Source organism: Parabacteroides sp. PM6-13 (assembly GCF_029892605.1).
Taxonomy (GTDB): Bacteria; Bacteroidota; Bacteroidia; order Bacteroidales; family Tannerellaceae; genus QVMG01.
Genome location: NZ_JARXWF010000002.1, coordinates 115,344 through 346,029, shown reverse-complemented (window position 1 = coordinate 346,029; position 230,686 = coordinate 115,344). Strand labels below are relative to the sequence as shown.

Annotated in this window: 166 protein-coding genes and 4 tRNA genes (1 of these 170 running past the window's edge); 94 read left to right on the top strand and 76 right to left on the bottom strand. The window is 48.4% G+C overall.

Translation table 11 applies throughout. The features are described 5' to 3' along the window. The 3 genes from M2134_RS03435 to M2134_RS03425 all read right to left on the bottom strand — a co-directional run. A protein-coding gene (locus M2134_RS03435) for a TonB-dependent receptor (RefSeq protein ID WP_280751935.1) crosses the window boundary here: on the bottom strand, positions 1 to 1,183 show its beginning. It extends 2,135 nt beyond the left edge of the window; the window shows 1,183 of its 3,318 coding nt (coding positions 1–1,183); its start codon is at positions 1,181 to 1,183; the stop codon falls past the left edge of the window. Between the two features lie 209 nt (positions 1,184 to 1,392). Beyond that, on the bottom strand, positions 1,393 to 2,433 hold the full coding sequence (locus M2134_RS03430) for a FecR domain-containing protein (RefSeq protein ID WP_280751936.1): 1,041 nt from the start codon (positions 2,431 to 2,433) through the stop codon (positions 1,393 to 1,395). A gap of 103 nt (positions 2,434 to 2,536) precedes the next feature. After that, positions 2,537 to 3,112: a sigma-70 family RNA polymerase sigma factor gene (locus M2134_RS03425; protein WP_280751937.1), complete on the bottom strand. Its 576-nt coding sequence runs from the start codon at positions 3,110 to 3,112 to the stop codon at positions 2,537 to 2,539. A gap of 345 nt (positions 3,113 to 3,457) precedes the next feature. Here M2134_RS03425 and M2134_RS03420 point away from each other — a divergent pair, with 345 nt between their 5' ends. Then, positions 3,458 to 6,160 (top strand): beta-L-arabinofuranosidase domain-containing protein, encoded by a 2,703-nt coding sequence (locus M2134_RS03420; protein ID WP_280751938.1) that lies wholly within the window; start codon positions 3,458 to 3,460, stop codon positions 6,158 to 6,160. 77 nt (positions 6,161 to 6,237) lie between these two features. Here M2134_RS03420 and M2134_RS03415 read toward each other — a convergent pair whose 3' ends face one another. The 7 genes from M2134_RS03415 to M2134_RS03385 all read right to left on the bottom strand — a co-directional run bounded on the left by M2134_RS03415 (position 6,238) and on the right by M2134_RS03385 (position 16,090). Beyond that, positions 6,238 to 6,990: a LytTR family DNA-binding domain-containing protein gene (locus tag M2134_RS03415; protein WP_280751939.1), complete on the bottom strand. Its 753-nt coding sequence runs from the start codon at positions 6,988 to 6,990 to the stop codon at positions 6,238 to 6,240. Between the two features lie 2 nt (positions 6,991 to 6,992). Then, positions 6,993 to 8,129: a sensor histidine kinase gene (locus M2134_RS03410; protein WP_280751940.1), complete on the bottom strand. Its 1,137-nt coding sequence runs from the start codon at positions 8,127 to 8,129 to the stop codon at positions 6,993 to 6,995. A gap of 703 nt (positions 8,130 to 8,832) precedes the next feature. Continuing rightward, positions 8,833 to 10,053, bottom strand: a complete 1,221-nt coding sequence (locus M2134_RS03405) for an ABC transporter permease (RefSeq protein WP_280751941.1) — start codon at positions 10,051 to 10,053, stop codon at positions 8,833 to 8,835. Positions 10,054 to 10,093: 40 nt separating this feature from the next. After that, positions 10,094 to 10,837 (bottom strand): ABC transporter ATP-binding protein, encoded by a 744-nt coding sequence (locus M2134_RS03400; RefSeq protein WP_280751942.1) that lies wholly within the window; start codon positions 10,835 to 10,837, stop codon positions 10,094 to 10,096. A 166-nt stretch (positions 10,838 to 11,003) separates the two neighbouring features. After that, positions 11,004 to 12,191: an efflux RND transporter periplasmic adaptor subunit gene (locus tag M2134_RS03395; protein WP_280751943.1), complete on the bottom strand. Its 1,188-nt coding sequence runs from the start codon at positions 12,189 to 12,191 to the stop codon at positions 11,004 to 11,006. 14 nt (positions 12,192 to 12,205) lie between these two features. Next, entirely contained in the window at positions 12,206 to 13,519 is a 1,314-nt protein-coding gene (locus tag M2134_RS03390) for a TolC family protein (RefSeq protein WP_280751944.1), read from the bottom strand. Positions 13,520 to 13,753: 234 nt separating this feature from the next. After that, positions 13,754 to 16,090 carry an FtsX-like permease family protein gene (locus M2134_RS03385; RefSeq protein ID WP_280751945.1) on the bottom strand — a complete coding sequence of 779 codons (2,337 nt, stop codon included), beginning with the start codon at positions 16,088 to 16,090 and terminating at the stop codon, positions 13,754 to 13,756. A 295-nt stretch (positions 16,091 to 16,385) separates the two neighbouring features. On the opposite strand from M2134_RS03385, the gene M2134_RS03380 reads away from it, so the two are divergent. The 5 genes from M2134_RS03380 to M2134_RS03360 all read left to right on the top strand — a co-directional run bounded on the left by M2134_RS03380 (position 16,386) and on the right by M2134_RS03360 (position 22,517). Further along, a complete protein-coding gene (locus M2134_RS03380) occupies positions 16,386 to 16,838 on the top strand; it encodes a DoxX family protein (RefSeq protein ID WP_280751967.1) in 453 nt (150 codons plus the stop codon). Between the two features lie 74 nt (positions 16,839 to 16,912). After that, complete coding sequence (locus M2134_RS03375) at positions 16,913 to 18,814, top strand: thiol protease/hemagglutinin PrtT (RefSeq protein ID WP_280751946.1); 1,902 nt, start codon at positions 16,913 to 16,915, stop codon at positions 18,812 to 18,814. A gap of 97 nt (positions 18,815 to 18,911) precedes the next feature. After that, positions 18,912 to 19,277: a BlaI/MecI/CopY family transcriptional regulator gene (locus M2134_RS03370; RefSeq protein WP_280751947.1), complete on the top strand. Its 366-nt coding sequence runs from the start codon at positions 18,912 to 18,914 to the stop codon at positions 19,275 to 19,277. 20 nt (positions 19,278 to 19,297) lie between these two features. Further along, entirely contained in the window at positions 19,298 to 21,022 is a 1,725-nt protein-coding gene (locus M2134_RS03365; protein ID WP_280751948.1) for a M56 family metallopeptidase, read from the top strand. Positions 21,023 to 21,038: 16 nt separating this feature from the next. Continuing rightward, on the top strand, positions 21,039 to 22,517 hold the full coding sequence (locus M2134_RS03360) for a hypothetical protein (protein ID WP_280751949.1): 1,479 nt from the start codon (positions 21,039 to 21,041) through the stop codon (positions 22,515 to 22,517). Between the two features lie 4 nt (positions 22,518 to 22,521). On the opposite strand, the gene M2134_RS03355 is transcribed toward M2134_RS03360, so the two are convergent. From M2134_RS03355 to M2134_RS03340, 4 genes are all read right to left on the bottom strand, one after another. Continuing rightward, positions 22,522 to 23,748 carry an acyloxyacyl hydrolase gene (locus M2134_RS03355; protein ID WP_280751950.1) on the bottom strand — a complete coding sequence of 409 codons (1,227 nt, stop codon included), beginning with the start codon at positions 23,746 to 23,748 and terminating at the stop codon, positions 22,522 to 22,524. 1 nt (position 23,749) lies between these two features. Next, a complete protein-coding gene (locus M2134_RS03350) occupies positions 23,750 to 25,735 on the bottom strand; it encodes an OmpA family protein (protein ID WP_280751951.1) in 1,986 nt (661 codons plus the stop codon). Between the two features lie 37 nt (positions 25,736 to 25,772). Next, entirely contained in the window at positions 25,773 to 26,993 is a 1,221-nt protein-coding gene (locus M2134_RS03345; protein ID WP_280751952.1) for an S-adenosylmethionine:tRNA ribosyltransferase-isomerase, read from the bottom strand. Positions 26,994 to 27,078: 85 nt separating this feature from the next. Beyond that, entirely contained in the window at positions 27,079 to 27,669 is a 591-nt protein-coding gene (locus tag M2134_RS03340; RefSeq protein WP_280751953.1) for a TIGR00730 family Rossman fold protein, read from the bottom strand. A 150-nt stretch (positions 27,670 to 27,819) separates the two neighbouring features. Between M2134_RS03340 and M2134_RS03335 the strand changes: the two genes are divergently transcribed. Next, positions 27,820 to 29,553: a helix-turn-helix domain-containing protein gene (locus M2134_RS03335; protein WP_280751954.1), complete on the top strand. Its 1,734-nt coding sequence runs from the start codon at positions 27,820 to 27,822 to the stop codon at positions 29,551 to 29,553. Between the two features lie 27 nt (positions 29,554 to 29,580). Here the strand turns inward: M2134_RS03335 and M2134_RS03330 are convergent, their stop codons facing one another. The 9 genes from M2134_RS03330 to M2134_RS03290 all read right to left on the bottom strand — a co-directional run bounded on the left by M2134_RS03330 (position 29,581) and on the right by M2134_RS03290 (position 37,374). Next, positions 29,581 to 30,030, bottom strand: a complete 450-nt coding sequence (locus M2134_RS03330; RefSeq protein WP_280751955.1) for a copper resistance protein NlpE — start codon at positions 30,028 to 30,030, stop codon at positions 29,581 to 29,583. A gap of 76 nt (positions 30,031 to 30,106) precedes the next feature. Beyond that, positions 30,107 to 31,204, bottom strand: a complete 1,098-nt coding sequence (locus M2134_RS03325; RefSeq protein ID WP_280751956.1) for a helix-turn-helix domain-containing protein — start codon at positions 31,202 to 31,204, stop codon at positions 30,107 to 30,109. Positions 31,205 to 31,237: 33 nt separating this feature from the next. Then, entirely contained in the window at positions 31,238 to 31,663 is a 426-nt protein-coding gene (locus tag M2134_RS03320; protein ID WP_280751957.1) for a SufE family protein, read from the bottom strand. A gap of 13 nt (positions 31,664 to 31,676) precedes the next feature. Beyond that, on the bottom strand, positions 31,677 to 32,687 hold the full coding sequence (locus M2134_RS03315) for a M28 family peptidase (RefSeq protein ID WP_280751958.1): 1,011 nt from the start codon (positions 32,685 to 32,687) through the stop codon (positions 31,677 to 31,679). A 103-nt stretch (positions 32,688 to 32,790) separates the two neighbouring features. Next, positions 32,791 to 34,629, bottom strand: coding sequence for a gamma-glutamyl-gamma-aminobutyrate hydrolase family protein (locus M2134_RS03310; protein ID WP_280751959.1), 1,839 nt, complete (start codon positions 34,627 to 34,629; stop codon positions 32,791 to 32,793). 11 nt (positions 34,630 to 34,640) lie between these two features. Next, positions 34,641 to 36,599, bottom strand: a complete 1,959-nt coding sequence (gene gyrB, locus M2134_RS03305) for a DNA topoisomerase (ATP-hydrolyzing) subunit B (protein WP_280751960.1) — start codon at positions 36,597 to 36,599, stop codon at positions 34,641 to 34,643. Positions 36,600 to 36,878: 279 nt separating this feature from the next. Beyond that, a tRNA-Glu gene (locus tag M2134_RS03300) sits at positions 36,879 to 36,950 on the bottom strand. A gap of 67 nt (positions 36,951 to 37,017) precedes the next feature. Further along, on the bottom strand, positions 37,018 to 37,272 hold the full coding sequence (rpsT, locus tag M2134_RS03295) for a 30S ribosomal protein S20 (RefSeq protein WP_280751961.1): 255 nt from the start codon (positions 37,270 to 37,272) through the stop codon (positions 37,018 to 37,020). A 30-nt stretch (positions 37,273 to 37,302) separates the two neighbouring features. Then, positions 37,303 to 37,374: transfer RNA gene (locus tag M2134_RS03290), tRNA-Glu, on the bottom strand. Positions 37,375 to 37,683: 309 nt separating this feature from the next. Here M2134_RS03290 and recO point away from each other — a divergent pair. Together recO and M2134_RS03280 are read left to right on the top strand one after the other, a co-directional pair. After that, positions 37,684 to 38,409 carry a DNA repair protein RecO gene (gene recO, locus M2134_RS03285; protein WP_280751962.1) on the top strand — a complete coding sequence of 242 codons (726 nt, stop codon included), beginning with the start codon at positions 37,684 to 37,686 and terminating at the stop codon, positions 38,407 to 38,409. Between the two features lie 63 nt (positions 38,410 to 38,472). Next, positions 38,473 to 38,544: transfer RNA gene (locus M2134_RS03280), tRNA-Arg, on the top strand. A gap of 43 nt (positions 38,545 to 38,587) precedes the next feature. On the opposite strand, the gene M2134_RS03275 is transcribed toward M2134_RS03280, so the two are convergent. Next, on the bottom strand, positions 38,588 to 39,517 hold the full coding sequence (locus M2134_RS03275) for a FimB/Mfa2 family fimbrial subunit (protein ID WP_280751963.1): 930 nt from the start codon (positions 39,515 to 39,517) through the stop codon (positions 38,588 to 38,590). 197 nt (positions 39,518 to 39,714) lie between these two features. After that, the gene (locus M2134_RS03270) at positions 39,715 to 40,152 is read right to left on the bottom strand and encodes a DNA-binding protein (RefSeq protein WP_280751964.1); all 438 of its coding nucleotides are present in this window, start codon (positions 40,150 to 40,152) and stop codon (positions 39,715 to 39,717) included. Between the two features lie 452 nt (positions 40,153 to 40,604). Here M2134_RS03270 and M2134_RS03265 point away from each other — a divergent pair, with 452 nt between their 5' ends. From M2134_RS03265 to zupT, 3 genes are all read left to right on the top strand, one after another. Next, positions 40,605 to 41,546: a cation diffusion facilitator family transporter gene (locus tag M2134_RS03265; protein WP_280751965.1), complete on the top strand. Its 942-nt coding sequence runs from the start codon at positions 40,605 to 40,607 to the stop codon at positions 41,544 to 41,546. 5 nt (positions 41,547 to 41,551) lie between these two features. After that, on the top strand, positions 41,552 to 42,163 hold the full coding sequence (locus tag M2134_RS03260) for an epoxyqueuosine reductase QueH (RefSeq protein WP_280751966.1): 612 nt from the start codon (positions 41,552 to 41,554) through the stop codon (positions 42,161 to 42,163). Positions 42,164 to 43,036: 873 nt separating this feature from the next. Then, positions 43,037 to 43,843, top strand: a complete 807-nt coding sequence (gene zupT, locus M2134_RS03255; protein WP_280752470.1) for a zinc transporter ZupT — start codon at positions 43,037 to 43,039, stop codon at positions 43,841 to 43,843. A 3-nt stretch (positions 43,844 to 43,846) separates the two neighbouring features. Here zupT and rnc read toward each other — a convergent pair whose 3' ends face one another. Genes rnc through M2134_RS03240 form a run of 3 tightly spaced genes read right to left on the bottom strand, consistent with a single transcriptional unit; the run spans position 43,847 to position 46,197 of the window. After that, positions 43,847 to 44,683, bottom strand: a complete 837-nt coding sequence (gene rnc, locus M2134_RS03250) for a ribonuclease III (RefSeq protein ID WP_280752471.1) — start codon at positions 44,681 to 44,683, stop codon at positions 43,847 to 43,849. Then, a complete protein-coding gene (gene fabF / locus M2134_RS03245; RefSeq protein WP_280752472.1) occupies positions 44,684 to 45,940 on the bottom strand; it encodes a beta-ketoacyl-ACP synthase II in 1,257 nt (418 codons plus the stop codon). 20 nt (positions 45,941 to 45,960) lie between these two features. After that, positions 45,961 to 46,197 (bottom strand): acyl carrier protein, encoded by a 237-nt coding sequence (locus M2134_RS03240; protein ID WP_009860668.1) that lies wholly within the window; start codon positions 46,195 to 46,197, stop codon positions 45,961 to 45,963. A gap of 156 nt (positions 46,198 to 46,353) precedes the next feature. Between M2134_RS03240 and purN the strand changes: the two genes are divergently transcribed. Continuing rightward, positions 46,354 to 46,923 (top strand): phosphoribosylglycinamide formyltransferase, encoded by a 570-nt coding sequence (gene purN / locus M2134_RS03235; protein ID WP_280752473.1) that lies wholly within the window; start codon positions 46,354 to 46,356, stop codon positions 46,921 to 46,923. On the opposite strand, the gene M2134_RS03230 is transcribed toward purN, so the two are convergent. After that, positions 46,920 to 48,422, bottom strand: coding sequence for a potassium/proton antiporter (locus M2134_RS03230; protein ID WP_280752474.1), 1,503 nt, complete (start codon positions 48,420 to 48,422; stop codon positions 46,920 to 46,922). The genes purN and M2134_RS03230 overlap by 4 nt on opposite strands. 115 nt (positions 48,423 to 48,537) lie before the next feature. Between M2134_RS03230 and M2134_RS03225 the strand changes: the two genes are divergently transcribed. After that, positions 48,538 to 51,753, top strand: coding sequence for a S41 family peptidase (locus M2134_RS03225; RefSeq protein ID WP_280758118.1), 3,216 nt, complete (start codon positions 48,538 to 48,540; stop codon positions 51,751 to 51,753). Between the two features lie 617 nt (positions 51,754 to 52,370). On the opposite strand, the gene M2134_RS03220 is transcribed toward M2134_RS03225, so the two are convergent. The 4 genes from M2134_RS03220 to M2134_RS03205 form a co-directional block, all read right to left on the bottom strand. After that, a complete protein-coding gene (locus M2134_RS03220) occupies positions 52,371 to 54,788 on the bottom strand; it encodes a prolyl oligopeptidase family serine peptidase (RefSeq protein WP_280752476.1) in 2,418 nt (805 codons plus the stop codon). 125 nt (positions 54,789 to 54,913) lie between these two features. After that, positions 54,914 to 56,467 carry a RagB/SusD family nutrient uptake outer membrane protein gene (locus M2134_RS03215; RefSeq protein ID WP_280758117.1) on the bottom strand — a complete coding sequence of 518 codons (1,554 nt, stop codon included), beginning with the start codon at positions 56,465 to 56,467 and terminating at the stop codon, positions 54,914 to 54,916. A 12-nt stretch (positions 56,468 to 56,479) separates the two neighbouring features. Next, positions 56,480 to 59,713 (bottom strand): TonB-dependent receptor, encoded by a 3,234-nt coding sequence (locus M2134_RS03210; RefSeq protein ID WP_280752478.1) that lies wholly within the window; start codon positions 59,711 to 59,713, stop codon positions 56,480 to 56,482. A gap of 1,235 nt (positions 59,714 to 60,948) precedes the next feature. Beyond that, positions 60,949 to 61,419: a hypothetical protein gene (locus M2134_RS03205; protein WP_280752479.1), complete on the bottom strand. Its 471-nt coding sequence runs from the start codon at positions 61,417 to 61,419 to the stop codon at positions 60,949 to 60,951. 608 nt (positions 61,420 to 62,027) lie between these two features. On the opposite strand from M2134_RS03205, the gene M2134_RS03200 reads away from it, so the two are divergent. After that, positions 62,028 to 63,020, top strand: a complete 993-nt coding sequence (locus M2134_RS03200; protein WP_280752480.1) for a sugar phosphate isomerase/epimerase family protein — start codon at positions 62,028 to 62,030, stop codon at positions 63,018 to 63,020. A 686-nt stretch (positions 63,021 to 63,706) separates the two neighbouring features. On the opposite strand, the gene M2134_RS03195 is transcribed toward M2134_RS03200, so the two are convergent. Next, positions 63,707 to 63,880 (bottom strand): hypothetical protein, encoded by a 174-nt coding sequence (locus M2134_RS03195; RefSeq protein WP_280752522.1) that lies wholly within the window; start codon positions 63,878 to 63,880, stop codon positions 63,707 to 63,709. Positions 63,881 to 63,982: 102 nt separating this feature from the next. On the opposite strand from M2134_RS03195, the gene M2134_RS03190 reads away from it, so the two are divergent. From M2134_RS03190 to der, 11 genes are all read left to right on the top strand, one after another. After that, on the top strand, positions 63,983 to 65,146 hold the full coding sequence (locus tag M2134_RS03190; protein WP_280752521.1) for a clostripain-related cysteine peptidase: 1,164 nt from the start codon (positions 63,983 to 63,985) through the stop codon (positions 65,144 to 65,146). A gap of 1,717 nt (positions 65,147 to 66,863) precedes the next feature. Further along, positions 66,864 to 70,439, top strand: coding sequence for a DUF6383 domain-containing protein (locus M2134_RS03185; protein WP_280750169.1), 3,576 nt, complete (start codon positions 66,864 to 66,866; stop codon positions 70,437 to 70,439). 30 nt (positions 70,440 to 70,469) lie between these two features. After that, the gene (locus tag M2134_RS03180; RefSeq protein ID WP_280750170.1) at positions 70,470 to 70,745 is read left to right on the top strand and encodes a hypothetical protein; all 276 of its coding nucleotides are present in this window, start codon (positions 70,470 to 70,472) and stop codon (positions 70,743 to 70,745) included. A 32-nt stretch (positions 70,746 to 70,777) separates the two neighbouring features. Then, positions 70,778 to 71,008, top strand: a complete 231-nt coding sequence (locus M2134_RS03175) for a hypothetical protein (protein ID WP_280750171.1) — start codon at positions 70,778 to 70,780, stop codon at positions 71,006 to 71,008. A 321-nt stretch (positions 71,009 to 71,329) separates the two neighbouring features. Beyond that, entirely contained in the window at positions 71,330 to 72,487 is a 1,158-nt protein-coding gene (locus M2134_RS03170) for a HAMP domain-containing sensor histidine kinase (protein WP_280750172.1), read from the top strand. Between the two features lie 173 nt (positions 72,488 to 72,660). After that, a complete protein-coding gene (locus tag M2134_RS03165) occupies positions 72,661 to 73,035 on the top strand; it encodes a four helix bundle protein (RefSeq protein WP_348525024.1) in 375 nt (124 codons plus the stop codon). A 175-nt stretch (positions 73,036 to 73,210) separates the two neighbouring features. After that, positions 73,211 to 73,777, top strand: a complete 567-nt coding sequence (locus M2134_RS03160) for a DUF177 domain-containing protein (protein WP_280750173.1) — start codon at positions 73,211 to 73,213, stop codon at positions 73,775 to 73,777. A 21-nt stretch (positions 73,778 to 73,798) separates the two neighbouring features. Further along, the gene (gene rpmF, locus M2134_RS03155) at positions 73,799 to 73,984 is read left to right on the top strand and encodes a 50S ribosomal protein L32 (protein WP_277465500.1); all 186 of its coding nucleotides are present in this window, start codon (positions 73,799 to 73,801) and stop codon (positions 73,982 to 73,984) included. Between the two features lie 185 nt (positions 73,985 to 74,169). Continuing rightward, complete coding sequence (locus M2134_RS03150; protein ID WP_280750174.1) at positions 74,170 to 75,174, top strand: beta-ketoacyl-ACP synthase III; 1,005 nt, start codon at positions 74,170 to 74,172, stop codon at positions 75,172 to 75,174. Continuing rightward, entirely contained in the window at positions 75,155 to 76,048 is an 894-nt protein-coding gene (gene era / locus M2134_RS03145; protein ID WP_280750175.1) for a GTPase Era, read from the top strand. The genes M2134_RS03150 and era overlap by 20 nt, the downstream gene beginning before the upstream one ends. Positions 76,049 to 76,172: 124 nt before the next feature. Next, positions 76,173 to 77,486, top strand: coding sequence for a ribosome biogenesis GTPase Der (gene der / locus M2134_RS03140; protein WP_280750176.1), 1,314 nt, complete (start codon positions 76,173 to 76,175; stop codon positions 77,484 to 77,486). 531 nt (positions 77,487 to 78,017) lie between these two features. Here the strand turns inward: der and M2134_RS03135 are convergent. Then, the gene (locus tag M2134_RS03135; protein WP_280750177.1) at positions 78,018 to 78,575 is read right to left on the bottom strand and encodes a DUF4833 domain-containing protein; all 558 of its coding nucleotides are present in this window, start codon (positions 78,573 to 78,575) and stop codon (positions 78,018 to 78,020) included. Positions 78,576 to 78,768: 193 nt separating this feature from the next. On the opposite strand from M2134_RS03135, the gene M2134_RS03130 reads away from it, so the two are divergent. The 4 genes from M2134_RS03130 to M2134_RS03115 all read left to right on the top strand — a co-directional run bounded on the left by M2134_RS03130 (position 78,769) and on the right by M2134_RS03115 (position 87,363). Next, positions 78,769 to 80,622 carry a 2-oxoacid:acceptor oxidoreductase subunit alpha gene (locus M2134_RS03130; protein ID WP_280750178.1) on the top strand — a complete coding sequence of 618 codons (1,854 nt, stop codon included), beginning with the start codon at positions 78,769 to 78,771 and terminating at the stop codon, positions 80,620 to 80,622. Between the two features lie 3 nt (positions 80,623 to 80,625). Then, entirely contained in the window at positions 80,626 to 81,663 is a 1,038-nt protein-coding gene (locus M2134_RS03125; RefSeq protein WP_280750179.1) for a 2-oxoacid:ferredoxin oxidoreductase subunit beta, read from the top strand. A 970-nt stretch (positions 81,664 to 82,633) separates the two neighbouring features. After that, positions 82,634 to 85,732, top strand: a complete 3,099-nt coding sequence (locus tag M2134_RS03120; RefSeq protein WP_280750180.1) for a SusC/RagA family TonB-linked outer membrane protein — start codon at positions 82,634 to 82,636, stop codon at positions 85,730 to 85,732. 5 nt (positions 85,733 to 85,737) lie between these two features. Next, positions 85,738 to 87,363 (top strand): SusD/RagB family nutrient-binding outer membrane lipoprotein, encoded by a 1,626-nt coding sequence (locus tag M2134_RS03115; protein WP_280750181.1) that lies wholly within the window; start codon positions 85,738 to 85,740, stop codon positions 87,361 to 87,363. A 14-nt stretch (positions 87,364 to 87,377) separates the two neighbouring features. On the opposite strand, the gene M2134_RS03110 is transcribed toward M2134_RS03115, so the two are convergent. Continuing rightward, positions 87,378 to 87,854 (bottom strand): cytidine deaminase, encoded by a 477-nt coding sequence (locus M2134_RS03110; RefSeq protein WP_280750182.1) that lies wholly within the window; start codon positions 87,852 to 87,854, stop codon positions 87,378 to 87,380. 90 nt (positions 87,855 to 87,944) lie between these two features. Here M2134_RS03110 and M2134_RS03105 point away from each other — a divergent pair, with 90 nt between their 5' ends. From M2134_RS03105 to lpxA, 7 genes are all read left to right on the top strand, one after another. Beyond that, positions 87,945 to 88,862: a glucosaminidase domain-containing protein gene (locus M2134_RS03105; RefSeq protein WP_280750183.1), complete on the top strand. Its 918-nt coding sequence runs from the start codon at positions 87,945 to 87,947 to the stop codon at positions 88,860 to 88,862. A 109-nt stretch (positions 88,863 to 88,971) separates the two neighbouring features. Then, positions 88,972 to 90,138 carry an AIR synthase related protein gene (locus tag M2134_RS03100; protein WP_280750184.1) on the top strand — a complete coding sequence of 389 codons (1,167 nt, stop codon included), beginning with the start codon at positions 88,972 to 88,974 and terminating at the stop codon, positions 90,136 to 90,138. 10 nt (positions 90,139 to 90,148) lie between these two features. Further along, entirely contained in the window at positions 90,149 to 91,234 is a 1,086-nt protein-coding gene (gene prfA / locus M2134_RS03095) for a peptide chain release factor 1 (protein WP_280750185.1), read from the top strand. 17 nt (positions 91,235 to 91,251) lie between these two features. Continuing rightward, positions 91,252 to 92,094, top strand: coding sequence for an orotidine-5'-phosphate decarboxylase (gene pyrF, locus M2134_RS03090; protein WP_280750186.1), 843 nt, complete (start codon positions 91,252 to 91,254; stop codon positions 92,092 to 92,094). A gap of 88 nt (positions 92,095 to 92,182) precedes the next feature. Further along, positions 92,183 to 93,226, top strand: a complete 1,044-nt coding sequence (gene lpxD / locus M2134_RS03085; protein ID WP_280750187.1) for a UDP-3-O-(3-hydroxymyristoyl)glucosamine N-acyltransferase — start codon at positions 92,183 to 92,185, stop codon at positions 93,224 to 93,226. Positions 93,227 to 93,233: 7 nt separating this feature from the next. Then, complete coding sequence (locus M2134_RS03080; RefSeq protein WP_280750188.1) at positions 93,234 to 94,619, top strand: bifunctional UDP-3-O-[3-hydroxymyristoyl] N-acetylglucosamine deacetylase/3-hydroxyacyl-ACP dehydratase; 1,386 nt, start codon at positions 93,234 to 93,236, stop codon at positions 94,617 to 94,619. Between the two features lie 10 nt (positions 94,620 to 94,629). Then, entirely contained in the window at positions 94,630 to 95,412 is a 783-nt protein-coding gene (gene lpxA, locus M2134_RS03075; RefSeq protein WP_280750189.1) for an acyl-ACP--UDP-N-acetylglucosamine O-acyltransferase, read from the top strand. Here lpxA and lptB read toward each other — a convergent pair. Further along, positions 95,409 to 96,170: an LPS export ABC transporter ATP-binding protein gene (gene lptB, locus M2134_RS03070; protein WP_280750190.1), complete on the bottom strand. Its 762-nt coding sequence runs from the start codon at positions 96,168 to 96,170 to the stop codon at positions 95,409 to 95,411. The two genes, lpxA and lptB, sit on opposite strands and share 4 nt — an antisense overlap. A gap of 117 nt (positions 96,171 to 96,287) precedes the next feature. Here lptB and M2134_RS03065 point away from each other — a divergent pair, with 117 nt between their 5' ends. Next, complete coding sequence (locus M2134_RS03065) at positions 96,288 to 97,067, top strand: radical SAM protein (protein ID WP_280750191.1); 780 nt, start codon at positions 96,288 to 96,290, stop codon at positions 97,065 to 97,067. On the opposite strand, the gene sulP is transcribed toward M2134_RS03065, so the two are convergent. Beyond that, positions 97,038 to 98,741, bottom strand: coding sequence for a sulfate permease (gene sulP / locus M2134_RS03060; protein ID WP_280750192.1), 1,704 nt, complete (start codon positions 98,739 to 98,741; stop codon positions 97,038 to 97,040). The two genes, M2134_RS03065 and sulP, sit on opposite strands and share 30 nt — an antisense overlap. 244 nt (positions 98,742 to 98,985) lie before the next feature. On the opposite strand from sulP, the gene rbr reads away from it, so the two are divergent. Next, entirely contained in the window at positions 98,986 to 99,567 is a 582-nt protein-coding gene (rbr, locus tag M2134_RS03055) for a rubrerythrin (RefSeq protein ID WP_280750193.1), read from the top strand. A gap of 60 nt (positions 99,568 to 99,627) precedes the next feature. Here the strand turns inward: rbr and M2134_RS03050 are convergent, their stop codons facing one another. The 4 genes from M2134_RS03050 to ychF form a co-directional block, all read right to left on the bottom strand. Continuing rightward, a complete protein-coding gene (locus tag M2134_RS03050) occupies positions 99,628 to 100,419 on the bottom strand; it encodes a gluconate 5-dehydrogenase (protein WP_280750194.1) in 792 nt (263 codons plus the stop codon). Between the two features lie 82 nt (positions 100,420 to 100,501). After that, positions 100,502 to 101,344, bottom strand: coding sequence for a 5-dehydro-4-deoxy-D-glucuronate isomerase (gene kduI, locus M2134_RS03045; protein WP_280750195.1), 843 nt, complete (start codon positions 101,342 to 101,344; stop codon positions 100,502 to 100,504). 250 nt (positions 101,345 to 101,594) lie between these two features. After that, positions 101,595 to 101,987 (bottom strand): hypothetical protein, encoded by a 393-nt coding sequence (locus tag M2134_RS03040; RefSeq protein WP_280750196.1) that lies wholly within the window; start codon positions 101,985 to 101,987, stop codon positions 101,595 to 101,597. Positions 101,988 to 102,143: 156 nt separating this feature from the next. Next, on the bottom strand, positions 102,144 to 103,247 hold the full coding sequence (gene ychF, locus M2134_RS03035; protein WP_280750197.1) for a redox-regulated ATPase YchF: 1,104 nt from the start codon (positions 103,245 to 103,247) through the stop codon (positions 102,144 to 102,146). A gap of 1,266 nt (positions 103,248 to 104,513) precedes the next feature. Between ychF and M2134_RS03030 the strand changes: the two genes are divergently transcribed. From M2134_RS03030 to M2134_RS02980, 11 genes are all read left to right on the top strand, one after another. Beyond that, on the top strand, positions 104,514 to 105,932 hold the full coding sequence (locus tag M2134_RS03030) for an MFS transporter (protein WP_280750198.1): 1,419 nt from the start codon (positions 104,514 to 104,516) through the stop codon (positions 105,930 to 105,932). Between the two features lie 156 nt (positions 105,933 to 106,088). After that, a complete protein-coding gene (secDF, locus tag M2134_RS03025; protein ID WP_280750199.1) occupies positions 106,089 to 109,088 on the top strand; it encodes a protein translocase subunit SecDF in 3,000 nt (999 codons plus the stop codon). Between the two features lie 199 nt (positions 109,089 to 109,287). Next, the gene (locus tag M2134_RS03020) at positions 109,288 to 111,276 is read left to right on the top strand and encodes a urocanate hydratase (RefSeq protein WP_280750200.1); all 1,989 of its coding nucleotides are present in this window, start codon (positions 109,288 to 109,290) and stop codon (positions 111,274 to 111,276) included. Between the two features lie 22 nt (positions 111,277 to 111,298). Next, entirely contained in the window at positions 111,299 to 112,204 is a 906-nt protein-coding gene (gene ftcD / locus M2134_RS03015; RefSeq protein WP_280750201.1) for a glutamate formimidoyltransferase, read from the top strand. 157 nt (positions 112,205 to 112,361) lie between these two features. Then, positions 112,362 to 113,606: an imidazolonepropionase gene (gene hutI / locus M2134_RS03010; protein WP_280750202.1), complete on the top strand. Its 1,245-nt coding sequence runs from the start codon at positions 112,362 to 112,364 to the stop codon at positions 113,604 to 113,606. 83 nt (positions 113,607 to 113,689) lie between these two features. Then, a complete protein-coding gene (locus tag M2134_RS03005; protein WP_280750203.1) occupies positions 113,690 to 114,313 on the top strand; it encodes a cyclodeaminase/cyclohydrolase family protein in 624 nt (207 codons plus the stop codon). Positions 114,314 to 114,390: 77 nt separating this feature from the next. Continuing rightward, positions 114,391 to 115,884, top strand: coding sequence for a histidine ammonia-lyase (gene hutH / locus M2134_RS03000; protein ID WP_280750204.1), 1,494 nt, complete (start codon positions 114,391 to 114,393; stop codon positions 115,882 to 115,884). Between the two features lie 147 nt (positions 115,885 to 116,031). After that, on the top strand, positions 116,032 to 116,553 hold the full coding sequence (locus M2134_RS02995; RefSeq protein WP_280750205.1) for a DUF4943 family protein: 522 nt from the start codon (positions 116,032 to 116,034) through the stop codon (positions 116,551 to 116,553). Positions 116,554 to 116,576: 23 nt separating this feature from the next. After that, positions 116,577 to 117,755, top strand: a complete 1,179-nt coding sequence (locus M2134_RS02990; RefSeq protein ID WP_280750206.1) for an SAM-dependent methyltransferase — start codon at positions 116,577 to 116,579, stop codon at positions 117,753 to 117,755. 288 nt (positions 117,756 to 118,043) lie between these two features. After that, on the top strand, positions 118,044 to 118,958 hold the full coding sequence (locus tag M2134_RS02985; RefSeq protein WP_280750207.1) for a ribonuclease Z: 915 nt from the start codon (positions 118,044 to 118,046) through the stop codon (positions 118,956 to 118,958). 82 nt (positions 118,959 to 119,040) lie between these two features. Beyond that, positions 119,041 to 119,379 (top strand): hypothetical protein, encoded by a 339-nt coding sequence (locus M2134_RS02980; RefSeq protein WP_280750208.1) that lies wholly within the window; start codon positions 119,041 to 119,043, stop codon positions 119,377 to 119,379. Between the two features lie 40 nt (positions 119,380 to 119,419). On the opposite strand, the gene M2134_RS02975 is transcribed toward M2134_RS02980, so the two are convergent. From M2134_RS02975 to M2134_RS02960, 4 genes are all read right to left on the bottom strand, one after another. After that, entirely contained in the window at positions 119,420 to 123,241 is a 3,822-nt protein-coding gene (locus M2134_RS02975; protein ID WP_280750209.1) for a M12 family metallo-peptidase, read from the bottom strand. Between the two features lie 101 nt (positions 123,242 to 123,342). Continuing rightward, positions 123,343 to 124,074, bottom strand: a complete 732-nt coding sequence (locus tag M2134_RS02970) for a response regulator transcription factor (protein ID WP_280750210.1) — start codon at positions 124,072 to 124,074, stop codon at positions 123,343 to 123,345. Positions 124,075 to 124,078: 4 nt separating this feature from the next. Then, the gene (locus M2134_RS02965; protein ID WP_280750211.1) at positions 124,079 to 125,638 is read right to left on the bottom strand and encodes a HAMP domain-containing sensor histidine kinase; all 1,560 of its coding nucleotides are present in this window, start codon (positions 125,636 to 125,638) and stop codon (positions 124,079 to 124,081) included. 204 nt (positions 125,639 to 125,842) lie between these two features. Beyond that, positions 125,843 to 128,710 carry a TonB-dependent receptor gene (locus M2134_RS02960; RefSeq protein WP_280750212.1) on the bottom strand — a complete coding sequence of 956 codons (2,868 nt, stop codon included), beginning with the start codon at positions 128,708 to 128,710 and terminating at the stop codon, positions 125,843 to 125,845. A 379-nt stretch (positions 128,711 to 129,089) separates the two neighbouring features. On the opposite strand from M2134_RS02960, the gene M2134_RS02955 reads away from it, so the two are divergent. From M2134_RS02955 to M2134_RS02865, 19 genes are all read left to right on the top strand, one after another. Beyond that, complete coding sequence (locus tag M2134_RS02955) at positions 129,090 to 129,590, top strand: RNA polymerase sigma-70 factor (protein WP_280750213.1); 501 nt, start codon at positions 129,090 to 129,092, stop codon at positions 129,588 to 129,590. 66 nt (positions 129,591 to 129,656) lie between these two features. Next, the gene (locus M2134_RS02950; protein ID WP_280750214.1) at positions 129,657 to 130,667 is read left to right on the top strand and encodes a FecR family protein; all 1,011 of its coding nucleotides are present in this window, start codon (positions 129,657 to 129,659) and stop codon (positions 130,665 to 130,667) included. Positions 130,668 to 130,852: 185 nt separating this feature from the next. Further along, positions 130,853 to 134,299, top strand: coding sequence for a TonB-dependent receptor (locus M2134_RS02945; RefSeq protein WP_280750215.1), 3,447 nt, complete (start codon positions 130,853 to 130,855; stop codon positions 134,297 to 134,299). Positions 134,300 to 134,317: 18 nt separating this feature from the next. After that, positions 134,318 to 136,054, top strand: a complete 1,737-nt coding sequence (locus tag M2134_RS02940; RefSeq protein ID WP_280750216.1) for a RagB/SusD family nutrient uptake outer membrane protein — start codon at positions 134,318 to 134,320, stop codon at positions 136,052 to 136,054. Positions 136,055 to 136,077: 23 nt separating this feature from the next. Then, positions 136,078 to 136,926, top strand: a complete 849-nt coding sequence (locus M2134_RS02935) for a hypothetical protein (protein ID WP_280750217.1) — start codon at positions 136,078 to 136,080, stop codon at positions 136,924 to 136,926. 77 nt (positions 136,927 to 137,003) lie between these two features. Next, on the top strand, positions 137,004 to 139,502 hold the full coding sequence (locus tag M2134_RS02930) for a prolyl oligopeptidase family serine peptidase (RefSeq protein ID WP_280750218.1): 2,499 nt from the start codon (positions 137,004 to 137,006) through the stop codon (positions 139,500 to 139,502). 176 nt (positions 139,503 to 139,678) lie between these two features. Beyond that, on the top strand, positions 139,679 to 141,307 hold the full coding sequence (locus M2134_RS02925; RefSeq protein WP_280750219.1) for a tetratricopeptide repeat protein: 1,629 nt from the start codon (positions 139,679 to 139,681) through the stop codon (positions 141,305 to 141,307). A gap of 183 nt (positions 141,308 to 141,490) precedes the next feature. Further along, positions 141,491 to 142,927, top strand: coding sequence for an aspartate ammonia-lyase (locus tag M2134_RS02920; protein ID WP_280750220.1), 1,437 nt, complete (start codon positions 141,491 to 141,493; stop codon positions 142,925 to 142,927). Between the two features lie 373 nt (positions 142,928 to 143,300). Continuing rightward, positions 143,301 to 146,444: a TonB-dependent receptor gene (locus M2134_RS02915; protein ID WP_280750221.1), complete on the top strand. Its 3,144-nt coding sequence runs from the start codon at positions 143,301 to 143,303 to the stop codon at positions 146,442 to 146,444. A gap of 24 nt (positions 146,445 to 146,468) precedes the next feature. After that, on the top strand, positions 146,469 to 147,980 hold the full coding sequence (locus tag M2134_RS02910; protein ID WP_280750222.1) for a RagB/SusD family nutrient uptake outer membrane protein: 1,512 nt from the start codon (positions 146,469 to 146,471) through the stop codon (positions 147,978 to 147,980). 112 nt (positions 147,981 to 148,092) lie between these two features. Then, complete coding sequence (locus M2134_RS02905) at positions 148,093 to 151,224, top strand: glycoside hydrolase family 2 TIM barrel-domain containing protein (protein WP_280750223.1); 3,132 nt, start codon at positions 148,093 to 148,095, stop codon at positions 151,222 to 151,224. A 12-nt stretch (positions 151,225 to 151,236) separates the two neighbouring features. After that, the gene (locus M2134_RS02900) at positions 151,237 to 153,162 is read left to right on the top strand and encodes a trehalase family glycosidase (RefSeq protein WP_280750224.1); all 1,926 of its coding nucleotides are present in this window, start codon (positions 151,237 to 151,239) and stop codon (positions 153,160 to 153,162) included. A gap of 11 nt (positions 153,163 to 153,173) precedes the next feature. Continuing rightward, positions 153,174 to 153,455 carry a LysO family transporter gene (locus tag M2134_RS02895; protein ID WP_280750225.1) on the top strand — a complete coding sequence of 94 codons (282 nt, stop codon included), beginning with the start codon at positions 153,174 to 153,176 and terminating at the stop codon, positions 153,453 to 153,455. Beyond that, positions 153,452 to 154,078 carry a lysine exporter LysO family protein gene (locus tag M2134_RS02890; protein WP_280750226.1) on the top strand — a complete coding sequence of 209 codons (627 nt, stop codon included), beginning with the start codon at positions 153,452 to 153,454 and terminating at the stop codon, positions 154,076 to 154,078. Before M2134_RS02895 ends, M2134_RS02890 begins: the two co-directional genes overlap by 4 nt. A gap of 222 nt (positions 154,079 to 154,300) precedes the next feature. Next, a complete protein-coding gene (locus tag M2134_RS02885) occupies positions 154,301 to 154,963 on the top strand; it encodes a hypothetical protein (RefSeq protein ID WP_280750227.1) in 663 nt (220 codons plus the stop codon). Positions 154,964 to 155,151: 188 nt separating this feature from the next. Then, entirely contained in the window at positions 155,152 to 156,855 is a 1,704-nt protein-coding gene (gene aspT, locus M2134_RS02880) for an aspartate-alanine antiporter (RefSeq protein WP_280750228.1), read from the top strand. A gap of 115 nt (positions 156,856 to 156,970) precedes the next feature. Beyond that, entirely contained in the window at positions 156,971 to 158,608 is a 1,638-nt protein-coding gene (gene aspD, locus M2134_RS02875; RefSeq protein WP_280750229.1) for an aspartate 4-decarboxylase, read from the top strand. Positions 158,609 to 158,733: 125 nt separating this feature from the next. Next, on the top strand, positions 158,734 to 159,765 hold the full coding sequence (locus tag M2134_RS02870) for a type II asparaginase (protein ID WP_280750401.1): 1,032 nt from the start codon (positions 158,734 to 158,736) through the stop codon (positions 159,763 to 159,765). Between the two features lie 18 nt (positions 159,766 to 159,783). Further along, a complete protein-coding gene (locus M2134_RS02865; RefSeq protein ID WP_280750230.1) occupies positions 159,784 to 160,872 on the top strand; it encodes a porin in 1,089 nt (362 codons plus the stop codon). Between the two features lie 25 nt (positions 160,873 to 160,897). On the opposite strand, the gene M2134_RS02860 is transcribed toward M2134_RS02865, so the two are convergent. From M2134_RS02860 to M2134_RS02850, 3 genes are all read right to left on the bottom strand, one after another. Then, on the bottom strand, positions 160,898 to 162,259 hold the full coding sequence (locus tag M2134_RS02860; RefSeq protein WP_280750231.1) for a glycoside hydrolase family 43 protein: 1,362 nt from the start codon (positions 162,257 to 162,259) through the stop codon (positions 160,898 to 160,900). 17 nt (positions 162,260 to 162,276) lie between these two features. Beyond that, positions 162,277 to 164,229, bottom strand: a complete 1,953-nt coding sequence (locus M2134_RS02855; protein ID WP_280750232.1) for a glycoside hydrolase family 97 protein — start codon at positions 164,227 to 164,229, stop codon at positions 162,277 to 162,279. A gap of 489 nt (positions 164,230 to 164,718) precedes the next feature. Next, a complete protein-coding gene (locus M2134_RS02850; protein WP_280750233.1) occupies positions 164,719 to 168,978 on the bottom strand; it encodes a two-component regulator propeller domain-containing protein in 4,260 nt (1,419 codons plus the stop codon). 213 nt (positions 168,979 to 169,191) lie between these two features. Between M2134_RS02850 and M2134_RS02845 the strand changes: the two genes are divergently transcribed. Then, a complete protein-coding gene (locus M2134_RS02845) occupies positions 169,192 to 170,256 on the top strand; it encodes a glycoside hydrolase family 43 protein (RefSeq protein ID WP_280750234.1) in 1,065 nt (354 codons plus the stop codon). A 526-nt stretch (positions 170,257 to 170,782) separates the two neighbouring features. Here the strand turns inward: M2134_RS02845 and M2134_RS02840 are convergent. Genes M2134_RS02840 through M2134_RS02825 form a run of 4 tightly spaced genes read right to left on the bottom strand, consistent with a single transcriptional unit; the run spans position 170,783 to position 175,359 of the window. Beyond that, positions 170,783 to 172,234: a family 43 glycosylhydrolase gene (locus M2134_RS02840; protein WP_280750235.1), complete on the bottom strand. Its 1,452-nt coding sequence runs from the start codon at positions 172,232 to 172,234 to the stop codon at positions 170,783 to 170,785. Between the two features lie 11 nt (positions 172,235 to 172,245). Then, positions 172,246 to 172,986, bottom strand: a complete 741-nt coding sequence (locus M2134_RS02835) for an acetylxylan esterase (protein ID WP_280750236.1) — start codon at positions 172,984 to 172,986, stop codon at positions 172,246 to 172,248. Between the two features lie 29 nt (positions 172,987 to 173,015). Continuing rightward, positions 173,016 to 174,176: an alpha/beta hydrolase-fold protein gene (locus tag M2134_RS02830; protein WP_280750237.1), complete on the bottom strand. Its 1,161-nt coding sequence runs from the start codon at positions 174,174 to 174,176 to the stop codon at positions 173,016 to 173,018. A 43-nt stretch (positions 174,177 to 174,219) separates the two neighbouring features. Further along, on the bottom strand, positions 174,220 to 175,359 hold the full coding sequence (locus M2134_RS02825) for an alpha/beta hydrolase-fold protein (protein WP_280750238.1): 1,140 nt from the start codon (positions 175,357 to 175,359) through the stop codon (positions 174,220 to 174,222). Positions 175,360 to 175,575: 216 nt separating this feature from the next. Between M2134_RS02825 and M2134_RS02820 the strand changes: the two genes are divergently transcribed. The 7 genes from M2134_RS02820 to M2134_RS02790 are packed head-to-tail and all read left to right on the top strand — an operon-like array spanning position 175,576 to position 183,626. Continuing rightward, positions 175,576 to 176,772, top strand: a complete 1,197-nt coding sequence (locus M2134_RS02820) for a saccharopine dehydrogenase family protein (RefSeq protein ID WP_280750239.1) — start codon at positions 175,576 to 175,578, stop codon at positions 176,770 to 176,772. Positions 176,773 to 176,823: 51 nt separating this feature from the next. Beyond that, positions 176,824 to 177,849, top strand: coding sequence for a recombinase RecA (gene recA, locus M2134_RS02815; protein ID WP_280750240.1), 1,026 nt, complete (start codon positions 176,824 to 176,826; stop codon positions 177,847 to 177,849). A gap of 29 nt (positions 177,850 to 177,878) precedes the next feature. Then, a complete protein-coding gene (locus M2134_RS02810; RefSeq protein WP_280750241.1) occupies positions 177,879 to 178,832 on the top strand; it encodes a GNAT family N-acetyltransferase in 954 nt (317 codons plus the stop codon). After that, positions 178,829 to 180,130 (top strand): polysaccharide deacetylase family protein, encoded by a 1,302-nt coding sequence (locus M2134_RS02805; protein WP_280750242.1) that lies wholly within the window; start codon positions 178,829 to 178,831, stop codon positions 180,128 to 180,130. Before M2134_RS02810 ends, M2134_RS02805 begins: the two co-directional genes overlap by 4 nt. Then, positions 180,127 to 181,218 (top strand): UDP-N-acetylglucosamine 2-epimerase (non-hydrolyzing), encoded by a 1,092-nt coding sequence (wecB, locus tag M2134_RS02800; protein WP_280750243.1) that lies wholly within the window; start codon positions 180,127 to 180,129, stop codon positions 181,216 to 181,218. The genes M2134_RS02805 and wecB overlap by 4 nt, the downstream gene beginning before the upstream one ends. Then, the gene (locus M2134_RS02795; RefSeq protein ID WP_280750244.1) at positions 181,215 to 182,474 is read left to right on the top strand and encodes a glycosyltransferase; all 1,260 of its coding nucleotides are present in this window, start codon (positions 181,215 to 181,217) and stop codon (positions 182,472 to 182,474) included. The genes wecB and M2134_RS02795 overlap by 4 nt, the downstream gene beginning before the upstream one ends. A 27-nt stretch (positions 182,475 to 182,501) precedes the next feature. Continuing rightward, a complete protein-coding gene (locus M2134_RS02790) occupies positions 182,502 to 183,626 on the top strand; it encodes a glycosyltransferase family 1 protein (RefSeq protein WP_280750245.1) in 1,125 nt (374 codons plus the stop codon). Here M2134_RS02790 and M2134_RS02785 read toward each other — a convergent pair. The 5 genes from M2134_RS02785 to M2134_RS02765 all read right to left on the bottom strand — a co-directional run bounded on the left by M2134_RS02785 (position 183,575) and on the right by M2134_RS02765 (position 188,049). Beyond that, positions 183,575 to 183,994, bottom strand: a complete 420-nt coding sequence (locus tag M2134_RS02785) for a 2-amino-4-hydroxy-6-hydroxymethyldihydropteridine diphosphokinase (RefSeq protein ID WP_280750246.1) — start codon at positions 183,992 to 183,994, stop codon at positions 183,575 to 183,577. The genes M2134_RS02790 and M2134_RS02785 overlap by 52 nt on opposite strands. Positions 183,995 to 184,562: 568 nt before the next feature. Next, complete coding sequence (locus M2134_RS02780; protein WP_280750247.1) at positions 184,563 to 184,760, bottom strand: hypothetical protein; 198 nt, start codon at positions 184,758 to 184,760, stop codon at positions 184,563 to 184,565. A gap of 181 nt (positions 184,761 to 184,941) precedes the next feature. After that, the gene (locus M2134_RS02775) at positions 184,942 to 186,090 is read right to left on the bottom strand and encodes a cytochrome d ubiquinol oxidase subunit II (RefSeq protein ID WP_280750248.1); all 1,149 of its coding nucleotides are present in this window, start codon (positions 186,088 to 186,090) and stop codon (positions 184,942 to 184,944) included. A 148-nt stretch (positions 186,091 to 186,238) separates the two neighbouring features. Then, complete coding sequence (locus tag M2134_RS02770; RefSeq protein WP_280750249.1) at positions 186,239 to 187,810, bottom strand: cytochrome ubiquinol oxidase subunit I; 1,572 nt, start codon at positions 187,808 to 187,810, stop codon at positions 186,239 to 186,241. An 11-nt stretch (positions 187,811 to 187,821) separates the two neighbouring features. Beyond that, positions 187,822 to 188,049, bottom strand: coding sequence for a DUF4492 domain-containing protein (locus M2134_RS02765; RefSeq protein WP_280750250.1), 228 nt, complete (start codon positions 188,047 to 188,049; stop codon positions 187,822 to 187,824). A gap of 315 nt (positions 188,050 to 188,364) precedes the next feature. Here M2134_RS02765 and M2134_RS02760 point away from each other — a divergent pair, with 315 nt between their 5' ends. Together M2134_RS02760 and M2134_RS02755 are read left to right on the top strand one after the other, a co-directional pair. Continuing rightward, positions 188,365 to 189,846, top strand: coding sequence for a Gfo/Idh/MocA family oxidoreductase (locus M2134_RS02760; protein ID WP_280750251.1), 1,482 nt, complete (start codon positions 188,365 to 188,367; stop codon positions 189,844 to 189,846). Between the two features lie 24 nt (positions 189,847 to 189,870). Then, positions 189,871 to 190,695 carry a DUF1080 domain-containing protein gene (locus M2134_RS02755; protein WP_280750252.1) on the top strand — a complete coding sequence of 275 codons (825 nt, stop codon included), beginning with the start codon at positions 189,871 to 189,873 and terminating at the stop codon, positions 190,693 to 190,695. Between the two features lie 83 nt (positions 190,696 to 190,778). On the opposite strand, the gene M2134_RS02750 is transcribed toward M2134_RS02755, so the two are convergent. The 5 genes from M2134_RS02750 to M2134_RS02730 all read right to left on the bottom strand — a co-directional run bounded on the left by M2134_RS02750 (position 190,779) and on the right by M2134_RS02730 (position 194,104). Further along, entirely contained in the window at positions 190,779 to 191,852 is a 1,074-nt protein-coding gene (locus tag M2134_RS02750) for a hypothetical protein (protein WP_280750253.1), read from the bottom strand. A gap of 12 nt (positions 191,853 to 191,864) precedes the next feature. After that, the gene (locus M2134_RS02745; RefSeq protein ID WP_280750254.1) at positions 191,865 to 192,368 is read right to left on the bottom strand and encodes a hypothetical protein; all 504 of its coding nucleotides are present in this window, start codon (positions 192,366 to 192,368) and stop codon (positions 191,865 to 191,867) included. Positions 192,369 to 192,370: 2 nt separating this feature from the next. Continuing rightward, a complete protein-coding gene (locus M2134_RS02740) occupies positions 192,371 to 192,907 on the bottom strand; it encodes a sigma-70 family RNA polymerase sigma factor (RefSeq protein WP_280750255.1) in 537 nt (178 codons plus the stop codon). Between the two features lie 138 nt (positions 192,908 to 193,045). Continuing rightward, complete coding sequence (locus tag M2134_RS02735) at positions 193,046 to 193,792, bottom strand: NigD-like protein (RefSeq protein ID WP_280750256.1); 747 nt, start codon at positions 193,790 to 193,792, stop codon at positions 193,046 to 193,048. A 238-nt stretch (positions 193,793 to 194,030) separates the two neighbouring features. Further along, positions 194,031 to 194,104, bottom strand: a tRNA-Asn gene (locus tag M2134_RS02730). A gap of 105 nt (positions 194,105 to 194,209) precedes the next feature. Here M2134_RS02730 and M2134_RS02725 point away from each other — a divergent pair. From M2134_RS02725 to M2134_RS02715, 3 genes are all read left to right on the top strand, one after another. Continuing rightward, the gene (locus M2134_RS02725) at positions 194,210 to 195,187 is read left to right on the top strand and encodes an adenosine kinase (RefSeq protein ID WP_280750257.1); all 978 of its coding nucleotides are present in this window, start codon (positions 194,210 to 194,212) and stop codon (positions 195,185 to 195,187) included. A gap of 56 nt (positions 195,188 to 195,243) precedes the next feature. Beyond that, entirely contained in the window at positions 195,244 to 196,920 is a 1,677-nt protein-coding gene (locus tag M2134_RS02720) for a S41 family peptidase (protein WP_280750258.1), read from the top strand. A 208-nt stretch (positions 196,921 to 197,128) separates the two neighbouring features. Further along, positions 197,129 to 197,476 (top strand): cupin domain-containing protein, encoded by a 348-nt coding sequence (locus M2134_RS02715; RefSeq protein WP_280750259.1) that lies wholly within the window; start codon positions 197,129 to 197,131, stop codon positions 197,474 to 197,476. Between the two features lie 209 nt (positions 197,477 to 197,685). On the opposite strand, the gene dprA is transcribed toward M2134_RS02715, so the two are convergent. From dprA to nhaC, 4 genes are all read right to left on the bottom strand, one after another. Continuing rightward, positions 197,686 to 198,798, bottom strand: a complete 1,113-nt coding sequence (dprA, locus tag M2134_RS02710) for a DNA-processing protein DprA (RefSeq protein WP_280750260.1) — start codon at positions 198,796 to 198,798, stop codon at positions 197,686 to 197,688. 142 nt (positions 198,799 to 198,940) lie between these two features. Continuing rightward, the gene (locus M2134_RS02705; RefSeq protein WP_280750261.1) at positions 198,941 to 199,930 is read right to left on the bottom strand and encodes a hypothetical protein; all 990 of its coding nucleotides are present in this window, start codon (positions 199,928 to 199,930) and stop codon (positions 198,941 to 198,943) included. 626 nt (positions 199,931 to 200,556) lie between these two features. After that, positions 200,557 to 201,732, bottom strand: a complete 1,176-nt coding sequence (locus M2134_RS02700; RefSeq protein WP_280750262.1) for a dicarboxylate/amino acid:cation symporter — start codon at positions 201,730 to 201,732, stop codon at positions 200,557 to 200,559. Beyond that, positions 201,719 to 203,167, bottom strand: a complete 1,449-nt coding sequence (gene nhaC / locus M2134_RS02695) for a Na+/H+ antiporter NhaC (protein ID WP_280750263.1) — start codon at positions 203,165 to 203,167, stop codon at positions 201,719 to 201,721. Before nhaC ends, M2134_RS02700 begins: the two co-directional genes overlap by 14 nt. 160 nt (positions 203,168 to 203,327) lie before the next feature. Between nhaC and M2134_RS02690 the strand changes: the two genes are divergently transcribed. Together M2134_RS02690 and M2134_RS02685 are read left to right on the top strand one after the other, a co-directional pair. Then, entirely contained in the window at positions 203,328 to 206,036 is a 2,709-nt protein-coding gene (locus M2134_RS02690; protein WP_280750264.1) for a histidine kinase, read from the top strand. A gap of 9 nt (positions 206,037 to 206,045) precedes the next feature. Further along, positions 206,046 to 206,801 (top strand): LytTR family DNA-binding domain-containing protein, encoded by a 756-nt coding sequence (locus M2134_RS02685; RefSeq protein ID WP_280750265.1) that lies wholly within the window; start codon positions 206,046 to 206,048, stop codon positions 206,799 to 206,801. Between the two features lie 77 nt (positions 206,802 to 206,878). On the opposite strand, the gene M2134_RS02680 is transcribed toward M2134_RS02685, so the two are convergent. Both M2134_RS02680 and M2134_RS02675 read right to left on the bottom strand, forming a co-directional pair. Next, positions 206,879 to 207,370, bottom strand: a complete 492-nt coding sequence (locus M2134_RS02680; protein WP_280750266.1) for a dihydrofolate reductase — start codon at positions 207,368 to 207,370, stop codon at positions 206,879 to 206,881. A gap of 12 nt (positions 207,371 to 207,382) precedes the next feature. Next, positions 207,383 to 208,177 carry a thymidylate synthase gene (locus tag M2134_RS02675; protein ID WP_280750267.1) on the bottom strand — a complete coding sequence of 265 codons (795 nt, stop codon included), beginning with the start codon at positions 208,175 to 208,177 and terminating at the stop codon, positions 207,383 to 207,385. A 133-nt stretch (positions 208,178 to 208,310) separates the two neighbouring features. Here M2134_RS02675 and M2134_RS02670 point away from each other — a divergent pair, with 133 nt between their 5' ends. Beyond that, positions 208,311 to 209,438 (top strand): aldose epimerase family protein, encoded by a 1,128-nt coding sequence (locus M2134_RS02670; RefSeq protein ID WP_280750268.1) that lies wholly within the window; start codon positions 208,311 to 208,313, stop codon positions 209,436 to 209,438. Here M2134_RS02670 and M2134_RS02665 read toward each other — a convergent pair whose 3' ends face one another. Next, on the bottom strand, positions 209,439 to 210,260 hold the full coding sequence (locus tag M2134_RS02665) for an MBL fold metallo-hydrolase (protein WP_280750269.1): 822 nt from the start codon (positions 210,258 to 210,260) through the stop codon (positions 209,439 to 209,441). It abuts the gene before it with no gap. Positions 210,261 to 210,396: 136 nt separating this feature from the next. Between M2134_RS02665 and M2134_RS02660 the strand changes: the two genes are divergently transcribed. The 3 genes from M2134_RS02660 to M2134_RS02650 are packed head-to-tail and all read left to right on the top strand — an operon-like array spanning position 210,397 to position 213,955. Next, on the top strand, positions 210,397 to 212,055 hold the full coding sequence (locus M2134_RS02660) for a C45 family peptidase (protein WP_280750270.1): 1,659 nt from the start codon (positions 210,397 to 210,399) through the stop codon (positions 212,053 to 212,055). 5 nt (positions 212,056 to 212,060) lie between these two features. Then, positions 212,061 to 213,356: an AMP-binding protein gene (locus tag M2134_RS02655; RefSeq protein WP_280750271.1), complete on the top strand. Its 1,296-nt coding sequence runs from the start codon at positions 212,061 to 212,063 to the stop codon at positions 213,354 to 213,356. 26 nt (positions 213,357 to 213,382) lie between these two features. Next, a complete protein-coding gene (locus tag M2134_RS02650; RefSeq protein WP_280750272.1) occupies positions 213,383 to 213,955 on the top strand; it encodes a hypothetical protein in 573 nt (190 codons plus the stop codon). Positions 213,956 to 213,962: 7 nt separating this feature from the next. Here M2134_RS02650 and M2134_RS02645 read toward each other — a convergent pair whose 3' ends face one another. Next, positions 213,963 to 217,811, bottom strand: coding sequence for a trifunctional MMPL family transporter/lysophospholipid acyltransferase/class I SAM-dependent methyltransferase (locus tag M2134_RS02645; RefSeq protein WP_280750273.1), 3,849 nt, complete (start codon positions 217,809 to 217,811; stop codon positions 213,963 to 213,965). After that, positions 217,808 to 218,959, bottom strand: a complete 1,152-nt coding sequence (locus tag M2134_RS02640; protein ID WP_280750274.1) for a DUF2062 domain-containing protein — start codon at positions 218,957 to 218,959, stop codon at positions 217,808 to 217,810. Before M2134_RS02640 ends, M2134_RS02645 begins: the two co-directional genes overlap by 4 nt. A 238-nt stretch (positions 218,960 to 219,197) precedes the next feature. Between M2134_RS02640 and M2134_RS02635 the strand changes: the two genes are divergently transcribed. From M2134_RS02635 to cls, 3 genes are read left to right on the top strand one after another with little or no spacing between them, the layout of a single operon-like run. Further along, positions 219,198 to 220,025 (top strand): 1-acyl-sn-glycerol-3-phosphate acyltransferase, encoded by an 828-nt coding sequence (locus M2134_RS02635; RefSeq protein ID WP_280750275.1) that lies wholly within the window; start codon positions 219,198 to 219,200, stop codon positions 220,023 to 220,025. Between the two features lie 36 nt (positions 220,026 to 220,061). Beyond that, entirely contained in the window at positions 220,062 to 221,027 is a 966-nt protein-coding gene (locus M2134_RS02630; RefSeq protein WP_280750402.1) for a GNAT family N-acetyltransferase, read from the top strand. 54 nt (positions 221,028 to 221,081) lie between these two features. After that, on the top strand, positions 221,082 to 222,521 hold the full coding sequence (gene cls / locus M2134_RS02625) for a cardiolipin synthase (protein ID WP_280750276.1): 1,440 nt from the start codon (positions 221,082 to 221,084) through the stop codon (positions 222,519 to 222,521). Positions 222,522 to 222,598: 77 nt separating this feature from the next. Here cls and M2134_RS02620 read toward each other — a convergent pair whose 3' ends face one another. From M2134_RS02620 to M2134_RS02605, 4 genes are read right to left on the bottom strand one after another with little or no spacing between them, the layout of a single operon-like run. Then, on the bottom strand, positions 222,599 to 224,179 hold the full coding sequence (locus M2134_RS02620) for a peptide chain release factor 3 (RefSeq protein ID WP_280750277.1): 1,581 nt from the start codon (positions 224,177 to 224,179) through the stop codon (positions 222,599 to 222,601). Continuing rightward, complete coding sequence (gene rfbD / locus M2134_RS02615) at positions 224,155 to 225,027, bottom strand: dTDP-4-dehydrorhamnose reductase (RefSeq protein WP_280750278.1); 873 nt, start codon at positions 225,025 to 225,027, stop codon at positions 224,155 to 224,157. The genes M2134_RS02620 and rfbD overlap by 25 nt, the downstream gene beginning before the upstream one ends. A gap of 3 nt (positions 225,028 to 225,030) precedes the next feature. Next, positions 225,031 to 225,582 (bottom strand): DUF4924 family protein, encoded by a 552-nt coding sequence (locus M2134_RS02610; protein WP_280750279.1) that lies wholly within the window; start codon positions 225,580 to 225,582, stop codon positions 225,031 to 225,033. Next, entirely contained in the window at positions 225,579 to 226,502 is a 924-nt protein-coding gene (locus M2134_RS02605) for a Mur ligase family protein (protein WP_280750280.1), read from the bottom strand. Before M2134_RS02605 ends, M2134_RS02610 begins: the two co-directional genes overlap by 4 nt. 1,006 nt (positions 226,503 to 227,508) lie before the next feature. On the opposite strand from M2134_RS02605, the gene rpsL reads away from it, so the two are divergent. The 3 genes from rpsL (at position 227,509) to fusA (ending at position 230,672) form a co-directional block, all read left to right on the top strand. Then, the gene (gene rpsL / locus M2134_RS02600) at positions 227,509 to 227,892 is read left to right on the top strand and encodes a 30S ribosomal protein S12 (RefSeq protein ID WP_280750281.1); all 384 of its coding nucleotides are present in this window, start codon (positions 227,509 to 227,511) and stop codon (positions 227,890 to 227,892) included. A 142-nt stretch (positions 227,893 to 228,034) separates the two neighbouring features. Continuing rightward, on the top strand, positions 228,035 to 228,511 hold the full coding sequence (rpsG, locus tag M2134_RS02595; RefSeq protein ID WP_280750282.1) for a 30S ribosomal protein S7: 477 nt from the start codon (positions 228,035 to 228,037) through the stop codon (positions 228,509 to 228,511). A gap of 31 nt (positions 228,512 to 228,542) precedes the next feature. Further along, complete coding sequence (gene fusA, locus M2134_RS02590; protein ID WP_280750283.1) at positions 228,543 to 230,672, top strand: elongation factor G; 2,130 nt, start codon at positions 228,543 to 228,545, stop codon at positions 230,670 to 230,672. Positions 230,673 to 230,686: the final 14 nt, after the last annotated feature.

Below are 230,686 nucleotides of genomic sequence, written 5' to 3'. Positions count from 1 at the left end.
CCGCTTCCGTTTTGGCGGCGGCTTCGGAATAGTTCAGGTCATCGATATAATAATTCATAAACCCTTCGTGAAGCAGTTCGCGACGTTCCTCGCCGCCCATCGTCGGACGATAGTCGACAGCAAAATCCCTTGTGCTCAGATTTGCCCGGAAGGTCAGATTTGTTCTCCCTTCAGCACCCTGCTTGGTCGTGATCAGAATCACTCCATTGGCACCACGTGCCCCGTAAAGAGCCGTCGAGGTGGCATCCTTCAATACGGTGATGCTTTCGATATCGCCGGGGTTAATGGTCGAGAGTCCATCGAGACCTACCGCACTTGTGTTGGAATCGCTCGAAAAATCTCCGCTCAGGATAGGGATGCCATCGAGCACCACCAACGGAGCGCTGGAGGCGTTCACCGATCCGACACCACGAATCGTATAGGTTTGTCGTGCACCCGATTGTCCGGAAGAACTTGAGATGTTCAACCCCGGCACGTGTGTAGCCAACATCTGACTGACAGAAATGGAGGGCAGGTCTTGCAACTGGTTTAAGCTCACGACTGTTGCAGCACCTGTATAGGTCGATTTCTTGAATTCACCATAACCGGTTACCACCACTTCGTCGACCATCATAGAAGACTCTTTCATTAACACATTCACATGATGTCCGGCTACTACGCCCACCTCTACGGTTTCCATGCCTATATACGTGATCAGGAGCTGAGAGGCGCCTGTTGCGTTTACCTGTATGGTGAATTTCCCATCGATATTGGTAACTGTTCCGGTAGTCGTTCCTTTCAGCATAACCGAAGCCCCAATTACGGGCTCTCCGTTTTCATCGACAACCGTTCCGGTCACTACGCCGCGGGTTTGTTGCGGGTGCGATGCGGCGATGTTTTTATCCTCTTTGTAAATAATGATATGTTTATCATCAATCTCATACGCCAGCGATTGCTTCTTCAGTACCTGTTCAAGAATAGCACTGACCGGTTGCTGCCGTACATGTACCGTGACTTTCTCCTTCAGGTTGATTTCATTACTCTTATAGATAATCGAGAATTCTGAGTTTTTCTCTATCTCCTGGAATACCTGTTCCAAGGGTGTGTTTTGTAGAGACAGATCAAATCGGGTTACTTGCGCATATCCTGAAGAAGCGAAACTGGCGGATATGGCCAACATGAGAAAGAAGAATGTGTTTCTCATAATCCTGTACGCTTTGTGACACCAAGGCATAGAAATGCCGGCATCCGTGTTATTTTTCATAATGGATCGAATTTTAATTAACAATGATTCTGTAACATGATCTCTTAAATCTCAAACGATAATTACCTGTCAGACTCACTACTGCGAATAGTGTGAAAGCGGTTTCTTTTCTTGTCTTAGTGCATAGGCATATATTTTTTAAAAAATTATTATTTCGCTGTTATCGTGTATTTACCTTCTTCCTTCGTGTATTTCCAAGAGCGCTTGAAAGATAACTTATCGAGGATAAGATCCATACTTTCTCCATAGCGGAACTGAGCCCCGTAGCGTTCGTTCTTGAGCTGTTCGGAAGCGATGTGGATCTTGGTGTCAAAACGCCGTTCCAGTATCAAAGCAATCTCACCCAGGGTATGGTCGCGAAATGTCAGTACGCCCTCTTTCCATAAGGTGAAATCTTCCACATCGACCTTTTTCTTGGCAAGCTTTCCGCTTTGATTATCCAACGATAACTGCTCGCCCGGTTTCAATACATGCCCATCTTTCCAGGCCAGTATCGCTTTAGAGTCCACCCGACGACGTTGCAGTTCACGGGTCTCTTTGTCGAATATCAGTTGCTGGTCGGGTTCCAACAAGATCACCTCTTTATCGATATCCCGCGGCAAAGCGCTGATACTACCCGATTCCAGTGTAAGCGTTGTTTCCGCATCCTCTTCGTATGCTTTGAAGGCAAAACGGGTACCCAACACTTTCACCGATAGTTTGTGTGAATGCACAATGAACGGACTCTTTTCATCCCGGGCAACATCAAAGAAGGCTTCGCCCGAGAGGCTCACCTGACGGCTATTCAGGAAAGAGGCCGGATAGACCAATTTAGATCCTCCGTTGAGGATCACCTTCGTGCCGTCGGCCAGGGTCATCCGCGACATCGAGCCATACGGAACGGTCGTTTCTATCAGCGTTTCCGACAGGGTCGCGCTGCCTTTCCGATAGGCATAATAATAGGTTGAGACAGTCGAAGCAATCAAGAGAGCTACGACAGCCGCTACATATAATATACGCGTATGATATTTGCGTGGAAGAGCCACTTTCTTGTCGGCAGTTATTCTCCGGTTGACCTTTTCGTATATCAACTCCTTGTCTTCTTCCATTTGGGAAGTGACGTCAGGATGCCTGATCACTTGGATCACCTGAATAGCTTCAGCCGAGATATCCTCCATGGTGTTGATATGGTCCTCTTTAGTCGTATTCACGATTTTTCCGGGTTGTAACGAAGAGCCTTTTTGGGTCTTCTATAAATAAAGAGTTGAAAAGAGCGGGAGGACTTATAAAGGCAAGGAATATTTTAACATTTTTTTATTTATTCACACCCAAAGCCGGATAGGACTTTCTCACGATAGCAATGATTTTTTGTATGGCGATATGCATTTGTTGCTCAACGGTTCCGGTTGATATCGAAAGGATCTCTGCAATTTCTTTATAGGAAAGATGTTCTTCGCGCACCATCAGGTAGATCAGTTTGCAGCGATCGGGCAATTCGGATATGGCCTGATTGTACACTCCTACCATTTCCTCTTCGATGATCCCGGCATCGTTGGCTGCCGGATCTACAGCGAGTTCGATGGGCAGGTCATTGATAGAAAAGGTATGATTTTTCTCCTTTTGCTTCCAGTAGTGATAGGCTTCATTGCGGGTAATAATATAAAGCCAGGCTTTCAGGTCGTTTATCAAAGGTAGCTTTTCTCTTTGTTCCCATACTTTATAAAACACTTCGGAAACTACCTCCCGGCAATCTTCCTGATGCGGAAGAATGTAATGGGTAAAGCGATAGATCAATGGATAAGCCTTATCAAAAAAAGAACGGAATGCTTTCTGATCGCCAGAAGCAAGTTGATTAATCAGATCTTTCGATATAATCGCTCCGTTCTTCATCTAAAATGCTGTATGTGTCGTGTTGATTTCATGGTAGAATCTTCGTAAAAATAGATAAAAAAACAGAAAACGCATATACTTCGAGTCTGTTTTAAGCCTACAGGGCAAAAATTGAACAGGCCGGAAGCCTACCAAGTCAATATAATCAGTACTTTTGTAAAGTTTTGGTTAACAAGTATTCTGTAACATGATCTGTTAAACTGGAGCGACACGGGAAGTACTGCGAATACTTCCCGTTTTTCGATCTAAGAAGCTGTTTGGAATGTTTATTTTTTTATCTTTGGCTTTCAGTTAGAAAAAGTCTACTACTCAATATTATTACTCTAATTTAAACACCATGCAATCATGAAACAATCCCTAATCCTATCGTGGGCGCTTGCCCTGGTGACACTGTGCGCATTTACGCAATGCGAGTCTACGCAAAGCGATGCCGGCGGAAACATGGCCGTAATGGCTACCGCTACGATCTCCCGGCCGGATATGACGGCAAACGGACAACCTATCGCCTCCTTAAACGATGGCATGACAAACATCGAAACCGGCCCAACCAGAATGCGACAGGGGCAGACGATGCCTCCGTTGCAAAACCAATGGGTTGAGTATGAATGGACACAGCCTGTGAAGACGAGCGAGATCGAAGTGTTCTGGTGGAACTGGGATGGAACGATTACGCTTCCCGAAGCCTACCGGATAAGCTATTGGGACGGAACGGAATATGTGCCGGTAAAGAATGCCGAAGGGCTGGGGCTTACCGTAGCGGAATACAACAAAACCACCTTCGACGAAGTGGAGACCACCAAGCTTCGCCTGGAAGCCAATCAGGCACAACAGCTGCGGGCTACTTTACAAGAGTGGAAGGTGATCCAATCGCCTAACTCACAAAACCTGCCTCCGATTGTGAAAACCAACGGTGACCGCACCGTGATGCGGGGCGGGACCACCTATCTGACAGCCCATGTTACCGCTGTCTCTCCCGTGGAGAAAACGACCTGGACAAAGGTATCGGGCCCTGGGACCGTGACTTTCACAGATAACGAAAAGCTGGACGCGACGGCTGTATTCTCCGAAGTAGGTGAGTATATATTGGCCTTTACCGCAAAAAAAGGAAAAGACAAGGTGACGACAAACCTGCAAGTAACGGTTTCCGAACCTCCTGCTGAAGGACGTTTGGATGTTGTCTATACCAAAAACTATTCGATCGACAGCCCACTCTGGGACGACAGAGCCAAAGCGATGATCGTAAACTGGATACCCTGGTGTATCGACCAGTGTGAGAATTCAAACCTTGCTACCGGTGGTTTGGATAACTTTATCGAAGCAGCCAAGGCGCTTAATGGCAAGCCCTACGCGGCTCATAAAGGCTATGTGTTTGCTAATGCCTGGGTGCATCAGACCATCGAATCGATCTGTATCGCCTTGATGATCGACCCGAAAGGGGATAAAGAGATTATCGCCGCGCAGGAGAAGATGAAAAAGACATTGGAGAAATGGATCCCGATCATTCTGGCGGCACAGGAACCCGATGGTTACCTGCAAACAGCCTACACATTGCGCGATCCCGAACGATGGGAAAAGAGATGGGAAGACCGGAACAGAAGTGCTCACGAAGGCTATGTGTCAGGCTACTTCATCGAATCGGCCATCAACCACCATACCCTCACCAACGGAACAGACCTGCGCCTCTACAACGCAGCCAAGAAACTGGCCGACTGCTGGGCGGATAATATCGGTCCCAACCCCGGACAGATCGTATGGTGGGATGAACACCAGGAAATGGAACAGGCGTTGGTGCGCTTCGGCCGTTTCGTGAATGATATGGAAGGCAATGGAAAGGGCGATCGCTACATAGCCTTGGCCAAGTTCCTTATGGATAGCCGTATGGGTGGCAATGAATACAGTCAGTCGCATGTGCCGGTGCAACAGCAATACGAAGCCGTGGGACATGCCGTGCGGGCGGTCTATCTCTATTCGGCTATGTCGGATATTGCTGCCGAAACGCAGGATCCCGACTATCAGAGCGCTGTTATGTCGTTGTGGGATAATATGGTGAACAAGAAATATTATGTGACCGGTGGCGTAGGTAGCGGTGAGACCTCGGAAGGTTTCGGCCCGAACTACTCCCTGCGTCATAATGCCTATTGTGAGTCCTGCTCGTCGTGTGCCTTGATTTTCTTCCAGCACAAACTGAACCTGGCCTATCACGACGCGAAATATGCCGATTTGTATGAAGAGACCATGTACAACGCCCTGTTAGGCTCGTTGGATATGGAAGCCAAAAAGTTCTATTACCCGAATCCGTTGCATTCCGTGACCGAGAGAACCCCGTGGCATGGTTGTCCTTGTTGCGTAGGTAATATTCCCCGGACGCTGTTGATGATCCCGACATGGACCTATGTCACTTCAGAGAAAGGCCTCTACGTGAATCTGTTCGTCGGCAGTACGATCAACGTGGAGAGAGTGGTTGGTACGGATGTGGAAATGGTACAGAAAACAAACTATCCCTGGGATGGCAACGTGGCCATCACTGTGAATCCGAAAGAAGAGAAAGAATTCACCCTCTTCGTACGTGTGCCGGATCGCAAGACCAGCGAACTCTATGACTCGGAACCGGCGCTCAGCGGGCTGTTGTCCTTGTCGGTCAATGGGCAAGCGGTGACGCCTACAATCAATAAAGGCTATGCGGAGATCACCCGGAAATGGAACAAAGGCGATAAGGTTGAGTTTGTTTTGCCGATGGAGGTACAGAAAATCACGGCAGACGAAAAGATCGAAGCCACCAGAGACCAGGTGGCCTTGCGCTATGGTCCGATGATCTATAACTTCGAAGAGGTAGACAATGGCGCTCACATCAACGAGGGACACCTCGGCACAGGCGCCCTGAAGGCGGAATGGGATCCCAATTTCTATAACGGCATGATGCTTATCAAAGGCACCTGGGCAGACGGCAAACCCATGGTGGCTATCCCCAACTTCGCCCGTATGAACCGAAACGAACCGCGCGACCCGCAGATCCGCACCTCCCGATCCAATGTGTGGGTGAAGAAGTAAACTGATTTATATACATAGAGAAGGGGCTGATTTTTGGATCAGCCCCTTCTTTTTATCTGTTTAGTGCGAAAACAAACCTACATCTTCGAAATCAGCGAGCGTTGGGTGAGGAATTCGTAGAATTTGTCCTTGTAGCTGTCGGAGATGGGGATGTATTCTTTGCCGAAGACGATGCGGTTGCGTTCGATCACTTTGATCTTCTCGGGTTGCACGATAAAAGAACGGTGAACACGGATAAAACGGCTGGCGGGGAGCATCTCTTCGAGCGCCTTCATGCTAATCAATGAAAGGATGGGGCGGGCTTCGTCTTCGATGTATATTTTCACATAATCTTTCAATCCTTCGATGTAGAGGATCTTACGCAGCTCGACCTGGATCAGTTTGTATTCCGTTTTGATAAAAATACTTTCGGGCTCTTCCGGGGCAGGGTTATATTCCATTTTTCCCCTTTCCATCGGCTCTTTTCCTACTTTTTCATACCATTGCAATGCTTTATGGGCAGCCGTCAGGAAGTCGGTATAAGCGATCGGCTTCAAGAGATAGTCCAGGGCGCTGACCTTATATCCGTCGAGGGCGTATTGATTGAACGCGGTGGTGAAGATTATGCGCGTATCGGTCGTCAATATGCGTGAGAACTCCAATCCGTTCAACTCCGGCATCTGAATGTCGAGGAAGAGCAGATCGACCGGTTCGTTGGTCAATAAGTCGATCGCTTGCAAAGCGCTGTTGAATTTCGCTTTCAGTTCCAGGAAAGGGGTCTTATTGACATAACTCTCCAACAGGCTGACAGCCAGGGGCTCGTCGTCGATGATGCAACAGGTCAGTTTCATGGCTAATTCCGATGTAAGGTAATAGATAGGTAAGCGCGATAGTTATCACCCTCTTTCCCGTAGGTAAAGGTATGATGATGAGGATACAGCAGTGCCAGGCGTTTCCGGAGATTCGGCAGGCCGATACCCGAACCGCTTTTGTCATTGTCGGTCTCTTTGGGGTAGTTGCTGTTGATGATCGTACAGATGATCTCGTCGCCTTCCTGGTGGATATCAATGCCGATAAACGAGGGGTGGATATTGCTTACCCCATGCTTAAAGGCGTTCTCGATCAGGGAGATAAACAATAGGGGGGCGATGCGGGCCTGTGGCGTTTCGACTTCAATAAAGGTCTTAACCTCCACATGTTCGGGCAAACGGATACGCATCAATTCCACATAGTTGCGCACAAATGCGAGCTCATCTTCCAAAGCGACCAGCGGTTGGCTGCTGTCATACATCACATAGCGCAACAGACGGCTCAACTCGTGCACCGACTCCTGTGCTTTTTCCGGGCTGAAAGCAATCTGGCTGTAGATATTATTCAGCGTATTGAACAGGAAATGCGGATTGAGCTGGCTTTTCAGATTTTGCAATTCCGCCTGTGTGCGGTTCTGTTCGAGCTCTTTGCGCGCGGCCTCTACCCGGTACCAGCTGCGAGTCACCTGAAACAAGGTGCCCAGCGTAGCGGTAAACACAAAGCGGGTTATATTTCCAAAGAATAAGCGCATATTCCAGAAGTCCTGCTCCGGCCTTCCGCGTGGCGGTGGGGGAGGGATGCGGTCTGTCGGTGCTGTCGGCGCTGCCTCGATCGAATGTGGAAGCAGCTCCATGGAAAGGTGCATCAGGATCGAAACGACTGTGATCAGTAGGAGATTATACAACAGAAACCGCCAGATTTTTTTCTTAAACAGGAAATGCTCTACCAGAAACGAATAGTTGGCATAGAACACCACCATCATCGCCACCAGGCCTATGGTAAACCGCAGGTAGGTATCCCAGGAGATGGTCTGATGCGACCGAGTGGAGATCATAACAAAGGGGAAGCTGAAGAATATCGCCCAGGCAATGACATGAAGAAGCCAGCTATGGCGCAACAGAAACAACGACCCGGTGCGTTCCGAGGGAATAGAAGGAGCTGTATGATGTTTATTTTCCATAAGACAAATGTAGTAATTTAATGTGTATTCTATTTATGGTGTTTCATGTTTCAATGGGTGATGTGTCGGGGGAGGGCTTCGGCCCCTCCAACCTCCCCCAAGGGGAGGCTTAAGGTTGTATCTTCAGATTTTGGAAGAATTGAAGGTTCTAAAGTCCGCAAGGACTTATACTTGGATAACCCCGTGCAAGCCGTCAGGCGCAGCTCGGGGTGGGTTGTCGCAGAGACACGAGCTCCGTAGGGGCTCAACAGTTGACCTCCTACGGAGCTCATTATATAGACATTACTTCTACCCCGAGCTGCGCCTGACGGCTTGCACGGGGTTATCTAGGTTGAAGCCCTTCCGGGCTTTCTGCAAATCTTCCCCTTTTCTCCAATTTGAAGATCCGCATCCATCAGAATAATCATATTAAATTAAATCAACCCAATCACATCCTGAAAATCCAAAAATCAGCGGAATCAAGGTTCAGACATTTTGACATTTTGTCAAAATCGCCCGACTATTTTTCCAAAAACGTAGGGGTATTTAAAATTAGTCCCGCGAGTAACACTTTTTAACGTATCATATTGTAAAGCAAAATCGCTATTTTGCTTTCATTTTGTCAAACAACGTTCGCTTCTCCGAAGGCGTAAAACAATCACCCATTGCCCCCCCTCCTTCGCCTAAGCAAATGTTGCCTATTATCAATTATCAATTAATAACTCTACTCATACCGTATCGCCTCGATCGGATCCAATTGAGCCGCCTTCTGTGCCGGATACCATCCGAAGAAAACCCCGGTGAAGGTACAGACGGCAAAGGAGAGGAAGATGGTCCATGCCTGGATAGACACCGGATAGTGCACCAGGAGATTGACCATAAAGGCCGCTCCAACGCCAAACAACACCCCGATAAGACCGCCCGTCACACTGATCAGGATCGATTCGATCAGGAATTGCGCCAGGATGTCGCGTCCTTTGGCTCCGATACTCATGCGAAGACCGATCTCGCGGGTTCGTTCGGTGACCGAAACATACATGATATTCATAATACCGATACCTCCCACCAGGAGGGAAATACCTGCCACAGCCGCCAGTAAGACCGTCATCAAATCCGTTGTCGTCGTCATCATCTTGCTCATCTCTTCCATCGAACGGATGGTAAAATCATCTTCATCTGTCTCTCTTAACTTGTGGTTGCGGCGAAGTATTTCCGTAATCTCGTCGATCGCCTGGTCGGTATATTCTTCTTTGATCGCCGAAGCGTTGATTCCCTGGATATGGGTAATGGCCAGAACTCTTTTCTGAATGGTTGTATATGGAGCTAAGATTAGGTCGTCCTGGTCCATACCCATACTGTTATATCCTTTGCTTTTTAATACCCCGACTATGCGGAGCGGGATTTTATTGAAGCGTATCACTTTGCCTACCGGGTTCTCACCGTTGGTAAACAATTCGTCCACCACTGTTTTCCCGACAACGCATACCTTCGCGGCGGTGGCGATGTCCTGCGATGTAAACATATCACCATCTTCCACCTCGTAGCGGCGGATGTCGAGGTAGGCCTCGTTTACGCCATAGACGGTGGTCGGTTTGTTATTAGCACCGAATATCAGTTGTCCGCTGCTATTGACCGTAGGCGACACAGCCGATAGGTAGCGCGTTTCGTTCACGATATTTTCAAAATCGGTCAGTTTCAATGTCTCCATCGAAGAGGCGCTCTGGCGCACACCACCCCGCATATCGCCTCCGGGCTGGATCATGATCATATTCGATCCCATCTCGCTGATCTGCGATTGGATACTCTTTTTCGATCCTTGCCCGATGGCCAGCATGGTGATCACCGAAGCAACGCCGATGATAATGCCCAGCATGGTGAGGAATCCGCGCATCTTATTGTTTGCTAAGGCACGGAGGGCTATTTTAAATAAGTTTGTACCGTTCACGTTTATCAATTATTAATTGTTAATTATTAATTGCCACCTATCAATTATCAACTTCAACCGGAAGTTTCGCTAATTCCTTTGCTGCCGATTGTATGTTGTCGTTGTAGGTGTCGCTGACAATGCGTCCGTCTTTTAACAGGATATTGCGGCTGCTGTAATGAGCTATTTCCGGATTATGGGTCACGAAGATGATGGTTCTCCCTTCGGCATGAAGGCGCTGGAAAAGCACCAGGATCTCGTAGCTGGTGCGTGTATCCAGGTTTCCGGTCGCTTCGTCGGCCAGGATCACTGCCGGGTCGTTCACTAAAGCGCGGGCAATGGCTACGCGTTGCATCTGTCCGCCCGACATCTGATTGCTTTTGTGCTGCAACCGATCGCCCAGTCCTACGGCTTTGAGCGATTCAATCGCTTTCTCCTTACGCGCTGCGGCGTTGAAAGAGGGATTGTACATCAATGGTAGTTCTACATTCTCCACGGCAGTTGTCTTGGCCAATAGGTTGTAGCTCTGGAAGACAAACCCGATCTTCCGGTTGCGCAAGGTAGCCCGTTCGTTCTTACCCATCGTACGCACCGAGATGCCATCCAGGAAATACTCTCCTGCCGTTGGCGTGTCCAGGCAGCCTAAGGTATTCAGGAGCGTACTCTTACCCGAGCCGGAGGTCCCCATGATCGTCACGAATTCCCCTTCATGGATCGTGAACGATACGCCGCGCAAGGCGTGCACCGTCTCTTCTCCTACCTGGAAATCCCGTTTTATATGTTCAAGGCGTATTATCTCTTTCATAATTCTACATTTATCACCTCTCCCCCGACCCCTCTCCACAAGAGAGGGGTGTGTTCGGAAGGGGCATAGATTCTTTTCTTTCTTTTTTCTTTTCTTTCTTCCTCTAACAGATCTAAAGATTACCGATCACACCCCTCTCTTGTGGAGAGGGGTTGGGGGAGAGGTGCTATCTCCTCCCCGGAGGGCCTGGCATAAAAGGACTTCGTTCAACCGCATCGGCTGCCGCCATCTCTCCGTTGGAGATCAATCCGGCTACCACTTCATCACCATCCGAAAGTCCTTCTATGACCTCAGCCTTGTTTCCCCCGTTGGCTCCTATGGTGACCATCTTAGGCACCAGGGTATTTCCCTGCAGCTGCCATACCACCTTTTTCCCGACGGCAGGCTCCAACGAGAGATCAGCCACACTTATTTTCATCTTTTCCAGTTGCTCTTCGTCGGGGATAAACCGGAGCGCTTTGCTCGGGATCGTCAATACATTTTCCCGTTCCATCGTATATATCGTCACATTCGCTGTCAAGCCTGGTTTCAGTTTCAGGTCGGGATTGTAAGCGCTAATCACCACTTCGTAGGTGACCACATTGGAGGTAGTCGTCGCCTCCAGTCTGACCTGGGTCACTTTTCCTTCGAACACATCCTCCGGATAGGCATCTACCTCGAAGCGTACGTTCTGTCCTTCGGCCACCTGGCCTATATCCGCCTCGTCTACGTCGGCGATCACCCGCATCTGGGTCAGGTCGTTGGCGATCGTAAACAGGGTAGGTGTGCTAAATCCGGCCGCTACCGTTTGTCCCTCTTCCACCGCGCGGTTGATCACCACGCCGTCGATCGGGCTGGTAATGCGGGCATAGGAGAGGTTACGGCGTACTTTAGTCATTTCCGATTGGGTGCGTTCGTAGCTGCTTTTTGCCTTTTCGTAATTGTAGGTAGCCGTTTCATACTCCGTGTCGCTGATCAACTGTTTGTCATAAAGCACCTTGGAACGGGCAAAATTCTTTTCCTGGTATTCATACTCGGTCTTGCTGCTGGCAAGCTCCGCCTCTTTTGAGACCATTTCGGCCTGCAGGTTCACCTTATCCATTTCGGCCAGGAGTTCCCCTTTTTTCACTACGCTGTTGTAGTCGACGTAGATGTAATCGATGATACCCGACACCTGTGTTCCTACCTCTACCTTCACCACCGGTTCCACGGTGCCGGTTGCCGTGACCGAATTAGTGATAGAGATGCGACTGGCTTTTGCTGTCTCCAATTGCATTGCCTTACCTGTGGATTTCCCCTTTATCAGAGGGACAGAGCAAACGACCAGCGCAATCACTATCACACCTACGAGTATTGTTTTTTTATTCTTCTTCATGATCTTATGTTGTATTAATTTATATCGATGGGTTGTTTTTGGTAGATATTCAACAGCTGAATGCTCATAACAGCCATATACTTCGTCTGCAGGAGTTCCTGTTGTGCCGCGAGTAGATTATTTTTTTCCGTCAGCATCTCTACCGTATTCTTCATGCCGAGGAAGAATTGCTGCTCGGTCAGGTTGTAGCTCTCTTTCACATAGTTGAGCCGTTCGGCCGCCGAAACATACTGGCTTTGAGCCGAGGTGGCATCGAGGTAGACACCCTCCACTTCGCGCAATAAGGCTTTCTGGGTGTTTAATAGCTCCAGTTGACTGGTGTTCAGGGAATAGCGCGCCTTGTTGACGGCTGTTTTATTCTCCCGGTTGCTGTAGATGGGAATATTGATAGATAGACCGATGTTTTCATTCAGGCGGTTCCATACCTGATTACCAAAAGAGGCGTCAGAACCCGAAAGGTGGCCGGTACCCACACCTGCGTTCAGGGAGATAGTAGGCCAGTAGCCACCTTTCGCTTTTTTAATTTCAAGTTCTGACTGATTTATTGCCAACACACTATTCCTGACCTCCGGCATCACTGCCAAAGAAGTGCTGTAGACACTCTCTTTATCAGGCAATATCTTTAATACATCGTTATCGGAAAGAGTCACTTCAACCAATTGCATATCCTCCAAGATTTCCAGTTCGAGCAATTGTTTGAGTTGCATCTTATAGTTTTCCAGGTTGTTTTGAGAGACCACCAATTGGTACTTATCCGTACTGAACTGGCTCTCCATCTGGGCGAAGTCGACCGGTGAGATGGAACCTGCCCGCAACAGTTCTTCGGCTCTGTCGCGTTGTGCCTTCGACACCTCCACGGTGTTCTCATTGACACGTACCGATTCCATGGCATACATCACCTGCAGATAGGTCTGGACAATAGAGATACGGATGTCATCTTCACTTTGTTCAATCGCCAACACATTCATTTCATCCTGTATCTCCTGTTGTTTGATCGTGTTGGTACGTTTCCCCCCGTCAAACAATGTCCAATTGGCACTTACATTGTAGCTACCGCTGTAGCTGTTGTTTGTCTGCACATCACTGGAAGGGTAGTTGGTGAACCCCTGGCTTACCGAAGCGGATAGCGAGGGGAACAAACGCGCCCTGGCCTGCTGGGTATCCTCTGTGCCCGACAACTGAGCGATCTTCGTCTTTTGGATCTGAATGTTATACTCAAGCGCATAATCCAAACAATCCTGTAAGCTCCATAATCTTCCTTCCGATTGGGCACTTGCCCCGAGTGGGGCAAGTAAAAGTATGCCCAATACAATCATAACCTGTTTCATCTTTTTGCCTTATTAATAGCGAACTAAAAACCGAAAGCAAAATTAAGATGAACGGGATACGCCGGCAAGCAATCTCGGCAGCGAGGTTGAAACAATAGACGAAAGGGAGGTTTTAATCGATGAACGCGTCGAAGACGCATGACGTTGATAAACCCCATGTGAAGCATAGCGGAACATGGGGCCAAGAGATCAGGCATCCTCCCCCCGGCCTCGAAGTGGTCGGATTTTGGTAGCTTATTCCGTTTTAATGCTATCGACAGGATTTGCGTTTGCCGCCATGTAACTTTGAAAGAATACCGTGACAAAAGAGATGACAAAACATCCCAATCCCGCGAGAATAAAGAACATAGGGCTCAGATGGATCCGGTAGGAATAGCCCGACAGCCAGTTGCGCATCAGATACCAGATGATGGGCGTTGCCACCACAAAGGCGATAAATACATAGTTGAGGAAGGTGCCAACCAACCGTTTCAGGATCTGTGCATTGTTTGATCCGAACACTTTCCGGACCCCGATCTCACGCGAGCGCTGCTGGATGAAATAGGTCGACATAGCCAATAAGCCCAACAGAGAAAGCAGAATAGCGATAACGGCGAATATACCGACAATCTCTGAAATCCTTTTCTGCACGGTAAAAGAATCAGCCACCTGCTGGTCGATGAACTTACCGTTAAACTCGACGCCGACAATCTCTTCGTATTTATCTTTCACCTGTTGCCAGCCGATAAAGGGATCACCCTGTACCTGCACTAAGATATTCCACGGATGGAACTCTTCTGTATTCCTTATTTGCAGATTGATCGGTTGCTTTTCCCAGAGAATATTCCGCAGGTTGAAATCTTTTATCACACCGGCAATCGGCACATCCGGCTGGTAGAAGGTGAATGTTTCCGCATCTATAGGCAGGTTTTGTTCCTTCAGCGCGTATTCATTCAGGTAAAAGGCGTTATTGGAAGCCACATGGTTTTCCCGGATGATCTCGATCCCCAGCATCTCCATAAAGGCGGAATCGACTATCAATGTCTGAAAACCAATCGAACGATCCTCGAATTCAATCGTGTTATTATTTCCTCCGTTAAACGGCGTGCCGGCAGATGTCGATACTAAAGAGACCGCGCTCAGCCGGCGAAATTCATTCGCCAGTGTCATTACTTTATCTTTGGAACCCAGGGTCTCCGCTGAGATATCGATAATATTCTCCGTGTTATATCCCAAAGGCGCCTTCATAAGATGGTTCACCTGTGAGATCATCACCAGGGCAGCCGCCATCAGGGCAATCGTGATCGCATTCTGGAAGGTGATGAAGAAGCGGCTGAATACCATTTTTGTCTTCTTACGGAATCCTCCTTTCACCACATCGACCGCTTTTGTCCGGGAGATCAGCAGTGCCGGGAGAAGTCCGGTGATAAAACCGATCAGGATGATAGCAACAAGAGCCAATAATAGGTTCATCGGTGTTAATATCGCATAGAGATCGATCGTCGCATCCAATATTCGCTCGCCATAGGGACGTGCGACAAATGCCAGGAACAGTCCTATCAGGAAGGAAATAAAAGTAAGGATGACGGATTCACCAATCAGCCGGGAGAACAAGCTCATGCGGGAAGAACCCAATAGGCTGCGGGTGGCCATCTCCTTGGCTCGGAAGCCGGTTTGGGCGACTGTCAGGTTGATATAGTTGATCACCGCAAAGATCAGTATCAGCAAACCAACTGCCAACAGGATCATAACCAGTTGCTTGTCGCCCTTATTATACATATACCCAAAGTTCGGCGCATAATAGGCCTCCGTAATGGGAATAAACTCTACGGTCTTTGCTATTTCCCGTTCAAAAAACCAATAAACAGTCTTGAGGTAGTCGCGCATATCTTCCGCTTTGGAAGCAAGCGATGCTCCTTCCCGCTCTTTTATGAAAGCATTGGTGGCCAGGGCATTGTTGTATATGTTGCCGTCCATGTCCGAACGGAAGCGGCGAAGATTCTCTGTGCGGAGCAGTATATCGTTGTATTTTATGACCGAGTGGCGGATATCCTTCATTACTCCATTGACCACAAACGAGATGGAATCATTCATCACCAGGGTCTTCCCGACAGGGTCTTCGTTGCCGAATACTTTGCGCGCATACGATTCGGATAGCACCGCCTCGTTTTGGTTGGCCATTACATAATCCTTATTCCCTATAACAAGCGGAAACGAAAAGAAGCGGAAGAAATTGTCGTTCACAAAGGAAACCGAACTATTCCATTTCTTACCTTCTGTCAGCACCGGGATTTCATCCTGTCCGGCAAACAGGATCGCACTTGTTACATAACAGTAATCCTCAATTTCGGGATAACGTTCCTTTAGTCGTCCGGCAATCCCATAAGCAGACATATTATGCTGTTCGTCGCCGAGCATATAGATACGCTCCGCATCCGCGTGAAACCGGTCGGTGGTCAACTCCTGCCGGGTGTAAGTGAGGATGAGGATGACAAACATCAACGAAACGGATAATCCAAATATTTCAATCGCTGTATACACTTTGTGCTGTCCTAAGAAGCGCAAAAAAGAATTAAATCTGAAAATAGCCATGATCTTTATTTTTATATACAAAAGCAAAGACTATGCCAATCGGATTAACCTATTGTATAACAACGGTATGAGTTGAATTCCTCCCGATAAGGAATGTCCACAAATTAGACAATCCTGTCTATATTTTTTACACTCCTGTGCAGGTTTATCTATATATTCCGGTCTGCCTTCAATAGAGAATAGACGCCTTAGCAACCATTTGCTTTGTTTTCCTGTTCTTTTGATAGAGTGTTTAGAAGCTGTTTTGAATTTTATTGGAGCTTCTTAGTATGAACAAGTAAAATAATTGATAATGATGAAAACGATTGTGCATTTTTTATTTCCGTTGAAACCGGATAACAAGGGATATTCTTTGTTTTTATTGGCGTTTCGCCTTTTGTTTGGTGGGTTGTTATTGGTGCATGGCATTCAGAAATGGATGAGTTTCGCGGAGCTCTCCCAGGTGTTTCCTGATCCGCTGGGCGTAGGTAGCTCGGTCTCTTTGGGGCTGGCGATCTTTGGTGAGGTGGCCTGTTCGCTGGCGTTTATCTTTGGCGTATTCTATCGCTTGGCGGTTATCCCGATGATCTTCACCATGGGGGTTGCTTTCTTTGTGGTCCATGGGGGCGATCCGTTTGCTGTGAAGGAATTAGCGTTTGCCTATATGATGGTTTACGCGATTATGTTTGTTGCCGGTCCCGGTCGATACGCATTCGACAGAATCCTTGCGGAAGCGTTGACGAAGAAGTCACCTTCCCGGACCGACTAAGCGCAAAAGTACTTGGGTATGTGCGTAAATAGATTTATATTTGCATATTTACATCTAACAGTAAATAGCAAAATATGTCTATAAAAAGAGATCTGATTCGAATCGGAGTCGCTTTGGCGCTCCTGGCTGTGGTTGGTTTTGTGTATGCAGCTCCTGTTAATGAAAGTACGGCGAAAAAAATAGCCTCCCGGTTTGTGACCTCTTTTTCTTCGTTGCGAAGCGCTCCTGTCCTGTCGCTCGTCTACACCGGCGAGGCGAATGAGGGTTTGCGTTCCGGTCAGACACCCCTTTATTATGTTTATAACATCGACGCCAACGGTGGCTTTGTGATCGTGTCGGGCGACGATGTGACGCATCCTATTTTCGGATATGCCACCTCCGGAAGGTTCAAAACCGAAGATATGCCTGCGAATCTGGCTTATTGGTTGGATTTTTACAAACAGGAGATGCTTTATTATATCGAGCAGGGAGTCACCCCTTCACCTGAAATCAAGGATGAGTGGCAAAGTCTGTCGTATGATACAAAAGCGACCACCATCGAGGCAGGGCTTGAGTTGTCTACCGCCAAGTGGAACCAATCGACGCCTTTCAATAACCTTTGTCCTTTGGACGATAAGGAGAAAGTATCCGTGACCGGTTGCGTGGCAACGGCGATGGCTATTGTGATGCATTATCACCGTTGGCCGGAGAAAGGAACAGGCAGTATACGCTATTATACCAGAACCACCAATCGATTGGCATCGGCCAACTATGGTGCGAAATACAACTGGGATAATATGCTCCCGGAATACGTCTTACAAGAGAATGTGCCGACCTGGACCGACCAGCAGGCAACGGCGGTGGCTACGTTGATGTTTCATTGTGGCACCTCCGTGGAGATGGATTATAAGTCGACAGCCAGTGGCGCCTATGCCCATGATATCGTCCCGGCAATGAATAAATACTTCGATTACGACAACGGTTCCGTGTTGCGCTGCCGTGATCTCTATACCCTGGAAGAGTGGGAAGAGATGATTAAAAAGGAGATCGATGAAGAACGCCCCGTTCTCTATGGGGGAATTACTTCGTCTGATGAGGGGCATCAGTTTGTGGTCGACGGATATGCGAAGACAGATCATTACTACCACCTCAACTGGGGCTGGGGTGGCTATTGCGATGGCTATTATCGCCTGTCCAGTTTGAATCCTGCGGCGGGCGGGATCGGAGGCGCGATCTCCGGCAAAGGATACGACTACGATCAGAATGCCATCATAGGTCTGCAGAAAGCACAGGCAGGATCCCAGATCAATAACGAACTCTATTATCTTGATTATGAACCTAAAGAAATAGATAAACCCAAAGGCGTTTTTGGTTTGTACACAGATGTGGATCATGTCGTACAAAATGAACCCTTTACCCTTTATTTTAGCTGTATATACGATTATGGACGGCGTGATTTCACGGGAGAGGTTGCTCTCTTTCTGGAAAACAGTGCCCGGGAACGGAAGCAGATGATCTTAGGCATGAAGATGGAGAAAGGTTCTCCCAATGGCATCCTGGAGGCCGGTTATATGGTGTACGATGATAAAGGATCGGAGGTGACCATCACCGAAGAGGTAGAAGAGGGGGATATGCTTCGTATGTATTACAAGCCGGCAGGTCATGATTGGCTTCCGCTTCGCGGTGACTCGAAAGCCACGGAAGCGCTGCCGATTTATAAGGAATCGCCGGTGGCTAACGAAGCGATCCGCCTCGAAGAGACTGTTCAGGTATTCCCGACCCGCGTGCAAACAGGACTTACGGTTTCTCTGCCTGAAGGCGTCGTGGCACAGCGTGTTTCACTCTATGATATGTCCGGTCGCTTAGTCAAACAGGAGGCGATTAGCCATGGTGATTCGCAAGTATATGTATCCCTGAACGGACAAACACCGGGCATATATATTCTTTCTGTACAGACATCTCGCGGAGAGAGTCGACATAAAATCATAAAAGAATAGGCATTTCGGGCATATTTAATACTATTTAACTCCTTTCTTTTTGATTGTTTACGATCGAATCGTAGATTTGTGAGATCGTATCATAAAAACATGTATCATGGAAAAATTAACCATACAGGAAGAGGATGTTATGCGCCGTGTCTGGCGTACGGAACCTTGCTTCGTAAAGGATGTGTTGGCCACTTTTGAGGAAGAGGAAAAGCCTCCTTACACTACGTTGGCGTCGGTCATTAAGAACCTGGAACGTAAGAAGTATGTGAAGGCTCGTCGTTGTGGCAATACCTATCAATATTATTCTTTAATAGCAAAAAGCGAATACAAACGAACGTTCATGAGCGGTGTTGTGACCAACTACTTTGCCGATTCTTACAAGGAAATGGTCTCTTTCTTTGCCAAGGAGCAAAAGATCTCGTCTGACGATCTGAAAGAGATTATCCATATGATTGAAAAAGGAAAAGAATAACCTATCAATTCTTTCTGCCTATGAGTCCCGAATTTGCCTACTTTTTGAAGGTGAATGTTGCTTTTGCACTCTTTTATGCCTTCTACCGGCTCTTTTTCTATAAAGACACCTTCTTTAAGCTGCGCCGAACGATTCTGTTAGCCTTCTTTGCTTTGGCATTGATTTACCCCCTGTTTAACATCCAGGACTGGTTAAAGGCGCAGGAACCGATGGCGGAGGTCATACTGATCTATTCTTCGATGATCACGCCGGGCGTAACGGCGACCGCTGGGGAGGCGGCTTCTGCTTTTGCTTGGAAAGAGCTATTAACTACCGGTTTGTGGATTATTTATGGCGCCTTGGTTCTCTTCTTTATTGTTCGTTTTACTACGCAACTGATAAGCATTCTGTGGCTGGCTCGCAAGAGCAAAAAAGAGCTGTTGCAGGGAACACCGGTGCATCTATTGCGCAAACCGGCCGGGCCATTCTCTTTTTTCAAATTGATCTTTATTCATCCGGAGAGCCATTCGGAACCGGAATTGGCGGAAATCCTTACGCATGAGAAGACGCATGTCAATCAATGGCACTCCTTAGATGTCATAGTAAGCGAACTGATCACCATCGTTTGTTGGTTTAATCCCTTCGTTTGGCTGTTGAAAAGAGAGGTGCGTCATAACCTGGAATATCTGGCCGACAACCGGGTGTTGGAATCGGGCTATGACTGTCGCAGCTATCAATATCACCTATTGGGCTTGGCGCATCATAGCGAGACGGTTCATCTGTATAACAGCTTCAATGTGTTGCACTTGAAGAACCGCATCGGCATGATGAATAAAAAGCGCAGCAAAGGCATAAGCCGAACAAAATACCTGACTTTTATTCCGCTGTTGGGAGTCTTGATGGTCTTGAGCAATATAGAAGCCCTGGCTCGGATTGCTCAGGATGTCGGGCAGGCCATATTGCCGGTCGAAAAGACAATCCTTGTCAATGTCGAAAATCCTCTTCCCGAACTCACCATAGCCATTGAAAAAATGGTCGAAGCACCTACCCATGAACCCGCTCAGCCTTTTACGGCTCCTGTGGTGGTTGAGGAGGCTGTTGTAGAAAATAAGGCGGAGAGTCAGATCTTCACCGTGGTAGAGCAAATGCCCCGGTTTGCACAGGGCGACGCTGCCTTGGTAGCTCATATCAATAATAACATACGCTATCCTCAAGATGCCATGGAGCAAGGGATAAGCGGCCGGGTCGTGGTCTCTTTTGTTATTGGTAGCGATGGGGTGGTGCGCCATCCGGAAGTGATTTCTGGTGTTTTCCCCTCCTTGGATGCAGAGGCTATTCGTGTTGTCAGTGAATTGCCAAAATGGGAACCGGGCAGACAACGAGGAAAGGCCGTTAACGTGAAATATTCGATGCCGATAGAGTTCCGTATGCAGGAAGAGGAGGCGGAAAAGATGGTCTTTACGGTGGTTGAAAAGATGCCCAGCTTTGCGACAGGCGATGCGGAATTATTACGCTATATAAATCGTTCCATCAAATATCCCCTCATCGCGCAGGAGAATGGGATTCAGGGGCGTGTCGTTGTCTCCTTCGTGGTAGAGAAAGACGGCTCGATCGTAGAAGCGGAGATCGTTCGCGGACAAGATCCCTCTTTGGATAGGGAGGCTTTGCGGGTGGTTACTTCGATGCCTAAGTGGGAACCGGGCGAGCAAAGAGGCAAGCCGGTTCGGGTAAGATATACAATGCCCATACATTTCAGACTTCAATAGATAAATAAATAAACATATGAAAAAGTTGTTGTTATTGTTCTGCTGCTTCACCCTTACCGGAGCGGCCCAGGAGATCTCATTGCAAGAATTAGTAGGTCAACGCAAGTACAAAGAGGTGTTGGAACAGGCGGAAACGCTCTCCGCAACCGATTCTACCTATACCAACCTGCAGGCGATCGGCCAGGCGTATGAAGGATTGTTGCGCTATCCCGAGGCTTATCGCCATTATAGTATGTGCCTACAGATGGATACCACCAATGTGGATATGCGGAATACCTTAGGCCGCATGGCGGTGAATATGGGGCGTGCGAAGGATGCCGAGCATTATTTTAATTCGGTGTTGCAGGTTGATACGGCCAATTTCTACGCGAACTACCAGATTGCTCGCCTGCATCAGCAGCTGGGAGAGTATGAAGCGGCCATCGAAAAGTATGAATTCCTGTTGATGAATGATGAGACGAACCCTGTCCTGTTGCGTAGCATGGGCGACTGTTATACCCAGATGGGCGATTTGCAGCCAGCGGAGGCCTGTTACCACTTGGCGTATCAATATAACAAAGAGAATGCATCGCTGGCCAGCGCACTGATCAACACCATGCTTCGCATCGGAGGCGAGTCGGCACATTTCGCCTTGACGGTTTGCGACACCGCCCTATACTATAACCCGAACAACCGCCAACTGGAGCGTAATAAAGCCATGACGCTCTATATGAATAAGCTGTATCCGGAAGCCGATTCGCTTTACACCCAATTATTGGTAGAGGGCGACTCGACCTTTTTGACCCTGAAATACGCAGGTGTCAGCCGTTATTATGCGGGGCAATTCATGAATGCGATCGAACCGTTGCAGGAGGCATACGCTGCCGACACAACACAAATCGATGTCTGCTTGCTCTTGGGTTCGTCGCTTGGCAAAACATACGACCGCAAAATGGGGCACGCTTTTCTGGATAAGGCAGAAAAGAATATGGAGGCATTACCGATTTATGTGCGTCAGTTGCTGAAATTCCGTGCCGAGACATTCCGGAAAGATGGTAATATTGCCGAATCGGATCGACTCTACTACAAAGCGTGGCAGGAAGAGCCAGAGAATATAGCTCTATTGAGTCACCTTTCCGGCATCAATGTATCCCGCATAGAGTATTATCAAAGTGACGTATCCCGAAAAAAAGGCCTGTTTGCTCGTGTGCTCTATGTCCGGGAGGCACTGAAAGTGGCCGATCAATATAAACCCTCTTTCTTCCATTATCATCGTTATTTCTTTGAATCGCTCTACAATGATATGTTTTTCCGCTCCGTATCGGAAGAACCGATGTTGTCGCCCGATGGGAAAAAGAGTACGTTACATCTGATTGATTTGCGGCAACTGATCAACGAACTACCGGAGATGCCCGATAAAGATAAAGAACGAATGGATTCAAACTTCGAGCAACACAAGGAAATGCAAAAGGTATTGGAAAAGGAGAAAAAGGAACAAAAGGAGAAAAAGAGCTAAAGCATTATTGTAAGGTCACTTTGCTTTTGAGCGGTTTCCCGGGAATCGTATAGCCAATGCTCCAATAGAGGTATTGCGCTTTACTAAACCGGGCGGCTCGAATGCCGAAGGTGCCGAATATGTTCTCTTTCAGATAGGCCTTTACGCCCAGGATCTGATAAAAACGAAAGTCATAACTGTTGCCATGCAATAGGTTGTATCCCAGATTGCAAAAGAAGGAGTGGTGCGGATAGGTAACTTCGCCCCGGAGAGAGACACCCAACGAAAGACGCTCGAAAAAAGGCGCTAAGCGGATGCGGTCGTAGTATTTGCCATCCACCGGATGTTGCTGTCGCCAGGCATGTGCGCCCGAGCTTTCGTCATACACGATCTCAACGCTCGGCCCCCAGCGGTATTTATAGTTTTTGGTGTATAAAGCGGAGAAGCTCACGCCAAACACTTTGAAGTTCTTGTCAATCAAACGGCTTGGTAGGTTCGTACCCAACGTATCCATCCAGATCTGCCGGGTGGTGGAGGTGAATGTCAAGTCGTAATTGAAATGCGGGTCAACCGGTGGTGGCGTCAGCTCCTTGTCGACAGAAGGCTTCTCCTTGTCGTCCTGCAGCTTATACACCACTTCGACAAAGGGAGCTGCCATATTCAATCCCTTATTGGGCAATTGCTGCGCTCCGTTCGAGAAATGGGAAACGCCCAGGCCGTAACGCAGATCGACCCGTTTCGACAGGGAGGTGGTCATGTAAAGATTGGCGCCCACATGAATATTGACGGCCGATCCCAACGCGATATTGTCCGGATTATCAAAGGCATCATAGGCTTTCCAGTTGAACGACATACCCAGGTTCAACTCGAAGCCCAACCAGGTTTTCCGGCTGAAATCCCGGATCCGGGCTCCTTGAAACAGGTAAAGCGAGAAGGGGTTCCCTAAGGCTTTTTTGTGAAAAAAGCGTGCGCTGTAAAAGCCAATACCATAGTAAGGCATCCCGTAGGCCACATCTTGCCAGCTCTCTCCCGAAGAGGCGAACCCATATTTCAACGACAAAGCACTATACGCCGGCATCCTGTTTCCAGCTTTGATATAGGCATTGGTAGGAAGCACCACACCTCCCATCATATTGATGGCCAGAAATTGCGGATCTCTTTTCTTGGTGAGGCTATCAACAGGCATGCCCTCCGCCAACAGAGAGCCGGTGGCCAGCAGCCAGATGATCACCCAGATACATTTTTGCCGCATATTAGAAAAGGTTGTAATTCGTACGCACCACTTTAAATTCAGTCCGTCGATTGATCTGGTCGGCTATCTCCTGTTGTTCGGGAGTAAGCGTAAGGATAAACTCTTCGGTCAACACCGTTCCCTCCTGCAGGAAGTCGTAGTTTTCCGCCATTCGCTTCGTGATCTCCTTGGGAGTGGTTTTGCCATATCCTTTGGCTTCCAGACGTTCTTTGTCGATGCCAGCAGCAATCAGATAGTCTACGACCGATTGGGCACGGCGTTGTGCCAATCCCTCGTTGTAGGCTTCGGTCCCTTTGCGGTCGGTATGGGCGCGTAGTTCGATGGTTACATTCGGATTATCATCGAGCATCTTGATCATCTCGTCCAACGCCTCTTTCGATTCGGGGCGCAAGGTAGCTCGGTCGAAGTCGTAGAATATGTTTTCTATAACCACCGGCTCATGGAGAGGTGAAAGGAAGAAATCAACGATATAGGTCTCGTTCTCCTCCTCCGGGCCGGTCTTGAGGTCGAAATTCTGATTGAGATAGCCTCGCGCGCTGGCCATCATCACATAACTGATGTCGCGTTCCAATTCCACGCGGTAGCTTCCGTCTTTGCGTACAGGCACCCGCACATTCAAGCCATCGCGCCCAACGATACGGATCACTGCCTCTTCGATCGGATATTCCTCGACATCCAATACAAAACCTTCGATCAATATAGTCACCGTCGGATATTCAAACGAATACAGGTGGTCGTAGCCCCGGGCATCGTTCCGGTTCGAGCTGAAGAATCCCCGTTCCTGTCGTCCGGCAAAGGTGATGCCGAAGTCATCCGCCATCGAATTGACCGGATACCCCATATTCTCTACCGTCCAGTGTCCGGTGCTGTCTTGCGTGGCTTTGAAGAGATCCAATCCGCCCATGCCCGGATGTCCGTTAGAGGCAAAATAGATCGTGACCGAATCGCGCACATAGGGAAACATTTCGTCGCCCGGGGTATTGATCTCCGGCCCCAGGTTCTCCATCGGTCCGAAGCCCGTCCCTATCGCCCTCGCCCGGAAAATATCCTTTCCACCGAAGCCACCTACGGCATCGGAAACGAAATAGAGGAATTTACCATCCGGTGAAATGGCCGGATGAGCCAATGGGGTGATGGAGTCTTTCACCAGCGCCACCTTCTCGCCTTTGCCCCATTGCGCGCTGCTTCGCTGCGAACGGTAGATCTCCGCCGTACGCGCGTCGACCGGGTCACTGGCACAGTAGGTGTAATACATAGTGCTTCCATCCGCCGTAAACGAAGGGGTGCCTTCGTCGAACTCGGTGTTCACGCCTCCCTCCACAGGGGTGGGCGCCTGCCAGTTGCCGTTTTCATCCTGGGAAATCTCGTATAAATCGTTGCTGTTGGTGCCGGTAATAGCGCTTATCTGCTGATTTTCCAACGCCTTATTCGGACGGGAAGAGGCGAAATAGAGCTTATCGTAGTTCTCTCCCGTTAGCATCGGGCTGAACTCCCCGCGCCGCGAGTTGAACTTATCCATCCGCTTCACCGTGTAACGGGTCGGGTTCTTCCGCATCTCCGGCGCCAGCTGGCTGCCTGTCAGTCCGTTTTGCGCCAAGATATGGTCGGGGTGACCGGCGAGGTATTCTTCGTAATACTTAATGGCCTCGTTGTATTTCCCCTCTTTCTGGTACATCTGCCCCAGGCGGAGATAGACCACGCTGTCGGGATAATTATAGCGCAACGCGTTCATATAGGCACCGGATGCCCGCGGTGTGTAGTTAATCAACCGGTTGCACTCCGCCATCCGAAAGGCTACATAGCCTCTGAGATCACGCTTTTGGGAAGAGGTTTTCTGATACACCTTGCGATAGATGGCGGCGGCTTCGTAATATTCCCCGATCGCCTGCTTCTCTTCGGCATCGCTTAGTTTGGCCGTTTTGCAGGAAAACAATAACGAACCCAAAGCAACGAAGAGTAAATAATATGACAAACGCGTTTTTATCATGACTAATTAACGCAGGAAATGCCTGGTTATTGCCTTATTATAAGAGTAAAGAACTATCGCCATAACTCAGAAAACGGAAATCGTTTGCAAGCGCGTAGTCATACATCGCTTTCCAGTTGCCCCCCACAAAAGCGGAGATAAGCAACAATAAGGTGCTTTTAGGCTGGTGGAAATTGGTGATGATCCCGCGAACGACATGAAACTGATAGCCCGGAGCAATCATGATCTGCGTGGCGGTGATCAACCGGTCGCTTCCTGTCCGATCCAGGTAATCCAAGATATATTGCAACGCCTCCTCGGTTGTCAGCCGGTTGCTCTCCTCGCGGTAGGGCATCCATTGGTCGACCACCAGCGAATCCGCGTCGGCATCCGGCGTGGCGGACAACTTTGTGCCGATATAATAGAGGCTCTCCAATGTCCGGACGGAGGTGGTTCCGACGGCAATGATCTGCCCGATGTTTTGTTTGATATGTTCGATGGCTGCGCGGGGAACGGATATAAACTCCGTATGCATCTCGTGATCGGCAATCGTTTCGCTCTTCACCGGGCGGAAGGTGCCGGCACCGACATGCAAGGTCAATTCTTCGCGTCCGAAGCCTTTCCGGTCGAGATCAGCCAATACCTCGGGTGTGAAATGAAGCCCCGCGGTAGGTGCTGCCACCGATCCTTTGATGCGCGAATAGACCGTTTGGTAGCTATCCAGGTCGCTCTCCTCGGTCTCCCGGTGCAGGTAAGGAGGGATGGGTAATACTCCCGCCGCATCCAATAGATCGGCAAAAGTGCAATCGGGATGATCCCAGGCAAACTCGATCTGATGGGTATCGCCATACGTCGCTTTCTTCTCGGCTGTGAGTATGACCTTTTCACCGTCGATAAGAATCTCACGCGTTAATAAACCCTCTTTCCATTTCTTCAGGTTGCCCACCAGGCATATCCAACTGCAACGTTCCCGCTGCTGAAAAATCATCGCATAGTCGCGTGGCGCGGCAGGCTCTAAGCAAAACACCTCCACACGGGCACCCGTCTCCTTCCGGAAAAGCAGTCGTGCCTGTATCACCCGGGTATTATTAAACACCAACAGTGACTGGGGTGGTAGGTAGTCGGGCAGGTTTTTGAAAACACTTTCTCCCACCTTTCCCTCGTTGAAAAGCAGCAGTTTGGACTCGTCCCTTTTAGCTAAAGGAAACTTAGCGATACGCTCATCCGGTAACGGATAATCGTATGCCTCAATAGGTATATTCTGAATGTCTGATAGCATGTTCAATAAGAATAAAATGCAAAGATAATTTTATTCTCACCCGGGTGAGAAAAAATTCTCATGCGGGTGAGAATTTTTTTTTCGGTTATATCGCCGCGATTTTTCGCAGGCTTTTATCCCATAAAGGCATGGAGTAGATCAGGTCGACCGCCTCTTCGGGTGTTTCGGCAACCGCCCACATCGCCTGATGCTGCGGGCGCATGAATTGCTCGTCGACAGCGCGCTGTAACATCGTGATCAGGGGGGCGAAGTAATGATTGGTATTGAGGATCACAATCGGATGCTGGTAAAGTCCTAATTGCTTCCAGGTGATGATCTCCAACAGCTCCTCCAGTGTGCCACAGCCTCCGGGCAGGGCGATAACGGCATCCGAGAGGTCTGCCATGGTCTGCTTGCGCTGATGCATGGTCTCCACCTCGATCATCTCTGTCAGGTGGGGGTGATGCCAGTTCTCTTTCACCATAAAATGGGGGATCACCCCGGTCACGGTGCCGCCGGCTTTCAAGGTCGCGTCGGATACTGCTCGCATCAATCCGATGGAACCGGCTCCGTTGACGACACGCAGTTCCTGCCGCCCTAACAACTCCCCTAAGCGGTCTGCCGCTTCAAAATATACCGGGTCGATTTGGGTGCTCGACGCGCAATAGACACAGACAGTTTTTATCTTTTTTGCCATACTTATTGTTTACCGGCCGTTTGCCGATTTTTTATACGGGTTTATTGAAGATCCAAAAGTAGAGAATTTGATTCAAAAGTGAAAGAAATTCAATTTCAGTGTTTATCTTTGTGTAATAGACCAAACGAAATTTAATTTATTAGTTGTGTTGTGATACTTGTACGTCAGCGATATAGTTATGTGTTTCTGTTTTTATGGATTTTCATCTTTTTCTCTTGTCAGCGGGAGGAGATTGAACATTCTTTTGCGGATGGAGACTTCGATCCGGAAGCATACCGTATGTATCAGAGCCGGATCCTACCCGATTCTTTACTGCCCCTTATCCTCGAAAAGAATAAGCTGGCTCATGATAAGCATGATGTGGATCAGGAAATGATGCTGACCAATATCTTAGTCACCCGTTCGATGCTGAGTGGGGAATATGAAAAAGGATTAGGCCTTGCCAATCAATTTTTGCAGGGTGTGATTCAAAAAGGCGATTCTTCGGCCGTTTTTCAGGCTTATTATAATGTCGGAAGGTTGTATTACGGGCAGGGACTGGCGGATATGTCGCTCGATTATTTTCTGAAGGCGGCTCAATACCCGATGAGTGAAAAGGAAAAATGCCATATCTATTACGCGATCGGGGAGACTTCGCGAAGCAGTAATACCGTCGAAGGCTTCCATTCCGAAGAATATTACCGGAAATCGGAGGAGATTGCCTATCAACTCAACGATTCCGACGCGATCGACTCTGCCTGTTTCGGTCTCTCCCAGGTCTATTATGCCGGGTTCGATGCCTATAAGGATATGTTTACTCCCATGACAAAAGGGCGGCGCGATAGTCTGACTTACAGCATTGATCTGTTGCAAAAGGGATTGCGCTACCGACCGGAATCTAAAATATCGCATGCCGCGCTCGGGCTGAATTATTGTGCCTTGGGGGAATTAGATAAAGCGTGGGAACATATCGAATACAGCGTGGAGGCCTGCCTGAAAATACCGGATCAGACGCCTATCGGTCTCAATATATTATCTTCTTATTATATCTGCGCGGGTCGATACGACGAGGCCATTGCCGCCTCGGAGGAGTCGTACGCTTTTGCTGAAGAGAGAAATAAGAAGGGCGATATGTGTAATTCCGCCAGTCAGTTGTATTATGCCTATAAATACAAAGGCGATGCCCGGAAAGCACTGGAGGCTTTGGAAACGGAGAGGCGGCTGGTGAAAGAGATTGAAAAGGCCGAACGTTCACTGAAGGTGATCGCCGGACAGATCGAACATAATACCCGGCTGAAAGAGGAAGAGCTTCATCTGACACAGGTGAAAGAGACCTTCTTCATGCGGATCGCCTTTTTGTTGTTTGTCGCCTGTCTTGTGTTTCTGTTGTTGTTTATATTCATTGTTCGATTGAACATAAAAAACCGACACGCCTACAAAGAGTTGGTAAAGAGAAGCCGGGAGTGGGCCGCGGGTGATAATTACCAAGCGGGTATAAAAAATGAGGGTGAAGAAGCGGAGGAGATCAGAACGGGGAAGCAATATCCTACGGAAAGCGATCGAGAGCTGTTTGAAGCTGTTCGGGGGTGTATTCTGCGCGATGAACTATATCAAGACTCAACACTTACATTGGGTAATCTTTCCAAAATGATGGGTGTCAACCGCGTAACGCTTTCGCAGGCAATCAATCGTTCTACCGGCAATAATTTCAATACTTTCATCAATGAGTATCGTGTAAAAGAGGCTATCCTCCTGATGGAATCCGATAGGAGTAAGCCACCCTCTACGCGTCACTCTATGGAGCAGATAGCTTATGACTCCGGGTTTAACGACCGGATCTCTTTCTATCGTGCCTTTAAGAAATCAACGGGACTCTCCCCTTCCGATTTTCAGAAAAATCTGTAGAAGCGGAGAGCCGTCTCTCTCTGTTTGTTATAATTTCTTCCGAAGGATATACATCTCCGCCAAATCACCGGTGATGCGTTCTCCCTTTTCATCGAGCATAAAGAGGGCGTTTTCGCCTACCTGATATTGCTCTGTATTGTCGTTGTTCAGGATAATGATACTGCCGGCATCGTTCCAGCTATAGGCGCCGGACACTTCAAAGGTGTTGTTATCTTCTTTACCCAGATAGACCATCTTTTTCTTGTATTGATCACCTGTCAAGGTGATCTCTACCTCGATACCGGAGCAATCCGCGCAAGGCGTGGTGCCCGCGTAGGTGCCTTCATAGTCTAAGGAGTTCTTTGAATTGTGCGCGTCGGCTACCACCGTTGTTTTCTCTTCTGCCGGAGCCGACTCTTTCTTCTTGTTGTTACAACCGGACAGGGTGAACAAACATACGACGGCCGCAACCGTCAAACAAACATTTTTTCGTTTCATAATTTTCTACTTTCTATTTTCTACTATACCTATAACAAGGAAGAGGCGGAAATGGTTGATATGCCTCTTTGGGTTATCATATTTTTGACTCCCCCGCGCTTTTTCTCCAGAGTAGGGGCGTGGTGCCCGTGTATTTATTGAAGTGGCGACCAAAATTGCTTTTGTCGGTATAGCCGACCATAAAGGCGATTTCGTAAACCGGTTGGGTAGGGTGGAGGAGTAGGAGCTGCTGAGCCTCGCGGATACGGAGCTCATAGATCCATTCCGTGAAGGTTTTATTGAGGGTATGGTTGATGTAATGGGAGAGGTAGGTGCGATTGGTATTGAGCTGATGGGCTACCTTCTCGATGGTTAGGCGGCTGTTGAGGTATTGTTTCGTTTCGACCCATTTGGCTATTTCTGTTTCCAGTTGCTGCGTGCCGGCATAGGATATTTTGGTGTCGGTCGGGGTCTTGGTGACGATGATCGGTTTGATCCGCTGGAAGAGGAAGGCGTAGTTAATGAATTTGACGCCGAAAAAGCAATAAAAGATAATATGAATACAGGAAAAACAGATGGAGGTAAGCAATGAAGAGAAAAGGGCGGAGCTAAGCGCCATGATGCCTATGGCCAATGCCATGAAAAAGGCGATGCGCACCCACCGGAGGCGAAGCTTTTCCTGCGCGATGTAATAGTTGTCGAGGTTGTAGGTGTATATCTTGTAATGTTTCAAAAACAGGTAGGTGTAACGAAGCAATAAAGAGGCGTAATAGACGGTGAAAAGGTAGAAAATGACGGAAAACCTATGGGGCTGACCGCTGTAAAGGGTGCTGAAAATGACTACGGAGAATCCGAGGATAACGAATAGTTCGGTGGTGATTTTCCGCCAGGTGACGAAATGTATATTGATAAGCCCGATCAGGGTATAGGTAAACAACAGGGCTTGCAGGGAGGCGACTGAGAGGGTGAGCGCCTGAGCGAAGGTGGCGGAATAGTCACCACCGTTGGTTCCTAACTCGAGGATGGCAAGCAGGCTGAAGCTAAGGTAGGAGAAGGCCATGACTTTCCGCGAGAGGCGGTAGCTATGCAGGCCGGATCGTTTGGAGATAGAGAGGGTGAGAAAGCATATCCCAAATCCGAATGTGACACCAATCGATATGAAAGAGAGTATATAGTAGATGTTCTCGAGAGCCATGGCTAACGATTTAATAAACTGGAAAATAAAAAATTACCCCTGCATTTTTGCCTGAAAGGCCAGGGCGTAGAGGCGCATTTGCTTTACCATAGCCACCAATCCGTTGGAGCGGGTAGGCGAGAGGTGCTCTTTCAGTCCGATTCGGTCGATGAAGTAAAGGTCGGCCTCTAAGATCTCCCGGGGAGTATGACCGGAGAGTACCTGAATGAGTAACGACACGATGCCTTTCACTATGACGGCATCGCTTTCTCCTCGAAAAACAACGATTCCATCGACACTTTCCGCCTGTAGCCATACGCGACTTTGGCAGCCTTCGATCAGGTTATTCTCTGTTTTGTGTTTCTCGTCAAGCGGTTCGAGGGAGTTGCCCAGGTCGATCAAAAGGGCATATTTGTCCATCCAGTCGTCGAAGATAGAAAACTCTTCTATAATTTGATCTTGTATTTCGTTGATAGTCATAAGTAGGGGGTGTTTATCTGTTGTAAATAACGTCCAGTACGGTTTGTCCGGCTGCTTTCAGGGTCGCCGGATCGATATTACTCATATTGTCATTCAAAGTATGCCAATGGGGGCCGAAGCCGTGCGACAGAGATTCTCCTTGTCCGTCGTTGGTGTAGATGATATCGACGCATGGGATGCCGCGTCCTTTCTGTACATAGATGTGGTCGTCGGTGATGGCGCTTCCGGTGGTGTTGATAAAATATTTGCCATAGCCCAGATTGCGTGCCGCCTCCCAGATCTTTTCAACCGTCGGTGCTGCCTTATACATCGAGTAGCCCTCTTTGAAGAAGGTGGCATTCCGCGCTCCTACCATATCCAGTAAGATGCCAAACTCGGCACGGTAGTTCGCCACATGCGGCTTCTTGGCCCAGAACTGAGAACCCAGGCACCAGGTGTCTTGTTTGTTTGTCTTGGAAAAGGCGGGTTCTCCGTAATCTTCCGCGTCGAAGAAGATAATATCGATGCCTACACCCGGATCCTGTTGGTTGATCTGCCGGGCAATCTCCAGTAAGACGCCCACGCCACTGGCTCCGTCGTCGGCTCCGTCGATGGGGGTATAATGTTTGGAGGCATCCGCTTCTTCATCCGCATAGGGACGGGTGTCCCAATGGGCAAACAACAGGATGCGTTTTTTATTGTCCGGATTATAGGAACCGATGATATTGCGCGCGTCTAATTTCGTTCCGTCGTAGGCGGTGAGCACCATGTCCTGTATAAACAATTGGGCACCATGGCGTTTTAGCTCATCGATCAGCCAATCGCCGCAGGCTTTATGTCCTTCCGAATTGGGTACGCGGGGACCAAAAGCGACCTGATTGGCCACGTAGGCATAGGCACTGTCGGCATCGAATGTAGGGACTTTGCCTGTTTCGACTGTTGTCATGTTTGTTTTCTCTGTCGTATTCTTGTCGGTCGCTCCTTTATTAGCGCAGGCGACCATCAGGCAGATAATCAGTAAAGGGATGATCTTTCTGGTGTGCATAGGGGTATTTCCTTGTTTGAATGGAGCAAAGGTACATTTTATCGTTGTATCTCCCAAGTGTATGGAGAGATAAACAATCGTGTGAGAATGGGTAAGTGGTTGTTTATGAATTGTAGACTGACTGCACGGCATTCATTACCCGCAGGAGGTTTCCGCCCCAAATTTTTTGGATATCTTCGTCGCTGTATCCTTCGTCGAGTAGGCGCATAGTGATGTTTATCAGCTCGTTGGCGGCGCTACAGCCGATCACTTCGCCTCCTCCGTCGAAGTCGGAACCGATTCCTACATAATCGATGCCTACCAGGCGAACGACATGGTTGATATGACGGATGACATCGCTCAGGGTCGCTTTTCTTTCTTTGTTGAGGAAGCCTTCGTAGAGGCAGATCTGAACGACGCCGCCGTTGGCTGCTAAGGCGCGGATCTGTTCATCGGTCAGGTTGCGGCGGTGGTCGCACAAGGCGCGGGCCGACGAATGGGAAGCGATCACCGGCAATGTGCTTGTTTCCAGTACATCATAGAAGGTCGATTCGGCCGCATGGGAGAGGTCAATCATGATGCCCAGGCGGTTCATCTCCTTTACCACCTCTTTGCCAAACGGGCTGAGGCCGTTCCAGCGAGGCGTGTCGCTTGCCGAGTCACAGAGTTGGTTATTACCATTGTGACAGAGGGTGATATAGGCTACGCCCATCTCCTTGAACCGTTGCAGCAGAGAGATGTCTTCTCCTATGACATACCCGTTTTCGATAGCCGGGACGAGTGCTTTCTTTCCTTCCCGCTTGAGGCGGAAAAGGTCGTCGACACTGCGGGCGATCCCTACCCGCGAGGGGTAAAGCTCTTCCTGGCGAAGTATCTGTGTGAGGCGGTCGATCGTGTAGTTGTATGTTTCCCGGTAGGCCGCTTCGGTTAATTCCTTTTGCTTGAGGTAGGCCACCATAAAGACGGCATCCAATTTCCCCTCTTCCATAAAGGGAAGATTTACTTTACCGGGCACATCAATCCATGTTTCTTCGCTGTAGTCTTGAGGTTCAACGACAGCAAGATCTACTTGTGCGACGCCTTTGATGCCGAGATCCACTTCCGGCGTGAAGAGCATCGGTGTGTCCGTATGGGAATCGATGGTCAGGATGCGTTGGTGTATCCTTTTTGCCCGGGCGAACAGGGCGGCTCTTTCTATGTGATAGCTGAACAAGGTCATCATCACCTTGTCGCCGTTTGCCGCCATGGCTTCTGGATGCCATTGCACGCTGAAGACCTCTTTCTCTGGATGTTCCATTGCTTCGTTGATGCCGTCAGGTGCTGTTATTGTAGCAATAAAGCCGGGAGCCGGCTCTTTGATGGCCTGATGATGGAAGGAATTGACAAAAAGGGTCTCTTCTTTCAATAAATTCCGCAGTTTGGAATCGATCTCTTCTATATTTACGGTATGCGAAGGCCATTCGCGCGCCAGGGTCTGGCTGTGTTTCAAGAGCGAATGATCGGTTTGCGAATAGATATCCTGATAGACACTTCCACCAAAGGCGACATTCAGTATCTGATGTCCGCGGCAGATGCCCATGATAGGGATCTGGCGATTTGCCGCCAGGCGAAGCAGGATCAGGTCGTATTCGTCGCGGAATGTATCGACATCCTGTAATTGGGGAATAGGCTCTTCTTGCAGATAGAGCGGATTGATATCGCCTCCTCCACTCATTACGAGTCCATCCAGACTCTCTACAATCGCTGTCAGCGCTTTGATATCGGTAATGACCGGAATAAGGACAGGCGCACCTCCGGCTTGCAGAACCGATTGCACATAGGTTTCTGCAATACAGGAAAGTCCGTCTTTCCGGTTGCAGGAGATACCGATTCGGGGAGGTTGTTTGTGTTCATTCGCCGCGTTGTAGCGGTCTACTTCCCCGTACAGTTCCACTAAACAGGGACGACGGACTTCGATATGCATAGGAATTGATTTTAAGCGTCAATATTCGCGTAGGTAGCGTTCTCTTCGATAAACTCACGGCGTGGGCCTACCTCTTCACCCATCAGCATGGAGAAGATATTGTCCGCGTCGATGGCGTTATCGATCGTGATCTGCTTCAACGTACGGTTCTCCGGATTCATGGTCGTATCCCACAATTGGTGGTCGTTCATCTCTCCCAAACCTTTGTAGCGTTGCGTGTGCACCTGGTTTTCGTTACCGGCGGCATATTTGTCGATAAATGCTTGGCGTTGTTGCTCTGTCCAGCAATATTCTTCCACCTTACCCCTTTTGCAAAGGTATAACGGCGGTGTTGCCAGATAGACATAGCCATTGTCGATCAATGCCCGCATCTTGCGGAAGAAGAAGGTCAGGATTAACGTGGCGATATGGCTACCGTCCACGTCGGCATCGGTCATGATAATTACCTTGTGGTAACGGAGCTTATCTAAGTTCAATGCCTTCGGGTCGTCTTCCGTACCGATGGTAACGCCCATAGCGCGGTAGATATTCTGGATCTCATCACTTTCGAAGATCTTATGATCCATGGCTTTTTCCACATTCAGGATCTTACCACGCAAAGGCAGGATGGCCTGGAACATACGGTCGCGTCCCTGCTTGGCTGTACCACCTGCCGAGTCCCCTTCGACCAGGAAGAGTTCGCATTCAGCTGCGTCTTTAGAGGAACAGTCAGCCAACTTTCCGGGCAGTCCGCCTCCGGAAAGCGGAGATTTGCGTTGCACCAGCTCACGGGCTTTGCGAGCCGCATGGCGAGCCTGTGCGGCCAGGATTACTTTGTCGACAATGATCTTAGCCTCTTTCGGGTGTTCTTCGAGGAAATAGCCTAACGCTTCGCCAATTGCCTGGTCTACGGCACCGGTCACTTCGCTGTTACCGAGCTTTGTCTTGGTCTGTCCTTCGAACTGAGGCTCGGCCACCTTGATGGAGATAACAGCGGTTAATCCTTCCCGGAAGTCGTCTCCCTGGATTTCAACCTTCGCTTTCTCCAATAGTTTGGAATCTTCCGCGTATTTCTTCAGCGTACGTGTCAGTCCGCGACGGAATCCCGCTAGGTGGGTACCTCCCTCGATGGTGTTGATATCGTTCACATAAGAGAAAACGCTTTCGTTGTAAGAGGTGTTGTAGGTCATCGCTACTTCCACCGGGATGTTATTCTTTTCTGTTGTGATATGTATCACGTCCGGAATCAAGGACTCTTTAGAGCGGTCGATGTAACGAACAAACTCCTTTAATCCCTCTTCAGAGCGGAAGATCTCTCCCTTAAAGCTACCATCGTCATTGGTGTAACGTTTGTCTGTCAACCGCAGCGTTACGCCTGCATTTAGGAATGCCAACTCACGCAAACGATTCGCCAAGATATCATATTTGTACTCCAATACAGTAAAGATGGAACCGTCAGGCTTGAAAGTGATCGTCGTCCCTGTTCTGTCGGTTTCTCCAACGATTTGAATATCTCCTAAAGGCTTACCAATGGAAAATTCCTGTTGATAGATTTTCCCATTTTTGAAAACTTCAGCTTTCAGATAGGTAGATAAGGCGTTTACGCAAGAAACACCTACCCCGTGCAAACCGCCGGATACTTTATACGAATCCTTGTCGAACTTACCCCCGGCATGGAGCACTGTCAATACAACCTCCAAAGCCGATTTGCCCTCTTTCTCGTGATAGTCAACCGGAATACCGCGGCCGTTATCCGTTACGGTAATCGAGTTGTCTTCGTTGATAATCACATCAATATCATCACAATATCCGGCTAATGCCTCGTCAATCGAGTTATCAACTACTTCGTATACTAAATGGTGGAGACCTTTTTCACTGATATCGCCAATGTACATGGCAGGTCTTTTGCGCACGGCTTCTAATCCTTCGAGCACCTGAATACTGTCCGCGGAGTATCCGTTATTCGGCGTATTCTTCAATTCTTCACTCATCTGTTTTATCCTTTGTTTTAATCTTATATTCTCGTTTCCAAAAATCCAACAAATATACTGAAAATAATTGATATGAGGAAGTATATCTTTATGAAAATAGGAGAGCAGGGTGGTGGTTTTAAAGACCTTAAAGTCCTTAAAGATCTTAAGGGCTTTAGGGGCTTTGTCACAGGTGGTTTGAAGCCTTTTTAAAAACAAAGAGGATGTACCTTCAAGTACATCCTCTTTGTTTTTATTTCCATTATCAATTGTCAATTATCCACTATCAATTGACTTCAGTAGCCCATAGGGGAATCGAACCCCTCTTTCAAGAATGAAAATCTTGCGTCCTAACCGATAGACGAATGGGCCATAAGGTGGTAAAAAAGCCGGGCTTGATAGTCCGGCTGCATTCCTTATGGAAAATACTTTACCTCTCTTATGCTAATTTAGCAATATGTTTTGACAGCTTCGATTTCAGATTGCCAGCCTTATTCTTGTGAATAATGTTTTTCTTGGCAAGTCTATCGAGCATAGAACAAACTTTCGGATACAAAGCCTGTGCTTCCGTCTTGTCTTCCAAGGCACGCAGTTTGCGCATTGCGTTACGCGCAGTCTTAGCATAATATCTGTTGTGCAAACGACGGGTGTTTGTCTGTCTAATTCTCTTTAATGATGACTTGTGATTTGCCATGTCTTTTTAATTCTATTTTTTTATTATTCGTAGCCCATAGGGGAATCGAACCCCTCTTTCAAGAATGAAAATCTTGCGTCCTAACCGATAGACGAATGGGCCAAGTTGTCAACGTGTTCACTTTTAGCGATCTAAAAGAGGCGCTTTCTGAATTGCGACTGCAAAGATAGATCATTCGTTTTAACTACCAAAAGTTTTCATAAGAAAATTAAATAAAAATTACTGTTTTAACTTCTCTTTAGAGCTAATCTCCTCCAAATTACCCTCCGACGCCTTTGTGGAAGTGTGTATTTTTCAAATAGATACACAGAATAATACCGGCATAGGAGAAGAAGCAAAGCTATTTTGATTCGCAATGATTTCGTACCTTTACACCGGAAACGCATCCTATCTTATGAAAAGAGAGTGATTATGTTGAGTAAAACGCGTGGTATTGTATTACATAGTATCCCATACAACGACAAATATGCCATTGTATATATCTATACCGAATCCTTCGGGCGGGTCTCCTATATGGTTGCTCGTCAGAAAGGAAAGAGTAGCGCAGTCTCCAAAGCGTTGTTCATGCCTCTCTCCGTCTTGGAGATGGAGGTCGATCATCAGCCCAAGCGTGATATTCAGCGTATAAAAGAGTGTCGTAGCTGTTATCTCCTGAATAGCTTATCATTCGATCCGGTCAAGAACGTACTGGCTCTTTTCCTTTCCGAGCTCCTTTACCGCGCCATAAAAGAGACCGAACCCGATCAGCGTCTCTTTCAGTTTTTGTATGAATCGATCCATTTTTTAGAATATGCTGAGAGCGGGGTCGCCAATTTTCATATTGTCTTTATGATGCATCTTCTTCACTACCTGGGCGTATTCCCACGGGGCGACACCTATCAAAGCGGTTTTTATTTCGATCTGCAGAGCGGCACTTTCCGGGCGGATATACCGATGCATACCCATTTTCTAACCCCGGAGGATAGTCTTTTCTTTTATCGGCTGTTACGTATCAGTTTCGAAAACATGTCGCTCTATGCCTTCTCGCGTGGCGATAGACGGAATATCATTCGAAAGATCCTTGAATATTATCAGCTCCACCTACCGGGCTTCTCCGGAGTGCGCTCGCTCGATATCCTGGAAAACCTCTTTGACTAACCAGTTTACATAACCTTTTTTTGTGGATATGCGGAAAAGATTATACTTTTGTCACTCCAAAATGGTCTTGTAGTTCAATGGATAGAATAGAAGTTTCCTAAACTTTAGATCCGGGTTCGATTCCCGGCGAGACTACTTGAGCGGGCATTTCGCTAAACGAAATGCCCGCTCTGGTATTTTAATCCTCCGGCAATTCCTTCTCATCCGTAAGGCCCCATTGGTCATTTATCGTAATCCTAAACTCATCATCCGAAGGCGAATAGGAATAGAGTCGTCCGGTATATTGCACGATGCGGTTTGTTAGTGGGGTTACTCCGTTCACCTGACGGGTGCGAAGTGTCTCAGTTTCAGCCAGGGCGGTCAGTGTCACGTCCATGGTGGCGTCAGCAGGAGCAACAAAGGTGTAAAAACCATGCGTCATGCCCGTTGTTCCAATCTCCTCTTCGGTGAAGGTATGCGTGAAAGTAACCGGATCCGTGTTCGGCACGATCCCTCCTCCGGTGCGAACATTCAGCTGGCTTGGATAACGCACCACATCCATGGTAAACGATGTCGCCTCTTCCGGAACAGCATCTGTCGATACAAACTCAATCCGGCTGACGATGCGGTACAGGGTGACATCCTGTTCATAGACCTGCCCAGCTTCGATCGTTAGCTCCAATGATGCGTGAAACGTATCCGATACCTTGTCAAAACGCATTGTCCCGTCGCTCAATGTGCCGCCTGATCCGTTGTGGGCAATAAACAATAGGGTGTAGTTGCCCTGAGGCAACGCGTCGGAGATGATACCGAAGTCAAGATTATTCTCCGAAGCCAAATAGCATCTCTGGCGCACAGGCTCCGCTTCATTCTGCTCATATACGATGTATTCGATCGTACTGCACTGGTCAGTCAGGCTTTTAGGCTCACCTTCCGATTCATCTCCTCTTATCTCCGGATCGGGAATATCCAAAGGAGGAATCCCTTTCGTTTCCGGGAAAGGAATCGTTTTCTGGGTCAAGGCAATCGAAAAAGTTACTTTGGATAAGGTGTCGTCAACGACAGGCTCGGATCGGTTACAACCCATACAGGCCAAAAGGGCAAGAGCCCAGCATACACGTGTCTTCATAATTAAGGTTTTTGTTTATAAATAGAATATTATCGATTGCAAGAAAATAAATCTTTTCTAATTCTGAAAATATTTGTGCAAAAAAATGTATGCAGGCGTTGATTTTTTTTCTTTTTTCCACCGGAACTGTCCGGAGATAATAAAAAAGCAGGGTGACCCCACTCCATCCGAGCCGGGTCACCCTTATAGGTTAGGCCTTAAAAACCATCGCCACCACCTTCATCCTCTTCCGACTCGTCGGTGGTGTCGGTGTCCAGGCGTTGGAATTCTGCATTCTTACGCGCCTTCTGCAACGTTTTCCCCGGATAGAACAGGAGGCGGGGAGTCTTGATCTGTGTCGTCTCGAACTCCTCCTCTGTCACAGCGCCGGTCGACCCCAATGTATAGCGGAAATTACCCAATTCACCGAACTGTACGATATGCCCTGCCGACAAATGCAGGCGAATCAAATAGTTCATACGGTCCATCACACCCTTCACCTGGTTCGAAGGAATACCCGCGGCGGCGATCTCCTCCAGGAGATATTCGAATGAGATCTTGTCGCTGTTTACTTCCCGGGCGTATACCTTTTCCGGAGTGACATCTTTGTCTTTGCCCAGGTTCTTTTGTTTCATTAATTTAAATTTTACTGCCATTTTGTTTCGTTGTTTTAATGGTTTACTAAATAAGTTTTCATTCTCTGTTTTGTGATCACGAAACAAAAGTATAACCTCTGTTCCGACCGGAATTACCGGCTGGAGGGTTGCCATGGAAAGCGAGCCGGCTCCATGGCACGGCTGTGCTAGCGTTGGTGGATGGTATAGGGAACAACATCGATCCCGGTAATGGTGAATAAATAGTAGTTAAATGTTTTCGATCAGCGCAATAATCATACTGTCAACGAGATATCTATTTATTTGATCCCGTCGGAAAAATAACTTTTTATGATTTGTTTAGAAAGCGCCCCCGGTGGGGAAGGGGAGGAGGCTGTTCTTGTCGCAAGGGCGATCGTAGTTGAAATACCTACAAATGGGGAGGGGAAATAGATAAAAAAGGTGTAGCTTTGTAATGGAAATGAATACAATACATATTTAACACCATCCTCTCTATGGGACATCATCATACACACGGGGCCGAACAGACGCCCCATCACGACCATCATCATCACGAAATCACCTCGTTGAACCGTGCCTTTATTATCAGCATATCCCTGAATATCGCTTTTGTCCTGGCGGAATTCGCCGCCGGCTTCTGGTATGATTCCCTGGGATTATTGTCGGATGCCGGCCACAACCTCAGCGATGTTGCCAGCCTGATTCTGGCGATGCTGGCTTTTCGCTTGGCCAAAGTGAATCCGACACCCAACTATACCTACGGCTTGAAGAAGAGCACGATCCTGGTCTCTTTGTTGAATGCCGTAATCCTATTGATCGCCGTGGGCATCATTATCAGCGAGAGTATCGATAAATTCTTCCACCCGCAGCCAGTGGAAGGGGGAGCCATCGCTTGGGTGGCCGGCATCGGTGTGGTGATCAACGGCCTTACCGCCTGGCTGTTTATGAAAGACAAAGATAAAGACCTGAATGTGAAAGGCGCCTATCTGCATATGGCGGCCGACGCCCTGGTGTCGATCGGCGTGGTTATTTCGGGCATTATTATCATCTATACCGGATGGTATATTGTCGATCCGATCATCGGCCTCGTGATTGCCGGTGTCATCGTCTACTCCACCTGGGGACTCTTGCGCGACAGCCTGCGTCTCTCCTTAGATGGCGTGCCGGCGGGTACCGATATCCGCGATATCGAAAAGACCATCCGCTCTGTTGTGGGCGTGCAAGACCTGCATCACCTGCATGTATGGGGCATCAGCACCACGGAGACCGCCCTCACGGTGCACGTCGTGGTGGAGAATACCGACCGCATGGAAGAGATAAAAGAGGAGATCAAACAGGCCCTGCGCCATATCGGTGTGCAGCATGTCACCCTGGAGTTCGAATTATCATCTGCCCATTGTCATGGCGACTGTGGCGAGATACTAAGTAAAGACTAAAGCGAATGATAAACAGCAAAGAGCGACATACGAACCTCCATCTGGAGGTGCCCGGCGGCGAGCGAGAGGTCTTATTGCATACCTGTTGCGCCCCTTGTTCGTCAGCTATTATAGAATGTATGCTGGAGAATGGTATCCGTCCGGTCATCTTCTATTATAATCCGAATATCTATCCCCTGGAAGAATATGAGATCCGCAAAGCGGAATGTACGCGTTACGCGGAAGCACTCGGATTGGAGATCATCGATGGCGACTACGACCACGATGCCTGGCGCACCCAAATGCAAGGCATGGAGGCTGAACCGGAACGGGGACCGCGCTGCCTCGCTTGTTTCCGATTGCGTCTACTCGAGACAGCCCATTATGCCACCGAAAGAGGCTTAAAGGTTTTCACCACCACCCTCGCCTCTTCCCGTTGGAAAAGCCTGGAGCAGATCCATGCGGCAGGGCGTTATGCCATGGAACGTTATCCCGGCACGCTCTTCTGGGAACAAAACTGGCGCAAAGGCGGGTTAAGCGAACGTCGCAAAGCAATCATCGCCGAACACAACTTCTATAATCAGACCTATTGCGGATGTGAATTTAGTTTGAAGGAAATAGATAGGAGAAAGGAGTGATTAATGGTTAGTGAGGAGAAAGGAGAAGGGAGAAGGGAGAAAGGAGGGGGTGACACGAATAGCAATCATAGATTGCTCCGCTCTGTAGCCAGTTGCCTCAGGCTGCTGGGCTTCAGATATGGTAAGATGGGAAGGTGGGGATATATATTCATGACTGAAGGCCACAGAGGGCCTGAAGGGCCGAGTCCCAATGGGACGAAGACTTAGCCCACGGGTAAGCAGGCTGAAGGTCTGCGCCACCCTGGGTTTAGAGGGTATATAAATAATGAGTTCTGAAGGAACGAAAGAAAAAATCCACTATTCACAAACTTTATCACCATCTATTCTATCATATTATAATATCTATCGTTCCTTCAGAACTCGATTTATTGTATTGTCTTGATACCCAGGGTGGCGCAGACCTTCGGCCTGCTTACCCGTGGGCTAAGTCTTCGTCCCATTGGGACTCGGCCCTTCAGGCCCGCTGTGACCTTCAGTCATATAAATAAAATCTTCAGATTTTGTAAGATGTGAAGATACTGAAGTCCGGAAGGACTTAGATGTGGATAACCCCGTGCAAGCCGTTAAGGCGCAGCTCGGGGGACGAGTATAATAAAAAACGAGCTCCGTAGGGGCTCAACAGTTGACCTCCTACGGAGCTCATGATATATATATTACGTCAACCCCGAGCTGCACCTACGGTTTGCACGGGGTTATCCAGGTTGAAGCCCTTCCGGGCTTTCTAAAAACCTTTCCATCTCCTCCGATTTGAAGACCAGCAGCCTGAGGCAACTGGCTACAGAGCAGGGCAATCTACGATTGCTTATCTTCCTCTTTCCTCCGATTTGAAGAAAAACACAAACTTTTTTCCGAGCTTTGTTGTTTTAAGAATATATGGATACGAACATTTTACTCCCTCTTTTGCTCACCCTGTTTGCCGGTCTGGCGACCGGGATAGGCAGCTTGATCGCTTTTGTTGCCAAGCAGACCAACAAGCGCTTCCTCTCTTTCTCCTTGGGACTCTCCGCCGGGGTGATGATCTATGTCTCGTTCGTGGAATTGCTTCGCAGTGCCGAAGATACGCTCTCGGCCGCCTTAGGAAGATACGAAGGGATGTGGGTGACGGTGCTCTGTTTCTTCCTGGGGATCGGTTTGATTGCCCTGATCGACAAACTGGTGCCCTCCTACGAGAATCCGCACGAGGCACGTTCGGTAGAGGATATGCAGCAAAGGCCCGAACAGGTGAATGCCAAACTGAAACGCATGGGTGTCATGACCGCTCTGGCCATCGGGATCCATAACTTCCCGGAAGGGATCGCAACGTTTATGGCCGCTGTAGAAAGCCCGACCCTGGGGATTGCCATTGCCGTAGCCATTGCCATCCATAATATACCGGAAGGAATCGCTGTCTCCGTGCCTATCTATTATGCTACAGGTGATCGCAAAAAGGCTTTTCTCTATTCCCTTTTCTCCGGCATTGCCGAGCCGGTCGGTGCCCTGTTGGGTTGGTTGATATTGATGCCTTTTATGTCGCCGGTGATGATGGGATGTGTGTTTGCTGCCGTGGCCGGTATTATGGTGTTTATCTCCTTAGACGAACTATTGCCCGCCGCCCGCGAATACGGGGAGCATCATGTCTCTATTTATGGATTGGTAGCCGGCATGGCTATTATGGCCGTTAGCTTGATTTTATTGGCGTAGGCCTCATTCACTCTCCGGTAGATCGTCGAGCTCTTTGGCGACATCTTCCGAAGTAGACTTTTCGCTATTGTTCAGGTTCTTCAGCTCCGAGATATACTGCTGAAACTCCTTATCGGTGCGTAGTTTTTTTACGGCCATCTTCGCCGCGTTCTGTTGGGATTCCTTCTTAGAATAGCCGATGCCGACCCCCATCTGTCGGTTACCCAGGCAAGCCGCCGTCTGAAAGACAGGATTCCCTTCGTTGTCGGTGAAGTTTTCGATCAGATTGAAAGAGATCTCCAATTTGTTTTTCTGGCTCCATTCGATCAGGCTCGATTTGAAATTGACCTCTTTGCGAGCCAATACATCCAGGTCGATGTATTTGTTGATAATACGCTCGGTCACAAACTGAAAGCAACGACGATAGCCCTGATCCAGGTAGACGGCACCGATAAAGGCCTCCAAGGCATTCCCATACACATGGTTATTGTGCGAGTTCATCCGGGCGGAGAAACGCACCATTTTGTCGAGCCCCAGCTCTACGGCTACGCGGTTCAAGGTGTCTCGCTGTACAATCTTAGAGCGTGTGTTGGTCAGGAATCCTTCCCGTTTGTTGGGGAAATGTTTGTAGACGACATCTGCGACAATCGAATCCAGGATGGCATCGCCCAGAAACTCCAATCGTTCGTTGTTAAGCCATCTGCCGTCGTCCGCTTCGACCGACGAAGACTTATGCAAGAAGGCCTGTTCATACAACTGGACATTATTCGGATAATATCCGGTTATTTTGTAAATAGACAGGTAAGGCTCCTTATCTTTTACCTTAAGGAGCCTTAACTTTTTATTTAATTGCTTAAACACTTACTTTACAAACTTTTTTACAATAAGACAAGCGTTGTGTCCGCCAAATCCGAATGTATTTGAAAGCGCTACGTTAACCGTTCTTTTCTGTGCTTTGTTGAATGTATAATTCATGTTATAATCAATTTCAGGATCCTCATCGCCTTCCACATGGTTGATGGTAGGAGGCACGATGTCTTCTTCCACTGCTTTGATACAGGCAATGGCTTCCACCGCGCCCGCAGCTCCTAACAGATGTCCTGTCATCGATTTGGTCGAACTGATATTCAATTTGTAGGCATGCTCTCCAAACACATCTTTGATGGCTTTTACTTCCGAGATATCTCCTACCGGAGTAGAGGTACCGTGTACATTGATATAATCAATCTCTTCCGGACTCATTTCAGCATCAGACAACGCGTTACGCATCACCAGTTTCGCGCCCAATCCTTCCGGATGAGAGGCTGTCAGGTGATAAGCATCCGCCGACATACCTGCACCGGCCACTTCACAATAGATGTGAGCACCACGGGCAATAGCATGTTCCATCTCTTCTAATACAAGACAACCGGCACCTTCGCCCATCACAAAACCGTCGCGGCTCGCGCTGAACGGACGTGAGGCAGTCTCAGGTTCGTCATTGCGGGTCGACAGGGCGTTCATCGCGTTAAACCCACCTATCGCAGCAATGGAGATCGTGGCTTCCGCCCCTCCGGTTACGATAGCGTTGGCTTTACCCAAACGAATGTAATTGAACGCGTCAGCTATTGAATTGGTCGATGAGGCACAAGCCGATACCGTGGCAAAGTTAGGCCCGCGGAATCCATATTTCATGGATATCTGTCCGGCTGCTATATCCGCGATCATTTTCGGGATAAAGAACGGATTGAAACGGGGTCCTCGCTCGGCATCATAACCCATCACCTCGTCTTCGAAGGTTTTGATCCCTCCGATACCGGCCGCAAAAATAACACCGATGCGATCTTTGTCTTCGTTTTCTACGTCCAACTTAGAATCTTCAACGGCGTCCTGGGCAGCTTTCAACGCTAACAGGGCATATCGGTCACACTTACGGGCTTCTTTGCGATCCATGATCTGTAACGGATCAAACCCTCTTACCTCGCAGGCAAATTGTGTCTTGAATTTAGATGCGTCAAACTGAGTAATAGGTCCTGCTCCACTTTTTCCATTAATAAGACCCTCCCAGGTTTCTGAGAGGGTATTACCTAATGGAGTAATAGCACCAAGACCTGTTACTACAACTCTTTTTAATTCCATACTTTAATGAATGGGGTTGATTACTTCGCGTTAGCTTCGATATAAGCGACAGCGTCGCCAACTGTTGTAATCTTTTCTGCTTGATCGTCTGGGATAGAGATACCGAATTCTTTTTCGAATTCCATGATCAACTCCACAGTGTCAAGAGAGTCTGCTCCTAAATCATTAGTAAAGCTCGCTTCGTTAGTAACTTCTGTTTCTTCAACACTTAATTTGTCAACGATGATAGCCTTTACTCTAGATGCAACTTCAGACATAACTTTTTCAATTTAAATTAATAATTAGAATATACTTCTTAAATTTGCAGTGCAAAGGAACTAATTTTTTTGCGAACAAAGCAAATATAATTGACTAAAATTACGAAAAACTGCACATATTTTCTTTTCGTGTGCAAATTCAATTAGATAAAACATATGAAAAACGTCGCTATTTTCGCTTCCGGTTCAGGCACGAATGCTGAAAACATCATTAAATACTTTCAAGGAAACCCTGAGATTCAAGTGGCTGTAGTTCTGTCGAACAACCGTAAGGTGAAAGTGCACGAAAGGGCGAAAAGCCTGAGTGTCCCCTCTTTCCATTTCACACGGGAGGAGTTCGAGGTCGGCACCCCGGTGCTTCAGAAGCTGGCGGAATATCATACCGACCTGATTGTCCTGGCCGGTTTTATGAATAAGATATCCGACCCACTCCTACAGGCCTATCCCGGTCGAATCCTTAACATCCACCCGGCCCTTCTACCGAAATATGGCGGCAAAGGCATGTATGGCATGCATGTGCACGAAGCAGTCGTGGCGGCCGGCGAAAAAGAGACAGGCATCACCATTCATTATATAGACGAAAACTACGACGAAGGCGAAACCCTCTTTCAGGCAACATGCGAAGTGGCTCCCGGCGACACACCGGAGGAGGTTGCCAACAAGGTGCACGCCCTTGAGTATGCCCATTACCCCAGGGTGATAGAAGAGGCTCTTTCCTCTTTTTAGTTCTTTTTCATTGTATAATCCGTAACCCCCAGCGACTCATAAGCCTGCAACAGCGCCTCGTCGTTGTCGGAGATCATCAGGAGTTTGTCTTTCTCCTGCAATTCGGTGTTCCCCTTCGGGATGAAATAGTTATTGCCCCGCTTCACCATAACCGCCAGCGTATGGTCGGGCAGCGTCAGCTCCATCAATTTGTTGCCGTGGCACAACACCTCCGGCGTGATCTCAATCTCGCTCATAGCGCTCTTGATCTCATCGGGCAGATCGATCCCGAAGTCATCCTTCCGTGGGGGATCATCGACCACACCCAGCCATTCGGCCGCTTTGGTCACGGTAGTCCCCTGGATCAATAATGAGAGGATGGTGATAAAGAATACCACATTGAAAATCGTGCCGGCATGCTCCACCCCCGCTATCAGGGGATAGGTGGCAAAAATAATCGGTACGGCACCGCGCAGCCCCACCCACGAGATATATAATTTCCCTTTCGTCGTGAAATTCTTAAACGGCAACAGGCAGAGAAAGACCGAGATAGGACGTGCAAAAAGAATCATAAAGATACCGACCCCTAAGCCTATCGGAGCAATCGGAAGCAGTTCGCGCGGATTGACCAGTAAGCCCAGCGTAAGGAACATCACGATCTGCCACAGCCAGGTGAACCCGTCAAAGAAGGTTCCGATACTCTTCTTATGCACAATCTTTGCATTCCCCAATACCAGCCCGGCAATATACACCGCCAGGTAGCCATTGCCCTTACAGAGTGTGGTGGCCGCAAAGGTGAATACGGCGACCGCCAGCAACAGGATGGGATACAATGATTCGTTGTCGATATCGATCTTGTTGATAATATAGACGGCTAATTTCCCTAAGATATACCCCGCCACAGCGCCAATACCCAGCTGAACCACCAGCGACACAGCCGCCGCGCCCAAGCTCATATCACCCGACTGGATGTAAGAGATCAGGATAATGGTCAACATATACGCCATCGGGTCATTACTACCACTCTCCAGCTCCAGGGTCGGACGTAGTTTCTGTTTCAGATACACCCCTTTGCTGCGCAGGATAGAGAAGACCGAAGCCGAATCGGTTGACGACATAACGGCTGCCAACAGGAGCGATTCCGGGAAGGTGAAATTGATAAACCTGTTCTCGAACAGGTTCGACATCACATAGATAAACCCACCGGTGATAAAGGTAGTCAATAAGACCCCGACCGTAGCCAGGATCACCCCCTGCGTGACAATGGGTTTGATATCGTGGTATTTCGTATCCATCCCCCCGGAAAAGAGGATGATACTCAATGCCAGCATACCGATAAACTGCGTAATGCCCGGGTCATTGAAGGTGATACCAAAGCCATCACTGCCAAACAGCATCCCTATCCCCAGGAAGAGAAGCAGCGAGGGAAGTCCAAAGCGATAGCCCGCCTTACCGGCGAAAATACTCAGGAAGAGAATCACAGAAGCGATCAACAACACATATTCTGCATGATGAAACATAGGCGTAAAGGATTTTGAATTAATACGGAGGCACAAACCTTAGCAAAAATAATAAAAATAATGGAATAGGATGAAATGATTTCTATCTTTGTTCCAACTAAATCTATATAAGCTTATGAACAAGAAATCAATTCTTTCTATCATGATTTGCTTCACGGTAGCTGTCTTTGGCATGAAAGCGGCGGATGAAGCGCGACTACTGCGGTTCCCGGCAACCAATGGAACGGAGATCGTTTTCAGCTATGCCGGCGATTTGTATAAGGTATCTATCCGAGGTGGGGAGGCCCAACGGCTTACTTCGCACGTCGGTTATGAAATGTTCCCACGCTTCTCGCCCGATGGCAAAACCATCGCTTTCACCGGACAATACGACGGTAATACGGAGGTGTACACCATCCCCTTGGCAGGAGGTGAACCACTTCGTCTGACCTATACCGCCACCAACCAGCGCGATGACCTGGGCGACCGCATGGGGCCTAACAATATCGTGATGACCTGGCATCCCAATGGCGAACAGATTGTCTACCGCAATCGCATCAGTAGCAGCTTCGACGGCAAATTGCTGTTGGCACACAAAGAGGGTGGTCTCTCCGAGACGATTCCCTTGCCCGAAGGGGGCTTCTGTAGCTACTCGCCCGACGGGAAGCAGTTGGCCTACAACCGGGTGATGCGTGAGTTCCGTACCTGGAAATACTACAAAGGTGGCATGGCCGACGATATCTGGATCTATAATCCGGGAGCTAAAAAGGTGGAAAACATCACCAACAACAAGGCGCAGGATATTATCCCTATGTGGATCGGCGATAACATCTTCTACATCTCCGACCGCGACCGCACGATGAATATCTTCGTTTACAACACCAAGACCCAGCAGACCGAAAAGGTGACCAACTTCACGGAGTTCGATGTAAAATTCCCTTCGGCGCATGGCAATACCATCGTGTTCGAGAACGGCGGTTATATCTATTCGATGGATGCCACCACCCGTCAACCACAAAAGGTGAACATCGTCCTGAATTCCGATAATATCTACGCGCGCAGCGAAATCAAAGAGGGTGCCGGATATATCACGGCGGCAAGCCTCTCTCCCGATGGGGAGCGATTGGCGGTAACCGCCCGCGGCGAGGTATTCGATGTGCCGGCCGGGAAAGGGGTGACCCGCAATATCAGCCGCACGCCCGGCGCGCACGAACGCGCTGCACAATGGTCGCCCGATGGAAAATACATCGCCTATATATCCGATGAAACCGGCGAAACGGAGCTTTACCTGCAACCGGTAGGTGGCGAAAAAGAGCAACTGACAAAAGGCAACGACACCTATATCCGCTCTTTCAAATGGAGTCCCGACGCTGGGAAGATCCTTTACAGCGATCGGAAGAACCAACTGAACCTATTGGATATAGCCACCCGAAAGGTGACGCTTCTTTTCCGCAATCCGCTGTCGGAAATCAACGATTATAACTTCTCGCCCGACAACCAGTGGATCACCTATTCGCGTCCGGCAGAAAATCAAATGTCGATCGTCTATGTCTATAACCTGGCGGAGAAGAAAGAATATCCGGTCACCGACCGCTGGTATGACTCCTATTCACCGGTGTTCAGCACCGATGGCAAATACCTGGTGTTTACCTCGGCACGCGATTTCAACCCGACCTACGGCTCGTTGGAGTGGAACCATACCTATAACAATATGAATGGCGTCTACCTGGCTTTGTTATCCAAAGACACCCCCTCCCCCTTTATGCAGATCGACCCCGAGGTGAACGCCTCGAAACCGGAAGCCTCCAAGAAGGAGGATGTCAAAGCGGATACGGGCGTGAAGGTCCTGTTCGACGCGGAAGGCATCGGTGAGCGCATCCTGAAACTGCCCTTGCCCGGCGGACGCTATAGCGGCTTCTATTCCGACGGAAAGAAGGTCTATTACTCCTCCCGCGGGGGCACCAAGGCGTACGACCTGAAAAAGCAGAAAGAAGACGACGTGGCCGACGGATATATGTCGGTGGCACCGGGAGGCAAAAAGGCACTCTTCTCACGCGCCGGTCGCTATTATGTGATGGATATCCCGTCCGGCAAAGCCGATCTGAAAGAAGCAGTCGATCTCTCTAACATGAAGATCGCCGTCGATTACCCGCAGGAATGGGCACAGATCTTCGACGAAGCCTGGCGTGCTTTCCGCGATGGTTTCTACCTGGAGAATATGCATGAGGTCGATTGGAAAGCCATGAAAACGAAATATGCGGCCCTGCTCCCTTATGTGAAGACCCGCTTGGATCTGAACTATGTGATTGGCGAACTGATTGGCGAGCTCAATGTAGGGCATAGCTATGTGAATCCGGGCGAGACACAGCGTGCCAAACGCATACCGACCGGCCTGCTTGGCGCGGAGATCTCGAGAGACAAAAGCGGCTTCTTCCGCTTGGAAAAGATCCTGCCGGGTGCCTCCTGGAGCAAAGACCTGCGTTCGCCGCTGACAGAACCGGGCATCGATGCCAAAAAGGGCGAATTCATCGTCTCAATCGATGGCGTGGCGACCAATACGGTGAAAGATATGTATGCCCTCCTGGTGGGAAAAGCCAACGTGCCGACCGAACTGATGCTGAACACGAAGCCACAACTGGCAGGCGCCCGCAAGGTGGTGATCAGCCCGTTGGAAGAAGAATACTCACTGTATCACTACAACTGGATCCAGGAGAATATCCGCAAGGTCGACGAAGCGACCAACGGTAAGGTGGGCTATATCTATATCCCCGACATGGGTGTGGAGGGACTCAATGAGTTCTCCCGCTATTTCTATCCGCAGCTCGATAAAGAGGGCTTGATTATCGACGACCGTGCCAACGGAGGTGGTAACGTGTCGCCTATGATCCTGGAGCGCCTCTCCCGTGAGCCCTATCGTCTGACCATGCGTCGCGGATCATCCTTTATCGGAACCGTGCCCGACGCGGTACAGGTAGGACCGAAAGTATGTCTGATCAATAAGTATTCCGCTTCAGATGGTGACCTCTTCCCCTGGGGCTTCCGCGCGTTGGGGCTGGGTAAACTGATCGGTACCCGTACCTGGGGAGGCATTGTCGGCATCAGTGGCTCATTGCCCTATATGGACGGAACAGATATCCGTGTCCCGTTCTTCACCAGCTACGACCCGAAAACCGGTGAGTGGATCATCGAGAACTACGGCGTAAACCCCGATATCATCGTCGATAACGACCCGATCAAAGAGTGGAACGGCGAAGACGAGCAGCTCAACCGCGCCATCGAAGAGGTCCTGAAAGAACTCAAAAACCGCCAGCCCCTGCCCGGCGTCCCGACACCGAGGGGGAAGGAGTATTGAGGGGAATGGTTAATGATTAATGATTAATGATTAATTATTAATGATTAATTATTAATTGTAAAAGAGCGGTCGCTTAGCAGCGTATCAATACCGATCCGATCCAATACCAATACCAGCACCAGCAGCCTGAGGCAACTGGCTACAGAGCAGAGCAGCCTACGGCTGCTGGTTCAAATGGGAGGAAATGGGAAGGTTTTAGAAAGCCCGAAAGGGCTTCAACCCGGATAACCCCGTGCAAACCGTAGGTGCAGCTCGGGGTAGACGTAATATCTATATAATGAGCTCCGTAGGAGGTCAACTGTTGAGCACCTACGGAGCTCGTTTTTATTATACTCTCGTCCCCCGAGCTGCGCCTGACGGCTTGCACGGGGTTATCCACGTCTAAGTCCTTCCGGACTTTATCACCTCCACATCTTACAAAATCTGAAAACGCCCCTTTCTCCCTTCTCCTTTCTCCTTTCTCCCTTCACATTTTCCAAAATCCGAACATCTAACCTATGCAACCGGCCTGCTGCCTCTCTACCTCGTCGCCCATCATACAAAAAAATAGAGGCAGCTGGCAAGCTGCCTCTACGGGGAATCGTTGTTTCAATTAACAATTAACAATTAACCATTAATCATTTCTTCAAGTGTTTCTCCAACCAAGCATCTGTCTCATACAACATATGTAACACATTCTCTTTGGCGGAGTAGCCATGGCTTTCGTAAGGCAACACCACATAACGTGCCGTAGCACCATGTCCCTTCAATGCCTGGTAATAGCGTTCCGACTGAATAGGGAAGGTACCGCTGTTGTTATCCATCTCGCCATGAATAAGCAGGATGGCGCCCTTCAACTGGTTGGCATAGGTAAACGGTGACATCGTATGATACACCTCCGGTGCTTCCCAATAGGTTCGTGTCTCGGCCTGGAATCCAAAGGGGGTCAAGGTGCGGTTGTAAGCACCGCTCCGGGCAATACCCGCTTTGAACAGGTCGGTATGTGCCAACAGGTTGGCTGTCATAAAGGCACCATAGGAATGGCCGCCTACCGCCACCCGCTCCGGATCGCCCACGCCCCGGTCGGTGATCACCTTCACCGCCGCTTCCGCGTTCAGGCGCAACTGCTCCAGGAAGTTATCATTCGGCTCCTTCTCTTCCGAAGTGCCCACGATCGGCATCTCCACATCGGCCATCACACAATAGCCTCGCAAAGCCCAGAACACCGGCGAACCGTAGTTGATATTCGTAAACGTATATTGTGACCCGCGGATCTGTCCCGCCTCTTCCGCTGAGCGGTATTCGCGTGGATAGGCCCACATCAACACCGGCAGGCGTCCGTCTTTTTCTTTGTCATACCCGGCCGGCAGATACACGATCGCGCTCATATCGATACCATCCGCCCGTTTGTAGAATATCTTCTCCTTACTAACCCCCTCCATCGCCGGATAGGGATGGGCAAAATGGGTGATCTGCGTTGTCCGTTTCCGCTTCACATCGCGCAGGTAGATATTCGCCGGCTCAGTGGTCGACTGACGGGAGGTGATCAGTGTCAGCTTCACCGGGTCGGTCACATCCAGGATTGTCTCGTAATAGGGTGCCTCGCAGCGCCATAGGATCGTATTCTTTTTATCCTTCAGATTGAAGCGACTCAACAGCGGCATATCCCCTTCGGGCGAAGCCCCTTCGGAGGTCATCAACAGTTCGTTTTTCGCCTTGTTGGTATATACGATATAACGGCCGTACGCATTGCGCACCATCACCGGCGAACCGGGATCGTTATAGCGGTCGTTGAGTGCCAGTTCGGTGATCAATTGCGGTGTTTCGCCCGAAGCCGGTTTGATGCGATACATCCAGGTACGGTTCTCGGCACGCGATGTCTCGTGCAGGAGTGCAAACTGGTCATCGTGCCAAAGGATACTACGGTAGCGCTTCACGGTGCGTGCCACCTCCTGCTTCGGCTGATCGAAAGGAGCCGCCGATTGGTAGACAATATCCATATAGTCCACCTTGTTCATCCGCGGGTTACCGCCATCCTGCGCCTCTGCCCAGTAGATCGTAGCCGCTTTGTCGGGGCGCCAGCTGAAAGAGCGTGGGTAGGGGGAGGTCATATCGTAGCCGGTCGGCAGGTTGAGTAGCGGCGTACGCGCCAACTCCTTCACATCCTTGCCATCCAGATCCATAATGGCTGTCCGTCGCGGGAAAGAGCCCATCGTCAGCTGATAAGAGTAGGGACGTTCGACCGTGCCATAGAGCAACAGGCTCTTATCGGGCGAAAGCTGCATCGTGGCGTAGATAGCCGGGCGGCCGATCTCTTGCATCGCCGTGCCGGTCCAACGCGCCGGTTGTGCCGTGAAATAATATTCAAACAATGCCTCGTCGTAGGGATTCTTCAACAGGTCCTGGTAGGTACGCACCGCTTCGCGTCCGCCGGAGGTCTCCTGAATGATCGGTCCCGCGGGCACGGTGGGGGCTGCCGGCGGATTGGTAGCCGAGGTGGGCACCAACAGGGTCAGAAACTGCTCGTCATCGAGCCATTGCACCGTCACCCCGGTGGTCGCGTTCAGGCGACGATCACTCAGGCGCACCGCCTGCGGCTCTTCGGTGGTGAATGAATAGAGGTAGATCCCATCGGCCTCTTCCACAAAAAGAAGCACCCGCGTGTCGGAAGGCGAGAAGGAGGAACCGATAATGCTTGCCCCGGTGGGCAGACCACTCACCGCCACACGCCGTTGACTCGCGATATGCAAGAGGGAGGGGTTACTGTATACCGTCCCACGACTCACGTTGAATGTCACGGGGTTGATACGCATGCCCGCCAGCTTCAGCTCCGGCTGTGCCAGTCGCTCCAACGAGGTATACGCGGAACGCTCCAGTTGGAGGATCCATTGATTGTTCTTACTGATACGATTCACTGGTGAAAGGGGTGCCATCACCACCTCTTCAATCACGGCAGGCGGACGCTGGTAGGTCGCCTCCTGGGCGGTCGCCCCACTGAGAGGCAACAAATATAAAATGCCTGTCAGGATCGATGTATAGACGATGTTTGTTTTCATGTTTGATGTATTCTTTTAATTACTGAAAAGAGAAAAGATGACAAATAGATTTTTGCCATCTTTTCTAGCAGAGTTTAAAGTGTATTTATCAGACTATTTCGTCAATAGCCGTTTTGGTTCAGAGATTACAACCCCTGGTTACTTTCACTTTCAAGAAGCGGAGTCATATAGGTCCAGCGGTTTTTGTATTCTACCGGTAGGGTGACTGCCATCTGTGTTGCGAAGTTACCACCTTCAGCGAAAGAGGCACGTACCAATGGTTCGTTCCAGCGTTTTTTATCTAACCAGTCGAAACCTTCTCCCCACAATTCAATCGCACGGTAGAACTTGATTTCCGAGAACAGATCGGCGCCGGTAGCTGTACAGGTGTACGCCTCGTCTCTTTTAGAATCGCGCACCAACGCGTTCAACAATGCCTGGGCACCCGCTTCATCACCTGTGAAATACTTCGCTTCCGCTTCGATCAACATCATTTCCGAAGAACGGAAGTGGTTGATATAACCAATACCGATTTCTCCACCAATGCTAAATTTGAAGCTATGACAAACCGTTACAGTATGTGTACTAACCATGGTCGGGTATTTTGCCTGTACCGCTTTCTGATCAGCCGCTCCATAAAGCCCTGTCGAGGTGCTGTAGGTGCCATAGTTGGCCGGATTCAGGAATAGTCCTTTGCGGATATCCGTATCGGAGATTTTCTCGTACAACTTTTTGCTCATACTTACCGGGTAAGTACGGGTGATGGAGGTATTCGCATCGTATGCCATATACGAATGGAAACCATAATAATACAGAGGTTGGTCAACACCACCATAGCTACCCCAGATCCATTCGCTATTGGGTTTGCTAAAGCCGGCATTATAGTCCGCGTTCGACATCAACGGGAAGCCCGCGCGTGCCGAAGCAGCGTTCGATGCAGCCGTTGCATAGTCTTTGCGTGTAATAGCGGCGCGTGCGTATACCGCGTGAGCTACATTGACATTCGGTTCCCATACATTATCACGTTTCAAGCCACTAGACCCAAATAAAGAGATTGCTTGATCCAAATCGCTATACACTAATTTATATACCTCGCCTGCAGAAGACAATGGAAGGTCGCGTTCATCCATATTCTCTACGGTACGCAATACCAAGCCATTCTTAGGGTACTCAACCGCGGTACCATTGTTATTATCATCCCAACGATAGCAATAGAAATTAATCAATTGAGAATAGGCAAACGCGCGGTAGGTCAATGCCTGCGCTTTCAGGAATTGACGTTCTGCATCCGTTCCTTCCGCTTTGTCGATATTGGCCAGAAAAAGATTCGCATTCCCGATCAACATATAGTAATAAGACCAGGGATAGCGGTCGTAATAAGAGGTATTGCTATCCATAAAGGTAGCGTTCATCACGGTGTACCAACCGGTCAAACGGGGACGGGAGAAATGTTCGCCCGTATATTCCCCATGCAAAAACTTAATGGTACCCTCTCCACAGGAAGTTTGCGTGCTATGAAGCTGGTTTACCATCAAACGAGCCATCCCGTTGATAGCCATCTTCGCACCTTTTGTATCGTGAAAAATAGTCTCATAATCGGTACTTCTCGTAGGTGTAGTATCCATATAATCGTCATTACAAGACGCGAACAGGAGCGTTGCAATGAAAGAAAGCGTTACTAATTTTATAATACTTTTCATTTTATCTCTGTTTTAGAAGTTTAAGTTTAATCCAAAGGTGATCACGCGAGCAGGAACATAGGCATTGTAGTTTGTTCCGTTAAAAGACTGCTGTGGGTTCATCCCTTGCTTCTTGGTAAAGATAGCCAGGTTTTCACCCGCTACAGAAAGAGTCAAGCCATTAAGACCGATCGGTTTCAATACCTTGCGGGGAATCGCATAGCTCAGGGTCACATTTTTCACCACAAAATAGTCGGAGCTAATCAGCTGACGGCTGGATGTCGCATTGTTGTAAGTAGACAACGTGGTATTTATGGTAGGAATACCATTCGGATCAATACCGGTAGAGGCATCTTCGTGTTTCCAAGCCTTCAATACATCCACATGCAGAGCCGACGGAGAGGTGCCGAAACTCATCAACGAATTGTAGCTGTAGTCAATCATCTTACCGCCTACTTGGTAGGTAAATAATCCTGACAATTCAAAACCTTTGTAACGGAACGAGGTAGTGAATGAACCGAATAAATCGGGAATTGCCGATCCACTCCAGTCTTTCACGGCATAGGTGGTGTTATATACATATGGCTTTCCGTCTATTACGGTATAATCCGTTGTCAACTTCGATTTTCCTGCTGTTTCGGTGGTGGTACCCTCAACATAATACTTTTCATCATCCATGCGATAGAGTGAGCGACCATTGCTTTTATCGATACCTTCAAACTGATACATCCAGAAATCATAGATGCTATGTCCTTCAAAATATCTTTTTGTTCCGTTGATAGATCCTTTGCCTCCGTACTCTACTGGCAATTTTTTGATTTTGTTTTTTAATGTATTGATATTCACGCCAAGATTCCAGTTGAAATCTTTCGTTTTTACGATATCACCGTCGATACCAATTTCCCATCCTTTATTTACTAAGGTACCGAAGTTTTTGGTTACCGTTGGACGCTCTTTACCTGTGTTAACCGAACCCATAGAAGCGGGCAGGTTTACGTCAAACAACAGATTGGATGATCCTCTCTGGTAGTATTCAACCGAAAGATTTAGGCGTTTGAATAGATTGGTTTCCAACGCGAAGCTGGCAGAACGAGAAGTTTCCCAGGTAATATCTAAGGCTTCGTTTTGATATTTATAATAGGCACCATTACCCCCGTTCACAGTAGAGTTATACAGCCCCATCCAGGCATAATAATCCACAGAGGCTTCCTGACCTACTTCTCCATAACCAGCGCGGAGTTTCAAATAATCGATCCATTCAAACTGGCGGATAAAGGCTTCATTCGATGCAATCCAGCTACCTCCTAACGACCAGAAATTACCCCAACGGTGGTCTTTGTGGAAACGGGAAGAACCGTCACGACGGAAAGAACCCTCTACGAAATAGGTTTGATCGTAGTTATAAGCGGCACGCGAGAGGAAACCTTCTGTTTTATAACCCTCCTGGTAACCAAGGATAGAACTCATGGTGGCGAAATTGGATAATTCCATCATATTCGCAAATTTTTCACCTGTTTTATAGTTATAGTCGTAGTCATATTTGCGACTGAAACTTTCATGTCCAACCAAGACTTCCACAGAATGCTTTTCTTTGAAAGTTTGATGCCAGTTTACTAACTGTTGGAATACTACCGTCCGATAGCGGTGGTCTGTTTTCGACATACGTCCTCCGGATCCGGCACCATCCCCAATAATAGCGTTGTTATAGGTTTTGTTGCTGTAGTTTTTCATATTCATGTTTCCTTTTAACGTAACCGTAAAGTTATAAGGAAGCATAATATCTGCGTATGCCGTTCCATCGACGGTGGTACGGTATTTTTTGTCCTGATTCAATTCGGTTTCCCATACAATGTGACGGTTACTGTTCTGACCACGTCCGGATGATCCTGAGTCATATTGCTGATTGCCATAGAGATCCAATACATAAGCACCGGTAGCCGGATCATGCAGATGCACCGGATAAATAGGCGCCATATTACGGGCAAAATAGAACGGGTTGATATATGAATTGTTACTATCCGTATCCCCTGTCATGGAGTTATAATATTGGGTAGAGGCATTTATCGTAGATCCCATTTTCAACCAAGAGGTTGGTTTGACATCTACTTTCAGGTTGGCGGTCAGACGTTCACCCGATGATTTTTTCATAAAACCCTCTTCGTTCAGGTACCCCAACGACATATAATAGGCACCTTTTTTCGTGCCTCCGGAAGCATTGATACCATATTGGGAGCGATTTCCCGTACGCTCGATCGGGTCGTACCAGTCCAGGTCATCTTTGTATCCATCCAGGATCTCTGTGCCGGCAGCGATTTTACCATTGGCATCAAACAGATTATCCCAGCTCTTATTAAAGATATTGTAGTTTTCACCAACGCCGTTACGTACCACTTCTAACGCATCCGCGTTCGCGTCGGTATAGGTGTTGTATTTACCTTTGGTATCACCTGTATAAAGTGCGTTACGGTTTGATTCCCAATAGGCCTCCATATATTGTTTGGCATCCAGGCGCTTATAATCTTTCATCGCGCGCTGATACCAGCCCTGGCTGATATTTGCGTTGATGCGTATAGCCTCTTCCCCGATGCGACCGCTTTTGGTGGTTACCAAGATCACACCACTAGCCGCTTTATTTCCATAAAGAGCTGCCGAAGAGGCATCTTTCAATACGGTCAACGACTCGATATCGGCGGGGTTGATATCACTCATGCTTCCACCCATCGGCACTCCGTTTACTACATACAACGGAGCGTTACTGCCATTTACCGAGGTAAACCCACGAATACGAATCGTAGCTTCCGCTCCCGGTTCCCCATAGCTGTTGTTTACCTGTACCCCTAAGGCCTGTCCTTCGAGAGCTGCCGTGGCCGATGCGATCGGACGGCGTTCGATGGCCTCTGACTTCAGGTTAGATACCGCCCCGGTAATGGCCTCTTTACGTTGTTGGCCATACGCTACGACGATCACCTCATCGAGTGTTTTCGAGTCGGCAGCCATTACGATGCGCATAGAAGGCGATACCTTCAATTCCTGCGCCACCATACCTACATACGAAATTAAAAGAGTGGCGTTTTGCGCGGCTTGCAATTCGAACTTACCATCGTAGTCCGAAATGGTCCCTTGCGAGGTGCCTTTTACCTGGATGGTCGCACCGATCACCGGTTCACCCTCTTCATCCTGAATAGTTCCTGTTACTCGCACGGATTGAGCAACCACATACTGCATACTACACAAGAGCAGTAAAAAAAGAATCAATTTGTGTTTCATAAATAGCGTATTAAAAATGTAAAATTTACTTAATGAAATATTATTTACTCTCTCTTATCCTTCTTTCGTTTTCAAGCCTTACAACAAGGCTTTTCTATCATTTAGCTACTTTTTATCCCGTTTCTTTCCGTTTTTCGGGGGCGTTTAGCTACTCATCATCCCGTTTCTTTCCGTTTTTTTGTCTATAGTACATCAGATCAACATGTGACAAAGATATATAAATTTACATAAACGCATAATAAAATAACATAAAATTTCAAAAAAAACACATCCCCCCGCCCCGCCCACCCCACCTCCTCCCCCCGTCAGGGGGCGAAATTCGGGGGGAGGGAGGCAAGGTGCACTGAAATGAGTTAAATCCCGCAGGGATTTCCTATTCGTAACCCTCGGTTAGAGAGCGAAGCGAACGACCGGGGGTATTCCGCTAATAATAACTAACGAACCCGGAATGGGTTCAACCCGCTTCGGGGTTGCTTGTAGAGTAGGTCTTGTCTATCTGCCTACCACGGGTTTGCTTCGCTACACCCGCGGTTACGAATAGGAAATCCCTGTGGGATTTATATGAAAATCTTCCAATTTTGGAAAATGGGAAGGTGGGGATCGCGCTGCCAGCGCGAGATTATGCATAACCGTATGCAAGCGCAGCGCAGCTTACGGTATAGCGACTCCCTGTCAATCAAGCGCCGCAGGTGCGAGATCTGCCATAATCCCGCCCCATGCAGGGCTTTTTATATAGAGGATTCACTACCGTAAGCTGCGCTACGCTTGCATACGGTTATGTATTATCTCACGCCTGCGGCGTGCATCCCTGCAACCTTTCTCCTTTCTCCTTTCCTGAATCAAATCTTGGAAGATTTGATTCAAAAGTCCGGAAGGACTTAGACGTGGATAACCCCGTGCAAGCCGCCAGGCGCAGCTCGGGGGACGAGAGTATAATAAAAACGAGCTCCGTAGGGGCTCAACAGTTGACCTCCTACGGAGCTCATTATATAGATATTACTTCAACCCCGAGCTGCACCTACGGTTTGCACGGGGTTATCCAAGTTGAAGCCCTTTCGGGCTTTCTACCTTCCCATCCTCTCCCATTTGAGACCAGCAGCCTGAGGCAACTGGCTACAGAGCGGAGCAATCTATGATTGCTATCTGTGCCAACCTCCCCCTTTCTCCCTTCCCCCCTTTCTCCTTTCTCCTTTCTCCCTTCTCCCTTCTCCCTTCTCCTTTCTCCTTTCTCCTTACTAACCACCCACCTTCACCCACCGCATCAGTTCTGCCAATTCCGCTGTCGTGACGGGGCGGGTTTTGCGGTATTGCAGGAGGGTGCTGATTTTCCAGTCCCTGTGCCCGGTGAAGAGTAAGAGGCTAAAGGCCAGGACACGGCGGGTGAGCTTACGGGTCTTTTTAGGTTCCGCCAGGGCGAAGAACAGGAGCATCAGCCATTCGGCATCTTCGAGTGGGATCAACAACTCGCCCCAGCAGCTCTCCCGACGCAGGTGATCGAGGAAGCGTTGCAGATCCTCTTCAAGGAATCGGATCAGGAAAAGACGGTAGGCCGCGTTGCAGTCGCCCCATTCCGCCAGGGCCACGCGATAGACCAGGCGGATGGCTTCCTGCTGTTCGTCGGACGAGAGTGATTGCATGATTTGGTTGAATGATCTCACGGCGGGACGTTGGCCGCCAAATAGCTCTTTTAATTTTTCGTAGTACATAGGTTTGTTCTGGCGGGGCTTGGTTTGGTTCCCCTACCAGCCCCTATGCCCTCCGACGACAGACGAATATCCGTCACCGGTGGGCGCTACCAGGCGGCAAGAAGAGATTTGATAATGGCTCTCCCTGCTCGTAGCGCACACGGGGTCATCCGCTGATTACAGCTAATCAGCACGTTTCCCCTATCAAGAAATGAAATTAATAGCCCACCTCTCCCCATCCCTCCGGCGGCGGAACAGGTGCGACTGATCCCGACAGGCTCCTACCACGAGGAGCCTATCAGGCAGCTATAGCTGAATGTGTTATATTATATATAATGTATATAGATGAAAAAACTATCGTTTAGATTCCATCGGTTAAAATGTTTCTTCAGCATAGATTCCATTGGTTAAAAATCTTTAGTTAAGTGATGATTATCATTCGTTACCAGCAAATATAAGAAAAATTTCCTTAGATTTGTGAAAACCACTTCTGAGAGCTTCTAAAACGCAAAAGGAATATGAACAACTCTGCGTCTTTGTCTTTTGATATAATAAGTGGAAGAAAAAACTATTGGCTTATGAGTAGAAAGTACAATTCAAATATCAATTAACAATTAAAAATTAAACCCATGGCTCGTCCAGTTACCCTGTATTCCCTGCAATGGGGAGATCTCTCGTTAGAGACAGTATGTGAAAAAGCAAAAGAGTTTGGCTACGATGGTATCGAACTGGGACTTCCTGATCACCTGGATGTCCGCCAGACCGATCCCGCCTATTACCAAGGCATCCGCGATCTGTTGGCCCGCTACGGCATGCAGCTGCATTGCATCTCTACCCACCTGGTGGGGCAGGCCGTGTGCGACCGCATCGATGAGCGCCACAAAGGCATCCTGCCCGCTTATATCTGGGGCGATGGCGATCCCGAAGGCGTAAGCCGCCGTGCTGCCGAAGAACTGATCCGCACCGCCGAGGCTGCTAAGGCATTGGGCGTCGACACGGTGGTTGGCTTCACCGGTAGCCCTATCTGGCACCTGCTCTATTCCTTCCCGCCGGTGACCGAAGCGATGATCGAAGCCGGTTATCAGGAGTTTGCCCGTCGTTTTATCCCGATCCTCGATGCCTATCAGAAGCTGGGTGTTCGTTTCGCGCTTGAGGTGCATCCCACCGAGATCGCCTTCGATACCTTCTCGGCACGCCGCGCCCTGGAGGCAGTGGGCAACCATCCCGCCTTTGGTTTCAACTACGACCCCAGCCACCTGGGTTATCAGGGTGTCGATTATGTCGATTTCATCTACGAATTCCCCGATCGTATCTTCCATGTGCATATGAAAGATGCCTGGTGGAGCGATACGCCCCGTCAGGTCGGTGTCTTTGGTGGACATGTGCCCTTTGGCGATCCACGACGTTATTGGAACTTCCGCAGCGTAGGACGCGGCAAGGTCAACTTCGAAGAGATCATCCGTGCCCTCAACTCCATCGGCTACCAGGGTCCCCTCTCCATCGAATGGGAAGACTCCGCCATGGACCGCGAACATGGTGCCCGCGAATCATGCGCCTTCACCAAACAAATCGACTTCCAACCCTCCGCGCATGCCTTTGATGCGTTTTTTGCGAAGGAATAGGAATTATCAAAATGTAAGCAAAAAGCCCATTTTGCTTTACAATATGATACGTTAAAAAGTGTTACTCGCCCGACTAATTTTAAAAACCCCTACGTTTTTGAAAAAATAGTCGGGCGATTTTGACAAAATGTCACTTTGACTCTTTCCAATTTGAAAGTCCGGAAGGACTTAGATGCGGATAACCCCGTGCAAGCCGTTAAGGCGCAGCTCGGGGTTGATAGTGCCGTAGGAACGAGCTCCGTAGGGGCTCAACAGTTGACCTCCTACGGAGCTCATTATATAGACATACTTCTACCCCGCGCTGCACCTACGGTTTGCACGGGGTTATCCAGGTTGAAGCCCTTCCGGGCTTTCCCCATACCTTCCCCTTTTCTTCGATCCGAAGACCAGCAGCTTTTCCAATTTGAAAGTCCGGAAGGACTTAGATGCGGATAACCCCGTGCAAGCCGTTAAGGCGCAGCTCGGGGTTGATAGTGTCGTAGGAACGAGCTCCGTAGGGGCTCAACAGTTGACCTCCTACGGAGCTCATTATATAGACTTACTTCTACCCCGAGCTGCACCTACGGTTTGCACGGGGTTATCCAGGTTGAAGCCCTTCCGGGCTTTCCCCATACCTTCCCCTCTTCTTCGATCCGAAGACCAGCAGCCTGAGGCAACTGGCTACAGAGCAAGGCAATCTACGATTGCTATCTGTGCCAACCTCTCCCTTCTCCTTTCTCCCTTCTCCCTTCTCCTTTCTCCCCTTCTCCTTTCTCCTTTCTCCCTTTCTCCCTTCTCCTTTCTCCCTTCTCCTTTCTCCTTTCTCCTTTCTCCCTTTCTCCCTTCTCCTTTCTCCCTTCTCCTTTCTCCTTTCTCCTCACTAACCACTAACCATTAATCACTCCCTTCCCCCCCCTCTTAATCACAATTCGGAAATTATTTCGTACCTTTGCCCCCCTATATACATCTAATCCAACGATAAAATGAAACAGATCTATCATATACTCTCTCTCTTGGTTTTTCTTTCTCTCTCTTTCTCCTGTTGTAATATAGGTGATGAGGATGAATATGAGGTGACACCTACGCGTACATTATTAGTCTATATGGTCTCCAGTAACCTGGGTGGATCGATGCAGACGAATATCGAACATATGAAAGCGGTGGCCACCCAGAAAAATCTCAATAACAGCAATCTCATCGTCTTCTATTCCACCGCCTCAAGCGGCACCGCTTCCGGGCGTCTCTTCCGCATCAAAGAGGATAAAAAGGGGCAGATCATCGAAGAGGAGATACGTACCTATAGCGAAATATCTGCCATTTCACCGGACTTTATGCGTTCCCTGATACAGGATGTGATACGCGACTACCCGGCAAAAAGCTATGGCATGATCTTCTCGAGTCATGGCACCTCGTGGATGCCGAACGACTACAAAGACCTGCGCTCTTTTGGTGAGGAGAACGGGACACGCATGGAGGTCTACGACCTGGCGCGCGCCCTCCGCGGTTTCCATTTCGACTACCTCTCGTTCGATGCCTGTAGCATGGGGGGCGTGGAGTGTGCCTATGAACTCAAAGATGTAGCCGACTATATCGTTGCCTCGGCTTCGGAGATCCTCACCTATGGGTTTCCTTATAAAAATGTATTGCCCTATTACTTCACCAACGAGGCCGACCTGGCGGGCATCGCCCAAGGCTTCTACGATTTCTATACCACCTACGACTATCCCTATGGCAATATCGCGGTGATCAAGACCGCTGCCCTCGATGACCTGGCGGAGGTGATGGCAGAGATTGTGGCTGCGGCCGACAGGGAAGCGCTCTATGGCCTCTCGCTGCAGGGTGTGCAGGTGTTATCCCGTTTCTCGGGCGCGCGCACCTCACTCTATGACATCGAAGACCTGATGGCACGCCTGGTCGAAGAGGGGCTAGCTACCGAAGAGCAGAAGACACGCTTCGATGAAGCCCTGGCAGCCGTGGTCCAAACCAAACACTGCACCGACCAGGTGATCATCCAGGGACAAAACCGCCTCTCCGTCCGCACCTTCTCCGGACTCTCCATCTACCCCCTGCAAACCAACCTGCCCCAGCATAACGCCTGGTACCTCGAAAACCTCGCTTGGGCACAGGCGGTGTATGGAGGTGATTAATTTAATTATTAATTGATACACGCACATATGTACAGGCAGCATGCCTGCTGCCTCTCAATCATTTTGCACAATGGGCGATGATATTCAAATTTCCCAACCAAAAAGAGAGGCAGCAGGCATGCTGCCTCTACAAACAAACAACCATCGATAATCATTCCCGGATCCATATACCATACCATAAACAAAAAATGATTTCCGAATAATGGCTTTCAATTAATAATTAACCATTAACCATTAACGATTAACCCTTAAATTCCCCACGTTTTATGGGAAAAGGTACGATGGAATGGGGAAATATCGCCGGGAAATGGCGTTGATTATGTTTAATAGGATCCCCATCTCCCTATCAAACCCTTCGTGCGCCTTCGTGTCCCTTTGTGGTTAAAAACCGGAAAAGAACCAGGGGTATATACTATATAGTAAGAATTAACCACAAAGGGACACGAAGGCGCACAAAGGGGTAGGGAAATAGAGGGGATTTGAAGGAGAAAGGAGAAGGGAGAAGGGAGAAAGGGAGGGAGAAGATGTGAAGATGTGAAGATTGCGGGGATGCACGCCGTAGGCGTGAGATTATGCATAACCGTATGCAAGCGTAGCGCAGCTTACGGTAGTGAATCATCTATATAAAAAGCCCCGAATGGGGCGGGATTATGACAGATCTCGCACCTGCGGCGCTTGATTGCTAAGTAGTCGCTATACCGTAAGCTGCGCTACGCTTGCATACGGTTATGCATAATCTCGCGCTTGCAGCGCGATCCTCACCTTCACATCTTACAAAATCTGAAGATTTTATTTATATGACTGAAGGTCACAGCGGGCCTGAAGGGCCGAGTCCCAGAGGGACGAAGACTTAGCCCATGGGTAAGCAGGCCGAAGGTCTGCGCCACCCTGGGTATCAAGACAATACAATAAATCGAGTTCTGAAGGAACGATAGATATTATAATATGATAGAATATATGGTGATAAGGTTTGTGAATAGTGGATTTCTTCTTTCGTTCCTTCAGAACTCATTATTTATATACCCTCTAAACCCAGGGTGGCGCAGACCTTCAGCCTGCTTACCCGTGGGCTAAGTCTTCGTCCCGTTGGGACTCGGCCCTTCAGGCCCGCTGTGGCCTTCAGCCATGAATATATATCCCCACCTTCCCATCTTACCATATCTGAAGCCCAGCAGCCTGAGGCAACTGGCTACAGAGCGGAGCAATCTATGATTGCTATTCGTGTCACCCCCTCCCTTCTCCTTTCTCCTTTCTCCTCACTAACCACTAATCACTAACCACTCCCTTCTCCTTTCTCCTCACTAACCACTAATCACTAACCACTCCCTTCTCCTTTCTCCTCACTAACCACTAATCACTAACCACTCCCTTCTCCCTTCTCCCTTCTCCCTTCTCCCTTCTCCCCACTAACACCCGACTTAACCTTTTCCTTTCGCAATTCCGTCTAATGTGTATGGTTTCAGGGAGATATAGATTGGGAGGTGGGTTGGTGGAAAACAATACGCTTTTGGGTTTGTTGTCTAAACGGGGGTGTTTGTACAGGAAACCGATGTTTTCGGATAAGAAACCGCTTAAAAAGAGAAAAAAAAGCCAAGAAAGCGTTGCGGTTATGAAAACTATGGCTACTTTTGCTTTCTGAAACGTGGCATGTACTCTGTCCGGACGGCTCCGGTACCCCGCAAATCAACAGGGCAAAGAATACGGAAACACACTGAGAATGACAATTTTATTTAACTTTATAGTATTCATTTTAATTATTAAATTTATGAACAAAAGGTTTTTTACACTCTTGGTTGCGATGATCGCAACGATTAGTTTTGGAGCTTTTGCACAGATTTCGGCTGGAACAGCAACAGGAACTGTGAATGGCAAAGAATTCCTTCTGGAAACAGGCGCAGAAAATGCTAAAAGGTATCTGGCTGTACAGGATGGTAAATTAGTATCTCTTTCTTCTAATGAGTTGCAAGGGGCTACATTGGCTTCATTGAACTCAATGAAATGGAAAGTATCTGCAACAAAAGGTACTACAACTGGTGCGGTAGCTGTTTACAGCTTTACTAACGTAGCTACCGGTTTGGAACTGGCTCTTAACAAAAACAGAGCAGAAGGTTACAACCGCTCAGATGCGAATACTACTGGTATTCAGAATGAGTTGAATGGTGATATCAAAGTATGGAACCCTTCTGACAATGTGGTTACTGTAGCAAGCAGCTATTATTTCAACACAATCGAGAATGACTCTGTTATTTCATTGGTTGAAAAAACAGTTGATGGTGTTGTAACTGTCATTCCGAAGGCTTACAAAAACTTGGCAAAATTGGCAGAAGCTGCTGGTGTGGCTCCGGTTGATTTGGAAAAATTGAATGCGGCTGTGACTGCTTTGAATGCTGTGATTGATTTTAGTGACAGGACTTGGTATACTTATTATTGGGGCTTCTCTGATGATAATACAGCTGATTTTAATGCCCTTCTTCTTACAGCAAGAGAGAAATTAGCAGCGGCAGGGATCACTGTAGCTACTTCTGGGGATAATAACTTGAATGATGTAACTGGTAATAATAGTCAAAAATATTCAAGAGCAGGTGACCGTAAAAATGTATGTGGATATTATTACCTTCCTATCGTTAACGCCACAATCGCTGCATTGAATCCTTCAGTAACTACCAGCGAAGTACTTATCATCACTCCGAAAGTAGCAACAGGTAACATCGCTCTTTCTGCCAATGATATGAACACTTACTTAGGTAAGGTAGGTCAGATGAACAATGCTGGTAAAATTTTAGCTACAGCTAATAGCGAATTTGCCTTAAGCATCGCTAAGAAGATCACAACAGCTACTCCGCTGACCGGATTCTTCCAGGCTGAAGCTATTGGTGCTTCAGGTCCTGCTTACCAAGATGATATTAAAACTTGGATGCAGCTGAAAACGAAAAATGATAAAGGTGAAACTGTTTATTTGGTAGTTGATACAGTTGCTATTGGTGGTACTGGTCAGGCTTGGAATGATCGTCTGAGATTGACTGTAGACAAGGCTGGTAATGAAAAACGTCTTGCTGCTTCTTATAACTTCAGCTTCTATTATGATGCTGTAACTGGTAACATCTATGGTGTTTCTCAAGCATACAAGAATAATGGCACTACTTATACATGGCCTGCTAGCGACTATACTCAAGACAATGCGCTTAGAAGCAACAACGTAATCAGCTTGGCTGAATTAGGAGATGACAAAACATCTAACTATGTATCTGCTGTTACAGTAGGTAACGATACCTTATGGTTCAAACTGAATGCTGAAGCTACGTATACTCCGATTACATTGACTCCGGGTGCTTACTTGGTGAAGGTGGCCAAGTCTAATTATCCATACGCAGTGGGTAAATATTGGGCTACTAATCTTTGTGGTAACTGGGAGTATGTAACTTATGATCCGGCTGTTCAGGAATTGCAACATATGCCTTCTGCTCAGTGGATTATTGAATCGAAATCTGATAAGACAGCTAAATATACAAACCGTGAAAACGATTATATGTCTAGTCCTTATTTATCAACATTCGGTGTGAAAGATGCTGATGGTAAATTGGTAGCTAATCAATTCTTCTTCTTGGGTGGTGACACACTGGAGTTGATCCCTGTAACAGATGCTAAGAATAAGAAATTAGGTTACTTCTTCGATGAAGAACTTGATACTCGCATCGATTCTTATACCTTCCGCTTCCTGCATGCATTGGGTATGGATCTGCCGATCAATATGACAGAAGATAGCGTATTGGTAATCAATAAAGAAGACAAACCGCTTTATCTGCGTGTTGTTTCTGAAGGTACTCAAGTTTATGGCTGGAATCCTGATGATAAGAATGTATTGAAAGATAAGGTAGCTCGTTTGGAACGTGAAACTTATAAGATTGGTTTGTATGAAACAATCGATCGCGAAGGTACTCCGAAAGCTTGGGTGATCTATAATCATAACACAAACGTAAGCGACGATAAACGTTATGAAATTGTGGAAGCGGATAAATATTACGCCACTCCGTTCTACTTCAAAGAATACTATCATGCTGCTACCGGTAAAGAAGGTGCTGCAGAAGAATACTATGTATTAGTTGAAGCTTATGTTGAACACTACGGACGTGTAGCTGTTGACGAACGTACACTGGAGTTGGTTCATTCAAACCTTTGCAACACAACTGGTAATACTGTAGGTGTAGCTACTTTCAAGATTGCTAAAGACTCAGGTATCCTGTACCGTACAATTGCTATGGAAGAAGGAAAACGTGATACTAATATCCGTATCTTCCGTGCTAACGCAACAGAACCGGAACGTCTGTATGAAGATGCTAACAGCAAAAACTACTCAGAAGTAATCAATGGTAGCGACAAAACACGCACAAGCCAAATCAACTTCTTAGGAATTGAAGGCCGTGGTGATGCTTACGATAAAGAATCTGTATTGCAGGCTCGTTACGTACGTGGTACTATCAAACCGCAATATCTGTTGATGGTTGATTACGATGTAGTAGAAGGTGAAAAAGGTGAACTTTGCCCGATCTGTGCTGCACTGCCGGAAGCTGAACGTCCTGAAAAATGTATCCATGACAAACCGGGAACTGACGGTGCTATCACTGCTCGCGTAATGTATAGCTTCCTGGACTCTATGGGCAAATCTTTCAACGAAGTGAAGAAAGCTTACGAATGGGAAGGCTATGCACGCGTAGGATTTGTTGATGTTAAGTTCCTTGACAATGACAGCGTAATGTACTTGCCAGGTGTTAAAATTGACACTGAAAAAGATAAGAACAACAATTACAAATCAGGTGCTCGCGTTAAATTCAACGCAAAAGACGAAGTTGCTGAAGGTGCTCACGAAGATTACTTGTGGTCACTGCGTCTGACTGAAGAAGATGAAGATGGTGAATTCTTGATGGAATCATGGGGGGACTTGAACGTTGCTCCTACTTATGGGTATTTCATTAAGAAACAGAATGGTGTTCCTGTAATGAACTATACTGCTTTCAAAACTATTTATAACAGCCAAGCTGAAATCTTCGACCTGGAATACACTTCTGACAAGGCTACTTCTAACGAAGGTCCTGCTGCTGGTGACGTGAAAGTATATGGTGTAGCTGGTGCTGTAACTGTAACAGGTGCTGCTGGTGAAGCTGTAGTTATCACAGACGTACTGGGTAAAGTAATCGTTAACACCGTAATCAAATCTGACGCTGCTACATTCTCTGCTCCTGCTGGTGTTGCTATCGTGAAGGTAGCTGGCGAAGCTCAGAAGGTATTGGTTAAGTAATCCTGATAATGGATAAATGATAATGGATAATTGATATACGTCATTATTCAGCAATCATTTCAGATACAAAAAAAGAAGCGCTCCCTTTGGGGGGCGCTTTTTTTGTTATGGGATATGGATCCGGGCATGATTATCGATGGTTGGTTTTTTGTAGAGGCAGCATGCCTGCTGCCTCCCAATCAGAGGCAGCAAGCCTTTTTTGTTATGGGGAAGCGGAAAGGAGAAAGGATAAAGGATAAAGGAGCGTTTTCAGATTTGGGAAGATTAGGACTTCGTGGTTTCAAAAAAAATGCTATATTTGTATAAGGTAGGATTGTAAAAGATTAACGTGTTACATTATGAGCACATTTGCTATACATACAAAGCGGGCGGAGTTAATTCGCCAGATTCGGCAAGAGACAGACGAAACGGTTTTAGATAGGTTGATAGCTTGTCTAAAAAAAGAATCGAATGCCCCTTGTCAAATGACTCCAAAAGAGTTAGAAGAGTCTGTGGATAGAGCCATCCAGCAGTATCGGAATGGTCAAACGATCACACACGAAGAATTTCTTAAAAAATATCAGGAATGAATAATTGATATAGGTCATTATTCAGCAATCATTTAGATGAAGAACAGAAGCGCTCCCGAAAAGGAGCGTTTTTTTTGGTATGGGGGAGGGGTTATCGATGGAAGAGGCAGCAGGCATGCTGCCTGTACATGTGCGTGTTTGTAGAGGCAGCATGCCTGCTGCCTCTCTTTCTTTTTGATTGGGAAATTTGAATATCATCGCCCATTGTGCAAAATAATTGGGAGGCAGCAGGCATGCTGCCTCTACGGGGGGGACATGTGTGCATATCAATTCATCATTCATCATTCATCATTCATCATTTAAAAATTCTATCTTTGGCGTATGGCAACAATATCGGATACCGGGCAGCGGTTGAAATATGTATTTATCCTGGTCGCGATGGTGATCGCGGGGGCGTCGTTGGTGTTTTCCAATATGCTGACCAAGCAGTTGGCGGGTGAGGAGCGTGAGAAGATGGAGATCTTCGCCGAGGCGCAGCGGTCGATGCTGAAGGAGCAGAATCTGTTGGAGACGGATATGTCGCTCTACCTGCGTATCGTCGAGGGGAACCGGACCATACCGGTGATTCTCTGTCGCGCGGATGATAGTATCCTCTATTATAAGAATATCGACGAGCCGGAGGAGGAGCCGGAGTTGTTCCTGCAAGAGAAGCTGGCGGTGTTGAAGACCAAGAACCCGCCGATCGCCATGGAGGTGGACGAGGAGACGGTGCATTACCTCTATTATGATGACTCGGTGATATTGAAACGGCTGAGTATCTACCCTTACGTACAATTGGCGGTGGTCTTTATCTTTATCCTGATCTCTTTCCTGGCGCTGGCGAGTACCAAGCGGGCGGAACAGAACCGGGTGTGGGTAGGTCTCTCGAAAGAGACGGCGCATCAGCTTGGTACACCTATCTCGTCGCTTATGGCCTGGGTGGAATACCTGAAGATGAAAGAGATCGATCCGTCGCTCCTGGCTGAGATGCAGAAGGATGTGTCGCGCCTGGAGATGGTGGCCGACCGCTTCTCGAAGATCGGCTCGCGTCCGGACCCGACACCGGTGAACCTGGTGGATTCGGTGCGTAACGCGGTGAGCTACCTGGAGACGCGTATCTCGGCGAAGGTGCGTATCACGATGGAGATGCCCGACCATCCCGTGCGGGTGAAGATTAATGACTCGCTCTTCTCCTGGGTGATGGAGAATCTGATCAAGAACGCGGTGGATGCCATGAGTGGGCAAGGGGATATCCTGATCCGGATGGAAGAGGGACAGAAGGAGGTGCGCATTGATGTAACCGATAGTGGGAAGGGAATACCTAAGTCGCGTTTTAAGACCGTTTTTAGCCCCGGATACACCACGAAGGCACGTGGCTGGGGGTTGGGTCTCTCGCTAGTGAAACGCATCGTAGAATCCTACCACAATGGCAAGATATACGTCAAGAGTAGCGAGGTGGGACGGGGGACGACGTTCCGTATTGAATTACCGAAGAGGTAATTCAATACGAATTATGAATTATGAATTATGAATCGAAGATCGCTTAGCCGCAGGCGCAGAGCAATTATGAATCGAAGATCGCTTAGCCGCAGGCGCAGAGCAATTATGAATCGAAGATCGGAATCGAAGATCGCTTAGCCGCAGGCGCAGAGCAATTATGAAAAACTTTAACTATGAAGAATATGAAAGAGAATGTTGTACGGGAAAAGAGTTTTGCATTCGCGTTGCGGATAGTGAAATTGTTTAAGTATTTGACAGAGGAGAAGAAGGAGTATATACTGTCGAAGCAGTTAATACGTTCGGGAACGGCCATTGGCGCATTGCAGAGTGAAAGTGAAAATGCGGAAAGCGAAGCGGATTTCATTCATAAGTTGGCCATCGCGCAAAAGGAATGTAACGAAACCTTGTATTGGCTGAAGTTGCTGTATTATTCCGACTACCTGGATGAAACCGCCTTCCAAAGTATATATTATGACGCGGAAGAATTGAAACGTATCATAACAGCCATTGTTAGGACTACAAAAGAGAGAGGTAAAAAGGGTAAATAGGGCTGATTCTTTAGGGTAAATAGAACTTTTGGAGAGAGGCCAATCCTTTGATATCAAGCTTCGCTATTAGGAGAACCTCATAATTCATAATTCATAATTCATAATTTATGACTCCTATTTGCCAAAGTGATTTATTTTTTTCCTACCTTTGCAAGGTTTTTTACATAAAGCGGTTTTGGGAAAGTTTGATTCATATAAGATTGATCTAAAGAATTTACCTCAGGGGGTGCATGAATACAGGTATCTGCTGGATAATATGTTCTTTGTGAATATCGATGGCGATGAGGTGCAGAAGGGGAAGGTGGATGTTGTCCTGACCTTGAAGCGTACCTCGGTGGCTTTTGAAATGGACTTTGAACTAAGCGGGACAGTGATGGTTCCCTGCGACCGTTGTTTAGACGATATGGAGCTGCCGGTGGAGACAAAGAGTCGCCTGGTGGTGAAGTTCGGTAAGGAATATGCGGAAGAGAGCGACGAGATCGTCGTGATCCCGGAGGAAGAAGGGGCGATCAACCTGGCCTGGTTCCTCTATGAGTTTGTGGCCTTGGCCATTCCCATGAAGCATGTTCACGCACCGGGCAAATGTAATAAGAGTATGTCGTCGAAATTGAAAAAGCATACGGCAAGCAGTTCGGACGAAGAGGAGGATGACGTGGTCGACACGGATAACTCGTTGGATGAAGGACAGGCTGACGCGACCGATCCGCGCTGGGATGCTTTGAAAGGTTTACTGGAAGATTAATAATAATTAAATACAACTAAAATGGCACATCCTAAAAGAAGACAAGGCTCAGCTAGACAAGGAAAGCGCAGATCGCACGACAAGGCGGTAGCTCCCACCATGGCCATCTGCCCAAACTGCGGCGCATGGCATATTTATCACACCGTATGTGGTGAATGCGGCTATTACAGAGGTAAATTAGCTATCGAGAAAGAAGCAGCGCTTTAAGAGAGAGCGTTCCTTAAGGTAAGAGAGGCACGGAGGGTCTTGGGAATGATTAATTGTTACATTGTTTAATGATTAATTATGAAGAAGAAGAGCCTTCGTGCTTCATTTATTTTAAGGGGTTGAAGGTGCTGAAGCCCGGTGCAAAAGAAAACCTCAAAAACTAAGTCATAAAACAAAGTAGATATATGGAGAGATTGAATGCGGTTATTACAGGTATAGGAGGCTATGTTCCCGAAGAGCGGTTGACGAACGCGGACATCGAGAAATTGGTAGAGACCTCCGATGAGTGGATCACCACCCGTGTGGGAATCAAAGAGCGCCGTATCCTGCGTGGAGAGGGGCTGGGACTATCCTATATGGGTATTCGCGCTGTCAACCAACTGTTGGAGAAGACGGGGGTAGATCCGAAAGAGGTGGATGTGGTGTTTTGCGCTACGACCACGCCGGACTTTGGTTTCCCGACCACCGCGTCGATTGTGGCGTATGAGACCGGCTGTGTGAACGCGCTTACTTTTGATATGCAAGCGGCCTGTTCCGGTTTTATCTATGGACTGGAGACAGCTGCCAATTATATACGCTCGGGACAATATAAGAAGGTGATCCTGGTTTCGGGCGATAAGATGACGGCGATCACCGACTACAGCGACCGCAACACGGCACCCTTGTTTGGCGACGGATGTGCGGCGGTCATGCTGGAACCGACTACGGAGGCGATCGGGCTGATGGATAGTATCCTGCGCACCGACGGAAGCGGCCGTGAGTACCTCTATATGAAAGGGGGCGGCTCGGCTTATCCCTCTTCGCATGAGACGGTGGATAAGAAGATGCACTCGGTGTATCAGGATGGGAAGTATGTGTTTAAGCACGCGGTGACCTATATGGCGGATGTGGCGGCAGAGATCGTGGCACGCAATGGGTTGACCAATGAAGATATACATTGGGTAGTGCCTCACCAGGCGAATAAACGGATCATCGACGCGGCAGCACGCCGTCTGGGGGTGACCGATGAGCAGGTGATGGTGAATATCCAACAATATGGCAATACAAGCGCCGGTTCGATCCCTCTCTGCCTGTGGGAATGGGAAGAGAAGTTGAAGAAAGGGGATAATATGATCCTGGCGGCTTTTGGTGCCGGTTTCACCTATGGCGCGGTTTACCTGAAATGGGGCTATGACGGAAAAAAAGCATAAATCGGGATTTGTTAATATTGTCGGGAATCCCAATGTGGGGAAGTCGACGCTGATGAACCGGTTGGTAGGGGAACGCATCTCTATCATCACCTCGAAGGCGCAGACGACTCGCCACCGCATTATGGGGATTGTGAACACCGAGGATATGCAAATCGTTTACTCGGATACACCGGGGGTGTTGCAACCCAATTATAAGTTGCAGCAGTCGATGCTTAACTTCTCGCAATCGGCTCTGGGCGATGCGGATGTTTTATTGTATGTGACCGATGTGGTGGAGACGATCGATAAGAACGAGGCGTTTCTGGAACGGGTGCAGAAGGTGGACTGTCCGGTGTTGTTGTTGATCAATAAGATCGACCTGACGACGCAGGAGAAGCTTGAAGAATTGGTGGCCAATTGGAAAGAGTTGTTGCCTAAGGCGGAGATATTGCCGCTGTCGGCTCTCTCGAATTTCAATATCGAATATATACGCAAACGGGTGGAAGAGCTGATGCCTGAGTCGCCTCCTTACTTTGAGAAGGACGCGCTGACGGATAAGCCGGCTCGCTTTTTTGTGACGGAGATAATACGGGAGAAGATCCTGCTTTATTATCAGAAGGAGATTCCTTATGCAGTGGAAGTGATCGTGGAGCTGTTTAAGGAGGACGAGAAGATGATACATATCAAGGCGTTGATCGTGGTGGAACGCGATTCGCAGAAGGGCATTATCATCGGGCATAAAGGTGCTGCCTTGAAGAAGGTGGGGCAGATGGCCCGGAAGGATATCGAACGGTTCTTTGACAAGAAGGTCTTTTTGGAGATGTTTGTCAAAGTAGAAAAAGACTGGCGTAACAGGGATAATCTGTTGCGTTCGTATGGATACACGATGGAATAGGTAGGAATTATGAATTATAAATTATGAATTATGAACTCGATCAGGGCATAACTCATAATTGCTTTGCGCTGCGCTAAGCGATCTTCTATTCATAATTCATAATTCATAATTCATAATTATAAAAATGAGTAATATAGTTGCAATCGTAGGTCGCCCGAATGTGGGGAAATCAACCTTGTTTAATCGGTTGACGAAGACGCGTCAGGCGATCGTGAACGAAGAGGCGGGAACGACCCGTGACCGCCAGTATGGTATGGTGGAGTGGACGGGACGTGAGTTCTCGTTGATCGACACCGGCGGTTGGGTGGTTAATTCCGAAGATGTTTTTGAGGAAGAGATCAACAAACAGGTACAGATAGCTATTGAAGAGGCGGATGTGATCCTCTTCGTGGTCGATATATTGAACGGGATAACCGACCTGGATGATAAGGTCGCCTCTATCCTTCGCCGTTCTAAAAAGCGGATCATTGTGGTGGCCAATAAGGCGGATACCTTTGAGCGGCATCCCTATGCGGCTGAGTTCTATTCGTTCGGACTGGGCGATCCCTTCTGTGTGTCGGCGGTGAATGGCTCGAACACGGGTGATTTGTTGGATAAGATCATCGAACTCTTGCCGGAGAAGAAAGAGGAGGAGCTGGAGGATAACCTGCCGCGTATTGCGATCGTAGGACGTCCGAATGCCGGGAAGTCATCGCTTATCAACGCTTTTATCGGCGAGGAGCGTCATATCGTGACCGATATAGCCGGTACGACCCGCGATTCTATTTATACGAAATATGATAAGTTCGGCTTGAACTTTTACCTGGTCGATACGGCGGGTATCCGGAAAAAGGGGAAGGTGAATGAAGATATCGAATACTACTCGGTGATACGCTCTATCCGGGCGATCGAGAGTTCGGATGTCTGCCTGTTGATGATCGACGCGGTGCGCGGTGTGGAGAGCCAGGACTTGAATATCTTCTCCCTGATTCAGAAGAATAAAAAGGGCTTGGTGGTCTGCGTGAATAAATGGGACCTGATAGACGATAAGAGCCAGAAGGCGATCACCCATTATATCAATACGATTAAGGAGCGTTTTGCGCCTTTTACGGACTTCCCGATACTCTTTATCTCGGCGTTGACCAAACAGCGTATCCTGAAGGTGTTGGAGACGGCGAAAGCGGTGTATGACAACCGGAACAAACGTGTCTCTACCGCTAAGCTGAATGAGGTGATGCTGCCTATTATCGAGCAGACGCCGCCTCCAGCCAATAAAGGGAAATACATCAAGATCAAATACATCACCCAGCTGCCGGCCGGACAGGTACCAACCTTTGTCTTTTTCTGTAACCTGCCCCAATGGATCAAAGATCCCTACCGTCGCTTCCTGGAGAATAAGATCCGCGCCAACTGGGACTTCTCAGGGACACCGATTAATGTGTTTATTCGGGAGAAGTGATAGTGGGGGTGGTTTAATATGATTTTTGGTGGAGGGAGATTTTCGAAAGGGAGAAAGGGAGAAAGGAGAAGGGAGAAAGGGGCGTCTTCCAATATTCTGTAAACCTTGCACCTTCAAATTTAGGGAAGATGTGAAGGTGCTAAAGTCCGGAAGGACTTAGATGTGGATAACCCCGTGCAAGCCGCTAAGGCGCAGCTCGGGGGACGAGAGCATGATAAAAAACGAGCTCCGTAGGGGCTCAATAGTTGACCTCCTACGGAGCTCATGATATATATATTACGTCAACCTCGAGCTGCACCTACGGTTTGCACGGGGTTATCCAGGTTGAAGCCCTTCCGGGCTTTCTAAAAACCTTCCCCTTTCCTCCTATTTGAAGACCAGCAGCCTGAGGCAACTGGCTACAGAGCGGGGCAATCTATGATTGCTATCTGTGCCAACCTCTCCCTTTCCCCCTCACTCCCTTCTCCTTTCTCCCTTTCTCCTTTCTCCTTTCTCCCTTCTCCCTTCTCCCTTCTCCTTCCTTACGCTTCGCTAATCATTCGTAGCTACCCTCTCTGTGAGCTGCTCGCCTGTTTCCCTGTCTTTTCCGTGTAGTTCGACATATTCCACTTGTAATGAGTTGTTGGGGTTTGCCTGTACGTAGAGAGATTGTAGGATGGCTTGTCGGTTGTTGATTTGAATCAGGCAGACATATTGGTCGTGTTCCTTTCGGATGGTCAATACGCGTCCTGGATAGGCGGTGAGGGTGACCTCGGCACTTTCGTTATCCGAGGTGATCAGTTTATAGCCATAGGCCATACGCCGTTGAATGGCAGTCAGCCCTTTTCGCTTTCCGGGTGTTTTCTCCCGGTCTATCCAATAGACCTCCAGCGGGTTTTTTGTGTCAAACTTGCCATCTGTCAGACGCACGTCGTAGCATACCAGGTTTTTGTTCTTACTGCGTTCTATGTGGAAAAGACGGTTGTCGGTTGGGTAGAAATTGTCCTGTCCCTTGAGATTCAATGGGAGAAAAACCAGTACGCTCAATAGCCATACAAAGAGCCGTTGGCGGGATAGAAAAGGGCGAAAACTTATTTTATTCTTTATCATATCATGCTGTTGTTGATTCTCTTATCAGTATAACAGATAAAACGCTCTTTTTGATCACACAAAAATCGGAAATTGATCCAAAAAAGATAGTTTTGGAATAGCCGTCCGTTTAATTTATTAAGTACCTTTGCTTCGTTTTGGTTCTTTTATACGATGAAACAAACTTAAATATCAAAACGAAAACAAAGTAATTATGGCAGAACAAACGAAAGTGACAACTGTGGACAAAGTTGTTGTCCGTTTTTCGGGAGACTCGGGGGACGGTATGCAGTTAACTGGTACTATCTTTTCCAACCTGTCGGCGATATTCGGGAATGAGATCTCTACCTTTCCTGATTTTCCGGCGGAGATCCGTGCTCCCCAAGGCTCGTTGAGTGGTGTATCGGGGTATCAGGTGCACCTGGGATCGCGCAAAGTATTTACTCCGGGCGACAAGGCGGATGTGCTGGTGGCGATGAACCCGGCGGCCTTGAAGGTGAATGTGAAATTCCTGAAGCCGGATTCCATTGTGATTATCGACACCGATTCGTTCCAAAAGAACGATTTGGACAAAGCGTTGTTTACGACCGACGACCCTTTCGCGGAGTTGGGATTGACGACAGTGCAGGTCGTAGCGGCCCCTATCTCCTCGATGGTCAAAGAGGGGTTGAAAGAGTTCGGACTGGACAATAAATCGGCTGTTCGCAGCAAGAATATGTTTGCCCTGGGGCTGGTGTGCTGGTTGTTTGAACGTCCGTTGGATGGTGCTATGCACATGCTGGAAAACAAATTCTCTAAAAAGCCGACTATCGCGCAGGCCAATGTGAAAGCGCTTGTCGACGGTTATAATTACGGAAATAATATTCATGCCCGCGTTTCTACCTATCGCATCGAAGCGATGCAGTGTGAACCGGGATTCTATACCGATATCAACGGTAACAAAGCGACCTCTTACGGATTGATCGCGGCTGCCGAGAAGGCGGGCTTGAAGCTCTTCCTGGGAAGCTATCCGATCACGCCGGCTACCGATATCCTGCAGGAGCTCTCTGCCCGCAAGGAGTTAGGTGTGAAAGGATTGCAGTTTGAAGACGAGATTGCCGGTATCTGTACGGCCATCGGTGCCAGCTTTGCCGGTGCCCTGGCGGCTACCTCTACCTCCGGCCCGGGCTTGGCTTTGAAGAGCGAAGCGATCGGTTTGGCGGTGATTGCCGAGATACCCTTGGTGGTGGTCGATGTGCAACGTGGTGGCCCTTCTACCGGATTGCCTACCAAGAGCGAACAGACCGACCTGATGCAGGCACTTTACGGACGTAACGGGGAAAGCCCGGTGGTGGTGATTGCCGCCTCTACGCCTACCGACTGTTTCGACGCGGCCTTCTGGTCGGCCAAACTGGCGGTGGAACATATGACTCCGGTGATCTTACTTACCGATTCTTATATTGCCAACGGTTCGTCGGCCTGGCGTTTGCCTGATCTGGAAAACTATCCGGAGATCAAACCTCCCTACGTGGATCAATACGACGGGGAACGTCCCTGGAAGCCTTACCGTAGGAATCCGGAGAACCTGGTGCGCTACTGGGCTGTGCCGGGCACACCGGATCACGCGCACCGCATCGGTGGATTAGAAAAAGACTATGACAACAGTGCGATCTCGACCGACCCGATCAACCACCAGAAGATGGTGGAAACGCGTCAGGCGAAGATCGATAAGATTGCCGATTATATACCCGAGCTGGAAGTGATTGGCGATGCGGATGCCGATTTATTGATCGTGGGCTGGGGTGGCACCTATGGACACCTCTACGAAGCGATGGAGACCATGCAGGAACAGGGCAAGAAGGTGGCTTTGGCTCACTTTAAGTTTATCAGCCCGCTGCCGAAGAATACCGAAGAGGTATTGAAAAAATACAAAAAGGTGGTGGTGACTGAACAGAACAAAGGACAGTTTGCCAACTACCTGCGCAGCAAAATCGCGGGATTCAATCCGTATAAGTTTAACCGCGTGAAAGGACAGCCATTCGTCGTAAGCCGTTTGGTAGAGGAATTCACAAAAATACTGGAGGCATAAGACATGGAAGAAATGATCAAATTTCAGGCAAAAGATTATAAGAGTGATCAACATGTGCGTTGGTGCCCGGGTTGTGGCGACCATGCCGTATTGAATTGTATTCACAAAGCAATGGCGCAGATTGGTGTCGACCCGAAAGATATCGCGGTTATTTCCGGTATCGGTTGTTCGTCTCGTCTGCCCTATTATATGAATTCGTATGGCTTCCATACGATCCACGGCCGTGCGGCGGCGATCGCCACCGGCGTAAAAACAGCCCGTCCCGACCTGAGTGTATGGGTGATGACAGGCGATGGCGACTGTCTGGCGATTGGTGGTAACCACTTTATCCATGCCGTGCGTCGTAATGTGGATCTCAATATTGCGCTGTTCAACAATAAGATCTACGGATTGACCAAAGGGCAGTATTCGCCTACATCGGATCGCGGTAAGGTGAGCAAGAGCTCTCCGTACGGAACGGTGGAAGATCCGTTTATCCCGGCTGAACTGGCTTTGGGTGCACGCGGCACCTTCTTTGCCCGTACGATCGACGTAGACCTGAAGAATACGACCGATGTGATGGAAGCGGCAGCGCGCCACAAAGGGGCTTCCGTGGTGGAGGTTCTGGTGAACTGCGTGATCTTCAACGATGGTATCCACAAGCAGATCACCGATAAGGAGAATCGTCCGGAACGGACCATCTTCCTGCGCCATGGCGAAAAGATGCTGTTTGGCAAAGAGAATGAAAAAGGAATCGTATTAGATGGATTGAAACTGAAGGCAGTGACCATTGGCGAAGGCGGATATACGCTGGAGGATGTATTGGTGCACGATGCTTACGAAGAGGATCCGACCCTGCATATGATGCTGGGCATGATGGGCGGCGATATGCCGGTGGCCTTAGGCGTTATCCGCGACGTGAAAGCGCCGGTGTACGACGAAGAGGTAGAAAAACAGATTGCCGACGTACAGGCTAAAAACCCGACACGCACCCTGAAGGAGCTCCTGATGCAAGGAGAGGTGTGGGAGGTGAAAGCTCGCCCGTGCGGATGTGAAGATTGATCATTGACGGAAAGTGTCCTCATATAGATTCAGGATCTTCCAATTTTGGAATATTTGAGGGAGAAAGGAGAAGGGAGAAAGGGGTCTCTTCTGATTTGCTAAGATGTGAAGGTTTGTAGAAATACCTATCTTGGCTCCCCTTCTTTTCTAAGAAGGGGAACTTTTGGATAGGTATTTCGGTATTCCTTGCACCTTCAGATTTAGTAAGATGGGAAGGTGTGCAAGTTGCACTGAAATGAGTTAAATCCCGCAGGGATTTCCTATTCGTAACCCTCGGTAAGAGAGCGAAGCGAACGACCGGGGGTATTCCGCTAATAATAACTAACGAACCCGGAATGGGTTCAACCCTCTTCGGGGTTGCTTGTAGAGTAGACCTTGTCTATCTGCCTACCACGGGTTTGCTTCGCTACACCCGCGGTTACGAATAGGAAATCCCTGCGGGATTTATATGAAAATCTTCCAATTTTGTAATATTGGAAGGTGGGGATCGCGCCGCAGGCGTGAGATTATGCATAACCGTATGCAAGCGTAGCGCAGCTTACGGTATAGCGACTACCTAGCAATCAAGCGCCGCAGGTGCGAGATCTGTCATAATCCCGCCCCATGCGGGGCTTTTTATATAGATGATTCACTACCGTAAGCTGCGCTACGCTTGCATACGGTTATGCATAATCTCACGCCTGCGGCGTGCTTTTCCACAAACCTTCCCGTCTTCTCCCTTTCTCCCTTTCTCCCTTCTCCTTTCTCCTTCCTCTTTTCTCCTTTTTGAAGATTCTCAGATGACTCACAATTTATGATCAACTATTACCTCTCCTCCGGAAAACAAACATATTTCAGACATATTTCAAACACCAGGCAAACAAAAGTCTCTTTTTTTTGTTTCTTTATGTGTAGAATATATCTACATTTGACGATTAAGAGAGAAAAGGGTAATTCACGACATAAATTAGATATTTCAAAGTAATTAGAGATGAGGTGCATAGGTAGATCTCTCTTGCTTTTATTTTTGTTTCTGTTTCCTTTCATCATTGAAAAAACATATGCTATAGATTATGCAATCGATGATCCGGTAAAGACGCAAGAAAAAATCAAGATAGTAGGGGTAGTTGTTGACCAGGCAGGCGAAGCTTTGCCCGGAGCTAATGTAGTAGAAAAGGGTACACTGATGGGAACGACAACGGATGCGGATGGGTCGTTTTCGATTTCGACCGTGTCGAATGCCACGTTGGTGGTTTCGTTTGTTGGTTTTGTAACACAGGAGGTCCCTGTGGATAATCGTTTGTATATACGGGTTGAACTGACGGAAGATGAGTTGATGCTCGAAAACGTGGTGGTGACAGCTTTGGGACTTAAGAAAAACGAGTCCGAACTGACCTACGCCATCAAACAGGTGAGTGGCGAGGAGCTGACCCGGGTGAAAGATGCCAACCTGATGAACTCGCTGACAGGCAAGGTGGCCGGTATGCAGGTGAATAAGACATCCGGCGGACTGGGCTCTTCTTCGAAGGTGATCCTCCGCGGCATACGTTCGGTGGTGGGTAATAATCAACCGCTGTATGTGATCGACGGTATTCCGGTATTGAACACCTCCAACGAACAGGCGGCAACGGCCGTGGGAGGAACAGCCGACGCCGGCAACCGTGACGGGGGCGATGGTATCTCCAATCTGAATCCAGAAGATATAGCCAGTGTGAGTGTATTGAAAGGGGCACCAGCCGCAGCCCTGTATGGCAGCCAGGCAGCCAATGGGGTGATCCTGATCACCACCAAGACCGGGCGTTCGGATCAACGCAAAATCACCTTTACCTCTAATCTTACCTTCGACCGCGCCTTTGCCCTGCCGAAGTTTCAGAACAGCTACGGGGTGAGCGACGGTGTGTATAGCTGGGGCAAGAAAGAGGATATGCCGGCGTATGATCATGTCGGTGACTTCTACGAAACCGGGGTGTTGGCGATCAATTCATTGTCGGTCAGCGCGGGGAATGAACGGTTTCAGACCTATTTCTCCTACGCGAATACGAGCGGAAAAGGCATTACGGATCATAATAATATAAATAAACACAACCTGAACTTCCGCGAAACAGCGAATCTTTTCGAGGGGCGACTGAAGCTTGACGGTAACGTCACGCTCTTCTCGCAGGAACTGAAAAACCGCAATCCGGTGGGTGGATTCTATATGAACCCATTGGTCGGGCTCTATCGTTTCCCCCGGGGTATGGATATGACGCCTTACCGGGAAGGGTTTGAAGTATGGGATCCGACACGTAATCTCTCGGTGCAGAACTGGCATTCCGACATACAGGACTTTGAACAGAATCCCTATTGGGTATTGAACCGCATCAAGAGCAAAGATGTGCGCACCCGTGTGATTGCCGCTGTTTCGGCCGATCTGAAGGTGAACGACTGGTTTACGCTCAAAGCGCGCGGCAGCGTCGACAATGTGAACGACCGGGTACGGCAGCAATTCTACGCCTCTACCGCTCCGGCACTCTCGGGTGCGAACGGCCGTTATGTGGAGATGACCTACGGCGAAACGATGTATTACGGCGATATCCTGGGAACATTCAATAAAAAATTCGACCGTTTCTCCCTGAGTGGGGCGATCGGTGCCAGCATAAACGATAAAACGGTCAATTCATTGCGTTACGACTCGAAGACCGCTTCGCTGAAGTATGCCAATGTATTCAATATTGCCAATATCAATATGAACGGCTCGGCTTACATCAGCCAGCAGATCGATGCCCGCCGGCAGATGCAGTCGGTGTTCGGAACAGCGCAGCTGGGCTACCGTGAGAGCCTCTTCCTGGATGTGACGGCGCGCAACGACTGGTCGTCGACCCTTGCCTTTACGCCGCATGAACATTCGGGTTTCTTCTATCCCTCGTTCGGAGGATCCTGGATCCTGAACAAGAGCCTGTCGCTCCCTTCCTGGATCTCCTTCTCGAAGGTGAGAGCCGTATGGAGCAAGGTGGGGAACGATATCCCCCTCTATATCACCAATCCGGTGGCTCACGTGACAGCCGGTGGTGAGATCGAACCGGTGGATGCCGCTCCTTTCGAAGATATGAAACCGGAAATGACCACCTCTATCGAATTGGGAACGGAATGGAAGTTCTTAGATAGCCGCTTGAATCTGAGCGTGACCTGGTATAAAACCAATACACGCAACCAATTTTTCAAACTGCCTGCCCGTTCGGGCGATAAATATGCCTATCGTTATGTCAATGCCGGTGATATTCAGAACAGGGGATGGGAGGTTAATCTGACCGCTTTCCCGCTGGCGGATAACAAAATGACCTGGCGGAGCGAGGTGAACTTCTCGGCCAACCGCAATAAGGTATTGAAACTACATGATGAGCTACCGGTGTTCACCTACGGCCCGCAGGGCTTCTCATCGAGCTATGCCATGCGTTTGCGCGAGGGTGGATCGTTTGGTGATATCTACGGAAAAGCCTTTGCCCGCGATGAACAGGGGACTATTCTCTATGAGACAGAAGGCGAAAAGGCCGGTTTGCCGATTGTTGTCGGCGACGGAAACCTGGAGAAGGTGGGCAATGCCACGCCACTTTTTAACCTGAGCTGGAACAACTATTTCAATTATAAGAACTTCAGTTTCTCCTTCCTGATCGATAGCCGTGTGGGGGGCGAGGTGCTTTCCCAGACCTTTGCCGATATGGATCTCTACGGGGTGACGACGGCTACGGCGGAGGCGCGCGACAGAGGCTATGTGGAACTGGAAGGGCGGCAGATCGAGAATGTGGAAGGTTTCTACCGGAATATTGTCGGAGGCCGTGCCGGGGTGACGGAATATTATATGTATGATGCCACCAATATCCGTCTGCGCGAACTATCGATCGGCTATATCCTGCCTAAGAAATGGATGGAAGCCAGCCGGGTGTTCCAGGCGATGGAGGTCTCTTTTGTCGGACGCAACCTGTTTTTTATCTACAAAGACGCGCCGTTCGACCCGGAACTGGTACTCTCTACTGGGAACGATAATCAGGGAATAGAAGTATATGGTATGCCTACTACCCGTAGTATAGGCTTTAGTATAAAATGTGAATTTTAAGCGTTATGCGACAGTCGGCAGTATATATAGTTATGTTGGCGCTGGCAGGTTTTATCTCCTGCACAGGCGATTTCAAAGAGATCAATACAGACAACTCCGGTATGACGGAGGAGCAGATGCAGATCGATTTCAACTACCTGCGCATCCCGTTGGAGGTGGCTCAGCAGGGCATCTATTTCAATTACGATTTCGGAAAGGGCAAGAACTGGCCTTTCCAGATTATGCAGAACCTGAATGCCGATATGTTCAGCGGTTATATGCACGATTATAAGCCGCATAACGGCGGTTCGCATAACACCGACTACAACCTGCAGGACGGTTGGAACGGCACGAATTGGTTGTACACCTATTCGTACACGCTCCCCCAGTTGAAGAAATCCGAAGACTTCACCGCCAATGAATACCCGGTGATCCACGCGATCACCAAGATACTGAAGGTGGAAGCCATGCATCGCATTACCGATATCTATGGCCCGATCATCTATCGTTCGTTCGGACACGAGGGAGGCGACTATACACCCGATACGCAACAAGAGGCCTATACGGCTTTCTTTGAAGACCTGGATGCCGCCCTTGCCTTGCTTACGGCGAATGCAAACGATGAGGTGGCAGCGGCTATTCTGCCTAAATTCGATATCCTGCTCGACGGAACGATATCGGCCTGGGGCAGGTTTGCCAATTCACTCCGCATGCGTCTGGCCATCCGCATTGCCATGGCCGATCCGGAAAAAGCACGAACTGAATTCCTGAAATCGCAGAATCATCCGTTTGGCTGCCTGGAGGAGCCGCAACAACTGGTGACGGTGTCAACCAAAGGAGGTTATTCCAATCCGTTGGGTGAGATCAATCGTGTCTGGAACGAAGCGCAGATGAATGCCTCTATGGAGTCGATCCTCAATGGCTATGAAGACCCGCGGCGGGAATTGTTTTTCGAACCCTGCGAAGAGGATGTGGTCTTTGTCAACGACAAAGGGAAAGAACAACTCGTTCCCCTGAAAGGACAATACCGAGGCATACGGCAGGGATCCGGGTATTCCCACCTCTTGTTTGCCAATTATTCCAAGATTTATGTCAACCAGACGACCGATCCGATCCTGATGACGGCGGCCGAGGTGTGGTTCTTGCGTGCGGAAGCGGCGTTGCGAGGATGGACTGCGGAGAGTGCAGGCGACTGCTACCGGCAAGGTGTCTATACCTCTTTCCGTCAATGGGGCGCTGCCGGCGTAGACGAGTATCTGGAAAGGGATCATATTGGCGCCGATTATGTGGATCCTTTTGAGCCAATTAATAATATAGAGGCGCAATGTCGCGTCTCTCCCCGCTGGATCGAAACCGCGTCGCAGGAGGAAAAACTGGAAAAGGTCATCACGCAGAAGTGGCTAGCAATCTTTCCGGAAGGATGCGAAGCCTGGGCGGAACAGCGGCGTACGGGATATCCCCGTCTTTTCCCGGTGCGTGTAAACAACAGCAAAGGGGGCAGTATCGACACGCAGATTATGATCCGACGTTTGCCTTATCCCGGTGAAATGGCTCAACTAGATCCCCCACAATATGAAGCCCTATTGAAAGCCCTCGATGCGCCCGACCATGGCGGTACCCGTCTGTGGTGGGATAGAGGGGTGAATTTTTAAGCTGAATACTTTTCTTATCCCAATTCGTCTGCTGAAAAAGAGAGCGGGAGCAGGCTTTTAGCAGAAGTAATGATTTGTACCTTTTCCCGGCCACAAAGCAGGATGCGGATGGGGGAGTTGCCCCGTTTTTCATACTCCAACATCACCTGGCGGCAGTTGCCACAGGGAGCGATGCGTTCGGTCGGTTCCTCCTTTTTTAAGGCGATAATGGCGATGTCGCGTATAGGTACTTTGGGATAAAGAACGCCTGCCTGGGTCAGGGCGGCTACTTCGGCACACACACAAGAGGGCGATGCGGCATTCTCCTGGTTGCAGCCTGTTACCATTTTACCATTGGTCAACATCAAAGCGGCGCCTACATGGAAATGGGAATAGGGCGCATAGGCATTGCGAGCCGCGGCAATGGCTCTGTTCATAAGCTCTCGGTCTAAAGGCGACAATTCGGAAACCGGAATCTCCTCCAGTTTCATGTCTATTTTTATTTCTTTCATGGTGATAAGGATTATTTATATGAGCAAATATAAAGAATAAATTCAATAATCCTATCTTTGCAGGAACTAATTTACAGAAAGATAGTTGCTATGACAATAAAAAACCGTTCGTTTCTTTTTCTATTATTACTGTTGATTTCTACGGCTGCATTTGCTCAACGCAAAAACGCGTCTTATCAAAAATATATTGATAAATACAGTAGCCTGGCGGTCGAACATCAACGTAAATATGCCATTCCCGCCAGCATCACATTGGCGCAAGGCATCCTGGAGTCGGGTGCCGGGCAAAGCAAGCTGGCGCGCGAATCGAATAATCATTTCGGTATCAAATGCCACTCTGACTGGAAAGGGCAGCGATCTTATCACGACGATGACGCCCGCGGAGAATGTTTCCGCAAATACCGCAAGGTGGAAGATTCTTACGAAGACCATTCGCACTTTCTGGCGGATCGTCCGCGTTATGCCTCTCTTTTCAAACTGCGCATAACCGACTACAAAGCATGGGCACAGGGCTTGCAGAAATGCGGATACGCGACCGATAAAGCCTATGCCAATAAACTGATCAAGATGATCGAAGATTATGAATTGTATCGTTTCGATAGCGGGAAAGGCGTCAAGAAGGTCTCGGCAAAAGAGATCGAGAAACAGATTAAATCGGAACCGAAACACCGGCGAAGCGTGTATAAGACACATGGGTTGATCTATGTGCAGGCATTGAATAACGATAGCTTTGAGAAAATCGCATACGATCTGGACTTCAAAGTGAAAAACTTACGCAAATACAATGAGGTGCCGGAGGATTTCCCGTTACAGCCGGGTGATATTGTTTACTTGCAGAAAAAGAAAAAGAAGGCCGACAAGCCCTATTACGATCATGTGGTGGTGATTGGGGAGTCGATGCATAGCATTGCGCAACAATATGGCATACAGATAAAGAGCCTTTATAAGATGAATAAAAAGGATCCGGAGTATGTTCCGGCCGAAGGAGATGTACTGAAGCTACGCTGATAGAGGGAAAAATGACCATCTCTATAGCTGTATGAACCAAAGAATTATCAACTGTCGATTGTCAATTAGCAATTAATGACTTACCTTTGTCACCCAAAAACAGAAGGTAATGAGTGACAAACGTTATAATCAACGTGGAGTATCCGCTTCCAAAGAAGATGTACACAATGCGATAAAGAATATCGACAAGGGATTGTTCCCTTTCGCTTTCTGTAAGATTATCCCTGATATATTGGGCGGTGATCCTGATTATTGCAATATCATGCATGCGGATGGCGCGGGGACCAAATCCTCCCTGGCTTATATGTATTGGAAAGAGACAGGTGATCTCTCGGTATGGAAAGGCATTGCGCAGGACGCACTCATTATGAATATCGATGACCTGCTTTGCGTGGGGGCAACGGATAATATCCTGGTCTCATCTACGATTGGTCGCAACAAACACCTGATCACCGGCGAGGTGATCGCGGAGATTATCAACGGCACCGACGAACTATTGGCGGAACTGCGCGAATTGGGCTTCGGATGTTATCCTACCGGCGGGGAAACGGCCGATGTGGGCGACCTGGTGCGTACCATCATCGTCGACAGTACGGTGACCTGCCGTATGAAAAGAGCCGATGTGATCGACAATGCCCGTATTCAAGGCGGTGATGTGATTGTCGGACTGGCCTCCTACGGAAAGGCGACCTACGAAAAAGAATACAATAGCGGTATGGGAAGCAACGGGCTTACATCGGCACGCCATGATGTGTTTGCCAAGTACCTGACGCAGAAATACCCGGAAAGTTATGATAATGCAACTCCCGACGATCTGGTTTATTCAGGCAACCTGAAGTTGACCGATATGATCGAGGAGATAGGCATGACAGCCGGCAAGATGGTGTTGTCGCCGACCCGTACCTATGCCCCGGTAATCAAACAGTTGCTCGACAAACTACGTCCTGAGATTCACGGGATGGTGCATTGTTCGGGCGGGGCTCAGACGAAGGTGATGCATTTTGTACAAAACAAACGGGTGGTGAAGAACAACCTTTTCCCCATCCCACCGCTGTTCCGTATCATTCAGGAGCAGAGCGCGACAAGCTGGGATGAGATGTACAAGGTATTCAATATGGGACACCGCATGGAGATCTATCTTTCCGAAGAACATGCCGGGGAGGTGATCGATATAGCCCGTCAATTCGGTATTGAGGCGCAAATCGTAGGTTATGTCGAAGAGGCACCGGCGAACGAGCTGATCATTGAAAGCGAAAAGGGTCGCTTTGTTTATTGATAAAGAATAAATGGCTGATAACAGTTTATTACAAAGATTAGACGGACTGGTAAGCCGTTTCGAAGAGGTAAGTACATTGATTACTGACCCGGCAGTGATTGCCGACATGAAACGGTATGTCAAGCTGAATAAGGAATATCACGATCTAGAGAAGATCATCCAGGCAAGAGCAGAATATATCCGCAACCTGAATGGCGTGGAAGAGGCCCGGCAGCTATTGGACAGCGAGCAGGATCCCGAATTGCGCGAGATGGCCAAGGAGGAACTGGAAAACTGTACCCGGCGCATTCCGGAGCTGGAGGAGGAGATCAAATTGCTTTTGATCCCGGCCGATCCGGAAGATGGCAAGAACGCGATTCTGGAAATACGCGGAGGAACCGGTGGCGATGAAGCGGCGATCTTTGCCGGCGATCTGTTCCGGATGTATCTGAAATATTGCGAATCGAAAGGCTGGAAAACGGAGGTGACCAGCAGCAGCGAAGGCTCATCGGGTGGTTTCAAAGAAATCATCCTCAATGTAAGCGGTGATAATGTGTACGGAACGCTTAAATATGAGAGTGGCGTACACCGGGTGCAACGCATTCCGGCGACGGAAACACAAGGAAGGGTACACACATCGGCCGCATCGGTAGCCGTTCTTCCCGAAGCGGAAGAGGTGGATGTGGAGATCAATCCCGCCGACCTGGAGTTTCAAACCGCTCGTTCCAGTGGGGCTGGCGGACAGAACGTAAACAAGGTGGAAACGAAAGTGCAGCTTTATCACAAGCCTACCGGGATACAGATCCAATGCCAGGTGTCGCGTTCGCAGCTGGCCAACAAAGAGATGGCGTTGCAGATGCTTCGTACCCGTCTCTATGATATGAAAATGCAGGAACATCTGTCGGCCATTTCATCGAAAAGAAAAACGATGGTATCGACCGGTGACCGTTCGGCGAAGATCCGTACCTACAACTATCCGCAGGGACGTATTACGGATCATCGTATCAACTATACGATTTATAATCTTTCGGCATTTATGGATGGTGACATACAGGATTGTATCGATCACCTGATCGTAGCGGAAAATGCGGAGAGAATGAAAGAATCTGAACTTTAAAAAGCTCATTGGTTATTATGAACAAACAACAATTATTCGAAAACATACAACGGAAACAATCGTTTCTGTGCGTCGGTCTGGATACCGACCTGAAGAAAATACCGCAACATCTGTTGCAGGAAGCAGATCCGATCCTGTCGTTTAACAAAGCAATCATTGACGCGACGGCCGACTACTGTGTGGCCTACAAGCCGAACCTGGCCTTCTACGAAAGCCTGGGCACCAAAGGAATGCTTGCTTTTGAAGAGACAGTGCGCTATATACGGGAGAACTATCCCGATCAATTCATTATTGCGGATGCCAAACGCGGAGATATTGGTAATACCTCCGAGATGTACGCGCGTTCGTTCTTCGATCATGTCAAGGTGGATGCCGTTACGGTGGCTCCTTATATGGGCGAAGACAGTGTGAAGCCTTTCTTGGTGTATCCGGAGAGCTGGGTTATATTGCTGGCGCTGACCTCCAACAAAGGGTCGCAGGATTTCCAGTTTATGACGGATGCCAATGGTGAACGCCTGTTTGAAAAGGTATTGAAGAAGTCGCAGGAATGGGCGACAGACGAGCAGATGATGTATGTGGTGGGTGCGACCCAGGGCGAGATGTTCCTGGATATCCGTAAGTGTGCGCCCGATCATTTCCTGTTGGTACCCGGTGTTGGTGCGCAGGGAGGCAGCCTGGAAGAGGTGGCCCGCTACGGGATGAACGACCAATGCGGCTTGTTAGTGAATTCTTCTCGGGCGATTATCTATGCCGACCATACGGAAAATTTTGCGCGGGTGGCACGTGAAGCGGCGCGCGAAGTGCAACAGGAAATGGCCTTATATCTGCTTGATAAAGGAATAATTCTCCGCAAATCATAGGCGATACGGGGAATTTTTCTCATTTTTGCATTTTTGGTTACAATGAAAAGTTCGTAAAATTAGAGTGTAATTAATATATTTGACAGCAATGGAGTTTACTGCTCAACAAATCGCTGCTTTTTTAAAAGGTACAGTGGAAGGTGATCCGGAAGTAAAAGTGTGTACATTCTCAAAGATTGAAGAAGCCCGTTCCGGTTCGATTACCTTTCTGGCCAACCCCAAATACGCACATTACATTTATGAGACAGAGGCCAGCATCGTCCTTGTCAACCAGGATTTTGTGCCTGAGAAACCGATAAAAGCGACCCGGGTAAGGGTGGCCAATGCATATGCCTCCTTGGCCATGCTCTTGACTATGGTCGAACAGGCCAAGCCTAAGAAGATAGGAGTGGATGCGAACGCTTCTATTGCCGCGTCAGCCTCCTTGGGCGAAGATTGCTATGTGGGCAGTTTTGCTTATATCGGAGAAGGAGCAAAGATCGGTGCCGGCAGCAAAATATATCCGTTTGCCTATATCGGTGACAACGTGACGGTAGGAGACAACTGTATCGTCTACCCGCATGTGTCGGTGTATGCCGACTGCCGCATAGGCGATCGTTGCATTATACACTCCGGAGCCGTGATCGGTTCCGACGGTTTTGGCTTCGCTCCCGACGGGGAGAGCTACAATAAGATCCCTCAGGTGGGGAATGTCGTTTTGGAAGAGGATGTGGAGATCGGAGCTAATACGGCTATCGACCGTGCGGTGATGGGCTCGACCGTTATCCGCAAAGGAGTGAAACTGGATAACCTGATCCAGATTGCCCATAATGTAGAGATAGGCGAAAACACGGTGATGGCATCACAGGTGGGTATTGCCGGTTCTACCAAGGTAGGCAAACACTGTGTGTTTGGCGGACAGGTAGGTCTGGGCGGGCATATAACGATTGGCGACAATGTCAGTCTGGGGGCTCAGTCCGGAGTTATCAGCAACCTGAAAGCGGGATCAAACCTGATGGGTTCGCCCGCCATGGAGGTAAAGACCTTTTTCAAATCGAGCGCTGTGATGCGCCGCCTGCCGGATATTTATAAATCCTTAGGGGATATGCAGCGCGAGATAGAACAACTCAAAGAAAAACTAAACAATCAATAATAAGTATATGCAAAAACAAAAGACGCTTGCGAATAGTTTCTCTTTAGCAGGCAAAGGACTGCACTCAGGCTTGGATATTCAGATCACTTTCCATCCTGCACCGGAGAACCACGGATATAAGATCAAACGTGTCGATCTGGAAGGTCAGCCCGTTGTTGACGCCCTTGCCGAAAATGTTGTAAACACACAGCGTGGTACTGTTATTGCGAAAAACAATGTGCAGATAAGCACCATAGAGCATGCCATGGCAGCCTTATACGCGGCCGAAATCGATAATTGCCTGATCGAAGTGAACGCGCCGGAGTTCCCAATTCTGGATGGTAGCTCCATCTTCTTCACGGAAGCGATCGAAAAGGTGGGCGTCAAAGAGCAGGAAGCTCCGAAAGACTATTATATTGTCAAGCATAAGATAGAGGTTGTCGACGAGAAGACAGGCTCTTCATTGGTTATTCTTCCCGATGATAAATTCAGTCTGAATGTACTTATCTCATTCGACTCCCCCATATTATCCAATCAATATGCGACCCTGGACGACCTGAGCGAATTCCCGAAAGAGATGGCCGCCTCACGTACCTTTGTTTTTGTGCGCGAAGTGGAGGCTTTGTTGCAGAACAACCTGATCAAAGGGGGCGACCTGGATAACGCCATCGTTATCTACGATCAGAAAATCCCGCAGCAATCCCTGGATCAACTGGCCGATATGATGGGGCTTCCGCATAAGAATGTGCAGGAGATGGGCTATATCAATAACAAACCCCTTGTGTTTGTTAACGAACCGGCTCGCCATAAGTTGATCGACGTGATCGGCGATATCGCCCTGATCGGTAAGCCTATCCGCGGACGTATCATCGCGACACGCCCGGGGCATAAGATCAACAACCAGATGGCGCGTATGATCCGCAAAGAGATCAAATTGAATGATGTGCAGGCACCGGTCTACGATCCGAATACAACGCCTATTATGGATATTAACCGTATCCGTGAACTGTTGCCGCATCGTTATCCTTTCCTGTTGGTCGATAAGATCATCGAAGTAGGTAGCCGCCATATCGTGGGGGTTAAAAACATCACGACGAATGAGCCTTTCTTCACCGGGCATTTCCCGCAAGAGCCGGTTATGCCGGGGGTATTGCAGGTCGAAGCGATGGCACAGGTGGGTGGATTGCTGGTGCTCAGCTCTATTGAAGAGCCGGAACGCTATTCCACTTACTTTATGAAAATAGATAATGTGAAGTTCCGCCAGAAGGTGGTGCCGGGTGATACCCTTGTGCTCCGCCTGGAGATGATGAGCCCCATCCGCCGTGGCATATCTACGATGAAGGGCTATGCCTTCGTGGGCGAGAAGCTGGTGAGCGAAGCGGAATTTATGGCGCAAATAATAAAAAATAAATAATAATACAGATATGAGTATTTCACCTTTAGCTGTTGTTCATCCCGAAGCGAAGATTGGGGAGAATGTAACTATCGATCCTTTCGCTGTTATTGAGAAAGATGTTGTGATCGGCGATAATTGCCGTATTTACCCACATGCTACCATCTTAGACGGATCGCGTATCGGAAGTCATTGTTCTATATTCCCCGGAGCCGTTATCGGCGGTATTCCGCAGGATTTGAAGTTTGTAGGAGAGAAGACGACCGTAGAGATTGGCGATCACACCACCATTCGCGAATGTGTAACGATCAACCGCGGAACAAAAGCCAAAGAGAAAACCGTTGTCGGAAGCCACTGTCTGATTATGGCCTATTCGCATATTGCTCACGACTGTATTCTGAAAGATCATATCATCATTGGCAACGCGACCCAGCTGGCCGGTGAAGTAGAAGTAGACGATTACGCCATCATAAGCGGCGGAACCCTGGTACACCAATTCACCCGCATCTCATCGCACGTGATGATTCAGGGTGGCTCACGCGTAGGGAAAGATATTCCTCCGTACACCTTGATCGGTCGCGACCCGATCGTGTATTGCGGCATTAATATTGTTGGATTGCGTCGGCGCGGATTCACCAACGATCAGGTGTTTCTTATCCAGGATATCTACCGCACGCTGTACACACGCGGGCTCAATAACACACAAGCTATCCATAGCATAGAAACAGAGTATGAGCCGGGCGTAGAGCGCGACCTGATACTCAATTTTATTAAATCTTCAGAGAGAGGTATCGTAAGAGGGTCTATTGATTAGCCCTCTTTCTCGAACTCTTTTTTCCGTAAGACGAAGTCCTTACCCAGGTATTTCTCACGAACGATTTCATTCTCGGCCAGTTGTTCGGCCGATCCCTGGAATAGAACCTTTCCTTCAAACAACAGATAGGCACGATCACAAATGCTCAGTGTCTCGTATACGTTGTGGTCGGTAATCAGGATACCGATGTTCTTATGCTTCAACTGTGCCACAATCATTTGAATATCCTGCACGGCAATGGGGTCGACACCGGCAAACGGTTCGTCGAGCATAATGAATTTCGGGTCGATGGCCAAGCAACGGGCAATCTCCGCGCGACGACGCTCACCTCCCGATAGCTGGTCGCCCAGGTTACGCCGTACTTTATGCAGCCCAAATTCGGCAATCAGGCTTTCCAGTTTGTCTTTCTGGTAGTCCAGCGGTTTGTCGGTCATCTCCAATACCGAGCGGATATTGTCTTCCACCGTCATCTTACGGAAAATAGAAGCCTCCTGTGCCAGGTAACCGATCCCGTTACGGGCACGTTTATAGACCGGGAACTTGGTGATCTCCATATCGTTCAGGAATATCTTCCCTTCATTGGGTGTTACCAGCCCAACTGTCATATAAAACGTTGTCGTCTTACCGGCTCCATTGGGACCCAGCAGACCAACAATCTCACCCTGTTTCACATTAATGGAAACATGATTTACCACCGTTCTTGTCCGATATTTCTTTACCAGATCCTCTGTGCGGAGAATCATCTGTTCATTTTCCATATCCATTATAGATTTGATGCAAAGAAACAAAAAACTAATGAACTTTGCACAGAGTTTTGTACCTTTAGCAGCTACTTTGTTTGAAATAGTAGCGTAAAAGCGTCATAATTAAACGATATGTCTACGATCCTTTTTGATAGTCCTGTCTTTGGACCGATACACAGCCGTCGGCTGGGTGTTTCCCTCGGGGTTAATCTATTGCCCGCGGATGGGAAGTTATGTTCCTTCAATTGTATCTATTGCGAATGCGGCTTGAATGAAGAGCGCCGAACACGTTCGAAGATGCCAACGCGCGAAGCTGTGCGTGAGGCCTTGGAGAAGAAACTATTACAGATGCAAATAGAAGGCGTTTGCCCGGATGTGATCACCTTTGCGGGGAATGGGGAGCCGACGGTGCATCCTGAATTCGGCGCGATCATCGACGATACGATCGCTTTGCGCAATGCCTATTGCGGGAAGGCGAAGATCGCTGTTCTCTCCAACGCCACGATGATCGACCGCCCGGATGTGTTCGAAGCATTGAATAAGATCGAAGATAACATTCTGAAGTTCGACTCTGTCCTCGACAGCCGCATCCGCCAGTTGGATGTGCCTAATGCGCCCTCTTTTACCTTTGCCTGGCTGTTGGAACACCTGAAGCGTTTCCGTGGGAATCTGATTATTCAAACGATGTTTATCCGGGGCGAACACAACGGAGAGTCCATCGATAATACCACTGAAGAGGAGATCGCAGGCTGGCTCGAAGCCCTGCAACAGATCGATCCCCGGCAGGTGATGATCTACACCATCGACCGGGAAACTCCTGTGAAAGGCTTAAGAAAGGTCTCGAAAGAGGATCTGGAAGCGATTGCCGACCGGGCGCGCCGGTTAGGCTTCGACGTGAGTGTCTCCGCTTGAAACGACCCGTTCTCCGGCTTTGAGAACTGCCTCATTGATATTGCTGCAGATATTCTCTTTGCCTATCTTCTCGGCAAAACCGGATTTGATCAATAGGTTGCGTACCGTATCGTTTACCCCTGACAGGATCAGTTGAATCTCTTCCGCTTGGGAGAGGCGTAACAAGCTCTCCAGGTTATGCAGCCCCGTGGAGTCCATAAAGGGTACCTTACGCATACGGAAGATACGCACCTGCGGCTTGTCGCCCACACGCTGCATCACACTCTCGAACTTATTGGCTATACCAAAGAAGAACGGACCGTCGATCTCATACACTTCAACGCCTTGCGGCAGAACTAGTGTCTCCTCTTCCACCGCCACTTCGCTGCCTTCCGAGAGGTCGATCTGGTCAGTGGTGACAGAGATTTTTGTCGTTTCCGTCACGCGTGTCATAAAGATAAACATGGCAATCAACAATCCAATCTCGATCGCGATCGTCAGGTCGAATATCACGGTCAGGAAGAAGGTGACCAATAGTACCGCCACGTCGCCTTTCGGGTTCTTCATCAGCGAACGGAAGGTGCGCCACTCACTCATATTATAGGAGACAATGATCAGTACCCCCGCCAGGCAGGCCATGGGGATATGTTTTGTCAACGGGCCGAGAAACAAGAGGATCAACAACAAGACCACCGCGTGGATAATGCCGGCCACAGGCGTGCGACCGCCATTATTGATATTGGTCATCGTGCGCGCGATGGCTCCGGTAACGGGGATCCCGCCAAACAAGGGCACCACGATATTGGCAGCACCCTGGGCAATCAGTTCCGTGTTGGAATTATGTTTGTCGCCGGTCACCCCATCCGCTACGGTGGCCGAGAGCAGCGATTCGATCGCTCCCAGCATGGCAATGGTAAAGGCGGAGGGCAATAGACGGTTGATTGTCTCCAGGTTGAATGAGAAGCCTTCCGGCGTCGGCAGGGCAGCGTTGATGACGAAGCGGTCGCCAATCGTTTCAATCACGGTTATTCCTGCGTAATTGCGAAGCACAAAAACAATCAGCGTCATGACGATAATCGCCACCAGCGACCCGGGTACCTTACGGGAGATACGCGGCGTATAGACGATAATCAGGATACTCAATAGCCCGATAAGCAACGCCCACCAGTTGATGGTGTCGATATGTTGGAAATAAACCACCCATTTAGAGAGGAAATCGGCCGGCACTTTCTCGATCGAGAGGCCGAAGAGGTCTTTCATCTGCGTGGCGAAAATTGTCAGGGCAATACCGCTGGTGAAACCGACAACGATCGGGTAGGGGATGAATTTGATCACCGTTCCGAGCTTTAATACCCCCATCAATACCAGCATGATACCGGCAATCACCGTGGCAATGGCCAATCCTTCTACGCCGAAGTTCTGGATAATGCCGTACACAATCACGATAAACGCACCGGTCGGTCCGCCAATCTGCACATTGCTTCCGCCGAGAAAAGAGACAATGAAGCCACCGATGATGGCAGTAAACAAGCCTCTTTCAGGGCTTACACCCGAGGCGATACCAAAGGCAATCGCCAGAGGCAGCGCTACGATACCTACGATAATACCGGCCATGAGGTCGGCCATAAACTTTTCTTTCGAATAGTTTCGAAGAGCTGTGAAAAGTTTGGGCTGAAAATCAAATTTCTTTTCCACTTTGACTGTTTTCTTATCTGTTTCAAATCAAGACTGCAAAGGTAAAAATAAAACCAGATGTAAACATTCCTGCCGCTTTAATAGTTATTATATAGGTAGGGAATGGAGGCTATATAAACAATATTTATAAGTCGATAGATTCTATTTAGCATATAATTTGACCTCTTTCGCCAAGAAATACCTACTTTTGAAATGACAATTATGCTTATATAAAACATTATCTTACATAAAAATGAATCAAATCATGGAAAAAAGTATCAAAGGAACACGTACAGAACAAAACTTGTTGAAAGCATTTGCCGGTGAGTCACAGGCAAGAACACGTTACACCTTCTTTGCCAGCGTGGCAAAAAAAGAGGGATATGAGCAGATCGCAGGCGTATTTATGGAAACAGCCGAACAGGAAAAGGAACACGCCAAACGCTTTTTCAAATTCCTCGAAGGGGGTATGGTAGAGATTACCGCTTCATATCCTGCAGGACGCATCGGTACAACGGCAGAAAACCTCTTGGCAGCAGCCGAAGGCGAACTGGAAGAATGGGACGAATTGTATCCCGAATTTGCCGCGATAGCCGAAGAAGAAGGCTTCAAACAGATCGCAATAGCTTTCCGTATGATTGCCAAGGTGGAGGTAGAACACGAGATACGTTACCGTCAGCTGTTGGAAAATATTGAATTGAATAAGGTGTTTGAAAAGGACGAAGCCATCAAGTGGCAATGCCGCAACTGCGGATATGTGCACGAAGGCAAGAGCGCCCCGCAGAAATGCCCGGCATGCGAACACCCACAGGCTTTCTTTGAGCCGATGAAAGAGAATTATGCGTAATAAAAAAAGCTACCCTTCGGGGTAGCTTTTTTATTAGAAGTTAAGAATTCGCTACGCGACTTACGGTTGCTTTCCGATATAAGCCAGAATACCTCCGTCTACATAGAGGATATGTCCATTCACAAAGTCGGATGCTTCAGACGCTAAGAACACAGCCGGTCCGGCCAGGTCTTCCGGATTTCCCCAACGGGCAGCTGGTGTCTTGGCAATAATGAACGAGTCAAACGGATGGCGTGAGCCGTCGGCTTGTTTTTCGCGAAGCGGAGCGGTCTGCGGAGTAGCGATATAACCCGGGCCGATACCATTACACTGGATGTTGTATTCGCCATATTCCGAAGCAATATTGCGGGTAAGCATTTTCAAACCACCCTTGGCTGCGGCGTAAGCAGAAACGGTTTCGCGTCCCAATTCACTCATCATCGAGCAGATATTGATAATCTTTCCGGCTCCCTTCTTGATCATGCTGGGGATAACCGCTTTGGCTACGATAAACGGCCCGTTCAGGTCGATATCGATCACCTGACGGAAGTCGGCTGCCGACATTTCGATCATCGGAATACGTTTGATTATACCTGCGTTATTCACTAAGATATCGATCACACCTACCTCTTTTTCGATCTGCGCCACCATGGCGTAAACACCCTCTTCGTTGGTTACGTCGCACACATAACCGTGGGCTTTGATCCCTTTTTCTGTGTAAGCGGCCAAGCCTTTGTTGACCATATCCTGGTTGATGTCGTTAAAAACAATGGTTGCACCTGCTTCTGACAATGCAGAAGCGATCGCGAAGCCGATACCATATGAAGCACCGGTTACCAAGGCTATTTTGCCTTCTAATGAAAAATTTGCCATCTTATTTCTAATTATGAATTATGAATTATGAATTATGATGGCCGGAAACACCTCATAATTCATAATTCATAATTCGATTTTATTATTTAATGTCCGTAATCGCTGAAAAGTCCTGATCGCCATAGTCGAGATTCTCACCTCCCATACCCCAGATAAAGGTGTAGTTGGAGGTAGCTGCCGCTGAGTGGATCGACCACTCGGGTGATAATACCGCCTGGTTGTTCTGCATCCAGATGTGGCGTGTCTCGTCTATCTCGCCCATAAAGTGACAAACCGATTGATCGGCAGGTACTTCAAAATAGAAATAGGCCTCCATGCGGCGTGAGTGCACATGGGGAGGCATGGTGTTCCATACGCTGCCCGGAGCCAGTTCGGTCATACCCATCTGTAGTTGACAGGTAGGCAACACCTGGTTCACTAGCATCTTGTTGATATTGCGGTGGTTGGATGTTTCCAAAGTGCCCAGTTCGGCTACAACAGCATCCGCCTTCGTTACCTTTTTGTCCGGATAATTGCGATGAGCCGTCAGTGAGTTGAAATAGAACAGAGCCGGTTTGGCGCTGTCTTTGCTTTCAAAATAGACTTCGCGGTCGCCGCTTCCCAGATAGAGCGCCTCTTTGTAGTCGAGCTCGAATTTGTCATCACCCACATATACGATGCCCGGGCCGCCTACGTTGTAGATACCCATTTCGCGTGCATGCAGGAAAAAGGCCTGTTTCAACGGGTCGATCGCTTCGAGATGTAATTTCTCGGCTTTCGGCATAGCGCCGCCCACAACCATACGGTCATACATCGAATAGACCATGTTTACCTCATCCGGTGCAAATACCTTTTCAATCAGGAAGTCTTTACGCAGCCTTTTCGTATCATACGATTTGGCATCCTCGGGATGTGCCGCGTAACGTAATTCATAATTTGTTTTCATACCACTTAATATTAATGATGTTTAATTTGTCTCTTTGTTTGTTTTCATAATAAACCTTCTTGCAAACATACGGATTTTCCCCCATTCAAAGGGGTAATAATTGTTCAATCATGGGGGTCATTTGTCCATAATTAACATTAAGCCGCGTGAAATCCCCTTCCATCAATACGAATAAAACAACGATTTCACTTAAATGTGTAGAAGAGAATCGCCAATAGAGTCGACTGTCTTATGTGTCAACTGTGTGCCGTCATATCCCCGGCACAAATTTACCGGAGGTGTTCATCGTAATCGCGGCAATCACTCCGACAATTCCTCCAATCAACATGATGATAGATTGTTTCATTATCACATCAATGCTTGTTGTGTTGATGCCATATAAAGCCATCAGGATGATGACAAAAGAGCTAACGCCCAAAAATGCAGAAAGGATACTTGCCAGGCGCCTGTTTTTCCAAAAGAATTGACCGATGAGACAGCTTAGTAAAGGGACAAAGAAGCAAACGAGAAAAATATCCCATCCATCTACATTGTACCCCTGTAGTACGGCTTTGGCAAATACCGTTAATCCCAATCCTATCGAAATGATAAAAATAATCTCCTGCCAAAATTTCAATACTGATTTTAATGATTTGATACTCATCTCTTGTCTGTTTAGGTTGTTAATATAATGAGTTAACGCCCTATTTAGTAAATAATTGTCCTGAACCGAGAAACAAAATTGTTTTTCAGTTCAGGACAAAAAATAGTAGCGAGTGATATTTTTGAAATCCCGGTTGGGAATCTCCTATTCTCTTATTTATACATTAAACCGGAAGTGCATGATATCGCCATCCTGAACGATATACTCCTTGCCTTCCACGCTCATTTTACCGGCCTCTTTGACGGCGGCTTCCGAGCCATAATTGATGAAGTCCTCGTATTTGATCACCTCGGCACGGATGAATCCTTTTTCGAAATCGGTATGGATCACGCCGGCACACTGCGGCGCTTTGCTGCCTTTCAAGTAGGTCCAGGCACGTACTTCCTGTACTCCGGCTGTGAGGTAAGTCTCCAAGTTCAATAGGCGGTAGGCAGATTTGATCAAACGGCCCACACCCGATTCCTCTAAGCCGATCTCCTCCAGAAACATCTGGCGCTCTTCGTAGGTTTCAAACTCGGCAATCTCACTCTCGATCTTGGCGGCAACGATCAGTATCTCCGCGTTCTCCTCTTTGACTGCTTCGCGCACAGCCTCCACGTAATGGTTGCCGTTTACGGCGCTGGCTTCATCCACATTGCAGACATACATCACCGGCTTGCTGGTCAACAGGAACAGCTCACGGGCTGCCTTCTGCTCGTCTTTCGTATCGAAGGTGACCGTGCGGGCGCTTTTTCCTTGCTCTAAGGCTTCTTTGAATTTCAATAAGACATCATAGATCAATTTGGCCTGCTTGTCACCGCCGGTCTGCGCCTGTTTCTGCACCTTGGAGATACGCATATCGATCGTTTCCAGGTCTTTGATCTGCAATTCGGCATCGATAATCTCTTTGTCACGCACCGGATCCACATGACCGTCTACGTGGGTGATATTCTCATCGTCGAAACAGCGCAACACATGCAGAATAGCATCCGTCTCCCGTATATTGGCCAGGAACTTATTCCCTAATCCTTCCCCTTTGCTGGCCCCTTTCACCAGACCGGCAATATCGACAATCTCCACGGTGGTCGGTACTATCCGTTGTGGATGAATCAGTTCCGCCAGTTTGTTGAGGCGCTCGTCGGGCACTGTGATAACCCCTACGTTGGGTTCGATCGTACAGAAAGGAAAGTTAGCTGATTGCGCTTTCGCGTTGGATAAGCAGTTGAAAAGAGTGGATTTACCTACATTGGGCAAGCCCACAATACCGCATTGTAATGCCATCTATTTTTATGTATTTAATTTATAACCTTTTATTTGCGGGTGCAAAGATAGTGAAAGTCGAACACAGAGCCAAACTTGCTTGAGTTATGTTGAGACGCCTCCTATCTTATTTTACGTCCCTAACTCAAAATACAAAGTGTAAGCAAAATCGCCATTTTGCTTTACAATATGATACGTTAAAAAGTGTTACTCGCGGGACTAATTTTAAAAACCCCTACGTTTTCGGAAAAATAGTCGGGCGATTTTGACAAAATGTCAGAACGCTTAGCGCAGCGTAAAGCGAAATGTCTGAACCTTGAAACAACGTTCGCTTCCGAAGGGAGCAATACACTGATTTTGGGATTTCTCGGATGTGATTGGTTTGATTAAAAAGATTGCACTGATGGATGTGGGGCTTCAAGTAGGAGGGGATTTGAAGGGAGAAAGGGAGGGAGAAGATGTGAAGATTGCGGGGATGCACGCCGCAGGCGTGAGATTATGCATAACCGTATGCAAGCGTAGCGCAGCTTACGGTAGTGAATCCTCTATATAAAAAGCCCCGCATGGGGCGGGATTATGGCAGATCTCGCACCTGCGGCGCTTGATTGATAGGAAGTCACTATACCGTAAGCTGCGTTACGCTTGCATACGGTTATGCATAATCTCGCGCTTGCAGCGCGATCCTCACCTTCCATTCTTCTTAAATCTGAAGACACCCCTTTCTCCCTTCTCCTTTCTCTTTCAAATCTTCCAAAAAGGGAAGGTTTTATTTATATGACTGAAGGCCACAGCGAGCCTGAAGGGCTGAGTCCCAGCGGGAAGAAGACTTAGCCCACGGGTAAGCAGGCTGAAGGTCTGCGCCACCCTGGGTATCATGACAATAAAAAAATCGAGTTCTGAAGGAACGATAGATATTATGATAGGATATATGGTGAAAAGTTCTGTGAATAGTGAATTTCTTCTTTCGTTCTTGCAGAACTCATTTTTATATATCTATGGACCCAGGGTGGCGCAGGCCTTCAGTCTGCTTACCCGTGGGCTAAATCATCGTCCCGCTGGGACTCGGCCTTGCAGGCCCACTGTGGCTTTCAGCCATATAAATAAAAACTTCAATAGTCTTCTACTCTGAAAATTATACATGCAAAATCTACATTCTCCGGATAAACCGAATTAAGATACAGGTGCTTTTTAGCTTCACTTTTCCCTGTTTTACAACATAACCCAATCCGCTCAGAACTTGTATATTTGGACGCTAAAAAATAAATCATAGAATAAAAAAGTAAAACGATGGGTAGATTGAATACGTTTCCACGTACGTTTTGGGTGGCTAACACCTTGGAGTTGTTTGAGCGCTGGGCCTGGTATGGTTTCTTTATGCTGTTTGCTAATTATCTGACCGGTTCGTCCGACCTGGGAGGGTTGGAGTTCTCACAGAGCCAGAAAGGTCTTATTATGGGGGTGGGAACCGGTATTTTGTATTTTCTGCCCGTATTGACCGGCGCGATTGCCGACCGCTATGGTTATAAAAAGGTGTTGGCATTGGCCTTTGTGATCTATGCTTCCGCTTTTATATTGTTTCCTCAGTTTACCTCTTTCGGTGCTGTTTTTGGTATGTATATCTACCTGGCGGTAGGGGCGGCGTTGTTCAAACCGGTTATCTCCGCGACGATTGCCAAGACGACCAACGAAAATAACTCCTCGATCGGATTCGGTATTTTCTATATGATGGTGAATATCGGCGCATTCATCGGCCCGCTGATCACCCTTTTGTTTAAAGGCGATTCCCAATACATCTTTTATATATCCGCGGGTATTATTCTGTTGAACCTGGTGTTATTGGTGTTCTACAACGAACCGCCGCGCGATGAGGTGAACACGAAGGAGTCGATCTGGCAAACCTTCGGCGCGATTTTCCGCAATATGGGCAGCATCTTCAAGGATGTGAAATTCCTTGTTTTCCTTTTGATTGTTGCCGGATTCTGGACTATGTATAATCAATTGTTCTTCACCCTGCCGGTGTTTATCTCCCAGTGGGTAGACACCAGTGTGTTGTATAATTTCTTTGACACCTATATCCCCTTTGTGAGCGCCAACTACAGCCCGGCACCGGGAGTGTTGGATGCTGAGTTTATCACCAATATGGACGCGATGTTTATCATTCTGTTTCAGTTGGTGGTCTCTACCGTCGTGATGCGGATGAAGCCGCTGAAATCGATGATGTCGGGATTTCTGGTGTGTGCCATCGGTATGTCGCTCACGTTGATGTCGCAGAATGTGCTCTTCACCATTGTGGCTATCCTGATTTTTGCCATTGGCGAGATGGCCGGTTCGCCCAAGATCACTGAATACATCGGACGCATTGCGCCGCCGGATAAGAAAGCCTTGTATATGGGTTACTCCTTTATCCCTGTTTTCATCGGGAATATCCTGGCTGGATTCATCTCAGGGAATGTCTATCAGGTGATGTCGGATAAGGTGTCGTTTACCGAACAGTTTGCCGCCGAGAAGGGGTTGCAGATAGCTGATGGTCTGTCGACGAATGCCTACTTTGAAGAGGTGGCCCGTCAGGTCGATCTGACACCGCAGGCGTTGACTAATCTGTTGTGGGATACCTATCATCCCTCCAGTCTCTGGATGGTGATATTGGCCATCGGGGTGGCTGCCGCATTTGCTCTTTATGTGTACGACAGGGTGACCTCCAAGTGAGACCCTGCCGGTTAGGATTTTTGATCGCTTGGCAAATAAACCCGGTCAGCAACAAATAATTGCGCCAATTAGTCTGCAAGAAAGAAAAAAAGTCTATATTTGCACCCTGTAAAAAAAAGATCATAAATAATTAAATAACATAAAAATAAGAGTCAAATGCAAAACAAAGGATTTGTAAAAGTCTTCGCTGTATTGCTTACACTCGTTTGTTTGTTTTATCTCTCGTTCTCTTTTGTGACGGGATATTATAACAACAAAGCGGTGAAGTATGCCAACGGAGATCCTGCTTTAGAGAGTCAATACATCGACTCACTGTCTACTCAGAAGGTTTGGCTGGGGTATACGCTCAAGCAATGCCGTGAGATGGAGATTACTTTAGGTCTTGACCTGAAGGGTGGTATGAACGTTGTTCTGGAACTGAATGTACCCGACGTGATCCGTTCACTGTCGAACAACAATCAGGATCCGAATTTCAACCAGGCATTGGAAAATGCTTATGCCCGTCAGGCCTCCAGCAACCGTGATTTCATAGACCTTTTTGCAGAAGAGTATAAGAAACTGGACGAAGGCGCCCGGCTTTCTGCCATATTCAGCACATTCGAGTTAAAAGAAAAAATCACACCGCAGAGCACCGACGCTCAGGTGATCGCCGTTTTGAAAGAAGAAACAAAAAGTGCGATCGATAATTCATTCAACGTATTGCGTACCCGTATTGACCGCTTCGGGGTGGTTTCTCCGAATATCCAGCGTTTAGAAACGGCCGGACGTATCCTGGTGGAATTACCGGGTGTGAAAGAACCGGAACGTGTGCGTAAATTGCTTCAGGGTAGCGCCAACCTGGAATTCTGGGAAACTTATCGTTTGCCGGAAATTTATCAGCAGTTGATCGCAGTAGACAACCTGTTAGCTTCTATGCAGAGTAAAGAAACAGAAGCAACTCCGGCTACTGAACCGGAAACAGCTCCGGTAGCGGAAGCCGAGGTGGCTGATGAAGCGGATGACCTGCTTTCTCAGTTGCAACAGGATACCGAAGATACCGAAGAGTCACTGAGTATGGAAGAGTTTGCTAAACAGCATCCGTTGTTTGCTCTCCTGCAACTGCATTCATATAATGGACAGTTGACAAACGGTTCGGCTATCGGTGTGGCAAGTACACGTGATATGGCGAAAATCAATGAACTGCTTGAAATGCGCCAGGTGAAAGACCTGTTGCCACGTAACCTTTCTTTGAAATGGGGCGTGAAAGCGATTGATGAACGCGAACAATATTATGAACTGTATGCACTGAAAGTGACCAACCGTGATGGAACGCCAGCATTGGGTGGTGATGTGGTAACCGACGCTGTCGCTGACTTCCAGCAGACAGGTGGACGTACCGAACAGGTAGTGAGCATGACGATGAACGCCGAAGGAGCTAAAGCCTGGGCGCGTCTGACAAAAGAAAATATCGGCAAGCAGGTAGCGATCGTATTGGATGATATGGTTTATTCGGCTCCGAACGTACAGGTGGAAATTAAAGATGGTCGTTCGCAGATTACTGGTAATTTTACTCCGGAAGACGCGAAGGACTTGGCGAACGTGTTGAAGTCGGGTAAAATGGCCGCTTCTATCCAGATCGTACAGGAAGACGTAGTAGGACCTTCTCTGGGACAGGAAGCTATCGACGCAGGGGTGATCTCCTTCGTATTGGCGCTTGTACTGTTGATGATCTATATGTGTTTGTTCTATGGCTTGTTGCCGGGTCTGATCGTAGACGGCGCATTGCTGTTGAACATCTTCTTCACGATGGGGGTACTTGCCTCCTTCCAGGCTGTATTGACCTTGCCGGGTATTGCCGGTATGGTGTTGACGCTGGGTATGGCGGTGGATGCGAACGTGCTTGTGTACGAACGTATCAAAGAGGAACTTCGCGCGGGTAAAGGACTTGGAAAGGCTATCAATGATGGATACAAGAATGCTTTCTCGGCTATCTTCGACGCCAACTTGACTTCAATCATCACCGGTGTTGTATTGTTCTTCTTCGGAACAGGTCCGATCAAAGGGTTTGCTTGGACAATGATTATTGGTCTGTGTGCATCGTTCTTGACGGCAGTGTTCCTGACTCGTATCACTTACGAAGCATTGTTGAAGAAAGATAGACTGAAAAACATCACCTTTACGACTGCTATGTCGAAAGACCTGTTGGTAAACCCGAAGGTAAACTTCCTGGGTATGCGTAAGATGGGTTATCTTATTCCGTTGGCTATTATCGTTATCGGTGCGATTTCGATGGTGACTGTTGGTCTGAACAACGGTATCGACTTCACGGGAGGACGTAACTATGTAGTTCGTTTCGACCAGGAGGTAAATACGGCTGAAGTACGTGATATGTTGGACGAACAGTTGGATGGCGCGGTAGGCGTAATCACGATCGGTACAGCCAATCAGGTGCGTATCTCAACCAACTACAAGATTGCTGATCCGGATCCGGCAGTAGACGAAGAGATCGAAAACAAAATCTATACAGGTGTTAAATCGCTGTTGCCATCGGATGTAACGAAAGATCAATTCGTAGCCGATTATATCCAGAGCTCACAGAAGGTAGGACCGAGCATGGCTGACGATATCAAGAACAGCGCGATCATGGCAGTTATCCTGGCTATGTTCTTTATGGCTGCTTATATCCTGATCCGTTTCCGCGATATCTCTTTCTCTATCGGTACGCTGGTTTCTGTAATCGTAACTACCTTGTGTATTATCGCCTTCTATAGCATGCTTTGGAAAGTATTGCCGTTCTCTATGGAGATCGACCAGACATTCATCGCGGCTATCTTGACGATTATCGGGTATTCTATCAATGACACCGTGGTGGTATTCGACCGTATCCGTGAAACGATCGGTCTGTATCCGAAGCGCGATCGTTATCAGGTGATCAACGATGCGTTGAACTCTACGCTTTCTCGTACGTTCAACACCTCTATCACAACCTTGGTGGTGGTATTGGTTATCTTCGTGTTGGGTGGTAGCACGATCCGCAGCTTTACGTTTGCGATCCTGTTGGGTATCATTATCGGTACTTATTCTACCCTGTTCGTAGCAACTCCGATTGCTTACGAAATCCAGAAGAGAAATATTGCTAAGAAAGCGGCTGCTGCCGAACTGAAAGCAAAGAAATAATAGACTATTACATAGTAATAGAACTGTTTTTATATTGAACAAAAAGAGACCGGTCTTATAGATCGGTCTCTTTTTGTTTTTGGCAATATGCTCACAAACATACCATTGTTATTGGCTGTTTGTTGGAAAAGCCCTAACTTGTTGCCCGTTTACAAGACAATATGCTATCATATTGTAAGGACTACTAAGACAAAGAAACATGAATATGACATTAGGAAAGGATTTGCCTGATTATCCTTCTTTTACGCCTGCTATTCGCCGCGCCCCGGACCGTGGATACACTTTGACGCCGGCACAAACCGAGACAGCCTTGAAAAATGCGCTTCGCTATATTCCGGAGGAGCTGCATGAGGCGCTTGCCCCTGAGTTTATGGAAGAGTTACGAACCCGTGGACGTATCTACGGATATCGCTACCGTCCGGGAGGCGATCTGAAGGCGAAGCCGATCGACCAGTACAAAGGAAAATGCCTGGAAGGGAAAGCTTTTCAGGTGATGATCGATAACAACCTCTGTTTCGATATCGCTCTCTATCCCTACGAGTTGGTGACCTACGGGGAGACCGGGCAGGTGTGCCAGAACTGGATGCAATACCGGCTGATCATGCAATACCTGGAAGAGTTGACCCAGGAACAGACATTGGTGATCGAATCGGGGCATCCGCTCGGACTGTTCCGCTCGAAACCCGACGCGCCTCGCGTGATCATCACGAACTCGATGATGATCGGTATGTTTGACAATCAAACCGACTGGCATACCGCTGCCCAGATGGGTGTGGCCAATTACGGACAGATGACGGCCGGTGGCTGGATGTATATCGGTCCCCAGGGCATTGTGCACGGAACATTCAACACCTTGCTCAACGCGGGACGCCTGAAGCTGAATATTCCGCAAGAAAACGACCTGCGAGGCTATCTGTTTGTCTCCTCCGGCTTGGGAGGGATGAGTGGAGCCCAGCCGAAAGCCGCCGTAATAGCCGGTGCTGCCTCTATCGTGGCGGAGGTGGATGCTTCGCGCATCGAGACACGCCACAAGCAGGGATGGGTCGAACATGTGACGGACAATATGGAAGAGGCATTCCGGTTGGCAGCCAAGGCGGTGGAAGAGAAGCAGCCCTGCTCGATTGCTTACCACGGGAATATTGTGGATCTCCTGGAATATGCCCATGCCAATCACTTACATATCGACCTGTTGAGCGACCAGACCTCCTGCCATGCAGTGTATGAAGGAGGCTATTGTCCGGTAGGCATCAGTTTTGAAGAACGGACACGCCTATTGGCAGACGACCGGTCGAAGTTTGAAGAATTGGTAAACCAAACGCTCGTGCGCCATTTTGAAGCAATCAAACAGCTGGTTGCCCGGGGAACCTATTTCTTTGATTATGGCAATTCGTTTATGAAAGCGATCTATGACGCCGGCGTGAAAGAGATATCCCGCAACGGCATAGACGAGAAAGATGGCTTTATCTGGCCCTCCTATGTGGAAGATATTATGGGACCGGAACTGTTCGATTATGGATATGGCCCTTTCCGCTGGGTGTGCCTGAGCGGACGGCATGAAGATCTGTTGAAGACCGACCGGGCAGCAATGGAATGTATCGACCCGACGCGTCGGGGACAAGACCGGGATAACTACAACTGGATACGTGACGCGGAGAAAAATCAATTGGTGGTAGGCACCGAAGCACGCATCCTTTATCAGGATGCGGAGGGGCGAATGAATATTGCCCTTCGTTTCAACCGGATGGTACGCGACGGCGAAGTGGGACCGATCATGCTCGGCAGAGACCACCACGACGTGAGCGGTACGGATTCTCCTTTCCGCGAAACAGCCAATATCTACGACGGCAGCAATGTGATGGCCGATATGGCGGTGCAATGTTTTGCCGGGAATGCGGCGCGGGGCATGAGCCTTATTGCTTTGCATAACGGTGGAGGAGTAGGCATTGGCAAGTCGATCAACGGCGGCTTCGGCATGGTGCTCGACGGCAGTGAACGGGTAGATGAGATCCTACGCTCGGCGATGCTGTGGGATGTGATGGGCGGAGTCGCCCGGCGTTCCTGGGCACGCAATGCCCATGCGATGGAAACCTCCTCGCTCTTCAATGAGAAGTATGCGAAAGACTACCACATCACCCTGCCTCACCTGGCCAGCGATGAGCTGATCAAAAAAACAATTCATAATTCATAATTAACAATTAATAATTATATACATGAGCAACTGGAGTAAAATAATGGAGTGCGTTCCCAACTTTAGCGAGGGGCGCGACCGGGATAAAATAGAAAAGATCGTATCACCTTTCCGCGGAAAAGAGGGAGTGAAGTTGTTGGATTACAGCAATGACGAAGACCATAACCGGTTGGTAGTAACAACGGTTGGCGAACCGGAGGCATTGAAAAACGCGGTGATAGAAGCTATCGGTATTGCCATTGAGTTGATCGACCTGACCAAACACGAAGGCCAACACCCGCGTATGGGTGCTGTCGATGTCGTGCCTTTTATCCCGATCCGGGGATGCACGATGGAGGAGGCGGTAGCCCTTTCCAAAGAGGTAGGCGAAGAGGTAGGCAAACGCTATGACCTGCCGGTATTCCTTTATGAGAAATCGGCTTCTGCCCCGCACCGGGAGAACCTGGCAGCTATCCGTAAAGGCGAGTTCGAAGGTATGGAAGAGAAGATCAAACAGCCGGAATGGAAGCCTGATTTCGGTCCGGCTAAACGCCATGCTACGGCAGGCACGGTGGCCATTGGTGCCCGTATGCCGCTGGTGGCTTATAACGTGAACCTGGGAACCGACAAATTGGAGATCGCCAGTGATATAGCCAAGAAGATACGTTTTATCGGTGGTGGCCTGCGCTATTGCAAGGCTATGGGCGTGGAGCTGACCGATCGCGGTATCGTACAGGTATCTATCAATATGACCGACTATACGAAAACGGCACTTTACCGTGCTTTCGAACTGGTACGCATCGAAGCGCGTCGCTATGGCGTGCCGGTAGTAGGTAGCGAGATCGTGGGATTGGTGCCTATGGAAGCACTGATCGATACCGCCTCCTATTACTTAGGATTAGAGAATTTCAGTATGCAGCAAGTGCTGGAAGCACGTATTATGGAGTAAAGAAGTTAAAGAAGTCAAGAAGTCAAGAAGTTAAAGAAGCAAAGAAGCAAAGAAGCAAAGGAAACGTAATATGATAAAGTGTTTTTATATTACTTCTTTAACTTCTCTGACTTCTTTAACTTCTAAGGAGCAAAGCGACTGATAACTACTAAAAAATATGCAAAACAATCGTTTACTGATTCGCGACATCACCCAATTGGTTACCTGTTCCGGCTTCGCGGCTAAGAAGGGGGAGGCGATGTCCGAATTGAGTATCATAGAAAACGGTGCTGTTGCCATAGAAGATGGCAGGATTACCCATGTAGGTACGACCGAAGAGGTGTTGGAGCAACTGACCGGCTTCTATCCGGAGATCAGCGGAAAAGGCAAAGCTCTGTTGCCCGGTTTTGTCGATAGCCATACCCATTTCGTGTTTGGCGGTTACCGCGAGGAGGAGTTCTCCTGGCGATTGCGGGGCGATAGCTATATGTCGATCATGGAACGGGGTGGCGGCATTGTCAACACCATGAAGGCAACACGCGAAAGCAGCTTTGAAGAATTATATGATGCCGCCCTGCCACGCCTCGATGAGTTTCTGGCGATGGGCGTCACTACCGTGGAGGGCAAAAGCGGTTACGGGCTCGATCTGGAGACCGAAGCGTTGCAACTGCAGGTGATGGCCTCTCTTCGGAAAGAACATCCCATCGATATTGTCTCTACCTACCTGGGGGCACATGCCCTTCCACCCGAGTTTGCCGGGCGGACAGATGAGTTTGTCGACTTCCTGATTGCCGAAGCGTTGCCAAATATCCCTGCCGAATGGGGTGTGGACTTCTGCGATGTCTTTTGCGAAAAGGGGGTATTCTCTTTAGAACAAAGCGAACGACTGCTGTCGGCTGCCCGCGCGTATGGTTTCGCTCTGAAACTGCATGCCGATGAGATAGTTCCGCTGGGGGGCGCCGAACTGGCAGCGCGGCTGAAAGCCGTCAGCGCGGATCATCTGCTTCACGCGTCTGATGAAGGCATCCGGCAGATGGCGGAGAACGATGTGGTGGCGACTCTATTGCCGCTTACGGCCTTCTCGCTCAAGGAACCCTATGCCCGTGGACGGGAGATGATTGATGCGGGTGGTGCAGTTGCCCTGGCTTCCGACCTGAATCCCGGGAGTTGTTTCTCTTCGTCTATCCCTATGCTGATAGCGATTGCCTGTATCTATATGCAATTATCACCCGAAGAGGCGGTGACAGCCTTGACAATCAACGGTGCCGCAGCCCTCAATCGGGCAGACCGGATCGGCAGTATCGACGTCGGTAAGCAGGCAGATATGATCCTCCTGCAATACCCCTCCTACAAATTCCTTCCCTATCATTTCGGAATGAATATAGTAGAAACAGTGATCAAAAAAGGAAAAATAATAAAATAATTATGAATTATGAATTATGAATTATGAGGAGTGTGCCCTTTTAATTCATAATTCATAATTCACAATTCATAATTTTAAAAAATATGTTAGTAGACTTATCCATCAAAGATTTTCTGGCGGAAACGGCGTCGAATACGCCTGTCCCCGGTGGCGGAAGCATATCCGCATTGAACGGTGCCATCGCTACCGCATTGACAGAAATGGTTGCCAACCTGACCATCGGCAAAAAGAAATATGCCGATTACGAAGGGCAGATGAAAACCATTGCCACAGAGGCTGCCACCATTCGCGAGCGCCTGATCGGCTATATCGACGAAGACAGTGACGCCTATAACCGCGTTTTCTCTGCATTCAAATTGCCGAAGGAGACGGAAGAGGAACAGGCCATACGCAGCGCCGCCATACAGGATGCAACGAAAGAAGCAGCCCTCGTGCCGATGCGCGTAGCCGAAGAGGTGGGTTCCGTTATGGAAACCATCATCTACGTGGCACACAAAGGCAACCAGAATGCCGTGACCGATGCCTGCGTGGCTATGATGGCCGCCCGCACCTGCGTCTTGGGCGCTCTGTTGAATGTGCGAATCAACCTTTCTTCTATCAAAGATGAGGAGTTTGTGCGCCGTCTGGCTGAAAAAGCCGATCATCTCGAAGCAGAAGCTATCCGCATCGAACAAAAACTGTTGGAGTGGGTGAAAAAACAATTATGAATTATGAATTACGAATTATGAGGTTGCACCGATCCCATAATTCATAACTCATAATTCATCATTCATAATTTAAAAATATGGGACATAACGTATATTATATCGGCTCGGAACCGCTAACCTTCGAGATTATCGAACGGATTCTGGGCACAAACATGAAACTGGAACTCACCGCCGAAGTGCGTGACCGCATCCAGAAGTGCAGAGACTACCTCGATCATAAGATCGAACAACAGACAGGGCCGCTCTACGGCATCACCACCGGCTTCGGATCGCTTTGTAATAAGAATATCTCGCCCGACGAGCTCAGCACGTTGCAGGAAAACCTCGTCAAGAGCCATGCCTGCAGTGTAGGCGACGAGGTGAGCCCGGTGATTGTTCGCCTGATGATGCTATTGAAAGCACAGGCTTTGTCGTTGGGACATAGCGGCGTGCAGGTGATCACCGTGCAACGCATCCTCGACTTCTTCAATAACGACATATTGCCGATCGTCTACGACCGTGGTTCGCTGGGTGCCTCCGGCGATCTGGCTCCGTTGGCGAACCTCTTCCTGCCGCTGATCGGGGTGGGGGATGTGTACTACAAAGGAAAGAAGCGTGAAGCCATTGCCGTGCTCGATGAGTTTGCCTGGAAACCGGTGAAGCTGAAAAGCAAAGAGGGACTGGCTCTATTGAACGGTACCCAGTTTATGAGCGCCAACGGGGTGTTCGCCCTGATGCGCGCTTTCAATATATGCAAACGCGCCGACCTGATCGCCGCTCTGTCGCTCGAAGCCTTTGACGGACTGATCGATCCCTTTATGGATTGCATCCAACAGATACGTCCACACCGCGGACAGATCGAGACCGGCGCTGAGTTTCGTCGCCTGTTGGAGGGAAGCGAATTGATCAGTCGTCCGAAAGCGCATGTGCAGGATCCTTACTCGTTCCGCTGCATCCCTCAGGTGCATGGTGCTACGAAGGACGCGGTTTATCATGTCACGAATGTGCTCCTGACTGAGATCAACTCCGTGACCGACAACCCGACGATATTCCCGGACGACGATAAGATCATCTCCGGAGGTAATTTCCATGGTCAGCCATTGGCGCTTGCTTATGACTACCTGGCTATTGCCCTGGCCGAGCTGGGTAATATCTCCGAACGGCGCGTGGCGCAATTGATTATGGGCTTGCGTGGCTTGCCCGAGTTCCTGGTGGCTAATCCCGGCTTGAACTCCGGCTTTATGATTCCGCAATATGCCTCGGCCAGTATGGTAAGCCAGAATAAGATGTATTGCTATCCGGCTAGCAGCGATTCCATCGTGTCCAGCAACGGACAGGAAGATCATGTAAGCATGGGTGCCAATGCCGCGACCAAATTGTTTAAGATCATGGATAACCTGGATCATATCCTGGCTATTGAGTTGATGAACGCCGCGCAGGGTATTGACTTCCGTCGCCCGGCTAAGACATCGCCCATCCTGGAGAAATTCCTGAAAGAATTCCGCAAAGAGGTCCCTTTTGTTGAAGACGACATCGTTATGTACACCGAGATACATAAGACGGTCGCTTTCCTAAGGAGAAATCATTTTTGAATGAAGAGTGAAGAATGAAGAATGAAGAATGAAGAATGAAGAATGAAGAATCGAAGATTGCTACACGATTTTTCATTCTTCACTCTTCATTCTTCATTTTTTCGTATATTTGTTGGTATCATTTGTGGAACACTTAAATCGATGCCCATGAAGCGAATATACGCTCTTTTGTTTGTGTGGGTCTTATGCGTCTCTTGTGATTATAGTTTTGATCTGAACGACCCCGATGTCCGTGAATTTGTGTTCCGGCTGAAAAACGGAACCTACGAATGTTACCTCACCTCTTCCTCCGGAGAGCGTATGGGGCTTCAGATGCCTGTTTTCCAAATGAAAGATATTCCTGAACTCCTGGAATATGCAGCTGATACGACTCATATCGAAGACTTCCCTATTAATTCTTCCTCTCGTGTGTCTGCCTCCCACCTGGAGGACGGAACTTATATCCTTGGCGAATGTCTGTTGTGGATCGTAGAAGGCATCCGTCTCAATAAAGTATATCCTTCCGAACAACCTGTCCTGATCGAAAAGACTCCGTCGGGCAGCCACTGTCTTACCGGCCAAGAGGTGTTGGAGGTATGGGAACTCTATAACCAATGGTGGGTGAAAAACCAACAGGGCGACTGGCCTGATATCGATCCGTTGGAAGGCTCAGGCTATTTGTGGTGGTGATATTTTTTGTTTAAGTTTGGGCGATGAAATTAGATGATCACTTCCGTACCTTCCTGCATGAACATCGCGACGACGATCCCAACCGACTTTTATTGAGCGCGGCTCGCTATCCGGAGATCGATGTGCCATTTGCTGTCGATCAGATCGTTGCCCGGCGTCATGTCCGGGATAAACTGCCTGAATGGGTTGCCCGGGAGGCGCTTTTTCCTTCTCGTCTGGCTGCTGAGCAATGTTCTTCCGAATCGACTGCTCGCTATAAGCAACGATTGATGCCTCCGGGGTTGCGAATCGCTGATCTGACCGGTGGATTGGGGGTGGATAGCTATTATCTCTCTCAAAAGGCGGAGAAGCTCTATTATGTCGAACGTTTTCCGTTTTACTGTGAGATTGCTCGCTATAATTTCGAGCGTCTGGGGGCTATCAATATCGAGGTGATCGAAGGGGACGGTATGGCTGTTTGTTCCTCCTTGGAGGATATCGATCTGTTTTACATCGATCCGGCTCGGCGGGGAACGGGTAATAGTCGTGTGTTTGCGCTTGCCGACTGCGAGCCCGATCTGACAGAGGCACTGCCCCGATTATTAGCCATTGCCCCTCGGGTGATTGCCAAATTATCCCCTATGGCCGACCTGCGCCAGAGCTTGCAGCTGCTTCCGGGAACAGAAGAGATCCATGTGGTTTCGGTAAAGAACGACTGTAAAGAGTTGTTGTATGTCATCGGGCGCGGTTCTTCTCCTTCGCCGGAGGTACATTGTGTTCATTTCACCTCGCCGGAGGAATATGATAGCTTCTGTTTCTCCTTGGAGGAAGAGGTTGATTGTGTGGTCAAACCGGCAGCCGCTATCGGACGTTATCTGTATGAACCGAACGCTTCGATTCTTAAAGGCGGCGCCTTCAAAACAGTGGCTAAGCGCTATGGGGTGGAGAAACTGGCGGTCAACAGCCACCTCTATACCTCGTCGGAGCGGGTGGGCGATTTCCCCGGGCGCATCTTTGAGGTGCAGGCGGTGCATTCGTTCAATAAACAACTATGTCGTGAGCTATCAAAAACAATCCCCCAGGCTCATATTACCACCCGTAACTTCCCTCTTTCCGTCAAAGAACTTCGCGCGCGTCTCCGCATAGAAGAGGGGGGCGATACCTATCTTTTCGCCACGCTTCTGTCTGACAATGAAAAGGTTGTTATTGTGGGTAGGAAGTGATCCGAAACTTGCTTCAGCGACGTCATATCCAAAAACAAAAGAAACGGCGAAGCTCACGCCTGGCCGTTTCCACATTTAACCGTTTTAAACAAAAAGAAAAAGTTAGTTAAGGTTCATATTGTGAGGTTTACTCGTTGAAAAAGTAAACCATTTGTTCATTATAGTTCCATTTGTGGACAAATATAGGTATTCTTTGCGAATATGCCTCATTTTATGGAAGTTTTTTGCTATGCCTGCCCCTAAAAGAAGTTTTTATAATACCTTTGCAGGCAAAGACAGGATGATTTAATGGCTGATTTTGATATTCATATTTTAGGTTGCGGTTCTGCTCTTCCTACCACCCGTCACTTACCCTCTTCACAAATTGTCCGATTGCGGGAAAAGCTTTTTATGGTAGACTGCGGTGAAGGCACTCAGCTTCAGATGCGGCGCGGGCGGATCCGTTTCAACCGGCTTAACCATATTTTTATCACTCATGCGCATGGTGATCATTGCTTTGGATTGCCCGGGCTGATCTCTACGTTGGGCATGTTGGGAAGGATAGGTGATCTGTTGGTATATGGTCCTGCCGAGGTGAATGATTACCTCACCTCTATGCTGGCGCAGTTTTGTAATCATCTGCCTTATAAGGTAGTGTTTCGGGAGGTAGATCCGCATAAGCACGAGCTGATTATGGAGGATCGCTCCATAGAGGTCTATTCCATTCCGTTGAAACACCGGATCCCCTGTTGCGGATATCTCTTTCGGGAGAAGCAGAAGGAGGCGCATATTATTCGTGAAATGATTGATTTTTATCAAGTGCCTGTGCGTATGATAAAGGATATAAAACAGGGAGCTGATTTCGTGACGCCCGATGGCACGGTGGTTCCGAATGCGCGATTGACCCGCTCCGCTGTGCGTCCTAAGAGCTTTGCTTACTGCTCCGATACGACCTACTCGGAAGATATTATTCCGTTGATCGAAGGGGTTGATCTCCTATACCACGAAGCGACATTCGCCGAGGAAGACCTGGTTCGAAGCAAAGAAACCTACCACTCGACAGCCCGACAAGCAGCGGAGATTGCCCGACAAGCAAAAGTGAAAAAGCTGGTTATTGGCCACTATTCGGCACGCTACGATGATATGACCCCTCTTCTGACGGAGGCACAGGCTGTTTTCCCCGACACCATCGCCGGGAACGAGGGAATGGTTATACCTGTTTGAACGTCATCGCATCGGTGAAATAATCGTAAAATGTTTTCCATGTGAGGAAATCTTCCTACATTTGCATAAAGTGGGCGAGAAGATGAGAATAGTCTATTGTATCAGCATACTGCTTCTTTTACAAACGGGTGTATGGCTTTCGGCACAAGAAAGAAAAACAGACACCAGAGCTGTTGTATCCCCCAAAACAACAATTGTAGAAGAGGAAAACGACGAGCCCAAAATATCCGTTAGTGAAAACCGCATTTCCGTATCCAACGCTCCAGTCGGAAGCAAGATGGAAATCTTCAGTGTAGTCGGCACCAAGGTGAAGGAGATCGAGATGAAAGTCTCCTCCGGCGAATATCCGGTGAACCTGGAAAAGGGCTTTTATATCGTCCGTATCGGCCCGGCCTTTGTTCGCAAAATATCCATCCATTAAGCAATCACCCCAGCCTATTCCGGGGTGATTCAAAAAGTTTCTAATACACGACTTTGATTCTGCGGTCGCCGGATGTGATAATATATACACCGCGAGCGAGAAGGCTTACCTGCTCTTCACTCTCCTTTGCCAGGCGATGATGGATGAGTACGCCGGAAATCGTATATACGCTCCAGGGCTTGCCCGGAGTTAATCCGCTGACATATAATGTTCCGTTTTGTACCCCTGCTTTCAGCGTTTCTGCGCGCGTCTCCTCGAGGGCCGTTCCTGTTACCACACAGGAGATCTCTTGCGAGACAGCGGGTAGCTCTTCCGCGCTAACGGATAATATCGCCTTGTAGGTGCCTGGCTGTAAGTCATCTTTCATCGACAGTACAATCGTAGTGTCTGCTCCGATAGCCAGACTGGCTATGGTGCTCGACGGAAGAATAAAAGCATCTGCGTGCGTGCCGGAAAGAGCCAGGGTCAATTCGTCGGTGGCTACATTGCCCATGTTGAGAACACGTATCGTTAATTCGTTCACCAGAGACAGCTCAATATTCTTTTTGGGTACGACCGAATAGGGCAGGGCAAGGATAGTGCCTGATGTTGTCTTGGTCGATAATGTCGTGGCACCAAGTGTTAAGGTTACGTTGAACGTGAACGAGCCGTTCTGCCCTTCGGGTGACTCTGCTGTTCCCGCTACGGCTGGTGAGAAGGATTTTATTTCTACATTCCCGACAACAGGCGATCCCGACGAGCGAAACTCTACATTAAGCGAGCTACCGAATAGGGTGTTTAGGGTACTGACAATCCATGTTCGGACAGACTCCTCCGTATTGCCGGCTGTCTCTGTGACACGGTAAGAGCCTCCTTCGACCGCCTCTTTCACGGATTCAACCGCTTCTTCATCCTGCTTCTCCTGCGTTTTCTTAAAGGTGGCGGTTACCGTCACGGCATAAGTGGGCATAACAAAGGTGCGCGTCGCGCCATCTTCGTTGCCGGATCCACTCAAAGCTACGTTTGTTTCCTGATTGCCGGTTTGATAAGCCGCGATGGTTTCCAATAGGTATCCGTCGGCAACAGCAATCGTCAATGTTACGGTTTCTCCCGAAGGAATAGCCGAGCCATTACTTGAACTTGGCGAGGAGGCGCGGACGCTTCCCCCGGAGAAACTGCCTATACTGACTCCGTAGGTGGGAACAGCTTCGACAGTTATAGCCACGATATTACTGGTTGTCGTTGCCTCCTTTTTGCCATTGACGGCTTGGTTGGTGTTGGTTACGATCACGTAATAATAGGTTGTTCCTATTGTGGACGTAGAAGGTGTATAGGTATCGGTCTGCGCACCATTGGCAGAGCCGAGCGAGGTGCCGTCGGTCGTTTTATCAGTGGTGTTACTATACCATTGGTAGGATAGCGTACCTCCGTCGCTGACGGCGGCGGTCACCTTCAATGGCGTAGCCGTATCGTCTTTGGTGTAGGTGGCTTTTTGTGGCTGTTGGCTGATGCGTGGCGCTTCCGCGTTGATAACACCGGCGGATACCGTCATGTTGATAGAGGTGCTACTGAGGATTACGCAGGCTGCACTCTGGATTTCAGCAACGCTCTTACCGATAAAGCTGTCTGCCTGGCTTCCGTAAGCATAGGGAACGCCATAGATCGTATAATTACCTTCTGGTAATCTTCTGAAGTCGGCAGTAGGACTGTGCATGGCGATCTTATTGTCTGATTGGTTGACAGCGATGTAGGTATAATTCATTCCTTCGGGGAAATCCGTTTCGGTATAGCCTATGCCGGGACCCTCTATGGCGATCTGAAATACTCCACTCGGAGACGAATAGAGCATGGCAGACAGATAATAGGTTGTATTGGCTTCCAGATTGACCGTTACATTGTTTGAATAGGAGGTGATGCCGTCTCCTTTGTAATAGCCCGAAGAGTTGAGGAAACTGCCGCATGAAGGCTCTTCAGCATCAAACAGAGTTAGTATAAGCGCTTTGTCTGCGACAATCTTATAGCTGCCGCTTTCTGTTACTTTGATTTTTTGGATTTTACGATACACACCATAAGAGCCCCCATCTCCATACGTATAACAGGTGGATGAATTTTCACTGGAGCGTATATAAATCGGTGAGTAGCCATGCATTAAACCAACGGTGAATTCGTTTTCCAACACCAGAGGCCCTGCCTCCATGTTGAGGTGTAAGGCATCCTCTCCTGACGAGGCCGATACATCGCCGCTGAAAGAGGGGCGGCTTGGAGAGGACTCACAAGCCGAAGCGGTGCGATTGACTATAACGGTATAGGCTTTCCGGTAGGTGCCATCCGCGGAGGTAGCCGAAAGCGTAAAGGTGTTCTCTCCGTTGTTTAACATGGCATTTGTGACACTACCATCTAATGTGGCTCCTGCAGAAACTGTACCATCGATGGTAATTGTTTTTGCGTCGGTCTCATAGGTGTATTTGGTTTTGTCGGGATCAAAACCCTCAACTGTCACGTTGTTTATCGTTAAATCGGTCAGTAGGGTGTTGTTGATTAACTCTTTGTAGGTGGCTACCACATGTTTGGTTTGTCGAAGGGTCTGAGCGTTATTGGCTGTGGCAGTACTGCCAATATAAACGTTCGATTCAGGGTAGAGTATATCAGGATTGGAAAAGTATGGGATTTCGGTATAAGAAACGCCGTTGTCCCAATAGGACTTATCGCCATAGGTCATGATCGTGCACTTATTCTCTTCGTTGATGACTCCCCTCCATCCACCGGAATAGGGAAACAGCCCCGGACCGGCTTGTTCTTTCTGATCGTTATGATGCCCGCATCCCATGTTATGTGCCATTTCATGCACCATGGTAGTGGTCCAACTAAGCTGTTGGACGCGCGAAAGGGCAAAGCCATGAGCCGGGCTACCGTTCTCTGAGGAGAGAAGCCAACCCAATCCTCCGGTGAAATCAACCATAGGAACAAACATGACCAGGTCCGCATCGTAGGCTCTTCGAAGCGCGTGTACCTCGTCCATCTGTCCATCACTCGGGTTGGTCAGGTGGTCTAAGTCAGCACTGGAGTCCACCTCTTCGTAGTCGGTCTTATAGCTATAGACCAGGTTGAATGTGATGCCAAGGTGAGAGTTTTTTGATGCTGTATTGGCTTTTTGCATAGCCGCAGCAATGGCGTGTTCCATCGATGGGTCACGCTGTGTCTTTATCCATGCCTCCGCTTTCTGTGTATAGACCACCATCACATTGATGGTAGCCTCCTCTGATTCACCCGCTCGCGTATTGAGAGAGGAGAGGGTAGGGGTGTGTTGTCCTGTCGCGGAAAATATTGCTTTGGGCGTTTCCAGGGGCACGACCCATTGGCAGTCCAGCCTGTTTTTGTCTAAAGCCGTTTTGGAATATTCCTGCAGATAGCCGGATTCGCTATTTACCGTGCCGATATAATATTCGTTCTTTTCTCCTAATTCAACATGTATCAGCGCACCCTCGTCGGAGACAGATATATAGCAATAGCCGAAATTGGTGCCTTCCACCTTGGCGGTGATAGCAGTGATGCCGTTATAGTCGGGCGTCACCTGTTCAATCAAGGCGCGGTATTGTTTGTCGCCGAAAAGATCGAGCAAGAGGATATCACCCGTAGATTCCGCAGTCAACGATTTTAGTTGTGGGTTGAGGTCAAAGGTGCGTGCCTGTTTGGATGCTCCAAAGAAAGAGTGGGGGAGCTGTTCCGGCAGCAGTTGTTGGGCACTCCTCAAGCCGGAGCTTTCCTGGTTGATGTTTATGACCCGCTGAGCGGACAGGTATTGGTTACTTACTAACGATAATAACAGAAACAGGGCGAATAGATGTTGGCACCTGTAAAGAAAAGGGGTCGAATGAGTTTTCATGTATTTAGTTCTATTGGTTTGGGTGTAAATGTAAAGAAAAAGCCTGGAAACACAAAAAAAAGGATGCCGTATATGATTGGCATCCTTCTTTTTATCGTTTTCTACAGCACTTGTGCACCCTCTTCGCGTGCCTGGTCGTCGCCGGCGGAGGTGATCAGCTTATAGCCTTTCCCGTGGATATTGATGATCTCAATGCCTGGATCGTCTTTCAGTAATTTACGTAGTTTGGTGATATATACGTCCATGCTGCGCGCATTGAAATAATTATCATCTACCCAGATGGTCTTCAAGGCGTAGTTGCGCTCTAAGATCTCATTGGCATGCGCACACAACAGGCTTAATAGTTCACACTCTTTGGTGGTCAGTTTTGTTACCTTTTCACCAATCGTCAGTGTCTGTTTTTGTGTATCGAACAGGAACTCACCCAGTTTGTAGAAAGGAATATCTTTCATTTTCTTTCCTTTCACGCGGCGAAGAATGGCTTCGATGCGCAATAGTAGCTCTTCCATGCTGAATGGCTTTGTCAAATAGTCGTCGGCACCCAGCTTGAATCCTTCCAGGATATCGTCTTTCATTGTCTTTGCCGTCAAGAAGATTACGGGTATATCCGGATTGATTGAGCGGATATCCTGCGCCAGCGCGAATCCGTCTTTCTTCGGCATCATCACGTCGAGCACGCAGAGGTCATATTTGCCCTTTACGAAACCTTTATATCCTGCTTCTCCATCGGAGAAAAGATCTGTAACATACCCTTTAGCCTGTAGGTATTCCCTGAGTAGCATACCTAAATTTTCGTCGTCTTCGCAAAAGAAGATCTTGATTTTTTCTTCCATAAGTCTAACTTTTTATAAGAGGTAAAGTAATAATAAATTTTGTTCCAACATTGCCGGATCCCTGTTCGGCACGAATCGTGCCTTTATGATCCTCCACCATTTTCCGCACATAGGCCAGACCCAGTCCAAAGCCTTTCACGTCGTGGATATTGCCGGTCGGGATACGGTAAAACCGGTCGAATACCTTTTTCAGGTGCTCTTTTTTTATGCCAATCCCGTTGTCCTCTACGGAGATCAACAGGCGTCCGTTGTCGTTCCAGGTGCGTGCCATCAACTTCAATGGCTCTTCCTGTCTGCGGTATTTGACCGCGTTGTCCATTAGGTTGAACAGTACATTCGTGATATGCATCTCATCGGCATAAATGGCCGACTCTTCCGCGCGCAGATCGATATCCAATGTGCCGCCATATTTCTCCACTTTCAATACAAACGTATTGGCAATGCCGGCTACCAGGTCGTTGGCGTCGATCTCTTTTAGTTTCAGGCTCGCCTTCTGTTTCTCGAAGAGTGACATTTGCAATACCTTTTCTACCAGGAAGCCCAAGCGCTTTGTCTCGTCACCGATGACGCCGGATATATGCTTGAACACCTCCGGGCTTTTCGTGATATCTGTATCTTTCATCATCTGCGCCGCCAACGAAATGGTCGAAACCGGCGTTTTCAATTCATGGGTCATATTGTTGATGAAGTCGTTCTTCATTTCCGACAGTTTTTTCTGGCGGAAGATAATGAAGAGGGTGAAGGTGAACGTAACCAACAATATGCTTAAGAAGATAAATGATGGTATGATAAACTTCACCTGGCTTCGGATATAATCCTGCTTGGTCGGGAAATAGACGCGCAAATAGTTCTGTCGCGAGGGAGGGTCTTTCGAGAACAAAGCCATGGTAATCATGTCTGATGCGCTGATCTGTCGTTGCATCTCTCCACTCTGATAAACCGGATTGCCATCTTTGTTAATAACCTGGAAAACAAAAGGAATGTTTAGTCCATTGTTGACAAATTCGGTGCGCAGGTAGGTTTTTAGCTGTTCGAAGTCGACCCTTTCCTGGATGGGTTTCAGGTTGGCTGTGTGCAACATATCCCGGGCGACCTCCTGAAGCTGATCCAATTGTAATAAATAGCGACGGGCGTATTCCCGTTGCAAATCGGCCGATGTCTTTACAATGCTATGGCCGGACTGCTGTTGCTGCTGACGGGTGGATAATGAAGAGAGCGGGTCGGTCTTTTGGGTGGTGATCGCATTGAATTCAATCTTCTGTACACCCGATTCGCTTTCCTGCCGTATCTTGTATTGGGTAATGATCTGCTCGATGCTTCTTGTATCCAAGGAGGAACGTTGTAAAATGGAATGTTGCAATTCCATATCGTCGATCAGGTATTTTTTCCCCTCGTCGTATTCAAGGGTCTTCGATACCTGATTCAAGCTTTTCTTTACGATTTCGTTGAACTGCTCGCTGCGCATCCGGGTGATGTCAGTAATGTAGGTTACCTGCATATAAAGCAACATCGCGAAGGTAAATACCATCACGCCTGTCACCAGCCATATCGTCGACTTCCTCATTTCTTTCTCAATCTCTTTTTAACAGAACAAATTAAGCTCCTTTTTGTTTAATATTTACACAAAAAAAGTAAAATCGGAGCAGTTCAAATGTTAAATAAGCCTGTTGAGGAATAATGGCTTTGGTGTTGATCGTTCTTATTTATAGCTGTTTAAATAAAGAAATCCCCGGTACCTATGCAGATACCGGGGATTTCTCTTCGTTTATTAGAAGTGCATGCCGCCTCCCATGGGGCCACCAAAGCCGCCTCGGCCATGTCCGCCCGGTCCACCCGGACCTCGGCGTGTATCATTCATCGAAGCGCCGCCTTTGAAGGCACTGAATTTGTAGATGAAATGCACCATGAAATAGCTGCCTATCGTATTGTATTGCGAGTCGCGTGTGTAGTTTGCCGTTACGGTACGGGATACATTGCTTCTCTGTTGCAGAATATCGTACATCTTAAAGCGGATAGTCGCTGCGTTCCCTTTCAGGAAAGAGTAGGATGCTGCCGCGTTCCATAACACCTCATTGAGCTCATAACCGTCGGTGTATCCTGAATTTGTTCGCCAGGTGATATCACTTTCGATTTTGAAGTTGGCGGGCAAATAGATCGTCGTATTTCCACCTAAGCTATAGTTGTAGATGTTCTGATTCTGATTGCTGCTGGCTTCCAAGGTGTTCTTCGTCTTCTGGTAGTTGATAGAACCATTCACACCCAGGTCCAGGTAAGAAGAGCGGAAGTCGATACCGGCTCTTTCCATGATCTGGAAGGTGGTGTTTTTATTTTTGCTGTCGACAATCGTATAATTCGATTCATCATCCCATACCTTATCGCCAATATAGGTGGTTCTGTTGCTGAAAGAGCCACGCGTCATGGAGTTGACAGTGAATTTCTTGTTCTTCAACGGGCTATTCATCATCACCATCAGGTCGCCGCTATAGTTGCCGTTCATATTCCGGTAGGTCGTTGTCTTGTTACCGCTTCCGTCGTTCTCATTGATCACATAGGAGGATATATTGTTCATCACATAATTACCGCCCCCCATCACACGCATCGTGAACTGGCTTTCCTGTTGGAACATCTGGTAGGTCACGCGCAAATTGTTGCTGTAGTAGGGCTTCAAGTCCGGATTACCCTGCACCACATTACGCGGATTGGAATAGTCGGGCACCGGCTGCAACTGAGCAACAGTAGGCTGGGAGGTTCTTCCGTCGTAATCGATTCGCAGATTGGTCTGGCGGTTGAAGTTATAACGGAACTGCGCCATCGGTGAAAAGTTTACCACGCTTTGTTTTACCTCTGAGAGGATGCTGTCGCCGATGAAGTTTACACTCTTGCTGTTGGAGGGGTCGACGTTGAATCCAATCGTGTAGTTGAATTTCTCACGGATCGACTTAAAGCTGATGCTGGCACGCTGGGTCAGGAAGTCGTTCCGGTAGTTCTGCGTTTGTGCCGTGTCGATCACGGAGTAATTGCCCACACCATCCAAGGTGTACACATTCTTCAGCGACTCCTGTTGTTGCTTACTTATGTTGTAGGTCAACTGGATGAAGTTGTTACGTCCCAACGGTTCTACCCAGGAAACATAGGCCCTGTAATTATGGCTGTTGACATCATTCTTTATCAATTCATCACGCAGGTCATCTTCCCGGTTGGCATAAAACGTATTGGCGATATTGCTACCGTCCTGATCACGGTTATTAAGCCCTCCAGAAAGAGACACACTAAATATACGTCCGTTGTCATTCAATCGGCGGCTGAATTCCAAGCGGGCATTCATATTGTACCCACTCCCGTCATATCTCGACAGCTGATCCCCGTAGTTGATTGTATCCCGCAGCGCGTCCAATTCGGCCGTATAGCTGGAACCAAACTGGGAGTTTTTGCTGTAGCTCAGGTTAGGACGGAAAATCAAGGTGGTCCGATCGTCCGGTTTCCATTCCAAGCGGAAGTTAGCACCTATATTATCATTCTTATTGCTACGGAAGCTGGATCCTGTCTCATATTTTGTTTCCGATTGCACGTTTTCCTGGCTGGTTTCCGATTCGGCTTCGTTTTTAGAATGGGCATACCGCACGTTCCCGCTTAAGGTCAGTTTTTTGCTGAATTCCTTGCTGAAGTCGAAACCGATATTTCCGGAGGTTGTGATCCCGTTGTTATTACCGAACATACCACGGCCACCGGCACCGCCCATACCACTGAACATGCCCATGTCCGAGAATCCCATATTGTTGGTGTTGTTCATACCGCCCAATAGGGTGTAACGGTCGTTGTTATACATACGGTTCAGCATGAAGTTGCCTTCATAGCGATCGTCGCTTCCGTAGCCGGCGTTCACATTACCAACCCAGCCCTCTTTCATGCCCGGCTTGATAGTCAGGTTGATCACCGTCTCTTCATCGCCGTCGTCAAAACCGGTCAGACGTGCCATTTCACTCAAGCGGTCCAATACCTGTATCTTATCCACCATATTGGAAGGAAGATTTTTGGTGGCTACTTTCGGGTCGTCCGAGAAGAACTCTTTTCCATCGACAAGAATCTTATTGATTGATTTTCCATTTACGGTTACGGCCCCTTCTTCGCTGACCTCCACACCCGGCATCTTCTTCAACAGGTCTTCCAGGGCTGAGCCTTCGGTTACTTTGTAAGAATCAGCATTGTATTCTATGGTGTCGTTGCGCACAATCACCTCCGGTGCTTTCCCGGTAACAACCGTTTCCCCTAATAATATCGCATCGTCTTTCAATTTCAACTTGCCCAGGTTCACCGGGTCGGTCTGTCCGGATATCTGCAAAGGCTGATAAACCGGTTCAAAACCAATAAACGAAACATGCACCATGTAGACACCGGAAGGAACGTTTTTCAAACTAAAATACCCGTTTCTCTCCGTAGCCACTCCGGCTACCATACTGCTGTCACGCACATTTAATAAACGAACCGTAGCCTGTTCGACAGCTTCGCCTGTTCCGGCCTCAACCACCTGCCCCTTCACTTCTACGCTCACATTGCTTCTCCGACTCTGACCCTGGCTATACGCAGCCGCAGAGGCAACCAATAAAATCATCAACAATAGATATCTTCCCGCTTTCATAAAATTTATAAAATAGTTTCACTTATGTTCGGAAGATAGACAAGCACAATATGAATTAGTTTAAAAAAAAGAGTGTGATTTACTTTTATTAACATATAACCTGATTTAAAGTCATTATGTAGCGAACATGTAGGAGAGATTGCACAGTCCTGTCGGACTTATATAAAAACAAAACAAGTCAAATTCGCTGAATAGTTACGCTGAGTAACTATTCGCAATAATTAATTATTTCATAAAATTCTAAACAGCTTCTTGCAATTCAATTACTATTCCCTGAAATTTTCCTATTTTTATCGCTCAACATTTTATCTATTTACGCTTGATTGAAAAAGACGCTATAAAAAGTCTCCAAAAGGGTTCAGCCGAAGGCTTTGAATTTTTGTACAACTTGTATCACGGCAAGCTGTACAATTATATATTGAAGTTAACCAACGGAAATGCCGATAGCTCAGCAGAAATCGTGCAATGTGTCTTTATCAAATTGTGGGATATGCGTGCTACTATAGACGAAGAGAAAAACCTTTTCAATTTCTTATATACGATAGCAAAGAATACCCTACTCAATAATTACTCTCACCTCCTGATCAAGGAGGCCTACAATACATACATTCTGGAGTTGGAACAACCCGATACACATTTCACCGAGTTGGAGGTCGACCGGAATCTACTCGATCAACTTATCGCGGAGCTGACCAATCAGTTACCCCCTGTCAGGAAAAAGATATTCATCATGAGCCGGCGAGAGGGGAAAAGCCACAAGGAAATCGCGCAACAACTGAGCATATCGGAAAAGACGGTAGAGCATCAGATCGGAAAGGCGTTGAGTTTCTTACGTGTTTGTTTACAAAAATATTACGGCAATGATTTCTTTTATAAATAGGGGACTTGCACGTCTGAGTTGTATATAGTTAGGAGTATTAATTAGACAATATGATAAAAGTTAGATATGGCGAATAGCGAATACATAAAATATCTCAAAGAATATATGAGCAATCGTTTGTCGGCTGCGGACAAAAAGAAGTTGCTATCCCATATTGCAAACGATAAAAACCTGGATGAACAACGGAAGGCGGAGATGCAACACATGCCGGATGATATCGATCGTGATGTCAGCCTGGAAATGTGGCGCAATATTAATAAACAAATTCAATCCCCCAAAAGAACATTCAAACCCCGAATCTCATTCCTTCTCCGGGCGGCAGCCATCCTTATACTGCCGATATTGGCTTCCTGGCTGACCTATACCTTTGTTAGAAGCGATATGTCTGTCGTAGCCGAAATGCCACCTGCCGTTCTCCATGTGCCTAATGGGCAGATGGTAAGTCTGGTATTGCCTGATTCCACTCTTGTATGGATCAACTCGGCATCCACCCTTACCTACCATAATAAATTCGGGCTCTCCGACAGAACGGTAGAACTCTCCGGCGAGGCTTATTTCGAAGTGGCCAAAAACAAAAAATTACCCTTTGTTGTCAAAACATCGGAATTCGATATAAAAGTAACGGGCACCTCTTTTAATGTCAAAGCTTACCCGGGCGACAACCTGAATACGGTCACCCTTATCAGCGGAAGTATCGATTTGATAACCGTAGAAGAGACCTTTAGCCTGCAAGCCAATCAGCAATTGGTCTATAACAAAAAAGAAAAGAGAGTGAACAACCGGGAGATCCCGAGAGCCGAGCTCTTCTCTGATTGGAAGAGTAATTCTATACGCTATGAAAACGAACAGATGGAACATGTGGGCAAGGATATCGAAAGGTTGTTTAACGTGAAAATCACATATAACAATGAGAGAATCAAATATTACCTGTTTACGGGTACCATTCATAATGTAAGTTTAGTCGATTTCCTCGAAACCATCTGTCGGGTAGCGCCTTTCCGATACGAGATCTCCCAGGGAAATATCATCATCCATGAAGATCAGACAAGGGCAGAATACTATATCGATGTGCCATAAAACCGCGCTTGGAGAGATCAACCTACCAATCGATTTTCAATACAAATAATACTATTTCATCAAGCCTATCCGAAAAAAACTTTTTTTCCGGATAGGGGGAAGTGCTCGGCACGATTGTATACAAGTGAAGCAGCATTCGGATATGTCTGTTAAACTTAAATTCTAATTTAAAACACACACGTTTTATGAGCTTACAACATTCCACATCGAAGCGAAAACTTCTCAAGCGTTATTTCGTGGTAGTTTTGTTCTCATTGATGCCTCTGATCTCTTTTGCTCAGATCACAATGCAAGGCAACAAAATACCATTAAGCAAGGCATTCAGCCTGATCGAACAATCCTCTGAGTACCGTTTTTTCTACAGCAACAACCTGCGGGGAGTAGACAAAGAGGTTACGTTTAACTTTTCGAATGCCTCAATCGGGGAGGCGATGAATAAGCTTCTGGAAAGCTCGAACCTCTCCTATCAGGTAGGTAATGACAAGGTGGTGACGGTGACGGAGAAACTACCTCAACAGTCGGTGGCAGAGATCAAAGGAACGGTGGTCGATGAAGAGGGGGAACCTTTGATCGGCGCCAATGTGTTTGTGCCGGGCACAACGATCGGTGTCATTACCGAAGTAGACGGCTCGTTTGTGTTACGCAATGTGCCGGCTTCACAAAAAACCTTGACCTTCTCCTATATCGGAATGGAAGAGCTGACGGTGAATATTAAACCGACCATGCATGTGGTGTTGCGCACCGATTCCAAACTGCTCGACGAGGTGGTGGTCGTTGCCTTCGGGGAACAAAAGAAAGCCGCCTTTACCGGTTCGGCCGGGGTGATACGATCGGATATGATTTCTAAAAGACAAACATCCAATGCCATGGATGCGCTCAACGGACAGATCGCCGGGGTACAGCTGACCTCTGCTTCCGGAGCCCCCAATGCTACGCCCAGTATTCGTGTGCGTGGTTTTAGTTCGATCAACGCGGAAAACACCCCATTGTATATTCTGGACGGTATGCCTTACGAAGGAGGGATCAATAACATCAACCCTTCAGACATCGAATCGATCACGGTGCAAAAAGACGCCGCTTCGAATGCGCTCTACGGAGCACGCGGCGCCAACGGGGTGATTATGATTACCACCAAAAAGGCATCGATCAACGAAACAGTAGTCACCTTTGATGCTAAATTGGGTATCAACGAAAGAGTGAACAACCTATATGAGTATATTACTGATCCCGGTGAATACTATGAGACACATTATCGGGGTTTATACAATTACTACCGCAATGTCGGAGGAAACAGCATAGCCGAAGCTTACAAAAGAGCGAATGAAACACTCGGTTCCCCCATCGGAGCGGGTGGCTTAGGATATATGGTGTATAATGTGCCGGTTGGGCAGTATCTAATCGGGCAGAATGGAAAACTGAATCCCAATGCTACCTTAGGCAATAAGGTTACGTATGATGGTCAAGAGTATCTGTTGACGCCCGATGACTGGGTGGATGAAGCCTTTCGCACCAGCTTACGGCAGGAATATAATGTAAATGTGAATGGAGGAAATGCCAAAACGCAGTTTTACGGATCGTTTGGGTACCTCAACGACGAAGGCATTGTGTATGCTTCTGACTATACGCGTTATACCGCCCGCCTGCGCGCCTCTCATCAGGCGAAATCCTGGTTGCGCTTCGGGGGAAATATCAGCTATTCACATTACAAAAGCAACGGGGTCGCATCAGGTGATGGCACTTCCGTTTTCGACCATGCGGTTAGTGTGGCACCTATCTATCCTCTCTACGTAAGAGATGGCAACGGCAATATCATGACCGACAAGAATGGTAAGATTTACGATTACGGAAAAGGCAATAATGCCGGATTGAGCCGGGCGGTGTTACCCAATACCAATCCACTGCAAACCAACCTGCTCAATCGGAGTATGTCGAATGGAAACACCACCAATGCCCAAGGTTTTGCGGAAGTAAGATTCCTGAAAGATTTTAAGTTCACCTTTAATGCCGGTATATCGAACAATGAATACCGTTCGGTATCCACATCAAATCCCTATTATGGCTTTAGTGCGAACCTGGATGGCAAATCAACCATATCGCATTACCGTACCTTCACCTACAACCTGCAACAACTCCTCAATTACTCTAAGTCATTGGGGGATCATACGATCTCTGCCTTGTTGGGACATGAAAACTACGTATATAACTATAGTATGCTATCAGGATCACGTACGCAGATGGCCTATTATGATGGCATATACGAACTGGGCAGTGCCATCACCAAAGATGATCAGAACTCCTCATCAACCGATTACAATACGGAGGGTTATTTCACCCAGCTACAATATGATTATAAAATGAAATACTTCGGGTCTATTTCTTACCGCCGTGATGCTTCGTCGCGCTTCCATTCAGACAACTGGTGGGGTAACTTCTGGTCGGTCGGAGGTGCTTGGATTCTATCGGAAGAAGACTGGTTTACGACCTCTTGGGTAGATATGCTGAAGGTGAAACTTTCCTATGGCTCGCAAGGAAATGACAATATCGGTAACTTCCGATACACAGATACCTATACTCCCAAAGACTCCAATGGAAACCTGGGCTTTGCTTTTTCCTCCAAAGGGAACAAAGATATCACCTGGGAGACGAATGCCAATTTGAATGTCGGCGTTGAATTCTCCCTCTTCAAAGATAGGCTATCAGGAAATGTGGATGTGTTCCGTCGGAAAACCACCGATATGCTCTTCTCGCTTCCTACCCCGCTCTCTTTGGGCTACAGCAGTTATTACTCCAATGTAGGGGATATGATCAACCAAGGTGTTGAATTAGATCTTCGCGGTAAAATCATCAAACAGCGCAACTTCAGCTGGGAGATTAATTTCAATACCACACATTACAAAAACGAAGTGACGATGCTATCTGATATCCGTGCCACGGAAATGGTAGACGGATACAAAGGATATACCAGCGGTAACTACTATCTGGGCGAAGGCCTGTCGATGTACACCTGGAGAATCAAGAAGTTTGCAGGTATCAACGAAGAGGGTTTGCCGACATGGTATCAGACAGACGAAGAAACAGGCGAACGCACGACAACCGCCGCCTACGCAGCGGCGACCTACTATTTGGCTGACAATGCTATTCCCGACCTATACGGGGGCTTTGGCACCACGCTGTCGGCCTATGGCTTCGACCTGAGTGCCAACTTCTCTTATCAGATTGGCGGGCAATACTATGATGGCGGGTATGCCGGCGCGATGGGTGTGCCGGGACTTTCCGGAGGTGGTTACAATATTCACAAAGACATATTGAAGGCCTGGACACCGGAGAATCCTTCTGCCACCATCCCACGATGGCAGATTGCCGACACCAATATCAATGCGCGATCGGATCTATACCTTACGGATGCCAGCTGGCTGAACCTGCAGAATGTAACCTTGGGGTATACCGTGCCCAGAACATGGTTGCGCAAAGCTCACCTTAAATCGCTCCGTGTCTATGTGACAGCAGACAACCTCTTCTTCGTGAGTAAACGTAAAGGGTTCGATCCTCGTTCGAGCTTCACAGGAAGCACCTCTTCCACCGGCTATTCGCAAAGACGAACAATCTCAACAGGTATCAACCTCCAGTTTTAATTCTTAAAATCCTACATCATGAAAAAGTATATATTTATCATTTTTACACAGTTGCTGCTATTGACAGTCAATACCAGCTGCATAGAAGAGGTGTATCCCACGACGGTACTCACGATAGAGCAGATTTCAGAATCGGAAACAGCCGTGGAGGCGTTGCTCGATGGCGCCATCGCTTATATGGATGCCTATTATTACAATAGTCAACTCTCCGGGCTTGGTTATCCCATGATGCTGATATTTCGCGATGTGGCGACTCATGATTTTCCTATAAGTAGAATCTCATACGACTACTTCAATAATCCGTTTGGATCAACCGGCGGATTGGGGAATTCAGCTCAAATGCAAACGATATGGATGTATTATTATTACTTGATAAATAATGTGCACAATGTAATCAGCGCGGCCAATGTGGAGAATGCCAGCCCCGCTATGAAAAACTATCTGGGCGTAGCCTATGTTTTCCGTTCCCTGGCCTATTTTGATATGGCCAGATCGTACGAATATTTCCCCACCGGCGTGCCGGCATTGGATAATCAGGCTTTAGAAAATGAGGTGGCAGGTCTTACCGTTCCGATTGTCACGGAGACAATCACCGAGAATGAAGCGCGTAATAATCCGCGGGCTCCATTCTATCACATGTACCGGTTTATTCTAAACGACCTGAATGATGCGGAAACACTTTTGGAAGGTTACGTACGACCGGCCAAAAACTACCCGGATGAAAGCGTTGTCTTTGGTATGAAAGCGCGTTTCTGGTTGGAAATGGGTACACGGTTTGAGAAATCGCCCGCCGATCTGAATACTTTCCTGTCACACGAAAATGACGAAGAGTTGGCTCATTTGGATAAATTGGGCGTTACCTCCGCCTTAGAATGTTACCAGAAATCGGCAGAATACGCCCGCAAAGCGATTGACAAGAGTGGCTGCACCCCGTTGACTCAAGAGCAATGGTATGATACGACCAAAGGTTTCAACAATGTGAATTCACAGAATTCATGGATGTTTTCTATTATGATTAATTCGGATGCCCTGGGATCGGCCACGTATGTGAATTGGATAGCCAATATGTCTCCCGAGACCACCTTTGGGACAATCAACCAACGTTATACTACCTTCCGGATGATCGGTAAAAACCTATACGATCAGATACCGGATAGCGACTGGCGGAAACAGACCTGGGTTGACCCCAGTGATGCCGGCAAAAACCCCACTCCGGAAAAGTATAAAACGCTTTTGAGTGCGGCAGACTGGGCGAAGTCTGTGGCATATACCGAATTCAAGTTCAGACCCGGTGAAGGAAACATGACCAATCATAAGGTGGGAGCCGCTGTTGATATCCCGCTGATGCGTATGGAAGAGATGCTTCTTATCGAAGCGGAAGCCCTGGCTCATACCCAAGGATTGGCCGTTGGTATCTCCAAACTGGAAGATTTTGTCAACACCTATCGCTATACCGACAAGAGTTATTCCTGTGATGCCCTTGATATGGATAATTTCATCTCACATGTGGTTTTGCAAAAACGCATCGAACTATGGGGAGAAGGAATCGTATTCTTCGATTACAAGCGCCTGAAGATGCAGGTATTACGTGGCTATTCCGGCACAAACTACATTGTAGGGCAGCGATTCAACTCCATACCCGGCTATGTAGCCCCCTGGATGAATTATTATATCACCGATTACGAATTCACGCGTAACCTGGGAATAAAACCCAATCCCGATGCGTCGAAAGCAATTGATGAGTGGCAACAATAAGAATTAGAATAAAGAATAAAACCATGAGAAGATTCATATATTTATCGCTTCTGGCTGTCGTTGCAACGACGCTATTCTGTGCATGCTCCAATGATGACAACTACTCACCCGGAGAGCAAAATGATCCCAACACAATGGCCGTGTTCTTTCCTACGAATAACCGAAATGTGATTGTTCTGTCGAACCAGGACGAATATAAGATAGATATCCTGGTAAGCCGCTTGAAAAGCGATCAGGCGGCAACTGTTCCGGTGAAGGTAATCAAGAAAGACGAGGTGTTTGTAGTGCCTGAATCGGTTGTGTTCCAGGCCGGACAGGCGGAGAGTACAATAACCGTCACCTTCCCGTCGGCAGAGACCGCCTCCTATTCATTCATCCTGGGTATCGAAGGGAAAGAATATGTAGACCAGTACAGCATTGTAGATGGACATTCGCAATATGACTGTACGATACATATCGAAAAATGGGAAGTAGCTATTTCTCAGGCAACGTTTGGCTTTGCCTCTCTTTTCGAACCGGAGAAGGTAGACATACTGAAACAGGATGGACTAAACCGATACAAAATTGTAAACTACCTCAAATCGGGATTTGATTTTGTCTTCTCTATCGATGAGAATATGAATATCGTACCGGAAGGAGGTCATAAGCCCAATGCGAACAACTGGTATTTCTCTGCGGGTAATACGGCAGCCTATCCGGTGCCCAAAGCAGGTAGTGAGGGCTTGACAATAACCAATTTCTATGTGTATGTGAGTGTGAGCGGCACCCATTCATTTGTTGATTTCACCAACAAGAAAGGCTCTGTCTACCATAATAACACATACAATAACGGCACCGCCGGTTGGAACAGGAATAATTTCACGTGGCAATAAACTAAACGCTATAACTATCTCTAATGCCAGATGTCTCCTTTATGGATGTCATCTGGCATTTTAAAAATGTAAACACCATGAAAGCAAAGGATATGCGTACTTTTATAATCATTCTTTTTTTTATCTTTTTATGGCAGAATGGGGTCGCCCAGTCTATTGTTGTGGATGAATATATCCATTACGGATCGTTCGGTATTAGAACTCCACTCATGAATGATCCGGTTGATCTGAACAAGAAACCGTTCGATTTCAAATCTTTGATAAGCCAATCCTTGCCGGTTGCGGTATACGCAGGCAAGGGAGAGATCGTAAAAACGGACAACGAGGGTCGAATCACTATCAGCTCTTCGGATGAATCTCATCGGATCGGCCTACTGACCTTCTATATGGATGCTCCTGTCTATTGTACACCGGAGCTGCAATTCGAAGGACTGCCGGATATAGCTGAACTTTATCTGAACGGAAAGATACAAGCCCTGCAGAAAGGCTCTGCCAAACTTACGCTAGAGCCCATACGACATGAGCTGGTTATTAAGTATATCGCGGAGCCGTGCAAAGCGTATACTATCCGCACCACCATACAAGATAGTGTAGGATTATCGCCTCAGGCAACAACAAACCCTTCGAAAAGATATTCCATTTACGAGGTGGTCAACGGCAGACGCATACAATCGGCACGCATCTCCCCCGATGGGAAATACTATTTTGTGAGATACTACCATGTATTTCCCGATGGAAAAAGAGAAGAATATGCCGAACTGATCGAAGCGAAGAGCTACAAACAGGTACGAACGAAAAACACCAGCTTGAAATGGATGCCCGCCAGCAACCTGTTGTATTATGTGGAAGAGGGTGCCAAAGGCATCGACTTGATCACGGTCAACCCCGCCACGCTGCAGGAGAAGATCGTTGCCTCCGGATTGCCCACGAAAAGCTTTACCCTTTCTCCGACTGAAGATTTTATTATCTACTCAAAAACAGATAATGGATCGGCTGAAAAAAACGCTGTCAAACAGGTATTGCATCCGGATGATCGTAGCCGCGGATGGCGCAATCGCTCCTTTTTATACAAATACGACCTTCAAACCGGCGTGAGCGAACGGCTTACCTTTGGCCGCACATCCACCGGCCTACAGGATATATCGCCCGATGGTCGCTACCTATTGTTCAGCAGTTGGAACTCGGACTACACCGAAACCCCTTTTATTCGCTCCACCTTCTGCTTGTTTGATCTTCAGAAGATGAAGGCCGATACCCTGTTATACAACGACAGGCATGTGAGCCGAATGGCCTTTTCGCCTGATGGTAAGAAATTGAGCGTATTGGCCTCGGCGGATGCTTTCGACGGATTGGGGCGCGACCTGCCAGATGGACAGATTATCAATAGCTACGACAAACAGCTCTACCTCTATGATATAGCGACTGGCCTGGCGGAGGCGCTGACTAAAGAGTTTGATCCTTCGGTGAAATCGGTGGCATGGAATCGTTACGACAACCTATTGTATGTGACAGCCGAAGAGGGCGACAAGGTGTTACTCTATACCATCCATCCGGAGAAAAAACGGATCACCCCCATCAAGACCACCGAAGAGATGGTCTCTGAGATATCCTTTAGTTCAAACAGCCCGGATCTGATCTACTATGGGGTCGGGCTGTCGAACACACAGCGTTTATACAGTCTCGACCTAAAAAAACGACAAGAAAGGCTATTGCATGATGTATCGGCCGAAGTACTGGAGAATGTGCGGCTCGGAGAAGCCGGCGATTGGAGCTTTATCAGTAGCCGGGGCGATAGCATTCCGGGACGTTATTATCTGCCTGTCGATTTTGATGCCACGAAAAAGTATCCGATGATCACCTATTATTACGGAGGAACAAACCCCACCACCCGACGTCTGGAGGGGCATTATGCGCCCCATGTATTTGCCGGAATGGGCTTCGTTGTCTATGTAGTACAGCCCCGTGGCTCTACCGGGTATGGGCAGGAGCTTTCTGCGCGACATGTAAACGACTGGGGAAAGAAAAATGCGGATGAAATCATTGAAGGAGTATTGAAATTCTGCGAAGAGCATCCGTTTGTCGACAAGACGAAACTCGGTTGCGTCGGTGCCTCCTATGGTGGATTTATGACCATGTATTTACAAACAGTCACCGATATTTTTGCGGCAGCCGTGTCGCATGCCGGCATCAGTAATATATCGGCCTATTGGGGCGAAGGGCTTTCGGGACATAGCTACAGCGCCATTGCCAGTGCCGGCAACTATCCTTGGAACGCTGAAGAACTGTATGCCGGTCAAAGTCCACTTTACAGAGCCGATAAGATCAATACCCCCCTGTTACTGCTTCACGGAACAGCCGACACGAACGTGCCTACCGGCCAAAGCTACGAGATGTTTATGGCACTCAAAATGCTTGGCAAAGAGACCGCATTGGTTGTAGTAGATGGCGAAAATCATGGCATCACCAATCATGCCAACCGCATACGTTGGAGCCAGACCATGTATGCCTGGTTCAACAAATGGCTGAAAGACAGACCCGAATGGTGGGAAGCACTTTATCCGGAAAAGGATCTGTAAAAAAAGCATTTTTTATTTTTTCTCACGACTTAAAAAACAGTGTAAAAAAATTCTCACCCGCGTGAGAAAAAATTCTCATGCGGGTGAGAATAAAAAATCGTTGTCTTGTTTTTCAAAAGAAAAAAGGGGGAAAAATAGAAAGAATACCTATCTTAGCCCTGTTAACCCATACTATTATGAATAGTTTGAGTCTGAAATGCGCCTTGATCTTATTCTTTTGTTGTATCCCTTTCGCTCTGTCCGGGCAAAACGGGGATGCGGAGCAGCATATTGAACAGTTGATCACAAAAGCGGAGGAGATGCTGAAGGCTGATCCTTCAAGAGCTATCTATTATTCCAATTCAGCTATCGTTGAGGCACAAAAGATAAACGATCAGCGGCATATTGCCATGGCGCAGGCTACGCTGGGTGAGGCCTATATGAATCAAGGTGACTTCGATATGGGGTTCGAGTCGTTGACCAATGCTCTCGAGGCCTGTCCCGCCGACAGTGCCAAATTGCAAGCCTATATCTATCTCCGTCTCTCGGGTGCCTATCTCAAACTAAAGGATCTCGATCAGGCTTCTAACTATGTGGATAAGGCGTCGGATATCTACCGGTCGCTGAACGATTCCCTGGATCTGGCGCGTTGCTACAACTCTAAAGGCTTGGTCTATATCCAGGTTCCAGACAATGAGAAAGCCGAAGAGAATTTCAAGGCGGCCCTGGCTATCAACCGCAAGCTTGGTGAGGTCAATTCCATCGCTTCCAACCTCAACAACCTCTGTCTGTATGAAGGAAATACGCCGGAGAAAATCGGTATGCTTCATGAGGCGATTGCGATCAACAGCTCGTTGGGCAAGGTGTGGTCGCTGGGTGAGAATTATAACAACCTGGGAACACAGTATTATTATGCGCGCGAGTACGACAAGGCGCTTGCCGCCCTGGATACCGCCATGCAGTATGCCCGCCAGATCAATGCCAAGGAGCTTATTTGTGATAATCATCGTTATGCCTCCTGGGTGTATGCCGGCAAAAAGGATTTTGCCCGGGCGTATGAATATCTGAATCTGCTGTATAAAACAGAACAGGAGCTTCTCACGATGAACGAGATGCGGCAGGTGGAGTTGAATGTCATTCAGAAGCGACTCCGAAATAAGGAGCAGCAAATGATTATGCAGGAGCAAGCTTTCGAGATTCACAACCTGCGTCATTCGATATTTATTTCCATACTTATCGCGGTGGTCTTGTTTTTTGCACTCTCCTACCTGTTCTATCGCTACCGCCACAAGAAAAAGATCGAATATCTCGAACAAGCGCAAAAATATGAATCTCAGGAGAAGGAGCTGATCTCGTTGAAATTGCAACAGGCGGAAAATGAAACGCGGGTGGCTCAGCAAGCACTAAGTCATAACAAAAACGAATTGATAAACTTTTCCTTTTTTGTCCGCAGCCGTAACGATATATTAGCCAATATTCAATCGATGATAAAGGACAGCTACCGGCTCACGGGACAGGATGCCGAACGCCATCTCCGCAGCATCAACGCCTATATCGCCCAGTTCCAGGCAAGGAACACCGAGACGGAGGTCTTGATCGACAAGGTGAACGCGGAGTTTATTCAAAAGCTCTCCCAATTACATCCGGACCTCTCGAAAAACGAGATACAATTGGCCTCCCTCTTGCGTATTGGTCTCTCGACCAAAGAGATTGCTTCGATTATCGATTCCACGCCCAAAACCGTCAATATGGCTCGATACCGCCTGCGTAAGCATCTGAACCTCGAAACAGACGAAAGCCTGACCGAATATATGCAGGGGATTTAACGCAGAGGTAGATTCATAAAAGTCAAAACAGCTTCTTATTCCCGTGGAATAATTGTTTATCCTATTCTTTTGTTATACATTCGCCACCGAAAGAGAGTTTTTCGAATCAGTGACGCCAAAAGGCTTTTTGCCCTGTTTTTATATTGACACAACATAAACTGTAAAACTAAATTTAAGAAAGACATGAAAGACTTAATGTATTCGGGAAAAACCCGTCAGGAGAGTGATTTGTTAGGCATGAAAGAAATCCCGGCTGAGGCGCTTTATGGCGTTCAATCGCTACGGGGGTTTGAAAACTTCCATATCTCGGGAGTGACCATGCGCCAATATCCCAACTTTATCAAAGGAATGGCCCTGACCAAAAAGGGGGCGGCCATGGCGAACCACCAACAGGGTCTTCTGACCGACGAACAGCTGCGGGCGATCTCACAGGCTTGCGATGAGCTGTACGAAGGCAAACACCATGAGTATCTGATCTCCGATATGATTCAGGGGGGAGCCGGCACGACGGTGAATATGAATGCGAATGAGGTGATCGCCAACCGCGCGTTGCAGATCATGGGCAAAGAGCTTGGTGCTTATGAGTTCTGTTCGCCCAATGACCATGTGAATGCTTCGCAATCGACCAACGATGCTTATCCGACAGCTTTCCATTTCGGCCTCTACCTGGAGAGTGAGAAACTGAATGAAGCGTTTGATCTGTTTATCCAGTCCTTGGAAAAGAAAGCCGGCGAACTGGATTCGGTTATCAAGATGGGACGTACCCAGTTGCAGGATGCTGTGCCGATGACGTTGGGACAGACCTTCCGCGGCTTTGCGAACCTGTTGAAAGCAGAAAAGAAAAAGCTGGAAGCTGTGCAACACGATCTCTTATGCGTCAATATGGGGGCTACGGCTATCGGTACCGGTATCTGTTCACAGCCGGGATATAGCAAGCTTTGCATCGAAGCCCTGCGTGAGATCACAGGTTGGGACGTGACTCTGGCCGATGACTTGGTGGCTGCCACTTCGGATACGTCCGTATTGGTGGGTTACTCTTCCGCTATCCGCGCGATTGCCTTGAAGGTGATCAAGATATGTAACGACCTTCGCCTGATGGGTTCCGGTCCGAGATGCGGATTGCATGAGATATTCCTTCCGGAGATGCAGCCGGGAAGCTCCATTATGCCGGGGAAAGTCAATCCGGTTATTCCCGAAGTAATGAACCAGGTGTGTTATAAGGTAATCGGTAATGACACCACCATCATGCTGGCTTCGGAGAATGCCCAGTTGGAGCTGAATGTGATGGAGCCGGTAATGGTTTACAGCCTGTTTGAATCCATCAACCTGATGACCAATGGTCTCAACACCCTTCGTACCCTTTGCATCGACGGTATCCGTCCGGATGTAGAGAATTGCGAGCGACAGGTTAAATACTCCATCGGTATTGTGACGGCCTTGAACCCGATCATCGGTTATAAGAACTCGACCAAGATTGCCAAAGAAGCCATGCAAACGGGCAAAGGCGTGTACGATTTAGTTCTTGAACACGACATCTTGTCGAAAGAGGATCTGGACACCATCCTGGCTCCGAAGAATATGATCGAGCCGGTTAAATTAGACATCAAAGCAAAGCATTAATTTGCCTCCATAGAGCTGCGTAGCGGTGACCTCTTCGTCCCCTTTTCCCGCGCTTCCGCACGGGGCTGGAGACAGGTCATCGCTACGCGGTGTTTAAGACCATTCATCTTCCAACCTTACACTATCCAAAAGCCAGCAAAAAAACGCTAAATAGTCACACCCAACCCGCCTATTCTTAATAAATCTGAAATGTAGTACAGTAAATAATTCTATCCGATTGATTCTCAATGCATGTTAAAATATTTTGTAGATCTGAAAGAAGCGTTTTTCGGACTTTTGTAGGTCTTAGATAGACTATTTTTTTATGGTTTCCGCCTTCAAACCGCCTATTCTTGTGAAAAGTTTTTTTATTACTTAATCTAATATTCAAGTCATGGGAATTACACAAATTCACAGTCGGTCGAAGGCCGGGTCTTTCCTTAAAGCAGCCACACTCCTGGTGCTTTTCTCTCTTTTGCCTTTGCTGTCATTTGCGCAGGAAACACTTGTAAAAGGCGTAGTCTATGATGATCTTAATTATCCGGCAACGGGGGTTAATATTGTCAAGAAGGGGACTACTATGGGTACGATTACAAATCTTGACGGAGAATTTGAAATCGCTCTACGTCAAGGGGATGTTTTGGTATTTTCTTATATCGGATTCGTCACAGAAGAGATCACCTATAACGGGCAGTCTCGTCTGGAGGTACGACTTCGGGAAGATACAGAAAAACTGGACGAAGTAGTGGTGATCGGGTATGGTTCGATGAAAAAGAGCGACCTTACCGGTGCCATCTCTTCGGTGAATGTTGATGAACTGGCCAGTCGTGCCACCACCAACCCCGCGGAAGCTTTGCAGGGTAAGATTTCCGGTGTTAATATCCGCAAGTCAGGGGGTAATGCAGGTGCCGGTGTATCGGTGAAAATCCGCGGTGTGAAATCGTTTGGCGACAATGAGCCGCTTTACATTATCGATGGATTCCCCGGAAGCATTAATAATGTGAACCCGCAAGACATCGCCTCTATGGAGGTGTTGAAAGACGGTGCCGCTGCTGCTATCTATGGTTCAACGGCAGCCAACGGGGTTATCATTGTGACAACCAAGAATGGTAAGAAAGGCGAGATCAAAGTCGATTTCAATGCTTACCTCAACTCCACACAAGTGGCGAAAAAACTGGAAATGCTGGATGCCAAGGGGTATGTGCAGGTGCACAAACAGATGTATGACAACTACAACGCGCAGTATCCCAAAAACGCGGTGGAGCTGCCGGGTTATATCACCAGCCCCGGAAGCGTGGATACCAACTGGCAGGACGAAGTGTTCCGCAACGGTCTCTCTCAGAACTATATGGTAAGTGTTCGCGGAGGAAGCGACAAAGCGCGCTTTTCTATCTCCTACAACCATGCGGATGATAAAGGTATCCTGTTGGGCAACCACTTCAAACAGGAAAACGCCCGCATGAAGCTGTCCGCTTCGAAGAGCATCTTTGATATCGAAGCAAACCTGGCTTTCCGCGCCACCAAGAGCGAACAGCCACAGTACTCCTTGAAAGAGGTGTATATGATCTCGCCATTGGTGCCTGTTTATGATGATACGAAAGAATATGGCTATGGCCTGACAGACAATAATGGTCTGCCAAGCAACCGTAACGTTATTGCGGACAATCATTATCGTGACGCGGTGACCAACAATTACCATATCACAGCCAATGCCGCCATCACGGCGAATTTTACAGACTGGTTAAACTTCAAGACTGCCTATTCATATCGGGGAAGCCATCAGCGCTATAAATATCATACGCCTCCCTATATTTCCGATGTTCGCTCCAAGACAGAATATCCGTATCATAGCGAATCATCGACCTACTGGGAAGAACAGGTGATCGATAATATCTTGACATTCAACCGCAGCTTTGGTGATCACTCGCTGAATATCATGGCAGGTAACTCGGTTACATTGCAGGATAGCGATTGGAACTCGGTGGCTGTCGAAGGGAAAACCCTTGTTTACGAAGTGAAAGACGGACAATTGGTATCGACTGAAAAGCCCGCCGGTTTCCTTGACCCTAACTTCGCCACCATCGATGCCGGGACGGGAGGCACATACACCGGAGGAGGTTCTATGTATGAATATCGCCGCGTTTCTTTCTTCGGTCGTTTGAACTATTCATACGCCGGGAAATACATGATTCAGGCTACCTTCCGCCAGGATGGTTCCTCTAAGTTCGGTGCCGATAGCCGCTGGGGATTCTTCCCGTCTGTGGCTCTGGGATGGCGTATCTCGGAAGAGGGATTCTTCCCGAAGGACGGACTGTTCAACAACCTGAAACTCCGCGCGAGCTGGGGACAGCTGGGTAACGAGCAGGCATTGGGATATTATGACTTCCAAGCGTTGATATCAACCTATAACAACCTGTATGGCGGTTCTGTACAGGGCTCGGGCTCTACACCCTGGCCGGGAAGTATCGCTATGGGACTTGCCAACCGCAGCCTGCAATGGGAAACGACCGATACGAAGAACGTCGGCGTTGACTTCGGTATCCTGAACGGGAAGCTGCACGGGTCGTTCAACTATTATTACAACCAGACCAAGGATATGTTGATCACCAAGAAACTGGCTCCTTCCGTAGGGCTTTGGAATCCGGTGATGAACGTAGGGAAGATCCGCAATACAGGGGTCGAACTGGAACTTAACTGGAACGACCGCGTGGGTGATTTCGACTATACGATCGGTTTCAACCTGGGAACCACCAGCAATAAGGTGCTCGAACTCTCCGATCCGAAACAGGCGCTTTACGGCGAAGGTCTGAAGTGGGGAACCGAACATTTCCCGACACAGACACGCGTAGACAGCCCGATCGCCAGCTTCTTCCTGTATCGCACGGATGGCATCTTCCAGAATGAAGGAGAAGTAGCCGCTCATAAAAACAGCAATGGCGACCTGTTGCAACCTAATGCCCGCCCGGGTGATATCCGTTTCTTAGATATCAACGAGGATGGAGCGATTAACGAAGACGACAAAGAAAACTGCGGAGTAGGTATTCCTAAGGTAGAAGCAAACCTTAGCTTCGGTGCCTCTTATAAAGGATTCGATTTATCCTTCCTGATTGGCGGAGGATGGGGTAGCAAATTATACAATGCGAACCGTTACTTCTATGAAGGCATGAACTCCGGATCGAACTTCCTGAAAACAACACTCGATGCCTGGACAGCGCAAAACACCAATACAGACGTGCCACGTGCCATCTTGCAAGACCCGAACGGAAATGCCCGCGAATCGGATCGCTTCCTGGAAAAGGGTGACTACATCCGCTTGCGCCAATTGCAGATAGGTTATACACTGCCCAGCGCTCTGTTGAAGAGTATGCATATTGACCGTCTTCGTTTCTATGTAAGTGGCGAAAACCTGTTCACCATTACACCGTATAACGGAGTTGATCCTGAATTCTCTCGCGGTTCTGTATTGAATACGGGTATCGACACACATATCTATCCGTTCACTCGTTCTTATGTGGTCGGTCTGCAACTTAGTTTCTAATCTTATCATTAATACTCATTCGTTATGAAACAAATAAAATATTTCACCCTTGCGCTTTTACTTGCCGGAAGCCTGGCAGGTTGCGACGATTTCCTGACGGTACAATCACCCGACGAACTCACCTCCGATTCTTTCTGGAGAAATAAAGAAGACGCGGAAGCCGGACTGGCAGCGGCTTATGCCAAACTGGAAGCCTCTACCGATACTTGGGAGTTTCCGGAAGTCTACTTCCCGGTAGAATCCTATCGCGAAGATATTATCAAGCCGGGATCGGATGCCTACAACTATCCGAACTGGATCGAATTGGCCAACTTCACCTATACGAATGGAAACTCGCAGTTTTCGGCCTATTGGCGCGACAACTATTACGGGATCAACTACAGTAACCAGGTTATTGAAAATCTGCCGAATATTCCTCAGGGACAGATCACCGAAGAGGATCGTGCTATGATTCAAAACGAGGGGTACTTCCTGCGTGGCTATTACCACATGAAGCTATTGCTCAACTGGGAACAGATCGTTTTGCGCGATAAATATATTTCATCGACAGACGAACTTGATAAACCGCTTGCTTCACGCGCCGAAACATGGGACTTCATTATTGACAACTTTACCAAAGCCACCGCCCTCCCGGCTGAACGCACAACAGAAACACAAGGACGCGCCACGCGTGGAGCCGCTTATGCCTTCCTCGGCTGGGCACATCTGACACGCGCTTACGAAGAATCGGCTAATAAAGAGTCACACCTGAATGCCGCCATCACCGCACTTAACCAGGTGACCGGTTATGAGTTGGTGAAAGAATTGCGTAGCCTCTTCGACGGCACCAACAAAAATTCCAAAGAGGGTATCTTCGAATTGCAACTGACACTCAACACGGCAAACGGTGCTCGCTATCGTACGCAGCTGCATCGCTTCATCGGTTGCGGCGAATTATGGGGATGGGAAGAGATTCTTCCTGCCGATGTCCTGGTGGCGGAATACAAAAAAGAGGGCAAAATAGCGACCACAGGCCGTTATGACAGCCGTCTTTATGAAACGTTGTTTGTCAAAGATGAATACTTCAGCGACCCGGTAGCGGGCAATGTCTTTGGATATACCTACGAAGATTGGTTTGATGATCTCGACAAACCGGCGTTCCGCAAATATATGCCTGCCGATTTTGCTGGGATGAATGCGAACTATTTCGCCCCTAACATCATGTTGATGCGTTACACCAATGTGTTGTTGATGAAAGCGGAAGCGCTGAACGAGCTGGGACGCACATCGGAAGCTATTCCATTGATCAACGAAGTACGTGCCCGGGCAGATATGCCGGCTATGACAGGCTCATCGCAAGCCGACGTACGTGCGCAGATCGAACACGAACGTATGCTGGAATTCCCGTTGGAAAACATGCGCTTTTATGACCTTCGCCGTTGGGGAAAAACCCAAGCAGCGTTGAATGCTGCAGGTCGTTCTGGCTTCGATCCGGCTAAGAATAATTTCTATCCGGTGCCTATCCAGGAGGTAAACACAAATAACGAAATTAATTAACAACCAAATTTATGTTGCATGGGTGTGGTGCATGATTCCACACCCATGCTTCACATGGAAAAACAGAATCAACCTCTTTCACGTTTGATGGAGAGATTAATCCGATGATATCATGAAGAACACGCTGCTCATCATTTACTGTCTATTGTTCTCCGCCACCTCTTATGCGCAACATAAAGAGTGGGAAAATCAATATATCAACCAGATAAACCGGGAACCACTCAATGCCTATTTTGTTCCCTATAATTCCGAGAAAGCGGCTCTCCACAAAGACAAAACAGGGGAAAGACGCCACTCACTCAACGGTACCTGGAAGTTTCACTTTACCAAGAACCCCTCGCAACGTCCCGCTTCTTTCTACGAGAAGGGATTCGATGTGTCGGGATGGGCAGCCATCGAGGTGCCGGGCAGTTGGGAACTACAAGGGTTCGACGCACCCATCTATACGGATACCCGCTATCCTTTCCCGCCTAATCCTCCCTATGTCCCTGCGGAATACAATCCGGTTGGTTCCTACAAAACCTCCTTTACTGTTCCCGCGGCGTTCGATGGCTACGATATCCTGTTGCATTTCGGCGGCGTAGAATCGGCCTTTTACTGTTGGGTAAACGGACAATTCGTGGGTTATAGCGAAGATAGCCGCTTAGCAGCCGAATTCAATATAGGTTCTTACCTGCAACCGGGCGAGAACGAGCTGGCAGTCGAAGTCTATCGTTACAGCGACGGTTCCTACCTGGAAGCACAAGATTACTGGCGTTATAGCGGTATTGAGCGCGATGTGATGCTTATTGCACGCCCCAAAGTGCATATCAAAGATTTCGAAATCAAAGCAGATCTAACCCCTGACTACCGGGAAGGGCTGTTCGATCTATCCCTCACCCTTAACGAACAACGACCAATCAAAGGCACAAAAATACAAATCAAGCTGTTGGATGAAGGAAAGGAAATCGCCTCCTCCATCCTGCAGGCTAAGACAAACAAAGACCACTATTTGAATTATCAAAAAGCGTTTCCCGAGGTGAAAACATGGACCGCGGAAACACCTCATCTCTATACACTTGTAGTCAACACCTTGAACTCAAAAGGAAAGGTGACCGAATCGTTTACGCACAAATTCGGATTCCGGAAGGTAGAGATCAAAAACGGTATGTTATTGGTGAACGGTACGCCTATTCTGCTTAAGGGGGTGAACCGCCATGAACACGATATGCATACAGGACGCACGATCACGGTAGAGAGCATGCTTGAAGATATTCGTTTGATGAAACTCTTTAATATCAACGCCGTGAGATGCTCGCATTATCCGAACTACCCCGAATGGTATGAACTATGCGATGAGTATGGCATCTACCTGGTGGACGAAGCGAATATTGAATCACATGGCATGACCGACCATCCGACCACCCGCACGCTGGCGAATTGGGAAGGCTGGGATGTGCCCTATATGGAACGTATGCAACGCATGGTGGAACGCGATAAGAATTTCACCTCTATCATCACCTGGAGCATGGGCAATGAGTCGGGTTACGGAAAGCATTTCGAAACCATCTATCATTGGACCAAACAGCGGGATTCGTCCCGTCCGGTGCAATATGAAGGTGGCGGTGTGCAAAGCGTGTCGGATATCTATTGCCCGATGTATGCTCGTGTATGGTCCTTGCGCCAGTGGGTCAACGAACGCCAGAACCGGCCGATGATCCTTTGCGAATATGCCCACGCGATGGGAAACAGTGTCGGTAACCTGTCCGATTATTGGGATCTGATCTATAAATATGAGAATCTTCAGGGTGGGTTTATCTGGGACTGGGTAGACCAGACTTTCGCCAAAAAGGATGAAAACGAAAACGACATCTGGGCCTATGGAGGCGATATGGGATTTGTCGGCGTAGTCAACGATTCTAACTTCTGCGCCAACGGTCTTGTTGCTGCTAACCGCAGCCTGCATCCGCATATATGGGAGGTCAAACGCGTCTATCAGTATATGCATTTCGAGCCGGTGCCTTTTACCGCCAATAAATTACGCATTACCAATCGTCACGACTTCCTGACGAGCGATGTGTATGACTATCAATGGGTGTTGAAAGCTGATGGCGAAGTGCTGGGGAAAGGCCTACTTCATGTCCCGACTATCGCACCGCATCAGTCGGCGGAAGTAACCATTCCATTACCACCTATCAAGGGGAAAGCAAATACGGAATATTTCCTTCATATCGCCGCTTTGACCAAAGGAGAGGCACCGTTGGTTCCCAAAGGGCATCAGGCGGCATCAGAGCAATGGCAGCTTCCGATAGAAATGCCTGAGGCGCCCACTACTTCAAAGGAAGGTACATTGAGTCATACGGAAAACAACGCTGAACATCGCATCCAATCGGCTTCCGCTACCCTCGTATTCTCGAAAGAAAATGGTGAGATTACCCACTATTCGGTCAACGGGCAGGAGTATCTATTGGAAGGTTTGCGCCCCAATTTTTGGCGTCCGATGACCGATAACGATGTAGCCAACCGCACCGGAAAAAGATGCGCCACCTGGAAAGAGGCCGGCGATCAATTGGTATTGCAAAGCCAGGTGGTAACGGTTTCCGACAATCGCGAAGAGGTAACGATGGCGGTTTGCTATCAGATGCCGGAACAGGAGTCTGTTTGCAACCTGTTATACACGATGTATGCCGATGGAAGCCTCCGCACCCGCTTCACCTTCACGCCCGGCCAAAAGGCACTGCCGGAGATACCTCGCCTGGGGATGCGCATGATCCTCAAAGAAGAATACGACCAAATGACCTGGTTTGGCCGCGGCCCGCATGAAAATTATTGGGATCGGAAGAGCGGAGCCGATATCGACCTCTACAAAGCCTCCGTCTGGGAACAATACCATCCCTATGTGCGTGCCCAGGAAACGGGTAACAAGACGGATGTGCGTTGGGTGGCGCTGCAAAACGAGGATGGCGACGGATTATTGATTAAAGCCGTTGGCGAGCCACTGAATGTCAGTGCCTGGAACTTCCCTATGCAAGATATCTTATACATTCCTTCCACGGTGAAGAATATACACGGAGGAAGCATCCGGAAACAACCGCTGGTTTGGCTCAATATCGATCATCAACAAATGGGTGTCGGTGGCGACAATACCTGGGGCGCCAAGACTCATCCGGAATATACGATCACGCCGGTCGAACACTCCTATGAGTTCATGCTCCTGCCTGTCACTGCCTCCGATCGTCTTCCGGACAAAGCAAAACAAAAATAAACACTGAATATCATGAAAAGGAAATCAATCTATACTTGTTCGGCCCTCCTACTGGTGTGCCTGGCTCTTGCCTCCTGCTTCCAGCAAGAACAGGAGACCGAACGCATCGCTCTCGAATATGGGAACCTGTTAGATATCCGTTATACGCCGGATGGGAAGAGCCGTTGCAACGGATGGTTTACCGATGCCGGTGCCTGGTATGGCTTTACGCCTCCGAAGGCCGATAACTGGGTGAATGGCTTTTGTGGCCCATTTCATCTGGATATGAACAAGCGGAAATGGATTTCCCAAAGCATGGTGCAGGTTTGCTTCGAAGAAGAGGACCGTTCGGCTGTTTATCGTCCGGACACCGTTATCTATTATCCCGGAGAGCTCTACCTGAAAGCAACTTCTGGGAAAGGCAGTATCGAGCAACGATTGATCTTTATTGATTCCTCCACAGCATTGCTTTCCGTGAAGAGCGATCGCGCCTCTCATTTCCGTTTCTTCGGAGAGGCGCTTGCCAAGGAGGCGGCCTGTACGGTCGATAAGAACACCTGCCTGTTGACCGATGCGACCGGCGAAGGCATTGCTGTCTCTTTTTCGCCCGAAACCGGTCTTCTTATCGACAAGAATGGCTATGAAACGCTTTCGGTCCGCAAAGGAGAAGCCGAGGTGGTTATCTCTTTCTATACCGATCAGGCGTCGCAACGCCAGGCACTTCAAAAGGCCTCATTTGTATTGAGCAATCCTGCTAAGTATAAAAAAAATACGGCTGAGCGCTGGCAAGGCTACCTAACGGCGGCTCTTCGTGAAGATATGCCCGCTGAATTCGATCGGGTAGCGGTGAAAGCCGTTATGACACTTATCGCCAACTGGAAAGCGGCGCGCGGCGACCTTTACCACGACGGGGTGGTTCCAAGTCATGGGGTAGGCTATTTCATGGGGTTCTGGGGGTGGGACTCCTGGAAACATGCCGTGGCATTGGCTCGTTTTGCGCCACTGCTGGCCAAAGATCAGGTGCGTACGATGTTCGACTATCAGACACCGGAAGGCATGATCATCGATTGCATCTATAGTGAAGCGATAGAAAACAATGAACGCAACAGCAAGCCTCCGTTGGCAGCCTGGGCGGTTGACGCAATCTACCGGGAAACCGGCGATGTGCAATTCGTGAAAGAGATCTATCCCAAACTATTGGCTTACTACCGCTGGTGGTATCAATACCGCGATCACAATCAAAACGGCATCTGCGAATTCGGTGCCTGCGACGGAACCCTCGAAGCGGCAGCCTGGGAGAGCGGTATGGATAATGCGATCCGTTTCGACGACTCTAAGATGGTGGAAAACAGCCCGGGCGCCTGGAGCCTCGATCAGGAGTCGGTCGATCTGAATAGCTTCCTGGCACTCGAACATCGTCTGTTGAGCAAACTGGCTATCGTTGCCGGAGAGGACTTCAACGAGCCCAATCGTACAGCCGATGTGCATAATTATTTTTATGCAGACGATCCCGGTTTCTTCTTCGACAAACGCCTGGACGGCACCTTTGTGATGGAAGAGGGGACAGAGGCCTGTATCCCGCTCTGGGCCGAGTTGGCTACCGAAGAACAGGCGGCCTCCTGTGTGCAAATATTCACAAATCCTATTAAATTTGCAACCTATATCCCATTCCCTACCATTGCAGCAGACAATCCGAAATTCATGCCTGCCGGTTATTGGAGAGGACCGATATGGCTCGATCAGGTCTATTTTGGTATTTCAGGAATGCGAAAGTATGGTTATCAGGAAGAGGCCGACCGCTTTACGGAGCAGGTATTCACCCGCTTAAAAGGATTGACAGGAAGCGGCCCTATCCATGAAAACTATGATACGCACGACGGAAACACCTTAAAGGCGCCCCACTTCAGTTGGAGCTCCGCCCATCTGTTGATGTTGTATTGGGAATATGGGGGTTGTTAAAAAAGATATCTATGTTTATTGTCATTGGCATTATGTTTGGCGGGATAGCGATTGGCTATCTCCTGCGCAAAGCAACCTTTCTGAAACATATCGGGAAACCGATTAACTATACCATTATTCTTCTCCTGTTCCTATTGGGCATACAGGTGGGGAGCGATCAGAATATCATCCGAAACCTGCCTCTATTGGGCGGACAGGCTTTGTTATTGGCCGTGGCAGGCACCTTGGGAAGTGTCTTGGCCGCCTGGCTTGTCTATCGATTTGTTTTCAAAAAAAAGGAGGAAAAAGCATGAAAGGAAGTCTTATCGTGGTACTCTTCTTTGCCTTGGGATGCGTGTTGGGATGGGGATTAAACCTGTTTGAGATCACGATCGATGGCGATCTTACGCGTTATGTATTATACCTGTTGATGCTTCAGGTGGGGATCAGCATCGGTTGCGATAAGAAATTGGGGGATATTATCCGCAATATTCGACCGACCCTATTGCTTGTTCCGTTGGCAACCATTGTTGGCACGCTCTCCTTCTCGGCATTGGTCAGTCTGGTTCTTGTCAAATGGAGTGTCTTTGACTGTATGGCGGTAGGCAGCGGCTTTGCTTACTATTCGCTCTCGTCCATCCTGATTACCGAACTGAAAGAGGCCTCCCTGGGTGTTCAGTTGGCCGCCGAACTGGGTACCATCGCCCTGATGACCAATATTATGCGGGAGATCATCACCCTGTTATTCACCCCGCTGATGGTGAAGTATTTCGGCCGCCTGGCCCCTATCTGTGCCGGAGGAGCCACCACCATCGACACCACCCTGCCCATCATCACCAAATACTCAGGACAAGACCTGGTATTCGTCGCCATCCTGCATGGCATATTGGTCGATTTGAGCGTGCCTATACTGGTCTCTTTCTTTTGTTCGTTGTAATCTCCCGCTTCAGCATGCGTTTAAAAAACGAAACGCCCAGACTTATCACAAGTCCGGACGTTTTACTTTTTCCTTTTTATTATGAAAAAACTATTACTCAATGCAAAGGTAATAATTATTCTGTAATGTGAGATAGGATTGTTGCTTTTTTTGGAAAAAAGATGTTGTTTCTTTCCAAAAGAAGTAGTATCATTGTAGACATAAATCCTAAAAATCTTGTTTATGAAGCGTTTACTTCTTGTCTGCATAGTGGCTTGGTTCACTTTTACTTCTTCTATGGCTCAGTTGGTAAAAGAAGCGCAATACCTTTTCCCCTCTTTTCAAGCCGGACTGGTGTATTATAAAAGCGGGCAGGTGTATAATGCTCAAATAAATTTTAGCTTGGTAACCAATAAGTTTGTCTTTATTGATACCACCGATCACGACGTCATCAAAGAGTTTGCTGAGCCCGATAATATCGGTGCCGTGAAGATCGGGGAGCGCCTTTTTGTTGCCGATAGATATGGAAGTGGAGAAGAGGTGTTGAAAAATGAAAACCCACGTATATTGGTGCGCTACAAGGGTAAATTGCATGACCGTGGACAGAAGGCGGCTTATGGCGGACGCTCGCTGACCTCTTCCATTGAGTCTGTCTCTTCCATCCAACAAGGAGGGACGATGTATCAACTGGAGGGTGACGACCGTTGGGTGATTCAGGGGATTGAGAAACGCTACAAAGTGGAGAAAGATAAAAAAATGAAAGAGTTTGTGAACGAGAAACAATTTCTAAAGATATTCTCTAAGAAGAAAGAAACGCTGCAAGAATATATCCAAACCAATAACGTCGACTTCGACAATATAGAGCAGGTAATGGCGCTTTGCCAATATGCGGACGCGCTGGAATAACGACGTTTTTATACCTTTTTTTCCCTGTCTCTTTTTTTTCTCACCCGCATGAGAATTTTTTCTCACGCGGGTGAGAATTTTTTTTCCCTTCACGAGCAACTTCTAAACTAAAGAGGAGTTGCTCTTGTTCTATAGTCGAACGTGTGTGTCAAAGACCGAAAAACAAAAAGAGAAATACATTATTATTTATGGATTGGATCATTAAAACATTACAGGACTCGCCGGAGCTGGCCATCTTTCTAACGCTTGCTATTGGTTTCGCCATCGGCATGATCAAGGTGAAGGGATTCGGATTGGGTGCCGTCACCAGCGTCTTATTGGTGGGTGTGTTAGTGGGGCAATTGGATATCACCATTTCCCCTGTCGTAAAATCAACCTTCTTCTTGCTCTTCCTCTTTGCGGTGGGGTATAGCGTAGGGCCTCAGTTCGTGCAGGGGCTGCGCAAAGATGGACTGCCTCAGATCGCTTTTGCGGCGCTTGTCTGCGTAGCTTGTTTGGTGGTAGCCTGGGTGGCGGCTTTGATCGCCGGATTCGATGTGGGTAATGCTGCCGGTTTATTGGCCGGAGGAAGCACCATCTCCGCTGTAATCGGCGTGGCGACAGACACGATCAACCAACTGGCTATCGGCGCCGAACAGAAACAAACCTATATCAATCAGATCCCGGTGGCCTATGCGGTAACCTATATCTTCGGTACAGCCGGCACAGCTTGGTTCCTGGCATCGGTAGGTCCTAAACTGTTAGGCAAAAACGTCGTACAACAAACCAAAGAATACGAAGCCTCTTTAGGCGGATCGATCAGTGAAACGGACGAAAGCATGGAATATGCTTATGACGGCACAACCTTCCGGGTGATCAAAGCCACCAGTGACTTCTTTCAGCAGGAACGCACAGTCGGTGAGGTTGAGAAGATGTTATTGAAAAAAGGCTGGCCTGTTTATATCGAGCGCATACGCCCGGCAGACGGTGGAGAGATTATCCAGGAGCCACAGGCAGATACAAAAATAAACAAAGGAGATAACCTGGTATTAAATGGTCCGCTGGACACATTATTAGAAGATGAAGAGAGTATAGGCATAGAGGTTGCCGATGTGGCGCTGCTCGACTTCCGGGCAGAGGCATTGCGGGTGATGGTTGCCTCCAAAGAGGCGGTCGGCATGAGCCTGTTGCGCCTCAAAACAACGAAAGAGCGCCATGGCGTTATTATCCGAAAGATCCATCGCGGTAAAGCCAATCTTCCGCTGTTGAAGAATGTGAAGTTAGAACGTGGTGATATCGTAGAAATAGAAGGCCGCAAAGCCGATGTAGATCGTTTTGCCTCTTACCTGGGTTATGCTGAGCGTGCCACGAATGTAACGGATATCCTTTATGTCGCTTTAGGCATTTTCCTGGGAGGACTATTGGGTTCCTTAGTGGTAAAGATAGGCAATGTGCCTTTGAGCCTGAGCGCCAGTGGAGGTGTATTGATTATGGGGATCCTTTTCGGTTGGCTTCGCTCGCGACGCCCGACGTTCGGAGCGGTTCCCGAACCGGCCATCTGGCTGATGAACAACCTCGGCTTGAACGTATTTATCGCTATTGTAGGTATTAATGCGGGACCCGACTTTATTGAAGGGTTAAAGGCTTCCGGCGTCAGCCTGTTTATTGCCGGTGTATTTGTCAGCATCGTACCTATGTTTATCGGGCTTATGCTCGGACGTTATGTCTTCAAATTCCATCCGGCCATTACCCTGGGTGCTTGCGCCGGAGCCAGAACGACAACCGCTGCCCTTGGCGCCCTGGAAGAATCGTTGCATAGCCGTGTGCCTGCCCTTTCTTACACAACGACCTATGCTGTTGGCAATACCCTGTTGATTATCTGGGGGGTGATGATTGTGTTATTGATGGGATAGGGAAGAGAATGATGAATGATGAATGATGAATTGGAGCGAAGCGGAAATCGCTTAGCTGAAGGCGTAAAGCAATGAAAAATAAAAAGTTAGTAATTAACAATTAATAATTAAAACCGTGGACATTGAAAAATTAAAGACCTCACGTCGTCGTGAGCAACAACTGGAACAACTGAGTCCTTTTGAACTGAAAGACAACCTGATGAAGCTGGCATCCGACCAGCAGAAAGCACCTGTACGCACTATGTTGAATGCAGGTCGTGGTAACCCGAACTGGACGGCTACCGTTCCGCGCGAAGCCTTTTTCGCCTTGGGACAGTTTGCCATCGAAGAGTGTAAACGGCCGATGTATATCCCCAGCGGTCTGGCAGGTATTCCTCAAAAAGAGGGCATCGCCAAGCGGTTTGAAGCATTTATCCAAAAGAACCAGGGCAACGCCGGTATCGCACTGTTGGATGGACTCTATAAATATGGTATAGAGAAACATGGATTTGACCCCGAAGCATGGGTGTTTGAACTGGCCGAAGGAGTGATCGGAGACCAGTATCCCAGCCCGGTCAGGATGCTGAAGCATACCGAAGTAATCGTACACGACTACCTGATTCAGGAGATGTGTGGCAACAATCCGACGCGCAGTGGCCGCTATGATATCTTTGCCACAGAGGGCGGAACGGCTGCCATGTGCTACGTATTTGACTCTCTGATCGAGAACCGCCTACTGTATAAAGGCGACAAGATTGCGATAGGCATACCCGCCTTTACGCCATACCTGGAGATTCCCCAGCTTGAACGTTATCAGTTTAAGGTAACCTACATCCGCGGATCGGCCAAAGACGAAGAGGGCGACTCTACCTTCCAGTATCCCGAGTCGGAACTCGACAAACTGGGCGATAAGTCGATCAAGGCCTTCTTTATCATCAACCCGAGTAACCCCACATCGGTAGAGGTTAGCGACAAGAGCCGGAAATACCTGGTGAAGGTGGTTAAAAACCTGAATCCGAACCTGATGATCCTCACGGATGATGTGTACGGAACGTTTGTTCCCGGTTTTAATTCGTTGATGAATGAATTGCCGCGCAATACGCTCTGTGTCTATTCTTTCTCCAAATATTTCGGAGCCACCGGCTGGCGCCTGGGAGTGATTGCCCTGTATGAAGACAATATTTATGACGATATGCTCTCGGCTATTCCGGAAAAAGAGAAAAAGCATCTGGCGAAACTGTACGAAAGCCTGACGCTCTATCCCGAAAAGTTGAAATTCATCGACCGCCTGGTGGCCGACAGCCGACAGGTAGCCCTGAACCATACCGCCGGTCTCTCCTTGCCGCAACAAATGCAGATGTTGCTTTTTGCCGCCTTTGCGTTGCTCGACAAAGAGAACAACTATAAAACAGACTGTAACAAATTGGTGCATCACCGATACGACCTGTTGTGGGAAGGCTTGAACATCGAGGTGAAGCCCGACCCGAACCGCGCCGGATATTATAGTGAGATCGATATCGAAGAGTGGGCCATGAAGAACTATGGAAAAGACTTTGTCGCTTTCCTGCAGAAAAACTTCGAACCGGTAGATATCGTATTCCGTTTGGCTGAAAAGTCGTCGATCGTGTTGTTGAATGGTGGCGGATTCGCCGGTCCGGAATGGTCGGTACGGGTCTCCTTAGCCAACCTGAACGATGAAGATTACAGTGTGATCGGGAAAGAGCTGGCAGAGACCATGCAAGACTATGTGGATGCCTGGAAGAGTACGCTCTAAATAATTAAATAATAAGGACTTTAAAGAGCTTAAAGACTTTAGAGTCCTTGAAAAAACAGTATATTAACACCCAAAATAAAAAGATTATGAAAACAATAAACATAAAAAACGCAGCCATCTTATGTATGCTGGCGCTGATTATGAGTTTTTCAGCCTATGCGGCAGAGAAACCGACCGTTTACATCCTGGCCACAGGCGGCACCATCGCCGGACAGGGAGAGTCGAGTGTAACGGCAGGATATAAAGCAGGTGTGATTACGGTCGACCAACTACTCGGCGCCGTTCCCGGCTTGAGTGATATCGCAACCATAAAAGCAGAGCAGGTGGCCAATATCGGTAGCCAGGACATGAACGACCAGGTATGGCTGACATTAGCCAAACGGGCGAACGAACTATTGAAGCGCGACGATGTGGATGCGATCGTGATTACCCACGGAACCGACACACAGGAAGAGACAGCCTATTTCCTCAACCTGACCATTAACAGCCCGAAACCGGTGATTCTGGTAGGTTCGATGCGTCCTTCGACAGCGATCGGTGCCGATGGTCCGCGCAATATTTATACGGCAGTGGCCTGTGCAATCGACCCGCAATCCAGAGATCGCGGCGTAATGGTGGTGATGGACGATAAGATCCTGGGCGCTGACGACCTGAGTAAGACCAACACCCTCTATGTGGAAACGTTCCAGAACCCGAACTACGGTCCTTTAGGCATTGTCTATAATGGTAAGCCCATCTACAGCCGTCAGTCGGTGAAACGTCATACCAGCCATTCGGAATTCGACGTAACCAACCTGACCTCCCTGCCGAGAGTGGAGATTATCCTGAGTTATTCCAATGCAAGCAAATTGTTTGTTGACGCAGCCGTCTATGCCGGAGCGAAAGGCATTGTTGTAGCAGGCGTGGGTAATGGCAATATGACCACCGAGATCATGACCGCTCTGGCGAAAGCCGTCAAAGAGAAAGGGGTAGCCGTGGTAAGGTCTTCGCGCATTATGACGGGGCCGACAGCACAGTGGGATGAGGTTGACGACGATGCCAACGGCTTTGCCGCCTCCTGGTTTATCAACCCCTACCGGGCACGCGTACTATTGATGCTTGCCTTGACCAAAACGAACGACTACCAGGAGATACAACGTATGTTCTCGGAATATTAATCCTCAAAACAAAACAACATGAAAAAATTATATTTTTTGCTGGGCACATTGATGCTCAGCTTAGGAAGTTATGCCCAACATCGGGATAGCGAAACAGTCTTAGAGCGCTTGATCTGGGACGACAAGATGCTGAATATCATGGTAGATACCCGCGTGGATTACCAAATGGATTTTAATAAAAGTGATTTGGAGAATGCCTTTTTCCATGGGCAAACCCTGAAGATCTGGGTGGCCGGCGAGATTGTCCCGGGCATCCGCTACCGGGTGCGCCATCGGTTGAACAAACCGCAAACGCCGCTACGCGAAGGCTATTCGGGAGCGACCGACCACGCCTGGCTGGCTTTCGACGCGGGAAGCCGCTGGACATTCACCGTTGGGAAGCAATCGGTGCAGTTGGGGACATTCGAATACGACTACAACCCCGCGGATATCTATGTTCCGACTATGATCTACAACGACTTCGACGGGTATAAATTGGGACTGGACGTGGCCTATAAATTCGCGAATCAAGCCATCCACCTACAGTTCGCCAACTCGGATGCGCCTCAGTTTGCTTCCGAAGCATACAAAAACAAATCGCTGGCCATCAGCACGCTGTGGGAAGGGAATCTCTTCCAAGGTGCTTTGAAAACGCGCTGGGGATACAGTGCTTTCCAGCATGAGAAGAGTAAGTTCTATCATTGGCTGACGCTTGGTACGCAGCTGAATGTGGATAAGTTTACGGCTGAGCTTGACTATTATCGTGGGAACCGTAATATGGATTATGGAGCAGAAGTGAACAACCCGGACCTGGGCGTGCGCTATGTGGCTGATCAATCGGCTTCGCTCAACCTGAAATATGACTTCGGTAAATGGAAACCCTTCCTGAAAGGAACATGGAACCAACGCCACGACAAAGAGTCCGATGCGGATGCTTATGAAAGCTGGGGCGTACAGGCTGTGGTGGAGTTCTATCCGTTTACGAATAAATATGTAAAGGATTTGCGTTTCCACGCCATGTATGCCTATTCCTCTACGGATTTTGACGAGGCGTTGGCTTCTGTGTTGCCGACTAAACAGGCGCATTCCCTGTTGGTTGGAACGCGCTGGCTGTTTAAGGCGAAATAGACTGTTCTATTTTATGGCTAAATGATTATTCGGAAAACATCCAATAATCAAAATACATGAGATGGCTTTTAGGCTCTCCCTTGATGACAAAGAAGAGGTCGTGTACTCCGGTGGTCTTGGGGATATCAATCGTGCGTAAGCTCCAACGGTCACTACCGCCTGTCCGCGGTATGCGAATGGTGCCCAACAGAGGTCCCTCTTTTCCGTCCAGACGTATCTCCATGGATACCGGCGCATTATGCGTTGTAGCCAACCGGGCTGTAAAGCGGGTGGCACCTTTCTGGCGGAAATCAACCTCTTTCACCTGGATGTACGCGCCGCTCTTTTGGGCTGTCACAAAGACGCCTACCTGTTCGTTTTGCGAGGCTTTGAAGCCTTCCGACCAAGCGATTGTCTCCGCTTCGTTCTTCGCATAGGGGTTCAGGGTGGTGAGGGCTTTCGTGATGCCTTCGGTCATCTTCATCTGAGGGATAGAGCCATCTTTGTTGAATGTCATTTCCTCGACGCATACCGAGCGGGTGAATCCTCCGCCACCGGGCAGAGCTCCGTTGTGATAAAAGAAATAGGTCTTTCCTTTGAAGTCGATAACTCCCGGATGGTTGGTGAAAGCACCGCCTTCGGCCGGCATCAGGATATCCCGGAACTTCCAGGGACCTTGTGGGCTGTCACTGGTCGAATAGCCGATAAACTCAGGCAGTGGACCACCCGGCCAGAACAGGTAATAGAGCTTATCGCGTTTGTAGAGCCATGGTCCCTCTTCGTATTTGGTAGGGCGTTCCGGGTCACCTTCCCGTTTGCCAAATGACTCTTCGGTCATAGGCACTGCCACAACCTCTCCGCTGTAGGAGATCATATCTTCATTCAGCTTCACATAATAGAGCTTGGGATTACCCCAGTAGAGATGCGCCTCGCCATCGTCGTCGATGAAAACGGTAGGGTCAATATCTCCCCATTCACTTTGCACAAGCGGCTTGCCCAGCGGATCGTAGAACGGCCCGAGCGGACTGTCTGCCACAGCTACCCCGATAGCACCCCGGTTGTTTGTCTTGGAAATCATAGGCACGTACATATAGAATTTACCATTCTTCTCGATGCACTGTGCTGCCCAGGCGTCACTCTTTCCCCATTCGAAATCGGTGTAGGAAAGTATCACCCCATGGTCTGTCCAGTTCACCATATCGGCAGTCGAATAGACCCGCCAATTATCCATGGTGAACCAGGTTGAGCCATCTTCGTCTTGCGTGGTATAGACATACAAGCGGTCGTTGTAGACCATCGGCGCCGGGTCGGCCGTGTATTTGGTTTGGATAATCGGATTCTGTGCCTTGGCACAAACGGCAATCAATAGGAAAAATACTATTCCTAATAGGTTTTTACGCTGTTTCATGGTATGTGATTATTAAGTTATTTCACGATGATAAAACCTCCTTTGGGCTGCATAGTCACGGTGATACGTCCCTTCTTATCTACTTTCACCGTTGCCTCTGAAAGTGTTCTGTCTTTGTTGTCCTGATAGATCTTCACTGTCTGTCCCGCTTGTAATATCGACGGATTGATCGTGAGTTTAAGCGGTTCTTCCAGGGCATTAACACCTGCGATATACCATACATCGCCGTGGCGACGGGCTATCACCGTGTATTTGCCGGGGTAACCGTCAATAAACAATGTCTCATCCCAGGTCGTCGGCAACTCTTTCATAAAGTCAAGGGCCGCCTGAGGAGCATCCGTCAGGTTGTTAGGCGTCAGCGCAAACATCTGTACGGGATTCTGGAACAATACGCCCGTTGCCAGTTGAAACGCGTCGGTCGTCAGTCGTTCTTGTCCGCGCTGGTTGCCTTTGTTGAGGTAGCGATTCATAAATACCCCACCAAACTCCATGCAACCCACGGCGTTACGGATAAACGGATGAAGCGTTGCATAGAAGGCTTCTTTCTCGCGTACATCCTGCGAGAAGATAAGCATCTCGGAAGCCAATACGGCCTCGCTTCCTACGTAGTTAGGATACATACGCTCCCAACCGCGCGGCAGAGTGCAACCGTGGAAGATGATCATCAATCCGTAGTCGTTTGCATCAGAGAGAATATCTTCATAAAAACGCATAGTCTCCTGCTTGTCCCCTCCGAAGAAGTCGACTTTTAATCCCTTTACGCCTACGCGCTTCAGCCATTTCATCTCCTCTTTGCGGGCTATGGAGGTACTCATGCGATTGCGGGGACCCTGCGGAGCATCGTTAAACGATCCGTTGGAGTTATACCAAAGGAACACATCAACCTTTTTGGAATTGGCATATTTAATCAGCTCTTCCATGCGTTCGTGGCCGATATTCGTGTCCCAGAGCGCATCAATCAGAATATATTCGAAGCCCATTTCAGACGCCAGGTCGATATATTTCACCTGATCGTCCCAGTTCATGCTGTTGTCTTGCCAAACAATCCAGCTCCAGGTACCTCGTCCGTAGGCATACTCTTGTGAGGCTTGGTAAAGCGGCTCGACCACATCATACGGGATGGTTGTCTCAACGATAGGAGCCAGGGTCTCACCAATGGTCAGTGTACGCCAGGGCGTAGCGCCCGGCAGGCCCAGTTGTGCGCCTGTGCTACCAAAGCCATTATTCTGTCGCTGATCCGGAAATTCAACCGTATATAATCCCTCCTGGGTGCCATCACTCAGGTGCGATCCGCAATAGAGGCTACTAACGCCTGTTTCGGAGACAAGCACCCATCCTTTATCGCCTACGCGGAACAGTCCCGGAAATACATACCCTTGATTTTGAAAGGTAGGCTTTCCGACCGGTTCGTCATTGGTGTATCCGCTTTCATAGCTGGGTGAAGTGCGTGCGAAGGCTCCCATCGGCGTCATCATCGACGACAAAAAGGTGGTGGTCTCAGCGGGTAATTTGAACCCGGTGGCCTCTTTCAATACCACACAAGCTCTCCGCTCTTTCCAGGTAGGCAGTTCGTAACGGAAGGCAATGTTGTTGTTGCTCACCTGAAATACGATGTGCAGTTGCCGTTTCTTGGCGTCTTCAACTGTATAAGTCAGCTTATTTGCTGCGTATTGGTTCTGGGAGCTTTTGATTTTATCCTGTTGATAGGTTTTGTTTACCGTTTCTGCCTGTTGGGCGACATAGGTTAGCTCTTTACTGAAATCCCCTTCATTGGTGATCAACCCTAAGGGCGACTGTTCAAGAAACACCTGCCCTTTATGGGTTACGGTGTAATAAGGTATTCCGTTGTTTACGGCTACTGTAACGCTCAGTTCCCCGTCGGGACTGGTAACGACTCCCTCTTGTGCATGTGCCATAGCGGACACAAACAGGCATAGAGATAATGCGAGTGTTTGGAAAATAATTCTCATGATAATACTATAATATGTTAGTAAATTCAATTAGTGGCATACCGATAGAAAGCAATCAGTGGTTCCATACTTAAAAAGGTTCTACAAAAATAGGATATCATGGCTCATAAACCATCAATTGAGGTTACAAAAGTCTTGTTGTATGTTACATATTTCCTCTTTTTAGCCAAGGACAGGCCTTTTGGAACAAGAAACAGCCTTTTCGGTAGTCGTCTCCAAAAGAAAAGCTCCGCCTTCACAGGCGGAGCTACTTTTCCATTCATGTAGTGGTCTTAAAATCTAATCTAAACTAAACATCCATAGAATTTATTCTCCATTTGCACCATTTCTTATCTGATAGTTCATGAAATTACTATGCCACAAAGATAGGCGCATCGTGGAGAGGGGAGGGGCATTATTCCTTTTTTGGAGAGGACTTTTCCTTTTTGCAAGAATAATCCCCTTTTTGATAAAATTTATCCTCTTGGAGGCGAGGAGGGCGATAGGCCTTTAACGGATCATAGAACTCGGCGTTACTTTGTATTGTTTCACAAAGCAGCGGGAGAAATACTTCGGATCATTGAATCCGACACGGTAGGCAATCTCAGACACAATGATGTTGTTATTCTTATTGTTCTCCAGTATCTTTTTCGCAAGCTGCAGGCGGTAGAGCAGGATAAAGCGAACCGGGGGAAGACCCGTCAGCGAGACAAACTTTTTATAGATAAGCGTATAGCTGATATTCAATTTTTCAGCCAATTCCTTCACCCCAAATTCCGAGTCGGCATAGTTCTTTTCTAAAATATCCATGACCTCATTCATGAAATGCTGATCGGAATAGCCTACCTCCAAGAGGGAGAGGTTGAGGTCTTCTTCTACGAACTTCTTCTGGCGGAGATTACGATTCTTCAGGATGGCGTCGATATGGGCAAGCAATACCGAGTGCTCGAAAGGCTTGGTGATGTAGCCATCCACCCCGGTCTCATAGCTCTCGATGCGTGCCTGTTCGCTCGAGTTGGCCGTCAATAACAGGAAGGGGATATGGCAGAGCTGTTCGTTCTCGCGTATCATCCGACAGAGGCCAACACCATCGCATACCGGCATCATCAGGTCTGACACGATAAAGTCAGGAAGAATCTGCTGCGCCATTCGGTAAGCGATCTCCCCATTGTTCGCTTCGGCTACGTTGTATTTCTCCCGTAGCATTTGCTTGATGTAATAGCGCATATCGGGATTGTCTTCCACGAGCAATAGGGTGGGTTTGTCCCGGTCGATGGCGATAAACGGCTCTATCTCATCGGCGGCGTAGATCGGCTCTTTGCGTTCCTGGTCTGTTTCTGATGCGACCGATTCCGAGAGCACGACCGGGAAATAGAGGCGGAACGAGGTGCCTATGCCTTCCGATGACTTCACTTTGATGGTGCCGCCCAATAGGGTCACGATCTCTTTGACGATATGTAGGCCGATGCCTGTGCTGCTTTGTCCGAATGTAGTGTATTTGTTCTGATCCGATATCCGGTAGAAGAGTTGGAATATCTTGTCGATCTCTTCCGGGGCAATCACACTGCCGCTGTTGGTGACCGATATATATTGTAATAGCTTTCCGGTAGCCCGATCCGGGAACTGGCAAGCCCGCAAGGTGATCTTACCCCGGTCGGGCGTATATTTAATGGCGTTCGACAGGAGATTAAACAATACCTTATGCAGGTTTTCCTTGTCAGAATAGATATGGTCGCTCTTCAGTCGGCAGATCTTCTCGAATTGAATATGCCGTTCTTTCATCAGGCTGGAGAAGTCTATCGTGGTATGCTGTAGGAAGCGGCTGAAGTCAAACTGGGTGATATTCAGTGTCAGGTTCTTCGCGTCGATCTTGCGTAGGTCGATGAGTTGATTGACCAAAGACAATAGGTATTGCGCGTTACGGTTGACAATCAGTAGGTTCTCTTTCTGCTCCTGACTGGTAGCCTGTTTGATGAGCTGTCCGGTAGGGCCTTGTATCAGTGTGAGCGGTGTCTTGAACTCATGGGTTAGGCTGGTGAAATAGGAGAGCTTCTCTCGGTTGATCTTCTCCATCTGCTGGGAGAGGTCGATGAGTTCGTTCTTCTGTTTGTTGATCTCCTCGTTGCGCAATAAGAGCTGTTCGTTTTGTTCTATGATGATCGCCTGTGAGTCGGTTAGTTCCGAGATGGTGGTGTTTAGCTCCTGGGTACGCTCGTCGATCTTCTCTTTCAATAGCTGTTGGATATTCTTCTGTCGTCGGCTGTAGGAGAGAAATAGATAGACAACTATGGATAGGATGAGTAGCCCCATCAGGCTATAGAACCAGGTGGTTTTATAAAAAGGCGGATGTACGACAATGGTCAGGTAGGTGTATTCGGCCGACCAGGTGTTGTCGTAGTTTGTGCACCATACCTGCAGGGTGTATTTACCGGGGTTTAGGTTGGTGTATTTGGCATGTCGCTTCTTGAGCCCGGCATTGGCGGGTTCTTTTAGTTCGAGTATGCGGTGGAAATAGAATATCTTCTCCTGCTCCGTATAGTCGAGGGCGCTGAATGTCAGTTCGAAAGCGTTTTGTGGCGGATAGAGATGCAACTCCTTGGCATTGGCGATCGATACGGCGAGCTGCTTATTATGCAGATAGGGGGTCAATTCCACGCCCTCGCAGGAGACGCCCGTGATCGTCACGACCCGATCCTTCTGCTTGGGTAGGTTGAACAGGGGGCTGAAAGAGACCAATCCATCGACCGAGCCAAACACAATATGGTGGTTGGTCGTTTTGCAGCCGGCTCGCTTGTAGAACTGTTGCACCTGTAGTCCGTCTCCTTCGTCGAACTTAAAGGCCCGGTGGGTGTTGCTGTCGAAGAAATAGATGCCTTTCAGTGTGCTGATCCAGAGGTTTCCGTTCTCGTCGTCGATGATATTCGAGATGCTGGCGTCCGAGAGGCCGGAGCGTACGCTGAAGTTAATGAATTTGTAATCGTCATATTGGCTGTTTCTATCCAATAGGTAGATGCCGTTGCTAAGGCTTCCCAGGTAGATGTCTTTGTTTTGTGTTTCGACGATGCAGTTTATTCGCTCGTTGATTTCGCTCTTCGGATCATCCAGCTTATGTTGGTAGTAGATACACTCATAGCCCTCTTTCGAGTTCTTGAGGTCAATAATATAGATGCCGTTGCCCCCGATCCACAGGCGCGATTGGGAGTCGATAAACACCGTATTCATGTGGCTGATTGCCTCGTTCGATCGGGTGTAGTATTGCAGACGATTGATCATGCCGGTGGAGAAGTCGTACGAATGGATATGCTTGCTGCTACATATCCAGAGGGAGTTGCGCAGCGTATCGAGTGCAATGTCGTAGATGTCGTTCGACAGTAAGCCCGAGTTGGCGGTGTTGTAATGCTCGAACACCGGTGCCGCAAGCCTCTCTTTGGGTAGGCGGTCTACGCCTCCTCCGATGGTCGATATCCAATAGTCTCCCGCGTGGTCCTGCAGGATTTTGGAGATGTTGTTGTGTGCCAGCGATTGGGTATTTCCTGTCTGGTGTGTATAGAACTGAAACTCTTGTCGGCCTTTCCGTTTGATAGCCAGTCCCCCGTCGACAATGCCTGCCAATATATTTCCCTCCTTATCTTCCAATACCGTGCTGATGATATGGGGCGCTCCCTTTTCATAGCCATGTAATTCGTGTGCAAAGGAGATGCGTTGAGGTGTCATAATGTTCACCCCGCCGATGTCGGTGCCTACCCAGATATCGTTGTTTTCGTCCACAAAGACACGGTTCACCACATTATCATTTAGCGACCGCGTCTGGGTCTCTTTCTGAAAGGTGGCAAAGCGATCGTTGCGCAGGTAGATATTCACCCCGTTGCGTGTTCCGACGATGATATCGCCCGACGCGTTTCGGTCGATATCGGTGATGAAATCAGACGAGATGCTGTTGGCGTCGCGCGGGTCATGGCGGTAGAGGGAATAAAAGGGATTCAGGGTGTTACAGCAATACAGACCGCTCTGGGTACCGACCCATAGATAGTCGCCATACGACAACAGGCAGGTAATAGCCAATTGGGAGCTATCGAGATCTACCGGTGAGGGCATAGCTGTATATTCTCCTTTCGTCGAAGCGACAAAGCGGAACAGGCAACCGATGCCGCCTGCCCATATATCATTACCGTGCTTGACGATGGCACGTATATCCACCTCTTCTTTTACGATCCGGATATCCACAATCTCCCCCTCGTCGTCTAACACCACATAGGCGAGGCAGTCGTTTTTTCCGATCCATAGATTGCCCTGGTCGTCCACGAGCAGGCTCTTCACCGGTGTGGCGAGCAATTCTTTGTTCTCTCCGGCATAGTCTTTGAAATAGTCGATATTCTCCCGCAGTAAGTGGATACGCATCACACCCGCTTCCGAGGCTATCCAGAGGTTATTATGTTCGTCTTCTTTGATATCGTTGATGTAGTTGCTGCCGATGAAATGGCGTGCGGAGGCCGAGGCGGTGGAGTAGTGCTTCAGGTCGTATCCATCGTAGCGGTCGAGCCCGTTGGAGGTGCCAAACCACATAAAGGAGTTCTTGTCCTTGTGGATCGCCTGAATGGAGTTGTCGCACAACCCGTCACGAATGGTTAAGAATTTATAGTTGTATTTGTTCGGATTATTTTGTGCCCATAGCCGGGCACTGTTATTTCCGAAACAACAGACAAGTAGTATGTATATAACTATGAAGCGTAGCCTTTCCATCGTTGCAAACATACGGAAACTGCTCGACATAACAGGAGATAATTCTTATTTATTGGTGGAAAAAAATGTGCGTTGAGGGTGGACGAAAAAAATTCTCACCCGCATGAGAATTTTTTCTCACCCGCATGAGAATAAAAATAATCCTCCAAAAAAGAATAATAGTAACCCTATAGGGGAAGCCTATTATGTATGTTTGTCATAATGATGGATAAGGAAAAGAGTAAAACACTAATATTACGCCCCATGATAGATATGAAGCAAATAGGGACTTGTTTCGTGCTTTTATTGATAGCCCTATTGACAGCCTGCAAGCCGGCAAACAAGACACAAGGCAATGAAGGCTATAAACTACTTACCGCATGGCGATCGATGCCGATCACCACACTTCCCTTTGATTCTCTCATCCTAAACGATCCCTTTATCTTAGCCGATGAGGAGCGTGGGATGTATTACCTGACCGGAACGGGTGCCTCTTTATGGAAGAGCGAAGACCTGGCTGTATGGGAAGGACCTTATAATTATATCGAGATCGATACCACATCGTGGATGGGCTCTCGCCCTATGGTATGGGCACCTGAGATACATAAATATAAGGGACGCTATTATTGCATTGCCACCTTTACCAATATGCAGATGCTGGTCGATACGGTGCCCGGTCGCTATGAGGTGCAACGGCGTTCGCCTCACCTGTTGGTGTCTGATACCCCGGAAGGACCCTATCGGCCGATCACGAATAGACCCTATTTGCCCGAGAAGTGGTCGACCCTCGACGGTACCCTCTATATCGAGGAGGGCAAGCCCTATCTGGTTTTCTGTCACGACTGGATGCAGGTGACCGACGGCATGGTGAAGTATGTTGAACTATCCCCCGATCTCTCGGCTTCTGTTGGTGAGCCGGTGACGATGTTCAAGGCATCGGATGCTCCCTGGCCGAGGGAGATGCGCTCGATAGGTGAACTGACCTATGGGATGTCGTTGGATGGTTATGTGATTGATGGTCCCTTCTTTTTCCGTACCGGAACGGGGCGTCTGGGTATGCTTTGGTCGAGCTGGAGCGATCAGCGCTATGCGCAGGGGGTGGCCTATTCCGAATCCGGGAAGCTCGCCGGCCCCTGGGTGCAGGCAGATCGCCCCTTGGTGCCCGAAAACTCCGGTCATGCGATGCTCTTTCGTACGTTTGATGGCAAATTGTTGATGTCACTGCATACACAAAGCCTCGATATCGAGAACCCCGGTCCCCGCAAGCCCGCCCTATACGAAATGGACCTCTCCGGCGATGAATTGAGAATCATGGGGAGGTATCCGTAAGGAGGGGGAATCTTCACGTTTTTGGGAAGAATGGAGGAAATTGAAAGTTGAAAGTTGAAAGTTGAAAGTTGAAAATGAAGGGAAAGGAGAAGTGTATTCAAATATTGGAAAATGGGAAGGTGGGCGAGGCGCACTGAAATAATTTAAATCCCGCAGGGATTTCCTATTCGTAACCCTCGGTTAGAGAGCGAAGCGAACAACCGGGGGTATTCCGCTAATAATAACTAACGAACCCGGAATGGGTTCAACCCACTTCGGGGTTGCTTGGAGAGTAGATCTTGTCTATCTACCACGGGTTTGCTTCGCTACACCCGCGGTTACGAATAGGAAATCCCTGCGGGATTTAGATGAAAGCCTTCCAATTTTGGAAATTGGGAACCTCCCCCTTTTCTTCTATTTGAATATAAACCCTGTAGAATCACTGCCTTAACCCACTAACAAAGTAAGGTCTATATATAAAACAATCCCCTCTCTGCCGAATGCAGAGAGGGGATATTATGCAAAACGAAATGATGTTTCTTCCTTTTTAGGGTTTACGGAAGTTCCATTTTGAGTTATCGCTGTTCATGTCGAACTTACCGAGTGAGGGGGTGCTATCGCCTGCGGAGATAAGTACCAGTTCTTTATCGCAGCCCGGTACCTCTTTGGGCATAATGCGGTAGGTGCCATCGGTCAGCTGGTCGATTCTCCATAACTGCTCGGGGGCTCCCGTAAATTCAGGCACCGCTATCACTTCCGCATCGGCTGTAGCCGCTAAGGCACGATTGGTGCCTTCGATCAGGATCTTGTAATAAGGGCCACCCAGGTATCCGCCTGCTTCCGGTACCGCGGTAATGGTCCACTTCTGATGGGGACGGAACATATAGTCACCGATTCTCATAGCGATATCTCCTTCCGGCCAGGTGCCGATCACATCACTCAGCGTTTGCGACTTCACCGGAGGCAGCGGGGTGTCATTAGGCTCGCCGAAACGCCGCCGAGTACTCTCCATGCGTACAAAGTCGACAGCCAGTTCAAGGGCATAGCCTCTGCGCTCTGATTCAATCTCATAGGTTCCATCCGTAAAGGCTTCGCCGGCTACGGGCCATCCGTTTTTCCATACAAGCGGACGAATAGCCAAGACGCTGCGACCGCCCTGGTCGAAGTCGGCTTCGTAATGGAAAGACATCTTCTCAACGCCCTCTTCTACGATGTAACGCCCGAAGTGTCCGGGACCTGTCTTGCGATCTTCTGCGGCAATAACCATCTTACCACCCCCTTCAAGCATGCTTCTGCCCACATTGTCCAAGTAGGGGCCTGTCACATTGCGCGAGCGGCCTACTACGATATTATAGGTCGAGTTCGGACCATCACAGCAGGTGCCATGTGTGCCCAACAGATAATACCATCCGTCGCGATACATCAATGTGGTAGCTTCACAGTCAATAGCGATATCTACTGCTTCGTTGCCTTCCACCCGTTTGCCTGTCTTAGGATCGAGTTCTACCACCCGGATAAAACCGAAATAGGTGCCATAGGTACACCACAGACGACCGTCGGGGGCAAGCAACAGCCCGGCATCGATTGCGTCGCAGTCTTCATCATCGAGCGAAGAGGCCACCTCGATCGCTTCCGTATAGGCGAAATCAGGCGAGTTGGGATCTAATGTTTTGTTCCACATGGTAAGCACCTTACCGGCATGTCCGCCACCCAATCCACCACCGGTGGCACTGTAAGCTATCAGGTAACGATCACCGATCTTTAAAGCATCCGGCGCAGCGCCCCCACCGGGACGTACTGCTCCACCGTTCCATGTCCAGCCGTCTTCGGAAATCAATCCGCCGCCGCCTGTTCCGAACGTATAGTATTTACCGTCGCACTCCATGATATTGGAGGGGTCGTGGATATAGGGAGTTCCAATCTGTGCAGATGCTTTTTCGAATGTCAATGCCGACATCAGGGCTGCTGCGCCCAATAAGAATATAGTTTTTGTTTTCATTGTCATACTACTCATTGATAACTGATTGTAAAGTTCTTAACAGGCTTTCCGTCCTCATCTACAAAGCGAACGCAGAAGTCACTCATACCCGGACCATTGATAATAGCTCCGCGCAAGATATTCCGTCCCTTCTTCAGGGTCAGTCGGTGCGATTGTCCATCATCGACCACCATACGGCGGTCGCCTGAAAGCAGTAGCACCTCTTCACCGTTCAACCACCACATAGAGGCTGAGTTGGATCCTGCCGAAAAGCGAACGTTCTCAATATCTTCTTCGCATTCGATCACTGTCACCGTCCAGAACAACAGGCCATACACCTGTTTCTTCAATCCGGCGGCAAAGCGATAGAGTTTCACGTTGAACAATTTACTATCCAAGGCATGCCAGGCCAGTTTCTGCTTACCTACTTTTACCTTATCTCCATCTTTAGGTAAGACGGTGAACTGATTTTTGAAGTAGAGCGTATCGAATGCCTGACGCAGATAACTGTCGGTAAAGACCGTATTGGAGCGATTGGGTTTGTCGATCGGTTCCAGTATCAGCCAGCGGCGGATAAAGCCCTTCTCATCCGGTGATACAGAACCTTTAGTGGCTTCCGTGAAATAATCGGAGAGGTTAGTGGGCGTTTGAATTACGTAGTTTTGTCTCGGCGGTGGGAATCCTCCCGGTGCCGCGTTCTGTGCAAAAGCGGCGACCCCGAATAATATGGCGAAACATATCGCCAAGCCTATTTTTCGATGCATAATCTTCATCGTTATAGTATGTTTTAGTGGTTTATACATTATTTCTTTTTGAACAACAGAGGAGCAAACTCATTCAGACATCTACGCCAAGTCAGGAACTCATGCGCTGTGCCCGGTGATTCGTAATATACATTGTTGATGCCTGCTGCTTTCAACCCTTCGCTGAGCTTGCGGGTTCTTTCGGGATGTTCTTCCGAACCAATACCTAAGAAGAATACATGTACCTTCTCGTTAAAGGCTTTCTTGTCTTTGAACACACCGCCGTAGGCTGCGTCTAATTGATTCAGGTCGATAGATCCGGCACCGCTGAAGCCACCGATATGCGAGAACTTATCGATATTGTTCAACGTAATGTTAAAGGTCTGCAGTCCACCCCAAGAAAGACCTGCCATAGCACGGTTTTCGCGATCGGTCAATACACGGAAGTTCGATTCGATATGCGGAATGATCTCTGTCAACAAGATGTTGGGGAAATCAGCACCAAACTTCTGACGAGCCTGGTTAGGGTCTTCACCGGGAGCGGGTTTGAACACTTCGATATTACCATTATCCATCACAACGACCATCGGAACGGCTTTACCTTCGGCAATCAGGTTGTCCATGATGAAGTTCATATTACCCTGTTGTGACCAACTGGTTTCGTTCTCACCCATACCATGTTGCAGGTATAATACCGGGTATTTCTTATTGGCGTCTTTGGCGTAGCAGGGAGGAGTGTAAACGAAGCAGTGGCGCCATTCGTTACGAGTCTTTGAGAAATACCAGCTTTCATTTACGGTACCATGAGGAACGGCTTTCGGTTTGTAGTAATCGACCCCTTTTTCAGGTATCTCAATACCACTTACCCATTTACCCATGCCAAAGAAAGGTTTACCATTCGGATCGGCAGCGCTCACGCCATCGATAATCACCTGATAATAATGGAAGCCTACCACTTCCGGCTCTTTCGATACTAAGGTCCAATGGCCGTCAGCCTCTCTGGTCATCTCGCCACGGAAGCTAATCTCAACCTTCTTGGCATCCGGCGCATACACCCGGAAATAGGTACGCCCGTCTTCACCAATACGAGGATAGTCGGCACCGTTGATATTATGGATGTTCGGTTGTGTTCCAGGAGGATACACGTGGTTTTGCTGGGCATTCACCATAAGCGGCAAAGCCAATAAGAAACAAAATGCTACTTTCAATACATTTTTCATAACTTAGAATTTTTACTCATTAATACTATTTATAGATACTTTTTTATTTGAATAACAGGGGAGCAAACTGGTAAAGACTCTCGCGCCATACAGGCCAGGTGTGTCCTCCGGGTGTTTCATAATAAGTGTACTTGATACCTATCTCATCGAAACGCTTCATCATCACCTGGCAGTTGTTATAGGCAATATCTTCCTGTCCGCCCATGGAGATCCAGAACTGTTTGAAACCTTTGTTATAGGCCTCTTTGTTGTTTTTCAACAGCGTATAATACTGTTCGGTAGAGTCGTCATTAGCAAATCCCTGCGGTGCATTGGCCCACCAACCGGAGCTAAATACCCCTACATATGAAAACATCTCCGGGCGGCTGATGCTGGCATTCAGCGTTTGGATACCACCCATGGAGAGACCTGCCAGGGCTCGGCTCTCTTTGTCTTTCTTAACACGGTAGGTCTTTTCTACAAACGGGATACATTCGTTGAACAGTTCTGCGTTGAAATCGCGGCTATTGCCATCGAGCATAGCGATCACCATCGGCACGGCTTCGCCCTTCGCAATCAGGTTGTCCAGGATTATATCCGTACGTCCCTGTTGCGACCAGCCACTCTCATCTTCGCCACCACCATGTTGCAGGTAGAGCACCGGGTAGGTCTGATTCGTTTGGTCGTAGCCGGGAGGGGTATACACAAACATGCGCTTCCAGGCATTTGCTGTCTGAGAGAAATAATGTTTGATGCGCACCTCGCCGGTCGGCACATCCTGGCGGTAGAAATGGTTGATTCCCTCCGCATAAGGGATCTCTATACCGCTCGACATCATACTGCATCCATAGAAGGAACGGCTGGCTGGATCGGCAACCGATACCCCGTCGATAATCAGGAAATAATAATGGAAACCGGGGCCTAACGGATCGGTCGTACAGGTCCATTCCCCATTATCATGGCGTTCCATATCATATTTCCTGCCCAGGTCGATCTGTACCTTTTTGGCTTCAGGGGCTTTTACCCGGAAGGTAGCCCGGTTGTCGGGTAAAACGCGTGGGTATCCGGTTGGTCTCACGTTGTAGGCGGAGGGGGTACCGGGTAGAGGCTGAGCCTCCGGTGAAACGGGACGTTGTGCTATAGCAACACTCACAAGGCACACACAAAACAGACTATAGATAGTCCGTGTTACAATTTCTCTCATGTTCATTCTTTTTAGTAGAAATATTAGTGATTTTTACAAGCGCAAGTTACCCCCTTCCCGCAGATTCCAAGCGGATAATTCTTGCGAATAGGTGGATAAATGTTCTATAATTCAAAGAATACTATTATATTTGTTCCTTGGTTTCAAGACTAAAGGGCAGGTTTGATATGCCGGGCTCTTACTAAACAATAACAACAAGATTAATTTATTGAGTACATGGGAAAAGTATTAGTGATCGGTGCGGGAGGCGTAAGCACGGTTGCCGTGAAAAAGATGGCAATGAACGCGGATGTGTTTACCGATATCATGATTGCCACACGCACGAAGAGTAAAGCCGATAAGATTGCTGCGGACATTAAAAACATGCAGGTGAAAACAGCGCAGGTAGATGCCGATAACGTGGAGGAACTGGTTGCGCTTTTCAAATCATACGAGCCGGATCTGGTTGTTAACCTGGCATTGCCCTATCAGGACCTCTCTATCATGGATGCCTGTCTGGCTTATGGCGTGAGCTATCTGGACACCGCCAACTACGAGCCATTGGATGAGGCGAAATATGAATATAGCTGGCAATGGGCTTACAAAGAACGCTTCGAACAGGCGGGACTGACTGCCATACTGGGCTGCGGGTTCGACCCGGGCGTGACCAGCATATTTACGGCACATGCCGCCAAGCATCACTTCGACGAAATCCAGTATCTCGATATCGTTGACTGCAACGCGGGCAATCACCACAAAGCCTTTGCGACCAATTTCAATCCGGAGATCAATATCCGGGAGATCACTCAGAAAGGAAAATATTGGGAGAATGGAGAATGGCATGAAACAGAGCCGCTGTCGGTTCATCAGCCCTTGAATTACCCCAACGTTGGTCCACGCGAATCCTACCTGATGTATCACGAAGAATTGGAAAGCTTAGTGAAAAGCTTCCCGACTATCAAACGGGCACGTTTCTGGATGACCTTCGGACAGGAATACCTCACTCACCTGCGGGTGATACAGAATATCGGCATGGATAATATCAAACCGATCCTTTACAACGGCGTGGAGATAGTGCCTATCCAGTTCCTTAAAGCGGTACTGCCCGACCCTGGATCGCTGGGAGAGAACTACGAAGGAGAGACCTCGATCGGTTGCCGCATCCGGGGTATCTCGAAAGATAAGCAGCCTTTGACCTATTATATCTACAACAATGCCAGCCATAAAGCTGCCTACGAAGAGACAGGCGCGCAGGCGGTTAGCTATACAACCGGTGTACCGGCGATGATCGGTGCGAAACTATTCCTCGAAGGCGTCTGGAAGAAACCGGGCGTATGGAACACCGAGGAGTTCGATCCGGATCCGTTTATGGCAGAGCTCAACGAACAGGGACTGCCCTGGCATGAACTGTTCAATGTAGACTTGGAACTATAAAAAGACCATTTAATCTTAACAAAGTAATTATTTTCAAACAAAAACAACAGCATGGCGAAAGAAGAGATGAAAGCCGGGGCGGAAGCGACCGGAAATGCAGACAAATTGAAAGCGCTCCGCGCAGCGATGGATAAGATAGAAAAGACCTATGGAAAAGGGTCTATCATGAAAATGGGCGACAATGCCGTAGAGCAGGTCGAGGTGATACCCAGTGGTAGCCTTGGGTTAGACCTGGCATTAGGCGTTGGCGGTTATCCGCGGGGACGTGTCATTGAGATATATGGCCCGGAGTCATCTGGTAAGACCACCCTGGCCATCCATGCGATCGCCGAGGCACAGCGCGCCGGAGGGATTGCCGCCTTTATCGATGCAGAGCATGCCTTCGATCGCTTCTATGCGGCGAAACTGGGCGTCGATATCGACAACCTTTGGATCTCACAACCCGACAACGGAGAGCAGGCATTGGAGATTGCGGAGCAACTGATTCGCTCCTCTGCCGTCGACATTGTGGTGATAGACTCCGTAGCCGCGCTGACCCCGAAAGCGGAATTAGAGGGCGAAATGGGTGAGAACAAAGTGGGATTGCAGGCACGTTTGATGTCGCAGGCGCTGCGTAAATTGACCGCTGCTATCGGCAAAACCAATACCACCTGTATCTTCATCAACCAGTTGCGCGAAAAGATCGGGGTGATGTTTGGTAATCCGGAAACGACTACCGGGGGGAATGCTTTGAAGTTCTATGCCTCTGTACGCCTGGATATCCGTCGCTCGACAGCCATCAAAGACGGGGAAGAGGTGAAAGGCTATCTCACCCGTGTGCGCGTGGTTAAAAACAAAGTGGCACCTCCTTTCCGCAAAGCGGAATTCGATATCATGTTTGGTGAAGGGATTTCACGCGCCGGCGAGATTATCGATATGGCGACCGACCTGGGTATCGTGAAGAAGAGCGGGTCCTGGTATAGCTATAACGACAGCAAATTGGGACAGGGTCGCGATGCAGTGAAACAACTGGTAAACGACAATCCCGAATTGGCTGACGAACTGGCGGAACAGATCCGGGAGTCTCTCAAGAAGTAATTAAATCGGTCTAAATAGAGTGCATGCCTATGTTCAATAAGGAGGCTTACCGCCAGCTCTGCCTGACAGAGAAAACCATTCCGCTGTTCTCGCGGGACTGGTGGCTGGATGTGGCTTGTGGCGAAGGCATGTGGGATATTATCTGGATAGAACAGGGAGGACAGGTACGGGCTACCTGTCCTCTTTTCATTCCGCACAAGGGCATCGTATCTATGCCTCCTTTTACGCAGACTATGGGGCCATGGTTGGCACCCGTGTCGGACGATACCAAATACACCTCGCGGCTCAGTCAACGGCAGGAGCTGTGCAAACAGATCATTGCCGAGGTCGGCGACTATCCGCATTTCCTGCAGAATTTCTCGTATGAGATAACCGATTGGCTGCCCTTCTACTGGCAGGGGTTCACGCAGACCACACGCTATACCTATATCCTGCCGGATCTGAAAGACAAGGAAAGACTATGGGAAAACATGAGCCCGCAGACGCGACGTCATATCACCAAAGCGCGCGACAAACAGGCGATCCGGGTGGTAAGAGGGGCAGACGCGGCTGCATTATTGGCGGTATATGCCAAAACATTCCAGCGCCAGGGCAAGCGATCGGCACCACATCAGGAGATACTGCGCCGCCTGATCGATACTTGTCGCGAGCGCAACCAGGGGGATGTCTGGGCGGGCTACGACGAAAAAGGGAATCTCCATGCAGCCGTCTTTATTGCCTGGCAGGAGAGTTCAGCCTATTATATCGCCGGAGGAGGCGATCCGGCTTACCGCGATTCGGGCGCACACAGCCTGGTGATGTGGGAAGCCATCCAAGCCATGAGCGAGAAGAGTGAAAAGTTTGACTTTGAAGGATCCATGTTGCCGGGAGTCGAGCGCTTTTTCCGTGAATTTGGCGCCCGGCAAACACCCTACTTCACAATATCCAAAGGAAAACTTAGTTTACTACTTAGAGCCTGGTTGAAACTAAAAAGCTTTGTATGAACACACAAACGTTGGACTATATCAAGACCTTCCTGTTAGGCGATGATGTCTCTCCCAATCTGATCCGAACCATTGGCTACACCGACGACCGGAATGAATTCTACCGGTATAACGTCGTGATCGTGCCTTCCGGGTTCTTTTCAGAAGGGATATATGGTACCCCTGAATCTATTCCTTCTCTTCCGTTGGAGGAGATCGATCATATTCCGTTGCTTTTCGGCACACCCAAGACGCGGGTTATTGGCGATACATTGGTTGTTTATGCCGATATTATTGCCTCTACCTACTTTCTGATCACGCGATACGAGGAGATGGTACGGCGAAATGTGCGCGACGAACATGGACGTTTTCCCGGGAAAGAGTCGCTTCCTTACCGCGCCGGCTTTATTCTGCATCCGATTGTAGATGAATACCGCCGGTTGTTGCGCCACTGGCTGCGTCAATCGGGTTTGGAACTGCCCGATATCCGAAAAGGGATCCGTAAGGTATGGCTGACGCACGATGTGGATGCCCCTACGCTTTACCGCTCTTGGAAAGGATTGGTGCGCTCGCTGCGTGATAAACGGGGCTTGATGCGCTCCCTCAAAGGGAAGTTCGGCGCCTTGGAGAAAGACCCCTATTATACCTTTCCCCGTTTTTTCGAGCTGGACAAAGAATTGATTCGGCTGCGCAAGAAGGAGCGGTGCGAAGCGGTCTACTTCATACGCTCAGGCGGGAAAGCACTGCAAGACAAACCGCATTACAAGCTCAAGCAGAAAGATATGGCCCGACTCATCGACTCCATCGAGCGGGAAGAGGCTACCATCGGCTTGCATGCCAGCTACCTGGCGTCTGAACTGCCGGATAATATTGCAAAGGAAAAGGCCGCATTGGAACAACATACGGTCAAAGAGATCAAATGGAACCGTTACCATTTCCTGGCGGCCCGCGAGCCGGAATCACTCGATCGTCTGGAAGCCGCCGGTATAACCGATGATTTCACGATGGGGTATGCCGATATGGTTGGATTTCGTTTGGGTACTTGTCGCCCGGTCAGGTGGATCAATCCGGTGAACCGGCGCCTTTCCTCCCTGTTGCTTCATCCGCTTACCTTCATGGACAGTACAATGGATGCGAAGAAATATATGGGCCTTAGCTTAGACGAGGCGCAAATGACCGGAATAGCATTGATCAACCATGTAGAGGATCACGGAGGAGAACTCGTTCTTCTCTGGCATAATACCTCGCTCTGTGAAGATGGGGAGAGTTATCTACCTGCCCTTTATCCTTATTTATTGGAACAAATAGCGAATCGATGAAAGTCATAACGATAGTGGGTGCGCGCCCTCAGTTTGTCAAAGCCGCCATGGTCAGTCGGGCTATCTTGGCGCATAATCGACACCATCCCGATCATCCCATCCAAGAGATGTTATTGCATACCGGACAGCATTGGGATCCGGAGATGAGTGATATCTTCTTTCGCGAGATGCAGATCCCGCAACCAGCCTGGCAATTGGAGGAGCATTATGCTCATCATGGCGAGATGACCGGGCATATGCTGATCGCTATTGAACAGATCTTACTGGAGAACCGTCCCGATTATGTACTGGTCTATGGCGATACCAACTCGACACTGGCCGGCGCTTTGGCCGCCTCCAAACTGCATATCCCGGTGGTGCATGTGGAAGCCGGTCTGCGCAGCTTCAACAAAGCCATGCCCGAAGAGACCAATCGCATACTGACCGATCATATGTCCTCGCTACTCTGTTGCCCTACCTTGACCGCTATCCGCCATTTGGAGAACGAAGGCATCCGGGAAGGGGTACATCATGTGGGCGATGTGATGTACGATGCCGCCCTTCTGTTTGGCCAGTTGGCCGACGAAACCTCCGATATCCTTAATCGGGAGCGCCTCACCAATAAATCATTCTATTTGTCAACCCTGCACCGGGCAGAGAACACCGATGACCCATCACGCCTGCGGCAGATCATCGAGGCTTTGACAACGATCGGCACCTCCGCCTCACCGGTGGTGTTTCCACTCCATCCCCGTACCCGGCAGGCATTAAACAAGCAGGGACTCCTATCTCTGTTGGAAGAGCATCCGGGCATCCGCCTGGTGCCGCCCCTTTCGTTTCTGGATATGGTGATGCTGGAAAAGCAGGCGACCCTTATCCTGACCGACTCGGGAGGTGTGCAGAAAGAGGCCTATTTCCACCATACCCCATGCGTAACCCTGCGCGAAGAGACCGAATGGACCGAGACGGTCGATGCCGGATGGAACCAGGTGGCTGGCTATCATACGGAGGAGATTCTGCGTTGCGTAGCGAACCTGCCTCAGCAACGGAAAGAGATATTGGATTACGGCAGCGGGAAAGCTGCAGAGATGATTATTCGACTTTTATGAAAAGGGTATTGATCATATGCGATCTCTTCCCACCGGCTTTTGGTCCTCGGATGGGTTACCTCTGTAAGTATGTGCGCGCGGAGGGCTGGGAGCCCGTTGTATTGACCGAAGCGGTCGAGGATGAGCAAGCCTTCACTTTCCTTGCCGGAGAGGTCGAAACGCATCGCGTCTCTTATTATACCGCGTCAACACCGGGGGGACGTCGCCGCCAGTGGCTTTTCACCTTCCTGGGCGATCTGTTGTTTGCCTATAAAGACCGGAAAATCCTGCGCGAGGCAAAGAAACTATTGAATAACGGAGACTTCGATATCATCCTTTGCAGCAGTTTCCGCACCTTCCCCCTGACAGCCGCGCGAAAGGCCGCCCGTCGCTTCGGGCTTCCGTTGGTAGTTGATCTGCGCGATATCATCGAACAATACACCGGCGAGGAGTATATCACCCACCGCCCGCCCGCTCTGTTTGGATTGGGCAAACTATTGGTGAAGCTCCATACCCGCGTAGGCATGCGTCGCCGCAACCGGGCGTTGAGAGAGGCCGCCGCTGCTACGACCGTCTCTCCCTGGCATGTAGAGCAGTTAAAGCGTTATAATCTACGTACAGAGTTGATCTATAACGGCTATGATCCGAAACTTTTCTATCCGCTTCATACGCCGACTTCCCATTTTGTGATCACCTACACCGGACGCCTACTGAGCACAGCCATGCGCGATCCCGCCCTGTTTTTCGAGGCTCTCTCGATCCTGATTCGCGAGAAAACCATACAGGCCTCCGACTGCCGGGTCGACTGGTATGTGGATGAAGCCTCCCGGAAAGTGATCACCGAAGAGGCGGAGAAGTATCACCTCCTCCCCTATATGCACTTCAAAGGCTATGTTCCGGCGACTGATATACCGAAGGTCTTGAATGAAAGCTCCATCCTTTTGCTCCTGACCAACCGCTCTGCCGCGGATGGACCCAAAGGGGTGATGACCACCAAATTCTTCGAATCCTTAGCGGTTGAGAAGCCTATCTTATGCGTCCGAAGCGATGAGAGCTACCTGGCAGAAGCCATTCGCGCGACCCGTGCCGGACTGGCGGCCACTGATGTCGACGAGGTATGCGCCTTTCTGAAACAAGAGTACGAGGCATGGAAACAGCAAGGCTATACCGCCTCATCGGTCGACCGGGAGGCACTCCGACAATATGCCCGCCCTTACCAGGTACATCAATTCGCAAACATTTTCAACGACTTAACTGTTATGGAAAGAAAAGAATAATTTCTGACAATATCAATCTTCCACCATATGAAAAAACATTTGCACATTATCGCGTTCAACATTCCCTATCCGGCGAACTACGGAGGGGTCATCGATGTGTTTTATAAACTGAAAGCCCTGCATGCCGCGGGAGTCGGTATCATTCTCCATTGCTTTGAATATGGCAGGGAGCATGCCGATGTGTTGGAAACCTACTGCGAACAGGTCTATTATTATAAACGGAAGACCGGCTGGTTGTCGAACCTTAGCCTGTTGCCCTATAATGTGTATAGCCGGCGTGACCCGCAACTGCTCGAAAGATTATTGGAAGATGAATACCCCATCCTTTTCGAAGGGCTTCACAGCTGTTATTTTCTGAATGAACCGCGCCTGCGCGACCGGATCAAGATTTATCGGGAATGTAATATTGAGCATGATTATTACCGTATGTTGGCAAAAGCCACGCACGAGAAACTGACAAAGCTTTTCCTCCGGATTGAGAGTGTTCGCTTTCGCCGTTATGAAAAGATCCTGCGTCATGCCAATCTGATGTTGGGTATCTCAACGGCCGACACACAGCAGTTGCGCGATCGGTTTCCGAATGTCCGGATAGCCCATCTACCCGGTTTCCACCCGAACGATCAACTGACCGTACGCCCGGGTAAATCGGATTTTATCCTGTATCACGGCAATCTGTCGGTTTCCGAAAACGAACTGGCGGCACTTTTCCTGATAGAAAATGTGTTCAGCCGGATGCAAAGGCGTTGTGTCATTGCCGGTATGGATCCTTCTCCGCGCCTGATCCTGGCGGCTTCCCGTTATGCTAATATAGAGATCAAAGCGAACCCTTCGGCTGATGAAATGGATGATTTGGTAGGAAATGCCCAAGTGCAACTATTGATCACCTTCCAGGATACGGGGTTGAAACTGAAGCTGCTCAATAGCCTTTTCCAGGGACGCTTCGTGGTGGTCAATAAACTGATGCTTTCCGGTAGCGGACTCGATAACCTGTGTGTCGTAGCCGACAAGCCCGAAGAGATGGTCAGCGTTTGCGAACGCCTGATGAATATCCCGATTACCGAGGAGGTGATTGAAAGCCGTCGGAAAGTTTTGTTCCCTGCCTATTCAAACAAACACCTGGCAGAGAGATTAGTGCAACTGATTTTTGCCTGAAGCGAGGGCAGACACAAACGGACATAATCCTGCCGCATATCGTTCGGGCGTAACACCTCTTCGTTCCAGATCAACAGATCGAGATCGATCGGTACACGCCCCGACCCCTTATCCTCGGGCTGCCGTCCCAATTCCCTTTCAATGGCTTTCAGCCTTTCCTGCAGGGTTTCCCGGTCGAGCCCGGTAAAGCCTGCCGCTACCTGATTAATATAGGGTGCTGCCTCTTTTACCTTGCCAACCGCCTCTGTTTCTATCGGGTCGGAAAAATAAAGCTCTTCGAATAATGTCGCCAACCGGTCGGCAGCCTCTCGGCAATGCCGTTCCCTGTCAACATTGGTTCCTATGGATATAAATGCGCTGTTCAACATCTCTTTCTTATTGATTCAAGGCGCAAGTTAGCAATAATCCGGTAGTCGTCGGCGCTTTCCCCTTTCGGGAATGTTAAAATACAAAATGTAAGCAAAAAGTGGATTTTGCTTTACAATATGATACGTTAAAAAGTGTTACTCGCCTGACTAATTTTAAATACCCCTACGTTTTTGGAAAAATACTCCCGCCGAAATGTCAAAATGATAGTTGGCATATTCGGACGCCAGGATGCAATTAACGTATATTAAGGAATCAAATGAGCGGATACGTGATTGTTGGTAATGTGTCTTATGTAATATATATCGCTATCGGGGTGGTAGGTGAAGAAGAAATACCATGTTGTTCGTTTGCTTTTGGGGCAGGTTATGTAGTAAAGGTCTTTTCCGTATTTTGAGAAATGCGCCGGGGCTTTGTGTTTAGGGCGGAGGTGGATGGTTGATTCCATTTTAAGTATCAATGAACGAACATACTCGCGGGATGATTCTTTATATGAGAAATAATTTTCCTCATAAAGAATATCTGAAAGTTGATTAAAATACAGTTGTGCATCCCGAGAATAAAGAACTTTCATTTCTTATCGAACAATTTATCAATATGGTCTAATACAGTCTCTAAAAACTCCTCTCCTGTCAGGGCGTTTGCCAGCTCTTCTTCCGTCAGTGGGGGCGAAGGAATCATTTCTGTTTCTGTGATGTATTCCGCCATCGGCTCATGCAGGTCGTTCGCCTCGTTGTTTTCTTGGGGTTGTTCGTATTTCTTTTTCATACACTAAGATGTTATGGTGATGATACCTGTAAAGGTAGTGAAAAAAGAGGAGTAGTCAAATAGTTATAGTAGTTAAAGTAGTCAGAGTAGTCAGAGTAGTTAAAGTAGTTAATTACTAAGGAGCGATGCGACTGATAACTACTAAGCAGGCGGGATACGTAGTAGACCGCCTGCTTACAGATTAATACGTATGCTCGTTGTTTTCCATCTCCTCGCTGTTGATCTTACGCAGGTCGAGCGAGCGCCATGCGTAGAAGATATAGGCCAAGACAAAGGGGATGAGGATCGATACATAACTCATGGTTTTCAAGGTGAACAAGCTCGACGAACTGTTTTCGATCGTCAGCGAGCTTTGCAGGTCGGCCACCGATGGATAGTAGGCTGTATTGTTCCAACCGGCGCATAATAATAGGGCGAGTACGGTTAATACGGTTCCGAAGCCTGTAAACCAGATGCCCTTTTTCCAGCCTTTGGTATAGATTGTTTTTCCTATGCCGAAGAGTACCGCTACGACGCCAATCAATAGGACTGCCAGTACAGCCGGCATCTCGATCAGGTTGATAAAGTATTTATAGGGTTGCATAAACACCTCTTTCGTCTCCGGGTTGACAGCGAATCCTTCAGATAACAGGGTATGGAGAAGGAAAGCCAGGAAAAACACCAGGAAGAGAATGGTTTCCGGTAATAAACGTTTGCGGCTCAGGGTATAGATCTCTTCGTCGTCGATGTTGTTGATAAAATAGAGCAACGCCAGTACGCGTGCCAGGAAGAAGAGGGCGACGCCGAGGCAGACGTTCCATACGACCAATACCGCCTCCAGGCCGTGCCACGGATTGGCCCAGGTGGAGATGACCGGCATGGCGATGTCGGTCAGTTGCTCTTTGTTGACCAGGAATTCCGCTCCGTTGAAGAAGGTACCGACGGCTGTTCCCAACAGGATAGGCGCGCCAATGCCGTTGATCATCAGAAAGGCCTGGTAGGTCTTTTTACCGAGTAGATTGCCTTTCTTGGCCTGGTATTCATAGGATACCGCCTGGATAACAAAACAGAGCAGTATGAGTATCCATACCCAGTAGGCACCACCGAAGCTGGTGGAATAGAAAAGGGGGAAGGAGGCAAAGAAGGCTCCGCCGAAGGTGACGAGGGTGGTGAAGGTGAATTCCCATTTGCGTCCGGTGGAGTTCAATAGCATCTTCTGTTTGAGTTCGCTCTTTCCCAGGGTGGTGATCAGCGATTGTCCTCCCTGTACGAACAGGAGAAAGACCAACAGGGCTCCCAATAATGAGATCAGGAACCACCAGTAATATTGTAATAGATGATATGTTTCCATGCTTTTTAAATTGAAAGTTGAAAATTGAAAATTGAAAATTGAAACAACGTTCGTTAGCGAAGCGTAATGCAAAATTGAAACTGAAAAATCGAAGATCGCTTAGTAAAGTGCGGAGCAATTAACACGAGTGCATTCCCACTTTCAACTTTCAACTTTCAACTTTCAATTGTCCATTATCCTCCGGCCCTTTCCGGATTGCTTTCAGCATAATGCCTATTTCGGCAATAAGCAGGATGGTGAAGAGGGCGAGGAAGAGGAAGAAGGTGAGCTGCACCGAGCTTGTTTCCAGTTTGGAGATAGAGGCGCTGACGGGCAGAATATCCTGGATAGCCCAGGGTTGGCGTCCCACTTCGGCTACGATCCACCCGGCCTGTCCGGCAATATACCCCAATGGAATAGTCCACAGGCTGACATATTGCAACCATTTGGCCTGCTCGAATTTACCCTTTCTTTCCCACACAAGCGCGATGATGAAGAGAAGGATAAAGAATCCGCCTAATAACACCATGACACGGAAAGAGTAGAAGGTGAGGGCGACATTGGGCACCAGTTCGTTCACATCGCGTATGTAGCCATACCCGAAATAGTCGAAATTGGCGTTAAGCGTAGCCAGTGCCTGATTGGCTTTCACCTCGTTTTTCTCTTTTTTAGCTGTTTTGTAGTCGGCCAGGGCTTTGATAGCCGTCTGTCCTCTGTGGATTTTCTCCTGGGCGGAAAGCGCTACCTCTCCATTGTGTGCTGTGTAGCCTCCTTCGATCAGGTCGGTGATGCCCGGCACAAAGGCCTTTAGGTCGCGCTCAGCAAGGAAAGAGAGTAGTTTGGGCATCTGGATGTTGAAAATGAAAGGATCTTTTCCGTCGTCGTAGCTCTTTTTTGACGGGTTCAGCATACCGATGACACTGAGCCCGGCTCCTTCTTTGCCCTCGTAAAGCCCCTCCATTGCCGCCAATTTCATGGGTTGTTTCTGAGCCACGTTGTAGGCCGAACCGTCGCCGGTCCACAGGATCAATAAAGAGGCCACCAATCCGAAAATGGCTCCGATCTTAATGCTGGCGAGGGCAAACCGGGTGCTTCGCTTTTTCAATAGATACCAGCTGCTGACCCCCATCACAAAGATGGCGCCCAACACCCAGCCGGAGAGAACCGAGTGGAAGAATTTGTTGATTGCGACGGGCGAGAAGGCGACGGCAAAGAAGTCCATCATCTCATTACGCACCGTGTCGGGATTGAATTCCATCCCTACGGGATATTGCATCCAGGCGTTTGCCACGAGGATCCAATAGGCGGAGATAGTGGCTCCGAGGATAGTTAGCCAGGTCGATGCCAGGTGGAATTTCTTACTTACCTTATCCCAGCCAAAAAACATGACCGCGATAAAGGTGGCCTCCATAAAAAAGGCAAGGATCCCCTCGATAGCCAGGGGAGCACCGAAGATGTCGCCGACAAACCAGCTGTAGTTCGACCAATTCGTGCCGAATTCAAATTCAAGGATAAGCCCGGTGGCTACGCCGATGGCGAAGTTGATACCAAAGAGTTTCATCCAAAACTGAGCGGTCTTTTTCCAGAAGTCATCGCCTGTTTTGTAGTAGATCGTTTCCATAACAGCCTGGACGACGCCAAGCCCTAAGGTTAATGGTACAAACAGCCAGTGATACATGGCTGTCAGCGCGAATTGCGCCCTTGACCAATCGATGAGAGAAGTGTCAATTGTTTCTAACATATATGTAAGCTTTAAGGTGTTGCAGCCCGTTCTATCAATTCGTCGGAGACATATTCCTGTTTGGCCTCTTGGGTGTCAAACCGGTTGAGGTATCGGGGAAAGAAAAATATTTTAAGGATAACAAACATGATGAACAATTTAATCAAAATAATAGCCCACAATGTTTTCCCCAAGGTCATCTCCCGGAAACCTTCCCGGTAGAAGTGGAAGATACGCAAAGGAATGGATTGTTTATTCATGATTTTCGGAGTTTAATTCACAGTTACAAAGTTGTTTAAGCTCTTGTTGTCAAATGTAGATAAAATGCGTCTGTCGCTCTCTTTTTATAGATAGATTATATCGATGGGCTTATAAACGCCATCGAACGGTATGCATTCCCTTTTATTTTAATAAACAGAGTTACTGTTAAAAATGTTTATTTTGAAGCTGAAATAACAACGGCCAGACTTGGTACACCCATTGCTTTCTTTATATTTGCATTTGGCTGATTCCGAAGAAGAGGAATCATCACGACCAAAGAATTTTATGTAGTACTAATCTTAAATACTATTATTATGTCAAACATCTCAAGACGATCCTTTCTACAAAGAGGGACTGCCGCGGCTGCGGCGTTTACAATTGCCCCCAGTGCGATTCTTGGTAAGAGTCACGGCTATACGGCGCCGACAGATAAGCTAAATATTGTCGGTATTGGTATTGGCGGGCGTGGCGCTGGTGTGTTGCGCGGGTTGGAAACCGAAAACATCATTGCTTTATGTGATGTGGACTGGAAGTATTCCAAACCGGTTTTTGAAAAGTATGCTACGGCAAAGAAATACTGGGACTACCGCAAGCTGTATGATGAAATGGGGCAATCGATCGACGCTGTAATGATTGCGACGGCCGACCATACCCATGCGATCATCGCTTCGGAAGCTATGACAATGGGCAAGCATGTCTATTGCGAAAAGCCATTGACCCACTCTGTTTACGAATCCCGTCTTTTGACGAAGCTGGCTGCCAAACATCAGGTGGCTACGCAGATGGGTAACCAGGGCTCTTCCGACGAGGGCGTGGATCTGGTGTGCGAATGGATCTGGAATGGTGAGATAGGGGAGGTGACCAAGGTGGAAGCCTTTACCGACCGTCCTATCTGGCCGCAAGGATTGCCGACGCCGGAAAAGGCCGACCGGGTGCCCTCTACGCTCAACTGGGATCTGTTTACCGGACCGGCTGAACTGCGTCCGTTCAATAATATCTACCATCCGTGGAACTGGCGCGGCTGGTGGGCGTATGGAACAGGTGCCTTAGGCGATATGGCTTGTCATATTCTGCATCCGGTGTTTAAGGGATTGAAGCTGGGATACCCGACGAAGGTACAGGGCTCTTCTACCTTGTTGTTGAGAGACTGTGCACCACAGGCACAATATGTGCGCCTAACATTCCCTGCCCGCGATAATATGCCGAAGGTGGCTATGCCGGGTCTGGAAGTGCATTGGTATGACGGAGGCTTGCGTCCGAATATGCCGGAAGGATGGCCTGCCGGACGTAATATGGATGATTCCGGAGGTGGTGTGATCTTCCACGGAACAAAAGACACGTTGATCTGCGGTTGCTACGGTAAGAACCCATGGTTGTTGTCAGGTCGTGTGCCCGATGCACCGAAGGTATGCCGCCGGGTGGAAAATGCGCTCAATGGCGGACACCAGCAAGACTGGGTGCGTGCTTGTAAGGAGAGTGCGGCTAATCGCGTGAAGCCGAAATCGGACTTCTCGGAAGCAGGTCCGTTCAATGAAATGGTTGTGATGGGGGTATTGGCTGTTCGTTTGCAGGAGTTGCATAAAGAATTGCATTGGGATGGTCCGAATATGCGCTTTACCAACATTGCGGATACCGACGAGCTCCGCATCGTTATCAAAGACGGCTTTACGATCAAAGATGGTCACCCCTCTTTCAATAAAGAAAAGACGGATCCGATCAATGCCAAAGCTTTTGCCGAAGAGTTGATCAAACATAACTATCGCCAGGGATGGAACCTGACGGATATGCCCAGATAATGGAATAAAAATGGAGACAATAATATGAAAAAGTTATTTGTAACAATAGGAATCGTTGCTGTTATCGGAGGTCTTACCGGTTGTAATGGCAACAAAAAAACGGCAGAAGCGGGCGCAGATGCCACTAAAGCAGAAATCGAAATGGTGCAATTAGGCGATTTTTCTTTCCCTAAAGACGCGGATGGTTGGATCACCATCTTCAATGGTGAGAACTTTACCGGCTGGCGAGGTTACAACAAAGAGGTTGTTCCCGGGAAATGGACGATTGATGATGGCGCGATCAAATTCAATGGTACAGGAGCTGGAGAAGCACAAGATGCCGATGGAGGCGATCTAATCTTTGATTATAAGTTTAAGAACTTTGAGCTCTCTTTCGATTGGAAGGTGGCTAAAGGTGCCAACTCCGGTATTTTTATTCTGGCTCAGGAGGTAGAAGGATTGCCCATCTACTACTCTTCGCCTGAATATCAGATTCTGGATAATGAGAATCATCCTGATGCCCGCTTAGGCAAGGAGGGTAACCGCAAGTCAGCTTCGCTGTATGATATGATCCCGGCAGTGCCCCAAAACGCGAAGCCTTTCGACGAATGGAACACCGGTGGTATCCTTTGTTTCAAGGGAACAGTGGTGCATTACCAGAATGGCGAAGCAGTGGTTGAATACCATTTGTGGACAGATCATTGGAAAAATATGATCGATAACAGTAAATTCAAACAAGGAGGCGCTCATCCTGAAGCATACGATCTGTTGATCAATTGCGGTGGTCCTAACCGGGAAGGCGTTATCGGCTTCCAGGATCATGGCGATGATGTGTGGTTCCGCAATATCAAAGTGAAGATTCTTGATTAAGAAAAAAGAAGCTTTTCTATTATAAAGAAGAAGGTCTTTAAGGGTAAAACCTTAAAGACCTTCTTCTTTATATGAGTGAACGATTACAATCCCTGCAGGGTTAGGTTACTGTGATTCCTTCCGTTAAAGTGGATCACGCGTCGGCTGTCGCCGTTGTTTATCTTTACCTTATAGCTATCTCCTACTTTTTCGGTTTGCACATTCAATCCATTTGTCTTTAGCTTCCCATATTTCATCTGGTTCGCTTCCACATTGAGCTTGGCAGCTTTGTCGAGGTAAAGGGTCGCATTCGAATAGTTTCCTTCCAGGTTGAACCGGGAAAAGCGACTGTCTATCTCTTTTATTTTCAAGTTGCTGTAGTTGAATTGCAAGGCGTCGAACGACTCTTTCAGGTGTTTGATGTCGATATTTCCATACTTGAGTTGCAAATCAATGCGGACAATAGAGTTGATGTCGATATTTCCATAGCTATTGTCAACCACGAGATCTACGATATCTCCCAGTTTTAGATTGGAATATTTGCTTGTGCAATGGATATTTTCGGCCTCTCCGATCGTAATATCACCGCTATATGACATATCCAGTTCCGCTTTTTTCAGATTGGCAACTTTCAGATTACCATATTTCTGTACCACATCGAACCGGCCGGTGAAATCCCCTCCATGGATGTTGCCATAGGCGATGTCTATGGCGATGTCGCCTTTGTTCTGCGCGGGCATATGAATATTCCCGTAGCGCACTTTCAGGTTGGAGGCAAGCGCGGATGGCATTGATACATAATAGTCGATCTTAACTTGTTCGTTGTTGCGGTTGCCACCAAACGATTTTAGGTTTGTTTTCCCGTATACCGTGCCTCCTCTTTGGCTGATGTCGATACTCACATAATCCAATAATTCTTTTACGCGTGCTTCATTGCGGGCGCTTGCCTCCACTACAACGCGTACCTCTATCTCTTTCTTCGCCCAATGCGTAATGGTTATATCGCCGTATTTATTGTCGATATCCACTTTGTCCGAGGGCTTTACCTTGTATGTTTTCGTATATTCCCGCCGGTTGCTTTTGTCCTGCACATAGTCTTTCCCCGAAGCGCAGTTTGATCCCATCACAAGGAATAACAGGATCAGTAATGTGTTGCGTACTTTAGTGATTGTTTCCATCTCTTTTATTTTTTATTGTTTGTAGTTATCCATTTGTTCCAATATAAACTGAAGGCTCGACAGGCTGTTTTCATATTGTTGATTCATCACCAGCATCGCCTCGTCCGAGCAGGGGAGCGTAGGCAGTATCTCCTCTTCAAACGTCCGGCAATCGGACAATACCTCCTGGCTTGCCTCCAATAATTGGGCGCTTCCCGGCGTAGGGGCAGCTTTGTAATGATCCTCCATCTTGGCCAATAGGTTGTTCATCCGCATGGTGTAATACAGTTGCACCTCTTCTATCTCGCACAGATTGTCCGCAGGGTCCTCCTTCGTAAAGGAATCGGTAGCGGGACGGAAGATAATCAACAGGGCAATACAGGCCGCAGCGACAGCTCCATAGATATAATAAATCGAAGCAGAGCGTTTCCGCCGGGTCGGCAGTTTCTGTTCAAAGCGTTCCAGGTGTCCTTCCGGCAGTTCCACCCGGTCGAATGCTTCCCGGTTTTTGTCTACGAATTCTTTTAATTTATCCATGACTAATTTCGTTGAATCATTTCTACAAGTTTGCGTTTCGCCCGCAGATACTGGCTGCGGACACTCGATGGCTGCAGGTTGAGGATCGATGCGATCTCTTCCATATCATAGCCTTCGAAGAGATAGAGTGTTAATACCACCCGGAAGCCTGTTGGCAGGCGCAAAGCTGCCTCTTTGACCTGTTCGACCGATGCCATGATCGCTTCTTCCTGCTCATTCTCCTCCTCTTCTGCTTCTATGGCCATGGTGGGGGTTAACTCTTCTGTCTGCATGTGTTGCCGCCGCACATAATCGATGGCCGTATGTACGGCGATCTGATGTATCCAGGCTTCGAAGCTATGCCCCTCCTGGTATTGATTGATGCGGCTAAACACTTTCAGGAAGCTGTCCTGCATCGCCTCTTCCGCCTCTTCCGCATTCCCGGTGATGCGCAGGCAGGCGACATATAATAGGCGTGCAAACCGGCGGTAGAGATTCAATTGCGCATTTCGCTCCTGGCGCCGGCAACCTTTGATCCAGTGTAAGACTTCCTTATCCATTCATTTCTATATACGATGGTCGATCGGAGAATGTTGCATAAAGATAAGATAAAACGATGCAAACAAAAAAAGAGGCATCATCGCGACGCCTCTCTCCCTGAACTAAATGATAAAAATAAAAGTTATGTGGGAAGGTTTCTAGTTAACTGTCTCAAAAAAATTCATATCTATGGACATGTTGCCGGAGTTGCCTCCCGTAACTGTCTCTTTGTCCGAATTGTACTCCAGTTCAAATGTTTTGTCTCCATTGAACGTTTTGAAGTGCACCTTTAGCTTCACTGTTTCACCCTCGGTCTCCGGCAGAGAAGAGAGGTCGAAACAAACGATCCCGGCAACCGCTGCTTCCGATGGATCATTATAGGCATGGTGGCGAAACTCTACTTCATAAGCATTCTCACTGCCTGTTACAGGCAACAGATTAATAAAGTGCTTTTTTGTTCCGCCGTAGTTGAATTTGAAAATAACATTCAAATATCCGCCTCCGACCCAAATGTCTTTGACAGTCACCGGATCCGTGCCGTAATACGAGTCATTCTCTTCGCCTTTGTCTTCGGCTATCTCTTTGGTTAGGATCGGATCAACACCATTTACTTTTACATAATGGTCGAATCCGTCTTTCTCGTCACTTAGAATCGTGAAGTTTAACCAGGTCCGCTGACCTACTTCCAGGTTATGTCCCAAATAATAACCGGCAGCCGGCCAAAGGGTTGTCCCATTATCCATTTTGAAATAATGATTTCCTCCATCTAGTGCTTCAACAGTTGCTACGCCTAACCAGTAATCATTCAACGAGTAACCGTCGTCCATCGAACAAGAATTAAACAGCAGGGAGATACCTATCGCCCCAACCATTAATAATAAGCTCAACTTTTTCATACTTTTCATCAACATCGTGTTATTTCTTTACTGTTTACACAAATCTAGATGATGTATTTACGCAAAAGGCTGCAATCAATAGTTGTAAAAAATGTTAAATACAGGTTTTCTTTTGTTTTTCAAGATTTTGATTTGTAGTTGCTTTGCGAGTAAAGCGTTTTTGGGGGGATTCATTCGCTAAGTGCTCTTGCGTACGAGGGTAGGAATCATAAAAAAAGACCGATTTCTTATGAAACCGATCTTTTTGCTCTTCCTCTTGGACTTGAACCAAGGACCCTCTGATTAACAGTCAGATGCTCTAACCAACTGAGCTAAGGAAGAATTTGTTTATCTTTCGTACCTTTCACCAAAGGCCTTTCTGAAAATGCTCTGCAAAAGTACAAGCTATTTTCGAATTATGCAATATCTTTGTAAAAAAAATATTATATGAGTATACTTGGATTAGGTAACGCCTTGGTAGACGTACTATTACGCATTGACTCCGACGAAGTGCTTCCGCAGGTAGGCATTGAAAAAGGGGCTATGGACATGATCAGTGAAGAGCAAATGATTGCCATTCGCACCACCCAGGAGCGTTTTGAAAAGAGCCAGACACCTGGCGGATCGGCCTGTAACAGCATGCGCGCCCTCTCCCACCTGGGTGCCCGCGCAGGATTTATCGGAAAAATCGGCAGCGACGATACCGGAGCATATTACAAAGAAGCTGTTGATAAAGCAGGCGTATCGCCTTATTTTATTCATACCGACGGCATATCGGGCAGTTGCACCGTACTGATCTCGCCTGACGGCGAACGCACCATGGGCACCTTCCTGGGACCGGCGGCAACGATCCATCCGGATGAGATCACCGACGAAGTGCTCGCCGCTTACGACTACCTCTATATCGAAGGCTACCTGATCGTGAACGAACCGCTGATGCGTTCTATCATGAAGCGAGCCAGGCAATTGGGCTTGAAAGTAGCCTTGGACCTGTCGAACTTCAATATTGTCAACGCCTTCAAAGGGATGCTGGAAGAATTGATTCCCAACTACGTAAATATACTCTTCTCTAACGAAAGCGAAGCAGAGGCCTTCACCGGACTGCCTGCCGAAGAGGCTGTACGGGCCTTGGCAAAACAGGTCGACATCGCCATCGTTACCTTAGGCAAAGAGGGCGCGTTGATTGCCCAAAATGAACAGGTAGTCCACGTGGCGGCCGAAGGCGGAAAGCCTATCGACACCACGGGTGCGGGCGACCATTTTGCTGCCGGCGTCCTGTACGGACAAACCCAAGGTGCCACGCTGGAGCAATCGGCACGTATCGGCTCCCTGCTTTCAGGCTATGTGATTGATGTGATTGGCCCGGAAATACCCGCCATACATTGGGATGAAATAAAGTTAAAAGTAAAAGAGATATTGGGTTAAAGCCACTATATTCTTTACTTTTACATCTTCGTAAAACGAATTAGAACCGAATGAATATGTTGAAGCAATCAAAAGCACTCGTCGCAGTGCTTGCTCTGTTTATCCTGGGTGGGAGTCATACACCCCTGCGTGCGCAAAAAGACAATCGTTTTGAGATAAGTAAGAACCTGGAGATATTCAACGCCTTAGTCAAAGAGATGGAGATGTTCTACGTGGACTCTGTCGACATCGAAAAGAGTCTTCGTCGCGGCATCAACTCCATGTTGGCCGGGTTAGACCCCTATACGGAGTATATCCCCGAAGAGAATATGGACAACCTCCAGCTCATGGCCACCGGCGAATATGGTGGTATGGGATCATTGATCCGTCAACGTCCGAATGGCGAAGGGGTTATTGTTGCCGAGCCCTACGAAGGCATGCCGGCCGCCCTGGCGGGATTGCAGGCGGGCGACCGTTTCCTGTTCATCGATTCGGTCGATGTTTCCAAGGCCAACAATGATGAGGTGAGCAAACTCCTGAAAGGGGTGCCCAATACGAAAATGACCGTCACCATACAGCGTCCCGGCGAAAAGAAACCCCGTAAGATCGATATTGTCCGCAAACAGATCGTTATCAACCAAGTGACCTACTACGGGGTACAGGATGGCGACGTGGGCTATATCTACCTGAGCGGATTCACCGACAAGAGCGGTCAGGAGGTAAAAGCGGCGTTCGAAGACCTGAAGAATAATCACAACATCAAATCTCTTATCCTGGACCTGAGAGACAATGGCGGAGGCGTACTGGAGGCTGCCGTGCAGATTGTTGGTCTCTTCGTGCCCAAAGGAAGCGAAGTGATCTCTACCAAAGGGAAGATCAAACAGTGGGATCGCGTCTATCGTACCTCGGTAGAACCGATCGACACGGTTATTCCGTTAGCGGTATTGATCAATGAGAACTCAGCCTCTTCGTCGGAGATTGTGGCAGGCGCCATGCAGGACCTGGATCGCGCCATATTGGTCGGACAGCGTTCGTTTGGCAAAGGACTGGTGCAGTCCACGCGCGACCTCCCCTATGACGGCAAGCTGAAAGTGACGATCAGTCGTTATTATATCCCCAGCGGTCGTTGCATCCAGCAATTAGACTACAGCCACCGCCGGGCAGACGGTAGCGTAGCCGCTATCCCCGACAGCCTGACAACGGTGTTTCATACGGTAAACGGACGTGAGGTACGCGACGGCGGTGGCATACGTCCCGATTTTGAAGTAGAAGCGGAGGATGTGCCTACGATGATCTATTACCTGATGAACGATTATGCCCTGTTTGATTTTGTCACCGACTGGGTACAGAAACAGAAGACACGGGTTCCTATCGAAGAGTTTACTGTGACCGACGAAGACTTTGAAGCCTTGAAGGCCTATGCCAAAGAAAAAGAGTTCAGCTACGACAAACAAAGCACAAAAGCCCTGAAGCAGCTAAAGGAAATTGCGGAATTCGAAGGATACCTGAAGAACGACTCCACCCTTTTCGATAGCCTGGAAGAGAAATTGACACCGGATCTGGAGCGCGACTTCGACCGCAACAAAGAAGCGATCAAGAAACTGTTAGCTTCCGAAATCGTTGTCCGCAATTATTACCAACGAGGCCGGGTGATGGAAAGCCTGAAAGACGATAAGGTATTAGACAAAGCTATTGAGGTGCTTCACAACCAGGAACTTTATCAATCAACGTTTCATACCATGCCTAATCCCTGATTAAGCGATAGAGTGATATATAAAATGGCTTTAGCGAATGAATGACAGATTCGGCTAAAGCCATTTTAAAATTAGCCAGGCGGGTAACACTTTTTAACGTATCATATTGCGAGGCAAAATAGGGTTTTTGCTATCAAAATGATAATTGGTTATGGGATGGGAAATTCGTCGGAATATGCTATTTTTGTTCCCAATAAAACAAGAATATATGAAACGAGAAAGTAAAGACTTCATCTATGAAGAAGAGACAATTTGGGAGGTGGTAGGCGAAGGTGTGCGTCGCCAGGTGATGGCCTACAATGATCAGTTAATGCTTGTCAAAGTGGCTTTTGAGGCCGGTGCGGTTGGTGCGCCTCATACGCATCCTCATACGCAGGCGACCTATGTGGTGAGCGGTCTGTTTGAGTTTACGACCGACGGACACACCTCTATCATTAAGGCCGGTGATTGCGTTTACATCAAACCGGATGTTTTGCACGGGTGCAAATGCGTAGAGGCAGGGACGCTTATCGATACCTTCGCACCTATGCGGGAGGACTTCTTGGTGTGTCCGTAAACATTTTTTTGCATCAAACCCCTTTTTGCTTAACATCTATTATTGGTAAAAGTCTTGACAACAAGGAAAAAGCCCCTATCTTTGCATCGTGGTTTTTTCATAATAGTATTAGATTTAAGGTTAACAAAGTTTGATTAGGGGTTGTCGTGAGACAGCCTTTAATTTTTTTAAACCATTGGATGGTCTCTCTTCGTAGGGGGGGCTATTTTTTATTGTGTCAACTTATACATGCCTCCGGGAAGGATTTTAACCACGCCCTCCATCTCCAGTTCAAACAGTAGCGACGATAGTTTGTAGACCGGCATCTCGGTTGCCAGGGCCAGGGTGTTTATGTGTATCTCATTTTTGCCTCGGATGGCGGAGACAATTTTGTCGTAGTCGCTGTTTTCCGGGAACGAGATCATTGATTGCTGCGGGATGCCGGGCGATTCGGTTGGGTTTTCCCAGCATAATCCGGCGATCAGCTCCTGTGCGGAGGTGATGAGGCCCGCTTTGTTTTGTCGGATCAGGCTGTTGCACCCTTTGGAATGTGCATCGTTGACCCGTCCGGGAAACGAGAAGACATCCCGTCCGTATGAGAAAGCGATATCCGCCGTAATCAGGGAGCCGCCCTTTTCGGCCGATTCGATCACAACGGTGGCGTCGGATAGTCCGGCTACGATCCGGTTGCGTTTCACGAAATTTTGGCGTTCAGGCTGGGTGGCACTGGGGAAGTCGGTGAGCAATCCGCCGTTGTTCAGCATCTCTACCGCGATGTTGCGATGTGCTGAGGGGTAGATCATATCCAAACCATGCGCCAGGACGGCAACGGTCGGTAGTTTGTTGTTGAGTGCCGAGCGATGTGCCTGTATATCTATGCCGTAGGCCAGTCCGCTGACGATAAGCATATCCGGGAATATCTCCGCCAGGTCGTGGATTAGCTTCTCTGTCAATTCTCTACCGTAATGGGTCGATTTGCGTGTGCCCACAATGCTGATCACCCGGGGAACATTCAAATCGGCATTGCCTTTGTAGTAGAAGAGCACCGGCGCGTCCGGACATTCGCGCAGGCGCACCGGGTAGTCGGCCTCGCCCATAAAGTAGGTCTTCAGGTTGTTTTTGCATACGAAAGAGGCCTCTTGCTCTGCCAGGTGAAGCACTTCGGCACGCCGTATCTCCGCAATGTGGCGCGAGCCTATGCCGGGTACTTTTTCCAATAATTGCTTTTTCTCGGTGAATATCGCCTCCGCACTGCCCATTGTCTCCAGCAGGTGGCGAGCCAGGATGTCGCCAATGCCATTAATCATGGTGAGCCCTATTTGATAGATAAGATTCTGTTCCATAGCTAAGATTTTGGACTAAAAATACAAAAAATAATGGCCGCCTGTTTGTTTATGGCAATAAGGATGGCAAAAAAAAGATCCCGGCTTCATTATAGAGGCCGGGATCTGAAGTGAGAACCCTTATTTTTGTATATCACTTGAATTATTGTACTTCTACCAATGTAGTTTCGAATTCGTTGTACTGCCAATCCAGTGTGTAGCATTTAACAGAGCATTCTACTTTGTCACCTACTACTTTTACAGATACATACAGTTGGTAGATGTTACCAGCTTCCACGTAGTTGTGACCGATTCCAGTTAAGCCGTTCGGATTGATTGTATATGTTCTTACTTCTTCTCTTTCACCTACGTTGAAAGTCAGCTTCAGAGAAGTCAGGTTGCTTGTGTCAGCGTTCGGATAAGTAACGAAAGAAGCGTAAGCGTCTTTACCGAAATCAGCAGCAGTAACTACTTCGTTTGTGAAAGAAGAAACGGTTTCGTTCAGTTTTCTTGTTGTGTTCTTGTTTATTAATTCAACGCTTGTCAAAGCAACTGTTGCTTCTTTACCTTCTGTGATGGTTGAGTTGAATTCTACCAGTTCTACCTGAGCAGTCAGTTGTTTCAATACGATAGCGATTGTTTCTACATTACCGTTCTTTGCGTCAGCGATTGTTTCGAAACCTTGTCCTTTATTGAAGCTAAACTCTTTGCTTTTACCGAATTTTACCATGTTAGAAAGATCAGCAGCGCCGTAAACAACATCTTCTACCTGATCTTTTGTTGTCATGCTTGCGAAAGAGATAGTTGTATTCGCGATTACATATACTTGGTAAGTGCGACCTGTTTTTACTAATACGTTCAGTGAAGTGAAATCGGTTACGTTATCTTTAGCGAAGAATACATTGTTGCCTTCCAAAACAACAACAGAAGCGTTTTCGAACGTGTCCATTTTTTCGCCATCCCAAGAAGAGCTACTGGCACGTGTTGCCATTTCGCCAGATACATTAAAAGAAACATACAGTTGAGTGTCGTCAGCAGAAACAGTAGCAGCTTCAGAAGTAGAAGCAACGATAAGCATATCATCTTCCATAGAACATGATACGGCAGCTACTAAGAACAATGAAACAGCTAATAATACATTTAAGAATCTCATGACGGTAATTATTAAAACGGTAATTTTCTTTTTGTCTAAACTTTCTGATGCAAAGATATGGCGGGTTTCATCGCAGGGAGATAGGTGAAAACTTCATCTTTCAGCGGTGATTCTACCTATTTTCGACCTTTGATAAGATTACCGCTCACAATGATAGGAACGCCATAGGGTGATAGCGAAATAAATAGGGGAGAAGGTGCATGTTTTGGAGGGAATTGGAGGGAGATAGGAAATAGGAAATAGGAGATAGGAGATAGGAAATAGGAGATAGGAGGAGACGTTAAAGGCAAGCAATCGTAGATTGCCCTGCTCTGTAGCCAGTTGCCTCAGGCTGCTGGACTTCAAGTAGGAGAAAATGTGAAGATTGCGGGGATGCACGCCGCAGGCGTGAGATTATGCATAACCGTATGCAAGCGTAGCGCAGCTTACGGTAGTGAATCATCTATATAAAAAGCCCCGCATGGGGCGGGATTATGGCAGATCTCGCACCTGCGGCGCTTGATTGACAGGTAGTTGCTATACCGTAAGCTGCGCTGCGCTTGCATACGGTTATGCATAATCTCGCGCTGGCAGCGCGCTCTCCACCTACAAATTTTCCAATATTTGAAAGTAACCTATCAATCATATCACGACTTAGAGGTCTCTCCGGCGATTCTATCCACCACCACGGCAATCGCACCATCGCCTGTTACGTTGCAGGCGGTTCCAAAGCTATCCATGGCTATATACAGGGCTATCATCAGGGCTTGCAGCGTTTCGTTAAAGCCGAGCATGCTGTGCAATAGTCCCAACGCCGCCATAATAGCTCCTCCCGGTACGCCCGGAGCCGCCACCATAGCAATGCCCAGCATCATAATAAACCCACTGAAGCTCATCAGTGAAACCGGTTCGCCCGCCATGATCAGGATGGCCATGGCGCAGGCAACGATCTTCATGGTGCTGCCCGCCAGATGGATCGTCGCGCATAAGGGCACGGTGAAAACGGCAATGCTCTCGCGTACGCCGTTCTTGAGTGTCTGCTTCAGTGTGACCGGGATGGTGGCTGCCGACGATTGGGTGCCCAACGCTGTCGCGTAAGCCGGCAACATGGTGCGAAGCAGGCGGAAAGGATTCTTCCCGCTGGCGCCTCCGGCGATCAGGAACTGGATAACCAACAGAAGAATATGCAAGACAAAGATCACCAAGATCACTTTCACAAACATGGAGATAATATGCATCACCTGCCCGCTCACCGTCATATTCAGGAATATACCGAAGATATGAAGCGGCAACAGAGGAACAATCACCACCTCGATCAGTTTGATCACAATCTCTTTGAAGTCGTTGAACGCCTCGCGCAAGGTCGATCCGGCAATGTTGGAGAGCCCCAGCCCGATGGTGAAAGAGAGGATCAGTGCTGTCATCACCTCCATCAATGGGGGCATAGCGATCGTGAAATAGGGCGTTAGCATAAAATCTTCCGGGTTATCCAACGCGATCAGTTCCACATTGGCCGGAATAATCGAAGGGAACACCGCCGAACAACTGAAATAGGTAAAAAAGCCGGAGAACAGCGTCGAGCCGTAGGCAATCAAGGCGGTAATAGCCAACAGCCTGCCTGCTCCTTTGCCAAGGTCGCCAATCGCCGGAGCCACCAGCCCCAGGATAATCAGCGGAATAGCAAACGATAGGAAATTACCAAACAATGAATTAAACGTCACAAAGATACGAGCCAGCCAATCCGGAAAGAACTGACCGAAAATCATACCGGAAACAATGGCGATAACTACCTTGCCTAAGAGGGAGACTTTAATCTTTTTCATGGAATCGTTTTATTTTGTAGCCGATGGCGGCGATAATGATTGTCATTACGGGGCTTATTAGGTTGAAGAAGCAATAAGGGAGATAGGTAAAGGTGGAGACACCCAATACGGTGGCCTGTGTCATGCCGCAGGTGTTCCAGGGGATTAATGCCGAGGTGACGGTGACGGCATCCTCCGTTGTTCGGCTTAATAGGCGCGATTCGAATCCCATTTTATGATACATATCTTTGAACATATTGCCGGTCAGAATAATGGATATATATTGATCGGCGGTGCATATATTCAATAAGAGACCCGAACCGACCGTGGAGCTCACCAGACTGGTGCGTCCTTTTACAAAGCGCTTCAACTCATTCGTCAGGCTTTCCAGCATGCCCGAAGCTGTCATGGCGCCACCAAAACACATGGCGCTCAGAATCAACCAAATCGTGTCGAGCATACCGCCCATACCGCGGGTGGAGACCAGGCTGTTGAGTGTCTCATGGCCCATCTCAAGCCCCGTACCGCCATACAGGCTCATCAGCATGCCTTGGAGGCTCGCACGCATACTGCCCTCTTCCGCGCCGGCTATCTCCTGCAATAGATGCGGTTGGAAAAAGAGTGCCAGAAAGGCGGCCAAAAGAGCGGAGGTAAAGAGGGTGACCAACGGAGGCGCTTTGCGGGCGATCAATAGGCCGGTGACCACCGGCACAATCATCAGCCAGAGCGATATATTGAAGCGTTCGGACAGAATCCGGGAGAACTCAGCAACCTGACTCGTATCACTTCCGGTATGGTTGAACCCGGCGATGGTGAAGATAATCAGCGTGATCAATAGGGTGGGGACAGTCGTATAGAGCATATAGCGGATATGCGTAAACAATGGCACATCGCTTACGGTCGATGCCAAGACGGTCGTATCCGACAGGGGTGATATCTTATCGCCAAAATAGGCACCCGAGATAATCGCGCCAGCCGTCCATCCGGCCGAAAAGCCCTGTGCCTCGCCAATGCCCATCAGGGCAATCCCGATGGTGGCAATGGTGGTCCAGGAGCTGCCTGTCATAACCGAGACAATGGCACAGATCACACAGCTGGAGACCAGGAAGAAACTGGGGTGAAGTATCTGCATGCCGTAGTAGATCAGTGTCGGCACCACTCCGCTTATCATCCAGCTACCCGCCAGGGCGCCAATCAACAACAGGATAAGGATCGCGATCGAGACCCCCAGGATATTCCGGCTGATCGCCTTCTCGATCTCTTTCCACTTCACCCCGCAAAACGCAATCGCCAGGCCAGAGCAGATAGCCGCGGAAGTCAGTAAGACCACCTGGCTTGCCCCTCCCAGGGAGTCGCTGCCAAACAGGGAAATGGTAAAATAAAGAAATACAATCAACACCACAAGAGGAATGGCAGAGAGCCATGGTGACGGTAATTTGCGAGGGGTATCTTCCATGTAAACAGGGTTTTCTCTTTATACATGCAAAGGTAGTTTTTTTTTCTCCCTCTCCAAATACTCATTTCTCTCCCGCGAATACTCATTGGCTCGACTGAAAAAGATCCTTTGTCTTTAGTTTTGTGATGTGATTCGAACAAAACAATTTAAATTTACGGCAATGGGAAAGAAAATCATTTTATTCAGTTTGTTTTTACTCTTCGGCCTGGTTGGGTATGCAGAAGAGTATAAAAACATTGATTCGTTGGAACCCGGCGACTGGCTATTGATCGAGTCGGTCGAGTATTATCCCTACGTGGCGCCAGGCGTAGAAGAGGAGGTGCCCTGGCGGAATGAGAATGTACGACGAACGGTCTTGAAGGCCATCGTGACCGAAGTCGATACCAAACAGATCTCTTTTGACTTCCAGGTGGACTATCTATATGATGTCAAGAATATCGAAGGAGGAGAGGCTTTTTGGTATTACGATAGCCGTTATAAGTCTGATTTCCCGACAGGAGAAAGAGATATTTGGATGACGCTGAAAGAGGGCGAATGGGCTTTTCCCGACAGGGAAGAGATCGTTGCTTCTGCCTCATACGATCGCGCGAGCGGTATCATGACCGCCCTGGAATGTCCATACGATAATCTATATTATATCTATGCCGCCAACCGGGTTGATTATGGATTGAAAAATGAACAAACAAATGCCCTTCCAAAGCACTTACAACTCAAAAGGGGAATCATTGATCTTCAGCCTGTCATCGAATATGAAATGGAGCGCTTATTTGCCCAAAAAGAGAAGCCGATCACCACGGCTATCCGGCGTCCCATTAAGCCGACAGAGGCTCGAAAAGAGCAAACACAAAAGGTCGGAGACATTCCTGCTAACGAAGCCGGGGTGACTGAAACGCGCGAAACAAGGGTGGTCGACGCCTCTTTTTCTTTGCCTCCCAATGTATCGATTCATTTGGAAACCCCGGAAATGACTACGATATTCTACGAAGCATTTTATCTCTCTCATCCCACCTTATATTTCCATATTGATAGAGAACATATCAATCAATACATACATATGTATCTCTCTCCGGGTGATTCAGTCCGGGTGAAGCGGTTTGAGAATGGCGAAGTAGAGTATAAAGGAAACAGAAGTAGGGAAGAGTATGAGTTGATTTGGGAAATTCAACGGGTGGATCAATATGTTTTTTCAAGTAGAAGTCCCGAGGATTATCTGCAACACCGAAAAGAGAGATTTGATCAATTGATAGAAAAATGCGATACCATCCTGGACAGTTATTGGAAAAGAGTACTTGAGTTGAGTAGAGATTATATGTTGGCAAGCTCTAATCTCACTTTTAAATTGTATGGTGAAAATACAGGACAGATGATTGGGGATTCAGCTTCTATTCGGTCGATAGCCCCTTTGTATGATTATCAGTATAATCCGTCCGGTTATGAAAACTTTCTAATAACCTATGTCGACTATAAAAGAAGAGACATGGCTACGGAAACGATCAGCAACAGGAATCATCCTTCAGATCATAGTTTTGAGCGGAAATATTACTTGGCCGATCAACTATTGGCCGGTTATCCGAAGTATCGTGTGTCTCACCGCTATCTCTTGCAGAAGATGTATGCCGATAATCTGTCGGAAAGCCAGGCTGAGTATGACCATTTTATGCAAACCTGCCCCGACACCGCATTGCGGAATCTGATTCGGAAAATTTATGAGCAATTGTTGCCGCTGGAAAAAGGCAATAAAATTCAGGATACGGATATTACGCTTGCCAAAAAGGCGGTCTCTTCCTGGGGGAGCGACCGGGAATATGTGGTAATGGAGATATCTCCTTATATCCCTTCCGGTAATAATAGTTACTCTGATATTGATCGCCTGAACAAATTACTGCAAACCAAGGGGATAACAGATAAGATCCAATGTTATTTTTATGCTTTGGAACCCCGGGATGCTAATCAGGAAAAATTCGATCAGTATTTGTACATACCGGATACTACCCTTGTTGCTTCTCTTGCTTCGTTCGATCCTTATATAGGTGTTTTTCTTGTTATGCGAAAAGATGGTACTATCCTTTATCGTTGTACGAATCGGTTTTGGAGCCCGGAGAAAATGGCAGACCTGATCGAGCAAGACCTCAACCGAGCCTCTTCCTCCTCCTTCTGGCCTGCCTTTTGGAGAGGCTTTGGTTTTGCTTTTGTTTTTGCGGTATTGGCGGTGGGCATTATTCGTTACCGGCTGAATCTCAAACGTAAGAAAGAAGAGCAGCAACGAAAGATCAAGGAATTGGAACTGAAAGCGATCCGGTCGCAGATGAATCCGCATTTCGTATTTAACGCGCTTGGTTCGATTCAGAACCTGATCAACCGGGGCGATAATGCGAAGGCGAATGAATACTTAGTGCAATTCTCACGCATGGTGCGCATGGTATTGAATCACTCGGAAAAGAAAATGGTGGCGCTTTCGGAAGAAATCGAACAGCTTTATCTATATTTGAATCTGGAACAGTTGCGATTCCCGTTTGTATATGCGGTGACCGTCGACGAAACGATCGAAACCGATCTGGTAGAAATACCGGGTATGTTGATACAGCCTTTTGTGGAGAATGCCGTGAAACACGGCATTGCTCCGCGGGGAGAAGGGAATATCCTAATCGATATCAAACAGCGGGGCAAGGTGTTGCAAATCGATATCACCGACGACGGGCCGGGTCTAAATGGCCAGCCGTCGGAAGGTTTCGGTGTGAAAGCGGTGCAGGAAGAGTTTCAGATTCTGAAAGAATTGTATGAAACAGAGCCGACCATCACCATTCGCGACCGAAAAGAAACAGAACAGGTGTCGGGATGCCGGGTGACATTGGCCATTCCTATTAATTGAAAAACAAAGATGGAGGAAAAGATATACGCACTACTGGTAGACGATGAGGCGGGGAATCGGGAGAACCTGCGCCGTATGCTGGAGGTTCATTGTCCGCAGGTTGTCCTGCTGGGTGAGTACGCCACGGTGGCTGAGGCGCGGCAGGCGGTGGAGCAGAAACGTCCCGATCTGTTGTTTCTGGATATATGCCTGACCGATGGCACCGGGTTCGATCTCTTGGAAAGCCTGGCGCCTATCCCGTTGGAGGTGATCTTTATCACCGCTTTCGACCAATATGCCATTCAGGCTATCCGCTTTAGTGCCCTCGATTATCTGTTGAAACCCATCGACATCAAAGAGCTGACGCAGGCGGTCGAGAAGGCCGCCCGGACTATCCGGCAGAAAGAGGAGAACCGCCGTATGGCGAACCTGCTCCGTAACAGCCACCAACCGGATAAAAATAAGAAAATAGCCCTGTCGGTAGCCGATAAGATTGAGTTTGTTGCGATCAATCAGATCATCCGCTGTGAATCGGAAAGCAACTACACCACCTTTTTTCTACGTGACGCTACGAAACTGATCGTTTCTAAGACTCTGAAAGAATTTGATGAACTGTTGACCCCTTATCAGTTCCTGCGTGTGCATCAGTCGCACCTGATCAACCTGGAGGCCATCCGAAGCTTTATCAAAGGCGATGGAGGATACATAAAAATGTGCGACGGATCATCGGTTCCCATCTCCCGACAGCGCCGTCATCTGGTGATAGAAAAACTGAATAATCTATAGGCAAAAAAAATTCTCACCCGCATGAGAATTTTTTCTCACGCGGGTGAGAATTTTTTTTGCCCCTTTATTTTCCCTTTTTATTTCCGCTGATAGGTAGCGAAAGTATAGGGATACATATGCTTTTCATCCGCCGGATGGCTTTCGCGGAAAATCTCTTCCCATTCGGCGAAGTCGATGCGGGGGAAAAAGGTGTCGGCATCCTCGAAAGTGTGATGCACCCAGGTGATATACAATTTGTCGGCCTGCGGCAAGAGGGCGTTGTAGATCTGCCCGCCGCCAATGACAAACAGCTCTTCGTCGTTGCAGAAGCTAAACACCTCGTCGATCGACCGAGCCATCGTGCAATCGGCATAGGTCAATCCCTCCTGCGAGGAGATCACCACATTCACCCGGTTGGGCAAAGCCCCTTTGGGCAACGATTCGAAGGTCTTACGACCCATAACCACGGTATGTCCCGAGGTGAGATTCCGGAAATACTTCATATCATTGGGAAGACGCCAAAGCAAGTCTCCCTCTTTTCCTATGGCATAATTGTCGGCCACGGCAGCGACCAGCGAAATAGTACTCATGGTCAAAATGGATTAAACGGCAACCACCCCTTTGATATGCGGATGGGGATCGTAGCCTGTCAGGTTGAAATCTTCGTATGCAAAGTCGAATATGCTTTTTACCTCCGGGTTGATCTCCATGCGTGGCAACGGACGGAAGTCGCGGGATAATTGCAACTCTACCTGTTCGATGTGGTTGCTGTATATATGAGCATCGCCGAGCGTATGCACAAAATCGCCCGCCTTGAGCCCGGTCACCTGTGCCATCATCTGAAGCAGAAGAGCATAGGAGGCAATATTAAACGGAACCCCTAGGAAAATATCCGCGCTGCGCTGATAAAGTTGCAGGCTCAAACGCCCGTTAGCAACATAAAACTGAAAGAACGCATGGCAGGGAGGCAGGTTCATATTCTCCAGATCGGCCACATTCCAGGCGCTGACAATGATACGGCGCGAGTCGGGATTGTTTTTGATCGTATCTACCACTTCGGAGATCTGGTCGATATGCCCTCCTTTGTAGTCGGGCCAGGAACGCCACTGATAGCCGTAGATATGGCCCAGTTCGCCCTGTTCATCGGCCCATTCGTTCCAGATGCGCACGCCATGCTCCTGCAGGTAGCGGGCGTTGGTGTCGCCTTTCAGAAACCAGAGTAGTTCGTAGATGATCGACTTGAGATGAAGCTTTTTGGTGGTCAACAGCGGAAAGCCCTCTTCCATATTGAAGCGCATCTGATGACCGAAGACACTGATCGTGCCGGTACCTGTGCGATCGGTCTTTGTTACCCCTTCGGAGAGCACGCGTTCGAGTAGTTCGTGATATTGTTTCATGCGATTGGAATCTATTTTAGTGTCACAAATGTACAAAACCCAATCGGATAAATCAACCATCGGTCAAACGAACGGAATTTTACTTATATTTGCTTCCAAATTTTAAACTTATTAATTATTAACGAAAAGTCAGATGAAAAAGATTTGCTTGTTATTATTGTCCGTGTGTGTACTGGCGTCATGCGGTGAAAAAGAAGAAAAAGCCACTTTGTCAGGGCTTATGAAATCGGATTTTGTCTCCACCGTAGAGGGAAAAGAGACTCAACTCTATGTGTTAACGAACAAGAATGGTGCGGAAGCATGTATCACCAATTTCGGTGGTTGCCTGGTGTCATTGATGGTGCCCGATCGTGATGGCGCGATGACCGACGTGGTATTGGGACGTAACACGGTGCAGGATTATGTAAACACAAACGGTAACTTCGGTGCAACTATCGGTCGTTATGGTAACCGTATCAAGAGCGGTACGTTTGTGCTTGATGAGCAAACGTATGAACTGACCAAAAACGATAGCGGCAATACGCTTCACGGTGGTCCGAAAGGATATCATCGGGTAGTATGGGATGCTAAACAGATTGACAATCAGACGTTGGAGTTGACCTATCTGTCGGTTGACGGCGAGATGGGCTTCCCCGGCAATCTGCAGGTGAAGGTGGTTTATACACTGACCGACGATAACGCGATCGATTTGGCTTACACCGCTACGACCGACAAACCGACCATTGTGAACCTCACCAACCACTCTTACTTCAACCTTTCCGGTAAGCTGGATACCAAGATCTTGGATCAGTCATTGATGATTAACGCAGATCGTTATACGCCCGTTGATGGCACCCTGATTCCTACTGGCGAATTGGCACCGGTGGAAGATACTCCAATGGATTTCCGTACGATGCAGCCAATCGGCGACCGTATCGGACAGGATTTCGAACAGCTGATCTTAGGTAATGGCTACGACCACAACTGGGTATTGAACACGGCTGGTGACATCAATCAGGTGGCTTGTAAAGCCTATTCGGCTGCAAGCGGCATTACGCTGGAAGTGTATACCGACGAACCGGGCGTACAGTTCTATGCAGGTAACTTCATGACAGGTCGTGAAAAAGGAAAACATGGCGTGACCTATCCGCACCGCGGCGCTTTCTGTCTGGAAACACAACATTATCCCGACAGCCCTAACCAGCCGGAGTTCCCATCAACGGTGCTTCGTCCGGGTGAAACCTATACCAGCCATTGTATCTATAAGTTTGGTGTAGAATAATTAACCATTACATTTTGTATAAAACCGCCCGGTCTTTTTCACCCGACACATAGGGGTATAGGCATCGTGGCAAAAGATAATAGTCTGCCTTTCTCGGACGGCCTCGTCCAGAAGGCGGACTTTTTCGTAATAGGAGGTCAACGGATGGGTATCGTAAGCCGATATCCATTTGGGCGAAAGGCTGGCGGCAATCGGAATCACATCGCCGACAAACACCAATGTTTCTTCATCCATTTGTATGTAAGGCACGATCTGTCCCGGCGTATGTCCGTCGTATAGCTTCAGACGAACCGAGGGGTGTATCGCTGTCTCTTCGTCGATCAGGCGGAGCAAGCCGGCATCGGCCACCGGTTGTATGTTCTCGGTGAAATAAGAATCTTCCTCGAGTGGGGTAGGGTGGAGGCAGTTATCCCACTGCTTTTGACTTACCCAGTGGGTGGCGTTGGGGAAGGTCGGAATGATCTTGTCAGAGCCTTCCACCCGACGGGTCGTGTATCCGCAATGGTCGAAATGCAGGTGGGTCAGTATGACATCGGTCACCGCTTCGAGGCGGATGCCTCGCTTCAACAATTCCTCTTCCAGGTCTACACAATCGAAAAAGCAATAATGGCGCAAGGCGTCGGGCTGTTTGGTGCCTGCTCCGTTGTCGATCAATAGGACGCGTCCGTCGTCGGTCTCGATCAACAGAGTCCGGGTAGCCAATACGCATATATTGCTTTTACTCGACGGATAGCGCCTTCGCCAGGCAGTTTTGGGAATAGGTCCGAACATAGCCCCGCCATCGGCATAAAAATACCCGGTATCGATAATCGTATATTTCATATGTTTTTTTGCTGTCAAACTTAGATAAAATCTGCCAAACTTTCCCCTATCCGCTCTATCGACCCCGGAAAAAAAGTACCTTTGCGGATATCTTGCCGCTTACTTTATCGGGTGGCAGTCTTAACGTGTAGGTGATATGAAGCGAGTTATCAAGTATTTTCTCCTGGGGGTATTGATCATCATAGGATTGTTGTTTTTCGGTCTGACGGGACTCTATTTTTCGGCGGATATGAAACAGCCGGAGATCACGGCCTCCGATCTGCCGGATTATGAGTTGCATATATCCGACAGCCTCTCCTTGTATGGACCGCACCAATTGCGCTTAGACAAAAGCGGCCTTTGGGAGCTCTATGTGGAAGGCGACGCATTGGAGCGGGGAGCCGCTTCGGGCAAACTGTTGGAGGATCTGCTCTATTATCAGGAGAAGGTATTTGTCGACCAGATCCGGGAGATGATTCCTTCGGATAGTTACCTGAAATTCCTGCGTTTCCTTTTGATTGTGTTCAACCGCAACCTGGGAGAATATATCCCCGAAGAGTTTCGCCGGGAGATTTACGGCATCTCTCTTTCCTGTACCCATGAATATGATATGATCGGGACGCCCTACGAGCGACAGCTCAATTACCATGCGGCACACGATATCGGTCATGCCATGCAGGATTATATGCTGGTGGGGTGCAGCTCGTTTGGCGTGTGGGGCGCAGCCAGCGCGGACTCGACCCTGTTGATCGGACGGAATTTCGATTTCTATATGGGTGATGACTTTGCCCGCCATAAGATGGTCTCGTTCTATCGTCCGACGGAGGGCTATGCCTTTGCGGCGGTTGGCTGGCCAGGCATGACCGGAGTATTGTCGGGTATGAACACGACGGGACTGACGGTCACCATCAATGCCGCCAAATCGACCATGCCCACCTCCGCAGCCATCCCTATCTCGCTATTGGCGCGGGAGATCCTGCAATATGCCTCGACCATCGAAGAGGCCTATGCGATTGCGGAAAAACGAAAAACCTTTGTGTCCGAATCGTTATTGATCGGTTCTGCCCGTGAGGGGAAGGCGGCTATTATCGAGAAGTCGCCCGATCGGATCGGATTGTTCCACACGGAAGGAGAATCGATTATCTGTACCAACCATTATCAATCGGAGACCTTCCGCGACGACGAGCGCAACCGGGAGAATCTGGCCACCTCGGACAGCCCTTACCGTTATGCCCGTTTGCAGGAATTGTTACAGGAGAAAAGCCCTGTCGACCCAACGGATGCCGCCGATATGTTGCGCGACCGGTGGGGAGCAGGAGGCAAAGAGATTGGCTTGGCCAACGAAAAGGCGATCAATCAGTTTATCGCCCATCACTCGGTGGTGTTTCAGCCGGAGAAGCTATTGATGTGGGTGTCGACCACGCCCTGGCAATCGGGGGAATATGTGGCGTATGACCTGAATGAGATATTCGGCGCATCAGGCAAAGAGGCCGTTGCGCCCATCGACTCCCTGGCGATTGCCGCCGATCCCTTCCTATCCTCTCCGGATTACAATCACCTATTAACCTACCGGGAGACGGTGAAAGCGATCCGAAAGCAGATGAAAACGGCTCAGGAACTCCATCAAGAGCTTGTTGACCAACTCTTGCAATCGAATCCGGAAATGTATTATGCCTGGGAGCTGGCGGGCGATTATTATGCCGCCTTCGGGGAAAAGGAGGAGGCCGTTCGCCACTGGCAACAAGCCTTGACGAAAGAGATCGCCAAGCAGGGAGAAAGGGAATCCATCGAAAAACGAATTGAAAAAATAAAATAAACCGTATGCAAAAACAAGGTGATATCCAGTTTAAATCTCCGGAAGAAATCAAACGATATCAGGAGATGCGTCTGGCGGAGGAGTTGATTTACCTGAACGCACATTCCTCTTTCTACCGGCAGATGTTCCGCGAGGAGAAAATCGACCTCGCCCGTATCCGCACGATAGAGGATCTGCAACACCTGCCGGTGACAACCAAAACAGATTTACAACTGCGCAATCAAGATTTTATATGTGTCGACAAGCGGGAGGTGATCGATTATGTCACCACTTCCGGCACCTTGGGCGACCCGGTCACCTTTGTTCTTACCTCGGGCGATCTCGATCGGTTGTCGTATAACGAATACCTCTCTTTCACGACGGCAGGATGCGGCGCGGAGGATATTATGCAACTGATGACCACGCTCGACCGGCGTTTTATGGCGGGCCTAGCCTATTATATGGGAGCCCGTGAGATGGGCGGCGGTGTGGTGCGCGTAGGCAATGGTATTCCGGAATTGCAATGGGACACGATCCGCCGGATCCAGCCGACCTTTTGCATGGTGGTTCCCTCTTTTTTGATCAAACTGATCGAATATGCGGAGGAACATGGGATCGACTACAACGCCTCTTCCATCCGGAAAGCGATCTGCATAGGAGAAGCCTTGCGTAATCCCGACTTCAGTCTCAACACCCTCGGGCAACGCATCCATGACAAATGGCATGTACCTTCCCTGCAATCGACATACGCCTCAACAGAGATGCAGTCTTCCTTTACCGAATGTGAAGCCTGCCGGGGAGGCCATCTCCAGCCGGAATTGATCATTGTGGAGTTTCTCGACGACGACAACCGTCCGGTAGCAGAGGGAGAACCCGGCGAGGTGACCATCACAACATTGGGCGTGCGGGGTATGCCGCTACTGCGTTTTAAGACAGGTGATATCTGTTACCATTACAACGAGCCTTGCTCCTGCGGACGTAATACGACACGCTTGAGCTCTGTATTGGGACGCAAGGGGCAAATGATCAAATACAAAGGCACGACGCTCTATCCGCCCGCGCTCTATGATATCCTGGACAATATCTCGGGCGTAAAGAATTATGTGGTGGAGGTCTATACTAACGACCTGGGTACCGACGATATCCTGATCCGCGTCGGGAGCGAGATTCAGACGGAAGGCTTTGCCAAACAAATCAAAGACCTGTTCCGTTCGAAGGTGCGGGTGGCGCCTACCATTCAATTTGCTTCGCCGGATTACATTGCCAAAATTCAAATGCCCCAGATGAGCCGGAAGGCAATTAAATTTGTAGATTTGCGTTAAGTGAAATACATAAAAAAGAATTGATTATGAAAAAAGTATGTTTATTAGTTGTTGTAATGCTTTGCGCCCTCTCTATGCAGGCGCAACAGGTAGAGTTGAAAGAGATAAAGGAGTTGACATTCTTTGGTGTGGATTTTTCGATCGCTCAGGTGTTTGGCGCGGCGGAAACGGCCGATCAGTTCGAGCAGGCGTTTGAAGGCATCAACGGATTATTCCTTTCGGAACCCAAGAAGTATTCTCCTACGCAGGCTTTTCCGAAGGTGGACATCACGGAGAGCTACCGGATGGTGAATAGTTTGAACCTGGAACGGGTGTATGAAACCCTGAAACGCGACGATAATGAGTATGAACTGACGGACGAGATGATTGCCGAGCAGGTGGCCTCTTACGATACGGGTGATTATACCGAAGGTTATGGAGCCATTCTGATTGCCGGATTGATGAATAAGCCACAGAATATGGCGACCTACCATAAGGTGGTGTTCGACCTGGAAACGAAAGAGGTGATCTCGAACAAGCGTATTACCACCAAAGCCGGCGGGTTCGGCTTGCGCAACTATTGGGCAGGCTCGGTGGCTAAGGCTTTGAAAAGTAAATAAAGGAAGGCTATTTTCTGAAAATATAGATGGTGTTGGAGGTATATCGGTCGTTGGCCTTCTCCTCCACATACATATTGTTTTGAGCAGCGGTGCGCATGATCCGCTCACGGTCTAAGAAGCAAAGCTCGTTTTCTGTTTTATTGAAACCAAAGAGGCGGGTCGACAACACTTCGGTGAACCGGGTCACGCCATGCTGTTTTTCTTTGGAGGCATCGCCATCGCGCACAACGATCATACCGCCGGGAAGGAGTTTCTCTGCACACCGGGCAAGGATCGTTTCCTGAGCCGCATAGTCCATATAATGAAGCACGTCGTTCAACACGAACACATCGCTTGGCGGCAGATCGTATTGCTGCGCGTTGGCACAGACAAAACGGATGCGTTCGTTGCGCGAGAACGAATGATTTGCCAGGGCGATCTTGTCTTCGTCGTAGTCGATTCCGGTGATATCCCTCTCTTCGGAAAGCATCATCAACATATAATCCAACGGGCCATATCCGCAACCTATATCCGTAATCCTGGCCTTGCGCGGGATGAGTTCGTGGAAGTAGGCGTAGTTATGTTCCATCTTCACCTTGATGCGGATATACCATTCCTCCACCGGCCCTTTAAACAGGTAGTTGGTGATCAGCTTCTGGTAGAAGTAAGGATTGGAAGGAACGGCGTATTCCTCTTCGATCTCCGCGTAACGCCGACGGAAAAGCGAGCAGAAGGCCTTCGCCTGCTCCTGATAGGTTGCTCCCATACGCTGGTCGCCATACGGTATGCGCGGCATAATCTCTGTGTATAATATTCCCCGCTTGACGTAGAAAGGCTGCCCTTTCGAGATCACCATGCCGGTGCCGTATAAGAGAACCGGAAGCAGATCTAACTTTAGCTGTTCGGCCAGGTAGAATGCCCCTTTATGGAAACGGCGTATCCGCCCATCTTCCGAGCGGGTGCCTTCGGGGAAGACCACCACGGAGTAGCCCTTATCGACCTTCTTTTGCAGATGAGCCACCAGTGCTTCATAGCCCTCCCGGGTAGAGACGAAGTCGGCAAAGCGCACAATGCGCCCGAACACCGGTGAGTTCCATACCCAGTTGTTTGTCACCATCACCAGCTTGGGTGTGAGTGCAAGTAATAACAGTATATCGATAAATGATTGGTGGTTGGCAATGATAACGGCCGGCTTTTGGAATGTTTCATCGTTTCTACTCACCGTGATGCGTTTGGCTACCCATCCCATCTTCAAGAGTCCGCGTACCATACAGGTGATGCTTCGATTAAACCAGTCCTTCTTTTTGTCGATCTTCATCGGCAAGATGATCAGGATAGAGGCAAAGCCAATCACCAACGAGCAACCGATCACAAAGGCATTGAAGAACCAAAAGGTAACCAACAGGCTCGACAGTGTATAGGGATAATGCCCTTTGGCCGCCGGGCGGGCAATGAAAAAGCGGAATAGGATAGGCAATATGGTATAAGAGACCAGGACGACCGACGTCATGCCCAGGATGGAAATCAACGAAATAGACTGCAATGCCGGATGCTTGGCAAGGACAAGAACCCCCATCCCTACCACGGCGGTAAACGAAGAAAAGAAGATGGCGGTCTTGTGGGAGGTGAGCAGTTTCTTGCCCGTGCGGTATTCCTGCTGCAATCCATCCATAATGAAGATACTGAAGTCGTCGCCCAAGCCGAAGATAAAGGTAGCCAGGATGATATTCACAATATTGAATTGTATGCCCGCTACCGCCATAATGCCCAGAATGATCACCCAACTGATGGCCATCGGGGCAAAGGTCATCAGGGTTAGTTCGATCCGTCCGTAAGCCACCAAGAGGGCAAAGAAAACAAGGAACGAACAGATGTACAGGATCAGGTTAAAGTCCAGGTGAATCGCCGAGACCCATTTGTTGGCAAAGTAGCCGCGGTCGAAGATCACCACGTCCTCTTTTTCCATCAGACGGGCGTAGACCTCCTCTTTCTCCCCGTCGGTCAGGCGAACCTGCGTGATATACATCGAGAGGGAGTCGGCACGGGTAGACCATTCATCGAAGATATCGGGCGCATGGGGATCGGTGGTAAAGTCGGAGACCCTGTATTCCTTCTCCAACAGGGCAAAGAAAGCATCAAAAGCATCGGCTTTGAAGCGGTACTTCACCGCTGCCTCCCGGATCGATTCCTCCGTCTGCCGACGCCGTTCCGGTGTCCAGAAATGGTTCCATTTCTCTATTCTTTCTTGCTGTAAAGAGGGTGGGATCAATATGTTCTCTATCGAAGCATATTCCTGAATCTTCCCTTCTATCAGGAAAGAGGCCAGCTCCCGGTTGGTCTCCGCATAGGTTTGCAATCCCTCTTCCGCCGTTTCCCCTACTGAAACAAAAAGAGTTGTTTTGTTATCTGCCTGAAAAAGTTCGTTCAATCGGTTCTCGGCAGCGACCAGTTGCGACGGTTCGTAGCCCAGATTGCGCATATTGTCGTCGAAGCCAACCCGCGTCGAAAGGAAAAGACAAACGACAAAAACCACAACGATACCGATCACCAGCGGTTTGTTCTTCTCGAACGGATAGCTGTTTATTTTTTCAATCAACCGCAATACATGCCCCGACTCCTTGCCGGCCTCCTGGATGCGCAACAAATGGGGCAGGAAGACGAGACAGAACAGGGTTGTTCCGATCAGGGAAAGGGCGGAGAAAAGCCCGAAATCGCGCAATAATTCCGAAGTGGTAAACAGCAATCCCAGGAAAGCCCCCACCGTCGTGAAGCTCCCAACCGTAAGTGGATAGGCCAGTTCGCTGATGAGCTGCCGGATAGAGGTCACATGATTGAAATGGGAGAGCACATGGATCGAATAGCTGAGCGCCACCCCGAAAACCGCCGCCCCGGCTCCGATCGCGATAGCCGATACCGATCCTTTGATCAACCAGATCAATGCCAGCGAGAAAGCCGCGCCATAGATCACCGGAAGAATAATCAGGAATACAGCCGATCGGCTCTTGAAAACCAACAGGATAAACCCGATGATAATGATCAGTGCTATGCTCAGGGTCAGGGTAGTGTCGCGTTTTATTTGTCGGGCATTGTAGACTCCGACCGATGGCCCGCCCACATAATTGATCGAGATCTCCGGATAATCTTGCTTAACCGCAGCAATCTCCTCTTCGATCAATTCTACTAACAGGTCATTTTTCCCGGTATTTCCCGTCGAGTGACGTGGTGTGAGGAAGAAGATATGTGTCGACATATCCGATGAGAAGATATGATTGTCGTAGATCGCGTAGTTGGCTGTCATCTGCATATCGCGCAACGCTTCGAACGCCGATGTGCCTAATCCCAACGGATCGCGTGGCAGGATCTCTTTTAATCCACTACCTGCAGGCGACAGGAGATTGCGCATATTGGCCTCTATCTTTTGATCGATCGCTTCTTGTGTGCATAAGGAGTCCATCCGCTCAAAGAGTTCATCGTTCAGGAATAGAGGCAAGCGTTCGTAGATAAAATCGGTCATTTGTCCAACCATATCGCTCCCTACTTCGCCCATAATATACTGAATGTATTCATCGCCCCCCTTTTGCATAAGCGATCTTCGCAAGGTGTTGCCGGCAGCCACCAATCGTCCGGGTGTTTCTCCGGTTGCCTCCCCTCCGGCGGAGAGCATAAAGACAATCTTATCCTTTACCTTCAGGTTGTTGAAGACCACTTCGCTGTTGTGTGCCTCCTCGGTATCCGGAAAGAAGCGGGTAACATCTTCTTCAAACCGCACCTGCGCGGCAAACCAAACCATTAGGAGAAAGCTGCCCACCATCAGGGTGTAACACAACGCCCGGTGTCTATGCAGAAAATCATATATGGCGAGAAACAGTTTATTCATCGAACCGACTGTTGAGGTTTACGAAACAGGGAGAGCAGTAACAGGCAGGCCAGCCCGGCAATCAATCCACAGAGAACGGCAAACACCATGCTGCCTGCCAGGTATTGAACAAGCGAATCTTTGATCGTTTCAAACGTCACTTCGTGCAACGAAAGCGATATCGGACGACCCAACACCAGTCCGCCTGTTGCATAACTGCCGAACAAGATAAACGGAATCATAGGCGGTATGCTGATATTGGATGCCACCAGCGTGATCACCTTATTGAGCCCCATCAAATGAGCCAATAGGGCTGCTACCACCATCTGATAGCCCCAGATAGGCACGATGCCCATAAAGACGCCAAACATAACCGCCAGGGAGACGCGCAGATTAGACTCGCCCGACTGGGTGATATGTTTTTCTATAAACCGACGTATATTCTCTTTGGTCAGGGCGCGCACGAAACGCCAGGGCCAGTACCAGAGTAGGGCAATGAGTACCAATACCGTATTGAGGATACTGATTCGCGTGAAGTCGCGCAAAGGCCGAAAATGGCTCACCCGCTCCTCTTCGGGTGGATAATAGACCCGGATCGGAATATTCATCACCCGGACATTGTGCCATACGGCCTGCACCAACACCTCGACTTCAAACTCATATTTAGAGGTAAAAAGGCGTATGCCTTTCAACTTCTGCAACGGGTAAAGACGGAACCCCGACTGGGTATCGTCCATCCGAATGCCGGTTTCGATGCGGAACCAGAAGTTGGAAAAACGGTTGGCAAACGTATTCTTGCCCGGCATATTCTCCGAGGTAAGGTTGCGGGCACCGACAATCAGGCTGTCGGGATATTCCCGAGCCGCTTCCAGAAACAGGGGAATATCGTCGGCATAATGCTGTCCGTCGGAATCCAGGGTGATGGCATAGCGATAGCCTTTTTCGGTAGCAGCTTTCAGTCCCGTCAACAGGGCATGCCCTTTCCCTTTGTTCCGGGCATAGCTGATCAGTTCTATCTCCGGAAAATCAGCCAACACATCGAGGGTATGATCCGTGGAACCATCATTGACCACCATCACCGGAAGTCCATGGCGCATCACATCCGTCAATACTTGCCCCACTGTTGTCGCGTTGTTGTATGTTGGAATTAGAACTACGATCTTCTCCATCTTTTTATTCCTCTTCAGTATCCCCGCGGGATAGCGCATAATCGTTTGAAGAAACAAAGATAACACCCCCGAGCGAATTAGCCCACCCGAAGGCGAAAAAATGAGTCTTTTGAATGGGTAAGCTTTCGGAATTTTATCGGTTTGATCATGCGCATGAGCTACTATGGGTTATTTTACGATCAAAAAATATCCGAATTAGATTATTACCATTATATTTGTGTCATCAAGTTTACAGAGGATGCAACAACAGGAAACTACTAAATACATTGACGTTGAAGACATCTTAGAAAAGAAAGCGCCGAAGTTGGCGTCAAAAGTTCCGCGCTTTCTGGTGAATTACCTCAAACGTATTGTCCATCAGGACGAGGTCAATCATGTCATATCCAAATACCATGACAAAGATGGAGTGGATTTTATGATCGAATTGATCGACTATTTCGATCTGCATTTTGATTTGGTAGGCGAAGAGAATATTCCCGCGGAAGGACGATGTATCTTTGCTTCCAACCACCCGTTAGGCGGTATGGACGGTATTTGTCTGTCTGCCCTGTTGGGTGAACGTTACGGAGGCGCTATCCGCTATCCGGTGAACGATCTCTTATATTTCATTCCCAACCTGCGATCTATCTTTGTGCCGGTGAACAAACACGGCAAGCAATCCAAAGAGACGGCAAAGATGACAGAGGAGGCCTATGCGTCCGATAATCAGATCATCACATTCCCGGCAGGGCTTTGCTCCCGTAAGATCAAAGGGCAGATAGTCGATCTGGATTGGAAGAAGTCCTTTATTCAAAAAGCAGTTGAATACCAACGAGACATTGTACCGGTTTATTTCTCCGGGCGGAACTCCAATTTCTTTTATAACCTGGCTAAGATACGCACTTCGCTCGGCATAAAGGTGAATATAGAGATGCTTTATCTTTCGGATGAGTTGTTTCGAAGCAAACATTCGCGCTATACCGTTTATTTCGGTAAGCCGATCCCCTGGCAAACTTTCGATAATAGTAAGAAGCCGGTCGAATGGGCTGCCTGGGTGAAAGAGCTCTCATACCGATTGAAAAAATAGAACACACACATACACACACGATACTGAACTATAATGATGCAAGAAGTTATTAAACCTATTGACCGTGACATCTTAAAAGCGGAGCTGACGAAAGAGAAAATGCTCCGTACGACGAATAAGTCTCAGAATGAGATTTATATTGTTACGGCTTTCGACTCGCCCAATGTGATGCGAGAAATAGGACGTTTGAGGGAAATTGCTTTCCGGGAGTATGGCGGAGGTACCGGAAATGAAGTCGACATCGACGAATTTGATACCATGGAAGATGCCTATCGCCAACTGATCGTATGGAGTCCGGAAGACGAGCAGATCATGGGCGGATACCGCTTCCTTTGCGGAAGTGATGTGCGCTTTGACGCGGAAGGAAAACCACTATTGGCAACGGCTCACCTGTTTCATTTTTCGGATGAGTTTGTCAAGGATTATCTGCCCTACACGGTTGAACTGGGACGTTCCTTTGTGACGCTGGAATATCAGGCAACACGCGAAGGATCCAAGAAGGGACTCTTTATCCTCGATAATCTCTGGGACGGACTGGGAGCGCTCTCAGTGGTCGATCCGACACTGAAGTATTATTTCGGCAAGGTAACGATGTATAATACATACGATACGGAGTCGCGCAATATGATACTTTATTTCCTGGGCTTGCATTTCCCGGATCCGGAACGGTTGATTACACCGGTTTCGCCGCTTCAGACGGAGACCGACATCAACAAGATGAAAGAGCTGTTTCATCATGATAATTTCAAAGACAATTATAAGATACTGAATCAGGAGGTGCGTAAGCGTGGCATTAATGTCCCGCCATTGGTCAATGCCTATATGAGCCTTTCGCCTAAGATGCGTGTGTTCGGTACGGCCGTCAACCACGAATTTGGGGAGGTAGAGGAGACCGGTATTCTGATTGCCATCGATGAGATCCTGGAGGATAAAAAGAAACGCCATGTGGAATCTTATCTGGAGGAGGAATACAAGTCGACGGAATTGATCCGCAAGATATAAGAGGTACACGCGCGGATTCCTGTGTTCGGGTCGTAACAGCCAAACTCGAATGAAATGATTGCCGCAATACATATACAGGCGCTGCTTAGTACAATCGTTTTTCTATTGTACTGTATCACCGTGTTGGGACTCGTATTGGTGGTCATTGCCGAGAACCGCAACCCGTTGAAGACCATCTCCTGGGTGATCGTGCTCCTGCTGACCCCGGGCGTTGGGCTTATTTTCTATTTCTTCTTCGGGCAGGACAACCGGAAGCAGAAGATCATCTCCCGGCGCACCTATAAGCGCATTATGAAGGGAGCGACACGTGGGAAGCTGCCGCAAACGATCAACTATACCGTTCCCGACGAATACCTGCCGCTCTCCAACCTGTTGTATCAGAACAATCAGTCGGTCCCCCTCTACGGAACAGATATCAAAGTCTACACCAACGGGAAGGATAAGTTCAACGATCTGTTGGATGAGATAGAGCGTGCCCAACACCATATTCACCTTCAATACTATATATTCTGTGACGACGAGATCGGAAACAGGGTAAAAGCCGCTTTGATGAAGAAGGCCGGCGAAGGGGTTAAGGTGCGTATTATGTACGATGATGTGGGTAGCTGGAACGTGAAATCGCGCTTTTTCAAAGAGATGGAGGCAGTCGGGATCGAGGTGTATTCTTTCCTGAAAGTGGTTTTCCCTATCTTCACCAGCAAGGTGAACTACCGAAATCACCGGAAGATCGTAGTGATCGACGGTAAGGTGGGCTTTATGGGCGGGATGAATATTGCCGATCGCTACTGGAAAGGCACCTCCTGGGGTACCTGGCGCGATTCGCACTTCCGTTTTACTGGTAAGGGGGCGCAGGGCTTGCAGTCGATCTTCCTGATCGATTGGTATGTAGTCAGCAAGCAGCTATTGCGCGACAAGAGCTATTACCCGCCGGTGGAGATCCACAATAAGAACATCATGCAGATAGCCACCTCCGGTCCGACCGGGCAATGGCGGACGCTTCTGCAGGCAACGATCTACCTGATTGCCAATGCCAAGAAGTATGTCTACATTCAAACACCCTATTTCCTGCCGACCGAAGGATTGAATCAGGCGTTACAGATTGCTGCCCTAGGGGGAGTCGATGTGCGGATCATGATACCCCGGCGTTCCGATACGCGAACAGCCAATATGGCCAGCCACTCCTACCTGGACGAGATGGTGAAAGCGGGGGTGAAGGTCTATTTCTATAAACCGGGATTCTTGCATGCTAAACTGATTGTGGTCGACGACAAGGTGTCGGCTATCGGCTCCGCGAACATGGATTTCCGCAGCTTTGAGCATAATTTCGAGATCAATGCCTATGTCTATGATGAGGCCTTTGCCCGGGAAATGCACACCATATTCCGGTACGATATGCAACAGAGCGAACACATCCTGCCGACACGTTGGCTGAAACGCCCCGTCGGTACCCGCCTGGCTGAGTCGTTTATGCGGCTGTTCTCACCGCTTTTGTAATTGAAAGTTGAAAGTTGAAAGTTGAAAATTATGTAAGACAAATCATTTTCAACTTTCAACTTTCAACTTTCAATTTATTAAAACTCCGACGTGAAATGGAATTTAATATCCGGGAAGTCCTGCTGCGCCATGGTTAATACGTAGGAGGAGTCCGCCAGATAGACGTCGCGTCCCTCTTTGTCGCGCGCCATATACTGCATTTTGCGCTTCTTGAAATTCTCGAGCATGACGGCGTTGTCGCTCTCGATCCAGCAGGCTTTGTAGAGGCTGATTGGTTCCCATTTACACTGCGCGCCGTATTCATGTAACAAGCGATACTGGATTACCTCGAATTGAAGCTGACCGACGGTACCGATAATCTTGCGGTTGTTGAATTGGTTGACAAACAACTGGGCAACCCCTTCGTCCATCAATTGCTCGATCCCTTTGGCCAATTGTTTTGCCTTCATCGGGTCGGCATTCTCGATATACTTGAACATCTCGGGTGAGAAACTGGGCAATCCTTTGAAATGCAGCTCTTCGCCGGAGGTAAGCGTGTCGCCGATCTTGAAGTTTCCGGTATCGGGCAAGCCGATAATATCGCCGGCAAAGGCTTCGTCGACCGTCTCTTTTTTCTGTGCCATAAAGGCAGTCGGGCTACTGAAGCGCATGCCTTTGTTGAAACGTACGTGTTTGTAGTTGGCATTGCGTTCGAAACGTCCCGAGCAGATCTTTACAAAAGCGATACAAGAGCGGTGATTCGGGTCCATATTGGCATGGATCTTGAATACAAAACCGGTGAAATTGTCTTCATACGGATTGACAACGCGCTCGATGGCCTGCACGGGGCGGGGCGATGGAGCAATGCGAATGAAGCAATCCAACAACTCTCTTACACCAAAATTATGCAGTGCCGAGCCGAAGAATACCGGGGCAATGTCGCCTTTGAGGTAGGTCTCCACATCGAATTCGGGATATACCCCCTCGATCAGTTCGATATCGGCACGCAGTTTCTCCGCCAACGAGCTATCGATATGCTTCTCCAGTTCGGGACTGTTGATGTCTTTGAACTCAACACTTTCCGTTACATATTGCTTGCTGGGGGTGTAGAGGTCGAGCTTTTGTTCGAATATATTATAAACCCCTTTGAAACGTTGCCCCATATCGATGGGCCAGCTCAGCGGGCGTACGTTGATCTTCAGCTCCTCTTCAATCTCATCCAAGAGATCGAACGGGTCTTTCCCGTCGCGGTCCATTTTGTTGACAAACACGATCACGGGCGTTTTGCGCATACGACAAACCTCCATCAGTTTGCGGGTTTGCGCTTCTACCCCTTTGGCTACGTCGACAACGATGATTACACTATCGACCGCCGTCAGCGTGCGGAAGGTGTCTTCTGCGAAATCCTGGTGACCGGGTGTGTCGAGAATGTTGATTTTATGGTCTTCGTAGTCGAATGCCATCACGGAGGTGGCTACCGAGATACCACGTTGTTTCTCGATCTCCATCCAGTCGGAGGTGGCGGTTTTCTTGATCTTGTTCGACTTAACAGCGCCCGCCACATGGATCGCTCCCCCGAAGAGCAGCAGTTTCTCTGTCAATGTTGTCTTCCCCGCGTCGGGGTGGCTGATGATGGCGAAGGTTCTTCGCTTGTCTATTTCTTTGGAATATTGAGACATGGTACACTTCTAAGACTCTCTTCCCAATGGGGAATGGTCAGATTATAGGTTGTTTTTATTTTTGCTTTATTGAGAACACTGTAGAGCGGACGCTGCGCTTTTGTCGGATAGTCCTTGGTCTCCACCGGCATAACCTTACAGGGCAAAGCGGCCAGTTCCATGATCTTCCGCGCGAAGTCGTACCAGCTACAAACCCCTTCATTGGAAAAATGATAGATGCCCGCCTCCCAGGCGCCTTTCTCCCAGCGCATTAGGATCGCGATCAGGGCATAGGCCAGGTCGCCGGCGTAGGTCGGTGTCCCGATCTGATCGTACACCACGCTGAGTTCTTCCTTCTCTTTGCCCAGGCGAAGCATGGTGTTCAGGAAGTTATTGCCGAACTCGCTGTATAGCCAGGAGGTTCTGACGATCACCGCGTCGGCCATGGCCTCTTGCAATATCACCTCACCTGCCAGTTTGGTGCGTCCGTAGGTCGACAGGGGGCGTGTCGCGTCGGTCTCCACGTAAGGGCGGTGGTTGCTGCCGTCGAACACGTAATCGGTGGATACATGTATCACATGGCAACGGAAAGCGCCGGCTACTTCCGCCAGGTTGCGCATGGCCTCGGCATTGATCAGGTAAGCCATTTTTGTGTCTTCTTCCGCCTGCTCTACATTGGTGTAGGCCGCCAGGTTCAGGATACACTGGATACGGTTGGAGCGTACAAAGGCGAATAGGGCCTCTTTGTTGGTGATGTCCAACGTGTCCATGTCCGTAAAATAGAAATCCAATGCCGGATAGTTGCCTGTTCTGGCTTGTAATGCCTTGCCCAGTTGCCCGTTCGCTCCTGTTACTAATATCTGTTTCATACTTTATTCCTCTTCTAATTGCAGCTCGCCGCTTTTTTCATCCCGGTATTTCGAGGCCAAGATCGCCAGAAAGGTGCTGATCTGTTTGACAGCCTCTGTTGTTTGCTCTGTTGTTTGTTCGCCTTTCATCCGCAATAATAGGTAGCCATAGACAGCCGTAAAGCAGGTCTCTATCTCGGGCATCTCTTCGCCGCCCGACTTGGCGCGCAACTGCACGATGTGGGGAAGCGTTTTGTAATAGACCGATTGATAGGTCATTTCCCGCGGAGACTTCATCAGCCGCATATGCAAATCCGTTAATTCCAGGATTATATTCTTGTTCAGTTGGATATGTCCCGTCTCCTTGACGCCTTCGATGCGCATCATATCCGCCAATTCTTCGTACCAGCGGGCTATCTCTTGGCGTATCTCCTCGGGCTGGTCGTATTTGGAGATAATCATCTGTCGTATGCGATCCGTGTCGAAATCGCAGGCGCGTATCAGATCTTCTACCTGCCACATATACAACAGGTATTCCGCAATATTCTCTTTTCTCTTTTGATGTGCAATGATCATTTCCGCAGGGATAAGCTATATTCAGACATGGCCTGGTAGAAATCAGCCTCTTTAATGCCCAGTTGGCGGCAGGCTAAACGGGCAGCATTCAGGTTATACAGGAAATAATCATCCGGCAGAAACACCGGGAAGTCGCCATGACGCGTAGTCAGCGTGCCGGTTTCTTTGTCGTAGGCCTGTTGGTCGTATGGCATCGAGGTGATATCTTCCCGTACGTTGGATGCCATTTCTTTGAGTACGCGATCCTGTTCAAAGAAAATCAGCTTGCCTTCTCTTTCAATGGAGGTGACGAAATTCTTATAGGTCTGCAGATACTCTTCCAGTGACTGATGATCTTTCTCTTCCGACCACATCAGGTTGGTGACGATCGCGATATGCGGACGGTAAAACTCCAGGTGGAACTGTTTTCCCAGGGAGGATGTCACGCCTTCGTCGCCTTCGATCAGGGCAATACGCTCCTCTTCGATCAGGGATACTCTGTTATTCAACAGATCGATACCGCTTGTCAAGACATAATCGAAGCGCTGTTTATATTTCTTCAAGACATAGACCATCATCGCCAACACCGCGCTTTTGCCACGGTCGCCGGCAACGACTACCCTTGTTTTTGATTTGGTATGATCGAATACAAATTCAGGAACCGATTGAGTCAGTAATCCTAACTCCTTTGCCCGGATCAGTTCCGGATTATCGAGGGTGACGGTTGCTCCTAATATGATGATTTGAATATCTTTAGTCAGTTTTTCAGGAAACCATCCGTCTCCATGACAAGTACATCCTGCTTCATGCAGCTTGGCGATGGTCTCTTCTGTCAATCCATTTCCGGAAACACTTACCTCATACCCTTCATCCTTATGTATCGCTAATGCCAGATCATAAATCACAGGCTCGGTTACGGATATTAAATGTACTTTACGCATTGATTCAAATTTGATGCAAAAATAAGCTATTTTGCCTTTGTTTGTATCATATCGCTGGTCAAAAATCAATCCGTCACACCGGGCGGCGCGATTGAGAATCGAATCGCTATTGTTTATGGTTATCTTGTTGCGGACTTTTTGTGTTGAAACGTAAAAACACAAGTGTAAGCAAACAGGGGTGTTTTTTAGTTAAAATAGGATGTGTTTGCTTACACTTCAAATGTTAACAAATGTTTACCCGCGGGACTAATTTTAAAAACCCCTACGTTTTTGAAAAAATAGCCGGTCGGTTTTGACAAAATGATATTTTGAGTAAGTCGAAAAATGGGGCTGTTTTGTTCTATATATAAATAGGTATAGGTCGGTAGAATCCTATGCGGGTTTGAATTTTTAGGTGTGGGAAGATAGAATGCCACTAAAGTCCGCAAGGACTTATAGTTGGATAACCTCGAGCCAGCCAAAGGCGCAGCTCGAGGTGGGTAGTGGCAGAGGAACGAGCTCCGTAGGGGCTCAACGGTTGACCTCCTTGCGGAGCTCGTTGTATAGATATAGTGTCTACCCCGAGCTTCGCCTTAGCGGCTTGCATCGGGGTTATCCAGCTATAAGTCCTTCCGGACTTGTTGGGCGTGACTCGTAGCGCCTTCGACACAATATATATAGTCAAACACGATGGTATCTGTTTGGCTTGTGCAAAAAAACGACCAGATTGGATCTAAAAGATGGTGACTGGGGTGAATCGCGCCTGCGGCGTGTCTCTCTCGCTCATTTGCTTCTATCGCCTGGCATGGGTGTGTTAAATAATACTAACAATTCTGAATAAAGATAATTTACCATGTATTTATGAAGCTGAAAATAACTACCTTTGCCCCGTTTTAGCGCTGAAAATATCGCGTTTATTAGGTATAACTCATTGGTTATACGGGAATAATGCGTATCTTTGCAGCCCTGAAAAACAGGAAAGAATTAATTTAGAGATCAAATATTTAAAGTTTAAAAGAAGAAAGAAATGCCTACAATTCAACAATTAGTTAGAAAAGGAAGGGAATCTTTGGTAGAAAAGGGAAAGTCGCCTGCACTGGACGCATGTCCTCAGAGACGTGGTGTTTGCGTGCGTGTTTACACGACAACTCCGAAAAAACCAAACTCTGCCATGCGTAAGGTAGCCAGAGTACGTTTGACAAATGGTAAAGAGGTGAACTCTTACATCCCGGGCGAAGGACACAACTTGCAGGAACACTCCATCGTATTGGTACGTGGTGGTCGTGTAAAAGACCTTCCGGGGGTACGTTATCACATCGTACGTGGTACATTGGATACAGCAGGAGTTAACGGTCGTACGCAACGTCGTTCCAAATATGGAGCTAAGCGTCCGAAAGCGGCTAAGAAGTAATTCATCCCCTTCAAACTGAGATTTAGAAAATTAGTAATTAAAGCAGTTTGAGTATTTGGACATGATAGGTTGAGTAAACGGTTCGGAGGAACTTGTTGAAGACTGAACAACCAAAGACAAGAACAAAATTTTTGAGAAAAAAATGAGAAAAACAAAACCAAAGAAAAGACAGATCCTCCCGGATCCGGTCTTCGGTGATGTAAAGGTGACGAGATTCGTTAACCATTTGATGTATGATGGAAAGAAGAGCATTTCTTTCACCATCTTTTATTCCGCTTTGGAAACTGTGAAGGCTAAGTTGCCTAATGAAGAAAAATCTCCCCTTGAGATTTGGAAAGCCGCTCTCGACAATATCACTCCTCAAGTCGAAGTAAAGTCACGCCGTGTAGGTGGTGCCACTTTCCAGGTTCCTACAGAGATCCGTCCTGATCGTAAAGAGTCCGTTTCAATGAAAAATATGATCCTGTACGCTCGTAAGCGTGGAGGAAAGACCATGGCTGATAAATTGGCCGCGGAGATTGTCGACGCGTTCAACAACCAGGGTGGTGCGTTCAAACGTAAAGAAGATATGCACCGTATGGCAGAGGCAAACCGTGCTTTTGCTCATTTCAGATTTTAATTTTTAGGAAATAATAGGAAAACAGTAAAAAATGGCAAGCAAAGCTGACGAACAATTAAAGTATACCAGAAACCTGGGGATTATGGCCCACATTGATGCGGGAAAGACAACGACTTCAGAGCGTATTCTTTTCTATACCGGTTTGACTCATAAGATCGGTGAAACGCATGATGGTACAGCCACCATGGACTGGATGGCACAGGAGCAGGAACGTGGGATCACGATCACTTCTGCGGCTACCACTACTTTCTGGAATTACAATGACGATAAATTTAAGATCAACCTGATTGATACTCCGGGACACGTTGACTTTACCGTTGAGGTAGAGCGTTCACTGCGTGTGTTGGATGGTGCTGTTGCTACGTTTTGTGCCGTTGGTGGTGTTGAACCCCAATCGGAAACCGTATGGCGTCAGGCTGACAAATACATGGTACCCAGAATCGGCTATGTAAATAAAATGGACCGTTCAGGCGCTAACTACTTCGAGGTAGTGCGTCAGGTGAAAGATGTTTTAGGTGCGAATCCTTGTCCGATCCAGATCCCTATCGGCGCGGAAGAAAAGTTCCGTGGCTGTATCGACCTGGTGACGATGAAAGCACTCTTCTGGCATGACGAAACTATGGGAGCTGAATACTCTGTTGAAGAGATCCCGGCTGACCTGGTTGCCGAAGCAGAAGAATGGCGCGACAAGATGCTGGAAGTACTGGCAGAATGTGACGACACGTTGATGGAAAAATATTTCGATGATCCTTCTACCATTACAGAAGATGAGATCCGCGTGGCTATCCGTAAAGGAACACTGGCTATGCAGATCAATCCGATGATTTGTGGTTCATCCTTTAAGAACAAAGGTGTTCAACCGCTGTTGGACGCTGTTTGTGCTTACCTGCCGAGCCCGGCAGACGTGGATGTGATCGAAGGTACGGATCCGAACGATTCAGAAAAAGTGATCACGCGCAAGCCGATCTACGAAGAACCGTTGACAGCCTTGGCATTTAAGATCGCAACCGACCCGTATGTAGGCCGTTTGTGCTTCTTCCGTGTATATGCCGGTAAACTGGATGCAGGTTCTTATATCTACAACAGCCGTACAGGCAAAAAAGAACGTATCTCTCGTCTGTTCCAGATGCACTCCAACAAGCAGAACCCGATGGAAATGATTGGTTGTGGTGACATCGGCGCAGGGGTAGGTTTCAAAGATATCCGTACAGGTGACACATTGTGTGATGAAAATCATCCGATCACTCTGGAGTCTATGGAATTCCCGGAACCGGTTATCGGTATCGCCGTAGAGCCTAAGACACAGAAAGACTTGGATCGTCTGGGTATGGGTCTTGGTAAACTGGCTGAAGAGGATCCTACGTTCCGCGTACAGACCAACGAAGAAACAGGTCAGACCGTGATCAGTGGTATGGGTGAGCTTCACCTGGATATCATTATCGACCGTCTGCGTCGTGAATTCAAGGTAGAATGTAACCAGGGACGTCCGCAGGTTACTTATAAAGAGGCCATCTCACAAGCTGTTGAGTTGCGTGAAGTATATAAGAAACAATCTGGGGGTCGTGGTAAGTTTGCTGATATCATCGTTCGCGTTGAACCGGCTGACGAAGACTTTGAAGGCGCATTGCAGTTTGTTGATATCGTGAAGGGTGGTAATATCCCAAAAGAATTTATCCCTTCCGTACAGAAAGGTTTCGAAAAAGCAATGAAGAATGGTGTATTGGCAGGTTATCCGCTGGATCAACTGAAGGTGACATTGATCGATGGTTCGTTCCACGCGGTCGACTCCGACCAGTTGTCTTTCGAGATCGCTGCTATCCAGGCATTCAAAGAAGCATCAGCTAAAGCTGCTCCGATCCTGTTGGAACCGATCATGAAAATTGAAGTGGTTACTCCGGAAGAGAGCATGGGTGATGTGATTGGTGACTTGAACAAACGTCGTGGTCAGGTAGAAGGTATGGAATCAAGCCGTACCGGTGCCCGTATCGTGAAAGCGAAAGTGCCATTGGCAGAAACCTTCGGTTATGTAACCGCTTTGCGTACGATTACTTCAGGACGTGCAACATCGTCTATGCATTTCTCTCACTATTCACCGGTATCTTCAGCGATTGCTAAGCAGGTACTGACTGAAGTTCAGGGACGCGTAGATCTGATAAAATAAAACAAAAGCAATTG

Excerpts from the sequence above, each read along its gene's own strand:
- M2134_RS02630 (WP_280750402.1), top strand. The coding sequence starts at position 220,062 with ATGCAAGAAGTTATTAAACCTATTGACCGTGACATCTTAAAAGCGGAG.
- M2134_RS03040 (WP_280750196.1), bottom strand. The coding sequence starts at position 101,987 with ATGAGTATCAAATCATTAAAATCAGTATTGAAATTTTGGCAGGAGATT.
- M2134_RS03205 (WP_280752479.1), bottom strand. The coding sequence starts at position 61,419 with ATGTACTACGAAAAATTAAAAGAGCTATTTGGCGGCCAACGTCCCGCC.
- M2134_RS03130 (WP_280750178.1), top strand. The coding sequence starts at position 78,769 with ATGGCAGAACAAACGAAAGTGACAACTGTGGACAAAGTTGTTGTCCGT.
- lptB (WP_280750190.1), bottom strand. The coding sequence starts at position 96,170 with ATGGAAAATGAACAGATGATTCTCCGCACAGAGGATCTGGTAAAGAAA.
- zupT (WP_280752470.1), top strand. The coding sequence starts at position 43,037 with ATGGATACGAACATTTTACTCCCTCTTTTGCTCACCCTGTTTGCCGGT.
- M2134_RS03125 (WP_280750179.1), top strand. The coding sequence starts at position 80,626 with ATGGAAGAAATGATCAAATTTCAGGCAAAAGATTATAAGAGTGATCAA.
- M2134_RS03175 (WP_280750171.1), top strand. The coding sequence starts at position 70,778 with ATGAGCACATTTGCTATACATACAAAGCGGGCGGAGTTAATTCGCCAG.
- M2134_RS02620 (WP_280750277.1), bottom strand. The coding sequence starts at position 224,179 with ATGTCTCAATATTCCAAAGAAATAGACAAGCGAAGAACCTTCGCCATC.
- hutH (WP_280750204.1), top strand. The coding sequence starts at position 114,391 with ATGGGACATAACGTATATTATATCGGCTCGGAACCGCTAACCTTCGAG.
- M2134_RS02745 (WP_280750254.1), bottom strand. The coding sequence starts at position 192,368 with ATGGATAAATTAAAAGAATTCGTAGACAAAAACCGGGAAGCATTCGAC.
- M2134_RS03370 (WP_280751947.1), top strand. The coding sequence starts at position 18,912 with ATGGAAAAATTAACCATACAGGAAGAGGATGTTATGCGCCGTGTCTGG.
- M2134_RS02780 (WP_280750247.1), bottom strand. The coding sequence starts at position 184,760 with ATGAAAAAGAAATACGAACAACCCCAAGAAAACAACGAGGCGAACGAC.
- rpsT (WP_280751961.1), bottom strand. The coding sequence starts at position 37,272 with ATGGCAAATCACAAGTCATCATTAAAGAGAATTAGACAGACAAACACC.
- M2134_RS03265 (WP_280751965.1), top strand. The coding sequence starts at position 40,605 with ATGGGACATCATCATACACACGGGGCCGAACAGACGCCCCATCACGAC.
- M2134_RS03005 (WP_280750203.1), top strand. The coding sequence starts at position 113,690 with ATGTTAGTAGACTTATCCATCAAAGATTTTCTGGCGGAAACGGCGTCG.
- M2134_RS03340 (WP_280751953.1), bottom strand. The coding sequence starts at position 27,669 with ATGGCAAAAAAGATAAAAACTGTCTGTGTCTATTGCGCGTCGAGCACC.
- hutI (WP_280750202.1), top strand. The coding sequence starts at position 112,362 with ATGCAAAACAATCGTTTACTGATTCGCGACATCACCCAATTGGTTACC.
- M2134_RS03345 (WP_280751952.1), bottom strand. The coding sequence starts at position 26,993 with ATGCTATCAGACATTCAGAATATACCTATTGAGGCATACGATTATCCG.
- M2134_RS02980 (WP_280750208.1), top strand. The coding sequence starts at position 119,041 with ATGAGAATAGTCTATTGTATCAGCATACTGCTTCTTTTACAAACGGGT.
- M2134_RS02905 (WP_280750223.1), top strand. The coding sequence starts at position 148,093 with ATGAAGAACACGCTGCTCATCATTTACTGTCTATTGTTCTCCGCCACC.
- M2134_RS03315 (WP_280751958.1), bottom strand. The coding sequence starts at position 32,687 with ATGCACACCAGAAAGATCATCCCTTTACTGATTATCTGCCTGATGGTC.
- M2134_RS02805 (WP_280750242.1), top strand. The coding sequence starts at position 178,829 with ATGAACACACAAACGTTGGACTATATCAAGACCTTCCTGTTAGGCGAT.
- M2134_RS02960 (WP_280750212.1), bottom strand. The coding sequence starts at position 128,710 with ATGAAAGCGGGAAGATATCTATTGTTGATGATTTTATTGGTTGCCTCT.
- fabF (WP_280752472.1), bottom strand. The coding sequence starts at position 45,940 with ATGGAATTAAAAAGAGTTGTAGTAACAGGTCTTGGTGCTATTACTCCA.
- M2134_RS03030 (WP_280750198.1), top strand. The coding sequence starts at position 104,514 with ATGGGTAGATTGAATACGTTTCCACGTACGTTTTGGGTGGCTAACACC.
- M2134_RS03190 (WP_280752521.1), top strand. The coding sequence starts at position 63,983 with ATGAAACAGATCTATCATATACTCTCTCTCTTGGTTTTTCTTTCTCTC.
- M2134_RS03330 (WP_280751955.1), bottom strand. The coding sequence starts at position 30,030 with ATGAAACGAAAAAATGTTTGTTTGACGGTTGCGGCCGTCGTATGTTTG.
- M2134_RS03275 (WP_280751963.1), bottom strand. The coding sequence starts at position 39,517 with ATGAAGACACGTGTATGCTGGGCTCTTGCCCTTTTGGCCTGTATGGGT.
- era (WP_280750175.1), top strand. The coding sequence starts at position 75,155 with ATGACGGAAAAAAAGCATAAATCGGGATTTGTTAATATTGTCGGGAAT.
- nhaC (WP_280750263.1), bottom strand. The coding sequence starts at position 203,167 with ATGGAAGATACCCCTCGCAAATTACCGTCACCATGGCTCTCTGCCATT.
- M2134_RS03400 (WP_280751942.1), bottom strand. The coding sequence starts at position 10,837 with ATGAAAGAGATAATACGCCTTGAACATATAAAACGGGATTTCCAGGTA.
- M2134_RS02985 (WP_280750207.1), top strand. The coding sequence starts at position 118,044 with ATGGCTGATTTTGATATTCATATTTTAGGTTGCGGTTCTGCTCTTCCT.
- M2134_RS03100 (WP_280750184.1), top strand. The coding sequence starts at position 88,972 with ATGAGTGACAAACGTTATAATCAACGTGGAGTATCCGCTTCCAAAGAA.
- M2134_RS03215 (WP_280758117.1), bottom strand. The coding sequence starts at position 56,467 with ATGAAAAGTATTATAAAATTAGTAACGCTTTCTTTCATTGCAACGCTC.
- M2134_RS02670 (WP_280750268.1), top strand. The coding sequence starts at position 208,311 with ATGAAAAAGATTTGCTTGTTATTATTGTCCGTGTGTGTACTGGCGTCA.
- M2134_RS02935 (WP_280750217.1), top strand. The coding sequence starts at position 136,078 with ATGAGAAGATTCATATATTTATCGCTTCTGGCTGTCGTTGCAACGACG.
- M2134_RS02950 (WP_280750214.1), top strand. The coding sequence starts at position 129,657 with ATGGCGAATAGCGAATACATAAAATATCTCAAAGAATATATGAGCAAT.
- M2134_RS02845 (WP_280750234.1), top strand. The coding sequence starts at position 169,192 with ATGATAGATATGAAGCAAATAGGGACTTGTTTCGTGCTTTTATTGATA.
- M2134_RS03050 (WP_280750194.1), bottom strand. The coding sequence starts at position 100,419 with ATGGCAAATTTTTCATTAGAAGGCAAAATAGCCTTGGTAACCGGTGCT.
- M2134_RS03120 (WP_280750180.1), top strand. The coding sequence starts at position 82,634 with ATGAGGTGCATAGGTAGATCTCTCTTGCTTTTATTTTTGTTTCTGTTT.
- M2134_RS02765 (WP_280750250.1), bottom strand. The coding sequence starts at position 188,049 with ATGAATAAACAATCCATTCCTTTGCGTATCTTCCACTTCTACCGGGAA.
- M2134_RS02995 (WP_280750205.1), top strand. The coding sequence starts at position 116,032 with ATGAAGCGAATATACGCTCTTTTGTTTGTGTGGGTCTTATGCGTCTCT.
- M2134_RS03415 (WP_280751939.1), bottom strand. The coding sequence starts at position 6,990 with ATGAAACTGACCTGTTGCATCATCGACGACGAGCCCCTGGCTGTCAGC.
- prfA (WP_280750185.1), top strand. The coding sequence starts at position 90,149 with ATGGCTGATAACAGTTTATTACAAAGATTAGACGGACTGGTAAGCCGT.
- M2134_RS02685 (WP_280750265.1), top strand. The coding sequence starts at position 206,046 with ATGGAGGAAAAGATATACGCACTACTGGTAGACGATGAGGCGGGGAAT.
- M2134_RS03270 (WP_280751964.1), bottom strand. The coding sequence starts at position 40,152 with ATGGCAGTAAAATTTAAATTAATGAAACAAAAGAACCTGGGCAAAGAC.
- M2134_RS02740 (WP_280750255.1), bottom strand. The coding sequence starts at position 192,907 with ATGGATAAGGAAGTCTTACACTGGATCAAAGGTTGCCGGCGCCAGGAG.
- dprA (WP_280750260.1), bottom strand. The coding sequence starts at position 198,798 with ATGGAACAGAATCTTATCTATCAAATAGGGCTCACCATGATTAATGGC.
- purN (WP_280752473.1), top strand. The coding sequence starts at position 46,354 with ATGAAAAACGTCGCTATTTTCGCTTCCGGTTCAGGCACGAATGCTGAA.
- M2134_RS03230 (WP_280752474.1), bottom strand. The coding sequence starts at position 48,422 with ATGTTTCATCATGCAGAATATGTGTTGTTGATCGCTTCTGTGATTCTC.
- M2134_RS02725 (WP_280750257.1), top strand. The coding sequence starts at position 194,210 with ATGAGTATACTTGGATTAGGTAACGCCTTGGTAGACGTACTATTACGC.
- M2134_RS03200 (WP_280752480.1), top strand. The coding sequence starts at position 62,028 with ATGGCTCGTCCAGTTACCCTGTATTCCCTGCAATGGGGAGATCTCTCG.
- M2134_RS02975 (WP_280750209.1), bottom strand. The coding sequence starts at position 123,241 with ATGAAAACTCATTCGACCCCTTTTCTTTACAGGTGCCAACATCTATTC.
- M2134_RS02640 (WP_280750274.1), bottom strand. The coding sequence starts at position 218,959 with ATGGAGAAGATCGTAGTTCTAATTCCAACATACAACAACGCGACAACA.
- M2134_RS03170 (WP_280750172.1), top strand. The coding sequence starts at position 71,330 with ATGGCAACAATATCGGATACCGGGCAGCGGTTGAAATATGTATTTATC.
- M2134_RS03020 (WP_280750200.1), top strand. The coding sequence starts at position 109,288 with ATGAATATGACATTAGGAAAGGATTTGCCTGATTATCCTTCTTTTACG.
- M2134_RS02660 (WP_280750270.1), top strand. The coding sequence starts at position 210,397 with ATGAAGCGAGTTATCAAGTATTTTCTCCTGGGGGTATTGATCATCATA.
- M2134_RS03320 (WP_280751957.1), bottom strand. The coding sequence starts at position 31,663 with ATGACTATCAACGAAATACAAGATCAAATTATAGAAGAGTTTTCTATC.
- M2134_RS03390 (WP_280751944.1), bottom strand. The coding sequence starts at position 13,519 with ATGAAACAGGTTATGATTGTATTGGGCATACTTTTACTTGCCCCACTC.
- M2134_RS02675 (WP_280750267.1), bottom strand. The coding sequence starts at position 208,177 with ATGAAACAATATCACGAACTACTCGAACGCGTGCTCTCCGAAGGGGTA.
- M2134_RS03355 (WP_280751950.1), bottom strand. The coding sequence starts at position 23,748 with ATGCGGCAAAAATGTATCTGGGTGATCATCTGGCTGCTGGCCACCGGC.
- M2134_RS02635 (WP_280750275.1), top strand. The coding sequence starts at position 219,198 with ATGCAACAACAGGAAACTACTAAATACATTGACGTTGAAGACATCTTA.
- M2134_RS02655 (WP_280750271.1), top strand. The coding sequence starts at position 212,061 with ATGCAAAAACAAGGTGATATCCAGTTTAAATCTCCGGAAGAAATCAAA.
- gyrB (WP_280751960.1), bottom strand. The coding sequence starts at position 36,599 with ATGAGTGAAGAATTGAAGAATACGCCGAATAACGGATACTCCGCGGAC.
- M2134_RS02785 (WP_280750246.1), bottom strand. The coding sequence starts at position 183,994 with ATGTTGAACAGCGCATTTATATCCATAGGAACCAATGTTGACAGGGAA.
- M2134_RS02795 (WP_280750244.1), top strand. The coding sequence starts at position 181,215 with ATGAAAAGGGTATTGATCATATGCGATCTCTTCCCACCGGCTTTTGGT.
- M2134_RS03375 (WP_280751946.1), top strand. The coding sequence starts at position 16,913 with ATGTCTATAAAAAGAGATCTGATTCGAATCGGAGTCGCTTTGGCGCTC.
- M2134_RS02760 (WP_280750251.1), top strand. The coding sequence starts at position 188,365 with ATGTCAAACATCTCAAGACGATCCTTTCTACAAAGAGGGACTGCCGCG.
- M2134_RS02920 (WP_280750220.1), top strand. The coding sequence starts at position 141,491 with ATGAAAGACTTAATGTATTCGGGAAAAACCCGTCAGGAGAGTGATTTG.
- M2134_RS02775 (WP_280750248.1), bottom strand. The coding sequence starts at position 186,090 with ATGGAAACATATCATCTATTACAATATTACTGGTGGTTCCTGATCTCA.
- lpxA (WP_280750189.1), top strand. The coding sequence starts at position 94,630 with ATGAGTATTTCACCTTTAGCTGTTGTTCATCCCGAAGCGAAGATTGGG.
- M2134_RS02870 (WP_280750401.1), top strand. The coding sequence starts at position 158,734 with ATGCTGGCGCTGATTATGAGTTTTTCAGCCTATGCGGCAGAGAAACCG.
- pyrF (WP_280750186.1), top strand. The coding sequence starts at position 91,252 with ATGAACAAACAACAATTATTCGAAAACATACAACGGAAACAATCGTTT.
- M2134_RS02605 (WP_280750280.1), bottom strand. The coding sequence starts at position 226,502 with ATGCGTAAAGTACATTTAATATCCGTAACCGAGCCTGTGATTTATGAT.
- M2134_RS02830 (WP_280750237.1), bottom strand. The coding sequence starts at position 174,176 with ATGAAAAATGTATTGAAAGTAGCATTTTGTTTCTTATTGGCTTTGCCG.
- M2134_RS03425 (WP_280751937.1), bottom strand. The coding sequence starts at position 3,112 with ATGAAGAACGGAGCGATTATATCGAAAGATCTGATTAATCAACTTGCT.
- M2134_RS02850 (WP_280750233.1), bottom strand. The coding sequence starts at position 168,978 with ATGTCGAGCAGTTTCCGTATGTTTGCAACGATGGAAAGGCTACGCTTC.
- M2134_RS03365 (WP_280751948.1), top strand. The coding sequence starts at position 19,298 with ATGAGTCCCGAATTTGCCTACTTTTTGAAGGTGAATGTTGCTTTTGCA.
- M2134_RS03135 (WP_280750177.1), bottom strand. The coding sequence starts at position 78,575 with ATGATAAAGAATAAAATAAGTTTTCGCCCTTTTCTATCCCGCCAACGG.
- rbr (WP_280750193.1), top strand. The coding sequence starts at position 98,986 with ATGGAAAAAAGTATCAAAGGAACACGTACAGAACAAAACTTGTTGAAA.
- M2134_RS02895 (WP_280750225.1), top strand. The coding sequence starts at position 153,174 with ATGTTTATTGTCATTGGCATTATGTTTGGCGGGATAGCGATTGGCTAT.
- M2134_RS02855 (WP_280750232.1), bottom strand. The coding sequence starts at position 164,229 with ATGAGAATTATTTTCCAAACACTCGCATTATCTCTATGCCTGTTTGTG.
- M2134_RS02690 (WP_280750264.1), top strand. The coding sequence starts at position 203,328 with ATGGGAAAGAAAATCATTTTATTCAGTTTGTTTTTACTCTTCGGCCTG.
- M2134_RS03220 (WP_280752476.1), bottom strand. The coding sequence starts at position 54,788 with ATGAAAACAAACATCGTCTATACATCGATCCTGACAGGCATTTTATAT.
- cls (WP_280750276.1), top strand. The coding sequence starts at position 221,082 with ATGATTGCCGCAATACATATACAGGCGCTGCTTAGTACAATCGTTTTT.
- rpsG (WP_280750282.1), top strand. The coding sequence starts at position 228,035 with ATGAGAAAAACAAAACCAAAGAAAAGACAGATCCTCCCGGATCCGGTC.
- M2134_RS03115 (WP_280750181.1), top strand. The coding sequence starts at position 85,738 with ATGCGACAGTCGGCAGTATATATAGTTATGTTGGCGCTGGCAGGTTTT.
- M2134_RS03210 (WP_280752478.1), bottom strand. The coding sequence starts at position 59,713 with ATGAAACACAAATTGATTCTTTTTTTACTGCTCTTGTGTAGTATGCAG.
- M2134_RS03260 (WP_280751966.1), top strand. The coding sequence starts at position 41,552 with ATGATAAACAGCAAAGAGCGACATACGAACCTCCATCTGGAGGTGCCC.
- M2134_RS02790 (WP_280750245.1), top strand. The coding sequence starts at position 182,502 with ATGAAAAAACATTTGCACATTATCGCGTTCAACATTCCCTATCCGGCG.
- M2134_RS02645 (WP_280750273.1), bottom strand. The coding sequence starts at position 217,811 with ATGAATAAACTGTTTCTCGCCATATATGATTTTCTGCATAGACACCGG.
- M2134_RS03240 (WP_009860668.1), bottom strand. The coding sequence starts at position 46,197 with ATGTCTGAAGTTGCATCTAGAGTAAAGGCTATCATCGTTGACAAATTA.
- M2134_RS02930 (WP_280750218.1), top strand. The coding sequence starts at position 137,004 with ATGAAAGCAAAGGATATGCGTACTTTTATAATCATTCTTTTTTTTATC.
- M2134_RS02755 (WP_280750252.1), top strand. The coding sequence starts at position 189,871 with ATGAAAAAGTTATTTGTAACAATAGGAATCGTTGCTGTTATCGGAGGT.
- M2134_RS02705 (WP_280750261.1), bottom strand. The coding sequence starts at position 199,930 with ATGAGATTCTTAAATGTATTATTAGCTGTTTCATTGTTCTTAGTAGCT.
- M2134_RS03165 (WP_348525024.1), top strand. The coding sequence starts at position 72,661 with ATGAAGAATATGAAAGAGAATGTTGTACGGGAAAAGAGTTTTGCATTC.
- M2134_RS02900 (WP_280750224.1), top strand. The coding sequence starts at position 151,237 with ATGAAAAGGAAATCAATCTATACTTGTTCGGCCCTCCTACTGGTGTGC.
- M2134_RS03410 (WP_280751940.1), bottom strand. The coding sequence starts at position 8,129 with ATGGAAAATAAACATCATACAGCTCCTTCTATTCCCTCGGAACGCACC.
- M2134_RS02735 (WP_280750256.1), bottom strand. The coding sequence starts at position 193,792 with ATGAAAAGTATGAAAAAGTTGAGCTTATTATTAATGGTTGGGGCGATA.
- M2134_RS02885 (WP_280750227.1), top strand. The coding sequence starts at position 154,301 with ATGAAGCGTTTACTTCTTGTCTGCATAGTGGCTTGGTTCACTTTTACT.
- M2134_RS02610 (WP_280750279.1), bottom strand. The coding sequence starts at position 225,582 with ATGATCATTGCACATCAAAAGAGAAAAGAGAATATTGCGGAATACCTG.
- M2134_RS03385 (WP_280751945.1), bottom strand. The coding sequence starts at position 16,090 with ATGGCTATTTTCAGATTTAATTCTTTTTTGCGCTTCTTAGGACAGCAC.
- M2134_RS02965 (WP_280750211.1), bottom strand. The coding sequence starts at position 125,638 with ATGAGGAAGTCGACGATATGGCTGGTGACAGGCGTGATGGTATTTACC.
- M2134_RS02825 (WP_280750238.1), bottom strand. The coding sequence starts at position 175,359 with ATGAGAGAAATTGTAACACGGACTATCTATAGTCTGTTTTGTGTGTGC.
- M2134_RS02715 (WP_280750259.1), top strand. The coding sequence starts at position 197,129 with ATGAAACGAGAAAGTAAAGACTTCATCTATGAAGAAGAGACAATTTGG.
- M2134_RS03105 (WP_280750183.1), top strand. The coding sequence starts at position 87,945 with ATGACAATAAAAAACCGTTCGTTTCTTTTTCTATTATTACTGTTGATT.
- M2134_RS02890 (WP_280750226.1), top strand. The coding sequence starts at position 153,452 with ATGAAAGGAAGTCTTATCGTGGTACTCTTCTTTGCCTTGGGATGCGTG.
- fusA (WP_280750283.1), top strand. The coding sequence starts at position 228,543 with ATGGCAAGCAAAGCTGACGAACAATTAAAGTATACCAGAAACCTGGGG.
- M2134_RS03420 (WP_280751938.1), top strand. The coding sequence starts at position 3,458 with ATGAAACAATCCCTAATCCTATCGTGGGCGCTTGCCCTGGTGACACTG.
- rfbD (WP_280750278.1), bottom strand. The coding sequence starts at position 225,027 with ATGAAACAGATATTAGTAACAGGAGCGAACGGGCAACTGGGCAAGGCA.
- M2134_RS03360 (WP_280751949.1), top strand. The coding sequence starts at position 21,039 with ATGAAAAAGTTGTTGTTATTGTTCTGCTGCTTCACCCTTACCGGAGCG.
- M2134_RS02680 (WP_280750266.1), bottom strand. The coding sequence starts at position 207,370 with ATGAGTACTATTTCGCTGGTCGCTGCCGTGGCCGACAATTATGCCATA.
- M2134_RS02700 (WP_280750262.1), bottom strand. The coding sequence starts at position 201,732 with ATGAAAAAGATTAAAGTCTCCCTCTTAGGCAAGGTAGTTATCGCCATT.
- M2134_RS03325 (WP_280751956.1), bottom strand. The coding sequence starts at position 31,204 with ATGGCTCTCGAGAACATCTACTATATACTCTCTTTCATATCGATTGGT.
- M2134_RS02945 (WP_280750215.1), top strand. The coding sequence starts at position 130,853 with ATGAGCTTACAACATTCCACATCGAAGCGAAAACTTCTCAAGCGTTAT.
- M2134_RS03395 (WP_280751943.1), bottom strand. The coding sequence starts at position 12,191 with ATGAAGAAGAATAAAAAAACAATACTCGTAGGTGTGATAGTGATTGCG.
- M2134_RS02910 (WP_280750222.1), top strand. The coding sequence starts at position 146,469 with ATGAAACAAATAAAATATTTCACCCTTGCGCTTTTACTTGCCGGAAGC.
- aspT (WP_280750228.1), top strand. The coding sequence starts at position 155,152 with ATGGATTGGATCATTAAAACATTACAGGACTCGCCGGAGCTGGCCATC.
- M2134_RS02770 (WP_280750249.1), bottom strand. The coding sequence starts at position 187,810 with ATGTTAGAAACAATTGACACTTCTCTCATCGATTGGTCAAGGGCGCAA.
- rpmF (WP_277465500.1), top strand. The coding sequence starts at position 73,799 with ATGGCACATCCTAAAAGAAGACAAGGCTCAGCTAGACAAGGAAAGCGC.
- rpsL (WP_280750281.1), top strand. The coding sequence starts at position 227,509 with ATGCCTACAATTCAACAATTAGTTAGAAAAGGAAGGGAATCTTTGGTA.
- M2134_RS03080 (WP_280750188.1), top strand. The coding sequence starts at position 93,234 with ATGCAAAAACAAAAGACGCTTGCGAATAGTTTCTCTTTAGCAGGCAAA.
- M2134_RS02810 (WP_280750241.1), top strand. The coding sequence starts at position 177,879 with ATGTTCAATAAGGAGGCTTACCGCCAGCTCTGCCTGACAGAGAAAACC.
- M2134_RS03310 (WP_280751959.1), bottom strand. The coding sequence starts at position 34,629 with ATGCATATCGAAGTCCGTCGTCCCTGTTTAGTGGAACTGTACGGGGAA.
- M2134_RS03350 (WP_280751951.1), bottom strand. The coding sequence starts at position 25,735 with ATGATAAAAACGCGTTTGTCATATTATTTACTCTTCGTTGCTTTGGGT.
- wecB (WP_280750243.1), top strand. The coding sequence starts at position 180,127 with ATGAAAGTCATAACGATAGTGGGTGCGCGCCCTCAGTTTGTCAAAGCC.
- M2134_RS03380 (WP_280751967.1), top strand. The coding sequence starts at position 16,386 with ATGAAAACGATTGTGCATTTTTTATTTCCGTTGAAACCGGATAACAAG.
- M2134_RS02820 (WP_280750239.1), top strand. The coding sequence starts at position 175,576 with ATGGGAAAAGTATTAGTGATCGGTGCGGGAGGCGTAAGCACGGTTGCC.
- M2134_RS02865 (WP_280750230.1), top strand. The coding sequence starts at position 159,784 with ATGAAAAAATTATATTTTTTGCTGGGCACATTGATGCTCAGCTTAGGA.
- M2134_RS02860 (WP_280750231.1), bottom strand. The coding sequence starts at position 162,259 with ATGAAACAGCGTAAAAACCTATTAGGAATAGTATTTTTCCTATTGATT.
- ftcD (WP_280750201.1), top strand. The coding sequence starts at position 111,299 with ATGAGCAACTGGAGTAAAATAATGGAGTGCGTTCCCAACTTTAGCGAG.
- M2134_RS02835 (WP_280750236.1), bottom strand. The coding sequence starts at position 172,986 with ATGAAGATTATGCATCGAAAAATAGGCTTGGCGATATGTTTCGCCATA.
- M2134_RS03065 (WP_280750191.1), top strand. The coding sequence starts at position 96,288 with ATGTCTACGATCCTTTTTGATAGTCCTGTCTTTGGACCGATACACAGC.
- lpxD (WP_280750187.1), top strand. The coding sequence starts at position 92,183 with ATGGAGTTTACTGCTCAACAAATCGCTGCTTTTTTAAAAGGTACAGTG.
- M2134_RS02970 (WP_280750210.1), bottom strand. The coding sequence starts at position 124,074 with ATGGAAGAAAAAATCAAGATCTTCTTTTGCGAAGACGACGAAAATTTA.
- M2134_RS02720 (WP_280750258.1), top strand. The coding sequence starts at position 195,244 with ATGTTGAAGCAATCAAAAGCACTCGTCGCAGTGCTTGCTCTGTTTATC.
- recO (WP_280751962.1), top strand. The coding sequence starts at position 37,684 with ATGTTGAGTAAAACGCGTGGTATTGTATTACATAGTATCCCATACAAC.
- M2134_RS03225 (WP_280758118.1), top strand. The coding sequence starts at position 48,538 with ATGAACAAGAAATCAATTCTTTCTATCATGATTTGCTTCACGGTAGCT.
- M2134_RS02840 (WP_280750235.1), bottom strand. The coding sequence starts at position 172,234 with ATGAAAACAAAAACTATATTCTTATTGGGCGCAGCAGCCCTGATGTCG.
- M2134_RS02915 (WP_280750221.1), top strand. The coding sequence starts at position 143,301 with ATGGGAATTACACAAATTCACAGTCGGTCGAAGGCCGGGTCTTTCCTT.
- M2134_RS03110 (WP_280750182.1), bottom strand. The coding sequence starts at position 87,854 with ATGAAAGAAATAAAAATAGACATGAAACTGGAGGAGATTCCGGTTTCC.
- M2134_RS02940 (WP_280750216.1), top strand. The coding sequence starts at position 134,318 with ATGAAAAAGTATATATTTATCATTTTTACACAGTTGCTGCTATTGACA.
- M2134_RS02990 (WP_280750206.1), top strand. The coding sequence starts at position 116,577 with ATGAAATTAGATGATCACTTCCGTACCTTCCTGCATGAACATCGCGAC.
- M2134_RS03185 (WP_280750169.1), top strand. The coding sequence starts at position 66,864 with ATGACAATTTTATTTAACTTTATAGTATTCATTTTAATTATTAAATTT.
- M2134_RS02665 (WP_280750269.1), bottom strand. The coding sequence starts at position 210,260 with ATGAAATATACGATTATCGATACCGGGTATTTTTATGCCGATGGCGGG.
- M2134_RS02650 (WP_280750272.1), top strand. The coding sequence starts at position 213,383 with ATGAAAAAAGTATGTTTATTAGTTGTTGTAATGCTTTGCGCCCTCTCT.
- ychF (WP_280750197.1), bottom strand. The coding sequence starts at position 103,247 with ATGGCATTACAATGCGGTATTGTGGGCTTGCCCAATGTAGGTAAATCC.
- M2134_RS02925 (WP_280750219.1), top strand. The coding sequence starts at position 139,679 with ATGAATAGTTTGAGTCTGAAATGCGCCTTGATCTTATTCTTTTGTTGT.
- M2134_RS03150 (WP_280750174.1), top strand. The coding sequence starts at position 74,170 with ATGGAGAGATTGAATGCGGTTATTACAGGTATAGGAGGCTATGTTCCC.
- secDF (WP_280750199.1), top strand. The coding sequence starts at position 106,089 with ATGCAAAACAAAGGATTTGTAAAAGTCTTCGCTGTATTGCTTACACTC.
- M2134_RS02750 (WP_280750253.1), bottom strand. The coding sequence starts at position 191,852 with ATGGAAACAATCACTAAAGTACGCAACACATTACTGATCCTGTTATTC.
- recA (WP_280750240.1), top strand. The coding sequence starts at position 176,824 with ATGGCGAAAGAAGAGATGAAAGCCGGGGCGGAAGCGACCGGAAATGCA.
- kduI (WP_280750195.1), bottom strand. The coding sequence starts at position 101,344 with ATGAAAACAAATTATGAATTACGTTACGCGGCACATCCCGAGGATGCC.
- der (WP_280750176.1), top strand. The coding sequence starts at position 76,173 with ATGAGTAATATAGTTGCAATCGTAGGTCGCCCGAATGTGGGGAAATCA.